208 protein-coding genes, 8 tRNA genes, 1 rRNA gene and 2 riboswitches (1 of these 219 cut by a window edge) are annotated in these 230,686 nt (G+C 41.5%); of the genes, 86 read left to right on the top strand and 131 right to left on the bottom strand.

The annotated features are described in order from the left end of the window. From F3J02_RS14715 to F3J02_RS14705, 3 genes are all read right to left on the bottom strand, one after another. Nucleotides 1–324 carry the 5' portion of a DUF190 domain-containing protein gene (locus F3J02_RS14715; RefSeq protein WP_167250440.1) on the bottom strand. It extends 6 nt beyond the left edge of the window, so 324 of the gene's 330 nt are visible here — the first part of the coding sequence; the start codon lies at nucleotides 322–324; its stop codon lies beyond the left edge, outside the window. Nucleotides 325–340: 16 nt separating this feature from the next. After that, complete coding sequence (gene crcB / locus F3J02_RS14710) at nucleotides 341–721, bottom strand: fluoride efflux transporter CrcB (protein ID WP_004802433.1); 381 nt, start codon at nucleotides 719–721, stop codon at nucleotides 341–343. A gap of 131 nt (nucleotides 722–852) precedes the next feature. Next, nucleotides 853–919, bottom strand: a riboswitch (Fluoride riboswitch). An 81-nt stretch (nucleotides 920–1,000) separates the two neighbouring features. Next, the gene (locus tag F3J02_RS14705; RefSeq protein WP_167250438.1) at nucleotides 1,001–1,852 is read right to left on the bottom strand and encodes a DUF2071 domain-containing protein; all 852 of its coding nucleotides are present in this window, start codon (nucleotides 1,850–1,852) and stop codon (nucleotides 1,001–1,003) included. A 138-nt stretch (nucleotides 1,853–1,990) separates the two neighbouring features. Here F3J02_RS14705 and F3J02_RS14700 point away from each other — a divergent pair, with 138 nt between their 5' ends. Continuing rightward, a complete protein-coding gene (locus tag F3J02_RS14700) occupies nucleotides 1,991–2,323 on the top strand; it encodes a HopJ type III effector protein (protein WP_167250436.1) in 333 nt (110 codons plus the stop codon). Nucleotides 2,324–2,335: 12 nt separating this feature from the next. Here F3J02_RS14700 and F3J02_RS14695 read toward each other — a convergent pair whose 3' ends face one another. From F3J02_RS14695 to F3J02_RS14675, 5 genes are all read right to left on the bottom strand, one after another. Continuing rightward, nucleotides 2,336–2,974 carry a flavin reductase family protein gene (locus F3J02_RS14695; RefSeq protein WP_167250434.1) on the bottom strand — a complete coding sequence of 213 codons (639 nt, stop codon included), beginning with the start codon at nucleotides 2,972–2,974 and terminating at the stop codon, nucleotides 2,336–2,338. An 18-nt stretch (nucleotides 2,975–2,992) separates the two neighbouring features. Further along, the gene (locus F3J02_RS14690) at nucleotides 2,993–3,403 is read right to left on the bottom strand and encodes a GFA family protein (RefSeq protein ID WP_005192105.1); all 411 of its coding nucleotides are present in this window, start codon (nucleotides 3,401–3,403) and stop codon (nucleotides 2,993–2,995) included. Nucleotides 3,404–3,519: 116 nt separating this feature from the next. Next, nucleotides 3,520–4,179: a hypothetical protein gene (locus F3J02_RS14685; RefSeq protein WP_167250432.1), complete on the bottom strand. Its 660-nt coding sequence runs from the start codon at nucleotides 4,177–4,179 to the stop codon at nucleotides 3,520–3,522. A gap of 58 nt (nucleotides 4,180–4,237) precedes the next feature. Continuing rightward, nucleotides 4,238–5,425: a TIGR03862 family flavoprotein gene (locus tag F3J02_RS14680; RefSeq protein ID WP_167250430.1), complete on the bottom strand. Its 1,188-nt coding sequence runs from the start codon at nucleotides 5,423–5,425 to the stop codon at nucleotides 4,238–4,240. After that, complete coding sequence (locus F3J02_RS14675) at nucleotides 5,418–6,062, bottom strand: SAM-dependent methyltransferase (RefSeq protein ID WP_167250428.1); 645 nt, start codon at nucleotides 6,060–6,062, stop codon at nucleotides 5,418–5,420. The genes F3J02_RS14680 and F3J02_RS14675 overlap by 8 nt, the downstream gene beginning before the upstream one ends. A 91-nt stretch (nucleotides 6,063–6,153) precedes the next feature. Between F3J02_RS14675 and F3J02_RS14670 the strand changes: the two genes are divergently transcribed. Together F3J02_RS14670 and F3J02_RS14665 are read left to right on the top strand one after the other, a co-directional pair. Then, nucleotides 6,154–6,345, top strand: coding sequence for a DNA gyrase inhibitor YacG (locus tag F3J02_RS14670; RefSeq protein WP_167250426.1), 192 nt, complete (start codon nucleotides 6,154–6,156; stop codon nucleotides 6,343–6,345). Nucleotides 6,346–6,613: 268 nt separating this feature from the next. Beyond that, a complete protein-coding gene (locus F3J02_RS14665) occupies nucleotides 6,614–8,350 on the top strand; it encodes a hypothetical protein (RefSeq protein ID WP_167250424.1) in 1,737 nt (578 codons plus the stop codon). Nucleotides 8,351–8,414: 64 nt separating this feature from the next. Here the strand turns inward: F3J02_RS14665 and F3J02_RS14660 are convergent, their stop codons facing one another. The 5 genes from F3J02_RS14660 to F3J02_RS14640 all read right to left on the bottom strand — a co-directional run bounded on the left by F3J02_RS14660 (nucleotide 8,415) and on the right by F3J02_RS14640 (nucleotide 13,118). Further along, nucleotides 8,415–9,059 carry an MBL fold metallo-hydrolase gene (locus F3J02_RS14660; protein ID WP_167250422.1) on the bottom strand — a complete coding sequence of 215 codons (645 nt, stop codon included), beginning with the start codon at nucleotides 9,057–9,059 and terminating at the stop codon, nucleotides 8,415–8,417. A gap of 29 nt (nucleotides 9,060–9,088) precedes the next feature. Then, complete coding sequence (gene hemH / locus F3J02_RS14655) at nucleotides 9,089–10,105, bottom strand: ferrochelatase (RefSeq protein ID WP_167250420.1); 1,017 nt, start codon at nucleotides 10,103–10,105, stop codon at nucleotides 9,089–9,091. A gap of 336 nt (nucleotides 10,106–10,441) precedes the next feature. Further along, nucleotides 10,442–11,470, bottom strand: a complete 1,029-nt coding sequence (locus F3J02_RS14650) for a DUF4062 domain-containing protein (RefSeq protein ID WP_167250418.1) — start codon at nucleotides 11,468–11,470, stop codon at nucleotides 10,442–10,444. A gap of 95 nt (nucleotides 11,471–11,565) precedes the next feature. Beyond that, complete coding sequence (gene murI, locus F3J02_RS14645) at nucleotides 11,566–12,453, bottom strand: glutamate racemase (protein WP_167250416.1); 888 nt, start codon at nucleotides 12,451–12,453, stop codon at nucleotides 11,566–11,568. A gap of 41 nt (nucleotides 12,454–12,494) precedes the next feature. Next, nucleotides 12,495–13,118: a DUF1285 domain-containing protein gene (locus tag F3J02_RS14640; RefSeq protein ID WP_167250414.1), complete on the bottom strand. Its 624-nt coding sequence runs from the start codon at nucleotides 13,116–13,118 to the stop codon at nucleotides 12,495–12,497. A gap of 186 nt (nucleotides 13,119–13,304) precedes the next feature. On the opposite strand from F3J02_RS14640, the gene F3J02_RS14635 reads away from it, so the two are divergent. After that, on the top strand, nucleotides 13,305–15,017 hold the full coding sequence (locus F3J02_RS14635; RefSeq protein ID WP_005192081.1) for an electron transfer flavoprotein-ubiquinone oxidoreductase: 1,713 nt from the start codon (nucleotides 13,305–13,307) through the stop codon (nucleotides 15,015–15,017). A gap of 71 nt (nucleotides 15,018–15,088) precedes the next feature. Here the strand turns inward: F3J02_RS14635 and tusA are convergent, their stop codons facing one another. Continuing rightward, nucleotides 15,089–15,346: a sulfurtransferase TusA gene (tusA, locus tag F3J02_RS14630; protein ID WP_167250412.1), complete on the bottom strand. Its 258-nt coding sequence runs from the start codon at nucleotides 15,344–15,346 to the stop codon at nucleotides 15,089–15,091. Between the two features lie 175 nt (nucleotides 15,347–15,521). Here tusA and F3J02_RS14625 point away from each other — a divergent pair, with 175 nt between their 5' ends. Then, nucleotides 15,522–16,361 (top strand): HlyC/CorC family transporter, encoded by an 840-nt coding sequence (locus F3J02_RS14625; protein WP_004802396.1) that lies wholly within the window; start codon nucleotides 15,522–15,524, stop codon nucleotides 16,359–16,361. Beyond that, on the top strand, nucleotides 16,358–17,917 hold the full coding sequence (gene lnt, locus F3J02_RS14620; RefSeq protein WP_167250410.1) for an apolipoprotein N-acyltransferase: 1,560 nt from the start codon (nucleotides 16,358–16,360) through the stop codon (nucleotides 17,915–17,917). Before F3J02_RS14625 ends, lnt begins: the two co-directional genes overlap by 4 nt. 1 nt (nucleotide 17,918) lies before the next feature. On the opposite strand, the gene F3J02_RS14615 is transcribed toward lnt, so the two are convergent. Beyond that, nucleotides 17,919–18,257: a tRNA-binding protein gene (locus tag F3J02_RS14615; protein WP_167250408.1), complete on the bottom strand. Its 339-nt coding sequence runs from the start codon at nucleotides 18,255–18,257 to the stop codon at nucleotides 17,919–17,921. A gap of 244 nt (nucleotides 18,258–18,501) precedes the next feature. On the opposite strand from F3J02_RS14615, the gene F3J02_RS14610 reads away from it, so the two are divergent. Beyond that, a complete protein-coding gene (locus F3J02_RS14610; RefSeq protein ID WP_167250406.1) occupies nucleotides 18,502–18,765 on the top strand; it encodes a DUF2798 domain-containing protein in 264 nt (87 codons plus the stop codon). A gap of 58 nt (nucleotides 18,766–18,823) precedes the next feature. Here F3J02_RS14610 and F3J02_RS14605 read toward each other — a convergent pair whose 3' ends face one another. From F3J02_RS14605 to gspF, 3 genes are all read right to left on the bottom strand, one after another. Continuing rightward, entirely contained in the window at nucleotides 18,824–19,168 is a 345-nt protein-coding gene (locus F3J02_RS14605; RefSeq protein WP_167250404.1) for a hypothetical protein, read from the bottom strand. A gap of 260 nt (nucleotides 19,169–19,428) precedes the next feature. Next, nucleotides 19,429–20,004, bottom strand: coding sequence for a type II secretion system major pseudopilin GspG (gene gspG, locus F3J02_RS14600; RefSeq protein WP_323127327.1), 576 nt, complete (start codon nucleotides 20,002–20,004; stop codon nucleotides 19,429–19,431). A 17-nt stretch (nucleotides 20,005–20,021) separates the two neighbouring features. Further along, nucleotides 20,022–21,227 carry a type II secretion system inner membrane protein GspF gene (gspF, locus tag F3J02_RS14595; protein ID WP_167250400.1) on the bottom strand — a complete coding sequence of 402 codons (1,206 nt, stop codon included), beginning with the start codon at nucleotides 21,225–21,227 and terminating at the stop codon, nucleotides 20,022–20,024. 161 nt (nucleotides 21,228–21,388) lie between these two features. Here gspF and F3J02_RS14590 point away from each other — a divergent pair, with 161 nt between their 5' ends. The 4 genes from F3J02_RS14590 (at nucleotide 21,389) to F3J02_RS14575 (ending at nucleotide 27,264) form a co-directional block, all read left to right on the top strand. After that, the gene (locus tag F3J02_RS14590; RefSeq protein WP_416224653.1) at nucleotides 21,389–23,614 is read left to right on the top strand and encodes a primosomal protein N'; all 2,226 of its coding nucleotides are present in this window, start codon (nucleotides 21,389–21,391) and stop codon (nucleotides 23,612–23,614) included. 108 nt (nucleotides 23,615–23,722) lie between these two features. After that, the gene (locus tag F3J02_RS14585) at nucleotides 23,723–25,543 is read left to right on the top strand and encodes a cation:proton antiporter (RefSeq protein WP_167250398.1); all 1,821 of its coding nucleotides are present in this window, start codon (nucleotides 23,723–23,725) and stop codon (nucleotides 25,541–25,543) included. A 118-nt stretch (nucleotides 25,544–25,661) separates the two neighbouring features. Beyond that, entirely contained in the window at nucleotides 25,662–26,537 is an 876-nt protein-coding gene (hslO, locus tag F3J02_RS14580) for an Hsp33 family molecular chaperone HslO (protein WP_167250396.1), read from the top strand. Between the two features lie 118 nt (nucleotides 26,538–26,655). Continuing rightward, on the top strand, nucleotides 26,656–27,264 hold the full coding sequence (locus F3J02_RS14575) for a LysE family translocator (RefSeq protein WP_167250394.1): 609 nt from the start codon (nucleotides 26,656–26,658) through the stop codon (nucleotides 27,262–27,264). 10 nt (nucleotides 27,265–27,274) lie between these two features. Here the strand turns inward: F3J02_RS14575 and F3J02_RS14570 are convergent, their stop codons facing one another. After that, nucleotides 27,275–27,721 carry an SRPBCC domain-containing protein gene (locus tag F3J02_RS14570; RefSeq protein WP_167250392.1) on the bottom strand — a complete coding sequence of 149 codons (447 nt, stop codon included), beginning with the start codon at nucleotides 27,719–27,721 and terminating at the stop codon, nucleotides 27,275–27,277. Nucleotides 27,722–27,983: 262 nt separating this feature from the next. On the opposite strand from F3J02_RS14570, the gene F3J02_RS14565 reads away from it, so the two are divergent. Further along, a complete protein-coding gene (locus F3J02_RS14565) occupies nucleotides 27,984–28,931 on the top strand; it encodes a DnaJ C-terminal domain-containing protein (RefSeq protein ID WP_167250390.1) in 948 nt (315 codons plus the stop codon). Nucleotides 28,932–28,942: 11 nt separating this feature from the next. Further along, nucleotides 28,943–29,269, top strand: a complete 327-nt coding sequence (locus F3J02_RS14560; protein ID WP_004802375.1) for a chaperone modulator CbpM — start codon at nucleotides 28,943–28,945, stop codon at nucleotides 29,267–29,269. A 353-nt stretch (nucleotides 29,270–29,622) separates the two neighbouring features. On the opposite strand, the gene F3J02_RS14555 is transcribed toward F3J02_RS14560, so the two are convergent. The 4 genes from F3J02_RS14555 to rpsO all read right to left on the bottom strand — a co-directional run bounded on the left by F3J02_RS14555 (nucleotide 29,623) and on the right by rpsO (nucleotide 35,183). Further along, nucleotides 29,623–30,846 (bottom strand): magnesium transporter CorA family protein, encoded by a 1,224-nt coding sequence (locus tag F3J02_RS14555; protein ID WP_167250388.1) that lies wholly within the window; start codon nucleotides 30,844–30,846, stop codon nucleotides 29,623–29,625. Nucleotides 30,847–30,988: 142 nt separating this feature from the next. Further along, on the bottom strand, nucleotides 30,989–32,311 hold the full coding sequence (locus tag F3J02_RS14550; RefSeq protein WP_167250386.1) for a dicarboxylate/amino acid:cation symporter: 1,323 nt from the start codon (nucleotides 32,309–32,311) through the stop codon (nucleotides 30,989–30,991). Nucleotides 32,312–32,570: 259 nt separating this feature from the next. After that, complete coding sequence (gene pnp, locus F3J02_RS14545) at nucleotides 32,571–34,658, bottom strand: polyribonucleotide nucleotidyltransferase (RefSeq protein WP_171526146.1); 2,088 nt, start codon at nucleotides 34,656–34,658, stop codon at nucleotides 32,571–32,573. A 255-nt stretch (nucleotides 34,659–34,913) separates the two neighbouring features. Further along, nucleotides 34,914–35,183, bottom strand: a complete 270-nt coding sequence (rpsO, locus tag F3J02_RS14540; protein WP_004656162.1) for a 30S ribosomal protein S15 — start codon at nucleotides 35,181–35,183, stop codon at nucleotides 34,914–34,916. A gap of 240 nt (nucleotides 35,184–35,423) precedes the next feature. On the opposite strand from rpsO, the gene F3J02_RS14535 reads away from it, so the two are divergent. Beyond that, complete coding sequence (locus F3J02_RS14535; protein WP_167250382.1) at nucleotides 35,424–36,722, top strand: serine hydrolase domain-containing protein; 1,299 nt, start codon at nucleotides 35,424–35,426, stop codon at nucleotides 36,720–36,722. A 704-nt stretch (nucleotides 36,723–37,426) separates the two neighbouring features. Here F3J02_RS14535 and recD read toward each other — a convergent pair. The 3 genes from recD to F3J02_RS14520 form a co-directional block, all read right to left on the bottom strand. Then, a complete protein-coding gene (gene recD / locus F3J02_RS14530) occupies nucleotides 37,427–39,178 on the bottom strand; it encodes an exodeoxyribonuclease V subunit alpha (protein WP_251110223.1) in 1,752 nt (583 codons plus the stop codon). Between the two features lie 99 nt (nucleotides 39,179–39,277). Then, nucleotides 39,278–43,003 carry a UvrD-helicase domain-containing protein gene (locus tag F3J02_RS14525; protein WP_167250378.1) on the bottom strand — a complete coding sequence of 1,242 codons (3,726 nt, stop codon included), beginning with the start codon at nucleotides 43,001–43,003 and terminating at the stop codon, nucleotides 39,278–39,280. A gap of 3 nt (nucleotides 43,004–43,006) precedes the next feature. After that, on the bottom strand, nucleotides 43,007–46,675 hold the full coding sequence (locus tag F3J02_RS14520; protein WP_167250376.1) for an exodeoxyribonuclease V subunit gamma: 3,669 nt from the start codon (nucleotides 46,673–46,675) through the stop codon (nucleotides 43,007–43,009). A gap of 180 nt (nucleotides 46,676–46,855) precedes the next feature. Here F3J02_RS14520 and F3J02_RS14515 point away from each other — a divergent pair, with 180 nt between their 5' ends. Both F3J02_RS14515 and F3J02_RS14510 read left to right on the top strand, forming a co-directional pair. After that, nucleotides 46,856–47,362, top strand: coding sequence for a hypothetical protein (locus F3J02_RS14515; protein WP_167250374.1), 507 nt, complete (start codon nucleotides 46,856–46,858; stop codon nucleotides 47,360–47,362). 188 nt (nucleotides 47,363–47,550) lie between these two features. Further along, nucleotides 47,551–48,843, top strand: a complete 1,293-nt coding sequence (locus F3J02_RS14510) for an MFS transporter (RefSeq protein WP_167250372.1) — start codon at nucleotides 47,551–47,553, stop codon at nucleotides 48,841–48,843. A 32-nt stretch (nucleotides 48,844–48,875) separates the two neighbouring features. Here the strand turns inward: F3J02_RS14510 and F3J02_RS14505 are convergent, their stop codons facing one another. Next, nucleotides 48,876–50,294 carry a phosphate--AMP phosphotransferase gene (locus F3J02_RS14505; protein WP_167250370.1) on the bottom strand — a complete coding sequence of 473 codons (1,419 nt, stop codon included), beginning with the start codon at nucleotides 50,292–50,294 and terminating at the stop codon, nucleotides 48,876–48,878. Nucleotides 50,295–50,504: 210 nt separating this feature from the next. Here F3J02_RS14505 and F3J02_RS14500 point away from each other — a divergent pair, with 210 nt between their 5' ends. The 6 genes from F3J02_RS14500 to F3J02_RS14475 all read left to right on the top strand — a co-directional run bounded on the left by F3J02_RS14500 (nucleotide 50,505) and on the right by F3J02_RS14475 (nucleotide 56,538). Then, nucleotides 50,505–51,212, top strand: coding sequence for an FFLEELY motif protein (locus F3J02_RS14500; protein WP_216076283.1), 708 nt, complete (start codon nucleotides 50,505–50,507; stop codon nucleotides 51,210–51,212). Nucleotides 51,213–51,422: 210 nt separating this feature from the next. After that, nucleotides 51,423–52,364, top strand: a complete 942-nt coding sequence (gene ubiE, locus F3J02_RS14495; protein ID WP_167250366.1) for a bifunctional demethylmenaquinone methyltransferase/2-methoxy-6-polyprenyl-1,4-benzoquinol methylase UbiE — start codon at nucleotides 51,423–51,425, stop codon at nucleotides 52,362–52,364. Between the two features lie 10 nt (nucleotides 52,365–52,374). After that, nucleotides 52,375–53,055, top strand: coding sequence for a ubiquinone biosynthesis accessory factor UbiJ (locus F3J02_RS14490; protein ID WP_167250364.1), 681 nt, complete (start codon nucleotides 52,375–52,377; stop codon nucleotides 53,053–53,055). A 12-nt stretch (nucleotides 53,056–53,067) separates the two neighbouring features. Next, complete coding sequence (locus tag F3J02_RS14485) at nucleotides 53,068–54,687, top strand: ABC1 kinase family protein (RefSeq protein ID WP_167250362.1); 1,620 nt, start codon at nucleotides 53,068–53,070, stop codon at nucleotides 54,685–54,687. A gap of 144 nt (nucleotides 54,688–54,831) precedes the next feature. Continuing rightward, nucleotides 54,832–56,148 (top strand): FAD-dependent oxidoreductase, encoded by a 1,317-nt coding sequence (locus tag F3J02_RS14480; RefSeq protein ID WP_167250360.1) that lies wholly within the window; start codon nucleotides 54,832–54,834, stop codon nucleotides 56,146–56,148. A 12-nt stretch (nucleotides 56,149–56,160) separates the two neighbouring features. Beyond that, complete coding sequence (locus tag F3J02_RS14475) at nucleotides 56,161–56,538, top strand: VOC family protein (protein WP_167250358.1); 378 nt, start codon at nucleotides 56,161–56,163, stop codon at nucleotides 56,536–56,538. Between the two features lie 10 nt (nucleotides 56,539–56,548). Here the strand turns inward: F3J02_RS14475 and F3J02_RS14470 are convergent, their stop codons facing one another. Then, nucleotides 56,549–56,815, bottom strand: a complete 267-nt coding sequence (locus F3J02_RS14470) for a hypothetical protein (protein ID WP_167250356.1) — start codon at nucleotides 56,813–56,815, stop codon at nucleotides 56,549–56,551. Nucleotides 56,816–57,028: 213 nt separating this feature from the next. Here F3J02_RS14470 and hisIE point away from each other — a divergent pair, with 213 nt between their 5' ends. From hisIE to F3J02_RS14425, 9 genes are all read left to right on the top strand, one after another. Continuing rightward, the gene (hisIE, locus tag F3J02_RS14465) at nucleotides 57,029–57,796 is read left to right on the top strand and encodes a bifunctional phosphoribosyl-AMP cyclohydrolase/phosphoribosyl-ATP diphosphatase HisIE (protein ID WP_167250354.1); all 768 of its coding nucleotides are present in this window, start codon (nucleotides 57,029–57,031) and stop codon (nucleotides 57,794–57,796) included. 9 nt (nucleotides 57,797–57,805) lie between these two features. After that, entirely contained in the window at nucleotides 57,806–59,308 is a 1,503-nt protein-coding gene (locus tag F3J02_RS14460; RefSeq protein WP_167250352.1) for a UvrD-helicase domain-containing protein, read from the top strand. A gap of 24 nt (nucleotides 59,309–59,332) precedes the next feature. Next, nucleotides 59,333–60,715 carry an ATP-binding protein gene (locus F3J02_RS14455; protein WP_167250350.1) on the top strand — a complete coding sequence of 461 codons (1,383 nt, stop codon included), beginning with the start codon at nucleotides 59,333–59,335 and terminating at the stop codon, nucleotides 60,713–60,715. A gap of 254 nt (nucleotides 60,716–60,969) precedes the next feature. Next, on the top strand, nucleotides 60,970–63,822 hold the full coding sequence (locus F3J02_RS14450; protein ID WP_167250348.1) for a monovalent cation/H+ antiporter subunit A: 2,853 nt from the start codon (nucleotides 60,970–60,972) through the stop codon (nucleotides 63,820–63,822). Continuing rightward, nucleotides 63,815–64,183, top strand: a complete 369-nt coding sequence (locus tag F3J02_RS14445; protein ID WP_004774108.1) for a Na+/H+ antiporter subunit C — start codon at nucleotides 63,815–63,817, stop codon at nucleotides 64,181–64,183. The genes F3J02_RS14450 and F3J02_RS14445 overlap by 8 nt, the downstream gene beginning before the upstream one ends. Further along, entirely contained in the window at nucleotides 64,183–65,994 is a 1,812-nt protein-coding gene (locus F3J02_RS14440) for a monovalent cation/H+ antiporter subunit D (protein WP_167250345.1), read from the top strand. Before F3J02_RS14445 ends, F3J02_RS14440 begins: the two co-directional genes overlap by 1 nt. Then, the gene (locus tag F3J02_RS14435) at nucleotides 65,994–66,521 is read left to right on the top strand and encodes a Na+/H+ antiporter subunit E (protein WP_167250343.1); all 528 of its coding nucleotides are present in this window, start codon (nucleotides 65,994–65,996) and stop codon (nucleotides 66,519–66,521) included. Before F3J02_RS14440 ends, F3J02_RS14435 begins: the two co-directional genes overlap by 1 nt. Next, a complete protein-coding gene (locus F3J02_RS14430; RefSeq protein WP_167250341.1) occupies nucleotides 66,518–66,793 on the top strand; it encodes a monovalent cation/H+ antiporter subunit F in 276 nt (91 codons plus the stop codon). The genes F3J02_RS14435 and F3J02_RS14430 overlap by 4 nt, the downstream gene beginning before the upstream one ends. 11 nt (nucleotides 66,794–66,804) lie before the next feature. Next, a complete protein-coding gene (locus F3J02_RS14425; RefSeq protein WP_004802326.1) occupies nucleotides 66,805–67,179 on the top strand; it encodes a Na+/H+ antiporter subunit G in 375 nt (124 codons plus the stop codon). Between the two features lie 210 nt (nucleotides 67,180–67,389). Here the strand turns inward: F3J02_RS14425 and F3J02_RS14420 are convergent, their stop codons facing one another. The 10 genes from F3J02_RS14420 to tpiA all read right to left on the bottom strand — a co-directional run bounded on the left by F3J02_RS14420 (nucleotide 67,390) and on the right by tpiA (nucleotide 75,249). Beyond that, nucleotides 67,390–67,950 (bottom strand): hypothetical protein, encoded by a 561-nt coding sequence (locus F3J02_RS14420; protein WP_167250339.1) that lies wholly within the window; start codon nucleotides 67,948–67,950, stop codon nucleotides 67,390–67,392. Nucleotides 67,951–68,313: 363 nt separating this feature from the next. Then, complete coding sequence (locus F3J02_RS14415) at nucleotides 68,314–68,715, bottom strand: ribosome-binding factor A (RefSeq protein WP_004774100.1); 402 nt, start codon at nucleotides 68,713–68,715, stop codon at nucleotides 68,314–68,316. Further along, on the bottom strand, nucleotides 68,715–71,429 hold the full coding sequence (gene infB / locus F3J02_RS14410; RefSeq protein ID WP_167250337.1) for a translation initiation factor IF-2: 2,715 nt from the start codon (nucleotides 71,427–71,429) through the stop codon (nucleotides 68,715–68,717). The genes F3J02_RS14415 and infB overlap by 1 nt, the downstream gene beginning before the upstream one ends. A 10-nt stretch (nucleotides 71,430–71,439) precedes the next feature. Then, nucleotides 71,440–72,924: a transcription termination factor NusA gene (gene nusA / locus F3J02_RS14405; protein ID WP_004802322.1), complete on the bottom strand. Its 1,485-nt coding sequence runs from the start codon at nucleotides 72,922–72,924 to the stop codon at nucleotides 71,440–71,442. A 37-nt stretch (nucleotides 72,925–72,961) separates the two neighbouring features. Continuing rightward, nucleotides 72,962–73,486: a ribosome maturation factor RimP gene (gene rimP, locus F3J02_RS14400; RefSeq protein ID WP_005154900.1), complete on the bottom strand. Its 525-nt coding sequence runs from the start codon at nucleotides 73,484–73,486 to the stop codon at nucleotides 72,962–72,964. Between the two features lie 201 nt (nucleotides 73,487–73,687). Then, nucleotides 73,688–73,764, bottom strand: a tRNA-Met gene (locus F3J02_RS14395). A gap of 88 nt (nucleotides 73,765–73,852) precedes the next feature. Further along, nucleotides 73,853–73,929: transfer RNA gene (locus F3J02_RS14390), tRNA-Met, on the bottom strand. A 44-nt stretch (nucleotides 73,930–73,973) separates the two neighbouring features. Then, nucleotides 73,974–74,058 (bottom strand) — tRNA-Leu (locus F3J02_RS14385). 57 nt (nucleotides 74,059–74,115) lie between these two features. Beyond that, entirely contained in the window at nucleotides 74,116–74,445 is a 330-nt protein-coding gene (secG, locus tag F3J02_RS14380) for a preprotein translocase subunit SecG (protein WP_167250335.1), read from the bottom strand. A gap of 12 nt (nucleotides 74,446–74,457) precedes the next feature. Further along, nucleotides 74,458–75,249 (bottom strand): triose-phosphate isomerase, encoded by a 792-nt coding sequence (gene tpiA / locus F3J02_RS14375; RefSeq protein ID WP_167250333.1) that lies wholly within the window; start codon nucleotides 75,247–75,249, stop codon nucleotides 74,458–74,460. A 372-nt stretch (nucleotides 75,250–75,621) separates the two neighbouring features. On the opposite strand from tpiA, the gene pilB reads away from it, so the two are divergent. Genes pilB through coaE form a run of 4 tightly spaced genes read left to right on the top strand, consistent with a single transcriptional unit; the run spans nucleotide 75,622 to nucleotide 80,058 of the window. Beyond that, nucleotides 75,622–77,334: a type IV-A pilus assembly ATPase PilB gene (gene pilB / locus F3J02_RS14370; protein WP_167250331.1), complete on the top strand. Its 1,713-nt coding sequence runs from the start codon at nucleotides 75,622–75,624 to the stop codon at nucleotides 77,332–77,334. Between the two features lie 24 nt (nucleotides 77,335–77,358). Further along, nucleotides 77,359–78,585, top strand: a complete 1,227-nt coding sequence (locus tag F3J02_RS14365; protein WP_167250329.1) for a type II secretion system F family protein — start codon at nucleotides 77,359–77,361, stop codon at nucleotides 78,583–78,585. Nucleotides 78,586–78,590: 5 nt separating this feature from the next. Further along, on the top strand, nucleotides 78,591–79,451 hold the full coding sequence (locus F3J02_RS14360; RefSeq protein ID WP_167250327.1) for a prepilin peptidase: 861 nt from the start codon (nucleotides 78,591–78,593) through the stop codon (nucleotides 79,449–79,451). 1 nt (nucleotide 79,452) lies between these two features. Then, nucleotides 79,453–80,058, top strand: coding sequence for a dephospho-CoA kinase (coaE, locus tag F3J02_RS14355; RefSeq protein ID WP_167250325.1), 606 nt, complete (start codon nucleotides 79,453–79,455; stop codon nucleotides 80,056–80,058). On the opposite strand, the gene F3J02_RS14350 is transcribed toward coaE, so the two are convergent. From F3J02_RS14350 to F3J02_RS14340, 3 genes are all read right to left on the bottom strand, one after another. Then, complete coding sequence (locus F3J02_RS14350; RefSeq protein WP_167250323.1) at nucleotides 80,055–80,966, bottom strand: DMT family transporter; 912 nt, start codon at nucleotides 80,964–80,966, stop codon at nucleotides 80,055–80,057. The two genes, coaE and F3J02_RS14350, sit on opposite strands and share 4 nt — an antisense overlap. A 29-nt stretch (nucleotides 80,967–80,995) precedes the next feature. Next, complete coding sequence (gene rlmB, locus F3J02_RS14345; RefSeq protein WP_004656224.1) at nucleotides 80,996–81,742, bottom strand: 23S rRNA (guanosine(2251)-2'-O)-methyltransferase RlmB; 747 nt, start codon at nucleotides 81,740–81,742, stop codon at nucleotides 80,996–80,998. A 200-nt stretch (nucleotides 81,743–81,942) separates the two neighbouring features. Continuing rightward, on the bottom strand, nucleotides 81,943–82,269 hold the full coding sequence (locus tag F3J02_RS14340; RefSeq protein ID WP_004802302.1) for a pyrimidine/purine nucleoside phosphorylase: 327 nt from the start codon (nucleotides 82,267–82,269) through the stop codon (nucleotides 81,943–81,945). A 606-nt stretch (nucleotides 82,270–82,875) separates the two neighbouring features. Here F3J02_RS14340 and recN point away from each other — a divergent pair. The 3 genes from recN (at nucleotide 82,876) to ruvX (ending at nucleotide 85,639) form a co-directional block, all read left to right on the top strand. Next, complete coding sequence (recN, locus tag F3J02_RS14335; protein ID WP_167250321.1) at nucleotides 82,876–84,534, top strand: DNA repair protein RecN; 1,659 nt, start codon at nucleotides 82,876–82,878, stop codon at nucleotides 84,532–84,534. Between the two features lie 114 nt (nucleotides 84,535–84,648). Next, nucleotides 84,649–85,203, top strand: a complete 555-nt coding sequence (locus F3J02_RS14330) for a YqgE/AlgH family protein (RefSeq protein WP_167250318.1) — start codon at nucleotides 84,649–84,651, stop codon at nucleotides 85,201–85,203. Continuing rightward, entirely contained in the window at nucleotides 85,196–85,639 is a 444-nt protein-coding gene (gene ruvX, locus F3J02_RS14325) for a Holliday junction resolvase RuvX (RefSeq protein ID WP_167250316.1), read from the top strand. Before F3J02_RS14330 ends, ruvX begins: the two co-directional genes overlap by 8 nt. Nucleotides 85,640–85,705: 66 nt before the next feature. On the opposite strand, the gene F3J02_RS14320 is transcribed toward ruvX, so the two are convergent. The 3 genes from F3J02_RS14320 to F3J02_RS14310 all read right to left on the bottom strand — a co-directional run bounded on the left by F3J02_RS14320 (nucleotide 85,706) and on the right by F3J02_RS14310 (nucleotide 89,065). Beyond that, the gene (locus tag F3J02_RS14320) at nucleotides 85,706–86,707 is read right to left on the bottom strand and encodes an HlyD family secretion protein (RefSeq protein WP_167250314.1); all 1,002 of its coding nucleotides are present in this window, start codon (nucleotides 86,705–86,707) and stop codon (nucleotides 85,706–85,708) included. A 65-nt stretch (nucleotides 86,708–86,772) separates the two neighbouring features. Next, a complete protein-coding gene (locus tag F3J02_RS14315; protein WP_167250312.1) occupies nucleotides 86,773–86,979 on the bottom strand; it encodes a DUF1656 domain-containing protein in 207 nt (68 codons plus the stop codon). Continuing rightward, nucleotides 86,972–89,065, bottom strand: a complete 2,094-nt coding sequence (locus F3J02_RS14310; protein WP_167250588.1) for an FUSC family protein — start codon at nucleotides 89,063–89,065, stop codon at nucleotides 86,972–86,974. The genes F3J02_RS14315 and F3J02_RS14310 overlap by 8 nt, the downstream gene beginning before the upstream one ends. A gap of 428 nt (nucleotides 89,066–89,493) precedes the next feature. Here F3J02_RS14310 and F3J02_RS14305 point away from each other — a divergent pair, with 428 nt between their 5' ends. Beyond that, nucleotides 89,494–90,273, top strand: a complete 780-nt coding sequence (locus tag F3J02_RS14305; protein ID WP_167250310.1) for an IclR family transcriptional regulator — start codon at nucleotides 89,494–89,496, stop codon at nucleotides 90,271–90,273. Nucleotides 90,274–90,481: 208 nt separating this feature from the next. Here the strand turns inward: F3J02_RS14305 and F3J02_RS14300 are convergent, their stop codons facing one another. The 7 genes from F3J02_RS14300 to F3J02_RS14270 form a co-directional block, all read right to left on the bottom strand. Beyond that, entirely contained in the window at nucleotides 90,482–91,642 is a 1,161-nt protein-coding gene (locus tag F3J02_RS14300; protein WP_167250308.1) for a hypothetical protein, read from the bottom strand. A gap of 121 nt (nucleotides 91,643–91,763) precedes the next feature. Next, on the bottom strand, nucleotides 91,764–92,351 hold the full coding sequence (pgsA, locus tag F3J02_RS14295; RefSeq protein WP_167250306.1) for a CDP-diacylglycerol--glycerol-3-phosphate 3-phosphatidyltransferase: 588 nt from the start codon (nucleotides 92,349–92,351) through the stop codon (nucleotides 91,764–91,766). Nucleotides 92,352–92,454: 103 nt separating this feature from the next. Beyond that, nucleotides 92,455–93,252 carry a thioesterase family protein gene (locus F3J02_RS14290; protein WP_167250304.1) on the bottom strand — a complete coding sequence of 266 codons (798 nt, stop codon included), beginning with the start codon at nucleotides 93,250–93,252 and terminating at the stop codon, nucleotides 92,455–92,457. Nucleotides 93,253–93,356: 104 nt separating this feature from the next. After that, complete coding sequence (uvrC, locus tag F3J02_RS14285; RefSeq protein ID WP_167250302.1) at nucleotides 93,357–95,156, bottom strand: excinuclease ABC subunit UvrC; 1,800 nt, start codon at nucleotides 95,154–95,156, stop codon at nucleotides 93,357–93,359. A 103-nt stretch (nucleotides 95,157–95,259) separates the two neighbouring features. After that, nucleotides 95,260–95,679, bottom strand: coding sequence for a PH domain-containing protein (locus F3J02_RS14280; protein WP_167250300.1), 420 nt, complete (start codon nucleotides 95,677–95,679; stop codon nucleotides 95,260–95,262). Nucleotides 95,680–95,774: 95 nt separating this feature from the next. Then, entirely contained in the window at nucleotides 95,775–96,689 is a 915-nt protein-coding gene (lpxO, locus tag F3J02_RS14275) for a lipid A hydroxylase LpxO (protein WP_167250298.1), read from the bottom strand. 128 nt (nucleotides 96,690–96,817) lie between these two features. Further along, nucleotides 96,818–97,915, bottom strand: coding sequence for a hypothetical protein (locus F3J02_RS14270; RefSeq protein WP_167250296.1), 1,098 nt, complete (start codon nucleotides 97,913–97,915; stop codon nucleotides 96,818–96,820). A 467-nt stretch (nucleotides 97,916–98,382) separates the two neighbouring features. Between F3J02_RS14270 and fadB the strand changes: the two genes are divergently transcribed. Together fadB and fadA are read left to right on the top strand one after the other, a co-directional pair. Continuing rightward, complete coding sequence (gene fadB / locus F3J02_RS14265; protein WP_004802278.1) at nucleotides 98,383–100,536, top strand: fatty acid oxidation complex subunit alpha FadB; 2,154 nt, start codon at nucleotides 98,383–98,385, stop codon at nucleotides 100,534–100,536. A 12-nt stretch (nucleotides 100,537–100,548) separates the two neighbouring features. Beyond that, a complete protein-coding gene (fadA, locus tag F3J02_RS14260) occupies nucleotides 100,549–101,721 on the top strand; it encodes an acetyl-CoA C-acyltransferase FadA (protein WP_004802276.1) in 1,173 nt (390 codons plus the stop codon). Between the two features lie 66 nt (nucleotides 101,722–101,787). Here the strand turns inward: fadA and F3J02_RS14255 are convergent, their stop codons facing one another. Then, on the bottom strand, nucleotides 101,788–102,306 hold the full coding sequence (locus tag F3J02_RS14255; protein ID WP_167250294.1) for a hypothetical protein: 519 nt from the start codon (nucleotides 102,304–102,306) through the stop codon (nucleotides 101,788–101,790). 241 nt (nucleotides 102,307–102,547) lie between these two features. Here F3J02_RS14255 and F3J02_RS14250 point away from each other — a divergent pair, with 241 nt between their 5' ends. Then, on the top strand, nucleotides 102,548–103,249 hold the full coding sequence (locus tag F3J02_RS14250) for a hypothetical protein (protein WP_167250292.1): 702 nt from the start codon (nucleotides 102,548–102,550) through the stop codon (nucleotides 103,247–103,249). A 72-nt stretch (nucleotides 103,250–103,321) separates the two neighbouring features. Further along, the gene (locus tag F3J02_RS14245; protein WP_167250290.1) at nucleotides 103,322–104,020 is read left to right on the top strand and encodes a hypothetical protein; all 699 of its coding nucleotides are present in this window, start codon (nucleotides 103,322–103,324) and stop codon (nucleotides 104,018–104,020) included. 41 nt (nucleotides 104,021–104,061) lie between these two features. Here F3J02_RS14245 and F3J02_RS14240 read toward each other — a convergent pair whose 3' ends face one another. Beyond that, a complete protein-coding gene (locus F3J02_RS14240; protein WP_167250288.1) occupies nucleotides 104,062–105,867 on the bottom strand; it encodes an ABC transporter ATP-binding protein in 1,806 nt (601 codons plus the stop codon). Between the two features lie 55 nt (nucleotides 105,868–105,922). Continuing rightward, the gene (locus tag F3J02_RS14235; RefSeq protein WP_167250286.1) at nucleotides 105,923–106,672 is read right to left on the bottom strand and encodes a hypothetical protein; all 750 of its coding nucleotides are present in this window, start codon (nucleotides 106,670–106,672) and stop codon (nucleotides 105,923–105,925) included. Nucleotides 106,673–106,849: 177 nt separating this feature from the next. Between F3J02_RS14235 and F3J02_RS14230 the strand changes: the two genes are divergently transcribed. The 4 genes from F3J02_RS14230 (at nucleotide 106,850) to F3J02_RS14215 (ending at nucleotide 111,952) form a co-directional block, all read left to right on the top strand. Further along, complete coding sequence (locus F3J02_RS14230; protein ID WP_167250284.1) at nucleotides 106,850–107,545, top strand: DsbA family oxidoreductase; 696 nt, start codon at nucleotides 106,850–106,852, stop codon at nucleotides 107,543–107,545. A gap of 591 nt (nucleotides 107,546–108,136) precedes the next feature. Next, nucleotides 108,137–109,558: a hypothetical protein gene (locus tag F3J02_RS14225; RefSeq protein ID WP_167250282.1), complete on the top strand. Its 1,422-nt coding sequence runs from the start codon at nucleotides 108,137–108,139 to the stop codon at nucleotides 109,556–109,558. Nucleotides 109,559–109,783: 225 nt separating this feature from the next. Beyond that, a complete protein-coding gene (locus F3J02_RS14220; RefSeq protein ID WP_167250280.1) occupies nucleotides 109,784–110,917 on the top strand; it encodes a hypothetical protein in 1,134 nt (377 codons plus the stop codon). 135 nt (nucleotides 110,918–111,052) lie between these two features. Then, a complete protein-coding gene (locus F3J02_RS14215; protein WP_167250278.1) occupies nucleotides 111,053–111,952 on the top strand; it encodes a selenocysteine synthase in 900 nt (299 codons plus the stop codon). Nucleotides 111,953–112,042: 90 nt separating this feature from the next. On the opposite strand, the gene htpG is transcribed toward F3J02_RS14215, so the two are convergent. The 5 genes from htpG to F3J02_RS14190 form a co-directional block, all read right to left on the bottom strand. Beyond that, nucleotides 112,043–113,962, bottom strand: a complete 1,920-nt coding sequence (gene htpG / locus F3J02_RS14210; RefSeq protein ID WP_167250276.1) for a molecular chaperone HtpG — start codon at nucleotides 113,960–113,962, stop codon at nucleotides 112,043–112,045. Between the two features lie 114 nt (nucleotides 113,963–114,076). After that, a complete protein-coding gene (locus F3J02_RS14205; RefSeq protein WP_078197554.1) occupies nucleotides 114,077–114,427 on the bottom strand; it encodes a lysozyme inhibitor LprI family protein in 351 nt (116 codons plus the stop codon). Nucleotides 114,428–114,563: 136 nt separating this feature from the next. Beyond that, the gene (locus F3J02_RS14200) at nucleotides 114,564–115,148 is read right to left on the bottom strand and encodes an OmpW/AlkL family protein (protein ID WP_167250274.1); all 585 of its coding nucleotides are present in this window, start codon (nucleotides 115,146–115,148) and stop codon (nucleotides 114,564–114,566) included. A 419-nt stretch (nucleotides 115,149–115,567) separates the two neighbouring features. Then, the gene (locus F3J02_RS14195) at nucleotides 115,568–116,989 is read right to left on the bottom strand and encodes a Na+/H+ antiporter family protein (RefSeq protein WP_167250272.1); all 1,422 of its coding nucleotides are present in this window, start codon (nucleotides 116,987–116,989) and stop codon (nucleotides 115,568–115,570) included. Nucleotides 116,990–117,110: 121 nt separating this feature from the next. Then, a complete protein-coding gene (locus F3J02_RS14190) occupies nucleotides 117,111–117,986 on the bottom strand; it encodes an alpha/beta fold hydrolase (RefSeq protein WP_167250270.1) in 876 nt (291 codons plus the stop codon). 113 nt (nucleotides 117,987–118,099) lie between these two features. Between F3J02_RS14190 and F3J02_RS14185 the strand changes: the two genes are divergently transcribed. Further along, nucleotides 118,100–118,585, top strand: coding sequence for a DUF4442 domain-containing protein (locus F3J02_RS14185; protein WP_167250586.1), 486 nt, complete (start codon nucleotides 118,100–118,102; stop codon nucleotides 118,583–118,585). A gap of 62 nt (nucleotides 118,586–118,647) precedes the next feature. On the opposite strand, the gene F3J02_RS14180 is transcribed toward F3J02_RS14185, so the two are convergent. From F3J02_RS14180 to F3J02_RS14035, 30 genes are all read right to left on the bottom strand, one after another. Next, entirely contained in the window at nucleotides 118,648–119,007 is a 360-nt protein-coding gene (locus tag F3J02_RS14180; RefSeq protein ID WP_167250268.1) for a YMGG-like glycine zipper-containing protein, read from the bottom strand. 381 nt (nucleotides 119,008–119,388) lie between these two features. Further along, a complete protein-coding gene (locus F3J02_RS14175) occupies nucleotides 119,389–119,754 on the bottom strand; it encodes a DNA transfer protein p32 (protein WP_167250266.1) in 366 nt (121 codons plus the stop codon). A gap of 163 nt (nucleotides 119,755–119,917) precedes the next feature. Further along, nucleotides 119,918–124,111 carry a DNA-directed RNA polymerase subunit beta' gene (gene rpoC / locus F3J02_RS14170; RefSeq protein WP_167250264.1) on the bottom strand — a complete coding sequence of 1,398 codons (4,194 nt, stop codon included), beginning with the start codon at nucleotides 124,109–124,111 and terminating at the stop codon, nucleotides 119,918–119,920. 141 nt (nucleotides 124,112–124,252) lie between these two features. Further along, nucleotides 124,253–128,341, bottom strand: a complete 4,089-nt coding sequence (rpoB, locus tag F3J02_RS14165) for a DNA-directed RNA polymerase subunit beta (protein ID WP_167250262.1) — start codon at nucleotides 128,339–128,341, stop codon at nucleotides 124,253–124,255. A 309-nt stretch (nucleotides 128,342–128,650) separates the two neighbouring features. Then, on the bottom strand, nucleotides 128,651–129,019 hold the full coding sequence (rplL, locus tag F3J02_RS14160) for a 50S ribosomal protein L7/L12 (RefSeq protein WP_167250260.1): 369 nt from the start codon (nucleotides 129,017–129,019) through the stop codon (nucleotides 128,651–128,653). Between the two features lie 42 nt (nucleotides 129,020–129,061). Continuing rightward, complete coding sequence (gene rplJ, locus F3J02_RS14155) at nucleotides 129,062–129,568, bottom strand: 50S ribosomal protein L10 (protein ID WP_004656288.1); 507 nt, start codon at nucleotides 129,566–129,568, stop codon at nucleotides 129,062–129,064. Nucleotides 129,569–129,881: 313 nt separating this feature from the next. After that, nucleotides 129,882–130,577 (bottom strand): 50S ribosomal protein L1, encoded by a 696-nt coding sequence (gene rplA / locus F3J02_RS14150; RefSeq protein WP_004656290.1) that lies wholly within the window; start codon nucleotides 130,575–130,577, stop codon nucleotides 129,882–129,884. 3 nt (nucleotides 130,578–130,580) lie between these two features. Further along, nucleotides 130,581–131,009, bottom strand: a complete 429-nt coding sequence (rplK, locus tag F3J02_RS14145; RefSeq protein WP_004637639.1) for a 50S ribosomal protein L11 — start codon at nucleotides 131,007–131,009, stop codon at nucleotides 130,581–130,583. 112 nt (nucleotides 131,010–131,121) lie between these two features. After that, nucleotides 131,122–131,655, bottom strand: a complete 534-nt coding sequence (gene nusG / locus F3J02_RS14140) for a transcription termination/antitermination protein NusG (RefSeq protein ID WP_004802226.1) — start codon at nucleotides 131,653–131,655, stop codon at nucleotides 131,122–131,124. 7 nt (nucleotides 131,656–131,662) lie between these two features. Then, complete coding sequence (gene secE, locus F3J02_RS14135) at nucleotides 131,663–132,103, bottom strand: preprotein translocase subunit SecE (protein WP_004802225.1); 441 nt, start codon at nucleotides 132,101–132,103, stop codon at nucleotides 131,663–131,665. Nucleotides 132,104–132,179: 76 nt separating this feature from the next. Continuing rightward, a tRNA-Trp gene (locus tag F3J02_RS14130) sits at nucleotides 132,180–132,255 on the bottom strand. Between the two features lie 56 nt (nucleotides 132,256–132,311). Continuing rightward, the gene (gene tuf, locus F3J02_RS14125) at nucleotides 132,312–133,502 is read right to left on the bottom strand and encodes an elongation factor Tu (RefSeq protein ID WP_004656295.1); all 1,191 of its coding nucleotides are present in this window, start codon (nucleotides 133,500–133,502) and stop codon (nucleotides 132,312–132,314) included. Nucleotides 133,503–133,667: 165 nt separating this feature from the next. Then, nucleotides 133,668–133,742: transfer RNA gene (locus F3J02_RS14120), tRNA-Thr, on the bottom strand. 11 nt (nucleotides 133,743–133,753) lie between these two features. Next, a tRNA-Gly gene (locus F3J02_RS14115) sits at nucleotides 133,754–133,829 on the bottom strand. A gap of 33 nt (nucleotides 133,830–133,862) precedes the next feature. After that, nucleotides 133,863–133,946 (bottom strand) — tRNA-Tyr (locus F3J02_RS14110). 54 nt (nucleotides 133,947–134,000) lie between these two features. Continuing rightward, nucleotides 134,001–134,076: transfer RNA gene (locus tag F3J02_RS14105), tRNA-Thr, on the bottom strand. A gap of 99 nt (nucleotides 134,077–134,175) precedes the next feature. Next, nucleotides 134,176–135,669 carry an anthranilate synthase component I gene (trpE, locus tag F3J02_RS14100; protein WP_167250258.1) on the bottom strand — a complete coding sequence of 498 codons (1,494 nt, stop codon included), beginning with the start codon at nucleotides 135,667–135,669 and terminating at the stop codon, nucleotides 134,176–134,178. A 109-nt stretch (nucleotides 135,670–135,778) separates the two neighbouring features. Next, the gene (locus F3J02_RS14095; protein ID WP_167250256.1) at nucleotides 135,779–136,444 is read right to left on the bottom strand and encodes a phosphoglycolate phosphatase; all 666 of its coding nucleotides are present in this window, start codon (nucleotides 136,442–136,444) and stop codon (nucleotides 135,779–135,781) included. A gap of 70 nt (nucleotides 136,445–136,514) precedes the next feature. Then, nucleotides 136,515–137,132 (bottom strand): FHA domain-containing protein, encoded by a 618-nt coding sequence (locus F3J02_RS14090; protein ID WP_167250254.1) that lies wholly within the window; start codon nucleotides 137,130–137,132, stop codon nucleotides 136,515–136,517. Nucleotides 137,133–137,195: 63 nt separating this feature from the next. Continuing rightward, nucleotides 137,196–139,445 carry a type II secretion system secretin GspD gene (gene gspD, locus F3J02_RS14085; RefSeq protein WP_167250252.1) on the bottom strand — a complete coding sequence of 750 codons (2,250 nt, stop codon included), beginning with the start codon at nucleotides 139,443–139,445 and terminating at the stop codon, nucleotides 137,196–137,198. A 40-nt stretch (nucleotides 139,446–139,485) separates the two neighbouring features. Beyond that, nucleotides 139,486–140,322 carry a type II secretion system protein N gene (locus F3J02_RS14080; RefSeq protein ID WP_167250250.1) on the bottom strand — a complete coding sequence of 279 codons (837 nt, stop codon included), beginning with the start codon at nucleotides 140,320–140,322 and terminating at the stop codon, nucleotides 139,486–139,488. Next, nucleotides 140,322–141,065 (bottom strand): type II secretion system protein N, encoded by a 744-nt coding sequence (gene gspN / locus F3J02_RS14075; RefSeq protein WP_167250248.1) that lies wholly within the window; start codon nucleotides 141,063–141,065, stop codon nucleotides 140,322–140,324. The genes F3J02_RS14080 and gspN overlap by 1 nt, the downstream gene beginning before the upstream one ends. A 177-nt stretch (nucleotides 141,066–141,242) precedes the next feature. Beyond that, a complete protein-coding gene (locus F3J02_RS14070; protein ID WP_004802206.1) occupies nucleotides 141,243–141,569 on the bottom strand; it encodes an H-NS family nucleoid-associated regulatory protein in 327 nt (108 codons plus the stop codon). A gap of 390 nt (nucleotides 141,570–141,959) precedes the next feature. Further along, on the bottom strand, nucleotides 141,960–142,397 hold the full coding sequence (locus F3J02_RS14065; RefSeq protein ID WP_216076282.1) for an acyl-CoA thioesterase: 438 nt from the start codon (nucleotides 142,395–142,397) through the stop codon (nucleotides 141,960–141,962). An 8-nt stretch (nucleotides 142,398–142,405) separates the two neighbouring features. Beyond that, nucleotides 142,406–143,599 carry a heme biosynthesis protein HemY gene (locus F3J02_RS14060; protein ID WP_167250246.1) on the bottom strand — a complete coding sequence of 398 codons (1,194 nt, stop codon included), beginning with the start codon at nucleotides 143,597–143,599 and terminating at the stop codon, nucleotides 142,406–142,408. Nucleotides 143,600–143,605: 6 nt separating this feature from the next. Next, a complete protein-coding gene (locus F3J02_RS14055; RefSeq protein WP_167250244.1) occupies nucleotides 143,606–144,433 on the bottom strand; it encodes a hypothetical protein in 828 nt (275 codons plus the stop codon). Continuing rightward, nucleotides 144,430–145,206, bottom strand: a complete 777-nt coding sequence (locus F3J02_RS14050) for a uroporphyrinogen-III synthase (protein ID WP_167250242.1) — start codon at nucleotides 145,204–145,206, stop codon at nucleotides 144,430–144,432. Before F3J02_RS14050 ends, F3J02_RS14055 begins: the two co-directional genes overlap by 4 nt. Next, complete coding sequence (gene hemC, locus F3J02_RS14045; RefSeq protein WP_167250582.1) at nucleotides 145,206–146,123, bottom strand: hydroxymethylbilane synthase; 918 nt, start codon at nucleotides 146,121–146,123, stop codon at nucleotides 145,206–145,208. The genes F3J02_RS14050 and hemC overlap by 1 nt, the downstream gene beginning before the upstream one ends. Before the next feature lie 111 nt (nucleotides 146,124–146,234). Beyond that, entirely contained in the window at nucleotides 146,235–146,975 is a 741-nt protein-coding gene (locus F3J02_RS14040; RefSeq protein WP_167250240.1) for a LytR/AlgR family response regulator transcription factor, read from the bottom strand. A gap of 57 nt (nucleotides 146,976–147,032) precedes the next feature. Continuing rightward, nucleotides 147,033–148,175 (bottom strand): sensor histidine kinase, encoded by a 1,143-nt coding sequence (locus F3J02_RS14035; protein ID WP_167250238.1) that lies wholly within the window; start codon nucleotides 148,173–148,175, stop codon nucleotides 147,033–147,035. On the opposite strand from F3J02_RS14035, the gene argH reads away from it, so the two are divergent. Further along, nucleotides 148,166–149,596, top strand: a complete 1,431-nt coding sequence (gene argH, locus F3J02_RS14030) for an argininosuccinate lyase (RefSeq protein ID WP_167250236.1) — start codon at nucleotides 148,166–148,168, stop codon at nucleotides 149,594–149,596. The genes F3J02_RS14035 and argH overlap by 10 nt on opposite strands. Before the next feature lie 49 nt (nucleotides 149,597–149,645). Next, on the top strand, nucleotides 149,646–149,918 hold the full coding sequence (locus F3J02_RS14025) for an oxidative damage protection protein (RefSeq protein ID WP_167250234.1): 273 nt from the start codon (nucleotides 149,646–149,648) through the stop codon (nucleotides 149,916–149,918). A 296-nt stretch (nucleotides 149,919–150,214) separates the two neighbouring features. Here the strand turns inward: F3J02_RS14025 and phoU are convergent, their stop codons facing one another. Beyond that, a complete protein-coding gene (gene phoU, locus F3J02_RS14020) occupies nucleotides 150,215–150,937 on the bottom strand; it encodes a phosphate signaling complex protein PhoU (protein ID WP_004802187.1) in 723 nt (240 codons plus the stop codon). A gap of 145 nt (nucleotides 150,938–151,082) precedes the next feature. Further along, a riboswitch (TPP riboswitch) is annotated at nucleotides 151,083–151,203 on the top strand. Between the two features lie 89 nt (nucleotides 151,204–151,292). Between phoU and thiC the strand changes: the two genes are divergently transcribed. The 5 genes from thiC to gluQRS all read left to right on the top strand — a co-directional run bounded on the left by thiC (nucleotide 151,293) and on the right by gluQRS (nucleotide 156,429). Next, nucleotides 151,293–153,188 carry a phosphomethylpyrimidine synthase ThiC gene (gene thiC, locus F3J02_RS14015; protein WP_167250232.1) on the top strand — a complete coding sequence of 632 codons (1,896 nt, stop codon included), beginning with the start codon at nucleotides 151,293–151,295 and terminating at the stop codon, nucleotides 153,186–153,188. Nucleotides 153,189–153,263: 75 nt separating this feature from the next. Then, complete coding sequence (locus F3J02_RS14010; RefSeq protein WP_167250229.1) at nucleotides 153,264–153,875, top strand: NUDIX domain-containing protein; 612 nt, start codon at nucleotides 153,264–153,266, stop codon at nucleotides 153,873–153,875. Nucleotides 153,876–153,897: 22 nt separating this feature from the next. Then, entirely contained in the window at nucleotides 153,898–154,713 is an 816-nt protein-coding gene (gene cpdA / locus F3J02_RS14005) for a 3',5'-cyclic-AMP phosphodiesterase (protein ID WP_167250227.1), read from the top strand. Between the two features lie 189 nt (nucleotides 154,714–154,902). Next, the gene (dksA, locus tag F3J02_RS14000) at nucleotides 154,903–155,433 is read left to right on the top strand and encodes an RNA polymerase-binding protein DksA (protein WP_004656335.1); all 531 of its coding nucleotides are present in this window, start codon (nucleotides 154,903–154,905) and stop codon (nucleotides 155,431–155,433) included. A gap of 132 nt (nucleotides 155,434–155,565) precedes the next feature. Then, a complete protein-coding gene (gluQRS, locus tag F3J02_RS13995; protein ID WP_167250225.1) occupies nucleotides 155,566–156,429 on the top strand; it encodes a tRNA glutamyl-Q(34) synthetase GluQRS in 864 nt (287 codons plus the stop codon). A gap of 49 nt (nucleotides 156,430–156,478) precedes the next feature. On the opposite strand, the gene ftsW is transcribed toward gluQRS, so the two are convergent. The 6 genes from ftsW to F3J02_RS13970 all read right to left on the bottom strand — a co-directional run bounded on the left by ftsW (nucleotide 156,479) and on the right by F3J02_RS13970 (nucleotide 161,909). Beyond that, nucleotides 156,479–157,672: a putative lipid II flippase FtsW gene (ftsW, locus tag F3J02_RS13990; RefSeq protein ID WP_005291305.1), complete on the bottom strand. Its 1,194-nt coding sequence runs from the start codon at nucleotides 157,670–157,672 to the stop codon at nucleotides 156,479–156,481. A 10-nt stretch (nucleotides 157,673–157,682) separates the two neighbouring features. Continuing rightward, nucleotides 157,683–159,041 (bottom strand): UDP-N-acetylmuramoyl-L-alanine--D-glutamate ligase, encoded by a 1,359-nt coding sequence (gene murD / locus F3J02_RS13985; RefSeq protein ID WP_167250223.1) that lies wholly within the window; start codon nucleotides 159,039–159,041, stop codon nucleotides 157,683–157,685. Nucleotides 159,042–159,155: 114 nt separating this feature from the next. After that, on the bottom strand, nucleotides 159,156–159,446 hold the full coding sequence (locus tag F3J02_RS18630; RefSeq protein WP_228284358.1) for a hypothetical protein: 291 nt from the start codon (nucleotides 159,444–159,446) through the stop codon (nucleotides 159,156–159,158). Nucleotides 159,447–159,492: 46 nt separating this feature from the next. Further along, a complete protein-coding gene (locus tag F3J02_RS13980; RefSeq protein ID WP_167250221.1) occupies nucleotides 159,493–159,744 on the bottom strand; it encodes a DUF6587 family protein in 252 nt (83 codons plus the stop codon). A gap of 54 nt (nucleotides 159,745–159,798) precedes the next feature. Then, entirely contained in the window at nucleotides 159,799–161,652 is a 1,854-nt protein-coding gene (gene feoB, locus F3J02_RS13975; protein WP_167250219.1) for a ferrous iron transporter B, read from the bottom strand. Next, nucleotides 161,649–161,909, bottom strand: coding sequence for a FeoA family protein (locus F3J02_RS13970; protein WP_004656347.1), 261 nt, complete (start codon nucleotides 161,907–161,909; stop codon nucleotides 161,649–161,651). The genes feoB and F3J02_RS13970 overlap by 4 nt, the downstream gene beginning before the upstream one ends. 201 nt (nucleotides 161,910–162,110) lie before the next feature. Here F3J02_RS13970 and xerD point away from each other — a divergent pair, with 201 nt between their 5' ends. The 4 genes from xerD (at nucleotide 162,111) to thrC (ending at nucleotide 166,659) form a co-directional block, all read left to right on the top strand. Beyond that, complete coding sequence (xerD, locus tag F3J02_RS13965; RefSeq protein WP_167250217.1) at nucleotides 162,111–163,031, top strand: site-specific tyrosine recombinase XerD; 921 nt, start codon at nucleotides 162,111–162,113, stop codon at nucleotides 163,029–163,031. 134 nt (nucleotides 163,032–163,165) lie between these two features. Further along, the gene (locus F3J02_RS13960) at nucleotides 163,166–163,981 is read left to right on the top strand and encodes a DsbC family protein (protein ID WP_167250215.1); all 816 of its coding nucleotides are present in this window, start codon (nucleotides 163,166–163,168) and stop codon (nucleotides 163,979–163,981) included. A gap of 129 nt (nucleotides 163,982–164,110) precedes the next feature. Next, nucleotides 164,111–165,412 carry a homoserine dehydrogenase gene (locus F3J02_RS13955; RefSeq protein ID WP_167250213.1) on the top strand — a complete coding sequence of 434 codons (1,302 nt, stop codon included), beginning with the start codon at nucleotides 164,111–164,113 and terminating at the stop codon, nucleotides 165,410–165,412. 107 nt (nucleotides 165,413–165,519) lie between these two features. Next, complete coding sequence (thrC, locus tag F3J02_RS13950; RefSeq protein WP_004802157.1) at nucleotides 165,520–166,659, top strand: threonine synthase; 1,140 nt, start codon at nucleotides 165,520–165,522, stop codon at nucleotides 166,657–166,659. Nucleotides 166,660–166,721: 62 nt separating this feature from the next. Here thrC and F3J02_RS13945 read toward each other — a convergent pair whose 3' ends face one another. The 3 genes from F3J02_RS13945 to pbpG form a co-directional block, all read right to left on the bottom strand. Then, entirely contained in the window at nucleotides 166,722–167,507 is a 786-nt protein-coding gene (locus F3J02_RS13945) for a hypothetical protein (protein ID WP_167250211.1), read from the bottom strand. Between the two features lie 15 nt (nucleotides 167,508–167,522). Further along, entirely contained in the window at nucleotides 167,523–168,143 is a 621-nt protein-coding gene (locus tag F3J02_RS13940; RefSeq protein WP_167250209.1) for a DUF6915 family protein, read from the bottom strand. A 150-nt stretch (nucleotides 168,144–168,293) separates the two neighbouring features. Then, nucleotides 168,294–169,358: a D-alanyl-D-alanine endopeptidase PBP7/8 gene (gene pbpG, locus F3J02_RS13935; RefSeq protein ID WP_167250207.1), complete on the bottom strand. Its 1,065-nt coding sequence runs from the start codon at nucleotides 169,356–169,358 to the stop codon at nucleotides 168,294–168,296. 210 nt (nucleotides 169,359–169,568) lie between these two features. Between pbpG and F3J02_RS13930 the strand changes: the two genes are divergently transcribed. Genes F3J02_RS13930 through F3J02_RS13920 form a run of 3 tightly spaced genes read left to right on the top strand, consistent with a single transcriptional unit; the run spans nucleotide 169,569 to nucleotide 173,246 of the window. Beyond that, nucleotides 169,569–170,204, top strand: coding sequence for a response regulator (locus F3J02_RS13930; protein WP_167250204.1), 636 nt, complete (start codon nucleotides 169,569–169,571; stop codon nucleotides 170,202–170,204). Nucleotides 170,205–170,221: 17 nt separating this feature from the next. Further along, complete coding sequence (locus F3J02_RS13925) at nucleotides 170,222–171,787, top strand: sensor histidine kinase (RefSeq protein WP_167250202.1); 1,566 nt, start codon at nucleotides 170,222–170,224, stop codon at nucleotides 171,785–171,787. Between the two features lie 22 nt (nucleotides 171,788–171,809). Next, on the top strand, nucleotides 171,810–173,246 hold the full coding sequence (locus tag F3J02_RS13920; RefSeq protein ID WP_167250200.1) for a sigma-54-dependent transcriptional regulator: 1,437 nt from the start codon (nucleotides 171,810–171,812) through the stop codon (nucleotides 173,244–173,246). Nucleotides 173,247–173,287: 41 nt separating this feature from the next. Here F3J02_RS13920 and F3J02_RS13915 read toward each other — a convergent pair whose 3' ends face one another. The 4 genes from F3J02_RS13915 to lptF all read right to left on the bottom strand — a co-directional run bounded on the left by F3J02_RS13915 (nucleotide 173,288) and on the right by lptF (nucleotide 178,305). Further along, a complete protein-coding gene (locus tag F3J02_RS13915) occupies nucleotides 173,288–174,463 on the bottom strand; it encodes a S41 family peptidase (protein WP_167250198.1) in 1,176 nt (391 codons plus the stop codon). A 9-nt stretch (nucleotides 174,464–174,472) separates the two neighbouring features. Beyond that, nucleotides 174,473–176,017: a 2,3-bisphosphoglycerate-independent phosphoglycerate mutase gene (gene gpmI / locus F3J02_RS13910; RefSeq protein ID WP_167250196.1), complete on the bottom strand. Its 1,545-nt coding sequence runs from the start codon at nucleotides 176,015–176,017 to the stop codon at nucleotides 174,473–174,475. A gap of 117 nt (nucleotides 176,018–176,134) precedes the next feature. After that, a complete protein-coding gene (gene lptG, locus F3J02_RS13905) occupies nucleotides 176,135–177,205 on the bottom strand; it encodes an LPS export ABC transporter permease LptG (protein ID WP_167250194.1) in 1,071 nt (356 codons plus the stop codon). Continuing rightward, entirely contained in the window at nucleotides 177,205–178,305 is a 1,101-nt protein-coding gene (lptF, locus tag F3J02_RS13900; RefSeq protein WP_167250192.1) for an LPS export ABC transporter permease LptF, read from the bottom strand. The genes lptG and lptF overlap by 1 nt, the downstream gene beginning before the upstream one ends. Before the next feature lie 154 nt (nucleotides 178,306–178,459). Here lptF and F3J02_RS13895 point away from each other — a divergent pair, with 154 nt between their 5' ends. Genes F3J02_RS13895 through F3J02_RS13885 form a run of 3 tightly spaced genes read left to right on the top strand, consistent with a single transcriptional unit; the run spans nucleotide 178,460 to nucleotide 180,993 of the window. Next, nucleotides 178,460–179,908, top strand: coding sequence for a leucyl aminopeptidase (locus tag F3J02_RS13895; RefSeq protein ID WP_167250190.1), 1,449 nt, complete (start codon nucleotides 178,460–178,462; stop codon nucleotides 179,906–179,908). Between the two features lie 6 nt (nucleotides 179,909–179,914). Continuing rightward, complete coding sequence (locus F3J02_RS13890) at nucleotides 179,915–180,331, top strand: DNA polymerase III subunit chi (RefSeq protein WP_167250188.1); 417 nt, start codon at nucleotides 179,915–179,917, stop codon at nucleotides 180,329–180,331. Between the two features lie 35 nt (nucleotides 180,332–180,366). Continuing rightward, nucleotides 180,367–180,993 carry a hypothetical protein gene (locus F3J02_RS13885; RefSeq protein WP_167250186.1) on the top strand — a complete coding sequence of 209 codons (627 nt, stop codon included), beginning with the start codon at nucleotides 180,367–180,369 and terminating at the stop codon, nucleotides 180,991–180,993. 44 nt (nucleotides 180,994–181,037) lie between these two features. On the opposite strand, the gene F3J02_RS13880 is transcribed toward F3J02_RS13885, so the two are convergent. The 7 genes from F3J02_RS13880 to glnK form a co-directional block, all read right to left on the bottom strand. Beyond that, nucleotides 181,038–181,697, bottom strand: coding sequence for a riboflavin synthase (locus tag F3J02_RS13880; protein ID WP_004656373.1), 660 nt, complete (start codon nucleotides 181,695–181,697; stop codon nucleotides 181,038–181,040). Nucleotides 181,698–181,852: 155 nt separating this feature from the next. Continuing rightward, complete coding sequence (locus F3J02_RS13875) at nucleotides 181,853–182,695, bottom strand: MIP/aquaporin family protein (RefSeq protein ID WP_167250184.1); 843 nt, start codon at nucleotides 182,693–182,695, stop codon at nucleotides 181,853–181,855. A gap of 397 nt (nucleotides 182,696–183,092) precedes the next feature. Next, a complete protein-coding gene (locus F3J02_RS13870; protein ID WP_167250182.1) occupies nucleotides 183,093–184,385 on the bottom strand; it encodes a DNA adenine methylase in 1,293 nt (430 codons plus the stop codon). Continuing rightward, nucleotides 184,382–185,482, bottom strand: coding sequence for a bifunctional diaminohydroxyphosphoribosylaminopyrimidine deaminase/5-amino-6-(5-phosphoribosylamino)uracil reductase RibD (gene ribD / locus F3J02_RS13865; RefSeq protein WP_167250180.1), 1,101 nt, complete (start codon nucleotides 185,480–185,482; stop codon nucleotides 184,382–184,384). The genes F3J02_RS13870 and ribD overlap by 4 nt, the downstream gene beginning before the upstream one ends. Before the next feature lie 12 nt (nucleotides 185,483–185,494). Beyond that, entirely contained in the window at nucleotides 185,495–185,959 is a 465-nt protein-coding gene (nrdR, locus tag F3J02_RS13860) for a transcriptional regulator NrdR (protein WP_167250178.1), read from the bottom strand. Between the two features lie 127 nt (nucleotides 185,960–186,086). Continuing rightward, nucleotides 186,087–187,493: an ammonium transporter gene (locus F3J02_RS13855; protein WP_167250176.1), complete on the bottom strand. Its 1,407-nt coding sequence runs from the start codon at nucleotides 187,491–187,493 to the stop codon at nucleotides 186,087–186,089. A 68-nt stretch (nucleotides 187,494–187,561) separates the two neighbouring features. Continuing rightward, entirely contained in the window at nucleotides 187,562–187,900 is a 339-nt protein-coding gene (gene glnK, locus F3J02_RS13850; RefSeq protein ID WP_004656379.1) for a P-II family nitrogen regulator, read from the bottom strand. A gap of 275 nt (nucleotides 187,901–188,175) precedes the next feature. Here glnK and F3J02_RS13845 point away from each other — a divergent pair, with 275 nt between their 5' ends. After that, nucleotides 188,176–188,403 carry an accessory factor UbiK family protein gene (locus F3J02_RS13845; RefSeq protein WP_167250174.1) on the top strand — a complete coding sequence of 76 codons (228 nt, stop codon included), beginning with the start codon at nucleotides 188,176–188,178 and terminating at the stop codon, nucleotides 188,401–188,403. Nucleotides 188,404–188,472: 69 nt separating this feature from the next. Continuing rightward, complete coding sequence (locus F3J02_RS13840; RefSeq protein ID WP_167250580.1) at nucleotides 188,473–189,960, top strand: YifB family Mg chelatase-like AAA ATPase; 1,488 nt, start codon at nucleotides 188,473–188,475, stop codon at nucleotides 189,958–189,960. Between the two features lie 41 nt (nucleotides 189,961–190,001). On the opposite strand, the gene F3J02_RS13835 is transcribed toward F3J02_RS13840, so the two are convergent. Further along, nucleotides 190,002–190,790, bottom strand: coding sequence for a TorF family putative porin (locus tag F3J02_RS13835; RefSeq protein WP_167250172.1), 789 nt, complete (start codon nucleotides 190,788–190,790; stop codon nucleotides 190,002–190,004). A 406-nt stretch (nucleotides 190,791–191,196) separates the two neighbouring features. Between F3J02_RS13835 and F3J02_RS13830 the strand changes: the two genes are divergently transcribed. Next, nucleotides 191,197–191,961 (top strand): sulfite exporter TauE/SafE family protein, encoded by a 765-nt coding sequence (locus tag F3J02_RS13830; protein ID WP_167250170.1) that lies wholly within the window; start codon nucleotides 191,197–191,199, stop codon nucleotides 191,959–191,961. A 110-nt stretch (nucleotides 191,962–192,071) separates the two neighbouring features. On the opposite strand, the gene F3J02_RS13825 is transcribed toward F3J02_RS13830, so the two are convergent. Continuing rightward, complete coding sequence (locus F3J02_RS13825; RefSeq protein WP_216076281.1) at nucleotides 192,072–192,884, bottom strand: TorF family putative porin; 813 nt, start codon at nucleotides 192,882–192,884, stop codon at nucleotides 192,072–192,074. A gap of 740 nt (nucleotides 192,885–193,624) precedes the next feature. Between F3J02_RS13825 and F3J02_RS13820 the strand changes: the two genes are divergently transcribed. Continuing rightward, nucleotides 193,625–194,971 carry an OprD family outer membrane porin gene (locus F3J02_RS13820; RefSeq protein ID WP_167250166.1) on the top strand — a complete coding sequence of 449 codons (1,347 nt, stop codon included), beginning with the start codon at nucleotides 193,625–193,627 and terminating at the stop codon, nucleotides 194,969–194,971. A 101-nt stretch (nucleotides 194,972–195,072) separates the two neighbouring features. Here F3J02_RS13820 and ppa read toward each other — a convergent pair whose 3' ends face one another. Next, nucleotides 195,073–195,600 carry an inorganic diphosphatase gene (gene ppa, locus F3J02_RS13815; RefSeq protein WP_004656389.1) on the bottom strand — a complete coding sequence of 176 codons (528 nt, stop codon included), beginning with the start codon at nucleotides 195,598–195,600 and terminating at the stop codon, nucleotides 195,073–195,075. Nucleotides 195,601–195,716: 116 nt separating this feature from the next. Then, nucleotides 195,717–196,115, bottom strand: a complete 399-nt coding sequence (locus F3J02_RS13810) for an MAPEG family protein (RefSeq protein WP_004802081.1) — start codon at nucleotides 196,113–196,115, stop codon at nucleotides 195,717–195,719. A 150-nt stretch (nucleotides 196,116–196,265) separates the two neighbouring features. On the opposite strand from F3J02_RS13810, the gene F3J02_RS13805 reads away from it, so the two are divergent. Then, nucleotides 196,266–196,658, top strand: a complete 393-nt coding sequence (locus tag F3J02_RS13805) for a hypothetical protein (RefSeq protein ID WP_167250164.1) — start codon at nucleotides 196,266–196,268, stop codon at nucleotides 196,656–196,658. A 41-nt stretch (nucleotides 196,659–196,699) separates the two neighbouring features. On the opposite strand, the gene F3J02_RS13800 is transcribed toward F3J02_RS13805, so the two are convergent. The 6 genes from F3J02_RS13800 to F3J02_RS13775 form a co-directional block, all read right to left on the bottom strand. After that, on the bottom strand, nucleotides 196,700–198,379 hold the full coding sequence (locus F3J02_RS13800; RefSeq protein ID WP_167250162.1) for a long-chain-fatty-acid--CoA ligase: 1,680 nt from the start codon (nucleotides 198,377–198,379) through the stop codon (nucleotides 196,700–196,702). A gap of 156 nt (nucleotides 198,380–198,535) precedes the next feature. Next, a complete protein-coding gene (gene parC / locus F3J02_RS13795; RefSeq protein WP_167250160.1) occupies nucleotides 198,536–200,755 on the bottom strand; it encodes a DNA topoisomerase IV subunit A in 2,220 nt (739 codons plus the stop codon). 235 nt (nucleotides 200,756–200,990) lie between these two features. Beyond that, nucleotides 200,991–201,635, bottom strand: coding sequence for a trimeric intracellular cation channel family protein (locus F3J02_RS13790; RefSeq protein WP_004802075.1), 645 nt, complete (start codon nucleotides 201,633–201,635; stop codon nucleotides 200,991–200,993). 52 nt (nucleotides 201,636–201,687) lie between these two features. Beyond that, nucleotides 201,688–202,158: a YchJ family protein gene (locus tag F3J02_RS13785; RefSeq protein WP_167250158.1), complete on the bottom strand. Its 471-nt coding sequence runs from the start codon at nucleotides 202,156–202,158 to the stop codon at nucleotides 201,688–201,690. An 81-nt stretch (nucleotides 202,159–202,239) separates the two neighbouring features. Next, nucleotides 202,240–203,823 (bottom strand): TerC family protein, encoded by a 1,584-nt coding sequence (locus F3J02_RS13780; protein ID WP_167250156.1) that lies wholly within the window; start codon nucleotides 203,821–203,823, stop codon nucleotides 202,240–202,242. Next, nucleotides 203,820–204,083, bottom strand: coding sequence for a hypothetical protein (locus tag F3J02_RS13775; protein WP_228284357.1), 264 nt, complete (start codon nucleotides 204,081–204,083; stop codon nucleotides 203,820–203,822). Before F3J02_RS13775 ends, F3J02_RS13780 begins: the two co-directional genes overlap by 4 nt. 66 nt (nucleotides 204,084–204,149) lie before the next feature. Between F3J02_RS13775 and F3J02_RS13770 the strand changes: the two genes are divergently transcribed. Next, nucleotides 204,150–204,773 carry a TIGR00730 family Rossman fold protein gene (locus tag F3J02_RS13770; RefSeq protein WP_167250154.1) on the top strand — a complete coding sequence of 208 codons (624 nt, stop codon included), beginning with the start codon at nucleotides 204,150–204,152 and terminating at the stop codon, nucleotides 204,771–204,773. A 57-nt stretch (nucleotides 204,774–204,830) separates the two neighbouring features. Here the strand turns inward: F3J02_RS13770 and F3J02_RS13765 are convergent, their stop codons facing one another. Beyond that, the gene (locus tag F3J02_RS13765; RefSeq protein WP_167250152.1) at nucleotides 204,831–206,627 is read right to left on the bottom strand and encodes a choice-of-anchor I family protein; all 1,797 of its coding nucleotides are present in this window, start codon (nucleotides 206,625–206,627) and stop codon (nucleotides 204,831–204,833) included. Nucleotides 206,628–206,791: 164 nt separating this feature from the next. On the opposite strand from F3J02_RS13765, the gene mdtD reads away from it, so the two are divergent. From mdtD to F3J02_RS13715, 10 genes are all read left to right on the top strand, one after another. Beyond that, nucleotides 206,792–208,180: a multidrug transporter subunit MdtD gene (mdtD, locus tag F3J02_RS13760; RefSeq protein ID WP_167250150.1), complete on the top strand. Its 1,389-nt coding sequence runs from the start codon at nucleotides 206,792–206,794 to the stop codon at nucleotides 208,178–208,180. A gap of 49 nt (nucleotides 208,181–208,229) precedes the next feature. Further along, nucleotides 208,230–209,198, top strand: coding sequence for a hypothetical protein (locus F3J02_RS13755; RefSeq protein ID WP_167250148.1), 969 nt, complete (start codon nucleotides 208,230–208,232; stop codon nucleotides 209,196–209,198). Nucleotides 209,199–209,208: 10 nt separating this feature from the next. Beyond that, a complete protein-coding gene (locus tag F3J02_RS13750) occupies nucleotides 209,209–209,970 on the top strand; it encodes a GH25 family lysozyme (protein ID WP_167250146.1) in 762 nt (253 codons plus the stop codon). Continuing rightward, nucleotides 209,960–211,027: a DNA polymerase IV gene (gene dinB, locus F3J02_RS13745; protein WP_167250144.1), complete on the top strand. Its 1,068-nt coding sequence runs from the start codon at nucleotides 209,960–209,962 to the stop codon at nucleotides 211,025–211,027. The genes F3J02_RS13750 and dinB overlap by 11 nt, the downstream gene beginning before the upstream one ends. Nucleotides 211,028–211,330: 303 nt before the next feature. Next, nucleotides 211,331–212,047, top strand: coding sequence for a two-component system response regulator CreB (gene creB, locus F3J02_RS13740; RefSeq protein ID WP_167250142.1), 717 nt, complete (start codon nucleotides 211,331–211,333; stop codon nucleotides 212,045–212,047). A gap of 42 nt (nucleotides 212,048–212,089) precedes the next feature. Beyond that, nucleotides 212,090–212,395: a hypothetical protein gene (locus tag F3J02_RS13735; protein ID WP_167250140.1), complete on the top strand. Its 306-nt coding sequence runs from the start codon at nucleotides 212,090–212,092 to the stop codon at nucleotides 212,393–212,395. 13 nt (nucleotides 212,396–212,408) lie between these two features. Next, nucleotides 212,409–213,875, top strand: a complete 1,467-nt coding sequence (creC, locus tag F3J02_RS13730; protein ID WP_167250138.1) for a two-component system sensor histidine kinase CreC — start codon at nucleotides 212,409–212,411, stop codon at nucleotides 213,873–213,875. A gap of 75 nt (nucleotides 213,876–213,950) precedes the next feature. Further along, nucleotides 213,951–215,345: a cell envelope integrity protein CreD gene (creD, locus tag F3J02_RS13725; RefSeq protein ID WP_167250136.1), complete on the top strand. Its 1,395-nt coding sequence runs from the start codon at nucleotides 213,951–213,953 to the stop codon at nucleotides 215,343–215,345. A gap of 64 nt (nucleotides 215,346–215,409) precedes the next feature. Next, nucleotides 215,410–215,613, top strand: coding sequence for a hypothetical protein (locus F3J02_RS13720; protein WP_005314689.1), 204 nt, complete (start codon nucleotides 215,410–215,412; stop codon nucleotides 215,611–215,613). Between the two features lie 74 nt (nucleotides 215,614–215,687). After that, a complete protein-coding gene (locus F3J02_RS13715) occupies nucleotides 215,688–216,041 on the top strand; it encodes a RidA family protein (protein WP_167250134.1) in 354 nt (117 codons plus the stop codon). Here F3J02_RS13715 and F3J02_RS13710 read toward each other — a convergent pair. The 7 genes from F3J02_RS13710 to F3J02_RS13680 all read right to left on the bottom strand — a co-directional run bounded on the left by F3J02_RS13710 (nucleotide 216,038) and on the right by F3J02_RS13680 (nucleotide 225,493). Next, a complete protein-coding gene (locus tag F3J02_RS13710; protein ID WP_167250132.1) occupies nucleotides 216,038–216,577 on the bottom strand; it encodes a DUF2726 domain-containing protein in 540 nt (179 codons plus the stop codon). The two genes, F3J02_RS13715 and F3J02_RS13710, sit on opposite strands and share 4 nt — an antisense overlap. 304 nt (nucleotides 216,578–216,881) lie before the next feature. Continuing rightward, the gene (locus F3J02_RS13705) at nucleotides 216,882–219,263 is read right to left on the bottom strand and encodes a YgiQ family radical SAM protein (protein WP_167250130.1); all 2,382 of its coding nucleotides are present in this window, start codon (nucleotides 219,261–219,263) and stop codon (nucleotides 216,882–216,884) included. 206 nt (nucleotides 219,264–219,469) lie between these two features. Continuing rightward, nucleotides 219,470–219,856, bottom strand: coding sequence for a hypothetical protein (locus F3J02_RS13700; protein WP_167250576.1), 387 nt, complete (start codon nucleotides 219,854–219,856; stop codon nucleotides 219,470–219,472). A 63-nt stretch (nucleotides 219,857–219,919) separates the two neighbouring features. Further along, the gene (locus F3J02_RS13695) at nucleotides 219,920–222,190 is read right to left on the bottom strand and encodes a TonB-dependent siderophore receptor (protein WP_167250128.1); all 2,271 of its coding nucleotides are present in this window, start codon (nucleotides 222,188–222,190) and stop codon (nucleotides 219,920–219,922) included. A 192-nt stretch (nucleotides 222,191–222,382) separates the two neighbouring features. Beyond that, entirely contained in the window at nucleotides 222,383–223,594 is a 1,212-nt protein-coding gene (locus F3J02_RS13690) for an MFS transporter (RefSeq protein ID WP_167250126.1), read from the bottom strand. 84 nt (nucleotides 223,595–223,678) lie between these two features. Then, nucleotides 223,679–224,935, bottom strand: a complete 1,257-nt coding sequence (locus F3J02_RS13685) for an esterase-like activity of phytase family protein (RefSeq protein WP_167250124.1) — start codon at nucleotides 224,933–224,935, stop codon at nucleotides 223,679–223,681. Nucleotides 224,936–225,085: 150 nt separating this feature from the next. Beyond that, on the bottom strand, nucleotides 225,086–225,493 hold the full coding sequence (locus F3J02_RS13680) for a helix-turn-helix domain-containing protein (protein WP_167250122.1): 408 nt from the start codon (nucleotides 225,491–225,493) through the stop codon (nucleotides 225,086–225,088). An 81-nt stretch (nucleotides 225,494–225,574) separates the two neighbouring features. Here F3J02_RS13680 and F3J02_RS13675 point away from each other — a divergent pair, with 81 nt between their 5' ends. From F3J02_RS13675 to F3J02_RS13655, 5 genes are all read left to right on the top strand, one after another. Further along, nucleotides 225,575–226,066 carry a DUF2938 domain-containing protein gene (locus F3J02_RS13675; RefSeq protein WP_167250120.1) on the top strand — a complete coding sequence of 164 codons (492 nt, stop codon included), beginning with the start codon at nucleotides 225,575–225,577 and terminating at the stop codon, nucleotides 226,064–226,066. Nucleotides 226,067–226,077: 11 nt separating this feature from the next. Continuing rightward, the gene (locus F3J02_RS13670) at nucleotides 226,078–226,653 is read left to right on the top strand and encodes a flavodoxin family protein (protein ID WP_167250118.1); all 576 of its coding nucleotides are present in this window, start codon (nucleotides 226,078–226,080) and stop codon (nucleotides 226,651–226,653) included. After that, nucleotides 226,650–226,868, top strand: coding sequence for a DUF2798 domain-containing protein (locus F3J02_RS13665; protein WP_004656444.1), 219 nt, complete (start codon nucleotides 226,650–226,652; stop codon nucleotides 226,866–226,868). Before F3J02_RS13670 ends, F3J02_RS13665 begins: the two co-directional genes overlap by 4 nt. 315 nt (nucleotides 226,869–227,183) lie before the next feature. Then, a complete protein-coding gene (locus tag F3J02_RS13660) occupies nucleotides 227,184–227,747 on the top strand; it encodes a lytic transglycosylase domain-containing protein (protein ID WP_167250116.1) in 564 nt (187 codons plus the stop codon). Between the two features lie 339 nt (nucleotides 227,748–228,086). Beyond that, nucleotides 228,087–228,629 (top strand): lytic transglycosylase domain-containing protein, encoded by a 543-nt coding sequence (locus F3J02_RS13655; RefSeq protein WP_167250574.1) that lies wholly within the window; start codon nucleotides 228,087–228,089, stop codon nucleotides 228,627–228,629. 54 nt (nucleotides 228,630–228,683) lie between these two features. Here the strand turns inward: F3J02_RS13655 and cysK are convergent, their stop codons facing one another. From cysK to rrf, 3 genes are all read right to left on the bottom strand, one after another. Further along, nucleotides 228,684–229,685: a cysteine synthase A gene (gene cysK, locus F3J02_RS13650; protein ID WP_078197425.1), complete on the bottom strand. Its 1,002-nt coding sequence runs from the start codon at nucleotides 229,683–229,685 to the stop codon at nucleotides 228,684–228,686. 189 nt (nucleotides 229,686–229,874) lie between these two features. After that, entirely contained in the window at nucleotides 229,875–230,417 is a 543-nt protein-coding gene (locus tag F3J02_RS13645; RefSeq protein ID WP_167250114.1) for a GNAT family N-acetyltransferase, read from the bottom strand. Between the two features lie 149 nt (nucleotides 230,418–230,566). After that, a 5S ribosomal RNA gene (rrf, locus tag F3J02_RS13640) occupies nucleotides 230,567–230,681 on the bottom strand. Between the last annotated feature and the right edge of the window lie 5 nt (nucleotides 230,682–230,686).

The following is a 230,686-nucleotide window of genomic DNA, read 5'->3' as shown; positions in this document are numbered from 1 at the left end:
ATCTAGCGTTGCTTGTCCAACCACACCAAACTCAATCGGTGTTTTGACATAAAACAAAGAGATTTCTTTGCTATTCAAATAATTCATCAATTCGACTGCCTGTTCATTTGTTACTGCGAACTGGATCTGTACAGGTCGATCAGCCAACTCAAAGAAACTGGCTGAATGAAACAAACCATGATGATCAACACCTTCCAGTCCAGCGAGCACCGTCGCGCCGCGCAAGTTCATTTGTTTTGCGACAGACAATAACCATTCGCTGATCAGTTGTCCCTGATAGTTACGATTTTGCGCGGTATAAAAAGTTATTAAAAACCCATTCATTATCACCACTCCCACACTATGCGGCACTTAGCCATTGATGCAAACTCATACCCAAAATCGTAAACAACAATGACCCAATCACATGAATCAAAATTGCTGCACAGGCATAACCCAACTTACCACTTTGCAATAAGGCAATAATCTCGGCAGAAAAGGTCGAAAATGTGGTTAATGCACCACAGAAGCCAGTAATCACAAACAGTTTGTAATTTGGACTCAGTGAACTTTGAGAAAAATAAGAAATTGCAAAACCGATAATAAAGCCACCAACAAAGTTGACTGTGACCGTACCCAAAGGAATATTGGGAAAAATTGGATTGAGCTTTAAACCCAGGAACCAACGCAACCATGCGCCTAATACAGAACCCAAAGCGATTGAAAGTAATGGATAGTACATGACTTACTCCAAAGGCAGTGTTGGAGTGAAAGAATAATGTGACATTGATTTATAGCTATTGTTCTGAATAATTTTCATTGCGAACTCCAAAATGGGAACAGAGCACGCACGAACCTACGCCCCCTGTTCAGGGTAACGTAGGCATCATTAGCCATTATGGCGGTTTGTGACAGGAGGAATGCCATCTCCTTTGCTCTAAAATAACATATTTTTTGGGCAACTCAACCCATGTTTTTGATGCTGAATGACGCTGTGTATAAACATGAACTTATCCACAATTTATTCCGATATCGCTAAAACTTTTTCCCCAACTACATAAAAATCTAATGCAGGTACGACAAAAGCGAAAGCCTCTGTCTCATCGCCTAAACCCAATTGTTGCAATAATTTGGGTGCTTGTAATGCACGAACCTGAGCAGCTTGAATCTGTTGAAACTGAAACGGCATCTGAATATCCCCTTGCGACATTCGAGTCGGTTGATCGACCCATTCTGTCCATGCCTGATCTTGATCGACCAAAAACTCAACAACCCCTTCCCAAGATGGAAATAACGACTGCCATGCATCAGGTAATTGTTTATCTGTGGTAATTTCTACGTCACTACTTAGAGAATAATCGGCATCAACACGCATTTCGGTATGAATCACTTGCTTATCCCGTTGATGTTGAAAAGTCGATGCATATTGTGCTGGCATCACATCACTGGCAAAACGGCCACCAATGACATATAAAGCCTGATCAACGATTACCTGCTCAAAAATCACGGTCTTTGGATGTGACTCATCCAAATAAAAGCGCCAGTTACTTTGTCGAGGTGAGGGCATTAACTGACGTAATTTTCCCAAGAAACTGAAGCCAAAATGATGATGCTGATAAGTCAAAATCGTAAAAATGGTTTTTCCGTCTTTTTCCCATAACGGTACATCTTTGGGATAGCGCTGACGTACCTGTTCAACATCTAACAGCCACGACAAATACACAATATTGCTGACCTGACTCTGCAAAGGCATAAACGGCAGTAGACGCATCATCAAACGGCGCAGTTGCAATAGGAAGTGGCAACTAAAAACGGGAGCGAGAAAGCGCAATAAACGTTTGGATGGCGGTAATTTAAAGTAATGTCGATTCATTATTATTCAACACATTCATAAGCGTTCTGAGCATAAACCGACAATACTATAACGTCTAGCTCATATACCGATCGACTTCTATTCTACATTTTCAATGTTATGATGCGGACATTGATTCAATAAACATGGAATTTTGAAATGGCTCAAAGCTTATTGGCACAACTTAAAGATGGCTCAGCAAAATTTGCTGATGTATTGGCATTTATCGAAGCACGTTATCAACATACTCCAACAGCGTTTCAAAATGGCGCACAATTCAATGCAGCCACTGAAAACCAAGGCAGTGCTAAAGTACTGAGCTTCGCAAAAATTGAAGGTTTAAGCCAAGCAGACACTTTAAGTTTATTTGCAGAACATTATGCTTCTGTACTTGCGACGCCAGAAGCCACCGACCATCAAAATATCCGCCAGTTTATGCAACATGGCTGGGATGGGATAAAGTTTGAAGGCGAAGCCTTAATTGCAAAATAAGAAAAAGGAGGTTTAACCTCCTTTTTTTATATCTGCGTTTGTATTCAGAATCGGTCTAGCCAGTTTCCGCAAGTCAGTGCTTAAACTATAAAAATCACCACCCATTTTGCCCACGCTCTGAAGTTGCTGTTGATCAATCATCTGCCCATCCCATAGGCGATCATCAACATAAATCGACTTCACATCCAGCAATGCCACTGTACCACCCGATGGAAGCGTACTGAGTTGCAGAACCTCCCTTAACTGGCATTCATAACGAATAGGTGTATCCTTGACAGATAAAGCTGCGACGGTATGACTCGGTTCAGCCTCAATATTGGCAAACTCAAATTCACTCTGTTCTGGTGGCAACAAAGCACAAGATAAATTCATCTTTTCCAGCAACGCTGAATTCACAATATGCACCACACATTCTTGGGTCTCAATTAAATTTCTGATGGTGTCTTTATCCTGCCCATTTCTTGGATTGACTTGCGAATACCATAAAATAGGTGGATTACAACTAGCCACATTAAAGAAGGAATAAGGGGCAATATTGGCAATCCCATCCACGGAGAGTGTACTAATCCATGCAATCGGTCGAGGGGTAATTCCCCCGACCAACAAGCGATAGATTTCATTGGCATCTAAATCAGAAGTTTCAAAAATCATGATAACAACACGGCTAATTTAGGGACGTTCAGCGTATTGCGGTAGATCATCGGCAATACAATCCCATTCGGCTTTCGATGCAGCAAAAATATGCATACTTGGCTTTTGCTGCAAAGGCGTATCCAACGTCCCTATTCTTAATCGATAAAGCTCGGGCTGTGCATCCCGTGAACTGATCAATGGAGAGCCACATTCGCCACAGAACCAGCGATACACACCAGATGCAGCAAACTTTTTAACCAACTCTTCACCCTGTACGATTTTAAACGCTGTGCTGCTAATCGGTGCATTGGTTGCATAGGCCGTACCATTGGCTTTTCGGCAACGTTGACAATGGCATTGTATGATCTCACCAATTTCACCATGAATCTCATAATGAATACCATCACATAAACAACTGCCACGATAGACCGATGAAGCTTGAGACATATTCCTATTCCTGATGAACATTTACTCAAAACTAGCATTTTTAAATGCTGAATCACAAGGCAAATCTGCTCAAGAAATATAATGAGATTTAAGAGAAATCACACAGCCTTTTAGACTCAACTGATCAAGGCAGAAAATACCCCAATGATCAAAACGTAGAACAGGATCGGTAAACCTAAAAACCAAAATTTTGCCCATCCATTGGTATGAAACACTTGGGTAGCCCCACGGTAACTCACCCAACATGACAAAAATAAAAATGGAACGGGAATAAAGCCTAAAAATGTAGATTGATTATAGGCTTCAATATAATTTGAATATAAAAATGTTTGAATGACGGTGGTAAGCACAATCGGCAATACAAAGACCAAGGATTGCAATACATACACGTGTCGGGCAAGTTGTGGATCAGCCTCTTTTGCACCTGAAAACTGCAGTCTTTTCTTATACCACCAGCCTTGAATCAACCAGCCAAATGCAGCAGAAATAATCCCCATGCCCAGTACCCATAACCAGTAACTTGGCCAAGCCTCTGCAGCTGAGCTAATGAAAGAGGTTCTATTTGTTGTCTCGGCACGTAATAACTGCTGATCGATTCGATCCATAACAGTCACCATACCAATTAAATAAGCAATCAAAATAATGCTTTGATGATGATAGTTTTTAGACTGAGAAAAAAACTTTTTCGGTTGGAAAAATAAAGTGATCACTTGCTTCGGTTGCAATGGTTTTATTATTTCGTTGTCTTGTGTTTCCACTGTCGGCTCAATATTCATATACCCTCTTCATAAATTAATTTAGATTATTTTTATTCAAGTATTTTAGCTTATTTTATCATTTGATAAATGTATTTACTCCTTCTGCTACCGCTCTTCCAGTTGCGAAACAAGCTGTCAGTAAATAGCCACCTGTGGGTGCATCCCAATCTAGCATTTCACCACAACAAAACACATAAGGATTAGATTGCAATTGCAGTTGTGCGGATACAGCAGTTTGCTTCACACCTCCAGCACAGCTGATGGCCTCTTCGATTGGACGGAAACCATCCAAAGGAATACTCAAATGCTTAATTTGCTGAGCCATTTGCTTGGCATCTGACCATAAGCTTTTTTCGACAATTTCTCGGAGTAGATTAATTTTGACAGTGTCCAAACCTGCTTTACGCCAGAGATTGGTCAAAGACTGCTTTTTGTTGCCCTGTAATTTCTTTTCTAATTGATCAATGCTGACATCAGGCAGTAGGTCCAGATGTAATTGTAAACGCTGTTTTTGGGCAAGCTGTGCTCTGAGATCACGACCCAATTTATAAATCACGCCACTCTCAAAGCCGTAGTGAGTAATGATGATATCGCCATGAGTTTGCTGTTCAGATTGCACCCACGCATTAACGCGCTTCAACGGCTGACCAAAACACTCCTGCATGAACGTTGACCATGTTTTAATTACACCTGCATTACTGGCTTGGAAAGGCTCAATTTCATTTTTTGAGAGCCATTGCTGCCACGCACCATCACTACCCAATTGTGACCATGACACTGCACCACAGGCTAAGATGATTGCATCGTAAGTTGCTGTAAAACACTGGGTTTGATTTTCAATCGTCAATTGATTTTCAGATAAATCAATACAACGATGACGATAATGAAAACGCACACCATCATTCATTAATCGTTTTAACCATGCACGAAGTAAGGGGGCAGCTTTCATTTCAACCGGGAAAATTCGACCAGAGCTCCCCACATAGGACTCAATACCAAGCCCTTGCATCCAGCTCTGAATCCACTGTGCATCCCATTGCTTCACCCAAGGTCCCAACCATGCAGCATGGTCATAACGTTGTATAAACGTATCCACAGGCTCAGCATGTGAAATGTTCAAACCTGTTTTACCTGCCATTAAAAACTTGCGTGCTGCCGAAGGTTTTTGTTCAAACACATCGATTTCATAGTGATATTGGCTTAGAACCTCAGCAGCCATCAACCCTGCTGGGCCTGCACCAATAATTGCAACACGCTTAGGCATCAGCTTGCTCTTGAACGTTTTGGCCTTGTAACGGTTCAAAATCATCAAAGCGGGTTGCATAGCCTTCTGGTTTTCGAATGATCAACTGTTGACACAACTCGCCACGCTCTAAATATTTGATTTCAAAATGCGTTCGAGCAGAATCTGCTGCAATTTTTTGCTTTTCATGCGGCAATTTCCACAATTCAATCAATTGTTGTTCTGCTTCATCAATATATTCAGGAATATTACTCGCCAAAGTAATTGTGCCATTCGGCTGAAGGCGAGACAGTAGAAACTCAAAGAACGGCATATTCAGCCAACGCTGCGCAGGATTATGCGGTTCTGGATTCGGATAGAGAATAAAAAATTGTTCGACTTGCGCAGGGAATAACGCATGCACCACCCAAGGAAGTGCATCTGCATGAATCGGATTTAAATGGTCACGTGGTTCTAATTGATGCTGTTTCTGCATTGCCACAAATTTTTCTTTGGTTCGTTCAATCGCAAACAACGTGGTGTGCGGATTTCGACCCGTAAACAATAAGGCATGTTTGCCTTTTCCGGCCCCAATTTCAACGCAGATTGGCGTATTGGGAATGGCAATAAAATCACGAGGGGCTTGCATACGTTGCGCTTGAAATTGACGAATCGACATAATCTCATCAAACTATCTAGAAATCGGCATAAGTCTAACAACTCACCTTACTTTTGCCTAATCTATTTGCTCTTTGTTTTAGGAATTTTCTATGTCACGTACATTCCCCTGCCCGCGTTGCGGTGAAGCCAGCATTTGGGAAGGTAATCAATTTCGTCCTTTCTGTTCAGAACGCTGTAAGTTGATCGATCTCGGTGCTTGGGCCAGTGATGAATACAAACTTCCGACTCAGGACGCACCACAAGCAGATCAAAAACGCAATGAAGATGATTATGAAGATTAACCATCTTCATTTTTTAAGCTCTTAGAAAACTTTTTTCCAATCCATATTTATATATTTTAATAAAAATTTACACATTTTAGATGTGTGATTTACATCACAGTAATTTACTTTTTTTTGACCTTGTGCAAATCTTAATCCACACATTGTAATGAATAAAAATAGCAAATAACTCACTACAACTGATATCTCATACTGATCCAACCTTAATCAAAATTTTATAGGGATCAGTTTGTTTAATAAAAATATTTAGACTTACCAGGATGTAATAATGAATCAATCAATTCCTTACCAGCTCAGGGTTCTAGCGACTCAAATTGATCCAAATCTAGATACAAATTGGCAGCTTAGTTTACACATGCTTTTTTCCATATGCGCTGCTGAAGACCGTGAGAATATCTGCCAGCAGATTTTGCAACTTAAAAAGATTCATTGGAACCGAAAAGAGCACAGTTTTTCTTATCTTGCCAAGCATGACATCCACCTATTCGCAGAAAAAATCCAAGATGCACCCATGAAGGCGCTCGTCAGAACCATTGCCAACTCTTTGGAAAAACTAAAACAATACCAAGAGATCTATGCCATTTCCGACTATTTAGAAAATATGCTCAGTCAGCTTAACCGCATCAATGTAGAAAATGATTTTGATTTACAAGAACAGAAAAAACAGGTTTTAAAAGAATTCATCTATGCCTCTGCACAGATCATTTTGCAGAAAGAAGTCATTCAATTGCCTGCCAATCAAAGGCACATCAATACTGATGTCATCAAAACATTTATTACTGAAGTGTTTTTAAAACAACAGCTACTCAAATATTCCTTTAACATTATTCGTTCTCATCAATTAAGAGAAGAAAAACCACATATTCTTAAATATTTTTTGTACCAACAACAAAAAACCAAACAGCTCGATATTGTTAAAACATCTAAGTATATTTTTGCACTCGCGCCAAGCAAAGAAGGTATCGCGAATACTTTTTCGATTCGACGCTTTTTGCAGGAAGAAAAATTTGAAGCCTGTGAAAATATTTACTTCAATGCTGCTTTTTTAGCTTTAGATCAAATCGAAGATGAATCACAGCATGAACAATTCCGATGGCAGATGGATCACATCATTACCATTGATAAACAGGTCAATCACTATGTCTCTGATATTGTTCGTCATATCGAGCTTTATGCCAATAAGACCCTGATTCCTTTTTTGATGGAACCACTCAATCCTCATGGTATCTTTATTGAAAAGTTGGTTGAACAACGGCTGATTGATTTCGAACAAAAACTCTGTCGCAATATCCTTGAACCGATCGCAGACGCTTTAAAACATGCAGTGCATCATAGCGATGAATGTCACTATCTCTACATTAGCGTCAAACAGACTCTAGATGATCTGATTAGCCATTTTATTGCCTTTCAATCACAACCTTTGATCATGTTAAATAAACAAGTCAATCTGTTTATCGCACGGCTGAAATCCTATGCCACCTTGTTGCAAAAACGCCATAGTGATGTCTTTACTGTATTTTCTTATGAGGATTGGAAAAAGCATCATGCCGCTGCCTTGGAGCCCACTAATATTCTCAAAGACCTGAGCATTAATTCTTTGCAAGAATATAAAGATGCATTTTCAGAGCTTAAGGAAAATCAGCGTCAACTGAAACAAAGCGCATCTTTTCTTAGCAAGCTATTAAATAAACCTCAGAAAATTAAAGACAATATTATTAAGCTCAAAGAAAAAACCTCACAAATCAAAAGGCATGCCCATCAGGAAATTATCCGCATTCAACGGCGCTTCCCGTCACTGATTGTGTATTTAGAGTTTGAGTCACTGATTTCAATTAATCATAAAGAACGGCATTATGCCTTCCCGACCGGAGACAATGGTATTACCCGTTTACCGATTTTGATTCAGATTCCAGAAGATAAAGCTTCTTTTGATTTACAGAGCATTTGTAATAGTTTGAATTTTGATTTGAACTTGGCCAATCAGAAATGGCTGGAAACGATTTAGAAAACATCTCAAAACGAAAAGCTTCTGTAGCAATCAAATTGATACAGAAGCTTGAATCACTCAATTAACCTGCTTTGCTTGCTACAAAGGGGTTAAATTGCTTTTCATAACCAATGGTACTCATTGGTCCATGTCCAGAGATAAATTGCGTTTCATCTGGCAAGCTAAAACATTCACGTTTGATTGAATCCAACAACTGTTGATGATTACCTTTCGGAAAATCTGTGCGCCCAATTGAACCTTTAAACAAAACATCACCTGTCCATAATAAGCCATGCTTGGCGTTATAGAACATCACATGCCCTGGGGTGTGGCCTGGAGCAAAACGCACCTCAAACTCATCCTCACCCAATTTCAATACTTCTCCACCCTCTAACCATTGATCGACTTTTACAGGTTGTGGGATTGGGAAACCATAACGAGCAGAGACTTCCTGAATCATATCCAGCCAAAATTGATCTTCTTTATGCGGACCAATCACAGGAATCTTCCATGTGTCAGCTAACTCACCGACTGCACCTGCATGATCAAGGTGTCCATGAGTCAACCACAATGCTTTCACCTTTAAGCCTAAGGTTTCCACTTCTTTTTTTAGTACCGCAGCATCACCGCCCGCATCAATCAAAATCGCTTCTTTGCTTTCACTGTCCCACAAGATTGAGCAATTTTGGGCAAATGCGGTAACAGGGACAATTTTGACTTGTAGCATAGAAACCTCTGGCGAAATAAAGCGTCGATTCAACGATGGGCTAAGGTATGAGTGAGTGCGTCAAGATTAGCCTGAACCAGACTGGCAAGCAAATCTATATGCGCCTGATCTGCATTCAAGGCAGGAATATAGACATAGTCTCCACCACCGGCATGCTGGAAAATCTCTTTATTTTGCATTGCTAATTCTTCCAGTGTTTCCAGACAATCTGCTGAAAATGCAGGACTAATCACCTGTACCGACTGTACTTTTTGCTCGCCCCATTGTTGCAATAGCTGATCAGTATATGGTTTGACCCACTCTTGCTTACCAAATCTTGACTGGAAGCTAATCGCCCATTCATGCTCTTGTAAATGTAGCGCATCTGCAACCAGACGTGCAGTCATTCGACAACGATCCGCATAGGGATCACCTTTATCTGCATAAGGCTGAGGAATACCGTGGAATGACATCAGTAATTTTTCGGGTTTCCCATGCTGCAATTGATAGTTTAATACGCTATCTACCAAGGCTTGAATGAACATCGGATGCTGATAATAATCCTTAATCAGGGTAATGCCAGGCAAATGACGCTGCTGTGGAATCCATTTAGCAAAGGCATCATATAAAGGCGCAGTTGAGGTCGCAGAATATTGTGGGAACAGTGGTAATAAAATGACATGCTCTTGTGGTGTTTGCGCCAGTTCATCAAGTACTTCATAAATACTGGGTTGACCATAGGTCATAGCAGGGACAACGCTAAGATCAAACTGATGATTTTCTTCTTGTAGACGCTGCTTAATCAGCAGTGTTTGTTCCAATACGATTTCACGCATTGGCGAATCTTTTGACCAAACCGAAGCATAAGCTTCAGCCACACGTTTTGGACGAAAGGTCAACACAAACAATTGCAGGATAATCCACCAAAGCAGTTTGGGAATCTCGATCACACGGGTATCTGATAAAAATTGCTTCAGAAAGCGTCGAACCGCTGGCACAGTGGCTTCATCAGGCGTCCCTAAATTTGCCAGAACCACCGTCACTTTAGGTTTTTGTGTCGCTAACATAGACCGCATCCGCTTTTCATTGAATTCATTCAATTACTTTAGCAGTTTTAGCGCTTTTTTTTAAATTGGATTTAGGGTCTGTTGATATTTCACAGATGCTTGCGACAGAGGATATTTGTAGACGGTACAAGGCATGGATTATGAAATTTAGAATTATAAATGAATAAGGCATAACGCAGTAGCGGCAAAAATATCCCTGTCCCACAGGGTTATGACTAAAACTGCCCCAAACTTCGTTATGAAACTTGACAAGGGGATCGCCATTGCCTACGTTTCATGCCTTGTCTGTGTGGTTTTAGTCGATAACGCAAGACATGGCTGAAACATCAGCAGCCCCTAGTGCATGGTCTTAAACTGAAAAACCCGATTACTATCAAGTACATTACTTTCTAGCAATTTCTGCCCTTTTGCCGTCAGTTGCCACAGCATACGCTGACGATCATCGCGTCCCGTTGGCATAATCCATTCATTTTGGCGCATCTGCAATTTGATCTCATGCAAAGCACGAATATTCACCTGTGCACGCGATACGGCATGCGCTCTTGGCATTTCCTTACGCGCATCATCCAAACCCGTTTCATTTAAATATTCATTCATGCGTTTAGAGAAGTATTCTTCTGGCGTCGGAATCACAAAAGCCGAACCCAATACATTCAGCAATTGTGCCCAAGTCATTTTACGATGTGGTTTCACTTCTTTGAAGTTACCATCTTGATAAGCATGCATACGGTATTCAAATGAATAAAGTTCATGCATTGAAACTTTGGGTACATTGGTCAGCGGGTCTGCTTCACGGTTGCCCAATTCTGTTTCTAGCTGCTTTACTTTGGCACGTAATGCATCAATTTCATCACGTAACACCTGTGTATTTTGTGGACGTACCCAACCGACTACAGGATAACGCTCTAACATCTGCGGCATACTGGAACGTACTGCCAACTCTAAATCTCTTAATGTGCGATAACAAAAAACTTGATCGACTTCATGTTGCAACTGCTTTCTGAACTCTTTAAATTTTTCTTTTAGTTCAGCTTTATGATCATGTAATTTGGCATCACGTGACTCAGGATCTTCATGCATAAATACAATGACTGGCTTCTGTTTAGTCATGGCATAAATGTATTCCAGATGCATATAGCCCACACCTGAAACCGACTGTTCGCCATACTGGCTACCCAATAAAATCACCACATAATCACAATCATCAATTTGACGACGTGCAATCGATGTACTTAAGGGCGTTCGTTGCTCCAAGCCCCAAGACAGGAATCCCATGCCCACTAAAGTTTGTGCCAAAACCGCTCGCTCTGGTTGCATTTCATTGCCAGAGGTAGAAATAAAGACTTGATAACGAGTATCTTGCATAGGCGAAGCCCCAATTCATTTATCAATAACATCAAGTATGCATCTTGATTTTTATTAACAGCTAACCCCAATAAAATATATAAAATTGGCTCAATTTAAGTATCAGAAACACCCAAATCGTCCAGATTTTGAATCTTCCATGTTAATTGTTCTGGTATAAGGTGCTGAAGAACCGGTTGTAGCGCTACAGCATTGTTACCACTGACATAACATTCAATACGTGTAATATTATGACGCAATTTGTCACATAATAACCCATTTTTAATTAAAATATACGCGGTTTGTCGCGCAACTGCTTGTCCAGAATCAATTAATTTTAACTTTTCATCAAAAACCTGACGAATCGCTTCTTTTAAGAATGGATAATGGGTACAGCCCAGCACTAAAAAATCAGCACCCTGCTCCACTGCAGGTCGTAGAATCTTTCGCAACACATCTAGACAAGCCTGAGTCATCTGTTGTCCTAACTCGACAAAAGGCACTAACTCCAGATTGGTCACTGTCAATACTTTAACCCCAGCAGGTTGCGCAAAATTTGCCATCACATCTTTAATCAACTGTCCACGAAAAGTTGCAGGTGTTGCCAGTACAGCCACAACCTTGGACTGCGTCTGAATCACAGCAGGCTTTAAAGCAGGAACTAAGCCTACGATTGGAAATCGCTCGCCATAATGGTCACGCAAATAATCTAAGCTAAATGCTGAAGCGGTATTACATGCAACCACTGCAATTTTACAGCCTTGACGATATAGCCATTCAATCGCTTGAGCCGTGAGTTGACGGATTTCCTGATCTGAACGTGCGCCATAAGGCACATGTGCAGTATCCGCATAGTAAAGAATACGCTCATTGGGTAAATGTCGTGCAATCTCTTGCGCGACCGATAATCCACCTACCCCTGAATCAAAAACGCCTATCGGTGCATCAGCAGATGCATGGGGCATTGGATTAAGTAAATGAGGCATTGATTGAACGGCTGTCATACACACGGGCATTAGTTTATTTACTCTTTTAAGCTTAAACCTCAGGTGCTCAAATGCAAGACCAAATCGCCACTTTTTAGTGTTAAAACAGTCTCACCTTGCGCGTTTTCAGACAAACTGCCGTAGTTCACAAGATGATAAAAACTCTGACGCTGAATCAAAGCATTAATCCCAAAACGGACATGCACATAAGGACGTAATTCACCAGCATATTCACGCATAAAAATCGGATGTGCCTCATCGACAATGATTACATCCTGATTGCTAGTGGTGAGCTGCAAATAACGCTTGCCTTCAATCTCAACCTGATCGACCTGATTGATCAGTAATGGTTCATCTTCAACCTCGATTTCAATTTGCTCAACAGGCGTTTTCAGATAGAATTTGCCATCTTCTTTCCAAAGTACCTTGGTGAATAGGTCTAAAAGGGCTTGGCGTTTAACCAATTGACCTTCGTGCCACCATTCTCCATTGGCTTTTACGCGCAGATCCATTTTGCCACAATGCTTTGGATGCCATTGCTCTAAAGGTGGAATTGACCTTTTGTGACTTTGCTGTACATCTTTTATGTATTGTGCAATGTCGATTAAGTTTTTATCATCAGAAAACATGATTTTTCCCTGATTTTCTAAAGGGTTTTGTGGAGAATCATTTTCATTTATCATAGTTTATGCCTTGATGACGAGAAAATATGACCGCTCAGCCAATTGGCGAGACCAAGGTTTAAAACTATACTAGCCCAAACGTTTGCGAGCACATACTATCATTTGTGTTCGGCAATTCAGAACACTCATGGCAGCACCGAATCGCAATATTACGGTTGCCACCCTTAAAAATATGAGGAGTCCTACATGGAACACATCGAACGTGAAGCGATGGAGTTTGACGTAGTGATCGTTGGCGCAGGACCTTCGGGTTTATCTGCTGCGATTAAAATTCGTCAATTAGCAATTGAAAACAACCTGCCTGATCTTTCTGTATGTGTTGTTGAAAAAGGCTCTGAAGTAGGTGCGCATATCCTTTCTGGTGCTGTACTTGAACCACGTGCCATGAACGAATTATTTCCAAACTGGAAAGAAGAAGGTGCGCCACTGAATGTCCCTGTAACGGGCGACGAAACATATTTCTTACTGTCTGATAGCAAAGCACAAAAAATGCCGCATTGGATGGTGCCGAAATCAATGCACAACGATGGAAACTATGTCGTTTCTCTTGGTAACGTTGTTCGTTGGTTAGGTCAAAAAGCGGAAGAACTTGAAGTTTCAATTTTCCCTGGTTTTGCTGCTGCTGAAGTACTTTATCATGAAGACGGTACAGTAAAAGGCATCCAAACAGGTGATATGGGTATTGGCAAAAATGGTGAGCCAACTCATAACTTCACGCCTGGCTATGAGCTGCATGCAAAATATACATTATTTGCTGAAGGTTGCCGCGGCCACCTTGGTAAGCGCCTGATTGCCAAATACAATCTAGATAAAGATGCTGATCCGCAACATTACGGTATCGGGATCAAAGAACTTTGGGAAATCGACCCTGCAAAACACAAACCAGGTTTAGTGATGCATGGCGCTGGTTGGCCTCTGTCTGAAACAGGCTCTACTGGTGGTTGGTGGTTATATCACGCAGAGAACAATCAAGTTACCATGGGCATGATCGTAGATTTATCTTATGAAAATCCACACATGTACCCATTCATGGAAATGCAACGTTGGAAAACGCACCCAACCATCAAGCAATTCCTTGAAGGCGGCAAACGTATTTCTTATGGCGCACGTGCTGTTGTGAAAGGTGGCTTCAATGCTTTACCTAAGCTTACCTTCCCAGGCGGTTGCTTGATTGGTGATGATGCTGGTTTCTTGAACTTCTCAAAAATCAAAGGCTCACACACTGCAATGAAATCAGGCATGTTGTGTGGTGAGGCAGTATTTGAAGCGATTGCTGCGGGTGTTGCCAAAGGTGGTGATCTTGCGATTGCTCGTGTGCTTGAAGGCGAAGATCACTTCGATAAAGAATTAACTGCTTACACTGATAAATATAACAATTCTTGGTTAAAAGAAGAGTTATATAGCTCACGTAACTTTGGTCCAGCGATGCATAAGTTCGGTCAATGGATTGGTGGTGCATTTAACTTTATCGATCAAAACATCTTTAAAGTGCCATTCACTTTGCACGATCTTAAACAAGACTTTGCAGTGCTTAAAACTGTAGATGCTTCAACGTTTAAACCAAACTATCCAAAACCAGATGGTAAGTTGACCTTTGACCGTTTATCTTCTGTATTCGTATCAAATACCGTACATGAAGAAAATCAGCCAGCCCATTTGAAGTTGACTGATCCATCTATTCCAGTAGATGTAAACCTACCAAAATGGGATGAGCCAGCTCAACGCTACTGCCCTGCTGGTGTTTATGAAATCATGGAAAATGATGATGGTTCTAAACGCTTCCAGATCAATGCTGCTAACTGTGTACACTGTAAGACGTGTGATATCAAAGACCCATCACAAAACATTACTTGGGTAACGCCTGAAGGCGGTGGTGGTCCGAACTACCCGAACATGTAATTCAAAATAAAAAAAATCCGAGTTTAGACTCGGATTTTTTATGCTTTCGTTTTATTTGGCTGAAACGGCACTTAACCCTTCTGCACCAAATAACGATATTCCGTATTGCTGTTTTCATCTTGGCTTTCTTCTTTGAGCAACAACTCATGCCCAAGATGCATACAGAATTTTGGAATATCCCATGATGTTGACGGATCTGTAGCCAAGACTTCGACAATATCGCCCGACTTGGCTTTGCGAATGGCTTGATGCAACATCATTACTGGTTCAGGGCAACGTAAACCTCGCGTATTGATTTGAACAGCAGCAAGTTTTGGTTGTTCAGACATCATAAAACTCAAATATTCGAATTTTCACATTTTAGCATAAACTACTGATATGAAAATCATCAGCAGCTTTTTGAAAAACTGTACGTTTTTTACATAGTTTTATTGATGCATATCCGCTTTATCTTCGGTATGATGAAAATCATCTAATTGATATAGAGAGTCTTTAGGAAAGATCATGGTCGAGGAATCCAGTCCATCGTGGGGTATGCGTGGCTTAAGAAAATGGTTAGGTACCGCACCTGAAACCCGCGATGAATTACTCAAGTTAGTTCAAGACTCACGTCGCTTTTTAGAGCCAGATACTGTTGCTATGCTTGAGGGTGTTCTCGATCTGCCAGCAACCAAGATTCGAGAAGTCATGACGCCGCGTACAGCCATTATCAGCTTACAGGAAGATGATCAATTACTTGATATTCTGCATGTACTGATTGATTCAGCACATTCGCGCTTCCCAGTATTCTCTGCGGATCAAACGGATAATGTCGTTGGTATCTTATTAGCGAAAGATCTTTTGCCATTTTTAACCGAGCGCAATGTCAAAGTCGATATTCGTTCATTGATGCGTCAGCCCGTCTTCGTACCTGAAAGTGCACGTTCAGACCAAGTACTACGCATGTTAAAAAATACCCAGACCCATATTGCCATCGTGATTGATGAATATGGCTCAACCTCAGGTTTGGTTACCCTCGAAGACATTCTTGAAGAGATTGTGGGTGAAATTGAAGATGAGCACGATATTGCAGATGAAGAAGCCCTGTATATTGTTCCTGACAATGATCCGACCACAGCCAATACCTGGATTGTGCAAGCACTTACACCAATCGAACACTTCAACACTATTTTAGATGCAGATTTTTCTGACGATGAAGTTGAAACTATGGGCGGTTTACTGCTGCAAGAGATTGGTTTAGTGAGCGATTTACAAGGTCAAACCATTGAGCTTGGCGATTGGCAATTTACCATTATTGAAGCAGATGCACGCACTATCCATCTGATTCGAGCTGTCCGTCAATGAGAACCTATTTTGAGAAGCTGTTAAATCCATCTCAAACCCAAACGCAGCTTCCTTTTATTTTTCCCCTATTGATTGCACTGATTTCAGGTGCAATCTTTAGTTTGGCTTTAGCCCCATATTACTTTTGGTGGCTTGCGATTCTATCGCCTGCGCTATTGTATGCGGTATTACGTCAACGTAGCCCACGCCAAGCCTTTGCGCTCGGTTGGGCTTATGGTTTTGGTTTATGGTTTGTCGGCGCGTTCTGGCTGTATACCTCAATCCATACCTATGGCGATACCAATGCCTTTCTAAGCATTTTGATGATTGTCTTTATGGCAGCCGCAATGGGCTTATTTACGGCGTTTCAAACTTGGTTGTATCGTCGCTTCTTCCCAGAAACACCGTTAACCTTCGCCCCACTTTGGGTATTATTTGAGTGGGCCAAAACTTGGGTCTTTACTGGTTTCCCATGGTTGTTTGCAGGTTATGCCTTCACTGAACGCCTACTTGATGGCTATGCTCCGTTATTCGGTGTCTATGCTGTTTCTTTCGTCGTCATTGTATTGGCTTGTGCATTGGTCGAAATTTTAAATCGTCGCTGGTTTTGGGCGATTCCTTCAGCACTCTTGGTATTAGGTGCTTGGGGTGCTGGATTTATTCAATTTGTACAGCCTAAAGCAGCGAAGCCGCTGAGTGTTTCACTGATTCAAGGGAATATTCCGCAAGACCTGAAATGGTTGACTGAATATCAGATTAAAACTTTAGAAATCTATGCCACCCTGACACGTGCAGAATGGGGCCGAGATCTGATCGTTTGGCCTGAATCATCGATTCCAATGTTCCAGACCGATATTCAAGAATTTTTGGATGCAATGGCGGCGCAGGCGAAGAAAACCGATAGCGCTTGGGTCACAGGTATTCCTTATTGGGACCTAGCTAAATCGCAGCAAGTGGGTGAACCGTTGTATTACAACAGCATTATGGCATCGGGTAGCGATTCCTTTGGCTTGTATAAGAAACAACGTTTAGTACCGTTTGGCGAATATATTCCATTGTCAGGCCTGTTGAAATGGGTACTGCCTGCGATGCAGAACGATGTCAGCATGAGTGGCTTTTCACGTGGTGAAGCCAATCAAAAACCGCTCACTGTGAAAGGACATGCGCTTGCTGCTGCTATTTGTTATGAAGTGGCCTATCCCAACCTAACCCGTCGTAATGCCTCTAATAGTGACTTCTTAATTACGGTGTCAAATGATGCATGGTTCACGGGGACGGCTGGACCTTGGCAACATCTGCAAATGGTACAGATGCGAGCCAAAGAAAATGGTCGTTGGTTTATTCGTGCCACCAATACAGGTGTGACCGCATTTATTGATCAGCATGGTCATATCGTTAAACAAGCACCAATAGATCAAGAAGCCGTGTTACGTGGCGAATTACCTGCCATGCAAGGGCAAACACTCTACAATCGTTTAAGTGATTACCCGATCTTGATTTTCTCATTGCTTTTATTGATCGTAGGCTGGATCTATCGTCCACGTAAAGTTGATATTAGCTTCAAATCCCGTCGATAAATTACAGTAACTTTGTGCCCAGAGGAACATCAAACTCTGGGACACAAAGCGCAACATCCCCTTCCGCATTATGAAAGCCCGTCACCAAACATTCTGACTGAATCGGCCCAATCTGCTTTTTCGGAAAATTCACGACAGCAACCACCAATTTTCCAATCAAATTCTCAGGCTGATATAACTTGGTGATTTGTGCACTGGATTTTCTGATCCCAAGTTCTTCACCAAAATCTACCTGCAAAATATAAGCGGGTTTTCGCGCTTGTTGAAACACTTCTGCCTGAATGATTCTGCCCACACGTAATTCTACCTTGGTAAAATCATTCCACTCGATCTGTTGCATGCTTTTTCCTTTTCTCTCTTTTAAGCCCAGTTTCAGCATAGCGAATCTACCCAATTCAATAAATACGCTTATTTTTATTTTCAATTGAGCAACTTCATGCTAAATTAATTTTGCTGATCATAAAGCCGTAAACGTTTACGTCAATCAACGTGCCAACATATCTCCAACAAGGCTTGGAGCTATTTCATCAAGATATTTTTATCTTTGATAAGGCACTGGCGTTTGTTGGTTTACGGAGTAAAAAATGCAGAGTTCAAAATCTTCTACTTTTAATTTTCAAAAAATTCCAAATCGTTACGCATCCATTGTTTTACCCTTCTTCTTGTCCATTATTATGACTTTTATCGTGTCTTGTATTAGTACGCTGAGAAGTATGGGCTTTGAACAATTTTCTTTTGCAACATGGATGTCAGCATGGGGAATTTCTTGGCTAATCGCATTTCCTGTGCTGCTCTTGGTATTACCTATCGTGCGTAAAATGACAATGCTCTTGGTTCGCCCTGCTTAAATTAAGACCATAAAAAAACGTAGATCTTGGTCTACGTTTTTTAGTCAAAATACTTAACTTAGAAATTAATCGACAATTGCACCGATAAATAAGCCACGAGACTAGATAAAAATAGCATCGGAACATATCGATAGGCTTTAAATAAAAGCTGCTCATATTTAGAGATTAGCTCATGATTATCCCAGACACTGGTTTTTAAGGCACTTAGAAAACACAATACAAACCATGCACTCAACATACTCAATGCAAAAAAACCAATCATGATTTGACTGCTTCCTTCCGCAGCTTGCCACAAGCTTAAAGCCCCTTCACTAAAAGGCAATAGGCTTAAGATGAGCAATACAGATTTAAGCATTGCCCAATGAAACTGATTCAGTTCATCCAATACAAAAAATGCTTTCATCTGATCTCCACATCTTATTTCAATGGCTTGAATTTATTATGCAAAGCTTTTGCCTCAAGAAATAGCCTATTTTTCTGCATAATTTGTTTTTCTTGTAACTATTAAATATGGGAATAATTCTTATTATAACTCTCACATATTCAACATTTTATTCATTTTATATTTTTCAAACAGTTAGTTTATTATTTCTAATTAAGAAACATTATCACTTCACTCTCTATTTATTTAATCCAAAAGTGAAGTGATATTTTATTCAAGTATTATGGTTGATAATAAATATCAGCATCGTTGCCTTCGCCACCTTCTTTACCATCCGCACCAAACGAATATAAATCAAAAGCCCGACCTTCACGACCTGGGATCACATACTGTAAATCATTTTCCCAACTGTCTTTTGGATAGCCGCCTTTGACATAACCACCCGGTAACCAATTTTTCGCAGACGCGGGCTGATTCACCAACGCATCTAAACCACCATCTTGCATCGATGGATAACGACCATTATCTAATTTATATTGATCTAAAGCACCCGCGACACCTTTTAAGGTAATACTGGTGGTATCCACTTTGGCTTTTTCACCACGGCCCATCACGTTTGGAACGATCAGTGCAGCAAGAACGCCTAAAATTACAATAACAACCATCACCTCAATGAGTGTAAATCCTGAGACCCGATTAAACCGAGCAACGCTCGGTCGGGTCGCAAGACGAGAAGCTATGCTTCGAGTGGCAGGATTAAGATTATACTCGGACTCTGAGTTGCAAGATTCCGCAACAGGAGAAGCATTCAAGCTACGTTCAACATTTTGTTTATCCATTGAATTATTCATATTCATCTCTTACATGTCACTCATTAGATCATATTGTTCATATTAATAATTGGCAACATTACCGCAATCACAATCACCAATACAATTGCTGCCATAAAAATCAGCATCAAGGGTTCGAGTAACGCCAGTAAAGTGGAAATAAAGGTAGTCACCTCACGATCTTGCATGGTCGATGCACGATCTAACATGCGATCCAACTCACCCGACGCTTCACCACTTCGAATCATTTGTACCATCATTGGTGGGAAATAACCGCAACGCTCCAATTGTGTTGCCAAATTACCACCTTCTGTTACACGCTCCATCGCCACTTCAATCGCATCACGAATCACCCAGTTATTACTGACTTCGGCACCAATACGCAATGCTTCAACCAAAGGCACACCAGAACGGGTCAAAATCGACAAGGTACTAGCAAAACGTGCCGCATTTATACCACGCGAAAGTTTACCAAATAGTGGCAATCTGAGCGTTAAGCGGTCAAATGCATAATGCCCTGCCGTGGTTCTTAAAAAACGGGTAAATAGGATAATGGCAATAAAGGCTAAAATGAGCATACCCAGCCAAGTATGTCGAATAAAAGCACTGGCTTTCATCAAGGCAACCGTAATCCAAGGCAAGGCTTCTTTGCTTTGTTCAAAGGTCTTGACGATTTCAGGTACGACATAGGTCATCAAACCCATCACGATCCCGAAAGACATCAGCATCAGTACTATCGGATAGATCATCGCACCCTGTACTTTCTTCTGCATGGCAAAACGATTTTCGGTGTAGTCCGACAACTGATCTAAGATTAAATCAAGATGACCTGAGCGCTCGCCTGCAGCAACGGTGGCAATATACAACTCAGGAAATCGCCCCGATTGCTGCATACTTTTTGCCAGTGAATGTCCTTCCAAGACCTTAGACCGTACAGCGATTAATAGGTTTTGCACATGGCTCTTCTCACTTTGCTTACTCACTGCGCGCAAGGCTTCTTCCAATGGAATACCTGCTGCAACTAGCACAGAAAGCTGTCGGGTCATTAATGCCAAATCATAGGCACTAAAGCTTTTTTTAAACCATGAGCGTTGTTGCTGTTTGTCTTTTTGCTCAACTGCATCGACCGCAATGGGTGTCCATGCTTTATCGCGTAACTGTTGACGAATTTGGCGTGCAGAATCCCCTTCCAGCACACCTTTATGTTGCTTTCCAGAGGCATCAAGCGCAGTAAATTGATAAGCAGGCATGGTTCTGTTCTAATTGTCCCAAAATAGTTGTTGTTACAGTTGCATCCGTGTTTGAAATGAAACCTGAGAGTTTCACAAGAAATTCATCGACATAACACTTCGCACTTTAGCATAATTCCATGACATGCAGTCATGCCATTTTACCCATGAATGAAGCCTATATGCCTACCGAAAATTCTAACGCTATTTTGTACCGTATTCGAGTTGCAATACCCGTTTATGTATACGACACGTTTGACTATACGGTCAGTGCTGAACAGTACGCCCAAGCTCAAATCGGTGCACGTGTCGCGATTTCTTTTGGTCGGCAGAATCTTGTTGGGATCATTACAGAGAAAGTTGATCCTAACGAAGTATTTACAGGACAATTCAAACTTAAGGCCATCACAGAATTACTCGATCAGGAAACAATTCTAGACCAACAAGTTTTAACTTTGTTGACATGGTCAGCACAATATTATCAATTCCCGATTGGCGAGGTAATGCAAAGTGCCCTACCTACCTTATTAAGACAAGGGCGTGCCTTAGATATCCTGTTTCATTTATGGAAAATCACACCGCATCAAGACCCAGCCTCTTTATTAAAACGATCTCAGAAGCAATATGATGCTTATCAAGTTTTAAAACTTCATCCACACGGCGCCACTGAAAATGTTTTAAACCTGAGTGGTGTAGAAACTTCAACCCTGAAAGCACTGGAAAAGAAGGGCTTGGTTGAGTGCTGTCTGGAACCCCATGATTTCACACCAACGCCTGTGCAACTGGCTCAAGTACCATTAACTCCCAATGAGGATCAGAAAAAAGCCATTCAACAGATCCTTAAAGCACAACATCACTATCAAGCATTCTTACTTGATGGTTTGACTGGTAGTGGTAAAACTGAAGTCTATTTGCAAGTCATGCATGAAGTATTAAAACAAGGCAAGCAGGTCTTGGTGCTGGTCCCTGAAATTGGTCTAACTCCACAAACGGTGGCTCGTTTTAAGTCACGTTTTCATTGTGATGTTGCCTTACTGCATTCGGGCTTAAATGACTCGAAACGCCTACAAGCTTGGCAACATGCGCAAACAGGCAAAGCTTCCATTATTATTGGCACACGTTCCGCAATTTATACCCCACTTCCTCAGCTTGGTTTAATCATCTTGGATGAGGAACATGATCTTTCCTTTAAGCAGCAAGAAGGTTTCCGTTATCACACCCGCGATGTCGCTTTATATCGTGGTCATTTGCAAAACTGCCCTGTCATCCTCGGCTCTGCCACACCCAGCATCGACAGTTATCACTTGGTAGAATCGGGCAAATTACATTTGCTTGAATTGAATCAACGCGCAGGCGTAGCGGTACTACCGAAGATGTATGTGGTGGACTTAAAGATTGCAAAAAAGAAGCATGGTCTAAGCCAAACCCTTATTGAACAGATCAAGCATACTTTAGAACGTAAAGAACAAGTGCTGATCTTTTTGAATCGACGTGGTTATGCACCGATTCTGATGTGTGAAAGCTGTGGCTGGCAAGCCAACTGCCCGCATTGTGATGCGCATTTTACCTTGCACTCTCAACCTTATCATTATTTACATTGTCATCATTGCGGCACAATCAATCGTCTTCCAGATCATTGCCCCGCATGCCAAAAACAAAGCTTAAAAACGATTGGTGCAGGCACAGCAAAACTTGAAGAACACTTACAAGAACTATTCCCTCACAATGAAGTTATTCGGGTCGATCGTGACAGTACCAGCCGAGTGGGTAGCTGGCAGAAAATTTATGATCGTATTCAGCAAAATAAGCCAAGTATTTTGTTGGGTACACAGATGCTGGCCAAAGGACATCATTTCCCGCATGTGACACTCGTCGCGATTTTAGATATTGATGCAGGACTACTCAGTGTCGACCCACGTGCGCCTGAGCGAACCGCACAACTGATTGTACAGGTGGCTGGCCGTGCTGGTCGCGGTGAGCATAAAGGCAGTGTCTATTTACAAAGTCTGCGCCCTGATCACCCGATGTTAACCACCCTGATTGAGCATGACTATCGTACTGTCGCCAAGCAAATGCTGGCTGATCGCAAAATCGCAATGTTACCCCCCTATCGTTATGCAGTATTGGTTCGGGTTGAATCTAAAGATCGTGACTATAGCCAACAATTCTTAGCAGATATTGCCCAACAACTGAGAGCAATGGCGGGCGAGATCGTCGATATTTGGGGACCGATTCCCGCACCGATGGAACGTAAAGCAGGCCGATATCGTGCACATATGGTGATTTTGTCTAGTGATCGAGCAAAACTGCATTTTTATTTACGCCAGTGGTGGCAACACGTCGTACACTTACCTCGCCAGCATCTACTGAGACTCTCGATTGATGTTGATCCGCAAGAGTTTAGTTAAAAGCTGAATCTGAGCTTATTCAAGTTATCGAACGTTATCCAATATCATATTTTTACAGACGACTCATTTGAGTTAGTCTAGATAAAATAGAAAAATTTGAGGCATTCAATGTCTTTACTGCTACCGATTATTTTATTACTGGCTGCAACTTTAATTTTTGCTCCATTGGCAAAACGCTATGCCTCCACCACTGTTTTGGGTTACCTCATTGCAGGGCTGTTACTTGGCTCCAGTGTTTCTGGCTTGATCGAAGATCCTCAACTGATCGAGCAATTGCTACATTTTGGTATGATTGCTGTCATGTTCTTTGTCGGTTTTGCTTTTCGACCACAACAACTTTGGCTCGAGCGTAGAGGCATTTTAAAAAACAGCGGATTACAACTTAGTATCATCACAGCTCTTCTGATTGTCATATGTTTTTTACTGTTGAATGATGTGCTAACCAGTCTGATTCTCGGATTTGCTTTAGCGCTTTCCGCTGTGATCTTACCGCAGCAACTTTTACAACAAAAACAGCAACTCAACAGCAAACTAGGACAAGCAACTTTAGCCACCTTACAGTTTCAAGCCTTTGTTGCCGTCATCTTAATTGTGTTATTCCCATTACTCGAAGACACGACTTCTACACGGCACGGTATAGCCTATTTTGCAGCAATTATAGCGACGTTTTCAGGGCTATTTTTAGCCAGCCGTTATTTAGTTCGTCCAGCATTTCGTTTCTTAGCACAGAAAAATAGTATCCATCTCATTCCTGTGCTCAGTTTATTGGTGCTACTTACGGTCATCTTAATTATGGATATTTTAAATATCCATATTCTAATTGGTGCATTTCTGGGGGGCTTATTACTCGCAGAGACAGAATTTAAAAGTGAAGTTGAGCGTATTCTTGAACCATTTAAAGATGCAACAACAGGTGTATTTTTTCTGGCCATTGGCTTGGGTCTTTCACTGCAACCCCTTATCCAAACACCATTATTAATCATCGCATCAATCTTTGGTTTAGTTGTGATCAAGGCTGCTGTTGTTACAGCGATCAGCTATTACCAACAACGCCATGCCAAGCTCAGTACCCTGTTTGCAATCACATTGGCTCAAAGTGGTGAACTCAGTTTTATTTTACTCAAGCTGGCAGAAAGTGAAAATTTACTCAGCAAAGAGTTATTAGAACCGTCATTCCTGATTATATTGGGTTCGATGCTGCTCACCCCTTTGCTCTACTGGCTATTTGATTTAAAAATTTTGCCTATGCTACAGAAAAGTAAAATCACTGTAGCTTCTACCGATGTCCCACAACATCCAATTCTCATCATCGGATTTGGTCGCTTTGGACAAGTCCTTGCACGGGCATTACATGCCCAAGGCAAACACTTTAGTGCGATTGACAGCAATCAACCAGATGCTGACTTTATTGAGCAATATGGGCATCATTTTATTGATGCTGATGTTACCCAAGTCGAAAACTTACGTGCTGCTGGCATCGAATATTGCAAATTACTGATGATTGCAATTGATGATGTAGAAGACAGTATGAATCTGACCCGACATCTGCGTTTGAATTATCCAGATTTGACCTTGTTTGTACGAGCACGTGATCGCCATCATGCCCATCTACTCAATGGTTTAGGGGTTGAATATATTTGGCGTGAAACCTATGCCTCATCCTTGAATATGGCACAACAAGCATTGATTGAAACGGGTTTGTCAGTTGAAGATGCGCATATTCAAATTGAACGATTTAAGCAAGAAGATGAAAAGCTTTTGACCCAACAACATTGGGCATATGATCAACAAGATGTCCTTGAGAACTATCCAAGTGCGATTGCAGAACTTGAGTATTTATTTGCAAATACAAAAACTTTAGCTGTCGATCGTGCGAGCAATAATCAAAACACACAAAGTGATGCAAATTCACTCAATGAAACATCTTGAGTTTTGGCAAACTGACACCATTATTGACTGCATAACCATGCACCTTTTTATAAAGCCCAAAGTGCTTTTCAAAGCAATCTATTGCTTTGTTTCCCCTTAGGGGGTACTGGAGAAAAATATGTCTGATTTACGCCAACGCTTTTTTATCGAAGACTGTCCTGTTCGCGGTGAAGTAGTTCATTTGGAAGAAGCACTACAAACTATTTTGGCGCAACGTGAATATATGCCTGCGGTACAAAGTCTCTTGGGTGAAATGTTAAGTGCAACTGCCTTACTTGCCAGCACATTGAAGATTCGTGGCCGTATTAGTTTACAGATTCAAGCTACAGGCACATTCAAATGGGCCATGGCTGAATGCAACCATTTAGGTGAAGTTCGTGCCTTGGCAGATTATGAAGAAGATCCTCGCTTTGTCGAAGGAACAGACAGTCGCACCGTGCTTGCTGCGCTTACCAATCCAGTATTATTCATCAATATTGAACCTGAGCACGGCGAACGCTATCAAGGGATCGTACCACTTGAGCAACCTACTTTAGCAGGTTGCTTAACACAATATTATGATCTGTCTGCACAGATTCCAACGCATATTGTATTGGCAACTAATAAGCAACGTTCGGGTGGTCTATTGATTCAACTTCTTCCTCGTAATGATGAAGAAGAACAGAAGCTTGTAGATGAAGATCTATGGCCACGTTTAACCATGCTCACTGAAACTCTAAAACCAGAAGAGCTCACCGATCTGCCTGCAAATGAAATCCTCTACCGTTTGTATAACGAAGAAGAGGTGCGTTTGCCTGAGGTTGAGCAGTTAAAGTTCGGCTGTACTTGCTCTAAAGAACGTTGCGCCAACGCATTGATTCAAATCGGTGTTGACGCAGTACATGAAACTTTAGAAGCACAAAACCCAATCCAGATGGACTGCCAATTCTGTAATACACGTTATGAATTTACTGCAGAAGAAGCTTTAGGTTTGTTCGGTGAACATTTAAGTTAATTGACTAAATGTTAAAAAATAAAAAAGACGGGCTTCCGTCTTTTTTTATTTTGTATTAAGGTCTATGCGATAAAACAATGTTCAAATCTCCCAATAACATAGACCCTAACTTTGCCATATGAATTACTTCGAATATTTGCTGTTTATCATTAGTGTGGTGGTGCTGATTGCAACCCCTGGTCCTGTGATGATTTTGGTGGCCAGTGCAGGCCTAAAAGGCGGCTATAAAAAAGCATTACAAACCATTTTTGGAACCAATTTTGCGTCTTTAATTCTGATTTTTATTTCAGTATTAATATTAAAAGGCTTTCTCACTATTGATGAGAATTACCTAAAAGCCATTCGGGTATTGGGCTGCCTGTATATCGCCTATCTGGGTTACAGCATCATTAAAGAAGTGCTTCAAGCTCCCCATCCAACCGCCATTCAAACAGTATCGGCTCAAAGCGGTGGCTTTAAAAAAGGTTTTCTTGTCGGGATTTCAAATCCGAAAGACATTATTTTCTTTTCGGCTTTTTTCCCACAGTTCATTCATATCTCACCGAACATCAACTTCAGTTTAAGCTTACTTACAATCACATGGATTATCTTGGATTTCCTGACCCTGTCTTTGGTGTATTTATTCTTCCGCCGCCTCTCTCAAAGCAGTATCTATCCGAAGATTTTGGGACTGTGTGGTATCTTGTTGGTATTAATTGCAGTCTATGGTCTGATTGATACTTTCTAAACCGCGCAAATCAAGAATTGGGGAACTCACTTTCGACACGTTGCCTTAAACTTTCATTCATCAAGTGGAAGTTTTGCTCAGTTTTCTTCAGTTCTTTGCCCAAAAACCTCACGAGAAAGCCATTAAATATCTCACTATGCTTGAACAAGGTTTTTTTCTCTGCAACTTCAATGAGTTCAAAACAATGAATACCATTAAAAAGCTGCTTGAAAAGTAATGTGCCATGCCATGCAAATTTTTCGGCTTGTTTATTCTCAACAACTAGAGGCACGAAGTTCATAGTACTTTCACCAGCGCTTTGCAGCACAATTTTCAGTTCACCACCCAGTTCTTTATGACCTTCTATTCGAATGATAAATGGGTTCCACTCAGGATAACGGTCAAAATCCATGAGAACATTCCAGATTTCCTTGGCTGAAGCATGAATCAATATCTCTGTATCTATTTCTTTTTTCATTATTTTTCCACTTATGTATGAACATACACGTATTGATAGATATGTGAGCAATACAATAACTACTCATTATGCACCTCATCAGATCAATACTTAAAAAACCAAAATTGTATTAGAACTTAGCATTCATTAATTTCAATTTTATTGCGACATTTGTGCAATCAATCTCCGTACGTAAAAACAAGTCTTATACAATCGAATCCATTGAAATCTCTTGGATTCGTTTCATAATGAAATAAACACATAATTATCTTTATTACAGATCATGGCAAAAAATTATTATGAAGAGCTAGGTGTTTCAAGAGATGCCTCAGCAGATGAAATCAAAAAAGCCTATCGAAAACTGGCGCGTAAATACCATCCTGACATTAGCAAAGAAGCCGATGCAGAAACTAAAATGCAGGCCATCAATGTTGCCTATGACACCCTAAGTGATAGCACCAAGAAAGCAGAATATGACCAAATGCTGGATCATCCTCAAGGCTTTTCTCATACTGGTCAAGGTAACCATAGTGGTGGTTTTGATGGCTCACAGTTCTATCGTCAAAGCTCAGGTGAAGGTGCCGACTTTAGTGGCTTTGAAGATTTATTTGGTCGCTTTGGTTCAGGCTTTGGTGGTGGACAACAACGTTCACAGCGCCAGCAACGTAGTTATCGTGGTGAAGATCAACACGCCAGTATTCAAGTTGACGTAGATATTGCCTATCACGGCTCAACCCAACAAATTACCTTACAGATCCCAACTTATAACGTCTATGGTGAACCTGAGGTACAACGTAAAACCTTGGAAGTTAAAATTCCAAAAGGCATGAAAGAAGGTCAACAAATCCGCCTCAATGGTCAAGGTCAAACTGGTGTTAACGGCGGTGAAAATGGTGATCTGTATATCGAGATTCAATATAAAGACACTGATCGAATTCGTGTTGAAGGTGCTGATGTCTATCAAACGATTGATGTCAGCCCTTGGGAAGCAGGTATAGGGCAAAGTATCGAACTCAGCACCCCTGCTGGACAGCTCAAAGTAAATTTACCCAAAAATGCAAAAAATGGGCAACAACTACGTTTAAAAGACAAAGGAATTCCAAACAAAACTGCAGGACATTTGTACCTAATCATTAATATTGTTTTACCGCCAGTGCACAATGAGCAAGATCAGCAAGCTTATCAACAATTTGCCGATGCATTTGCTTCATTCCGACCTCGCGCCTCATAAGGAGTAAGATCATGACAACCATTCAATACAAAGAAATTCAATATGACGGTCACAGCCAAGTTGAAATCATTGATGAACAATTGGCTCTTGATCTTGAACACTTTGCCGAGGCATGTGGTCAAAGCACCGACTGGGTATTAAAACTGATTGATTATGATATTTTGCAAATTTCTGTAGAACCTCAAAGCTATCAGTTTATTGGTGAAGATGTCAGTCGAGCCAGACGTGCCTATCGCTTGCAACGCGACTTTGATGCAAGCCTATCGGCTGTGGCTGTGATGTTGGACTTAATTGATGAAGTGCAACAACTTCGCAAACAACTCAAACATTTTCATTAACCAATAGTCTTAATTTAACGAACAACTAGATAAAACCTGATACTCGAGAGGGTCATCCACAACCTGAGCGAAGATAAACAAAGCACTGCTTTGTCTGAAGCGCAAGACGAACAGCTATGCTGTGAGTATGGTATCAAAAGTGAACCTTGCTGAGCTTTAGTCGCTCCTCATGTGGATGACGATGCCTTTGCTTACTTTGGGCGAAACCAAAGTAAGGCGAGCCTGAACGAACCAAAGCGATTAAAGCTTTGGTGAAGTGCAATACGAAGTAGTTAATCCAGAGAATAGATGAGAACTCAGTATGACTCCGCTAAAAATTACTTTTTAACAATGAGATATTTGAACGAAATCTGTTATTTCAGCTTGGTCATTTTCTCGACTTCTTTCAGCGTTTGCTTAATCGGCTCATAGTCCAAAAACCAAAGCAGATTAAAATTACGCTGCCGATGCTGCTGGGCCAACAAATCAATCACACTACGCTCACCTCGTCCAACCAAATGTTGTCGATAGAAGTAATATAGCAAGAATAGTGTGCTCATCAGCATCACGCCCAACATGATCCAGAAACCAACAGGGGATTTCAGCCCTGGAATAAACTCAAAGTTCATACCATACACACCTGTTAGCAACGTCAGTGGTGCAAATATCGCGGTAATGATTGCCAAGATACGCATGTTCTCATTGGTTTGATTGGCAATCGCAGAGAAGTGTAAATCGATAGCTGATTGAATGGCATTTCTTAAGCGCAAGGTATGCTTTTGTACACGCTCGACATGGCTCATTAAATCATTCAGACGCACCAGTAAAATATCTTGTGCTTTATGCTTATGCTCACCCACAACATGATGATAATTATCGACCAGTTCATCTCTAAACTCTTGTAGAGTCTCGATCTGCTCTTCACAGAGATTTTCAATTTGCTGGAAAGCCATATCTTCGTGAAACAATTGATGCCACTGCTTAAAACGACGATTGCCCTGTAAGAGTTGCTGTTGCCAATATTCGACACGGCGAGTTAAGGGCGTGCGTAAATTCAGATAGCCATCAATCATGCTATTCAGTAAACGCAAGCATAAATCCGCAGGTGTACTGGCTAACTTACGTGGTTTATTCTGCTCGGCAATCGGTCGCGCCATAATCGTTTGAATACGTTGAATATAGCTTTCTACTGCCTGATTGCCCTGCTCTCTCACACTCACCAAGACGGTTGGCGTTAAGATAAAACTCATCGGTGTGGTCGCTAAACCAAAAACACTTTCATGTGATTCTGAAGCATTATCGTTTGCCAAAATCTGGTCGTCTGGGCTAATCAGTTTGCGGAACACCAGCAGGTCATATTCCTCCACCGTATCAAATGCACAAGGATGCTCGATATTGAGTAAATCTCGCAGATGGAATTCATTCAATACCAGCCCTGTATATTCATAAATATTCTTCTGCCAAGACTCAGTATGATTGACTAAATCTTGTCTTAAGCTATCCACCCATAAAAACTCAAGCGTATGTTCTGTTTGTTGTTCCGCACTAATAAAAACTGTATTTTCACTGTTATGACGATAAAAATAATAAAGTTGCATAAGACAATAAGAGTTACGATCGCTAAAGAAATGCTGCCACGAAGCCAAATAAAAAGCTACGGCTATTACTGAGTAAAAACGATATCCAATAAAAAAGCCCCACATGCGCGAAGCATGGAGGCTTTTTCTAATCTCAGGAAGATTACACTTCTTTCTTCTCAACCACACCATATTTAAGGGCTTGATCAAGTTGTTCTTTGTCCAAAGCATTATCCCATTTTGCCACAACGATTGTTGCACAAGCATTGCCGACCAAGTTAGTCAATGCACGGCATTCTGACATGAAACGGTCAATACCAAGGATCAGTGCCATACCCGCGACTGGAATTGCAGGAACAACCGACAGTGTTGCAGCCAAGGTAATAAAGCCTGCACCTGTAATCCCTGCAGCACCTTTAGAACTCAGCATGGCCACCAATAGAATCGTGATTTGCTGAGTAAGAGTTAATTCAATATTACAAGCCTGAGCGATAAACAATGCCGCCAATGTCATGTAGATATTAGTACCATCAAGGTTAAATGAATAACCTGTTGGGATGACTAAACCAACAACCGACTTTTCACAGCCTGCTTTTTCCATCTTCGCCATCAATGACGGTAATGCCGCTTCAGATGAACTCGTTCCGAGCACCAACCAAAGTTCGTCTTTAATATAACGAATCAGATCAATAATCGAGAAACCATTATAGCGTGCCACTGCACCCAAAATGATAATCACGAACAGTAAAGCGGTAATGTAGAAGGTTGCAATCAATAACATCAAATTACCGATTGAACTAATGCCATAAGCACCAATGGTAAATGCCATTGCACCGAATGCACCAATTGGCGCAAACTTCATCAACATGCCGACCAAGGTAAATACTGGCGTGGTGAGCTGCTGTAGAAAATCAGTGACTGGACGACCTAAATCACCTGATTTTGCCAAAGCCAAACCAAACAACACCGCAACAAAGAGGACTTGAAGAATTTGACCTGATACAAATGGACTGACCAATGTATCTGGAATAATATTCATCAAGAAGCCCGTAATCGTCGACTCGTGCGCTTTTGCTGCGTATTCATCAACTTTGGTACTGTGCAAGGTACTTGGATCAATATTCAAACCATGACCAGGCTCAATCACGTTTCCGACGATCAGACCGACAATCAACGCCAAGGTTGAAAACGTCAGGAAGTAGATCATCGCCTTCCCTGTCACTCGACCAACGCTGCCGAGGTTTTTCATGCCTGCAATCCCCGTCACAACAGTCAGGAAAATTACAGGAGCAATAATCATTTTAACTAATTTAATGAACGCTTCGCCTAGTGGCTTTAAGCTTTCACCCAATTCTGGGAAGAAATGACCTAACAATATCCCCGCGACAATCGCGAAGATCACTTGCACATAGAGAATCTGATAAAACTTTGGTTTCTTGGGAGGCTGTTGGTCATCTTGACCTGTGGCGACATGATCGACAAGCATGTGCGATATTCCTTCATATTGAGATGAACAAATAGACTTCCGACTGTCTATTTAAAACCACATAAACACAGGCAGGCACGGAAATTTGGGGAATTCTACGTTAATTGCAGCACGCACAATTAAAGCCTTAGACTAATGTCTAATATAAATAAATTTTATGCTTATAGTTTCTGTTTTTTATATCTTTAACAATCATTCACTTAATAAAAAAGCGCATTGTTAAAACAATGCGCTTTTTTTAAGCAAATGCTTGCTAGCATTAAGCCTGTTCAATGTCTTTCATTGTCAACTTGATACGACCACGGTTGTCGACATCAGCAACTTGTACTTTAACGTCCTGACCTTCTTTTAATACGTCAGTCACATTCGCAATACGCTCATTTGAGATTTGTGAAATGTGAAGTAAACCATCAGTACCTGGCATGATATTGACGAATGCACCGAATTCAACGATACGAATCACTTTACCTGCGTAGATTGTACCTGGTTCAACTTCTGCAGTAAGTGCTTGGATTTTCGCAATCGCAGCTTTTGCAGCGGCTTTAGTTTCACCAAATACACGTACAGTACCGTTATCTTCGATATCAATCGCAGCTTTAGTTTCTTCTGTAATTGCACGGATCGTTGCACCACCCTTACCAATTACATCACGGATCTTGTCTGGGTTGATGTTGATCACTTCAAACGTTGGCGCATGTGCATTGATTTCTGAACGAGCACGAGAAATGACTTTGTTCATTTCATTTAAGATGTGCATACGGCCAGCAAATGCTTGGTTTAATGCAACTTCCATGATCTCTTCAGTAATCCCTTCGATCTTGATGTCCATTTGAAGTGCAGTAATACCGTTTGCAGAACCTGCTACTTTAAAGTCCATATCACCTAAGTGATCTTCATCACCCAAGATGTCAGAAAGAACTGCGAAACGCTCACCTTCTTTTACTAAGCCCATTGCGATACCCGCAACTGGTGCTTTCAATGGTACACCTGCATCCATAAGTGACAATGAAGCGCCACATACAGAAGCCATAGAAGATGAACCGTTAGATTCAGTAATATCAGACACAATACGGATTACGTACGGGAAGCGGTCAGCAGCAGGAAGAACTGCTTGAACACCACGGCGCGCTAAACGACCATGACCGATTTCACGACGCTTAGGACCTGATTCACGACCAGTTTCACCTACAGAATATGCAGGGAAGTTGTAGTGCAACATAAAGTTGTCAGTTTTGGTACCCGAAAGCGTATCAACCATCAACGCATCACGTGTATTACCCAAAGTCGTTGTAACTAAGGCCTGAGTTTCACCACGTGTGAATAATGCAGAACCGTGCGCACGGCCTAATACACCAACCTGAACGTCGATACCGCGAACAGTTTTGGTATCACGACCATCAATACGTGGCTTACCTGACAAAATGTTGTCACGTACGGTACGGTACTTAAGGTCTTCAAATAATTCGTTTACTTCATCAGCAATACCAGTTTCGTCATTTTCAGGAACAAACTGTGCAACGGCTTCTGCATAAAGTGCATCAAGTGCTGCATAACGATCTTGTTTAACTGCAATCGTATACGCTTCAGAAATTTTCGCTTCAAAAGCAGTTTTCAATTGCTCAAGAAGTGCTTCGTTTTTGCTTGGAGCAACCCAAGTCGATTCAACTGCACCCGCAGCTGCAGCAAACTCTTTAATTGCTTGAATTGCAATTTGCATTTCGTCATGACCGAAAAGAACTGCACCCAACATTTGGTCTTCTGAAAGTTCTTTCGCTTCAGATTCAACCATAAGCACAGCAGACTCTGTACCTGCAACCACAAGGTCAAGATCAGATTGTGCAAGTTGTTCAAAGTTTGGGTTAAGTACGTATTCACCGTTGATTAAACCAACACGTGCACCACCAATTGGGCCACGGAATGGTGTACCAGCAATCGACAATGCAGCTGAAGTACCTAGCATTGCAGCAATATCGGCATCCATAGTTTTATCAGAAGAAACAACAGTTGCTGTAACTTGGATTTCGTTGAAATAACCTTCTGGGAACAATGGACGGATTGGACGGTCAATTAGACGTGAGATTAAAGTTTCAGCTTCTGACGCACGACCTTCGCGCTTACCGTAACCACCAGGGATACGACCAGCTGCATATTGTTTTTCTTGATAGTTAACAGTTAACGGGAAAAAATCTTGACCCGCTTTTGCTTTCGGCTGAGCCACAACTGCAACGAGCACAGTCACGCCACCCATGGTAACTAAAACTGTATTTGCTTGACGTGCAACACGACCCGTTTCTAAAACAACTTGGTATTGACCAAATTGGAATTCTTTACGAACGATATTAAACATTGACATGTATTATATTTTCCTAGTTTTATTCTAGTGAGACCCCTAAGGTTTGGCATTCAGACTACAACTGCTGTGTAGATAAATGACAAAGCTTAGAAGCCATCGCACTAGATCAAAATTTTAAATAAATTTAAACACAAAGAAGGAGCGAACAAGCGCCCCTTCTAAAGTCATCTAAGATAAATTAGATGAAACTCTCTTTTCAGCGATAAAGCATAGCAACATGCGAAATAGCGAAAACAAAGTAAAATCGAATTAACGACGTAAACCTAATGCGCCGATCAAAGCAACATAACGACCGTGATCTTTACCGTTTAAGTAGTCAAGTAATTTACGACGTTGGTTAACCATACGAATCAAACCACGACGGCTGTGATGGTCGTGTTTGTGTTCTTTAAAGTGACCTTGCAAATCATTGATTTGAGCAGTCAATAAAGCAACTTGTACTTCAGGTGAACCAGTGTCGTTTTCAGCACGAGCAAATTTAGCGATGATCTCTGCGCGATCAGTGTTAGTTAAAGCCATTCGATTTCTCCGAGATGCTTACAAAAATAAAATGATAATGATCAGTTGAAACCAACCGACTGCCGTGCATCACTACAGCAAGGCGCTTATTTTAAGTGATCTATCGCTATATTGCAAAAATGTTTTCTATTTGCTGGCATTTCGGCAGCTGACAGCATTAAACAAAATAGGCACACTACCCTTGTTCTGTTTTCAATTTATGACAGAGAAGAAAGAAAACGAAAATATTGCGAGGGAATCGTGAAAATTTTATCAACCAATACCTGTTATGTACCACAAGACTTGAATCAAGTGATTCGCAGTAAAGATGAAGTTGCGGCTGAATCGGGGGGCATGACTGAAAGACAAATTCAAAAGATATGGAACAGCGTTGAAGGTCTATATAAAACAGGCAATTATCCACTTATTACTTTATGTTTACGCCGCCAAGGGCAAATTCTTTTAAATCGCAGCATTGGCTATGCGCAAGGCAATTCCCCAGATGGTTTAGCGACAGATGCCAAAATTGGTAGCCCAGATACACCAGTCTGCCTGTTCTCGGCATCCAAAATGGTCACAGCGATGTTGATTCATATGCTGGATGAACGTGGCGACCTCAATTTACTTGATCCAATTAGTTATTACATTCCTGAATATGGCGTCAATGGTAAACGTCGTGCCACGATATTTCATCTACTCTCCCATCGTGGTGGTATTCCTCGTATCGACACTGAAGTCACACCTGAGCTTTTATTTAACCAAGAAGATATATTAAAACTGCTCTGTGCAGCCAAACCCGTTTCTCCTTCTGGTACACATCTTGCCTACCATGCTGTCACTGCAGGTTATATTCTGGGTGAAATCGTGCAACGTGTAACAGGGCAAAGCGTTCGTGAGTTTTTAGCTGAAAATATTGAAAAGCAAATGGGCCTGGACTATTTCAACTATGGTTTAAAACCAGAATATCGTGCCGATGTTGCCCTAAACTATGCCACAGGAATTCATCCAAGTTTAGGAACGGATCATTATCTCAATCATGTACTTGGTGGTGGTCTACAACTTGCAGTCGATGTCACTAATGATAGTCGTTTCATGGACACCATTTGCCCAGCTGGCAACATCTATACCAGTGCAGAACAAGCAGGTCGCTTCTTTGAAATGCTTCTCAGTGGCGGAGAATATCAGGGCAAACAAATTATGAGTGCTCAAACGGTATTCCGCTCAACCCTTCCAACCTCTGGTGTTAGCTTAGATCGTACCTTGTTAGCACCAATGCGCTATGCCTTGGGTCCAATGCTTGGCAGTAATCCTGTCGGCTTATTTGGTCCAATGACAGGACAAGCTTTTGGGCATATTGGCTTTTCAAATATTCTATGTTGGGCTGACCCTGAACGTGATATTAGTGTATCGCTATTGACCACAGGCAAATCGGTAGTGGGCACTCACTTACCTGCCTTGGCAAAAACACTTTATCAAATCTCGACCAACTGCCCAAAGATTCCAAAAAATCAACGTCGTTCATTGTTCGCAACTGACCGTACCGAAACAGATTTGGTCTAAGGTCTCTACTCCAAAATCACACGCACAAAAAAGCCCAAGTTGAACTTGGGCTTTTGCGCTTGAACTTATCATTCTTCTTCATTTTTATTATGTTTTATTCTTTTTTCCTATACCATTCAAACCCTCTGAATGCAGACTCCACGTCCTTCTCTTTTATTATTCTTTCTCTTGCTATTCGTTCTCCCTATACCGACTATTCTGTCAGATTAGATTATGGAGAAAAATAGCATTTCTCTTATCTCTGTGTAAGAAAAAACGTACAAGTCTGTATAACATTTAACTTAATAATAACAAAAAATTGTCAGACAATAAGTTTTATATTTCTTCCTTTTATTTGATCCTTTAATTGAAGCGAAATAGACTTGTATTATGAAAGCATGAATTTTCATCTTTTCTCAGAATACCTTAATAAGTATATGGATTATGTTGATTTGATAGTAAATTTTGATATAAAAATAAAAAAGCCCTGTAGTCTCTCCCAAAACTACAAGGCTTAGCGGCTGTAAGTTTCCTCTTTTATCACTTACTTCACTGTAAGTTCGCTGTCATACGACGTTATTATTATATTTTTGCGATTTACCTAGCTTTCCGTGCTAGGCTCTTTGTGTGTACATAATCTCAAAAACCTTGCGCTTGCTCTAGCGACAATATCTCGAATCCTTGTAAGCTTTTACTTACAAAATAGTGAATTCTAAAGAATAAGTTCACAATCTGTTCAAATTGATCTTTTGCACTAAACCACTCCGACGAACAGTCCGTATCGTCAATGCCTGTTGCAAGGCCTTAGGATCCGCCAAAATAGTCACTGCTTTTTTAGCACGGGTGACTGCGGTATAGATCAACTCTTGACTCAATAGTTTTTCGGCTTGAGCATCTAATACGATCGCCGTATGGGTAAATTCCGAACCTTGCGATTTATGAATCGTTAAAACAAATGCCGTTTGCATACTGCGCGGCAGTCGATGCGCTGCAATCCATTTATTTAAGCTTGGAAAAAATACTTCAAATTGCTGAGCTTGACTACGGTGTTTAAAACAAATGCCAATATCACCATTGGAAATTCCAAGCTGATAGTCATTATACGTCATCATTACAGGTCGCCCGATATACCAATCACCCACCGTAATTTGTTTCAGTTGCTGATTGAGCCAATGCTCTGCAAAACGATTGAGTTGTTCAAGCCCCAGTTGCCCATGTCGAACTGCAGTTAATATTCGATAGTCATCAAAAGCGTGGATTACCTGCTCAATATATGCTGCTGGCTCATCTGCATCGCGATAACCTTTTAAGGCATCAACATAGCTTTGAAATCCTTCCATTAATTTCTGTTGATAGGACTCGATATCAACGTGCTGCTGATCTGGTAAGTACTCCAACTGAATCAGGTCTGGCATATCTTTACTGAGCGTAATCGCCTGTAAAGATTCAGCTTTAACGATTTCCATCTCTAGCTTTGATAGCACTAAATCAGGTTCACTTGAATGCGACTGAGCCTGAATAAATCGAGCCAATTGCCCAATCTTCGCGTCACCAGAGAAACGGCGACTGGTTTGCAGTTGTACTCGGTTATCAGCTAATTCAGGCACTTGCTGTAGATCAGCAAGCACTGAACCGACATCAACCGAAGCCAATTGATTGGCATCACCGAGCAAAATAATTCGACATTGTTCAGGTACAGCTTCAAATAATAAAGTCGCAAGATTTAAATCCAGCATCGATGCTTCATCAACCACAATCACGTCATAAGGCAAAGGTTGTTTTTGATTAAAGCGTGGTATTTGTCGGTTGCCCATACCCAATAAACGATGCAAGGTCTGGGTAGTTTGATTACGTAACTCTTCGGTGATAAGTCCTGAATCTAATAATTTCGGATCGTTAAAAGAGTTTTGTAGCGCTTCCTGCATCCGTTGTGCAGCTTTGCCTGTTGGTGCCGCCATGGCAATACGAATATCAGGAATGGTCTGGTTAAGGGCTGCAATAATACGCGCCAAAGTATAGGTCTTTCCTGTACCAGGTCCACCGGTAATAATACTCAGCCATTGTTGCAGTACCATTTTTAACGCAGCCTGTTGGTACTCGTCACTGAGTAAGTCCTGATAATTTTCTGAATCAACAACCTGAATCGTTTGTCGCTTTAATCGGCAAATCTGTTGAGCGAGGCGTTGCTCTAAAGACCAATATCGGTATAATGCCAAGCCCTGCTGATCATAGACACATGCTGCAACCTGAGTCACTGCAATTTCACTAGAAACTGCTAAATCAGCCAGTGCTTCGATCTGTGTCGTATCTGCTGCAATACAACTGTCGCCTTGCAAACTGGCTTCAACCAGTTGCTGCAACACTTGTGCAGCGTTAACTGATTGAGTAGTTTGAGAAAATGGTGCTTGTGAGAGATAGTTACTCCACATATTTAACCATGTCATTTGCGCTGACTGATCACCAACTTGTTTGTCCACAGAGTTATCCTCAAACTTACCCACACGCTTGTCCACAAGGTTATAAACAGAGTTATTCACAAGCTAAGCTTTTGTTTAATTTAAATTCAATCACTTTATCTACACCATTTTCCCTGTTTTATCCTCAGAGAAATATCCAAGAATCGCATCTAGACGTAAGATAAACTCATCTTCAGGTTTCCAATAGAAATAGCCCTGCTGAGCTTGTCCATTCATCCCGCGCAAATACAGATACGATGCGCCTCCTAAATGTTGCTGCATATCGTAATTTTGCAGTTTTACCATCAGATAACGATGCAATGCCACCAAATATAAAGCTGCTTGCAGCCAATAACTCGACAGCGACATACTTTCAGCAATCTGAGCCTGCTGATAATCCAATTGCTCTGCACCCAGATAATTACTCTTGTAATCGGCAATATGATAACGCTGCCCATCGAAGTAAACCAAATCGATTGAACCATTCAGATATCGAGCCGACTTTGCTTCCAACAGTTCAGGCATTTCGATGTCATATTCCACAAAAAGCTGCTGTACACGTTGCATTGCCAGTACTCGATCAGATAAAGCCAGATAGAATGGACATTCGGATAAATATTGCCCTGCTAGTAGCTGCTGTAACTGAAAATCCTGATTGAGCGGTGTCTTTAGAACTTCGGCTAACCATGCAGCAATCCATTGATACAGTTGCTGCTCTTCATTCTCCTGTTCAGGAAAATGCTGCTGATATTGTTGCAACAGCTCTACCCATAAACTTTGATAGGTATTTTTAAAACGACGACGAATTTCTTCAATCCATGTTTGGGGTTGTTGAAAATCAATCTGTTCAAAAATTTCATGCAGGAAATTGCCTGCCAAAGTGCCTTTGGGGAAAAATTGTTTAATCCAAGCAATCGGCTGAGCACCTGCTGTCTGATCCATTTCAACAAGATTTAATTCATCTTCTGCCTGCTCAAAATCTGCATCGATATTCGCCAAACGATCAGACCGAGTAGCCTTATGTTTTAAATGCTGGGCCAAATAACTAAAACTGGTTTTACCGCGCGCATAAAAACGCTGTGTAGGTAAAGGCTGAGCCAAGAGTGCAAGCTGTTGTTGAGCTTGCTGTGCCTGTAATGCCAGTGGTCGCTCTAAGATCAAAGCAGCGTCTGTGCTGTACAGATGCTGAAAATTTTCACCATGATTCTTCCAAAAAGCCAAACCTGAAAACTTATTTTTTTCGCCTTTTTCAGGTTCAAACACTGCATATACACGATGGCTAGCACGCGTCAATGCCACATACCACAAACGATTTTGTTCAGCCAAAGCACGTTGTTGGTGTTGATCCAATTCAGTTTGCTGTAAAAAGTTTTTATCGGCCACAGCCACTACACGTTGAGTCCGTATTTGACCTGTCTCTGGTAATTGAACTTCAGTGGTAGAAAAATTCAGTGTTTTCTGCACTTCGGCAAAAGCCTTATTCGCCCCCAGTAAAAAGACAATTTTAAACTCCAAGCCTTTGGACTGATGAATGGTCATCAGTTGCACACCAGCTTCACTGGACAGCTTGTGTTCAAGCTCCCAATCACGATCACTTGGCGAATTTAATTGTTTTAAATACCAGTGATACAGATTTTGCATCCCTTGTATATGTTCACTGTGCTGACTCAAGAGATCAGTGAGGTGGCGTAAATTTACCACAGCACGTTCATTGTCTTTACTTTGTGTGGCAACCTGTTGCTGCCAAAGGCCAAACTGATTTAAGCAACGCTGCCATGCCGATAAAAATCCTTGATTCAGCCACATTTCACGAATGTCATCAAACTGCTGAATGTAATAACTCAAGCCTTCTGCACTTTGCTCTAATGCCAATAGTCGAGTGAGATCAAATCCAAATAAACGGCTCAGTAAAGCCCGCTTGAGTTTGGCTTCATCATATGGATGAAGCAATGCCGTCAATAAAGCTCCGACATCCTGAGCAATCACGGAATCAAACACACTGCGTTTCGATGGCCGATTAACCCGAACCCCCATACGTTCTAACACATATTGCACTTCATCCAGCTGACGATGGCTACGGGAAAGAATCGCAATATCATCTTCATCAATGGCAATCGGGACATCACCCGCTAAATACAATTGTTTTAAATATGATTGGTTGAGTAAGTTCTGAATCTGCCATGCCACCTGTGTGGCCTGCTCATTGCCTTCTTGTAGTTGTAACCAACGTAAAGGTTGCGGATTAAATTGTGCATTTTCAATCAAAGCAGGATGTGGACGTGAACCCGCTTGAATCGGGTCATACATAACCTGCTCACCAAAATCCATCTGACGCTGAAACAGCACATCCACCACTTCAACCAGTTCTTTCACCGAACGGTGGTTATGCACCAACTTATACTCACGACCCTGTTTGGCCATAATATCCTGATAAGCATTCAGAAAGGTCAGCATATCTCCACCGCGGAAACCATAAATCGCCTGCTTACGGTCGCCGACCATAATCATGCAGCCTTTTTGGTAACGCTGTGGATGGCGCCAGATACTGGCCAACATATCATCTTGATCTTGGTTGGTATCCTGAAATTCATCCACCAGAATCAATGGATACCGAGCTTGGACAAAAACAGCAAAACGTTGTCCTTGCTCTCCTTTTAATGCTTCTGACAAAGTTTTGATTTGCTGGGCAAAGGTGGTTTCGCCTTTTTGCTGTAACACTTGTGGCAGTCGCTTTTTGACTTCAATACACAAATAAGCTTTTAGATAAACTTGCAGCTGCTCAAATTCTTGCTGAGTCTGCTGCACAGCTTGAAACAGCTTTTGCAGTTGCAAAATGCTCGGATGTTGGTAAAAGCCCTCAGCAATTTCCGCAGGACATTTCTTAAAAATCTTTTGCCCTTCAAGCTTGTCTAAAAACTTGAATACTGCATCACGTGCGTCGGCAAAGTAAGCATCAAAAACCTGTACATTGTCAGGACTGTTGAGTGCTTTTAATAACAGCGGCAGTGACTCTGTAAACAGTTTATGAAAGGCATTGTTACGGAAAGAAGCGCCATTAATATGCACATAATATGCACCGTCTAACTGAAAATATTCGGTCAAGCTGCTCAGGTCAATCTGCTGTGCTTGTTGTTGCCACTGCTGTAATTGTGCCAACTCAATTTCAGGCATGGCAGGTAATTTAAACTGGGCTGAACTAAAGTTCAGTGAGCTTTCCACCATCCCAACAAAATGATCAACACTTTTTAGCCCCCCCACACTATATAAGGCATTAATCACTTGCTGCGGCTGGGTTTGAATCCATTCACGCAACACGTCATGAATCAATTGACGGGTATAGCTTTTGGCATCCTCAGTAATTTCTGCCCGTTCGATTTTGCCACTTTCAAAGGCAAACTCTCGCAATAGCTTTTGGCTAAAGCTATCCAGTGTCCCGACAAACAATTCATCTAACTGGTCGATGACCAGTTTTAGCCGTTCACAAGCATAGGCAATTCGTGGTGCAAAGTTTTGTAAGACCTGCTGTTTTAACGGATCAGGCTCTTGTAGTGCCTGTGCCTGTGCCTGTGCCTGAATGTCCTGTTCCAGTACATCACGAAAGGGTTCTAAATACTCAAGTATCTCGACCAGACGCAAACGGATACGGCTTTTGAGCTCTGCCGCTGCGGCACGGGTAAAAGTGGTGGCAATCACTTGATTGGGCAGATATTTTTCTAAGAAAATCCGCACCATCAGGCTGGAAAGTGTATAGGTTTTCCCCGTCCCTGCTGAGGCTTCAATTAAATGCAAGCCTTCAAATTGAATATCACCAATCGGCTGATAAGACACTGGATACTGTGGGTTCATGTCTTACTCCACCCGTAAAAATTCAAAAATCGGTTGATATAAGGCATAAGAGTAATGGTTGCAGGCATACTGCAATAAAGCTGTTGTATCTTGCTCCTGCAAAATAAACTGCCAATCTCGATGCAATTTGCAGGCCTCATTTTGAGTCATGTCAAAGCCAGAGAAATCACCCGTATCATTCCAGTCCTTCAATACTTGCTTTTGACTCTCTTCAGTTAACACCTGAGTTGAATCCAACTCAATCCACTCATATTGCTTGCCCTTTTCTAAAGGCTTTAACACTAAGGCAGCAGGCAAGACTACGGGTTGCTGTTGTGCATCTTGCCAAAGCTGTAACCATGCATCTAAATAGTGTTTCGCTTGTTGAGAACTTAGTCCTTCACAAATCACAGTCTGATCACTAAACACCACAATACGCCGCTTATCCGTGGCAGTATCACTATTCAATACCGTCAGCCAAAGCAGATATTCCAACCAGACTTTGGCAAAGCGTTTGGCGCGCGCACTGGAAGCATCAAGACTGACCCAGTCTTGTGTGAGTTGCGTCGGTGTCACACAAGCAATTTGTAGCTGCTTAGACACACGCCAAATACGTTGTGTAGTTTCAGTTGGTACTGGTGCATAGTGCTGCAGACGCTCTAACAGGCGTTGTTGCTCTAAGCGACTCTGCTGCCATGCACTGTGCTGGACTTTTCCAACGGGTAACTGGTCCTGCAAGACACTTGGAGAGAGCTTTTCATCATGCTGTTGTAAAAAATGACGAATTGCATATTTACCCAAACCATCCAGCAATAAAGGTTCGGATTGATCGACCAATTCAGTGGCTGTTAAATTTTCGACCCCTAAAGTTTTTAAATACAATCGTGCTGGGAAACTGACATCCTGAATCCATTGCTGACTATCCAAAATGGTCATTTCATTCTGTTCAACAGCAACTGTCGTATTAACCCATGCTTGTCGATCACCTTTGGTTTGCTGAATCTGTGAGGCGACCTTAAACCATTGGTCTTGAAAGCGCACGGGGCGATCTGAAACAAAACCAAGTGGATCAAAAGGTTGTAGACGATGTAAGTGATATAGCGGATAAAGCTGTGCGGGGACTTGCAAAGCATCCAACCCGGCTAAATCGGCTTCTGATAAAGGAAAACTGTCTTCAAATGAAGTATCTCCTTCAGGGAGAGATTTAGAGAGGGTTGGCTTTACAATCAAAGCCAAATGCTCGCGGAACCCTTGCAACACACTGGATGGCTCTCTAACCTCACCATCATTGATATCAAAGCCATTATAAAACAGCCAAACCTGCTCTTGCGCCAACAAGATTGCATCTAAAAATGCCCCCTGATCATCTTCCAAACGAGAACGATCACCTAATTGCTGCCGTAACACATCCATCAAATCAAAGGGGATATGGCTGTCCCGATTCGGGAATTTACCCGTATCTAAATTCAATAACACAATGAGGCGATACGGAATCGGGCGAATTTGACCAATCTGACTAAAAGTGATTTGTCCCGTGGGTTCAACTTGTGCAGACTGGCTTTCTAGTGTGCGTTGAATTTCCTCAACAATATAAGGTAAAGGCAAAGATATTTGCCCTAACTGCGTGTCAGCATCGCCATAATAGTTGGCTAAGGTCAGCATACGTTCTTGTTTTTGAATAATTTCTCGTACAGCTTTTAATGCAACAACGTCAGTTTGTTCGAACTCTTGCACATCCTGTTTAATTCGTTGCAACCAGACTTCAACTGGCAAACGCTGTCCTTGCTCATGTGCCACCAACCAGTCACGCCGTGCAGACAGCTCCTGATAAATCTGAATCAAAATCCCGATCAGTTCAAAATCACTCGGTTGAACTAAGGCATAACTTAAAATGTCCTGCACCATCACATGGGCTGGCACGGCAATACCGAGCGCCAAACGATCTAAGGCAAATTTAAAACTATAGCGGTAGTCTTGGTCATCAGCGCTAAGACTCTGTTTTAAATGTTCAGCATCTAAACCACGCTTAAAACCAGCCTCATTCAGTAATGCTAAAATCCGCTGTACCTGTGTGTAATCCAGCCCATAACGTTGTTGAGTTGCAGCAAGATTGAGCCAATCTGCAAAATCATCTTGACTGAATCGTCCTTGGGTCAATTGCAAACGTCCAAGTACTGCACGCCAAGCATTTAAGGCATCTAGCTGTGCCACCCCTGCAATTTTAACTGGCAGAAAAACCTCATGTTCATTTGCCACAGCTGGAAAAACACTTCGAATCAAAGGTTCCAGTTCAGCTAAATTCGGGGTCAAAATCAGCACATCACTTGGGCGACGCGGTACAGCATCTGCTTGAGACAACCAATGTACCAACTGTTCTTTTAATACTTCAAGTTGTCGCACACTAGAGTGGCAAACATGAATCTGAATTGATTCATCCTCAGGTGCAAGTTCATATTGCTGAGATTGAGGTTCAGCTAAGTAGAAAATATCAGACTGGACCTTTCCAAGTAACGTTTCGGGAAACTGTTCTACAAAGGCATCGACCCACTTTCCCTCTTCTCCCGTTGCCAGTTGTGACAATAAGGAAAAATGATCCCGCGCCTGTTTACCTAGACGTGTCAGTAAAGGATGTCGAGATTCACGATTTAAAGCATTAAAACCTAAACTGAAACTGTCAAAGAATGCCGCAATCTCTGTATCGCTGGCATTGGGATGTTTGGCGATGTAACGCTCTTTCACCCCCAAGTCATAACGCTTTTTCCAGAGTGGATCGACACTGTCAGCCCAATATTCTTGTGATGGGTTATAGTGCAAAATCACCACATCTAGATACCGTCCTAAACGACGTAAAAATTGCAGCTGACTCGGCGGTAAATCTAAAATCGTAAATACAATTACCTGATTAGGTAATTGGGCCAAGGCCTGCTGACGTGTTTTTTCACTCTCTAAATGTTGCCAAAAGTCAGCATCAATACGTTGTATTTCGACAAAATCATCATGGAAATAATGTTGCCATAACCAACGTTGCCAAGCTTCCAACTGTTCAGTTTGCTGTAAGCTAAATGCCGAGGTTTGCTGGTCTGTTTTAGAAATCAGTTGTTCAATATCTAAAGTACGATTTTGTCCCCAAGCCGATAGCCAGTTACCTGCACATGTGCAATTGCCTTGACAGGCGCGCTGACAGTGACCACGGTAAATCATATAGTTGCTGAAAAGTTGCGAAACCTGCTCCGCAATCCAATACAACATACTCTGCTTTTTAAGCTGTTTTTCTGTACCTTGTTGTAATTGGTCTGCGCTGTCATAAATCCGTTGCACAATCGAATATAAGGGGTGCTCATTCGCAACAGTATTCTGTTCAGGTTGAATGAAAGGCTGTAACGCTTGATGAATACGCCACTTTAAAATCAAGCGTGGAATATTGGCTTTACGGACTTGCTCCTTATTTTCCAAAACTTGCTGGTAGGCATACCATTGAAAACCGCGAATGCGCTGATGGAATTGGTAATTCGCAGTCATGCCTTGTTGTTCTGCAATTTTTTGGGTTAGCCATTGTTCTTGTGCTGGACTCGGGACAATAAAATGCTGGGTTTTAAATACCTGAAAGGGTGAGCTACTCGGCTGAGTGATTGATGCCATCACACCTTGCAATAATACGTCAAGGCGTTGACTTTGAATAACATGAATACCCATGCGTTAATTTAACCCCATTAATAAATCACCATTTTGCTCTACCAAAATGCCCATCATCACTATACAACTTCAGATCACTATGTCACGCTAAACACACAATCCAATAAAAAAATTGTTTTGAATTTCACCATTCAATACGATTGAATGTACTATCAAGGGATAGACTTTAGGTATAACTTTATGAAAATTGAAAAAATTCCTGATTCAATTGACCCAAGTTTAAACTTGGAACAGATTCGTGATGAATGTTTGGAACTCGCCAAGAAGCGTGCCTATTGGTCAGCAGGTGCAGCCATTATACCCATTCCATTTTTTGATGTTGTCGTCGACTTAGGCATGCTGACACAAATCATTCCAGATATTAATGCACGTTTTGGCTTAGCACCCGAACATATTAGTGTTTATGATCCTGAAACCAAAAAAATTCACTGGGATGAATTGCGTAAACGTGGTTTTGAGTTTTCAGGTTTTGTGGTGGCACGCACTGCCATGAAAAAATCATTTAATGGTTTCTTTACCAAAATCGCGACCAAGCAAGTGACTAAATTTATTCCTTTAGGCGGGCAACTTGTTGCGGCCAGTTTAGGCTACTTCATGATGCGTAAAATCACGGAAGCACATGTGCAAGATTGCTATAACCTTGCCAAACGTATTCAGCAGAAAAGCCGTAGTACCATTGTGGCTTAAAATTAAAATGCTTGACTCAACTTGGCCCGTTTACACATCACTGTAAAATGCAGATGTTTACAGTGATGCAACAGATCAATAAAAAAACCACACAAATACGTTAATATTCACTTAATTTTTTAAGCTTTGATAAAGATTGTATTTTTAACCTCCACATCTCGATGATAAATAGATGATGGAGCGTCATTGTGCAAAATAGCCAATCCCCTTCTCGGGTCCGTTCAATTTTTAACGTGACCAGCGGGAACTTCCTTGAACAATACGACTTCTTTCTGTTCGGACTCTATGCACAAGCCATAGGTGAAACCTTTTTTCATTCAGACAGTAGCTATGCCGCACTGATGAAAACCTTCCTGGTGTTTGCCGTCAGTTTTCTCATGCGTCCAATCGGTGCACTGGTGCTTGGCCCTTATGTCGATCGTATTGGTCGTCGTCGTGGTCTGATGGTGACCTTGAGCATCATGGCTTTCGGTTCATTAATCATCGCTTTCACCCCCAGTTATGCCAGTATCGGCTTTGCCGCGACTGTACTTATTTTCGTTGGCCGCCTAGCTCAAGGCTTCTCCGCAGGAGTTGAGTTAGGAGGTGTTTCGGTTTATTTAGCGGAGATTGCGGAACCACATAACCGCGGTTTTATTACCAGTTGGCAATCGGCAAGTCAGCAAGTTGCCGTCATTTTTGCAGCCATTTTAGGTTATATCGTCAGTGTAGTGTTCACTAAAGCGCAGGTGGATGCTTGGGCTTGGCGCATTCCATTCTTTGTCGGCTGTGCCATTATTCCCTTTATTTTTTGGTTGCGTAAATCCTTAGTTGAAACAGAAGCTTTCGCTTCTAGAAAAGAACATCCAACGACACGACAGATTCTTAGCACCTTAGCTACAAACTGGAAAATTGTGTTGGCAGGTGTATGTATGGTGGCAACCACCACTACCATGTTCTACTTCATTACGGTCTATACCCCAACCTATGGTAAAGAGGTTTTGAATTTAACGCGTAGCGAAAGTTTAATTGCTACAATTATGGTAGGGCTGAGTAATTTTATCTTATTGCCGATCGGTGGGCATCTCTCCGATAAATTTGGCCGTAAGCCCTTATTAGTCGCGACCACGATACTTATCTTTATTAGTGCTTATCCATTACTGACTTGGCTCACCCATACCATTAGCCTGTCACATATGTTGATGGTGTTATTGTGGTTCTCATTGTTATATAGCTTCTATAATGGTGCATTGGTGGTTTCATTGGCTGAAATGATGCCAAGCTCGGTTCGCATTGCTGGTTTCTCAGTTGCCTATAGTTTTGCCACTTCGATTTTTGGTGGGCTGACCCCAATGATTGCCACTTTTCTGGTGCAAACATCAGGCAATAAAAGCATGCCCGCCTTTTGGCTGATGTTTGCCGCGATCACCAGTTTGATTGCCACTTTAATCATTTTCCGCCAACAGCGTAGCTATAACGCACAACTGGCCAATAACAATTAATTTAAATGATAGTAGCAACAGCTCAAGGTGAATTAATCCGCCTTGAGCTGTTTTAGAATCGCTTTTAATACTTCAATTCGTGCGGAATACTTATCATCCGTCGCAATCACATACCACGGCGCATAGTCAGTATTGGTTCGTTTAAACATATCTGCTGCCGCATTGAGATAGTCATCCCATTTATCGCGGTTACGCCAATCTTCTTCAGTAATCTTAAAACGTTTATGTGGTGTTTGTTCACGTTCTTTAAAGCGTAGTGCTTGCTCATCCTTACTAATTGCCAGCCAGATTTTAACAATCACCGTTTGGCTATCTACCAGGTTTTCTTCAAAACGATTAATTTCATTATAAGCACGTTGCCACTCAACCGTAGAAGCAAAACCTTCAATCCGCTCAACCAATACTCGACCATACCAAGTACGGTCAAATATGGTGATCTTGCCACCGTCATTCAATTTGCTCCAGAAACGCCACAAATAAGGACGGCGTAACTCATAGCGCTCAGGCGCTGCAATAGTATGAATTTCATATTCTCTCGGATCGAGTTTTTTCACGATTCGCTTAATCGCACCGCCTTTACCTGCCGCATCCATCCCTTCAAAGGCAATCACTACTTTCCGTTCATCGTAGCGTAAAGTATCGGCCACTTTCTTGGTCAGCTTACTCAGCTCATCTTTATAATCTTGTTTTTCTAAACTGGCTTTTTCAGGTTCTAGTAACGCTTTTGGTATCGCAGCTTGTTGCCATTTCTGTGTGACTTTGGTTTGATGCTCAGGCAGCTCTTGTAAAGTCTGTAGTAAATACTGCGCAAAGCATTGATCACGTAACTTTTCATCTTCACCATCGACAATATACCAGTCATCGGTAAAGCGCTGACTCAAGCCTTGCAAAGTATCGTATTGTTTTTTGTTACGCCAATCTAAACCATGTAACTTATGCCAACGCTGCTCAGATGCATCAATCTGATCCAAACGTTTTTGTAGCGATTTCCACGATAAATCAAACCAGACTTTGACGATATGAACGTGATTATTTTGCAAGTCATGTTCAAATGCCCGCATTTGCTCAACATAAGCATCAAACAGGTTTTCATCCAAAGGTTTGGACACATGCATCGCGGTGGTTAAAAGATCGCTATACCAGTTACCAAACATCACCACGATTTGCCCCTCGGCAGGAATAAAACGGGTATAGGACTGCCAAAAAGTTTGATTATTTGACAATAACTGTGGTGCATCTGCTTTAACACGTAAATAGCGAGGATCTAACCATTCTCGTAATTGTTTAACCGCTTCCCCCTTTCCTGCAAGTTCAATTCCACTGACTAAAACCAACACACTTTTGGCATTTTTCTTATCACGGCTATTTTTTAAGGCGTATTGTGCTTCAATCAGCTCTAAAGAAAGTTCATCTTCATCACGTAATTCAAATATTGGCTGTTGTTTACTCATCTGTTGCTCTAAGCGGCTCATTATTAATATTAAAAATCAGTATAGCCAAAACTGAATTGATCCCAGAATAACCCTTGTACAGTTTGTGTAGATTGCTGTAGTCATCGCAGCATAGTGACCAATTGTTAAACATTTAGAGTTTATGCTGTCATGGTTCTCCGTTATGATGCAGCCTATGATTTTATGGTTTTATTTTCTTTGAGTTCGAACATGTCAAAACTCGCTGCATTTGATAATCTTTTATTACAATATCAAACTTTGAATTATCACCAAGATCCTGTGCTTGCACAGAGATTGCATGAAGTACAGGCATGGATGAAAGAGCGTATTGCACAGACTCATGCTGAGTTTTTTGCCCAAACTCAAAATCAACTCATGGCCCAGTATTTTTTAAATCGTTTGTATGGTGGACCAGACTTTGATTCAATGGCACAGCAAATCGAACGGCTACTGAAATACGCCCACAAAGCAGAAAATCTTTTGCCAGAAAATGCCATCAAGACAGGCACAAAATCAGTCAGTTTAGCTGTTCTGGCGACACGACTGGATGAACAAGTCGCGGTACAGCTCTTGCAAGATTACCCTCCTGAAACACCCTTAACTGATGAAATCATGCGTCAAACCTTAATCAAACTTGATCAAGGCGATGCACGTTATGAACAGTTACAGTTGCTTGATGAGCTCGGTCTTACGCTTGATAAATATATGCGCTCAACCATGATGTACGCTGCTTTTAAAATGTGTAAGGGCATTGCACATAAGTATCAATTTGATCGTATGTATGAGTTTATCCAAGAAGGTTTTGCAGCCATGAAACCGATGAAGTCTGCTGCAACCTTTATCAACACCTTTAGCGAAAAAGAGCGTGAGATCATTGAAAAAGTCCACGCAGGACACCCAAATCCATTCCGCAACTAAGGCTGAGCTGATTTCTCTGCAATCCTGACACTTTAGGTTGCAGAGAAAAATGAGTCTTTTCAAATCTTAAGAAAAATTAAAACACTTTTGAGAAAGTGACTTTCTGTATATTATTCATAACAATTGCATGCGAAAGCCTGTAAAAAAATACAAAATCTGTCATCATGCTTGCTGATTCGTGCCGCTAGAGCGAAAGTTTAGGAGAAAACTATGTCTAACGAAAACCAACAGCCTACCCCAGAAGTTGAGCAAAACCCAAGTTCAGACAAAGTCAGCCCTTTCTTAAACACGCCCCTTCCACAAGGCACGCCACAAGGTCAGCAGCAGCCGATCCAACAAGGTGCAGCGCAGACCTCAACAGGTTCAATCCCAAAATATAACTTACCCCGCGGTGCCAATACTGGCAACGTCGGTGCAACGACACACTTTGGTTACCAAACCGTAAGTAGTGATGATAAAGCACAAAAAGTTGCAGAAGTTTTCCATTCGGTTGCCAGCAAATACGACATCATGAATGACTTGATGTCATTTGGTATCCATCGTATTTGGAAACGTTTTGCCATTAATATGTCAGGTGTTCGTCGTGGCCAACATGTGCTTGATATTGCGGGTGGTACAGGTGATTTGGCAAAAGTATTTAGCCGTGAAGTAGGCCCACAAGGTCATGTCGTTTTGTCAGACATCAACGAATCAATGTTAAATGTCGGCCGTGATCGTCTGATTGATGCAGGCTGTACTAACGTTGATTTCGTACTTGCCAATGCTGAAACGTTAGAACCATTTGCAGATAATAGTTTTGATTTAGTGACCATCAGCTTTGGCTTACGTAATGTGACCGATAAAGATGCTGCGTTACAAGCGATGTATCGTGTACTTAAACCAGGTGGTCGCTTATTGATTCTTGAGTTTTCTAAGCCAGTGTTTGAGCCTTTCTCAAAACTATATGATCTTTACTCATTCACCGCATTACCAATCATGGGCAAACTGGTTGCTAATGATTCTGAAAGCTATAAATATCTTGCTGAATCGATTCGTATGCATCCAGACCAACGTACCCTTAAAGGGATGATGGAAAATGCAGGTTTCCAAAGCTGTGATTACCACAACTTAACGGGTGGTATTGTTGCTGTTCACCGTGGATTCAAACTTTAAGGTTTAAGATATGTGGTCGATTTTAGCACTCGGTGCAGTCGAACGTATCATTCATCATGTGATTGATTTGGATGCGATTACTCGCATTCAGCTCAATCAATTACAAGGTCAATTATTACGTGTTGTGATCGACAGCCCACAACTCTCAGTTGATGTTTTTTTTGATGAAAATAGAGTTCGTCTAGAACCGACCGTGACAGGACAAAGTCAAACCCCTTCTATTTTTGAACAGCGTCCTTTTGATCCTCAGCATAAACTCACGGATGCAACTGCAACTTTGCATGTTGAAAATACGGTTGAGCTGGTTAAATTACTGCTCAGTGATATGGATCAAATTGGTAATATCCCACTGCAAGGTGATTATCACTTATTGCAAGACATTCAAAGAATTATGCAGCAAGCTGAGCCTGACTTGGCAGCGCATTTATCACCGTGGATTGGTCCACAATTGGCACATGAATTGGGCAAAATTCAACTTGCACCGAAGCAATTGAAACACTCTCTACAAAGCCATTTATTTTTTGTTGAAGATGCCTTAAAAGAAGATAGCGGTTTATTTGCCCCACGTTGGCAGATGGATGATCTCAATCGAGAGACCCGCCAACTCAATCAAGAAATTGACCGCCTAGAAGCCAAGCTTCAGCAACTCAATGCTCAATTCAACCCACAAAAGCATTCCACTCAAGACTAGGTAAGACTTTATATGATTCCGCATGTTACACGGTTACTCGAACTCTGGCGTATTGCAGCACACTATCGCCTTGACACCCTGTTTCCTGCGGAAGAGTTACCAGTAAAAGCACGTCATGCATTAAATATCATTAAAATGCATCCAGCCGCATGGTCAAGTCGTGAGAAAAAAAATCCACTGAAGCTAAAAGAAGCCTTAGAGGACATGGGTCCGTTAGCAATTAAGCTCGGTCAATTACTGTCTACACGTCGTGATCTAATTCCACCAGAAGTCTTAACACAACTGGTATTATTGCAAGATCGCGTCAAACCATATGACACCCAATTAGCAAAACAGCGCATTCAAGAATCACTGAAAGCAGATGTATCAACCCTATTCTCACGTTTTGATGAGCAACCGCTTGCCGCAGCCTCAATTGCTCAAGTGCATACAGCAGCTTTGCATGATGGTCGTGAAGTGGTGGTTAAAGTCACTCGCCCCGATATTCGCAGTCAAATTTTACAAGACTTTGAAATTCTAGCTTGGCTTGGCGATTGGTTGGAAAATCGTTTGGAAGCGGCCCGTGCCCTACATCTCACTGAAATTATTCAAGACTATCGTCAAATCATCTTAAATGAGCTTGATTTAAGTTTAGAGGCGGATAATACCCGCCGTATGCGTCACTACTTTACTGGTTCAAGCATGATGTACGTGCCTGAAGTCTATATGGATAGTAAAGACGTGATGGTGGCGGAACGCATCACAGGTGTCCCGATTTCGGATATTGCTACCTTTGATCGTTTGGGTATGGATCGTGCGGATCTGGCGGAAAAAGGCTTAACCATTTTCTTCACCCAAGTGTTCCGTGACAATTTCTTCCATGCTGACATGCATCCTGGCAATGTCTTTGTCGAGACCATTAATCCAAGCAATCCACGCTTTATCGCGTTGGACTGTGCGATTATGGGTGAATTGTCTAAGCACGATCAAATGACGATTGCACGTATGCTACTGGCGGTGATGAACAGTAACTTCATGCAATTGATTCAAATTGTGCATCAAGCAGGCTGGATTCCACCGGGTACAGATCAAGATGCCCTATCCCGTGAAATGCGTCGTACCGTTGGCCCAATGGTTTCAAAACCAATGGATCAACTTGATTTTGCAGGAATTTTGATTCAGGTGATGGATATTGCCCGTCGTTTCCATTTAGAAATTCCACCACAATTGATGTTATTACTCAAAACACTGGTGCATGTTGAAGGTCTAGGGACTGACCTCTACCCTCAATTAGATATCTGGAAACTGGCAAAACCGATTCTAACCGAATGGGTCAAAGCCAATATGAACCCAGTCAAAAATGTGAAAGAACTGGGACAACAAATTCCTGACCTATTACTTGGCGCTCAAGATATTCCAGGCTTATTGATTGACAGCTTAAATGGTTTAAAAAACCAATCAGCTTGGCATGACAAACAACTGCGTGAAATCCAGCAAATGCGCTTACAAATGCAACAGCAGCAACGTCGTAGTTGGATGTTTGGTAGCACGATGCTGATTTTGTTGACCATCTCGATTATTACACCATGGTTTATCTCAATTATTCTGATTGTCCTGAGCAGCATAATTGCATTGTGGCGTATTGCTAAATAAACAGATATACACATCAAAGGCCGTATCTCATGGATACGGCCTTTGTTTTATGCTTCAACATTTGCCTGATAAATCTTAATAAAATCTTCGAGATCAGTTAAGATCATAGCTGACTGATCGATAAACATCTTAAAAGAACAAATAATGAAAACACCTCATTTTGCAATTGTTGGTGCTGGCACAGCTGGACTGGCAACGGCGATTCTGCTTGCTCGTGAAGGCAATCACGTCACGATTTTTGAACAAGTTGATGAACTCTCGCCTGTCGGTGCGGGTTTGCTATTGCAACCTGCAGGTTTAGCGGTATTTGAACATTTGGGTGTCCTTGAGCATGCCTTAAAATTAGGTGCTAAAGTGACAGGTCTGGAAGGTCAACTTCCTGATAAACGTCTCTTGGTGAATAGCCACTATCATCAGGCAGGTAGTAATCTCTATGGTCTCGGTATTCATCGTGCCACTTTATGTCACGTTCTCACCCACAAACTGGCTGAATATTCTAGTCATGTGACTTGGCGCATGAGCCATAGCATTGAACAGATTGAAGAACGACCGAGCGAAGTCCGATTATTAGGTACTTATCAGCAACACAAATTTGATGACTGTTTTGATGCTGTACTTATTGCCAATGGTGCACGCAGCCAATTACGCCCTCAAGCATGGGTAAAAGTTGATCAGGCTTATCCTTGGGGCGCAGCATGGACTATCGTACCTGAATGTCCAACACTCAATCCTGAAATCCTACATCAATTTTATGACCGCTCTAAGATCATGATGGGCGTATTACCTACAGGTGCTATACCAACAGCGTCTCAGCAACGACTCTCTAGTGTGTTCTGGAGTTTACCGACCTCACAGTTGCACACATTCCTAGACAAAGAATCCGCAAAGCAGCAATGGTTAAAACAAGTGGCTGATCGCTGGCCTGATGTGGCTGAATGGCTCAAACAACTATTGTCGGATCAACAACATCAACCGCAATGGTTGTCAGCGCAATATCGCGATGTGGTGATGTCTCAATTTGGACAAGAGCGAATTGGGGTGATCGGTGATGCTGCCCATGCCATGAGTCCACAACTCGGGCAAGGTGCCAATATGGCTTTGTTGGATGCCTGGGCTTTTTCACAATCATTACAGAATGCGCAGAAGAATCAGCAAATAGATTGGTCAGCACTGTGGCAACATTATCATCAACAGCGTCGTTCCCCGACCCAGTTCTATCAATTTTTAAGTCGCCTACTCACCCCGCTGTATCAATCTGATCATTGGTGGGCGGGCGGTCTACGTGACCTAACCTTTCCGTGGATGTATCAAATCCCTTATTTGCGTAAGGAAATGGCAATCACTATTTCAGGTTTAAAAACAGGTCTGTTTCAGCAAATGAGCTATCAACAGATTGCTGAATATCTACAAAATAAAAATGCCTTGATTCAACGCAATGAATCTTTAGCTGAATATGAATAAGAGCGACTGAATATGAAAATTAGTCATTTAGATCATTTGGTATTAACCGTGGCAGATATTGAAGTCACTTGTCAGTTTTATCAATCTGCCCTGAATTTTGAAGTCATTAGCTTCGGTGAAAATCGCAAAGCACTACAATTTGGCAATCAAAAAATCAATCTACATCAAGTAGGTAGAGAGTTTGAACCCAAAGCACTTCGCCCGACTGCAGGTTCGACAGATCTGTGCTTTATTGCTGAAACGCCACTGAATGAAGTGATTGCGCATCTCCAAGCACAGCAAATTGAAATCATTGAAGGTCCAATCGAAAGAACGGGTGCGATGGGGAAAATTTTATCAGTTTATTTAAGAGATCCTGATCAAAATTTGATTGAAATTTCAAACTACTAAGAAACCAACTTTATTTATAATCTATCGGGATATTTTGCAGTTGCAGATGAATATCCCAATGATCCGGCTTATTTTTTATTTCCCACCAATTTGCACCAGTATCTAGCCATTTTGTACGATGAACTTTTACTGATTCTTTTGTGCAGTCCTCATACCCAAACTCAGCACCACAGCAAGCACATATCATAAAGTTAGGTGTTTTCCCACCGCCCCCCCATGGTGCTTCGAATTGAATAAGTCCACACACTCTACAAGCCAGATTTTCATGATTTTTCAATACTGAACCCCAAAATTTTACCCAACACTCAATTAGTACGGATTGAAAAAGTTTTACTTAAAACAAGTAAGTTAACTCCTATTTATAACAATATAAACTTCACTCTATCAATCTCATGCAAAAATCGCATAACCGATTTTTTACCCAACAAGCATAGCCAACCCTTGCCACAACCGCTACACTAGCTGCTCTCCACTCAATGGATTTTCACTCATGTCAAACTGGTTAGATGAAGTTAAATTTGATTCCAATGGTCTTGTTCCTGCCATTGCACAACATCATCAAACTGGTCGAGTGCTCATGGTTGCGTGGATGAATCGTGAAGCTTTACAGCTGACTTCTGAAAAAAATCAGGCGGTGTATTACTCACGTTCACGTCAAAAACTCTGGCATAAAGGCGAAGAATCAGGGCACTTTCAAACCGTGCATGAAATTCGTCTGGATTGCGATGCCGATGTCATTATTTTACAAATTGAACAACATGGTGGCATTGCCTGCCATACAGGTCGTGAGTCTTGTTTCTACCGCAAACTGACACCTCAAGGCTGGGAAATTGTTGATGCACAGCTCAAAGATCCGACAGCAATTTATGGTGCATCAGCTAAAGTTGAAACACACGATCATGGTCAAAGTGAACAAGTTGATGTGCTCAGCTATTTAGGTCGTTTAATGCAAGAGCGTAAAACCGCTGAAGCGGATAGCTCTTATATTGCCAGCCTATATAAAAAAGGCATCAATAAAATCTTGGAAAAAGTTGGCGAAGAAAGTGTAGAAAGTATTATCGCTGCGAAAGATTATGCCGTGCTTGCTTCTTTAGAAAATAAACACGACTTGATCTATGAAGTGGCGGACCTATGGTTCCACAGCATTGTGATGTTAGGTTATTTTGATCTTGAGCCACGAGTGGTGCTGGATGAGTTGGCGCGTCGCCAAGGCTTATCTGGTTTAGTTGAAAAAGCCAACCGTAGTCAAGAAGTGTAACCAGAGCCTGTGTCAAATATAGAGAAACCCAAAGCCACCTACGAGCAAGCAATTGCCATAGACAATGCTCGTTTAGGTCAATCCTTTAAAGTGATTGCCTATGCTGGCACAGGTAAAACCACGACTTTACAAATGATTAGTGATGCCATGCCTGAACGGCGTGGTATGTACTTGGCGTTTAACAAAGCCATTGCTGCTGAAGCTCAAAATAAGTTTCATGGCAATGTAAACTGCCGTACCTTTCACTCGCTGGCATTTCGTAGTGCGCCACGAGGCGTAACCGACAAATTACGCTTACCGCGCTTAAGCCCAAGCTTTATTGCCAAAGAATATCGTCTAGAGCCCATTACACTACGTCGATTAATGGGCGGACGTTACGAAAAATATGTACTCATGCCGAGTCGTCTAGCCAGTCTGGTTGCAAATGCAGTCAGTTACTTCTGTTCAACCAGTTCACAGTATCCAGCACCTCGGCATATTCAAGCGCCAAGTTGGTTACATCTGGATGATATCGACGCCTTGCAACAGCATCTTTACCCTGCGGTGGAACGACGCTGGCTCGAATCAATTGATCCAAATCATCAAGCAGGGATTGGACACGATATCTACTTAAAACTTTGGGCCTTATCGGAACCAAATATTCCTGCCGATTATGTGTTGTTTGATGAAGCACAAGATGCCGACCCATTAATGCTTGGTATTTTACTGCGTCAGAAAAGCACCCAAGTCATTTATGTCGGTGATGCACACCAGCAAATTTACGCATGGCGTGGCGCAATCAATGCCATGCAGCAAATGCCATTACCTGAAAGTCGCCTTACCACGTCGTTCCGTTTTGGTGAAGCGATTGCAGATGTTGCCAACAGCTTACTCGGTGCACTGAATGAAACGGTGCCCCTGCTAGGGAATCCAAACCAGAAATCCAGTGTGGTGAATAAGCCACATACCAAGATGCGTGATGCAATCCTCTGCCGTACTAATGCACGAGCAATGGAACTACTGCTGTCAGGCTTAGTTCATGGAGACAAAGTCAGCCTACAAGCTGATCATCAAAAACTCAGTCGCTTTGTCGATGCTGCCAGCTTACTCAAACAAGGCAAACGGATTACCGATGTTCCTGAGTTGGCTTGGTTTAACTCTTGGCATGATGTACATGAATATTGTGAAACCAATGATGGCAGTGATATCAAGCCATTGGTTAAGCTAGTTGATGATCATGGCACTGACCCACTGAAAAAAGCACTGGCAAAAATTACGCCAATTGAACAAGCGGATTACGTGATTTCAACCGCCCACAAAGCCAAAGGGCTTGAATGGAATCGCGTGCATATCGAAGATGATTACCAATTTAAAATAAATGGGCTAGAACATAAAATTACAGATGAAGAGCTAAGACTACTTTACGTAGCCTGCACGCGTGCTAAAGTAAGTTTAAACATTCATCACTTATATGACTTAATACAACAATTAAAACGGTGCGCTCCCTCAAGTCTTCGTCAGTCCGCAGGTTAAAGCGCTCTTGATTGAGGTCAGCTCATGCAACTTGAAGCGGTTCAATTTAAACATATCGGGATGTTTCGGGATTTAAATCTTGAATTTGATCCTGAGCAACGCCCCATTACGTTGATCCTTGGCGACCAAGCCACAGGCAAAAGTACCATTTTAAAAAATATCTACCAAAGCCTGACTTGGTTTTCCGCACGCTACAAAGATATTCGTACCGCAGGCGTGGTGATTGCTGATCAAGACATTATGCTGAATCGCCTGCAAGCAAAGATCCAAATTCAGGTGCGTATGAGCAGTGAGCTTGCTGGCGTATTAACTGAAAGCAGCTCAACCCAACAGACAGATACTCAGACTTGCTCATGGAAACTGTATAAAACATTTAATAGTCAAAGTGTTGGCATCAGTCAAGTCGAAACTCAGCAACTTGATCAAATGGTCACGCTATATCAAAAAACGGGGCTGCAAGACCCTTTATTTGGGCTACCACTGATTGCTTACTACCCTGCTGAGCGTTTTGTCCAAGACATCAATTTACAAAGTAAAAATACCCCAGGGACATTACAGGAAATTTCTGCCTACGATTTAACTGCTGTGCCATATACAACCTTTGCACGTTTTTTTGAATGGCTGCGTGAAATCAGCGATGTCGAAAATGCACACTCAGCACATATCGTTAGACGTTTAATGGGCAATGACTTTAACCAGCAAAATCAGTCTGAGATATTGCAGGAATTACAACAAGAACTGATTAATCATCCAAAGCAGCTCTCTGCACCGAATCTTTACGCCTTGAAAAATAGCTTAAATACCGTTTTCCCTGAATTGAACGATATTTATATTCAGTATGTGCCAAAGTTACAATTGATGGTGCGTTACCACGATCAGTTGATCCCCTTTCAGCAGTTGTCTGCTTCCCTCAAAAGCTGGATTGCATTGGTTGGAGACATTAGTCGTCGGCTGTGCTTACTCAATCAGCATTGCTTTAACCCTTGTTTAGAGGGCGAAGGGATTTTGATGATTGATCAAATTGACCATCAACTCGACCAAAATCACTGTGCAGAAATTTTGGAACGTCTCCATCAGGCTTTTCCTCGTCTGCAAATCATCGTTACAGGCAATCGAGATGCCTTACTTGAGCACGCATTACATTACCAATGTTTAAAACTCGATCAGGCGGGTGTTTATCAACTCAATCTGGAAGCATCTCAACAACAGCTTTCAAATTTATATCTGGGTCTTACCCAGACCGAAACAGCAGATTCCATTCAAACCCAAACTTTGCTACAAGCCGATCCATTGACCAGCAAAGTCGATGATTTATTCCAACAAATTCAGGACTTAAACGAGCAAGAAAAGAACAATTTACTCCATCTACTCAAGATTGATGATACACCTCAAGAAACTCCATTATAAAGGCGTATCAAAAGACAGAAATTGAAACATTATCAATAAAATGATGTTGTTTGTTTCATGTAATAACATCAGATTTTTACTGATATTTTATAGTAAAATAAATCGCATTTTTTATTTTCAAGTTGTGCAATACAACTTGCTGCCTCCGTTAACTTGATTGGGCTTCAAGATTTAAAGTTTTTGGTATTCTCTTTGAGTGCCTGTAAGTCTTGAAAGAAAATTCACCCCTTAGGTCTTCGACCTAAATCATCGACATGGATACCAGTGTGCTACCGATTATTATCTTATTACCGCTCATACTCGGCACCACCCTTGTCTCACAATTACAGCGTATTTCGCGTGGCGTGACGGCACTTGGGGCGATTGGCATCAGCCTTAGTTGTTTTATTTTACTTTTGACTCAGGCAGAAACGGTTCTACAGGGCAATACCCTGCAACAAAGCTGGGACTGGCTTCCACAGCTTGGAATTAATCTGAGTTTTCGCCTAGATGCATTAGGCTTATTGTTTGGTCTGCTGATTAGCGGTATCGGCACCCTGATTTATATTTATGCCTATTACTATCTCAGCCCCAAGAACTCTCTGAGCAAACTCTACCAGTTATTAATGCTGTTTATGGCAGCTATGCTGGGGATTTCTCTCTCAAACAACCTGATTATTCTGTTGGTGTTTTGGGAACTGACCAGTATCTCTTCTTTCCTATTAGTAGGTTATTGGAGTCAATATGAGGCAGCCCAACGCGGTGCCCGTATGGCTCTCACCATTACAGGTATGGGCGGCTTAGCAATGCTGGGTGGCTTTGTGTTGATTGGACAAATCACAGGCACTTATCAAATTGATGAGTTGGTGTTGATGAAGGATACCATTCAGCAACATGCACTATTTGTTCCTGCATTATTGCTGATCCTGTTAGGTGCATTCACCAAAAGCGCCCAGTTCCCATTCCATTTTTGGTTACCAAATGCAATGGCGGCACCAACGCCTGTGTCCGCTTATCTGCATTCAGCAACGATGGTAAAAGCGGGGATTTTCTTGCTAGCGCGTTTAGCACCTATCTTTATTGGTGCTGCGCTGTATCACAACATCGTGACTTTTTTCGGTCTGTTCACTTTGTGTATGGCCGCAGGTTTTGCCATTTTCAAAGAGGATCTAAAAGGCCTTCTCGCTTATTCTACCATCAGTCATTTAGGTTTGATTGTCTGTCTACTCGGTATTGGCTCGCCACTGGCAGTTGCAGCTGCAATTTTCCACATCATTAACCATGCAACTTTTAAAGCTGCACTGTTCATGATTGCAGGGATTATTGACCATGAAACTGGCACACGTGATTTACGCAAGCTCAGTGGTATTTGGCAACTGCTTCCATTTACGGGCACCCTCACCATGATCACTGCTGCCTCAATGGCGGGTGTACCACTGACCAATGGCTTTATTTCTAAAGAAATGTTCTTTACCGAGCTATTGGCTAATTTGTCTGGTCCAGTGATGGTGATTTCAGCCATTGTCGCTACGCTGGCAGGTATTTTTGCAGTCAGCTATTCGATTCGCTTGGTACATGGTGTGTTCTTTGATGGTGCTGTTGGCAAACACGTACCGAATAAAGATGCACACGAACCACATTTCGGTATGCGTTTACCGGCCATTATTTTGGCAACCTTATGTATTTTGGTGGGCATTCTCCCAGCCCTATTTGCAGGGACAATGGTCAACAGTGTCACTCGTGCAAGTTTGGCACAGCCTGAATTTGAGGGGGTTCATCTTGCGATTTGGCATGGTGTTAACGCCCCACTGATCATGAGTTTGATTGCACTGATTGGCGGATCAATTTTCTATTTTGCATTGGCAAAAGATGGTCGTATTCGCAAAATCGACTTAGATCCTTATCTTGGAAAATTCCAAGGCAAGATCTTGTTCGATCTATTCTTGAAAAATTTATTACTCATCAGCCGCAGGATTAAGCAAAAGACTGAAAATGGTTCTTTGCAAAGCTATATCCTCTGGATTGTTTTGTTTAGCATCATCATGGTGGGCTTACCGCTATTCAACCAAGGCTTAACCACAGGCACACGTGAGCTGACCCATGCACCTTGGGTGGCGATCGTACTCTGGCTGACACTGTTCTCAGGGTGCTGGATGATGCTTTGGTTCCATCATGAACGTATCAAAGCAGTCTTGATTAGTGGTGCAGTCGGTCTAGTCGTCACGATGGTGTTTGTGACTTTATCAGCACCTGATTTGGCATTAACCCAGATTACAGTTGATGTGGTGACCACTGTTTTATTATTAATGAGCCTGTCATTATTACCACAACTCACCCCATATGAATCAAGTCGTTCACGTCGTTGGAGAGATGCCAGCCTTGCCATTGCAGGTGGTTTAGGTATTGGCTGGATTACTTGGTTATTGCTAACCCGCGATCACAATTCAATCTCATGGTTCTTTATGCAACAAGCGATTCCACTCGGTGGGGGTTCAAACGTTGTTAACGTGATCTTGGTTGACTTCCGTGGTTTCGATACCTTTGGTGAGATTACCGTATTAGGTATTGCTGCGATTGGTGCACTTTGCCTCATGGACGGTATGCGTGCGCACGGTACCAGCATGACACAGGGCTTAACCTATCGCTTTAATCCTTCGCCGTTGATGTTACGTATTACAGCATCTTGGATTTTACCGCTCGCCCTAGTCGTGAGTGTGTACATCTTCATGCGTGGACATAACTTACCTGGCGGTGGCTTTATTGCGGGTTTAATCACCTCAATGGCATTAATCATTCAATACATCGTATTGGGACAAGACCAAACCGAACAAATGATTAAAGCCAAATCTGGTCGTCTTTATGAGTTGTGGATTGGCGCAGGTTTAACCATCGCAGGCCTGACTGGCATCGCTGCTTGGTTCTGGGCTCGCCCATTCTTAACCAGTGCACATATCTATGTTGAAGCACCCCTGCTTGGAAAAATGCATCTTGCCTCAGCAGTCGCATTTGATACAGGTGTCTACATTACCGTTGTTGGTGCTGCCATGTTGCTGATCTCTGTACTCGGAGACTCACGCCACTCAAGTATGGCTGGCCCAATCCCAAGTGGAGATAAAGAAAATGGTTAGTATTGAATTTTTACTCGCTTCAGGGATTGGCTTACTTACCGCAACAGGCATTTATTTGATTCTACGTGCCAGAACATTTCCTGTCGTTCTCGGTCTAGCCATGATTGGCTATGCTGTGAATCTGTTCCTCTTCGCCATGGGACGCTTACAAATCAATGCACCAGCTGTTTTGACCCAAGCGACCAAAGTCACTGATCCATTGCCTCAAGCACTGGTATTAACAGCGATTGTGATTGGCTTCGCAACCACTGCCTTTATCGTGCAACTTGCATTACGTAGTCGTTATGAATCGGGTACAGATCATGTCGACTCTAAAGAAGAACCAACCTTGACTTATGACCCACGTGAGGATGAGCCATAATGTTTGATTTTTACAGTTTTTGGCACGCTCATGCTCCAATTATCAGTATCTTAATCCCAGCATTTACCAGTTTTATCTTGGTATTATTGGGCAATCCAGGTTCAGGTTCTTTAAAACAAGATTGGCGCCAACCTTGGCGTCGTGGAATTAGCCTTGCTTCAGCTGTTTTAGGTTTAATCACCGCGATCAGTTATGTCAGCATTGCCAGCACAGGACAAATCACAGTTTATCAACTCAGTGAATGGTCTGCTCCTTTTGGTATTGTGCTGGTTCTTGACCGTTTGTCTGCATTCATGCTGCTGCTCACCTACGTACTTGCAGTTCCTGTGATTTGGTATGCAAGCGACAATTGGGACACACGTGGACGCTATTTCCATACGATGGTGCATTTCTTGCTCATGGGAATCACAGGTGCATTCCTTACTGGGGATTTATTCAACTTATTCGTATTTTTCGAAATTTTGTTGATGGCTTCTTATGTATTGTTATTGCATGGTCAAGGCCGCCCACGTTTTCAGCTTGGTGTTCATTACGTCACCATCAATTTACTTGCTTCTGCCCTCTTCCTGATTGGTTTAGGTATGATCTATGGCAGCGTGGGTAGCTTAAACATGGCTGATGTTGGCCGTTTGGTTTCTACTCTGGATGGTGATCAGCATAAGCTTGCGATTGCAGGTGGCTTACTCCTGTTTGTCGTGTTTGGTATTAAAGCTGCAATGCTTCCAGTTGGCTTCTGGTTACCGAAAACCTATGCCGTTGCAAGTACACCTGTTGCTGCGATTTTTACCATTATGACCAAAGTGGGGATTTACGCCATTTTACGTGTCAATGGTACAGTCTTTGATGATGCGATGGCACAGAGCATTTTCAAAAACTGCTTATTGATTATTGGTTTGGTGACATCGCTCTATGGCGTGATTGGTGCGATTGGCGCAGAACGCTTACGCCGCTTCGTTGGTTTTATGGTGTTGTCATCGATTGGTACATTATTGATTGCAATTGCCATGTTCAATACTCAAGCATGGGCCGCGGCACTCTATTATTTAGTTCATAGTACCTTAATCGCAGCAGCTTTCTATTTATTCTGCGGCTGGATGACTTCACAGCGTGGTGCTTTTAAAGATCACTTGAAAGTTGCGCCAAAGATCAAACAGGAAAAAGCGGCTGCTTTCACTTATTTTACCATTGCACTTATGCTGGCAGGTTTACCACCATTTAGTGGCTTCTTAGGTAAAGTCTTTATTCTGCAAGCCACGGCTGAAACACCGTATCAAGGCTTGATCATTGCAGTCATCCTAATTGTCAGTTTACTCAGTATCATTGCTCTGACCCGTGTTGGTTTTATTCTATTTTGGCGTGCAACACCACCAGAAGAAGATCAAAAAGAAGCGGCTTATACAGAATATCAAGCACTGCCTGAGGTTGCGCCTAAGCGCAATGATACCGCAATCTATGCATTACTTGCTGGCTTGATGGCTTATGTCGTTTTTGCTTCACCTATTCAAAGCTATACCGTTGCAACAGCACAGCAAATTCAAAATCATGCACTCTACAATCAAAGTATTTTGAAACATGATGCACAAGGTCGTCCGATTAGCGTACAACCTTATGATCCAGGTTATTTACCTGAAACCAAATATGGCGGTGAGGTTGAGGATCATAATGCGCTACTTATTCCAGATATTATCTCGAAGCCAACACTTCAAGGTGAACATATTTCTGAATATAAGCAACGTCAAATTGCTGGGCAGATTTTAGAAGCACCAACTATTCCAAATAGCACACAATTAAAACCAATGGAGGATCACTAATGCAAAAACCATCTTTGCTTGACCGTTGGTTCCCACATCCATTTGTGTCTGTCCTGATTTTTTTGAGCTGGCTGATGCTGGCACATAGTCTGGATGTGACCGATATTTTAATTGCCGTGATTCTAGCAATCGGGATTGCACGTTTGGTCAGCCCATTTATTGCCAGAACACCACATATTCACTGGATGCCTGCCATCAAACTGGTTTTTGTGGTGCTTTGGGATATCGTGATTTCTAATTTTCGTGTTGCCAAAATGGTACTCGGACCTATGGATGCACTTCATCCCAAATGGTATCGCGTTCCATTAGAAACTGAACATGAGCAGGTCAATACCCTACTCGCAATGATTATTACCACCACACCTGGTACGGTTTCAGCAGGAATTGATCAGGAGCGTGGAGATATTCTGGTGCATGCGCTCAGTTCTGATAATACTGAGCTAGATATTCAGGACATTAAAAAGCGTTATGAAATGCCTTTAATCGAAATCTTTGATGTCAAGATTGCAGAAGGAGCGACTAAATGACCATTTTACCTTATGCATTGGGTATCGGTTTAATTGCCATCACGATCTCCATGTTTCTATGTTTGATTCGCCTAGTTGCAGGCCCTTCAGTGATTGATCGACTCTTGGCACTCGACACCCTATTTCTAAATGCGACCTGCTTGATCGTGGTCTTAGGGATTTATTGGGTCAGCACCAATCTATTTGAAGGTGCATTATTGGTTGCAATGCTCGGCTTTGTTTCTACTGCCGCGCTTGCTCGTTACTTCACTACAGGTCATGTAATTGACTAAGGAGCAATGCTATGCAACTGATTCTTGAGATTGTCGTTTCATTTTTTGTGGTGTTTGGTGCGTTCTTTATGCTGATCGGTTCGATCGGCATGATTCGCCTCCCCGACTTGTTTATGCGTCTGCATGCACCAACCAAATCAAGTACCTTAGGTTTAGGCAGCTTTCTGATTGCTGCCATGATCTTTGCTGCAATGCATGGCCGATTTGGTTTTGCTGAGCTACTGATTACTTTGTTTGCGTTTATTACAGCGCCTGTATCGGCTAATTTGATGGCACAGGCTGCGATTCATCTACGCTTACGTTCAACCAGTGGTGATGTACCAGAAGCGTTAAATCGTCCGCTTCCTTGGCAACGCTATCGTCGTCATCCTTTGAAGAAAGATTAATACTTTTATTCAGCGCATTAAAAAAGCCACCCGAAGGTGGCTTTTTTAATCACTCATAATTTTAAAACTATAAAAAATAATTTTTATTATTTTAAATTTCTATGAGCCACCTATCATAAACCCCACTAGTAAACTCATGGCTTCAACCAGATTAGTATTTCTTTATAAAGCTAAATTACGTAGATATATAACAAACCTACTTATAATTTACTAATATGGCATGACGATAAAAGTCATGTTTGCAACACCAGCATTATCGCTGTAGTAATTAAAGTTATCGTTCATATACCAATAATAATTTCTCGTTGTTGCACTGTCGTTTATGTAATACCAAGTTCCACCTTTAGACTGATCAAATTTCTCCTCATAACCAACCGCTGAGTACTCTCCATTGCCCAAGCTACACAACCCCATAAGTTGCGCACGTCGAAGCCAAGTGACAACTTGTTCATTTGGCTCAAAGTTCCAACCATAAAGAGGACGATTAGAGGAGGTATCCTTATTATCAGTCCAAAGCGAGGAGGTGGCCGAGGCCCAATAGAAGATATGACCAGGTGGAACCACCAGAGGTGGATGAGTCGGATTAGTGAAGAACGGCTTATCTGTAGCTACGGCCTGCAAAAAGATGCTTTGCGCATTTTTTGGAGTGATTACTGCTTTTGCATCAACCTGTGTCGTCTCATTTGGAATGACCTTATCTTTATGCTTATCTATGTCTTTATCTTTATCAAGACTAGGGCTTGGTTCTTTCCACTTTCTTGTATCATTCATTTCACAATCTCCGTTAAGTCAAATAATTAGAATTTATTATTAATAGTAGCGAGTCAGAAAACCAAAGATTCTACAAGACAACCAACTCATCTTATTTGTCACCACCAACACAAGATTCTAAATATTGATATAGAAGTCAGATTTAAATTCATCTAAAAATAATGCAATATTTTGTTTATTTTTTTAACCACAACTTAACACTAATACCCCATTCAAATAGAGTCAATAATCCAATATATCAATCCGACAAGCAGTGTTTCTTGAACAAACAAGACCATTTATTTTTATAAAAAATTAAATATTTTCACTATTGGTATGCCAAGATATAAAAAAGCCACCCGAAGGTGGCTTTTTTATATCTATTTACTTTTGTTCATCTTGCTCTTGTTCAGGCAGATCTTTAACCGCTTCAGCAATCAGACCAAACATATAGTTACCATAGGCATTGGTCTTATCGTAATGGAAACGCAATCTTGGCGTAATACGTGTCTTGATACGACGGCTCAATTCATGACGCAAGAAACCAGACGCTTTATTCAACACATCTAAAGTTTCTTTATTTGCTGCTTCACTTTGATCATCACCAAGTTCACGACCCATTACAGTGACATATACTTCAGCATATCCCATATCTGCACTGACTTTCACGGCTGAGATGGTCACAAGACCACCCAGACGTGGATCTTTAAGCTCCTGACGGATAAGTTCAGACAACTCGCGCTGTACTGAATCCGCCATGCGCTTTAAGCGTTGGCTACCCGCCATTAAAGACTCCGTTTAATCAATTGAACATCATACACTTCGATCTTATCTTGTGCTTTGATGTCTTTATAACCTTTAACTGCAAGACCACATTCCATACCGGCACGAACTTCTTCAACCACTTCTTTATAACGACGAAGAGATTCAAGCTCACCTTGGAACACAACCACATCATCACGTAATACGCGAATTGGCTTGTTACGGTGTAATACACCTTCAAGGACCATACAGCCTGCTGCTGCACCAAATTTACTTGAGTGGAAGACTTCACGTACTTCAGCAACACCCAAGATCGTTTCACGATGTTCTGGCGCAAGCTTACCGCTCATTGCAGCTTTAACATCATCAATCAAATGATAAATGACGCTGTAGTAACGAATATCGATACCATCTTGATCAGATTTTTGACGAGCAGAGTTATCCGCACGTACGTTGAAACCTAATAATACCGCTTCTGAAGACTCAGCCAAAGTAACATCTGACTCAGTGATCGCACCAACACCAGAACCAATTACACGGACTTTAACTTCATCTGTAGAAAGCTCGTCAAGTGCAACATGTAACGCTTCCAAAGTACCACGTACATCAGTTTTGAGTACGACATTCACATAAGGAATATCTTTTTTACCCATAGATGCCATGATGTTTTCAAGACGCATTGCACTCGCACGCTCTAAACGTTTATGACGTTCACGGTCAGAACGAGCATCAGCAACTTCACGTGCTTTCTTCTCATCATTCACCACAAGAACTTCATCACCCGCCATTGGCGCATCAGGTAAACCTAGAATCTCAACTGGAATCGAAGGACCTGCAGAAGTAATACGTTGACCATTTTCATCAACCATGGCACGAACACGACCATAAGATGAACCAGCAAGTACCAAGTCACCGATGTTCAATGTACCGTTTTGTACCAGAATCGACGTTACTGCACCGCGACCTTTGTCTACACGTGCTTCGATTACAACACCTTGTGCCGCACCTTCAGCTGAAGCTTTAAGCTCCATCAATTCAGCTTGGATCAAGATTAAATCAAGTAAGCCGTCGATACCCGCACCAGAGTGTGCTGATACTTTTGCAATTGGAACATCACCGCCCCACTCTTCAGGTACGATACCTTTAGTGGTCAATTCGTTTAATACACGGTCTACATCAGCCGACTCTTTATCCATCTTGTTGATGGCAACAATAATCGGAGTACCAGCAGCGCGTGCATGGTCAATTGCTTCCGCTGTTTGTGGCATAACACCATCATCAGCAGCAACAACAAGTACCACGATATCAGTCGCTTTTGCACCACGTGAACGCATAGAAGTAAATGCTGCGTGTCCCGGTGTATCTAGGAAAGTAATAATACCTTTCTCAGTTTCAACGTGATAAGCACCGATATGCTGAGTAATACCACCCGCTTCACCCGCTGCCACTTTAGAGCGACGGATACGATCCAGTAACGATGTTTTACCATGGTCAACGTGACCCATGATTGTCACGACTGGTGGACGAGTTGTTTGTTCACCACGTGCTTCTTCAGCCGCAACCAATAAGTTATCTTCTGCTTGCGTATCAGAAACTAAAACTGGATTGTGACCCAATTCTTCAACTACAAGTACAGCAGTATCTTGATCAATCGCTTGGTTCTGAGTTACAAGCTCACCCATCTTCATGAGGGTCTTGATTACTTCACGAACTTTTACAGCCATTTTTTGTGCAAGATCAGCAACGATGATTTTTTCACCGATCTCAACATCATAAATTTGCTTTTTAACTGGTTTTTCAAAGCCATGTTTATTTGCTTGGCTGGTTTTTAAGCCGCGCTTATGATGGCTTTTACTGAAGCTTTGCTCTGATTGAGCATCGCCACCACGACCGCCTTTCTTACCAGCACGTGGATTTGCAGTTGCACCACCACGTTTGATTTCACGGTCTTCCTTATTGAAGGAATCTTCATACGCTTGACCAACAAGACCAGCGGCTAAAGGTGAATCATCAATCACACGAATCGTTGCAGTCGCATCATCATTTGAATATTTTGATGCCATCTGACGCATTTGCTCAAGTGTACGTTGCTGCGCTTCTTCAGCTGCTTTACGACGTACTGCTTCTTCAGTCGCTTTCAACTGAGCAGTTTGCTCTTCACGTGCTCTTTTTTGCTCTGGTGTTTCTGTCGGGCGAATAACAGGGGCTTTAATCACCTTGTCGCTATTACGCTTTTTCACCACAACAGCAGTTTTTGCTGGCGCTTGAGCTGAATTATCAGAAGTATGCGCTGCACGCATTGCTTCTAAAGTTGCATTGGCTTTTTGTTCAGCCGTATGACGCGCAGTTTGCTCAGCATCATTACGTACTTTTTGCTCAGCACGTACTTTTGCATCAGCTTCTACACGCGCTTTTGCTTCAGCTGCAAGTAATTCTGGATTTGGTTTAGCAAAAACTTGTTTCTTGCGAACTTCAACATTAATGCTTTTTGCTTTACCTGAAGTACTTGTAACTTTAGCAGTACTCGTTGTTTTACGTTTCAACGCAATCTTTCCTGTGTTACCACTTTCCTGACCATGTACTTTTTTCAAGTGATTGACCAAAGTATCTTGCTGTTCAGTGGTAATAATGTCATCTGCTTTACGCTGTGGTAGACCTGCTTCGCGAACCTGCTCTAGGAGTTTCTCTACAGGACGTTCTACGCTGAGCGCTAACTCTTGAATCGACTTGTCCGTCATCTATTATCTCCTAGTTAAACCATGATTCACGTGCTTTCATGATTAACTGACCCGCTTTGTCATGACCTAAACCTTCGATATCAGAGATATCATCAGTTGCTTGGTCTGCCAAATCATCAACAGTAACCACACCACGCGCCGCCAAAGCATACGCAATCTCAGTCGTCATACCTTCCATACCGAGAAGTTCTGCACTTGGCTCTTGAATATTTTCTTGCTGTTTCAATGCATCCGTCAAAGCAGCTTCTTTCGCACGACTTTGTAACAGTTCAACTAAATCAGCCTCAAGCTCGATTTCGTCGAATGTTTCAGCTGGTACATAAGCAATCTCTTCTAGTGAAGTGAAGCCCATTTCTACCAATGCCATTGCCAAGTCTTCTTCAATATCAAGACGTGTAACAAACATATCTAAATATTGTTGTGCTTCATTTTGCTGACGAGCACGATACTCTTCTTCTAACATCATGTCGAGTTTATAACCCGTCAATTCCGATGCTAAACGAACATTTTGTCCTTGCGAACCAATTGCACGCGCTAACTGATCATTGGTCGCAAAGATAATATCTGCACTACGTGCATCTTCATCTAAAACAATACCTGATACATCAGCTGGCTCTAGTGCACTTGCAATATATTGTGCTGGATCATCAGACCACACCACGACATCAATACGCTCACCGTTCAACTCTTGTTGTACCGCTTGGATACGCGTACCACGCATACCAATACATGCACCCACAGGGTCAATACGATGGTCATTGGTTTTCACTGCAATTTTAGCACGAACACCTGGTTGACGAGCAGCCGCTTTAATCTCGATAATTTCTTCCGAAATTTCTGGAATTTCTTTTTTCATCAATGCAATCAGCATTTCAGGACGCGCACGAGACAATAATAATTGTGCGCCACGACCTTCACGATTTACGTTATACAAAATCGCATTGATACGCTGTTTAGGACGTAAAATTTCTTTATGAATGGTTTCTTCACGCGCTAAATAAGCTTCAGCGTTGTCACCAAGATCAATGATAAAGCCATCTTTAGTTTGCTTTTTCACCTCACCGTAAATCAACTCACCCACTTTAGACTCATAAGCATCCGCAACCAGTGCGCGCTCAGCTTCACGAATCTTTTGTACGATTACTTGTTTTGCAATTTGTGCGGCAATACGACCAAATTCAATCGATTCAACTTCCAACTCACGTACGTCACCAATTGACCACTGAGCAGGATCTAAATCAGAAATCGCGTCTTGGCATGCTGGCATTTCATGATCTTCATCAGCAACCACAGTCCACTGACGGAAAGTACGGTAATCACCCGTTTTACGATCAATCTCAACACGTAGTTGAGCTTCTTCTGAACGTGTACCTTCGTAAAACTTTTTCTTCGTTGCCGCAACAAGTGCTTGCTCTAACGCTTGGAAGATCGCTTCACGACTAACACCTTTTTCATTACTAACCGTTTCTGCAACGGTAAGAATTTCGCGGCCCATAAGTCACCTACCGATTTCTTATAAAATTAAGTTAATATTAGTCTTGATAGATTAAATTTGCTTTATCAATATTATGACTATCAATTTCAAGCACATGATTACCTTCAACTTCGACTTGAATCATTTCATTTTCTAAGTCTACAGAAAGTAATTTCGCTTGGAATTTGCGACGGTTCTCGACAGCAGCAATTAATCGTAAAGCCACTTGTTGCCCGATATAGGCAGGCAGTTGGTTCAATTGGAAAAATGGACGATCCCAACCTGGTGAAGAAACTTCTAAAGCATATTCACCTGAAATTGGATCATGAACATCAAGCATTGCACCCACTTGTTGCGTCACGAGGACACAATCTTGAACGCCAATACCACGCCCGAGTTCAACTTCACCATCTTCTGTTAAGACAGGTTCAACATTCTCATCGACCGCTTTATCAATATAAATGCGTAATAAAGAACGTTTCCCTTGTGGGAGGAATTCAATTCCCCACAAATCTACACCACACGCAGCTACAGCTGGTGCAATTAGATCATGCAATGCTTGAGATTTATTTGATAATTTCATTTACTCTCGTCGCTCTCATACGAGCCAATCAATCTTAACCGTATAGTGAAGCACGACTATTTGACCAATTGATGTCGAACAACTACACGATATAGCTAAACAACCAATAAAAAAGGGCGTAAATCGCCCCTATGTTACACAGAAAAGCAAAGCCCACTGTGCAAAAAGGCCCACCTTATTGTGAGCCTCTTTTTAGAAACTTGGTAGCGGGAGCTGGATTTGAACCAACGACCTTCGGGTTATGAGCCCGACGAGCTACCAGACTGCTCCATCCCGCATCAACGTGCAAAAATTATATACAAATATGAAAAAAAGTCAATTTAAGTTTTCTTCATACTCGCTTGATTAAGTTGCACCTTAATCAAATGGTAGCGGGAGCTGGATTTGAACCAACGACCTTCGGGTTATGAGCCCGACGAGCTACCAGACTGCTCCATCCCGCAACAATACAAACACTGCACACACCAAACTTACTGGTTATTAAGTTTGGTGCGGAAGGGGGGACTTGAACCCCCACGCCCGAAAGCACTACCACCTCAAGGTAGCGTGTCTACCAATTCCACCACCACCGCAGTATTGTGGGACGCATTCTATTCCCTTAAATGCAAAAAGGAAAGTGCTAATTCAACTTATTCAGTTGTTTTTGGTGCATTTGGTGAAGTTTCAGGCGATGTCGCTGGTGCAGATGTCGTTGTTTGAACAGTTTTTAAACTATACGCATCTGTCGTCTGTTTTTTAGCAAATACAGCGAGCGTTAAACTGGTGACAAAGAACAATGCAGTAAAAATCGCAGTTAAACGAGTTAAAAAGTTACCTGCACCTGAAGCACCAAATACAGTAGCAGCACCGCCACCACCAAATGATGCGCCTGCTTCTGCGCCTTTACCTTGTTGTACCAGAACCAAAGCAATAATTAAAATTGCTAAAATGATATGTACAACGAGTATAAAACTATACATTTCAATTCCTCGTTATTTGCTTTGTGCAAATGCTTTTGCGATTTGGTAAAACGATTGCGCATTTAAAGATGCACCACCCACCAAAGCACCATTAATATCTGGACATGCTGCCAATTCAACTGCATTTTCAGCTTTTACGCTGCCGCCATAAAGAATCGCCATATCAGCACCAAATGCTGTGATTTGCTTTAGACCTTCACGAATTTTTGCGTGCATTGCTTGAGCGTCAGCAGGAGAAGCTGTCTTCCCTGTTCCAATCGCCCAAATAGGTTCATACGCTACCACAATATTTTGCCATTGTTCAGTTTTTACAACAGCAGCCATATCACAAATTTGTTGTAATACCACTTGTTCAGCTGCGCCCTGCTCACGCTGCTCTAAGCTTTCGCCCACGCAATAGATAACAGTCAAACCAGCATTCAATGCATTTTGTAATTTAGCTTTTAAGATTTCGACATCATCACCAAACAACTCACGGCGTTCAGAATGCCCAATTAAAACGAATTCAATACCACTGTCTTTTAACAGTTCGGCACTGACTTCACCTGTATAAGCGCCTGTTCCTGCAACACGAGAAACATCTTGAGCAACAGTGTAAATCGCTCTCGCAGCATCTTTAAATTGCGCTTGAATACCAGTCAAAGCGATTGCCACTGGGGCAACACCAATATGACATTGCTCAGCGGCAAAATTGTCCTGTTGTAATAACTGTTTAAATTCTTCTACTAATTGGAAAGCATTCGCATGCATTGGATTCATTTTCCAATTGCCAACAACCCAAGGAGTAATGCTCGAGTTCGACATACTTCGCCCACCCACTGTTAATTTCTCAAAAATGCTGCATATTTTACACGGATTTTTATAAAATTCAGTTTTTTCTTTTACTGCCGTATAAATGAATCAAAAATCATAAAGTTCAATAGAATTAGCGATACAACCACCGCAATATAATGGTGATTCATTCGAAAATTAAAAGCTTGCTGAAATCGAATTGATTTGATTATTGACAAGATTTATTTCAATAAAAGAAAATTAATTTGCAAAAAACTCGATCAGTTCAAAGTTTTCACCATGAATCAAGGCAAAAACAACACTTTCTGTAGTAGTATTTTTGCATAACAAAAGTATAATTTTTAAAATACATATTATAAACATTTATTGTCATAAGGCGGACAGATGTCAGGATTACATACGTCTCCAAAGTTTTCGGGGTTTATTCGACGGTTAGTTGAAGATGGACACATGTCCACCACAACCATGCAAACCGCAATTGATGCGGCTAAAAAAGCACAGCAAGATATTGTTGCACACCTGATTGAACAACATCGTTTATCACCACTGACCATTGCTGAAACGATTGCTGCGGAGTTTGGCGAACCACTCTTCGATCTGGCTGTATATGACACGGCTTTGCTGCCGCGTGATCTGGCAGACAACAAATTAATTCAAAAACATAAAGTTGCCCCATTACTACAGCGCGGGCAGATTTTATATGTCGCGACTAGTAATCCAACCAATATTGAAGCGTTGGATGCAATTCGCTTCAACACCAAACTCAATATTGAACCAATTATTGTTGAGCACACTAAACTCGAAAAACTGATTGAACAACAATTCGGTGATTCTGGCAGTTTCGATTTTGGCGACAGCGAAGAATTTGATCTAGACATTGATGTTAGCCAAGACCCTACGAAAGAAGAGGATGATGCGCCACAAGGCGATGAGTCTCCGATTGTAAAATATATTAATAAGTTATTGATTGATGCCATTCGTATGGGTGCATCTGACTTACATTTTGAGCCTTATGAAAAAATGTACCGTGTCCGTTATCGTGTCGATGGTGTACTCCGTCAGATTGCTAACCCACCATTACAAATGGCAACACGTCTCGCCTCGCGTTTAAAAGTCATGTCGCAAATGGATATTTCCGAGAAACGTATGCCACAAGATGGGCGTATTAAACTCAAACTATCCAAGACCAAAGCAATTGATTTCCGTGTTAACTCACTTCCTACACTATTTGGTGAGAAACTGGTACTTCGTATTCTAGATCCGTCTAGTGCCATGCTTGGCATTGAAGCGCTCGGTTATGAAGATGAGCAAAAAGCCTTATTTATGGATGCGCTGGATAAGCCTCAAGGCATGCTACTGATTACAGGTCCTACAGGCTCTGGTAAAACAGTTTCGTTGTATACGGGTTTAAATATATTGAATACCGAAGACACCAATATTTCTACCGCCGAAGATCCTGTTGAAATTAACTTGGAAGGGATTAATCAAGTCAACGTAAATCCCAAAACTGGACTCACTTTCTCCGCTGCACTCAAAGCTTTCTTACGCCAAGATCCGGATGTAATCATGGTCGGGGAGATTCGTGATCTGGAAACCGCTGAAATTGCGATTAAAGCCGCACAAACGGGGCATATGGTGATGTCAACCCTACACACCAACAGTGCGCCAGAAACCTTGACCCGATTACGCAATATGGGGGTCCCTTCGTTCAACATCGCAACCTCAGTCAATCTGGTCATTGCGCAACGCTTGGCGCGTCGCCTCTGTGGTCAATGTAAGGAAGAAATTAGTATTCCTAAACAAAGCTTGTTAGAACTCGGCTTTACTGAGCAAGATTTAAACAACCCTGAATTCAAAATTTTTCAACCTGTCGGTTGTACTGAGTGTCGTGAAGGCTATAAAGGTCGTGTGGGGATTTACGAGGTTATGAAGGTCACTCCAGAAATTTCCAGACTAATTATGGAAGATGGTAACGCCTTACAAATTGCGGCAGCATCAGAACAAGCAGGTTTTAATAATCTACGTCGTTCAGGTTTGAAAAAGGTCATGCAGGGAATTACCTCTTTGCAAGAAGTCAACCGAGTAACAAGTGAATAAAATCAATAAAAAGGATTAATAATCATGGCAGCTAAAAAAGCGCAAATGATGCCAACTTTTGCTTATGAAGGGGTCGACCGGAAAGGGGCAAAAATTAAAGGGGAATTACCAGCACGTAATATGGCTTTGGCTAAAGTTACTCTGCGTAAACAGGGGGTGACCATCAAGAATATTCGAGAAAAACGTAAAAATATTCTCGAAGGTTTGATGAAGAAAAAAGTGACAACGCTGGATATCACCATTTTTACCCGTCAATTGGCGACCATGATGAAAGCAGGTGTTCCCTTGGTTCAAGGCTTTGAAATCGTAGCCGAGGGACTTGAAAATCCATCTATGCGTGAAGTAGTACTCGGTATTAAAGGTGAGGTCGAAGGGGGTAATACCTTTGCTGGTGCTTTGAAAAAATATCCACAGTATTTTGACAACCTATTTTGCTCTTTGGTTGAGTCGGGTGAACAGTCTGGTGCACTTGAAACCATGCTTGATCGCGTCGCGATCTATAAAGAAAAGAGTGAGTTACTCAAGCAAAAAATTAAAAAAGCCATGAAATATCCAATCACAGTCGTTGTGGTTGCAGTGATTGTCACCATTATTTTGATGGTCAAAGTAGTACCCGTTTTCCAAGACTTGTTTAGCTCATTTGGCGCAGACCTCCCCGCCTTTACCAAAATGGTCGTAAATATGTCCAAGTGGATGCAGGAATATTGGTTTATTCTAATTATCGTGATTGGTGCAATTATTGCTGCCTTTTTGGAAGCAAAAAAACGTAGTAAAAAATTCCGTGACTTATTGGACAAAATGGCACTCAAAGCGCCTATTTTTGGGGACTTGGTCTATAAAGCGATTATTGCACGTTATAGTCGCACACTTGCGACCACATTTGCAGCTGGTGTACCACTGATTGATGCACTTGAATCGACTGCTGGCGCAACCAATAACGTCATTTATGAAGAAGCAGTGATGAAAATTCGTGAAGACGTCGCCACCGGCCAACAACTACAATTTGCAATGCGTGTTTCTAACCGTTTTCCTTCTATGGCAATCCAAATGGTCGCGATTGGTGAAGAATCTGGTGCTTTAGACAGTATGCTTGATAAAGTTGCCACCCATTATGAAAATGAAGTGGACAATGCGGTAGATGGCTTAACCTCGATGATGGAACCTTTAATTATGGCGATTCTTGGTGTGCTTGTTGGTGGTTTGGTCATCGCCATGTACCTCCCAATCTTCCAAATGGGTTCTGTGGTCTAATATTTATGCACGATTTTTTTTCTTATTTTATCGAAAACCCAACTGCACTTTATTTTGCAGTTGGGCTTTTTAGTTTATGTATTGGCAGCTTTTTGAATGTTGTCATTTTTCGCACACCTCGAATGATGGAGCAGGAATGGCAGCAAGAATGTCAGATGTTGCTCCATCCTGAGCAACCGATTATAGATCAAAGCAAACTCAGCTTAAGCCAACCTGCCTCCACCTGCCCTAAATGTGATTCAACCATTCGTTGGTATCAAAATATCCCTGTGATCAGTTGGATATTGCTTCGTGGTAAATGTGGGGCTTGTCAGAATCCAATTAGTATCCGTTATCCACTGATTGAATTACTCACCATGACCTGTTCGTTGATTGTGGTAGCTGTATTTGGTGCAACCGTACAAATGCTATTTGGCTTAATCTTAACTTGGGTTTTGATCACACTAACCTTTATTGATTTTGATACACAGTTGCTGCCTGATCGCTTTACCCTGCCCCTAGCCGCTTTAGGTTTAGGGATTAATAGCTATGCCATTTACACTACAGCCAGTGCGGCAATCTGGGGTTATTTGATTGGCTTCCTTTGCCTCTGGACTGTTTATTACATTTTTAAGCTAATTACAGGCAAGGAAGGTATGGGGTATGGCGACTTCAAACTACTTGCTGCATTAGGCGCTTGGATGGGTCCAATGCTACTGCCTTTAATTGTGCTACTCTCTTCAATGCTTGGTGCAATTATTGGTATTATCTTGATGAAAATGCGCGGTGAAAATCAACCTTTTGCATTTGGTCCTTATATTGCGATTGCAGGTTGGGTTGCATTTTTATGGGGTGATCAGATTATGAAAGTTTATCTTGGTGGTTAATATGAGTTTTATCTTGGGTATTACAGGCGGTATTGGAAGTGGCAAATCTGCAGCCACACAATGGTTTGAATCCCAAGGAATTGCGGTGATTGATGCTGATGTCGTAGCTCGGGAAGTGGTACAACCTGACCAACCTGCATTAAAAGCAATTCAAGAAGCTTTTGGGGATTGGGTCTTATTAGCCGACGGTAATCTCGATCGACGCGCGCTACGAGAACATATCTTCCAGTTTCCAGAAGCCCGTCAAAGCCTAGAGAAAATTACCCACCCAGCCATTCGCCAGTCAATTATTCAGCAATTGCAACAGGCTGAAAGCCCATATGTAATTTTAGTCTCACCTCTTTTGTTTGAAACCAACCAACATGAACTGGTTCAACATACCTTACTGGTCGATGCAGACGAACAAACTCAGCTACAACGCGCCACTCAAAGAGATGGGCAAAGTGAAGAACAGATCCGAAAAATTATTGCAGCTCAAATGTCACGTGCCCAGAAACAGCAATTAGCGGATGATATTGTACTCAATGACGGATTACTAGAACATCTCCATCAACAACTCATACCATTGCATTTAAGCTATTTACAGCGTGCCGAACAAACCTATTAATTTTGTTTCTGTTGTGCCAGTTTTGCGGCTAAAGTATCTTTACGAAACCATCGCCATGGTTGCAATGCACCAATTCCCATGCCGATAAGTCCGCATACAATCGCGGCATTTAGCGGCTCATTTAACAAAGGGACTGCCACAATAGCTGCAATAAATGGTGCCAATGTAACAATACTACCTGTCTTAAATGCACCTAAGCGCTCAATTGCAGCCACATACGTCAACGTTGCCACGATCACCACCAAGACGCCATGGAACAGCCCTTGAATCAGTAAATGTATAGGCGCTGCATCCTGAAAATGCTTAGGAATAAATAAAATATAAATCGGTAAATAAATAATAGCCGACCAAATCACCACACCCGCTGTCGCATGCCAAGCAGATAATTTCCACTGCTTCAACAATACCGTGAAAATCCCCCACCACACCGCACTGATAAAAAGTAGTAAATCTCCTACGCCCAATCCTGAAGATTGATCATGCAGCATGAGATAACTCATTAGCATCAAAGCAGCCATCATAATGATCAGACTGAACCACGTATGTTTATCAAAAGGCTGTCTAAACAATACATAAGCAGCTACAGCAGTACACAAAGGGATACAGCCATTGAGAAATATAGCGGCATGCGCAGCTGGGGCATGCAGAAAAGCGTTATAGACCGTTAGACAATAAACCAAACCACCAATCAGTGCCAAAATGATTGGTCTTGGATGCCACAGGAATGTGAAATCCTTTTTATAAATCAAGACTGGGAGTAGAATCAAAGAGGCAATCGTAAAACGCATTGCCACCAGATCCCAAACACTGACATGCCAATGTGCATTTAGGCGGGAGAAAATGGTGAATCCTCCCCAAATGCACATGGTAATAAAGACAAAGAAATAGCCTTGGGTACGAGTAGTCATTTTAAATTACACGAACCAGAATGACGAAATTATACACCACGTTGGCGGCAGGCTTCATAAAGCGCCATACCTGTTGCAACACTGACATTCAAACTCTGCAAATCACCTGACATTGGAATATAAACCGTATGATCACACTGTGACTGTGTGATTGGTCTCAAACCTGTATCTTCGGCGCCCATCACAATCACCACAGGGCCATTGAAATCACACTGATGTATCGGTAATGCTTTTTCATCTAACATCGTACCAATCACACGGGTATGGGTAGTGTCTTTTAAGTGTGCTAGGGTTCGAGCAAGATTTGTGACTTGAATGAATTTCACTTTTTCAGCGCCACCAGCTGCAACTTTACGTGCGGTCGGTGTCAAACTAGCTGACCGATCACGGGGAACAATCACCGCTTGAACGCCCATTGCAGCCGCAGTACGAATACATGCACCCAGATTATGCGGATCAGTCACTTGATCAAGTGCCAACAGCAATGCATCTGGCGACTGCTGCATGAGCTCATCCAAATCTTTTTCATTTAAAGTTGGATGTGGGCGAACAGCTGCCACTACACCCTGATGAAAGGGTAAACCCGCAAGCTTTTCCAAACTATCACGGCTGGCTTTTTGTACACTGATACCGAAAGGCTCTGCCAGCTGCAAAATTTTTTGCAAACGCTGATCATCGCGACCTTTTAAGGTAAATAAAGTCAAAACGCGTTCAGGCTCCAACTCCAATAATGACTCCACAGAATGAACGCCATAATAATATTCAGGTTTTGCCATGAACAACCTCTTGCAGTATTCCCTCATGTATAAAGAAGGATAATTAGAATGGGGATTTTGAAAAAATAGAAATCCTGCAAAGCAACTTTACAGGTGAGGAGCGATTATAGCTCAGCAAGAGTACTTAATAAAAAAATCCTGCAAAATGACTTCACAGGATTTCTATTGAGTCTAGTGTACTCGATTTAAGAAGGAATAGGTTAGCCTTCTAAATGACAGACATAATCAAGTACTTCGTCTGCTTCAATGTGGAACATGCTATTGCCAGGTACATAAAAAGATTGACCTGCGCGAAATAATTCACTTTCAGTGCTATCTGCTATTTTGACACGGCATTCACCAGAAATAATTTCCATACGCTCTGGAACATGTGTTTCAAACGTTAAAGCTTGTTCAGTAGGTAAAATAACCCCTAAAGTCTTTTTTGTACCATCTTCAAATTGTACAGTATGGCTAATACATGCCCCACCAAAATACACATTCGATTTCTTAATGACCGTTACATGATCAAATTGCACTGAACTCATGCGTACTCTCCAAATAATGCCGCATTTATATTAGGTTATGCTGGACGTAGTTTAATTGCGCTGCGGCAACTAATCAATCCATTTTCTAGGCTAAACATAGCAATTTTCATACCTGAGCCCAGATTAACAAAGCAACGCTTTGTCTGGGTGCAAGTCGAACAGCTATGCTGTGAGTGAAGAGGAAAAGTAAAGCGAAGCTTTGTCCTGAGGAACGTTCAAGTTCCGCAAGAAGACGAGTAGCTCTGCTACGAGTGACGAGGATTAACAAAGTAACGCTTTGTCTCGGCACAAGTCGAACAGCTAGGCTGTGAGTAAAGTAGAAAGCAACGCAAGAGACGCATCGCTTCACAGGGTCCGAGCGCAAGACCTTACACCATACATGGCTCATATACTGCGAGTGGCGAGGAATAATAAACATTAATAATCCTTGCCTTTACTCCCTTCAACTCCCTCATATAAATGTTGAAGAAAAAGCCAAGAGATTAAACACATAACAAAATAACCTCCTATCTATCCAGTAAATCAGGAAAATCCTACATTCAACTCTTGTCGTCACTTTAAAACTTCTCTATCTTTAAGCAAAAGATTCTGTGCATTGGATGCTTTATGCTCACCCATTTAACTTTAATTAATTTTGCACTCGCTGACCATTTGGCTTTAGATATTGAACAAGGCTTCAATGTACTGACTGGCGAAACTGGCGCGGGCAAATCATTATTGTTAGATGCGCTTTCTGCCTGCTTAGGTGAACGTACTGATACTAATTATGTGCGTTATGGTGCAGACAAAGCCGATGTCACCGCTGTGTTTAGTTATCAAGCGGAAAGTGCCGAAGCACATTGGCTCACCGAACATGAATTGGATGATGATTCAGGCGAAATCCACTTAAGACGTGTGATTTTTGCCACAGGCCGCAGTAAGGCATGGATCAATGGTCGCCCAAGCAGCTTGGCCGAACTCAAAGAAATCGGACGTTTACTGGTTCAGCTTTATAGCCAGCACAGCCAGCAACAGTTACTCGAACCACCTTATCCCAAACGTTGGCTGGATCGTTATCATAATTTTGCCGAACCTTCACATGCAGTACGTGAAGCCTATAGCACATGGCAACGAAATATTCGTCAACATCAAGCTGCCTTAGATGCACAAACCACCCGTATTCAAAAAATACAACGTTTAGAATCCCAGATTGAAGAGCTTGAAGAGGTTGTTCAAACTGATTATCGCGAAATAGAACAAGAGTTCGATCGCCTCAGCCATCACGAACATATCATGCAGGACTGTAGTTATAGTCTCAATGTCTTGGATGAAGCTGAGCAGAATATTACCCAAGAAGTTGCCTCGATTATCCGTCGTCTAGAATCACATGCAGGTCGCAGCGAACAGTTAGCCAATATTTATAACTCTTTGTTAAATGCCCAAAGCGAAATTGATGATGCAACTGCAAGTTTACGTCAATTTATTGATCGGCAAAGTTTTGACCCTGAACGCATGGAACAACTTAATACAACACTAGAAGTCTTCCATCGTTTGGCACGTAAACACAGAATCCAACCTGAATTATTGAAACAAGAATATGAAATTTGGCAGCAAGAATTAGAGCAACTCCATCAACTTGAAGATCCAGAAACGTTGGCCGAGCAAGTTGAAGTTTCATATCAGGCATTTATACAAGCAGCGCAACATCTGGATGAAATCCGTCGTACAGCTGCGATTCCTTTAGCGAAACAACTGACCGAACAAGTTAAACCACTTGCTCTGCCTGAAGCACATTTTGAGTTTAAATTCGAGCCACAAGAACCTAATGCAGAAGGTCTCAGCTTTATTCAACTTCTATTTACCGCCAACAAAGGCATGCCACCACAACCCTTGGCACGCGTTGCATCGGGTGGAGAGTTATCTCGTATTGCACTGGTGATGCAAGTGATGAATGCAGAAAAAACAGATGCAGAAGTACTGGTCTTTGATGAAATTGATGTCGGCATTAGCGGAGGTACGGCTGAAGTAGTAGGTCGTTTACTAGCAGATCTGGCTCAACATGTTCAACTGCTTTGTATCACCCATCAAGCCCAAGTTGCAGCTCAATCAGACCAGCATTTATTGGTGAAGAAACAACAGACTGACCCAGCCAGCAGTACCATCATCGAACTGAATGAAGAACAGCGTATTTTAGAACTAGCACGTATGTCAGGTGGTGTCGAAATTAGCGAAACGACCTTACAGCATGCACGGCAACTCCGTCAGCTGAAGTTCCAAACGGCCTAATTAAAGCGATAAAATTTCAGAAAAAGATTGGCGAAATCCGATTAACTCTTGTATGTTGATAAAAAGAACCTATCTAGATAAATCAGCACAATACATTGATGGAGAATCGCCTAGGTGACGAAACAATATTTAACTCACCGTTGTCTCATCGCTCCACCAGACATGGTAGATGACTTTTTTGCCAATACAGTCATCTATATTGCTCGCCATGACGAAGACGGCGCTCAGGGCATCATTATCAACCGACCTTCAGATTTACAAATCAAAGAATTACTCAATGATTTAGAGATTGATGCAGATAATGTACATCCTCATGCTGTGTTACAAGGTGGTCCATTACGCCCAGAAGCAGGATTTGTACTGCATACTGGCCAGCCAACATGGCACTCATCGATTGCAGTTGGTGAAAATGTCTGCATCACCACCAGTAAAGATATTCTGGATGCCATTGCACATAACGAAGGTGTTGGACGTTATCAGATTGCCTTGGGTTATGCCAGCTGGAGTAAGAACCAGCTCGAAGAGGAAATGACACGAGGAGATTGGCTGATCTGCGAGTCGGATATGGATTTGATTTTTAATTTACCTTATCACGACCGTTGGGATGCCGCTTACAAGAAAATTGGGGTAGACCGTACTTGGTTTGCTTCCGAGATTGGTCATGCCTGATATGCAAGCACCCCAATCCATCATGGCATTTGACTTTGGTACCCAAAAAATGGGGATGGCTATGGGTCAATCCAGTATTGAAAGTAGCAATCCCCTGCCATTATTCCCGATGAAAGATGGTATTCCAGACTGGGATAAATTATTAAAGATTGTCAAAGAGTGGCAACCCAATTTATTTCTCGTGGGCTTACCGTTGAATATGGATGATAGTGAATCAGAGCTCTCTGCCCGTGCGCGAAAATTCGCCCGTCGTTTACGCCATCAAACCAATATTGAAACATGGATGGTGGATGAGCGTTTAACCACACGAGAAGCGAGAGAAGAACTCGAGTTTTATCAAAGTAAAGGTCAGGCGAAACGTTTATCGGCGGATAGTTTTGCTGCTGCATTACTGATTCAGAGCTGGTATCGTGACCCAGTAGGGATTACGCCTTAATCATAAATCTCATTACAATTCTTTCAATATAGCGGCATCCGTGCCGCTCAGCGTAAGTGAATAAAATCATTTTTCAATAATTCTAACCGTCGCGGTACGCCCAGAAACAAAGGCCAAAGGATTTTGCGGCTGCTCATCCAATACAATTTTCACAGGCACACGCTGCGCCAAACGTACCCAACTAAAGGTTGGATTCACATTCGCCAATAAATTCGAACTACCAGAACGCTCACGATCTTCAATCCCTGTCGCAATGCCTTGTACATGACCACGAATGCGCTGCTTATCACCCATCAATTGTACTGTTGCCGCATCACCAACATGAATACGGTTCAGTTTGGTCTCTTCAAAGTAACCCACAACATAGAGCTGATGGCGATCTAATAAGGCAGCAACTGCTTGCCCAACTTTCACATAATTACCAACCCGTAAATCAAAGTTAGATAAGGTTCCATCTGCAGGAGCAACCACTTCAGAACGATTCAGATTCAACTGAGCCAAATGAAGGCTGCTGGTTGCTACTTCGATTAATGCTTGCTGTTGTTGAATGGCTGCATTAGCTTGTTCGATACTTGCTGTTAACTGCTCTTTTTCTGCAACAGCTTGATCACGAGTTGCAAAAACCTGATCTTGTTCTTGCTTAGAAATCGCACCATCCATCAAACTGGCATAACGCGCTGCATTTTTCTCAGCCAGCTTCATATTGGCTTCGGTTTTCACTAAACTCGCTTTTGAACCTGCTAAACTTGCATGTGCCTGTGCTAAACCCGCTTTGGCTTTGGCAATATCTGACTTTGCCTGTTCAACATCCAAAGCTTGACGTGCCACATCAATTTTGAACAGAACCTGCCCTTTTTTTACCGTCTGGTTGTCTTGTACCAAAACTTCAGTTACCAAACCATTCACATCGGAAGCGACCTGAATCACATCACCACGTACACGCCCATCACGTGTCCACGGTGCTGCATTGTAGTAATTCCATAAATGCACGATGGTGTAAACGGCAATCACAATTGCAACCAGCAATACAATCGGACGTATAACTTTTCTTACATCAAATGCATTCATGTTTATGACCTCTACCACCTTTCTTTACATCATTAAATTTTAGAATCAACATCTCGTCCAAGACCTCAAGCCCACAGCCAAACAAATAGGCAATGCACCAGCAGCATCAAACCCAAGTAAAGGCACAAATTAAAAATACTAGGTAATGCAATCCAACCTTTGATGACTAAGCGATCAATCACAGGGCTGAGCAGCTTAAACAGGACATAAGCAACAATGGCTTGCACCAGAAGGATAGGGATATAAACCCCATAAAGATTCATTTCACCCATGAGATACCCCTAAACCATATCTGTCTGAATAGATCTGTTCTATTGAGACATGACCAATACTTTCACAAATATTATTCAGTGAAATGAGCAGCCGCTGCCGTAACTGTACATCTTCAATCTGCTCTGAGATGCCTTGCAAACGCTCTATTTGTCGCACAATATGAGTCGGAAAATGATGACTTGAAAGTTGCTTTTCTTGCGTTTGAAAATAATCTGCCAACTGCTGTTGTAACTGGTTTAATTCATTTTTTAGTTCAAACAATTGTGGCAATTTTTGGCTAATTTCTTGCAAACGGACTAAATCAACAATTGAACTACTTTCAACCAATGCATTTTGAATGGCAGTTTTCACGTCGGGGTTTTGCACCATCTTGGTATTTAATACTCCGACACGGTCTAACATACTGCGTAAATGAATTTTAAAATCAGTACCATAAGACAAATGCAACGCTTGTCGCATTGCTTGGTAATGCAAAGCTAAAATTCGCGTTGCGCTGGTATCTGGTGAAACAGCACGCACCAAATCAATCACAATCAGGGACACTAAAACGCCTAACACCATTGCAAAGGAACTATCCAGATAAGAGACCGCATCCATGGTATATTTATTATGTAGATTCAATCCCATCATGGTATTAATCCCAAGCACCATCCCTACAGGCATCAGCATTTGATTGGCCATCATGCTCACAGCAACAAGGAATACTGGAAATAGCACCAGCGCCAATTGCCAGAAATGAGTGATATGCGGGAAGATTCCAAAAGCATAGATAAAAACCAAACCAGCTGAGACAATACTGCCCCAAATAAAAATGCGTAATACAGGTACAGGATTATCCAAAGCGGTGAGGATACATGCTGTAATCGCGCCCATCTGAGCCATCATAAAGCCAGCTTTCCAACCTGAAAGAATCCAAGCCGCTGTTACAATAAAAGTAATCAACACCGCACTGATGCCACCGCGAATCGCAATCCCGTGATCACGATGTAAGCTCGGATATTTAGTGGTGATTGCCGTAATTTCAGCTGGAATCTCTTTATTACCCTGCTGGATTTGCTGCCAAATCAATTTCACTGCCAACATATTGGCAATGAAATGACGGACATCCATTTTCAAAGCCCCTAACACGATCTGCTGTTCAGGGGTAGCTTGTGCAATCAATTCAGCAAAATCTTGTTCAAATTTTATGGGTAAGCTTTGTAAATCCGTTGGCACCAGCACTTTATCTTGCTTTAAAAAAAGCAATGTTTCCTGACGGATGCGATTTAAATGTGGTGCAAGATCGGCAAGTTGCATTTGTTCAAGCTGTTTGACCCGTTGCGACAGCGCCACAAGGTTAGCAACCACCAATGAAACCTGATGCAGCATTTCCTGCAAGGTCTTGGTCATTCCTTTCAGTTCACCTTTTTCATAAGCCAAATGTACGGCTAAAGCATGAATATCAGAAGCATCACGGGTAATCACAGATAGAACTTGAGTATAGTTTCCAGATGTCTCTTGCACTGTAATCAGCTTTTCAAAAGTACTTTCTAGATCACTCAGGGTCTTATTGACCCGTTGTTTAATCATAGCCCCGACATGCACAGGAAAAAACGTTGCAGAAACCACAGCAGTTGAAATCACGCCCACTGAAATCTCCAGTACACGGGCTAAAGCGATATCAAAAATATTATAAGTATCAATATAGGTAATCGCGTTATACACAATCATGGCGGTTGAATAACCCGCCAACATAAATACATAACTACGTGGAGTGCGGTCTAACAACGATACATACAGCGCAAAGCCTACCCATAACGACAAAATAATCGTAAACAACCATGGCGTATTAATAAAATGTGGGGTGAGAAATAAAGCAATCATCGCCCCTGCGGCAGTACCTACCAAGCGATAAACACATTTTGAAGACACCATGCCAGAATATGGACTGGCAATAATCAGTACCGTACCAATCGACCACATCGGATTAATCAAATCTAGTTCAAACGAAATAAACAGTGCCAGCATACCTGCGACAAATGTTTTGCAGGCAAAGATGATGTCGAGTCGACTCGGTCTAAAAGCCAACAACTGTTTAAATAGCATGAATGTATCTCTGTTCAGAGTCAGTTTGGCCACGCATAACACCACTAAAAAGTGACAACTCATCCTAACCGATCTGAAAGAATTCAAATCAGGGCAAGCGTTATGAGTAAAACTGGATATAAGGAGTGATACGCAATACTTAATTTTCAGAAAATTTTTCCTAAAAATAATTATCCACATAAGACATTGCGTAGCTTATTTTTTCAAAATAGAGTAAATTAGTCAACATAAATTATCACCATTTGATAATTTTTAATTTAAATTTGATTTTTTAACTATAAAATATGTTTATTTTCTCAACTTTCACTTTAATTCATTGATCTCGGATGATCAGCTTTAAAAGTACATACACGATCTTTCGCTTTTCTGCTATAAAGCAATAAAAAGTTCGGTTTTCACGTTATTTTGTAAGGAGTAGACACCCCATCATGGCAATTTCGAGTTTTGGTAAGATTCTCACCGTGCTGGATTTATTTTCAGTTTCACGTCCGATTATCAATGTCGATATCATTTGTGATGAGCTTGCTCTATCCAAACCAACTGCCTATCGCTATCTCAAAGAATTGGTCTCTACCGATATTTTAAAACGAATTAGTGGCACATCTGGCGATTATACTTTAGGTTCTAAAATCGCAGTCTTAGATTACATTTCTCATAGTACAGATCCATTAATCCAGATCAGCATTCCCTTTATGCGCGATATCGTGGAACGAACAGAGCTTTGCTGTTTACTGACTTACTTAAACCATGATTACTGTATCGACCTGCATCATGAGACATTTAAAGAAGCTGAGCTCATTTCTTATGGTCGAGGCTGTCCACGCCCCGTCTATGTGGGAGCTTCACCAAAAATCGTGATCGCGCATCTCACCAAACAACGCATTCAAGCCTATTATCAGCAGTTTACGCAAGAACTTGCCCAAGTGGGTTTTGCCCATAATGCCGATGAATTTATGCAACAGATGCGCAAAATTAAAAAGCAAGGCTTCTATTTATCACAAGGTGAGATCGACCCGATGGTGTGTGGCCTTTCTGTGCCAATTCGCTTTTCGAATAAAGAAGCTCCAATCGCATTAACATTGGTGGCATCAAAGAACCGTTTTGACTTCCTTAATATTCAAAAGTTGATTGAGATTCTGCAAGGCAATGCAGCACAAATTGAGCATAAATTTGCGACGCTTTCAGAAAATCAGAACAGTTCAATTTGAGAATATTAAAAAACATTTACATTTTTCCCTGTTGTAAATATTAATAAATTCTCATATTATGATTATGTTCTTCAGCATACTCTCCCAAAAGAGCATGACTTTCCTCAGAGAACTAAGCTCATTTTTGTGATGGGCTTTTTTCTTGTCTAGCCATTCATCTGGCAATAAAAAAGCCCTCTAGAGAGAAGGCTTTTACCGCTAAAATGTATCAGCACACGATTTTTTGGATCAGTTTGGCTTCTACTAACATCTGCTCAGTCTGATCAGCAGCGATAGACACCAAGTGCTTTCCATTTGAATAAAGAACTGAACCCTGATTATTCAAGCTATAACTTAGTACACCACGCTTGAATACTGTTTGCTCCCCTGTACTTGAACACTGGATCAATTCCCAACTGCGTGGAATAACGCCAGCAAATTTTTCTCCTGCACTTTGATTTTGCTGCAATGCCTTTTGTGCCTTAATCAAATTGCCTTCCACAAACAGTTCTTCTTCTGACTTTTGTCTCGATTTCGCAGGGTTACTGCCTGAGGTCGACTTCAAGGATTCACCAGTATAACGCTGGGTAAAGAAATCTAACCAACCAAATACAGCCCGAATAATTTTAAATGGCGCCAATACGATATCTTTCAAAGAGTTGCCACTATAGTGTTGGTTCTTATAAGGTCGCTTCAAAAAATATAATTGCCCCGCTGCATCAATTTTCGGTTTGTAGCAATCATAACGAGGGTCCGCAATAATCGTTTCCAAGTCACCTGTTTTCAGATTCAAACGACACACTTCTCTTGGCCCAATACTGACACTGCCCTGTTGATCATAGGCAAAACCACAACTATCGTAATAAATAATATCTGGATTTTGTGGATCGAAACATGGATGCTGATCCTGACAATCACCTTCCGTAATATATTGAATCCGATTGGAATCTAAACCTAAAATACAAAGATGGCGTTCATAGGCATGGCCAGGGCTAGCCGATAAAATCAGCCTTTTATGCTGCGCATCATAATCCATGTGATGAATAATAAATTCATTATTTCTTAACACCAACGCTTCGGGTTGCTGTAAGTCCAAGAGTGATTTGATGTAAATCGCACAACCATCCTGCAATTGTGCTGCATAAATCATATGTTGATCATCCATTAAAACCGCATCAACAGGATAAACATGTGCCAACTCATCTTGCTCACTATAATTCGTGACCCCCATGAATTGTGCCCCCGTGCCCGAGGTTTTCCATTGCTTACGCTGCTTGATCTCTTGTAAATTTTTCTTGTACTGACTCACCGCATGACAATCAATGGTTTGTGCTTTTTGGCCTTGCAATTGATGTAAGACTTGGTCGGATAAATATAATATTGATGACATTGATGTGTGTTCCCAACTTATCGTTTTAAGCACTCACCCTTGTCCAATCAAGCATTGTGAGTGCTGTTATTCTCTAATTTTTTTATTTAAATTTGCAGCAACTAGCTGAAGGACTTAAATTCTAAGGCTGTTTCAAGTACGGCCAAGCGGCTTTCATATAAATAAACATTGACCATAGCGTTAAAATCACCGCAGCATACAGTAAGGCATAGGCCCAGATTTCCAATGGTTTCCAGTTCAACAAGAACACACTAATCGCAATCATTTGAAAAGCAGTTTTATATTTACCAACGGTGGACACCGCCACACTGGTGCGTGCACCTAATTCCGCCATCCATTCACGTAGTGCAGAAACAGTAATCTCTCGGGAAATAATCACAATTGCAGCAAAGGCCATTGAAATCGTCGGTTGCCATTGCACCAATACAATCAGTGCTGCGGCGACCATTAACTTATCTGCAACAGGATCGAGAAAGCGCCCAAAAGCAGAGGTTTGATTCAGTGTTCTTGCCAAATAGCCATCAAACCAATCCGTCACTGCTGCAAGCACAAAAATTGCAGTCAGTATCAGATGGCGCATCATTCCCCCATGATGCTCGGCAATTCCAATTGCTGGTGGCCAATACGCAATGGCCAAAAACACAGGAATAAGGGCGATACGTGCCAAAGTTAAAATATTGGGAATGTTCAGGATTTGCCCTGTACTCATAAACACCGCCATGTTGTTTGCACTAAATATGCATGTTGCACAAAGGATGTGCTGAGATTATCCATGTGTAAGCAACTTTATACGAAATGCACCGCAGTGTCGACTAGGCAAAAACGGCAACTGTCTGTCTAAGCACCGCAATTAAACGGTTTTCAACATCCCAAACATAGGCATATTCAGTAGAATACCCATGTTCTGCATACTCAGTCACGACTTTGTATTTAAACCAATCTTGAATTTGCCCCATGATCGGCTGCAAATAGGTAATTTGCCAAGTTAATGAACTCGCAGGTGCAGGGGTCTTAAACATTGGCAATACCCCAGGCGGCCAGACATCCATTAAGGCAAACAGATCAGCCAATTGCATGTCACGATTGCTATGTAAACTTGGTGCAAAGCGTCCCCAACCACCAAAGTCAGGCATCTTGCTGCCTGCCATTGGATAACTTCCTTCAGCCCAGCACAATTCAAATTGCTGTAAACATTCAGGCATTAACCCTTCAATGTAGAAGGTTTTATCCAGTTGTTCAGCTGTTGGATAATCAGGCACTTGGGGCAAATTCTGGACATGAATACGCGATTCGCGTTGTAGGCCAAAACTGGCCACCAAAATACTTTGTACGGCATCATCCTGCCAGAGTCTGATTTCTAGCGTAGTAACTGATTTTCCTTCACGTAATACTTCAGCACTGAGTCTTGCCTGCCCTTGTTGTACAGGCCCAACAAAAGTGATGTTACAGCTTAGCAGTTGCTTTGCTGCATCCTGTACCACACTTAGCGCTTTTTGGACCATCAGTCCGGCAATCAACCCACCAAACACAGTACGACCTTGTAACCAACCCGAAGGAATATCGATCCATTCTTGTTGTTCTATCTGTTGATATAGCGGAAGCAAGGACATCATTTTTCCTTCATCATCGAATCAATCTATCTTTCAATGTTTTTAGCCATTTGTGAATGATCTTTCCGGCACCAATACTGGGAAGATTTAGTCAATTGGTCAAATTATTCATGTAAGATTTTATAAATTGTCCGCGCCAGAACCTCGCCTAATCCCGGTACTAACATCAACTCTTTTTCCGATGCCCTTAATACGCCTTGTATCCCGCCAAAATGAGTCAATAGATCACGACGGCGCTTTGGTCCAAGTCCTGGAATCGCTTCTAATACAGAACTACTTCGACGTTTATCTCGCTTAGCACGATGTTTGGTAATCGCAAAACGATGCGCCTCATCTCGTACCTGCTGAATCAAATGCAAAGCTTTATGATCCTCTGGAAGTTGAATCTTGTTACCATCAGTAAAATGTAAGGTTTCTAATCCGGGTTTACGGCCTTCACCTTTAGATACCCCGATCATAAAAGCATCCAGCTCAAGCTCTTGCATCACCTCCATCGCCATATGTAACTGCCCTTTCCCCCCATCAATTAACAGAAGATCTGGCAACATATTCTTTTTATAGCGACGGATTAGCGCCTGACGCATTGCCGCATAGTCATCACCACCAGTAATATCCTGAATTGCAAATTGACGATAGTCTCGCTTTCGTGCTCCGCCTTGGTCGAACACCACACAAGATGCAATCGGCGCTTCACCCATGGTATGACTAATATCAAAACACTCAATCCGGTCGATCGGGCGGCCCACCACTTGCTCAAGCTGATAAAAGCGCTCAGTTAACTCTAAATGATTACTTAGTTTACCTTTAATTGCATGTTGCACATTCATTTGTGCCAGCTCTAACCATTCAGCTCGAGTCTCGCGTACTTTATGTTTGATCTGTACCTTTTTATTAAAGGTTTGCTGTAAGGCTTCTTCTAGTTGTTGTTGATCTGGTACTTCAACATTTACAATCAGCTCTGTCGGCACTTCATCGGCAACTTGGAAATAGAAGTTCGCCATAAAGTCACTGAGCATCTGCCCCAAATCATCGCCCAACATATCTGGGAAATAACTTTTACCACCAAGCATACGCCCATTACGTACATACATAATTTGGACACAAGTCACACCCGCTTGATAGGCAATCGCGAGGATATCGGCTTCACCTTTGATTTTAAACACCGCTTGCTGCGCCTGCACTTCGCGGAGTAAAGCCAAACGATCTCGATAAAACACTGCTTTTTCAAATTCCAGTGCTTCAGCCGCCTGCTCCATTTTCCCAATCAGTTCTTGATTCAGCTCTTTGGTATCGCCCTGAAGGAAGCGAATGGAATTATCCACATCTTCTTTATATTCTTCGGGACTAATCAAACCCACACAAGGTGCAGTACAACGTTTAATCTGATATTGCAGACATGGGCGTTTTCGCTGCGAAAAATAGCTGTTCTCGCATTGACGCACATTAAACAATTTCTGTAATACCAACAACGTGTCACGTGCGCTATAAGCACTTGGATAAGGGCCGAAAAACTTACCGATTTGATGCTTGCCTTTACCACGCCCACTGGCAATCCTTGGATAAGGCTTATCTGAGGAGACAAAAATATAGACGTAGGATTTGTCGTCTCGCAACATGATGTTATAAGGCGGACGATGCAGCTTAATCAGGTTTTGCTCAAGCAATAAGGCTTCGGTTTCGGAACGCACCACCAAGCTTTCAATATCATAAATACGGGCAACCAGCGCCTGCGTTTTCGGATGCTCAATGGTTTTAACAAAATAGCTCGACACACGATTTTTTAGATTTTTGGCTTTGCCTACATACAAGAGTTCCCCATCTTTACCCAGCATTTTATAAACGCCAGGTAACTGAGTCATATGCGCCAATATTTTTTCAATGTGTTCTCGAGCGTTTGGGTTCACGATGTGCCTATTCTCTCTATTTACACCACATGATGTGATGTTTGCTTAATTTTTTTCAAGCTTTAAATGTGAATATCGTGTAATAGCGAAGCTTATAAATGATTTAGTGCTTCGAAAGCGTTTGATTTAAGGCACTGCAAAACGTCTGTTTATCTTTAGGTGAAACCAAAATATGAGTTGTAACCCCATCTTTCCGATAATCAATTCGTAGACGATCCAAAGATAAAGCAGGAGATGAAATTAAATTATGACTTATGGAAATTTTCGTAATATCTGACTGATTAATCTGCCACTTGAATAACATTGAACGAATCGTTAAATGTTGTTCTGTCACAATATAACGCGTATTAAAAATCGGCCACCATAATATAGCGATCGTCAGAAAATATAGTAGGGCATGTTCAGGATATTCCTGCATGGTGCCTTTCACATACATCGTCCATAAAAATTGCAGTAACAAACCTGTCGTTGCAATCACCACACCCCAGAACCACCAATCAATTTTAGAACGAAACGTTTGCATAGATTTTTAAAGCGAATTGTTATGAACTAAAAAACATTCTAAGCCAAATTCCATAAAAAAACGCCCTTTCGGGCGTTGATGTTATTCAAACTTACTTAAAACACATAAGGACGAATAAAAATAAGGAAAAATAAACCAAGCATGATGAACCACTTCAAGAAGTAATAAAGTGAACGATTCGATGCTTTAAGTGCTTTCGCTTTAATACGAACTTGGTAAATATAACCAAACGCTTTGTTTAATCCGCCAGTTTGATCACCCGCTTCATTCGGTGAACTCGCAGCCGTCATCACACTTTTACCAAACCAGTGATTAAACTTCTCCATAAAACGGGTCTTTAATGGACGCTCTACATCTGCGAAGAAAATAATACGGTTTTGATCTGTGGTGTTTTCAGCATAGTGAATATAAGTTTCATCAAATACCACGCTCTCACCATCACGCCAAGAATAACGCTCGCCATCGACATCGATAAAGCAGCGATCATCATTTGGTGTGATTAAACCTAAATGATAGCGTAATGAGCCTGCATATGGATCACGATGACGAACCAAACGGCTGTCTGGTGCCAATTCAGTAAACATTGCAGCTTTAATTGTTGGCAAAGTCTTTAGCAATGCGGTTGTTTTAGGACAAAGTTCCGCAGCTGATGGATGTGCCGAGTCGTACCATTTCAGATAGAAACGTTTCCAACCTGTTTTAAAAAATGAGTTAAAACCCAAGTCATCATAACTACTTGATGCTTTAATCCCACCTTTGTCATACAAGGCTTTTGCTTCATCACGAATCATTTCCCAATTTTCATCCAAAACCTTTAAGTCTTGAAAATGTTGGGTATCGATGTACGGTTGATTCGGCACTTTGGAAAACATGTACATTAAAAAATTGATGGGTGCGAGAATCGTAGAATGGTCAAAAAATTGACGATAAAACGAATGCTTCACTTTCCCACGACGCTGAATATACAGTGCAGAAATGATAAAAATCGCTAATATGATCCACTTAATCATAGACTATTGCTTTAGCTTTAAAAAAATCAGGACTATTTTAACACCGTATTTATTGATTCAAACAAGAATTGCATAATTTAAATAGATCGACAGGTATGCGGTGCTCCTCATACCTGTCTAAATGAAGCTTATTTTTTAACTTTACTTAGAACACTATCCATAGATTTTGCTGCTTCTGCATTGTAATAATTACATTGGCTACGCATTTTTGCTTCAACTGATGCCATGAACTGATCTTCTTTTGCTTTACCTAAAGGAACGACAACGTCCTGAAACCACGCAGTCTTTCTAAATTGACTTTTTAGCTCTTCAACAAGTTCATCGCTCTTCCAATCGGGTTGTTGAGGAAATGCTTGATATACCTTACTCTGGTATTCCAGTGCGAACTGGTAATATTGTGGTTCAGAGGGGTTATCATTTTTATCCAAGAGAGAGCCTATTTTTATTTTTCCCCACACCTCTATATCGGGTACTGCTTGAGCAGTCCTACCTGCTTTAAACTCCTGATCAGCCCAGTCCTGTAAAATCTTGGTATTTGGAATTTCATACGACTCATTTGGCCCAAACTCAAAAAAGACTTGATTCGAGCTGACTCCTTGTTGTTGTAAACACTTTGCTCCGCGTGGAAATGTATCCGCCATATTGACTAACTGACTCGGTATGACACCTAAATTAGGTGTACCGCCATTCTTGACTTCGAACTCATACATAGAAATCAGTGCTGGGGCAAACTGATCAACAATCCGTAATCCTTGAAGGTCAATTTCTTTCACCTTCTGAGTAATTTTTAGATCTTTAAAGCCAGCCTGATTATATGGTGACGTGACCCATGTTGTTGAACTCATTGAATGGATAAAACTATCACGGATTCCCTGCGCAGCATTGTAAGTCTGCTCTGTTTCTGGAATATATAATCCATCCTTTTGAGTTACGTAATGATTATAAAAGATAGGATTTTTAGTTTTTTCAAGCAAAATTCCTTTCTGAATATTCCATTCAGACTTATCAAAATTCAACGAGTCTTGACCATAATCGATATCGATTGCATAGCTAAATAATTTAGCTTCTCCGTTCGGGAAAAGCTCAGCCTTAACTTCATTTGGATTAGAAGATGAATTATTACCAGAGGATGAGTTATTTTCAGCGGAAGAAGAGCCCCCTCCGCCTCCACAAGCACTCAACATTACTGAAATTATTGATAAGGCTAGGAATTTATTTTTTAACATAATTTTACTTTCTAGAACATTTTTATAGCACAAAGATTATCTAAGAATTAAAGAAAGACAAGCCTTTCTGTCTAATACGTTTAAATTGTCCTAAACTATCTAATAAATATTTTTTCTGTGTTATTAAGTCTCACAATTAGAGTTGAAAACCTTGTTGTATCAACTTAATAAAAAATTAGCATTCATCATTAAAATCGACCTCTTGACAATCAGGCGATAACTATCTCATCAAAAACTGTAGATCGAAGCACCCATAAAATTATAAAAAATAAATATTTTCAAAAAGATATAGTAAAAATTATGTGTAACTAAAGAATTGATGACCCTAGCGTCACGGCTTGATACAACTTGTTATGTCCTTTTTGGATATAGTTATCGTAAGATTAGCGAAGCTTTTTTTGTGTGCTTAAGTGCACACATGCTTTATGACATCCACTCAGAATCCTCCACAACAAGGGAGATCAGGCATGATCCACGCTGGCAATGCCATTACCGTCCAAATGCTTGCGGACGGAATTGCAGAATTCCGCTTTGACTTACAAGGTGAGTCGGTTAATAAATTTAACCGTGCAACCATCGAAGACTTCCAAGCAGCGATTGCTGCAGTGAAAGCCAATAACGATATTAAAGGCTTAGTTGTTACCTCTGGCAAATCAACATTTATCGTTGGTGCTGACATCACTGAATTTGGCCAAAACTTCGCTGCGGGTGAACAAGCGATTGTTGATTGGCTTATGCCTGTACACGAGATCTTCAACAGTTTTGAAGATTTAGATCTACCTAAAGTTGCTGCGATCAATGGTACAGCGCTTGGTGGTGGTTTCGAAATGTGCTTGGTGTGTGACTATCGTGTGATGTCAGAACAAGCACAAGTCGGCTTACCAGAAATCAAATTGGGTATCTATCCTGGTTTTGGTGGTAGCGTACGTTTAAGCCGTTTAATCGGTATCGACAATGCCGTTGAATGGATGGCAATGGCGAACCCGAAAAAACCAGCTGCTGCACTAAAAGATGGTGCTGTAGATGCGGTTGTTGCTGCTGACAAATTACAAGAAGCTGCTGTTGACCTCGTTAAACAAGCGATTGCTGGTCGTTTGAACTGGAAAGCAAAGCGTCAAGAAAAATTAGATGCAATCAAATTGAACCCACTTGAACAAATGATGGCGTTCAATACGGCGAAAGGTGCGGTTCTTGCGAAAGCAAACCCTGCTCAATACCCTGCTCCAAAATTATTACTTGATTCATTACAAGCTGGTGCAAGCTCAACACGTGATGACGCGTTAAAAGCAGAAGCACAAGGTTTTGCAAAAGCAGCAATTACGCCACAAGCAGGTGCATTGATTGGTTTATTTATCAATGACCAAGTGGTGAAGAAAACTGCGAAGAAATATGAGAAAGGTGCTCATCCTGTTAACCAAGCAGCTGTATTAGGTGCGGGTATCATGGGTGGTGGTATTGCTTACCAAGCGGCAAGCAAAGGCACACCAATTATCATGAAAGACATTGGTAACCCACAACTTGCATTGGGTATGAAAGAAGCGAATGGCTTGCTGACCAAACAAGTTGAACGCAAGAAAATGAAACCTGCGCAAATGGGTGAAACACTGGCTCGCATCCGTCCAACTTTAAGCTATGACGAGTTTAAAGAAGTGGATATCGTGATCGAAGCCGTGACTGAAAATCCAAAAGTAAAAGAAATCGTTCTTGCTGATACTGAAAAGCATGTTCGTGAAAACACAATCATTGCATCTAACACATCAACAATTTCAATTACACGTTTGGCGAAAGCATTACAACGTCCTGAAAACTTTGTTGGTATGCACTTCTTCAACCCAGTACACATGATGCCACTTGTAGAAGTGATTCGTGGTGAAAAGACGTCTGAAGAAGCGATCGCAACAACTGTTGTTCTTGCTCAAAAAATGGGTAAAACACCAATCGTTGTTAACGACTGCCCAGGCTTCTTGGTAAACCGCGTATTGTTCCCTTACTTTGGTGCATTCGACCTGCTTGTAAAAGACGGTGCAGATTTCCAACAAGTTGACAATGTGATGGCGAAATTCGGCTGGCCTATGGGTCCTGCATACTTGATCGACGTTGTTGGTATCGATACAGGTGTTCATGGCGCAGAAGTGATGGCTGAAGGTTTCCCTGACCGTATGAAGCCAGACTACAAAGGTTCTATCGAAGCGATGTATGAAGCAAAACGTCTTGGTCAAAAGAACGACGTTGGTTTCTACAAATACGTGTTAGATAAGAAAGGCAAGAAAGCGAAAACTGTTGATCCAACAGCATACGAAATTATTGCTCCTTTCGTGACTGGCGAAAAACGCGAGTTTGATAACCAAGAAATCATCGACCGTATGATGCTTGCTTTCTGTAACGAAACAGTTCGTTGCTTAGAAGACAACATCGTTGCAACTGCTTCTGAAGCAGATATGGCGATGATCATGGGTGTAGGTTTCCCTCCATTCCGTGGTGGTCCATGCCGTTACATCGACCAAACAGGTGTTGCTGAATACGTTGCGCTTTGCGACAAATATGCACACTTAGGTAAGGCTTATGAAGCGCCACAAATGTTGCGTGACATGGCTGCTAACAACACAAAATTCTACGGTTAAGGAGCGACGTGAATGGCTACTTTAAATCCACGTGACGTTGTGATTGTTGATGGCGTTCGTTCTGCCATGGGCAAATCACGTAACGGTATGTTCCGCAATGTACGTGCCGACAGTTTATCTGCTGAATTAGTTCGTGCACTTGTTGCTCGTAACCAGTTTGATACCAATGAAGTTGAAGATGTAATTTGGGGCTGTGTAAACCAAACTTTAGAGCAAGGTATGAACATTGCTCGTAACATTGGTTTATTGGCTGACATTCCAAAAACCGCTGGCGGTCAAACAGTCAACCGTCTTTGTGGTTCTTCAATGCAAGCAATCCACACGGCTGCTGCACAGATTGCAACCAACCAAGGTGATGTATTCATCATTGGTGGTGTTGAGCACATGGGCCACGTCGGTATGATGCACGGCATCGACCTTAACCCAGAAGCATCTAAACACTATGCGAAAGCATCGAACATGATGGGCTTAACCGCTGAAATGTTAGGTCGTATGAACGGTATCTCTCGTGAAGAACAAGATGCTTTCGGTGTTGAATCTCACCGTCGTGCTTGGGCTGCAACTCAAGAAGGTCGTTTCAAAAACGAAATCGTTGGTGTTGAAGGTCACGATGCCAATGGCTTCAAAATCCTTTGCGACATCGACGAAGTTATTCGTGCTGATGCCAACCTTGAAGCATTCAAAGCATTGAAACCAGTTTTCGATCCTAAAGGCGGTTCAGTAACAGCAGCAACTTCTTCTGCTCTTTCTGACGGTGCATCTGCAATGTTGCTTATGTCTGCTGAACGTGCTCAAGCACTGGGTTTAAAACCACGCGCTGTGATTCGTTCAATGGCGATTGCAGGTTGTGATGCTGCAATCATGGGTTATGGTCCAGTACCAGCAACTCAAAAAGCGCTTAAACGTGCTGGTTTAACCATGGCTGATATCCAAACCATCGAGTTAAACGAAGCATTTGCTGCTCAAGGCTTATCAGTGATGAAAGGCTTAGGCGTTTATGACAAACAAGACATCATCAACTTGAATGGTGGTGCGATTGCATTGGGTCACCCATTGGGCTGTTCTGGTGCGCGTATCACAACAACATTGTTGAACGTAATGGAACAACAAGATACACAAATCGGTCTTGCGACCATGTGTATCGGTCTTGGTCAAGGTATCGCAACCATTATCGAACGTGTTTAATCAACACTGAGATAAAAAATCCCCGCACTTTGCGGGGATTTTTATTTTCAAAATAGAAGAGAGTTCTTAACGTGGAAACAAAGGGTTCTGTGGCGGATTTAATCCATCTCGAATCTGTTGCTGCAATTTCAAAATATCGCCTAGATCGATTTTAATCGTACCATTACGAATCCCATCAATATTGTTTCGATTAATATTCAAAGGTTCCAGCATTTTAAAAATACCATTGGTTGGATCTGAAGACTGTAAACCTGAAGCAACCGCTAAGATATATTGCTGCAAAATCGGAGAATATTGAGACAGATCGGGCTGTGCCTGTATCGGTTGATAGTTCACGATCAATGGACTTTCACTCACACCAGCATTCTGCATATCATTATGAATTTTATAGACCCGATGTTGAAGGGCTTGGCGGACTTGCTTATCCTCCTGATAAGGCACAAATCCAACTTCTTCACGCAATTCAGATTCAGCCATTACACGAATGGTTGGTAATGAAGTAATTTCTGCTTCATTCGCAGAAGCCATCGGCAAACCTGTAAAAGCCAATGCAGTGATCAGGACGGATCGTTTTAGAAAATTCATCTCTTGCTCCAAACATCCCTCATCCATAAGAAGATCGAGTTAAATAAAAGCGTCTACTTAATAGGCTACAGCAAAGTGATGTTTGATTCAGTAGAGGTCAGATAAACGGTAAATATCATGCAAATTTGTATTTTTCCCAAAGAATATTTGACCATTTAGACAAATTTAAGCATGTGGTTCATATTCCCTAGATTTTTGTTTATAGTATTTTTTCTCATCTGATCAGTTCTAAAAAGAAAGAATGAATTTTAAAAATTTTATTTGCTGTTTATTGTCTGGATTAGTTCTTACAGGCTGTTCAACTAACCGAATCATTGGTGAAACTACACGGGATTTATTCACAAAATATGAATCTGGTCATCAATGGATAACATTAATTGAGGATGACGTGATTGCCTTTGGTAAACCATCTATCCCCCTACCAAATGAACCGACCAATAGCATTATCATTGCAGGCAAACAATATAGCTATGTGATTAACAAAGGTGGGGCTGAATTCATTGAACTGATCAACCAGCTCAATCCAGCGTATATTCATATCAGCCGTGATTTAAATTTTATTGCCTCAGCACCTGATAGCAATCATTTTAGAGGACAATTTAGATTTTCTTATACTCCTCCAAATGGAAATCTCAGCGAAAAAGAGCAGCTTCTATTTCAGCAATATGGTGTTGCTCCCTGTAATTGTATCGATAAACAAAAACCACATCGCTTTGAATTAAGCCTAGAAGGCGCGGTTTACCCTGCAATCAGTAATATTAAATCGCTACAACCTCTCTCAAAACCTTATCATGTTAAAATTCAGTATCTGCACTATAAAAGTGGCAAAGTTCAGTTATCAACTAAAGAAAAACTAGCTCATTTACCACTACTTCCCTTTACTTTAACCCTTGATGCAATTGTATTACCTTCAAAAGTCCTAGGTATTATTTATCAACCCTAACCATAAAATGATGACAAGATTCAATCTAATCTCAGGCTCAGATCCAAGCTTTAAAATATAAGGAATACATGGATGTTTACATCACAAGCAAAGACTGTCATAGCACTGGCAACGATAGCAGTACTCTCCACAGGCTGCGCCACCTCCACCCTGATCAAAAAAGATAATCGAAGCTATACTCGAACCACAAAAGTGACCTTGGTCGAAGACAACGTGGTGGCTTTTGGTCGACCAGCGCAAACTGCAACAAATTTACCGAAAGACAGTATCGTCATTGCAGGTCAGAAAAATAGTTATATCCTCACTCAAGGAGGTGCACAATTCGTCACCCTCATCAGCAAACTTGATCCTAAAAACATTCAAATCACTCGAGACCTCAATTTCTATTCAGAAAAAAATGATGGCACTTTTTCAGGTACTTTGCCGCTTAGTTACGTGAAATTAAAAGAAGACCTCAGCAAAAAAGACCTTGAGTTTTTTATTGAAAATGGCGCCAAAGAATGCTCATCCTCAAGTGATGAACGCATGCACGCACAACGCTTCTGTTTTGATCTTAAATTGAAAGGTGTGGTCTATCCAACAGCAAACAATCTCACCTCGTTAAAACCATTAAGCAAAGCGTATCAAGTCACAATCTATACCAACAAAGAAGAAAGTTATAAATCTAAATCGGGCTTGAATCCTTTTGAAAAACTGGTACTGCTACCTTTTGCAGTCGCGATTGACGTGGTCAGCCTTCCTTTCCAAGCAGCGGATAAGATTTTTGATTAACCTTATCAAATCAAGCTTTTTATAAGGGGATGATGAGGTGACTAACTATGTGTTTCCTCTTCATCATCCCCTTCAAAGGTCTTGGAAATCTTCTCGATATTAAGACTCTTCGCCATCGCATCAAAGATGTTCTTATACACCCCTTGTTGCTGATAGAGTTGATGATGTTCGCCATGTTCCACGATCATGCCATCCTGCATCACATAGGTATAATCCGCATCTATAATCTGCGACAAGCTATGCGAGATGATAATCACAGTCCGCCCCTGCTTGATCTCATCCAAACTATGTTTGATCTGCTCGGTTGCAATGGCATCCAGACTTGCTGTTGGTTCATCCAGAAAGATAATCGGTGGGTTTTTCAGGAACATTCGTGCAATGGCGATCCGTTGTTGCTGACCGCCTGAAAGTAATAAGGCATCGGATTGATACGCCAGTGGTAACTTGAGAATCTGCTCATGAATCGAGGCTTTTTTTGCAGCAAGGATAATTTCATCCTGCGTTGCATCCATCTTGCCGTAACGGATATTTTCCTCAATCGTTCCCTGAAAAATATGATTCTTTTGCAGTACCAGACCAATATGGTCGCGTAGATATTGGGTATCAATCTCGGTCAATGCGCTTCCATTCAGTAGAATTTCGCCAGCCTGAGGTAAATAAAATTTATCTAGCAGGCTAATTAAAGTTGATTTACCTGCTCCAGACAATCCAACCAACGCGGTAATCTTATTCGGCTGAATGGTTAAATTAATATCTTTCAGCGCATGATAGCCATTGGGATAGAAAAAATTCACCTGCTTGAGCTCAAACTTACCTGTCAGCGGTTGCGGTTTCAATTCTCCAGAAGTTTCTATTTCATCATCTGCTTCTAAAATTTTGAAAAAGCTTTCCGCATAAATCATCGCATCATTCACTTCATCATAGATACGATGTAGGGAGCGAATCGGTGCCGAGACATTATTGAATAGCAGAATATGAAACATGATCATACCGATGCTCATATCACCGACCAAAACAAAATAGGCGGTTAAAATGATAATGAAGACGACACCAATCTGCTCAATAAAGGTTTTTAAACCATCAAACAGAAAGCTCAGTTGGCGAGTATGCATCTGATCTTGGGTCAGTTGTTTTTGTAAGGTCAGCTGTTTTTCCGCCTCAATTTGTTCACGGTTAAAAGACTTAATCACCGTGATCGACTGAATGATACTTAAAGTCCCCTGACTTTTACGTTCTCGACCATCACGTAAATTACGTCGTGTCCCACTGAGTTTCTGTGCCTGCTTAAAGGTGATCCAGAAATAAATTGGCACAATGCTTAACGCCACCAAGCCAATCCAGAAGTTGGCGTAGAACATCAGACACAGCGCAATAATTGCACTACTAAACAATGGAAAAATATCAATAAAGAAGATCTGTACCAATCGGGTAATCGAACCAATACCTCGATCAATTCGGGTCTGTAATTTCCCTGCCTGATTGTCATCTTGGGTAAAAAAAGCCAGACGATATTGTAGGAATTTCACGATGATCGACTGTGCTACATCCTGTGAAATCAGAATCCTTAACTTCTCACCAAAGAATTTCTGCCCAAACTGAATGAAAATATTCAGCACTTCTTTACTCAATAAAATCACGCTGATGGTAATCAGGATATGCCAACCTGCATTTAAGCCCTGCCCTGATTCAACCACGGCATTGATCTGATCGACAGCATATTGCAAAGTTAATGCATTCACCTGTGCAGTCAACGCACCGATCAAGGTCAGCATAAGTGTGACTGCAACCAACCACTTATAAGGAAGTACAAAAGGTTTAACTTTATGAAACAACTGCCATAGATTCATATTTTCGACTTCTACCTGTGCTAAGTCTGCAATGCCTGTGCGTTATCAATCTCTGTTACAACTCATCCTCTAAAACTTCAGCATTGTTTTGTTTGATTTTCTCCATCTTGGCGTTTAGCTTTAATACATCTTGATAGAGTCCATTAAACTTTTTCACCTGTGTTGTTTCAGCAAAAAGAATCATTTTGTCTTTTCGTTGCCACTGATATTTTTTCAGCATATCGAACATGGCTTGTGCCTTTTCAATAATCTGCTGCTCAATCGGAAAAATGTCATGGGCTTTATCTGCTTTCAGGTTATGTTCTAATTTTGCTAGGAGCGAGCTTCTCATTTCATTATGAATTGCCAAACTTTTTGCCTGCTGCATTGAACTGATCTGAATCTGTTGTCGTACTTGTTCATACTCCGCTGATGCTTTGCGCACATCCACAAACATCTGTTCCGTATTTTTATAGCCCTGTTTTCGATCTAGATCTAATCGTTCAACATTAAGAAAAGTATCCCAATTGGCGGCTTTGAGTTCACGTAAATAACGATTGCGGGCCTCTACATTCTGCATCCAGTAATTCAGCAAAAACTCAGACATCAATTTATAATCGCCAGATAAACGATCATCATGAATATCCAGCTGTACGGGTGTTGACCAGTCTTGTGCCTGATCATAAAGTTCACGCATTTTCTCAGCCATCACCACTTCAAACATTTGCTGATTATTGATGGCTCGTTGTTTCAGAGTATGCTGATAAAAGAAAAATGAACCGATACAAAGCACTATAACTGTAATAAATAATAAAAAACGGCGCATATTGCCTCCAAGTTTAATTATATTTTTTATGTTCTGAATCTGAGTTTAATTGATAAAACACATGTAGTTATATACCTTTTTATTTCACTTCTCGTAACGGAGCATTACATTTTCATCGCTTTAAATTCTACACATTCGCCCCTATTATCTGTTTAACGAGAATTGAAGAGATCCACCATGCGTGTAGATATTTGGTCAGATGTGGTCTGTCCTTTTTGTTATATCGGTAAAAAGCGTCTTGAACATGTTGCCCAAGAAGCAGGTATTGAATTAGACATCCACTGGCATAGCTTTGAACTGGATCCAAATGCACCTGCTAAACACGACACCTCAAATACTGAACGTTTAGCCAAAAAGTATGGTCGTAGCTATGCTGAAATGGAGGAAATGGAACGTAATGTTGCTGCTATGGCAGCAGTAGAAGGTATCGATTTTCAATGGCAGAAAGCCAATTCAGGCAACAGCTTCAATGCACACCGCATCATTCATCTTGCACAAAGCAAGGGTTTGGGAAATGAAGCAAAAGAAGCATTCTTCCATGCTTACATGACTGAAGGTCTTGCGATTGGTGAACGTGAAGTGGTTGAAGAAATCGCCTCACGTATCGGCCTAGACAATGCCGAAGTGGAATATGTACTGGATTCAGATGAACTTGCAGATTTTGTACGTCATGATGAGCAAATTGCCCATGAGCAGCTCAAAGTCACTGGCGTGCCATTCTTTGTCTTTGATCAAAAATTGGCACTTTCAGGTGCACAACCACGTGAGATTTTCTTACAGGCAATGCAACAAGCGCAGTCAGAATCAACTGAAGAAATTGAGCAAAGCGATGCAGCTCAATGTAATGATGACCAATGCGAAATTAAGCCTTAAGCCAGATTAGTCCTAAAACCGTTTTCATCTCAGTATGAAAGCGGTTTTTTAAGCTCTAAATTTTCACATTCCCCTTTTGTTTCAGTCTTTTATCTTTGAATAAATACCGTTTATCGACGGTCATGATCATTTCAATAATGACATATTTCTTATTTGCTGAGCTTTTCACCAATAGATATGTGAAAGTGATCACAATTCATCCATAAATTTATAGATGAGTTTTTATCTTATGATCTATTTATTCGATTTATTATTTTAAAATGTTTTTATTTTCAAAGAGAAACCATGATCTATATCTCGATTTAGAATACGCAAATGAGATTTTATACTAACTTGACCGCTATAGATTTTGCCTCCTTTTCTTCTATAATCGTCATAAAGTGACAATCTTTTGTGATGAAAATATTGAGTGGCGATACCTTTTAACACAGGTCAAATTACAAATAGATCAGAGGATCAAAGCACTTGTCACTCGTATAAGACAGCATACTTTATCGACTATAACTGATTACAACTTGTTTGAAATTGCTGTCATTTATCCTAATTCATGATTTAAAAACAGGCTCAAGCCTATCTCTAAGGAAACAATCGATGGACGTATTAGAGAAAGCACTCTTGGTTGATGAGCTAAAAACCCTCGTCGACGGGCTGAATGATGATAAAACATCACTTTTTGAAATTGCTAAATCAAAACAACGCATCAAAGACATTTGCGCATCTTGCGATGACCCTCACTTTCAGGATCAGCTCAGCCCATTTAAAGAATTTATTCTCAATGAAGAATTCTCTGCCGATGACTTAGCACATTACGGCTACAGCTTGACTTACCGTGGTACGTATAACTTTATGGGTCGCGTAGAAAATGCCTTGTTTGCTTCGGCAGATATGGGATGGGCCGCATTACGTCAAGCACAACATTGGCAAGTTTGGGTGATTCGTCCTGCACTTTCATTCCTGAAAAGTCCTTGGCTAAATTCATCTCAAGATGCCTTACAATGGTTACAGAGCCATGCCAGTGACTATGTTAAAGCAGACCATGAATTACAGAATCTGATCCCTGTTCTGGAACCTATTCAAGCGACACATGCTGAACAAAGCAAAAATAAAGATAGCTTATCTATTATTAAGGAACAAACGGCTCATTTTCAGTCACAACTCGATGCAATTATTCAAGAAAAAATTCAACCTGCTCAGGTGACACCTTCTCCTCAGGCCACTACACGGGTGAAACCGAGTTTTAGACAAAGTCCCGTCGCTTCTGCAAATCTTAACAAGGCCAAACCATTGGCATTGAATGATTTTAGTTTAGATGGCTTACTTTGCCGCTTGGAACGTGTTGATGCGCGTACTTTCCCGTCACTGTATCGGGTCGATTTACATAATGAAATTGATCAAAATATAAAAATTGATTGGCTTTATCTCAAAGCAGAAAACGAAGCACAACCACTTTGGGGATCAGCACAAATTTTTATTGCCGAACAGCTCTATGCGCAAGGTCAATTTTCACATTATGTGGTCTTGGTCGGAACCCATAGTGTTGAATATGCAACCACGATTTTACAAGCCTATACCGATCAACGTCATACTCGAACCAGCTCTATTCATCAAACCAGCTGGAATAACTTTAAACAACATTATCATCAACATGAGACCTTGTTTAATGAGTGTATTATGAATGGCACTTTGGTCTGGCAACGTGATCAGCGTGTTTATCCTTATATTCCAGCATCCTTTATCAACGTACAGAAATTCATCCCCTTTGATGAAACTTCTGCGACTTTCTTTACTCCCGTGATTTTGCTGCGAGAGCGTCATAAAATCCGTGTGATTCATGGTTTAGAACGTGTGCAGCTATCCAATGAAGATCAAGCCTATCCTTATCTATTATTAGACCGTGCGGATGGCTATACATGGCAACTCATTCGTCAGGTGATTAGCCGATTGCCACAACCCATTTCGGTACACGATCTTTATCAGGCACTAGAAAATAGTACTCTCCCTGAATCATCTTAAATGAGTATAGCAACACTTTTTTGATTCACCTGATCTAATGCTGCAACTGAACCACCGGCGGTTTTTCCAAAAGGATTTGGATCCGCTTATCGCATTTTATTTCACTAAACCCTTATGATTTCTAGCATTTTTATACTGTTAAATTGCTGCTTTTTGTGTCCAATACTTGCTTTTATTGCCCCAATCATCAAAAGTTAACATAAGAACAATATATAAGCCTTCATTATGAATAATTTACAGCAAATGGTACCGACACGTATCTTTTTTGCGTTGCTAACACTGTCACTGGGTACACTGAATGTTACCAACGCAGCAACCAATGCTCAAAACCAGCAGCCAAATTCTGCTGGGAACTCAACCACGGTAAATAGTGATGAAAATGCATTGGACTATATTCCACGCTGGGTCGACGCCACGCCAACGATCTTTCCAGCACAATCCGATCAATCCACTGTCCCAGCGACTGCTGAAACTGAAGACAAAACTTGGGCGGATAAAAAGCAACGTAGTATTCGCGAATGGGCAGACCGTACTTCAGTCAAAATTGATGATTGGTTTGGCGATGTCGATCCTGAAAATCCAGCCTCAGCCACTATCCGAGTAATGCTAGATAACTACTGGAATGAACATGATGGTTATGAGGTTAAACCTCGTATTCGCGGTAAAATTAAATTACCAACTCTAGAGAAAAAAGTCAGCGTGGTATTTGGTGATGACTCTCTCGATGATGAGTTTAAAAATAATGTTGCCAATACCAATAATCAACCTAATTCAGATCCAGATAAAAAATTCGACTCCAAACAAACCCGAGATAGTAATGGCTCCTTAGCCCTACGTTGGTCAAATTTTTCCAAGAAGCTCCCTTTTGAAACCGATGCTGATATCGGTATTCGTTCGGGTAGCGATATTTATGCTCGCTTAAGAGCGGAAAAACATTGGGAATTGCGCAATGACTTCCACTTCAACGCTGAACAGATTTATCGCTATGGCAGCAAAAGTGAAAATTATCTGCGTACTAATTTAGAGTTGATTCATGCACGTCCAAATCAACCCTTTATCTCCAATCAGTTCAGCCTGACCTATGCAGATAAGCAGGATGATGATTTACTTTGGGATAACCGTACCTTCCGTCAACACCAGTTCTTTGCCCATAACAACTTTAACTATGGGATTTATACCGGAGGCTACTACAACAATAATGAGTTACGTTTAAACAGTTGGGGGCCTTTTGTATCATGGCGACAACCGCTTTGGCGCGAATGGTTCTATGTACAAGGCGATCTTAATTACTTTAATGATCATCGCGAAGATCGCGATCACTTTGTTAGTACTTTTGTTCGACTTGAAACCTTATTCTAGTACTGAAATGTCATATCACAATGCCCACTTGAAATTTCAATTGGGCATTTTTATTTAGAAAAAATTAAGCGCAGTAAATAAATAATTAAGCTTAAACTGCTAAGCTTGTTTTCTTTTATTTTTCTTCACTTTAACATGGATCAACGATACGCTTTGGCTGTGTATTTATTGATTGTAGGCAATCTTTGCCTCGGTGAGCTACTTACACCATTCTTCCCAATGTTTTTACCGCTCAGTAGACATTTTACCCGCATATCAAATGCATTTTTAGATCAACATTCTGGGCATCATCGAACTGATAGACTAACGACGAAGACGCTTACTTGTGATATTCCAACAGAAAGATTAGAAAATCAACTCAGTGATGCACAACTGAGCCAGGAGTTGATGGCGGTTTTTGGTGAAGACTCGTTATGGCAACGCGCACAGCAGCCTCCTCCGCTAAAAAAGCTTGGTAAAAACACCAAGCATCATCAATCACATAAAAATATCAATCCCCCCAATCCCGTCAGCGCGAGCTGGAGTACAATTTCAAGCTGGTTACCTTTTAACAATGATCTAGACCTAGGTTCGAACTCCAATACGGATATTTATGTTCAGTTTCTTGCCAAGAAGCAATGGCTCTTACCATCAGGACTCAATCTTGATACTGCACAAATCTTTCGTTATGGCTCAAGCAGTAAAAACTATGCCGAAACCAACCTCAATTTAACCCAGACGTTTCAGCAACAAGCACTATTTTCGACTCAGTTCAATCTGTCTAAAACCCAAGATGAAGACTACACTTGGCGTAATCGGACTTTCCAAAAGTTGTATTTGCTCTCCAAAGATAACCTGAGCTATGGCATTGTCAGTGAAGGTGATTATGAAAAGAAAGAACTTCGAGTCAATCAATGGGGACCTTATTTTTCTTGGAAACGTCCCATTTGGCGCAACTGGCTGTATATGCAAAATGATCTAAATTACTTAAATGTTCCTGCCGATAAGCAGGACAGTCATTTCAGCTATCAAATGAGCTTTGAAGCTCACTTCTGATGAAAATAACAACACCACTGTGGATAACTCTAGAGTTATCCATACGCATAAAAAAACCTCTACCGAAGTAGAGGTTTTTGATCAAATGACTTAGTTCAATAATAAGCTATTAATACGTTTGACATAGGCAGCTGGATCTTCTGGTAAACCACCTTCTGCAATCACAGCCTGATCAAAGATTACATTGGCCAAATCATCAAACTGTGCTGAGTTCTCTAATTTTTTCACCAAAGGATGTTCAGGGTTAATTTCTAAAGTTGGTTTAATTTCAGGAACAGCTTGGCCTGCTTGTTTCAACATACGAATTAGCTGTGGAGAAAGTTCACCTTCACTTGTGACTAAACATGCTGGAGAGTCCACTAAACGCGTGGTAACACGCACTTCTTTAGTCTTGTCTTTTAACGAGCTACTCAAACGGTCAACCACAGGTTTAAACTGCTCTGCCGCTTGCTCTAAAGCTTTTTTCTCTTCAGCATCTTGCAAATCACCAAGATCGACTGCACCTTTAGATACGTTCTGCAATGGCGTGCCATCGAACTCAAACACGAAGTTCATCGCCCACTCATCAACACGATCCGCCATGAGTAACACTTCAATGCCTTTTTTCTTGAATACTTCAAGTTGTGGCGAGTTTTTCGCAGCCGTTAAATTATCCGCAGTGACATAATAAATTGCTTTCTGTCCTTCTTTCATGCGTGCCTTGTAGTCGGCAAAAGAAGTACTGATCTCATCATTATTTGAAGTCGCATAACGCAATAATTTTAAGATACGTTCACGATTGCCTGTATCTTCTCCCAAACCTTCTTTGAGGACTGAACCAAACTCAGTATAGAAAGTCTTGAATTTCTGCTGGTCTTTCTCATCTTCCGATTTGGCTAAACCATCAATTAGAGTCAATACACGACGTGCATTGCCTTCACGAATGGTTTTCACATCACGGCTTTCTTGTAAAAGTTCACGGCTAACGTTCAACGGTAAGTCTGCACTGTCGACCACACCTTGAACAAAACGTAAATAGTTTGGAATGAGGTTATCTGCTTCATCCAAGATAAATACACGTTTCACATACAGCTTAATGCCTGCTTTTGCTTCGCGGGTAAATAAATCTTGTTTGGCCTGACTTGGAATATAGAGTAACTGAGTATATTCAGTGCTACCTTCCACACGGTTATGCGCCCATGCCAAAGGTTCTGCAAAATCGTGGCTCAGGTTTTTATAAAACTCGATGTATTGCTCATCAGTGATTTCACTCTTGTTACGCGTCCATAACGCACTCGCTGAGTTAATCGCTTCCCATTCATCAGTCTTGACCATTTGACCGCCTTTCGGTTCTTCACCTTCAGCGACTTCTTCCTCTTGCCACACTTCTTTTTGCATTTCGATTGGCAAACTGATGTGGTCAGAATATTTATTGATGATTTGTTTAACTTTCCATGACTCTAAATAGTCAAGTGCATCATCACGTAAATGCAAGATGATGTCTGTACCACGCGTTGCTTTCTCAATCGTTTGAACTTCAAACTCACCTGTACCACCACTGATCCAACGCACAGCTTCCGTCGTATCCAGCCCTGCACGACGTGATTCAACGGTAATTTTATCGGCAACAATAAAGCCTGAATAGAAACCAACACCAAACTGACCAATTAACTGTGCATCTGATTTTTGATCGCCTGTTAGCTTAGACATAAAGTCTTTGGTACCAGACTTTGCAATAGTACCTAAGTTATCAATGGCTTCTTGTTGGCTTAGACCAATCCCGTTATCTGAGATAGTTAAGGTTTTATTGTCTTTATCCAAGCTAACTCGGACACGTAACTCTGGATCATTTTCATAATATTCAGGGTGATTAATCCCTTCAAAACGTAACTTATCGCAAGCATCCGAAGCATTTGAAATCAATTCACGTAAGAAAATTTCAGGGTTGGAATACAGTGAATGGGTCACTAAATGCAATAACTGAGCAACCTCAGCTTGGAAACTATAATTCTGTGCGACTTGCTCACTCATAAATCACTCCTTATCTGTGCTTATATCTTTGGAATGATTTATGAATGGTGCATATCTTGGATTTTTCAATCCTTGATGTTTATTTTTCAGCTAAAAATCGCACAAAAGTTACAATTAGAATGGACCTTGACTCAAGACTCGCGTCTGTAGAAGTTGATCTAACTGTTGCTGTCTTTGTGCATAGGCACGCTTCAGACAAGGGCTATTCGCAGCACAAGAATTACGCTGTTTTAACCATTTAAATTGTTGATCTTTCTCTGCATCACGCCCGCCCATAGGTAAAGCATGCAGAATGATTTGGTAGGTGGTCGCAAGTTTGACATCAGCATCATTTAAACTGCGGTCATTGCAGATCTGTTGCTCAGCTTTTAGCTTCGCTGCTTTACAAGAGAAACTCGCAGCCTGAGCTTGGGACAAAAATAATAAGGGTGTGAGTAATAATGCTGTTGTTATCAATTTTTTCATCATGGATCATTCACTTTTATTTAAGCTTATGTCTCAGCATACAAAACTCAAGTGTTGAAGCCTGTATTGGTTTTATATTCAAATTGCAAAAATAAAAAACCTCACACAAGGTGAGGTTCTTCAATCTTTCACTGACTTAGAACTTGTAGCTATAACCTAATGTGTACACCACTGGGTTGAGGTCTAAATCAAATTTAGTACCATCGACCAAGGTCACTTCTGGGCTAATGTCTGCATAACGTACATCAACATAAACACCCCAGTTTTTCGCATCAGCAGGCTGGAAGTTAAAACCTAACTGACCGGCAAAACCAAATGCTTCTTTTACATCTTTCGCTACACCCTTTTCATGCCAAGGGATGAAGGCTGTACCACCGACACCAATATATGGCGTGAAGCGAGTTGAGTTTTTAAAGTTATATTTCGCTGTAATTGTTGGTGGTAAATGGCGAACACTCGCAACAGACTCACCATTTAATAAAACATCATGCTTCACAGGTGTCGCCAATAAAATTTCAGCTGAGAATGGCGTTTCACCAAAGAAATATTCAACCGATGGCGTAAATGCAAACTCGTAATCCCCTTTCACAGTTGCACCTGGCTTTAAAGTTACATCCGCAGTTGGATCAATTAAACTCGCACCTACTTTAACTTGAAAGCCCCCTGCAAATGCAGTTGAAGATAACCCCAATAATGCTACAACCAATGCTTTCTTTAACATTAAAACAACCTCTTTAACAATTTATGTTCTTGTTCAACATAATAAACACGGGTTTTTACATTATGCAATACTTATTAATTCCGACCATTTAAATCTATTTTGTAATATATTGAATATTAATAAAATATAATTGTTAAAATATGTAATATTTATTAATTCAGACTATTTTAGTCCACTTAAATCACTATAAAACCTAGTATTTTAATCAGAATACATCAATTTTAAATATTAGATAAAGTTTTTAGAAAAATTCAATTTAGATGAATTAAAAAATATAATAATATAAAACTTAATACTAAAACCACATTATAAAATTAGATTAAAAAAGAGACAAAAAATGTCAAATACTGATACTTTTTATATTTTAACTCCAAAAAATATACAAGCATAAAAAAATGGCTCTTAAAGAGCCATTTTCATTATAAAACCATTGCGGCAATCCAGCCAAAAATAAGTAGCGGGATATTAAAATGTATAAAGGTCGGCACAACAGTATCCCAAATGTGATCATGTTGACCATCTACACCTAAACCAGCTGTTGGTCCTAAAGTCGAATCTGATGCAGGTGAACCCGCATCACCTAATGCCGCAGCAGTACCAATTAAAGCGATTGTTGCTAAAGGTGAGAAACCAAATTGTACGCATAAGGGTACATAAATCACTGCCAATACAGGCACACTTGAGAACGATGAACCAATACCAATCGTCACGAACAAACCGATAAAGAGCATCAGGAACGCTGCAAGTGCATGGTTGTCGCCAATGATATGCACCACGCCATTAACCAGATGGGTAATGTCACCTGTATGGGTCATCACTGAGGCAAAACCTGCCGCAGAAATCATGATAAAACCCACCAGCGCCATCATACGCATGCCTTGTACAAATACGTCATCAGCATCTTGCCATTTAAAAATACCTGACGCGGACAACACTGCAAAACCAACTAAGCCGCCCAGAATCATCGAACCGGAATAGAGCTGTGCAACCAGAGTTAAACCGATCGCAAGCACAGCCATAAACATGGTTTTCTTGGAGATATAAGGTACATTCTCAGCTTCTTGCTTCAGCTCTTCAGCATCAGCTTTGAGATCATATTCTGATTGTGAAGTGACTTTCAGAGGTTTGTCTAGGTCAATGGTTTTGACTGGCGTAATTGAACGATCAACATAGATACGCGGCTTACGATAGCTAATAAATACCGCAACTAAAGTACCAATCACCATCCCTAAGACTGGAATCGCCATACCGATTGGCATCATGCCTCGTTCCACATGCAAGCCATAAGCTGCGCCAATCTTGTTGATATTGCCCATCAATATCTGCTCAAGGAAGATCGCACCAAAACCCACAGGCAGGAAAATATAGGTTCCCACCAGACCTAAAGTCATTACACATGCTGCCGCACGTCGATCCAGTTTTAAATGGTTCATCACTTTTAATAGAGGTGGAACCAGAACAGGAATAAAGGCGATATGCACTGGGATCAAGTTTTGAGAGAAAATCGCAGCAATCAACAAAATGGTTAATAACAGATATTTCACCTTCTTTTGCTGATTTTTACCGGCTTCCATCCCCAACAAACCAATCAGTTTATGCGCAAGCAAATCAGGTAAACCAGACTTGGACAATGCCAATGCAAAAGCACCTAATACCGCATAGGCCAATGCAACTTCAGCACCATCGCCTAAGCCAGCATTAAATGCCTCTACCGTTTGAGAAAGACTTAGACCAGCGACCAAGCCCCCAATAATGGCTGAAATCACCAAAGTGAGAACAACAGAAACTCGTGCCAGTGACAGGATAAACATCACGGCAATCGCAATTACGACAGCATTCATGAATAAATTCAGGAGCAAAGAAAAGGCGACATTCTAGCAGATTCATTAAAACCTAGCTGAAAATATCGCCGTCTTATTGCTAATCTTAAGTGATTTTTAGCTTAATAAATCCACTAAAGCCTTAAGCAGCTTGACGTTGCACGAACTGACGGATCAGTTCAGCAATTTTTTCTGGTTGACTCAATACTGCCCAGTGATTGGCATCCAGTTCTACATACTCAAATTTTTCCACCCATTTCGGCATTGATTCAGTAATGTATTCAGGGCTGACAAAGGCATCACGTTGTAACACGATCGCTTGTACAGGGCATTGTGCATAGCGTTGACGAGGCTGAGTCAATGAAGGAATAAAGTTGGCACGATAAAGATTAATACCATATTTACCATCCGCTACAATATTGGCATTTAGAGGTAAATTTTTCTTCTTTTCCAAACCACTTAAGATCTTGCCCCATTTTTCTGGACTAAAGAATGTCCATACTGTTGGTGCAACTAAAGGTAAATGGAAAGCACCGATATACCAAGATTTAGTCAGCATTTTTAATACATTGCTGGGTGCAGATTTAAATTTTTCACGTAAATACAGAGATGCATGGTCTAAACATGGACCTGAAATCGTCGTATAAGACAATAAACGACCTTTTAGTTTTGGTTCAGTCGCAGATTCCCAAGACTGTAAAGAACCCCAATCGTGCGCTGCCATATGGAAATTACGATTTGGTAGAACTTGATCTACGACTTCTTGTAAGTCGAGTGATAAACGCGGCAAACGATAATCTTTGATATGCTTCGGAATAGAAGAAAGACCTGCACCACGAACATCATAAGTCACCACAAAATAATCATTGACCAACTTCTCAATGATTGGCTCCCATACCTCCTGATTATCAGGATAGCCATGCACTAAAACCAAAGGCGTTTTTTTCTCATCTCCCCATGTTTTCACACACAGTGTTTGCTGATCCGATGTTGTAACTGTTTTGACTTGTGCTTGCATAATTTTTTCCCATTTTGTTTTCTATCGGCTGTTCATAAAACAGCCATTGCCAGCGATGCAATAAAAATGATACTTATGGAGTATGAATAGAGTTGCAAGAAAAAAAATTGACCATGAAAGACTTTTTCAAAAGAATTCGAACCATTCCCGCAATTTCAAAATTTATGCTGAACCACTATTCCCCTTATCGTGGGGCTGGAATTGAAATTGAAACCATTGATCTAGATGATTATTACATCCGAGTCAAAATGCCACTGACGAGACGTAACCGCAATATTGTAGGGACACATTTTGGCGGTAGCCTTTATTCAATGGTCGACCCTTTTTATATGCTGATTCTGATTCATCACCTAGGACATAAATATATTGTTTGGGATAAAAGTGCCACTATTAATTTTCTCTCACCCGGTCGTAATACCGTATATGCTGAGATTCAACTGAGTCGCGATGAAATCACTGAAATCAAGAAATTGGCTGAGAATCATGACCCTGTTCTACGCCATTACACATTGAATATTGTTGATGATGCAGGAACACGAATCGCAGAAGTTGAAAAGGTTCTTTATATCCGTCGTAAAAAACCCAAAGCCAGTGCTTAGTACCATTCACATAAAAATGCCTGCTATCAATAGCAGGCATTTTTGAATCTGATGATCAGAAATTATCTCTTTTTCTCTTGGATTGCGGCACCAGCACCACCACCGATTGCACCACCAATTGCAGCACCAGAATCGCCACCAAAGATAGCTTTACCGACCACTGAACCAATACCCGCACCAATCGCGCTGCTTGTCGTTGAATTGCTGCTACCACCTTTGGCATTAGCACCAACACCTGCACCTGCCGCAGCACCTACACCGGCACCAAGACCACCACCAACATGGTTACCAACGCCACCACCGACAGCACCACCGAGTGCAGCCGCACCGATACGTTGGTCAGAGGCGCTCATATTTTGGCAACCTGTAAACATAACCGCTGATAGCACCAAAGTAGAAACTAAACCAATTGTTTTTTTCATGACTATATACTCACTTCTATACCTTCTAGTGAAAAGCATAATCTTCTTTTATGGGGAATTTGATCACATTGTGTTATCACAATGTCCTAATCGATTGATATTTTGTAAAGGATGATTGTTTATGAAGCAGTCGAATAAAGATACGCTCAATACGCAATAAAATAGCATCAGTATGAATATGCTAAGTATGTAGCATTTGGATTATTGTTTTGCTTATGCTCAATTCAAATCAGATTTATAAATGGGATTCTAGCTTGTTAGCTTTTCTCAGCAATGCATTTGTGATCACTGAGAAAAGACCAGTTTACTTAAGAAACCACTTAGATACTGAAGCTGAATTAGATAAATTGCTTCAGTCATCAAGCGATTTTCTATATAGGCTTAGTACTTGCCTTTTTTCTCACCATAAGCCGATCCAGCACTACCACCAAGTGCTCCACCTACTGCTGCACCAGACTCTCCACCGAGTACCGCGCCACCAAGCGCCGCCCCAATGCCTGCACCAATTGCACTGTTACGAGTATTTTTACTATTTGAACCTTTGGCATTTGCAGCTACGCCAGCACCAATTGCAGCACCAAGACCCGCACCTAAGTTACCACCAACACTTTTACCGACCGCACCACCAGCACCACCACCAATTGCAGCAGAACCAATACGTTTGCTTTCAGGACTCGCATTCTGGCAACCAACAAATAGCGTAGTTGACATCAAACCAACACCAGCAATCATCATCATTTTTTTCATTAGAACTATTCCTCTCCTCAGATGTGCATAGAATAGTATGCTTTAATGAACTGTTTATTCTGATTAAGTAATCAAATACCGAAGCTCTAATGCGTTTTTGTAACATCTGCTTCATTTTTCCACAAAAAAGGCACCCGAAGGTGCCTTTTCAATGCGTTAAAACTTAGAACTGGTCTGAGTTCAACGCTTGACTAAATGCTTGGTCAACTTCACTGAAATCGTTGTGAAGTTCAAATTCAGCAGCTTCTGCTTCTTGGCGACGACGCTCCAAGTGGTAAGCAAGACCTGTACCTGCTGGAATCAAACGACCTACAACAACGTTTTCTTTCAAGCCACGTAAATCATCTTCTTTACCTGTTACAGCAGCTTCAGTTAACACACGTGTTGTTTCCTGGAACGATGCAGCAGAGATGAACGAGTCTGTAGAAAGCGATGCTTTCGTGATACCCATCAATTGACGTTCAAACTTCGCAGGGAACTTGTTCTGAGCCAAGACAGCTTGGTTCTCTTGAACAACGCGGATGTAATCCACTTGCTCACCTTTGATGAAGCTTGTATCACCGCCATCTGTGATATCAACTTTACGCAACATTTGACGTACAACAACTTCAATGTGCTTATCGTTGATTTTTACACCTTGGAGACGGTAAACGTCTTGAACTTCGTTCACGATGTAGTTGGTTAATGCAACTTCGCCTTTCAAACGTAAGATGTCATGTGGGTTTTGTGGACCATCAGAGATTGTCTCACCACGGTTCACATGCTCACCTTCGAACACGTTGATTTGACGCCATTTTGGAATCAATTCTTCATAGATCTCAGAACCATCATCTGGGCTGATCACTAAACGGTTCTTACCTTTGGTCTCTTTACCAAAGCTCACGATACCAGACACTTCTGCCAAGATAGCGTGTTCTTTTGGCTTACGCGCTTCGAACAAGTCAGCTACGCGTGGAAGACCACCGGTAATATCACGAGTACGTGAAGATTCTTGTGGTACACGACCAATTACATCACCCACACCAATCGTTCCGCCATCGCGAACTGTTACGATTGTATTCTGTGGTAAGAAGTAGAACTGTTCGCCACCATCGGTTGTATCCAACACGATTGCAGGACGTAAATCTTTACCAGAAGCAGGACGAGCTGTTACAGGCAAGATTTCAACAGTAGTCATACCTGTTGCATCATCAGTCTTAGAAGTTGCAGTTACACCATCAGCGATTTGACTGAAACGTGCTTTACCCGCAACCTCAGTAACAAGTGGATGTGTATGTGGATCCCAAGTCGCTACGATACCGCCAGCTTCTACAGCTTCACCATCTTTCAACAAGATGCTTGCACCGTAAGGAAGTTTATAACGCTCGCGCTCACGACCTAAATCATCCGCAATACCAATTTCACCTGAACGTGAAACTGACACTAAGTGACCTTTGGCATGTTGTACAGTTTTCACGTTGTGGAAACGTACAGTACCTTTGTTACGTACTTGAACACTGTTTGCAGCAGAAGTTCGGCTCGCAGCACCACCAACGTGGAACGTACGCATCGTTAACTGTGTACCAGGTTCACCAATTGACTGTGCAGCCATTACACCAACAGATTCACCTGGGTTCACCAAGTGACCACGGGCAAGGTCACGACCGTAACATTTCGCACATACGCCGAATGCAGATTCACACGCAATAACTGAACGTACTTTAACTTCATCGACACCCGCTTCTTCAAGCTGAGCAGCAATTTTCTCGTCAATTAACGTACCACGTGGAAGTACAACCTCATCATCAGATGCACGACGTACATCTTCAGCAGTTACACGACCTAATACGCGATCGCGTAATGGTTCAATAACGTCACCACCTTGAATGAATGGTGTCATCACTAGGCCACCAGCTGTACCACAATCAGATTCAGTAATAACTAAATCTTGTGCTACGTCTACAAGACGACGAGTCAAGTAACCAGAGTTCGCAGTTTTCAATGCAGTATCGGCCAAACCTTTACGTGCACCGTGTGTTGAGATGAAGTACTGAAGTACTGTCAAACCTTCACGGAAGTTTGCTTTAATTGGAGTCTCAATGATCGAGCCATCTGGCTTAGCCATCAAACCACGCATACCAGCAAGCTGACGGATCTGCGCCGCACTACCACGGGCACCCGAGTCAGACATCATATAAATTGAGTTGAATGACTTTTGTTTCTCGTCTTCACCTTGCTTGTTCTTCACAAGTGTATAAGACAAGTTGTCCATCATCGCTTTCGCAACTTGGTCATTGGTACGTGCCCAAATATCGACCACTTTGTTATAGCGCTCACCCGCAGTTACGAAGCCTTGTTCAAACTGTTGTTCGATTTCACGAACTTCAGTTTCAGCTTTGTCGATAATGGTGTGCTTATTTGGTGGAATAAGCATGTCTTCCATACCTACAGATACACCTGAACGCGTCGCTTGACGGAAGCCCAAATACATCAATTGGTCAGCGAAGATAACAGTATCTTTCAAACCAAGCTTACGGTAGCAAGAGTTGATTAACTTAGAGATGTTTTTCTTGGTCATCTCAAGGTTGATCGATTCAAAGCTTAAACCTTGTGGAACAACTTCCCACAACAAGCAACGACCTGGTGTTGTATCAACGATAATGGTTTGCTTTTCGCGCTGACCATTTTCATCAATCACAGTTTGGTGTACACGTACTTTAACGCGTGCATGGATCGCAACTTTACCAGTCGCTAAAGCACGGTTAACTTCATGTGTATCCGCAAACACCATGCCTTCACCTTTGGCATTTACCTCATCACGTGTGATGTAGTAAAGACCCAATACAACGTCCTGAGAAGGAACGATGATCGGCTCACCATTTGCAGGTGACAAGATGTTGTTGGTTGACATCATCAACGCACGAGCTTCTAACTGTGCTTCAAGTGTCAATGGAACGTGTACCGCCATTTGGTCACCATCGAAGTCGGCGTTAAACGCAGCACATACGAGTGGGTGTAAACGGATCGCTTTACCTTCAATTAAGATCGGTTCAAATGCTTGAAGACCTAAACGGTGAAGTGTTGGTGCACGGTTCAACATCACTGGATGTTGACGAATTACAGATGCAAGAACGTCCCAAACTTCCGGTGTCTCGCGCTCAACCATTTTCTTCGCAGCTTTAATGGTTGTTGCTTGGCCAGATGCTTGTAGTTTCGCGAAAATGAATGGCTTGAATAATTCAAGTGCCATCTTCTTCGGAAGACCACATTGATGAAGACGTAAAGTAGGACCAACGGTAATTACCGAACGACCAGAATAGTCAACACGCTTACCTAACAAGTTTTGACGGAAACGACCTTGTTTACCTTTGATCATGTCTGCCAAAGATTTCAATGGACGTTTGTTCGAACCTGTAATCGCACGACCACGACGACCGTTATCAAGCAATGCATCTACAGACTCTTGTAACATACGTTTTTCGTTACGTACGATAATGTCTGGAGCCGCAAGGTCAAGAAGACGCTTCAAACGGTTGTTACGGTTAATCACACGACGATATAAATCGTTCAAGTCTGAAGTCGCGAAACGACCACCTTCAAGTGGTACAAGCGGACGTAAGTCTGGTGGAAGTACTGGAAGTACATTCATCACCATCCATTCTGGCTTGTTGTTCGAATCGTTGAAAGCTTCCATCAACTTCAAACGCTTAGACGATTTCTTAAGTTTCGTCTCAGACGTTGTTTGAGGAATTTCTTCACGTAAACGTGCAATCTCTGCTTCAAGATCGATATCTTTCAATAAATCTTGAATTGCCTCTGCACCCATTTTGGCAGCGAATTCATCACCGTGTTCTTCAAGTGCATTGTAGTATTCTTCGTCTGTTAAAAGTTGGTACTTTTCAAACGGAGTCATACCCGGATCGGTAACAACATAAGATTCGAAATACAATACGCGCTCGATATCACGCAATGTCATATCAAGAAGTAAACCAATACGGCTCGGTAATGATTTCAAGAACCAAATGTGTGCAACTGGAGAAGCAAGCTCAATGTGACCCATACGTTCACGACGAACTTTCGCAGTTGTTACTTCAACGCCACATTTTTCACAAATGACGCCTTTATATTTCATACGCTTGTATTTACCACACAAGCATTCGTAATCTTTTACTGGACCAAAGATTTTGGCACAGAATAAACCGTCACGTTCGGGTTTAAAAGTACGGTAATTAATGGTTTCAGGCTTTTTAACTTCACCGTGAGACCATGACTTAATCATCTCTGGTGACGCAAGACCAATACGGATACGGTCAAATTCAACAGGTGCATGACCTTCTGAATCCGTTTTCTTACGCATGATATCGAGCAAGTCTTTCAATTTTTTTCTCCGTGTGTCGAGGAGCTAGGCTCACTCGACTGGGTCACAAATATTGTTTTTACTGAAATTTGGAATCTCCCCTACCCCCTCTTTAAGAAAGAGGAGAACTTCCCCCTTTAATAAAGGGGGATCAAGGGGGATTTAATCACCATTTTTCAGTTCAATGTTGATACCTAAAGAACGGATCTCTTTGGTCAATACGTTGAACGATTCAGGCATACCCGGATCCATATAATGGTTACCATCTACAATGTTCTTATAGATGCGTGTACGGCCTTCGACGTCATCCGACTTCACAGTAAGCATTTCTTGAAGTGTATATGCTGCACCGTATGCTTCGAGTGCCCATACTTCCATCTCACCGAAACGCTGACCACCGAATTGTGCTTTACCACCAAGCGGCTGTTGTGTAACAAGAGAGTAAGAACCTGTTGAACGCGCATGCATCTTGTCATCAACCAAGTGGTTCAATTTGAGCATGTACATGTAACCTACAGTTACAGGACGATCAAACTGTTCACCTGTACGTCCGTCAAACAATACTGTTTGACCTGTACGTGAAATGTCTGCTAATTCAAGTAAGTCTTTGATCTGACTTTCTTCAGCACCATCAAATACAGGTGTCGCTAATGGAACACCAGCACGTAAGTTGCCTGAAAGTGCCAAGATCTCTGCATCAGTTAAGCTATCAAGCTCTTCTTGCTCACCACCGACCTTGTTATAAATCTTGTCTAAGAAGTCACGTAGTTCTAAAACTGTACGCTGTTCTTTCAACATTTTCTCAAGTTTATCACCAAGACCTTTGGCCGCCATACCTAAGTGAGTCTCAAGAATCTGACCCACGTTCATACGTGACGGTACACCCAATGGGTTCAATACGATATCGACTGGTACACCATTGGCATCGTGCGGCATGTCTTCAACAGGTAAGATGTTTGATACAACACCTTTGTTCCCGTGACGACCCGCCATCTTATCACCAGGCTGGATACGACGTTTAACAGCAAGATAAACCTTAACAACTTTCAATACGCCAGTGGTTAATTCATCACCTGTAGAAAGTTTACGTTTCTTCTCTGCAAACTTCTCATCAATTTCATAGCTCTTCTCTTTCAAGAATACTTGAATTTGAGTTAGACGCTCTGCAATTGCTTCGTCAGTCGGTTGAATTTCAAGTAAATCAACAAGCTCTAAACCAGACAATACGTCTTCAGAAAGTTTATCGCCACGTTTAGTTGAACCACCACCGTTAGATTCTTGACCTTTCAACAAACGAACAATACGTTCACGTGCTGCTTCTTCGAAGATTTTGTATTCTTCTTTCAAGTCTTTACGGTATGCGTCAAGTTGAGCTTTCTCAATTGCTTGAGCACGTTCATCTTTTTCCAAACCATCACGTGTGAAGACTTGAACGTCAATCACAGTACCTTTAGTACCAGACGGAACGCGTAAAGAAGAGTCTTTAACGTCAGCTGCTTTTTCACCAAAGATTGCGCGAAGTAGTTTTTCTTCAGGTGTTAACTGAGTTTCACCTTTAGGCGTTACCTTACCAACAAGGATGTCACCCGCAGTTACTTCAGCACCGATATAAACAATACCAGACTCATCCAATTTAGACAGCGCAGCTTCACCTACGTTAGGAATATCGGCAGTAATTTCTTCTGCACCTAACTTAGTATCACGTGCTACACATGACAATTCTTGAATGTGAATCGACGTTAAACGGTCTTCTTGAAGTACACGCTCAGAAAGTAAGATCGAGTCTTCGTAGTTATAACCGTTCCATGTCATGAACGCGACGCGCATGTTTTGACCAAGCGCAAGTTCACCCATATCAGTCGATGGACCATCAGCCAAGATATCGCCACGAGCAACTTTGTCGCCCAAGTTCACGATAACGTTTTGGTTGATACATGTATTTTGGTTTGAACGTGTGTATTTGATCAGGTTGTAGATATCTACACCCGCTTCACCCGCGATCATTTCATCTTCGTTTACACGAATAACGATACGAGATGCATCTACATATTCAATCGCACCACCACGGTCAGCAATCACACACACGCCCGAGTCACGTGCTACGTTTGCTTCCATACCAGTACCAACAAGCGGCTTGTCAGCACGTAACGTAGGAACAGCCTGACGTTGCATGTTTGAACCCATCAATGCACGGTTCGCATCATCGTGTTCAAGGAATGGAATCAATGATGCTGCAACAGAAACAACCTGCTGTGCAGAAACGTCCATATGTGTAACGCGCTCAGGCGACATACGTACGAATTCACCTTGATGACGTACAGAAACCATTTCTTCAGTCAAATTACCATCTTTATCAACAGCAGAATCGGCCTGTGCAATGACAGTACCTACTTCTTCAATTGCGGATAAATATTCAACATCATCAGTTACGCGACCATCAACAACTTTACGGTAAGGTGTTTCCAAGAAACCAAAGTCGTTGGCTTTTGCATAAACAGAAAGCGAGTTGATCAAACCAATGTTTGGACCTTCAGGCGTTTCAATTGGACAAACACGACCATAGTGAGTTTGATGTACGTCACGTACCTCAAAGCCCGCACGTTCACGTGTCAAACCACCAGGACCAAGCGCAGATACACGACGTTTGTGTGTAATCTCAGACAATGGGTTGTTTTGGTCCATGAACTGAGACAATTGGCTTGAACCAAAGAATTCTTTGATTGCAGCAGCAACTGGTTTCGCGTTGATTAAATCTTGCGGAGACAAGTTATCTGTTTCTGCTTGGCTTAAACGCTCTTTAACAGCACGTTCAACACGGACTAAACCAACACGGAATTGGTTTTCTGTCATTTCACCAACAGAACGCACACGACGGTTACCCAAGTGATCGATATCGTCGACTTCACCTTTACCGTTACGGATTTCAACCAATGTACGTAATACATCGATAATATCTTCGTGCGATAAAATACCTTCAACTTCACGTGACTTCTGATCAGTACCTACTTCGTAAGGACGACCCAAACGACGGTTGAACTTCATACGACCCACTGGGGAAAGGTCATAACGTTCAGAAGAGAAGAACAAGTTATTGAATAAGTTTTCAGCAGCTTCTTTCGTTGGCGGCTCGCCTGGACGCATTACTTTATAGATTTCAACAAGCGCTTCTTCACGACCTGTTGTTGTATCTGCACGCAATGTATCTGCAACGAAAGAACCACGATCGATGTCATTCGTGAATAGGATGTTAAACTGCTTAACACCACCTTCAGCCAATTTCACCAAGATTTCATGACTAAGCACGGTATTAGCAGCAATCACATCACCATTTTTCAATGGGATATCTTCAGCTGTAATACGCTCATATAAATATTCATCAGGTACAGAAAGCTTCGCTAAGTTCGCTGCTTCCATTTGACGTACGTGACGTGCATTAATACGCTTACCTTGTTCAACGATCGCCTTACCATCATTGTCTAAGATATCAAATTGCGCCATTTCACCACGTAAGCGATCTGGAACGAGGTCAATCTGATAGCTACCCATATCAAGATATACAGGTACTTTTTCGTAGAACAAATTCAAGATTTGTTCATTGCTGTAATTCAAGGCACGTAAAACTACAGTCGCAAGCAACTTACGACGACGGTCAATACGTACAAAGACTAAATCTTTGGCATCAAATTCAAAGTCTAACCATGAACCACGGTAAGGGATAATACGTGCTGAATACAACACTTTACCACTTGAGTGAGTTTTACCCTTGTCATGGTCAAAGAATACGCCTGGTGAACGGTGTAATTGAGATACGATTACACGCTCAGTACCGTTAATAACGAAAGTACCGTTATCGGTCATGAGTGGCATTTCACCCATGTAAACTTCTTGTTCACGAACGTCTTTAATTGATTTCGTTTCACGATCTTTAATGATCAAACGAATTTTTACGCGCATTGGTGCTGCATAAGTTGAACCACGTAAAATACATTCACGTACGTCAAACTCAGGCTTACCAAGACTATACTCAACAAATTCTAAAGCAGCATTGCCAGAATAACTTTCAATAGGAAAAACTGAACGAAATGCGGCTTGGAGACCGATGTCTTCGCGATTTTTTGGAGTTTTACCACCTTGTAAGAATGTACGGTACGAATCGACCTGAATCGAAAGTAAGTACGGTGCTTCCATTACGTGGGGCAATTTACCAAAATTCTTACGGATCCGTTTCTTTTCGGTATATGAGTATGCCATCTGGAGTCCTCGGAAAGTAAACTAAACCCGCCTGCAGAACGGGTCTAGAAGGAATTACGCAGGCCGATATGGCCACCACTGTTTACAAATGCTGCAATTTTTAGTGGTATTAAAACGCTTAACAATATTTTTATAAGCAAAAAAATATTGGTAAGCGTTTGATTTTATGTGTTTTGCCTAAATAATACGCACGTTAAACGTAAAACTAACAAAAAACGAGCCGATTATTGTAACGCAAAAAGGCTGATGACCCAAGAGCCATCAGCCATTTTTTGGAGCCGATTTTCAAAAAATCGACTCCCTACAGCATTACTTAAGTGTAACTGTAGCACCAGCTTCTTCAAGCTTCTTCTTAAGTTCTTCGCCTTCTTCTTTAGAAACGCCTTCTTTAAGAACTGCAGGAGCGCCTTCAACAAGATCTTTAGCTTCTTTAAGACCAAGACCAGTAGCTTCACGAACTGCTTTAATTACAGCAACTTTGTTAGCACCGAAAGAAGTCAACTCAACGTTGAATTCAGTTTGTTCTTCAGCAGCAGCAGCAGCGCCTGGAGCAGCAGCTACAGCTACAGCAGCAGCAGATACGTTAAATTTTTCTTCGAAAGCAGAAATTAATTCAACAAGTTCAAGAACTGTTTTTTCAGCAACTGCGTTTAAGATGTCTTCGTTTGATAAAGCCATGAGAATAACTCCAAATGGATATTGAATGGTGTGAAAGTAGGATTAAGCCGCTTCTGACTCGTTTTTCTCTTTGAGTGCCGTAATAAGGCGACCCAATTTCGAAATAGGAGCTTGAAGGACAGAGGCAAGCATAGTAAGCGCTTTTTCTTGGTTCGGAAGGTTTGCAATTACACTAACTTCAGCACCTTGATAAACTTTGCCATCAAATGCAGCAGCTTTAAGTTCAAAAGCTTTGTTAGTTTTCGCAAATTCTTCGAACAAGCGTGCAGCTGCACCCATGTCATCTTCAGAAGTTGAGAAACCGAGAATGGTTGGGCCAACAAGGTCGTCATTCAAGATATCAAATTGAGTACCTTCGAATGAACGCTTAGCCAAAGTATTACGCACGATACGTGTAGTAACACCTAGCTTACGAGCTTCAACACGAAGTTGTGTTAATTGCTCTACGCTTGAACCTTGATAGTTAGCCACAACAACAGAAAACGCTTTAGAAGCAACTTCACTTACTTCTGCAACGATCTGTTTTTTGTCTTCGATAAGAAGAGCCATTGTAAAACCTCCTAACGGTGATTTATGCACTCATATGAGTGCACTCCCAATTCGTAAGCCTTATTCAGACTTACACGCGGAGGAGGAATAAATCACACCACCGCGTCTACTCAGGCTGGGTTATTAAGAAAAACATTCGAAAATATTTTTCGCCTGAGGTCTTTGACGCTGATAAATATTCATTTATCAATTCAAAGTTTGCCTAAAAACCCCTTCTCCCTCAGGGAGAAGGTAGGGATGAGGGTATAAAACCTCTCCCCAACCCTCTCCTATAAAGAGAGGGAGCTTTTCAGGGCTTTAAAATTCTTTCTAATTACTTAGAAACGTTGCTTACGTCAACGATCAAACCAGGACCCATAGTTGAGCTCAAAGTGATCTTTTTAACGTATACACCTTTAGAAGTTGCAGGCTTCAATTTTTTCAAGTCTGCAATTAAAGTTTCAACGTTTTGACGTACAGCTTCTTCGCTAAAGCCAAGTTGACCGATAGCAGCGTGGATGATACCCGCTTTGTCTACACGGTAACGTGCTTGACCAGATTTAGCATTCTTAACCGCGTTAGCAACGTCAGGCGTTACTGTACCCACTTTCGGGTTTGGCATTAAGCCACGTGGACCAAGAATTGTACCAAGCTTACCAACAACGCGCATTGCATCAGGAGCAGCAATAACGACGTCGAAATCAAGGTTTCCACCTTGAATGCTTTCAGCAAGGTCATCAAAACCAACGATATCAGCACCAGCAGCTTTCGCAGCTTCAGCAGCAGCACCTTGAGCAAATACTGCAACACGTACAGTTTTACCAGTACCCGCAGGTAAAGTTGTAGCACCACGAACAACCTGATCAGATTTACGTGGGTCTACACCAAGGTTTACAGCGATATCTAAAGATTCTTTGAACTTCGCAGCTGGAAGGCTGTTAAGAACTTGTACTGCTTCTTCCAAAGTGTAAACTTTGTTTGCTTCTACAGCAGCAGCAATGGCTTTTTGACGTTTAGTTAACTTTGCCATGTCTTATAGCTCCACTTCCAAGCCCATAGAACGTGCAGAACCAGCAATGGTACGTACACGAGCGTCTAAATCAGCACCAGTTAAATCTGGTTCTTTAGTAGTCGCGATTTCTTCTAACTGAGCACGAGTCAACTTACCAACTTTAGTTTTGTTAGGTACAGAAGAACCCTTTTGAATACCAGCAGCTTTCTTAAGAAGAATAGATGCAGGTGGAGTTTTCATGATGAAAGTGAACGACTTATCGTTGTACACAGTGATCACGACAGGAATTGGCAAACCAACTTCAAGTTTTTGTGTAGCAGCATTGAATTCTTTACAGAATGCCATGATGTTTACACCACGTTGACCCAATGCAGGACCAATTGGTGGAGATGGATTTGCTTTACCAGCTGGAACTTGCAGCTTGATATAGCCGTCAATCTTCTTAGCCATTGAAAATTACCTCTGGGTACAGACGCCGCTAGGCTCCCCAAAAAATTAAACAACACCGAAGTGTTAGAACAACAATGCCCGATCAGATCGGGCGCTTCTCAACCTACGCAGATTAAATCGTTTTTTCGACTTGGCGAAACTCGAGTTCAACCTGAGTTGGTCGATTAAATACATTAATCGTCAACGTTAAACGTGACTTTTCGTATTGAACTTCCTCCACGACCCCTTTAAAGTCAGTGAACGGACCGTCAACAACGAGCAATTCTTCACCAGGTTCAAACATCGTCTTAGGACGAGGCGCTTCACCTGTATTACGCACACGAGCAAGGATCGCATCAGCTTCACGTTGTGAAATCGGCGCTGGTTTTTCTGGTGTACCACCAATAAAACCAAGAACTTTTGGACACTCTTTTACAATATGCCAAGTATCATCATTCATTTCCATTTCGACTAATACATAGCCAGGAAAGAATTTACGCTCAGACTTACGCTTTTTACCATCCTTCATTTCCACCACTTCTTCAGTAGGGACAAGGACTTCACCAAAGCTTTCAGCAACAGTACTACGCTGAATTCGATCATTAAGCGAACGCATCACTTGTTTTTCAAAGCCTGAATAGGCATGAATAATATACCAACGTTTCATCGCGTTCTTACCCAATAATTAACTTAATAAACCAACCTAACCCGTAGTCGAAACACCATAAAACCAATGATGCAACAAGTACAACTAAGAGAACTTGCCACGATGTCGTGATCGTCTCTTGTTTTGTTGGCCAGGTCACTCGACGCAGTTCAATTCGCGCATCTTGCAATAAACGCACAAAGCCTTTGCCTTGATGGGTGGCGTATAATAAACCTAAAGCGACTACGACACAAGCCAAAATCACCCCAACGCGCACCCAAATATCATTTGCTGGTGCCCAATAGGCAGGTAAATGCTGATTTACCAATGCTGAACCGACCAATAAAGCTATAGCAATCAACCACAAGACAACATCTAGAGGTGAGCCAGAACTTACAACTTCTGCAACATTATTTCTTTGAGGGATTGGCGCGTCGCTTAATGCGTCACGCGATTTATCATTCGACATTTTTTTACTCGTCGTAGAATTCGCGACTTATTATATGACAACTCAGCCAGAATTAAGCTTTTTTATTAAAAAAAAGTGGCAGGCCAGGAGGGACTCGAACCCCCAACATTCGGTTTTGGAGACCGACGCTCTACCAATTGAACTACTGACCTAACGTACAAATCGAAAGCCGGAGCTTTCGATTTGAGTGTAACACAAGGTATTGGGCTTATGCAGTTACTTTAGCAACAACACCAGCACCTACAGTACGACCACCTTCACGGATCGCAAAACGTAGACCTGGGTCCATTGCGATCGGGTGAATTAATTCTACTGACATTTCAACGTTGTCACCAGGCATTACCATTTCTACGCCATCTTGTAATTTGATCGCGCCAGTTACGTCAGTTGTACGGAAGTAGAACTGTGGACGGTAACCATTAAGGAATGGAGTATGACGACCACCTTCTTCTTTAGAAAGTACGTATACTTCTGCATCGAATTTAGTGTGCGGCTTGATTGTACCTGGCTTAGCAAGTACTTGACCACGTTGAACGTCTTCACGCTTAGTACCACGAAGAAGAACACCACAGTTCTCGCCTGCGCGACCTTCGTCAAGCAATTTACGGAACATTTCTACGCCAGTTACTGTAGTTTTAACCGTATCTTTGATACCTACGATTTCAACTTCTTCACCAACTTTTACGATACCAGCTTCTACACGACCAGTTACTACTGTACCACGGCCTGAGATAGAGAATACGTCTTCGATTGGCATCAAGAATGCTTTGTCGATAGCACGTTCTGGTTCTGGAATGTAAGAGTCAAGCGCTTCAACAAGAGCAAGAACTGAAGACTCACCATACTGACCAGCGTCACCGTTAAGTGCAGCAAGTGCTGAACCACGGATAACAGGAGTGTCATCACCTGGGAAGTCATAAGTAGAAAGAAGTTCACGAACTTCCATTTCTACTAATTCAAGTAATTCTTCATCATCAACAAGGTCACACTTGTTTAAGAATACGATGATGTAAGGTACACCAACCTGACGTGAAAGAAGGATGTGTTCACGAGTTTGTGGCATTGGACCATCAGTCGCAGCACATACAAGGATCGCGCCGTCCATCTGAGCAGCACCAGTAATCATGTTTTTAACATAATCGGCGTGGCCCGGGCAGTCTACGTGAGCGTAGTGACGGATTGGAGAATCGTATTCTACGTGTGAAGTATTAATTGTAATACCACGTGCTTTTTCTTCAGGAGCTGAGTCGATTTGTGAGTAATCTTTCGCTTCACCGCCGTAAGTTTTTGCACAGATAGTTGCAATCGCAGCAGTTAAAGTTGTTTTACCATGGTCAACGTGACCAATTGTACCCACGTTTACGTGTGGTTTATTACGTTCAAACTTAGCCTTAGCCATTTTGATTTTCCTCGTTTACGTCGACACCAGTTTAGAGAAAAACAACCCTGAAAAACCTTCTTTATCGACATTCGCCTAAAAAACTAGACACCCAATACTTGAAAAGCAGACTATAATAGCCTGCTTCTTTGAAAAAATTGTGGAATAACCACTAAACTGTATATCTGGAGCTCTTATCGAGATTTGAACTCGAGACCTCTCCCTTACCAAGGGAGTGCTCTACCACTGAGCTATAAGAGCGACATCTTCGATGGAGCGGGAGACGAGGATCGAACTCGCGACATGCAGCTTGGAAGGCTGCCACTCTACCAACTGAGTTACTCCCGCATGTTGGTACTGACCACTTCAATCGAAGTTAGATGGTGGTGAGAGAAGGATTCGAACCTTCGAAACTTTCGTAGCAGAGTTACAGTCTGCCCCCTTTGGCCGCTCGGGAATCTCACCATATCACACTTACACAGTGCTGTTCTTTTACTTTATACTACCACACTTTTAAGATGGTGCCGGCACACGGATTCGAACTGTGGACCTACTGATTACAAGTCAGTTGCTCTACCAACTGAGCTATGCCGGCTCTTTCTTAGTGTTTCGTACGTTTCGTATCGGAACGGTGTGCAGTTTAGCAAAACTCTGAATCGATGCAAGTGGTTTTTTTAAAAAAACCGCTAAAAACTCATAAAATCAATCCGTTTGACGATAATTCAACCGCTTTGATCACTGCGCGAGCTTTTATTTGGGTTTCATTCCATTCAGATTCAGGATTTGAGTCTGCAACCAACCCCGCTCCTGCTTGCACATAGACCTTTTTATCACGAATCACACAGGTACGAATCGCAATCGACATGTCCATTTCACCATGCCAGCCTAAATATCCAACAGCACCACCAAAGACACCACGTTTCACAGGTTCAACTTCGTCAATAATTTCCATGGCACGAATTTTTGGCGCACCTGACAATGTTCCAGCGGGGAATGTTGCTTTAAAAACATCTAAGGCATCCACATCATCACGCACTTCACCTTGTACATTGGACACAATATGCATGACATGTGAATAACGTTCGATCACCATACGGTCAGTCACTTGCACCTTACCAATCTTAGATACACGCCCGACATCATTACGACCAAGATCAATCAACATGAGATGTTCGGCAATTTCTTTTTCATCTGCCAACAAATCTTGCTCTAAGGCGATATCTTCTTCTTTGGTTTTACCACGTGGGCGTGTGCCTGCTAAAGGGCGTACAGTTGCAATACCATTCTCTAAGCGTGAAAGAATCTCTGGTGACGAACCCACAATATGGAATGGCTTTTGATCCGTTAAAGTTTGCCCTTGCACCAAGAACAAATACGGTGATGGATTTAAATGGCGTAAGGCACGGTAAACCTGCAATGCCTCACCATCAAAATCCGAGACCATCCGCTGTCCTGGCACCACCTGCATCACATCGCCCGCACGAATGTACTCTTTGACCTTTTCAACCGTTTCCAGAAATTTAGCTTTCCCAGTAATCGATTCAAAATGCGGTGCAGTATGTGGTTTCGCCTGCAAGCTGACAGGTATTGCGAGTAATTGCTCAAGCTGATCCAGCTTTTGCTGGGCTTTATCATAAGCATCAGGCTGATTCACATCGGCATGATGGATGAGGAATAAGGTATCTTTCAAATTATCAAACACTATCACGGTTTGAGAGAGCATCAACCAAAGGTCTGGTAACGTTACAGGATCTGCAACTGGGACATTTTTCAGTTTTGGCTCAATATAACGCACAGCATCATAGCCCAAATAACCAACCAAACCACCTGTAAAGTTCGGCAAATCAGGTAAATCAACCTGAGTTGGAACTTTAAACTGGCGCTGGAACTCACGAATATACTCAAAAGGATCCGCACAATCTTGCTGTTTAACCACCCCATCCGCCTGCTGGATGGTTAAAACGCCTGCATTACATGAAAAAACCGTAGACTCACCCAACCCAATCATCGAATAACGCGCCCAGTTTTCCCCACCTTCAACAGACTCAAATAGATAAGCTTGTTTTTGTTGCTTAAAACGTGCAAAAACAGAAAGTGGTGTTTCAGTGTCTGCTAAACGCTGGCGATAAACAGGAATCGTGTTATAGCCTGCTGCTTTTAATTGCTCAAATTGTACTAACGTGGTCATGAATCATCTCTATGGTTTTAATTTCTGTGCGTTGTTTGTTTAGTGCTATCTCAAGCCCGCCATCGAAAAACCATAACTATCTTCATGCCTATCTCCTTATTCAATCTGCTTAAACCAATTCCACCAAACGATCTACCACTTGTTGTGGCTGGCAGTCATAGATATTCTCTCCATGATTATAGCCATAGCTGACCACAATACAATCAATACCTGCGCGTCTTGCCGCTTCAACATCATTACTTGAATCACCAATCATCAATGTTGCTGACGTGGTTGTATTCTGTGCCTGTACGCAATGCAACAAGGGTAATGGGTGTGGCTTACGCTCTGCCAAACTATCACCACCAACAACCATTTTAAAATAAGGGCTCAATTGCAGAATATCGAGTATACCTCTTGCAAGATGCTCAGGCTTATTGGTCACACAGGCCATGGCAATATCATGATTTCGACAATACTCTAAAAATGGCAACACCCCTTCATAGACTTGGGTATTTACGCAAAGCTCCCGAGCGTAGACCTCAACAAATGTACTGAGGAGTTGCGCTTGCTGCTGAGCCACTACTTGTCCAAACAAATGCTCTAGTACAGCCTCACAGAGTTTTGCTGCCCCCTTTCCAACCCAGACCCTGACTTGTGCTTCAGTGACCAAAGGAATACCGAGCTTTTCCAAACTGAGATTCATTGCACGATATAAATCAGCAGCGGAATCTACCAGCGTCCCATCCAAATCAAATAAAACTAAATTGCGGCTTTGTAACTGAGCAACAGACATATTCTTCGACTCAAGAAAAGAAAAAGGCACACCAACGTGGGCATGCCTTGATTGTAAGAGCTTCGCCCGACTATTTAAAGAACAGCCAAGCAATCACTGCTAAAATGATCAGTACAATAATCGAAATTAATCCAACCGAAGCATTCTTTTGCTGCTCTTTTTCCTGAGCAACTCGTGAAACAGGCTCATCAATTGCAACAGGCTGTGGCTCAGGAACTGCCTGAACACTTACACCTTCCGGAATTGGAGCAGGTTTTGGAATACCAACCTGTTGCGGCATACCATCACGACTGATCGGTGTTTCTGCCGCACGCTCAGCAATACTTGGCATACCTTGATCATGTGATGCAGCAGTCACAGGTTCAATTTCGATTTCAGGTAATTCAATCTCAGCTGTCGCAGGTGCAAGTACAGAGAATACGAAGCTAGCAAATTGCACGATATCACCATCATGCAATTCGGTTTCCTGCTCAACACGCGCATCATTGATAAATGTACCATTTGACGAATTAAGATCTTGCACCCAAAGTTTCTGATCTTTTAACAATAAAGCCGCATGACGACGCGAGATATCCGCTGATTGCAACAAAATATCGGCATCTTGGTGTCGTCCCACCAACATGTCACGTTCGATATTCAGCTCTTGCCCCGTAAATTCACCTGTAATGGCTTGTAATTTCCAAGTCATAGATGCATATCCTTATATAATTTCTTGCAATCATAACATTGTGACATAAGCGCTTCTGTGCATCTACTGTGAAGACGCTGGACGGATTGTCGTAGTAGTTACTGTGTTCTTACTACGTTCCGTTTCTTTCACAGGTAGCTGTACTGTCTTCTTCTGTACCTGAGGTTCCTCAATCGCAACTGGCGTCGTCACTACTACCGTTTTTTTCGCCTGAGTCGCTGTTGGAACTTTTTGATACGGAGAATTTGTGACAATCGCTTGCGAGTTATAAATATCCGTAACATTTTCTGGCAATTTGGCGAAATTACCATTCTTATCCATCGCTAATTGCAAACTATATAACTGGTTATAGCGCTGTTGGGATAAGCGTCGTACATCATCCGAATCCCCAACAATAGTTGGATGAATAAAGACAAGTAAGTTGCGTTTTTCTTTACTCTTTGAATCTGCGCGAAATAAACGGCCCACATAAGGAATATCACTGAGTATAGGCAAGCCTTGGCGCCCAAGGGTAGAATTATCAACCACCAAGCCACCCAACACCACGGTTTGCCCATGATCAGCCAATACCGAGGTTTTAATTGCTCGCTTATTGGTAATTAAATCTGCCGCCTGACCTTTCCCTTCCACATTAGAAACTTCTTGTTCAACCTCTAAGCGAACAGATCCCCCTTCGCCAATATGTGGAACAACCTTCAAGGTTACCCCGACATCCTTACGCTCAACCGTTGTATATGGGTTCACCGTACTATTACCAGTCGTTGCCACAGAGCCCGTGACAAAAGGAACGTTTTGCCCCACCACAATATAAGCTTCTTCGTTATCCATAGTTACAATGGATGGTGTAGAAAGAAGATTCGATTGGGTATTTTCTTTTAATGCTTGAATCAGTGCACCATACAGTTGACGAGAGCCATTACTTCCCTCTTTATACTTACCTAAACCAATTGCCGCACCAGCACCCAGAGCAGCACCAGCACCTGCTGCACCACCTGTTAAATAACCTGCAGCAATCTTAGACAAGCTTGATCCAACATTTGAAAAGTTGATTAGCCCGACACCGCTATTTAGATCACCCATTGCCCATTGCACACCCAATTGGTCTGCATCAGTTCCAACCACCTCAATAATCGCAGCCTCAATTAACACTTGTTGACGACGTGTATCCAGCTGTTGAATCGCAGCATCAATTTCACGCATTAACTGAGGATCAGCTTTTACCACCAGAGCGTTTTGTGTTGGATCAGCAATAATACTGACACCACCCTGATTAAAACTGGTAATACCTGAGTTCTGACTATTATTCGAATTACTATTTAAATTAATTGAAGGTGTCGAGACAGAAGAACCTGTTGATGAGCTTGAATTCTGATTGTTCGAAATTAAGTTATTAATCGAGTTTGATCGATTATTACTATTCGAAGATGAAGATGAAACAGACTGCCCTGTCACTAAACCTTGTAAAATTTCAGCTAAGTTTTTGGCACTGGCATATTTTAAGCGGAAGACCTTGAGCCCACCTAAACGATCTGCCGATGGCACATCCAGCATTTCAATCATCTGACGTAAACGTTTACGTGAGTCTGGATCACCCTTAATCAAAATCCGATTGGTGCGATTATCTGCAATAATGCGTACCCGCGAACCAATAAAATCCTTCGATGCGCCTGTCGCACTCATTGTCTCTAACAAGCCAATAATTTCTTCAGCTTGGCTCGACTGTAGGGTAATTGCTTCAATATCATTTTGCCCAGTACCATCCAAATTACGAACAATACTTTCAAGCTGATAAATATTGGTCGCACGATCAGAAACGATTAAAGCATTAGTACCAGCAACTGCCGCCAAATGTGCAAATTGTGGCATTAACGGACGTAATGCAGGAATCAAATCATTCGGATTGGTATTTTGCAGCCAAATTACACGCGTCACAATCTGATCACCACCTGCACGACTACGTGCATCGTAGGGAATTCCAGAGTTCTTCGCATTGCTGTCTGGTACAAGTTTAACCGTATTTCCAGATGGTAGTGCCACCACACCATTAACGTTGAGTACACCTAGAAACAGGTCATACACTTCATCTTTATTTAGGGGTTTATTGGAAATAACCGTCACATTACCACGCACACGAGGGTCTACCGCAAAATTCTTCCCCGTAATATCTGCAACTTCATTAATAAATGCGGTTAAGTCTGCATCACGTAGATTGATCTTCCATGTTTGTGCTTGCACATTGGTACTGATTGTCGCAACCAAAGGTGCTGCGGCAAGTAATGCCCAAAGTGGACGTTGATGATTTAAAAAAGCCATAACCTGCACTTATTCCTAACTGATGTGTGACGTGTGATCACTAAAAACTTTGTTGTATGGTCATCACTTGATCACCACGTTTTATTTCTATTTTGGCGTGTCCTTCACGACGTACTTGCTCTAATAATTGTACTTCGTTAAGCCCTTGCCCGACGCTTTGACCATTGATCGATAGAATACGATCACCAGAACGTAAACCCAAGGTATTTTTTAAATTCGATGGCGTCTTATCCGATATTTCATAACCATCACCACCACCACTCACACCCATATTTTTCAGGTATTGATCGCGATTATCCTGCATTTGTTGAATTGCTTGACCTAAAGCAGATTGTGGTGAGTTCTGAGTCGGGGTGGCAGCTGGAGGTGGTACATTATTCGCACTATTAAGTACTGGTGCAATCGGTTGATACAAACCGTTGTCTAATCCCTTGAATTTCACTTCTCGGGTCGCACCATTACCTTGTCTCAAGATCACATGATCCCAATACACTTCTGCCAATTGGTAAGAGGTTGAACCAACTGTCTCACCAACACGATAACGTTCAGCGGTATCATTCAACTTAATCACAGCGGAAGACAAGTAATTTGGCTGACCCAACAATACACCTTGCAATTCCAAATTAACATTATCATCTGCCGAGACAGCTGCTGGCTCATTAAATAGAGCAAAGGAGCTAATATTGGGTACTTGGGCTTGTTGCGAGCCTAGATCAACTCGATCAAACTGCATAGGTTGTGGCGGTGCAACCACCCACCAAAATAAAGAAGCCAGTTTCCAACATAACCATAAGATGAGTAGTGCTAAAACCAGACCACTGAGCTTATCTAGCTTTTGCCAACGTAGTTGTTGCATTTTTTGAGTGATTGCTTTCATTAGAAACCACCTTGCAACAGTGGCTGACGTGAACTGATCACATAAGTATCCAACCCTGCCTTACCTTGGTAAGAAGGAATATTCAACAGCATCCGCTGTGTTAGCTGTACATCCAGCATCAAATTTGAATCTAAGCTTAAATTTGCCATTTTCTGCTGACGCTGATCTCGGACATCAATTTTTAACTGCCCATTTTCATCTTTCAGATCAGCCACCAAAGAAGGCATATTCATACGGTCCTGACGCTGACCGAAAGTATAACTCAACGCGCCACCGCCCCAATTCAATTGACCTTCGGTCGCGCTAAAACCTTTTTCTTTTTGGTAGTTCAATTGCACGTCTTTCAGCTGAATCGAATTTTCAGGCCATTGCCAATTCGCAAAATATTTTAATGTTTCAGGTGAAATTTTACCTTGCAGGTCTTTGATCATCATTTTTTGACCTAAACCATAGGCAAAAATTCCATCGAACTGAGTATTACCACTGTGAATATCAAGATCCGCACCAACACGCAGTAATAGCAAATCGAGAGGACGCGTTTTCCAATGGACTGATCCACGCAATTGACCACGCTGCCAATCTGCTTGCCCTTGCCAAATATTGCCGCTGACATTATGTAATATTTGATTATCTTTTGAAAATTTCGCAATTAACCATGTTGCTGGAATTTGTAAAATAATAAAAATTAAAAATGCAAAAATGGCGAAAATCCACCATCTCCATTGCTTGGTTTTTTTCTTCATTCCACCCTTACCAACATGCAAATATCATCCTTTATGAGACAATCGCCCCCTGAATGACATTATGCATACTTTTTCAACATCGCCAATTCTCTCATATAAAAAAACCAAGCTTTTTAAGCCTGGCTTTTGATAAAGGATAAAGTCATCGTATGACAAAACGATGACTTTAAAACTTGCTTAGATTAAGAAATCTTCAAGTTTTGCACCTTTTTCTAATTCAGCAACTAACCAACGTGGTTGCTTACCACGGCCAGTCCAAGTTTCTTCAGCATTGCTCTTATTACGGTAGCGTGGCTCTACTGCTTTACGCGTCGTTTTCTTACGCTTTTGTTCGCCCACTTCCAATAATTCTTCAACACTAAAGCCAATCGCATCAGCAATTGCAATAATTTGATTATAAGCATCTTCAATAGCTTGATCTTTTTTACTTGCAATTAAAGCTTCTGCTTCTGCTTGTAAACGCTTCAAATCTTCTACAGATAACTCGCTAATATCTGGTTTCATTAGAACCACTCCGACTTAATAGGGGAAATATATCACTCAAAAAATAAAATGAATTTCAAATTCGATTCAATATTAATTTATAAATGATTAAATAATCAATATGAGAATAACCCACTTAATCATATATCAAGCACTAAATAGCATTTTATTTACAATAAACCCTAAAAAATCACCTGTGTTATATAAAAACATATTTTATAAAAGCAAGCAGAAGATCATCAACAATACGACTTATATTAATTTACTCTTAATTTTATCTAAAAAATTCTAATTTTATTGGGCTTATCATGGTTCAAACACACCAATCATTCAGAAATGATATGTTTGAACCTTATTATATAAATTTACTATGTAATTAAACAAAAATAGACATAATCGTCTTTATAATAATTAATGAGATATTAACGAGTGCCCTACACTTTGCTCTAGTTGAACTATCTTTTGCCTAATCGTATCTGGGATATTTAATTTCTTTGACGTTAGCTTATCAACGCAGACCATAACTGCCTCACCAGTCGCGACAACTTGATTCTGCGTTTCACTCCATAAGACATAATGCATACGAAAAGCACTATTTCTTAACTCTTCAATCCGCGCACCAATATGCAGCACATCAGGGTAAAATACTGGACTTAAATATTTGCATTGGCTTGATGCAACAACGGTCAATATATCCTGATCAAAGATATTCAATGCCATTAAATAAGCAATTCGTGCGCTTTCAATATAACGATAATACTGTACATTATTTACATGTCCAAAAGCATCCATATCCCCCCAGGCTATCGTTTGCTTATGTATTACTGGGTAGACAGAAAGTTCTTTCATACTTACACTCATATCTTAAAATTAAGAAAATTCACATCATTTTCAAATATTAAATTTAACTGTCTGATTAAATCAGAATTATCACCCAATGTTGCTTTAATCCTTAAATAACTCATTAAAATGTTATCTGGGTATAAAGTTAATAACTGCTCGGCGTCTTGCTGACGCTGCGTTGACACATAAATATGCCACTTTGCAAAGCTAAGCATTGGTACACTTGTATAACGCTGCTCCAGTTGAATAATACGCTGTTCAACATAAGCATAATCTGGAATCTGCTTGAGTAATTGCTGCTGAAACCACAGATAAAATACTTCGGGATCGAATTGATCCTGCAATAAATGCAGTGCCAAATCCTCATGCTGCAAACTCATTTCTGGCATACGTGCCAACAACTTTAACCAAAGCACTTTACTGCTATATGGACGCGTTTGAATCTCATCCTGCAAAACCAGATAACGTTGCTGCAATGCAGCAAGATCATCTACAGAAGCCTGATCAAATCGTATGAGTAGCTGTTGTAACCATAAATCACGGTGTTCCGCATCCAACAAACCATACTGAGTCGTTTGCAAGAATAACCAAGGTTCTTGTAACGCAAGTTTGCCCCAAAGTGCTGTAATCCGCTGCTGATACGCCGTTTCAATCTCAGTTAACCACGGAGACAGCTGATGTTGAGCAAGAAACTCTAAATGGGTGAGCGCTTTCTGTGTTTCCTGCTGCTCAAGATAAATATCTATACGCTGCAATTCAGCCAGCTCAAATGCCATCGGTGCAGATTTTTCTAGACTCTGCAAAGCTGTCTCATAATCACCATTTTTATAATCAAATTGTGCATCAATAATATGATTAAGCAATCCTGATTGAGTATAAACACGCTCAATAAAAACTTGCTGATCTTTGGCTGCTTCCAACAACCAAACAATGCCAAGCTGCTCATAAGGATGCAGATCTTTAAAATGAAGAATCGTTTCTTTTTTTCGCTGCTCGCGAGCAAAAGACCGTTTACCGAATAACCAAGCAAATTGTGCCAATAAGCTGACCAAAATAAATAGCCCGATTAGCCCTAAAACACCACTTTGGAATTGCCAATCTCGCCAATAGATATAGACATAGCCATTTCCATAGCCATAACTCAATACAGCAAACAGTGCAAATAACACCAGACTTGCAAGCACATAAATCAACAGTAAACGTTTCATAAAGCTTTACCCCAACAAACCAAGTGTGGTTAGTTTCGGTGTTGGTACTGCGGGTAAATTTAAGATTTTCTCTAAACGCAATTTCATTTGCTGGCTATTTTGATCTGGTAATTCAGCAACTAGTTGCATCACCTCTAGAATCGATTTTCGATATTCTGTCAGTTGCCCTTGTTTTAAGGCTTGAGAAGCGAGTAACAAACGCAATTGTGCTTCTTTCAAGGTAATATTACGGTTCATCAAATCTGGTGAGTTGCGCTGTATTTTTTCTAATTTAAACCACTGCCACCACGACGCCGCTTCATTGTTTGTCATGCTAACTTTCGGATTTCGGATTTCTTGTTGAATCTTCTGATCTAATTGCTGCAACAAATTGTCCAGTTGCTGCTGTTGCTGTGTCTGGCTCAAAACATATTGCTGAATAATTTGTTTATCCTGCTCAATCGACTTAACCAAACTATGTTGTAAGGCAGGAGATACAGCATATTGCACAACATGCTGCTCCACTTGGTTGAGTTGATCTAGCGCGTAGATAAACTGCTGTTGATCTAATGCAAATTGTACCAATTGCATTTGCTGTTTAATCAAAATAACGGGAGCAATGCCTGTTAGCGTCGTCGGAATAGCAACACTATCCGTAGGTTCTACAGGGCTGGTATTTTGCAACTGACGTTGCACAGCAACAAATTGATCATTCAATAAAGCATAACGTTGCTCAGTTTGGTCTAACTGTTGTTGTAACTGCGGTACAGTCTGAGAATATTGTGCAACATCATAACTGAGTTTAGCCAACCACAATAAACTCAATCCTAATATTAGATAACCAATTTTTCTCATACATGTCCTTGCCAGTCACTCATACGATGAATGATCTCTGATGCAGATAAATTTTCAAGCTGAATAATGTTAAATCCTTTCCCCATCTGCCGCTGAGCACGTTCCAAGACTTGAACTAAACGTGCACCCAAAACTAAATAAATCCAATCGGCAGCACAGGCATGCTGACTGCAGAGTTGTTGCCAATGATTCCAGCTCGCCTCACTACTAATCAACACAGCAACAGGCTGATTTAAACCTATTTTTTTTACAATTTCAGGAAATGCAATAAAACTCTGCGTTGGACACTGACGATGATAGAGTACAAAATTTAGAATTTCGACACCCTGTTGCTGCAATTGCTGCATCATAAACTGTCTGCCGCCCAAACCACGCCAGAACGCTATTTTGGTTAGGTCTTTCTGTTGTTTTAAAATTGGAAGTTCTAACATGCCCTCTGAAGTTTCCACCTCAGGTACCACACTTACTATTTTAAATTCAGCTAAAGCCTTTGCTGTAGCTTGTCCCACAGCGACCCATTGAATATGTTTAAGCTGATCTAGTTGCAATCCCGCTTGCTGCAAATAACGTATTCCAATGTCAACGGCAGTCGGGCTAACCACCACGATTACTTGAGTCTCAACCAAGGCTAAGTAAAGTTGTTGCAAAGCTTTAGAAAAAGGCTCTGCAACCAACTCAAGCAAAGGTAATGCTTCAACCTGATAGCCCACCTCATTCAATGCTTGAGTTAAAACAGAAGCACGGTCATCAGGACGTGTATTAATAAACAGCATTAATACAACGCTTTGAGCAATTCACCTGCACCTTGCGCCAGCAATCGCTGAGCGAGCTGTTCACCAAGTTGCTCAGCATCGACTGTTGCACCAACCAATTGCTCTTTCAACAAGGTGTTGCCATCTACACTGCCAACACGTCCTTCAATGTGTAATTGATCGTTGGCTAAGGTTGCATAACCTGCAATTGGAACCTGACAACCACCTTCGAGATAGGCATTAAAAGCACGTTCTGCTCGTACACAGATCGAAGTTTCTTCGTGTTGTAATGGCTGAATCAACTCTAATAATGCAACATCATCCGTACGACATTCCAAACCGAGTGCACCTTGACCCACCGCAGGTAAACTCACAACTGGTGTTAAGCAATGACGAATCCGATCTGCCAGACCTAAACGTTTTAAACCAGCACTGGCTAAGATAATCGCATCATACAAGCCATCATCCAGCTTAGATAACCGCGTTCCGACATTACCGCGCAAATCGATAATCTCTAAATCAGGGCGTAGCTGTAAAATTTGACACTTACGGCGTAGGCTAGATGTTCCTACTTTTGCGCCTTGTGGCAACTCATCAAAATGCGAGTACTGGTTTGAGACAAACGCATCCAAAGGATCTTCACGTTCACAGATCACAGCTAAGCTTAAGCCTTCAGGCAAATGCATCGGTACATCTTTCATTGAATGTACAGCCAAATCTGCACGACCATCCAGTAATGCAGCTTCCAGCTCTTTTACGAATAAACCTTTGCCACCAATTTTTGCTAACGGTGTATCTAAAATCTTATCGCCTTGGGTGACAAACTTAACCAATTCAACCGTTAAATCTGGATAAAGCACATTTAAACGAGAACGAATATGTTCCGCCTGCCAAAGAGCAAGAGGGCTTTGTCGAGTCGCAATTTTTAAGGTTTTCATAAATTCAAGGTAAGTATTGATCAAAGCAATTGTTCCAAACTTAACTTGATCACCTGAAATTGCAAGTAAAAAATCATAAAGTGATCAATCATTCAGCTGAAAAGCTGGGTTTTATAATTGATGCATGCACTCTCTTAAACTTGGTAGGTGACGACGGCTAACTGACAATCGCTCCTCCAACTCACGCAAACGCACCTGATACTGACCAGCAGCCACCAACTCCAAACCTTCAAGATAGTCTAACGAGACCAAGGCATTACGATGGATCCGGATAAAACGATCTGCAAATTCTAATTCCAAGTCTTTTAAGGTTTCGTCAATCAACACACTGCCATTTTTATGGCGAACGGTGACATATTTCTGATCTGCTAAAAAATAATAAACATTCTCTAGTGGAATCAGTTCTACTCCGCGATAAGTTTTCGCAGCAATTTGATGGCGTTGTGTTTTGGTATCGTACATATCGTCTTGTTGTTTTAAACCAGTCATTTGTGCTTGTGTAAGATGGGTTAAATGATTAAACACCTGCTGTAAATCTTGTTGTGCAACAGGTTTAAGTAAATATCCTTGTGCTTGAAATTTAAATGCTTCCAATGCATGTTGATCATATGCCGTACAAAAAATAATCGCAGGACGAGGATGGAGCTGGCTGAGTTGTTCAGCACATTCCAAACCATTCATCCCTGGCATTTGAATATCTAGTAAAACGACATCAGGTGAGTCGTTTTCAATATGATTTAACACATCCTGACCATGATGCGCCGTCGCAATGACTTCGTGCCCCATCTGGGTCACTAAACGTGACAAACGCTCTACTGCGAGAGGCTCATCATCAGCAATCAGAACTCTCATCCTCTTCTCCTTGTCACCGTTAACTTCATCCATATTTTTTATGGTTAACTTGACTTATTATTTTACTCGATAGTGGTAGCTCACCACCGTCGTATATAACGACGTTCCCCCATAAATCTGAAACTTAACCGTTTGCCCATAATAAGCTTTCAGGCGCTGCTTCACATTGTCTATCGCAATACCATTTCCCTTTCTCGATTTTATTGTATCGTGAGAATAAGGGTTAGTAATGACTATACTGACTTGATTTTGCAATATTTCAACCAATACACTAACGGTCGAAGGCTGCAAAACTTTTTCCACCCCATGAAAAATACTATTCTCAAGCAAAGGTTGCAACGTTAATAACGGAATCGTCACTCGTTTTAATTCAATTGGTGTCGCCTGTATCTTCCATTCTACATTCAAACGCGCACCTAAACGCATCTTTTCTATACTTAAATATTGCTGACATAAGTCAATTTCCTCAGCTAAGCTGACTAGCTTCAGTTCTTGAAAACTCGCTCGAAATAAACGCGACAGATTAATCAACATATTTTCAGCTTTTTCAGGGTCAATCGCAATTAAGCTCACCACACTATTCATACTATTAAATAAGAAATGAGGATGTATCCGCGCTTGCATGGCCTGAATCCGCGCATTCAGTTCACTATATTGCTGATTCATCCATTGCTCACGCATATATAAGTAACGCAAGCAGAAAGCACCTAACAAAACACCATAGCCTAAATGCAGACTGGTTCCGTGAAATAAAATCTCCTCTGAAAATGAGCCTGACCGTGCAGCCCAAAATTGAATCATATTGATCGCACATGTCGTAAAAAGCACAATCAGTTGTAGCAGTACAAAACCCATTATCAAGGCAACTTTCTGACTAAACTTAGCAAAAAATTCCTTAAAATAATCAACTAGTGTTGCGAAAGACAAAATCACCCAATTAATAAACACCATATATTGCAGAACACGAAAGCCCTCTAAGGCTTGCCATGAGCGCGCTTCAGCCAAAGCCAACACCATCGCCAAGACATTACTTGCTACAATTAATTCCAATAAGTATTGCCATTGCCCAATTTTCGTAAAAAAATAGGAGCCCGATAGATTCCCCTGACGAGTTTGCGATAACTTCTTACGTCGAGTTTCAGCAACTGCGTTTGGATTTGCTATACTCTTTTTTATTTTGCTGAGCCGCCATGACCACATCTTCTCAATCCTCTTCTTCAGCCAGCCCAAATCAAACCTCTGGAATGTGGGGCGGTCGCTTCTCTGAAGCAACAGATGCTTTTGTTGCAGAATTTACCGCATCTGTGCAATTTGACCAACGTTTTTATAAACAAGATATTGCAGGCTCAATTGCACATGCAACCATGCTTGCCAAAGTAGGTGTACTCACTGAGGCTGAACGTGATGACATCATTCAAGGTTTGAGCACCATTCAAGCTGAAATTGAAGCAGGTAACTTTGAATGGCGTATTGATTTAGAAGACGTACATATGAACATTGAGTCTCGTTTGACTCAACGTATCGGCATTACCGGAAAAAAATTACATACAGGCCGTAGTCGTAACGATCAAGTTGCAACTGACATCCGCTTATATTTGCGTGATGAAATTGATGACATCTTAGGTTTACTATTACGCTTACAAAAAGGCTTACTCGGTCTAGCAAGTAAAAATACCAACACAATTATGCCAGGTTTCACACACCTACAAACAGCTCAGCCCGTGACCTTTGGTCATCACTTACTGGCATGGTTTGAAATGCTCGTCCGTGATACAGAGCGTCTACAGGACTGTCGTAAACGTGTGAATCGTATGCCACTCGGCTCAGCAGCTTTAGCTGGAACAACTTTCCCGATTGACCGTGCGTATACCGCAGAATTGCTAGGTTTTGAAGCTGTTTCAGAAAATTCGTTAGATGCTGTTTCTGATCGTGACTTTGCTATTGAATTTAATGCAGCTGCATCCCTCATCATGATGCATTTATCGCGCATGTCTGAAGAACTTATTTTATGGACTTCTGCACAATTCAAGTTCGTGAATATTCCAGATCGCTTCTGCACAGGCTCTTCAATTATGCCGCAGAAGAAAAACCCAGATGTACCTGAACTGGTGCGTGGTAAATCAGGTCGTGTTTTTGGTGACTTAATTAGCCTATTGACCTTAATGAAAGGCCAACCATTGGCATATAACAAAGACAACCAAGAAGACAAAGAACCATTATTTGATGCGATTGATACCGTTCGTGGTTCATTGATGGCATTTGCTGATATGGTTCCAGCTTTAGTCCCAAATATCGAAATTATGCGTGAAGCAGCTTTACGTGGTTTCTCAACCGCAACCGACCTCGCAGACTACCTTGTGAAAAAAGGCGTTGCGTTCCGTGATGCACATGAAATTGTAGGTAAAGCCGTAGCTTTAGGTGTAGCAGAAGAAAAAGATTTATCTGAGCTCACACTTGAACAACTACAACAATTTTCTGATCTAATCACAGCAGATGTATTTGATAAAGCATTGACACTAGAAGCCTCTGTCAATGCACGTGATCACATTGGTGGTACGTCTCCAAAACAGGTTGAAGCTGCGATTGCGCGTGCCCACACTCGCCTAGAACAGTTATATTAATTTCCCTATATCCCTCTTTATCAAAGAGGGACTTTTATTGGATAGCATAATGACTAGACAAGTACTCTGCCGTAAATATAAACAAGAGCTTGAAGGTTTGGACTTTGCTCCATTCCCAGGCCCGAAAGGTCAAGAACTCTTTGAAACAGTTTCAAAACAGGCATGGCAGGAATGGTTAAAACATCAAACGACATTGATCAATGAAAAACGTTTGAATGTATTTGAACCTGATGCAAAAAAGTTTCTTGAAGAACAACGTGAAAAATTCTTCAATAACGATGAAAGCGTAGAAAAAGCTGAAGGTTGGACTGAAGAAAAATAAGCAGTATTGCCTAACTTTGCCGTAAAAGGAGAGCTGTTTTCAGCTCTCTTTTTACGTGATATTTACATAAGTAATAAAGGATTACAGAGTATACACAGTTGTCTACATGACATAATTCAGTATCACTCTTATAGTTGTATTCAGAAGGACAAAGAGATACGTTGATATCTCACGTAACGCATGATATTTCTCTCCCAGACTTTTCCCCCGAAGTCTGGGATTTTTTTATTTATAACTCTTGAAAATTAAAAGCCGCCCAAGTTTGAGCGGCTCAATATTATTTTATTTTTACGCTATTATTTTTGATGTACTTTCTGTTCAATTTCTTCAATGCTGGTATGACGTACATCTGTACCTTTCGCCATATAAATGACTTGTTCTGAAATATTACGCGCGTGATCGCCGATGCGCTCTAACGAGCGTAACACCCACATTACGTTAATTACACGTGAAATATGACGAGGATCTTCGATCATATACGTCATTAAAGTACGTGTTGCTGACTGATATTCACGGTCAATATCCACATCCGCCATCACGACTTTCAAGGCTTGTTCTACATCTAAACGCGCAAAAGCATCCAATGCATCATGAATCATGACACGTACTTGGTTACCAATATGACGTGTTTCCATATAGCCACGAGGTGACTCACCTTCTTCACAGAGGTTTTGAGCGATACGTGCAATTTTTGCAGCTTCATCCCCAATACGCTCTAAATCAGTATTGGCTTTACTCATCGCAATTACCATACGCAAATCGATTGCTGCTGGATGACGACGCGCGAGAATCAGAGTTAAGCCTTCATCAATATCACGTTCGAATTGATTCACGGCATTGTCTTTAAACTGCACATCAATGGCTAAGTTAGCATCTGTGTCTAATAAAGCATGAATTGAGTTAGCAACTTGTTGCTCCACTAATCCACCCATGGTCATAAACTTGGTATGCACATCTTGCAAGTCTTCATTAAATTGTGAAGAAATATGATGACTTAACACAGGATTGCTTGGGCTCACAGTATGCCTCCACTAGACACATGGAAAAATGATTGGTGATTAAAACATAGAAATGATGAAACTTTTATGACAATAGCACGGATTCAGTCTTGTTGATTGGTGTGAATTGATACAACAAAAATAAAAAAATCTGTTAGGCTAAATGCCTAGCTTGACGGAGCGCAGTTAACAAACTGCTGAGATTATCTTAATTACTCAATTTAAAGATAAGTACCGTTGAACCTGATCAGGTTAACACCTGCGTAGGAATCAAGCCCAACAAAAACTTCGCCTCAGTTTATCTCATTCAAGAGATGAATCCGCCATCGTTTTTGCTCGTGCTTGATTCGTTAATGCCATACATAAGGATCATGCCATGAACCAATTAACGAATCTTTCCCCTGCTGATATTTCTGCTCAACATGAGCAAGACGCTAAAGATTTAACCCGTATTTTACCTGCATCGAAAAAAGTCTATGTAGAAGGTTCTCGCCCCGATATCCAAGTACCCTTCCGCGAGATTAGCTTAACTGAAACCCCAACAGGTCTAGGTGGCGAGCATAATCCACCTGTTATGGTGTATGACACTTCTGGTGTATATACCGATCCAAATGTACAAATCGACTTAAACAAAGGTTTGCCTTTAGTTCGTCAAGCATGGATTGAAGAACGCCAAGATACCGATGTCTTGAATGGCTTAAGTTCAGAGTTTGGTCAAGCCCGTTTAAAAGACATCCGCACTGCTGAAATCCGTTTTGCCCATATTCAAAACCCACGTCGCGCACAAATCGGAAAAAATGTCACACAAATGCATTATGCCCAGCAAGGTATTATTACGCCTGAAATGGAATATATTGCCATCCGTGAAAATCAACGCCAGCGTGAAAATGTTGATATGCGTCAACATGCAGGTCAAAACTTTGGCGCACAAAACCTAAGAGAAATTACCCCTGAGTTTGTACGTCAAGAAGTTGCCGCAGGTCGCGCCATTATTCCTGCCAACATTAACCATCCTGAATGCGAACCCATGATTATTGGTCGCAATTTCTTAGTCAAGATTAATGCCAATATCGGCAACTCTGCGCTCGGCTCATCGATTGATGAAGAAGTCGCGAAGATGACCTGGGCAACCCGTTGGGGTGCAGACACCATCATGGATTTATCGACGGGTAAAAATATCCATGAAACCCGTGAATGGATTATCCGCAACTCGCCTGTTCCAATCGGAACTGTTCCGATCTATCAAGCACTCGAAAAAGTCGATGGTGTAGCTGAAGACCTAACATGGGAAATTTTTAAAGACACGCTGATTGAGCAGGCTGAACAAGGCGTAGATTATTTCACCATCCACGCTGGGGTATTACTGCGCTACGTACCAATGACGGCAAATCGCCTTACTGGGATTGTCTCTCGCGGTGGTTCAATCATGGCACAATGGTGTTTAGCCCATCATGAAGAAAACTTCTTATATACACATTTTGATGAAATCTGCGAAATCATGAAGGCCTATGACGTGTCATTCAGTTTGGGTGATGGCTTACGTCCTGGTTGTATTCAAGATGCCAATGATGAAGCGCAGTTTAGTGAGCTAAAAACCTTGGGTGAATTGACGCATCGTGCTTGGGAACATGATGTACAAGTCATGATTGAAGGCCCAGGGCATGTGCCAATGCATATGATTAAAGAAAACATGGATCTTCAACTCGAAGTCTGTAAAGAAGCACCTTTCTACACTCTTGGCCCACTCACTACAGACATCGCACCGGGTTATGACCATATTACCTCTGCGATTGGTGCTGCGATGATTGGTTGGTATGGCACAGCCATGCTCTGCTATGTCACCCCGAAAGAGCATTTGGGTTTACCCAACAAAAAAGATGTTAAAGACGGCATCATTACCTACAAGATTGCAGCACATGCAGCAGACTTAGCCAAAGGCCATCCAGGTGCGCAAGTTCGTGACAATGCCTTATCCAAAGCACGTTTTGAGTTTCGTTGGGACGATCAGTTTAATTTGAGCTTAGATCCTGATACTGCACGTAGCATGCATGATGAGACACTTCCGAAAGATGCGCATAAGTCGGCACACTTCTGTTCAATGTGTGGGCCAAAATTCTGTTCGATGAAAATCACCCAGAATGTGCGAGATTATGCGCAAAATCAACACAATGCCAAGCAGTCAAATGATGCAGAAACAGAAGTTGAAGCAGGTCTCAATGCAATGAAAACCGCTTATCAGGAACATGGTCAAAAATTGTACCACAAGGTGTAAATCAGCTAAAAAAAGATTTTCCTGCGAATCATTCTCGGTTAGGATGAGATATGTACAATCTCATCCTGATTGAAGATGACTATTCTTGACCACGCCAGCTACTCAGCAACCGACGTTACGATAGAATCTCGAGAGCCCTTGTTTCGAGGGTTCATTCAAGTTGAGAAAGTGAGCTTAAAACATCGGTTATTTCACCGAGCTGATTTTTCACCTTTAATTCAACGTGAATTGGTTCATCGTCCAGAAGCCGCTGGCGTTTTACTATATAATGATCAACAACAACGCTTTGCACTGATTGAACAATTCCGTGTAGGTGCATTGAATGATCCAGTTTCGCCATGGCAACTCGAAGTCATTGCGGGGGTACTCGATGGAGATGAATCTCCAGAAAACTGTATTCGCCGTGAAAGCCTAGAGGAATCCGGCTGTGAGATCACAACATTAAAACATTTATTTAGCTTCTACCCTTCTGCTGGCGCATGTTCTGAATTTTTTCATTTATATGTAGCAGAAGTTGATTTGCCAAAGGACGGGGGCATTTTTGGGATGCCAGATGAAGGTGAAAATATCCAACTCCATCTATTTAATTATTCCGCATTAGAAGCATTATTAAATAACGGGCGGTTGAGAAACGCACCTGTAATCATGGCATTGCAGTGGCTGTCTCGACATATACAACAAAGATAAAAATCTGAAGGGGCTAAAGACGGTGACTTTCCAAGTCTCATCATTATCGCAACAAGATTTTGTGATGATACAGATTACTGATACACATTTATTAGAGTATCCACATTTAGAATTTGTCGGAATGCAACCCGAACAAAGTTTTCATGCTGTAATCGACTTGATGCGCCAGCAACATCCTCATATTGACCTTATTGTGCACACGGGTGATTTGGCTCAATCGCCTACACCTTTGACATATAAACGCTATGTACAACATATGCAAAGCTTGGGAATTCCTTTTTTCCATACGCCAGGCAATCATGATGATGTGGCGCATTTTCCATTTCATGAAACGGATCCAACCCAGCCAACTGTAATTGAGTTGGGGCAATGGTGCATCATTTTACTAAATAGCGCGCAACCAAAACGCATTGATGGAAAAATTGCCGATGCACAATTACAGCAACTCACCCAATTACTCACTCAACGACATGATCGTCATGTGATTATTGCGTGTCACCACCATCCTTTTGCTATGCAATCAGCGTGGATTGACCAGCATAAACTTAAAAACACATCAGACCTGTTGCAAACAATTCAACCTTTTTCCAATGTCAAAGCGATTGTCTGCGGTCATGTACATCAAGATTCGATCAATACATGGCAAGGTGTTGAATTTTTATCTACTCCTTCAACATGTATCCAGTTCAAACCAAGAAGTGACAAATTTGCGCTCGATGAAGAGCATCCGGGTTATCGCTATATCCGTCTTAAAGCGAATGGTGAACTAGAAACTCAGGTCTATCGTTTACCCACATCACAACGGATGAGTAGTTCTGAAGTTTTAGGATATGACTAAACTTTTGATTACAAATTACATTGTCAATTTCAGACAAAATCTGGACGGGAATGACTACCATCTTGCTCAAAAACTCTATATGATGTCGACCCTTGATGGAAAAAACCATCTCTAGTTTCTATAAAAACACTTGCATATCACCATATTTTTTGCGTATAGATAGTACGTGTAAGATGAGGAATGCCCTATATGGCGAATGACAACCAAAATCAAGTCTTGGACGAACCGACAGAAGTGATTGATGATCTGAAATCGGCGAAACGTGTACGTAAAACCAAACCGAAGGCTTCAGAAGGTGGTACAACTGCTAGTCTGTTTGGAATTGCGCCTTATCAGCCGAAGAAAAATGAAGAATACATGTCTGAAGGACAACTTGAGCATTTCCGCCAAATTTTAAATGCATGGAAAGCTGAGTTAATGTCTGAAGTTGATCGTACTTTAAATACGATGCAAGACGAATCTAGCGCACTTCCTGACGTCAATGACCGCGCGACGCAAGAAGAAGAATTTGCGATTGAATTACGTACACGTGACCGTGAACGCAAACTCATTCGTAAAATCGAACAATCGATTGAAGCCATTCAAAATGAAGACTACGGTTTCTGCGAAACGTGTGGTATCGAGATTGGCTTACGTCGTTTAGAAGCTCGTCCAACAGCGACACTCTGTATCGATTGCAAAACTTTGGCTGAAATCAAAGAAAAGCAAAATAACGGTTAATAATCCCTCCCAACCTCCCTTTAAAAAGGGAGGAGTACTGAGAATTTAGAAACTTATAATATTCGAGTACTCCCCTCCTTTATAAAGGAGGGGTCTGGGGGAGGATTAAAAACACACGACCATTTAATCTTTATGTCTTATATAGGACGATTTGCGCCATCACCAACTGGTCCATTGCATTTTGGCTCCCTGCTCACCGCAGTTGCGAGTTATTGCGATGCTAAGACCAATCAAGGCAAATGGCTAGTTCGGATTGAAGATACCGATATCCCTCGCATCTATCCCCACAGTGAAACTCACATCCTCTCTTGCATTGATGCCTTTCAATTTGAACCAGATGCAGATATTATTTTTCAAAAAAATCGTTTCGATATCTACGAACAGGTGCTTGAGCAACTCAAGCAATCACAATCGATTTACGCCTGCCAATGTACCCGCAAAATGTTGGGTTCCAATCATATCTATGCTGGAACCTGCCGCGATTTAAATCTGGATTTTGCCAATCAAGCCATCCGTTTAAAAGTCCCAGATCAATTGATTTGTTTTGAAGACCGTTTACAAGGCCAACAATGTTCTAACTTACAACATGATCTCGGTGACTTTGTCTTAAAACGTCGCGATGGCATTATCAGTTATCAATTGGCTGTGGTGGTAGATGATTATCTGCAAGGTATCACTCATGTGGTACGCGGTGCGGATTTACTCGACAATACAGCAAGACAAATATGGTTAGGTTCTTTACTTGGGTATCCAAGTTTAAGCTATATGCACCTTCCTCTTGCTATGAACGATCAAGGGCAGAAACTTTCCAAGCAAAATCTGGCTCAAGCATTGGATATCAACAAAGCACCAGAGCTGCTGCGGCAAGCCATTTTAGCCTTAGGGCAACCCCAAGTTGAACTGGATCAACCGCATATCATGCTGAAACAAGCCGTACAACAATGGGATGTAAGCTCTATCCCTTTTGGCATGCATTTGACGGGAACTTTTCAATAAGTCATAAAAAAGCCCTGAATATAGTCAGGGCTTTTTAATCTAAACCAATTTAGAAATTCGATTCTTCTTTTAGTGGGTTCAACTCTTGTGTCGATGCATCAATCTTTAAAATCAAACTAATCATCGCTGCACACATCATCAACGATGTACCACCATAGCTAATAAACGGTAAAGTCAAACCTTTGGTTGGCATTAAGCCCATATTCATGCCTGCATTTACCAGAATCTGCATCAGAAAAATAATGCTAATTCCATAGGCTAAATAACCTGCACGCAAATAGTTGTGTTGTAAAGCACGATGACCAATTCGAATACAGCAAGCCAACATGGTAAATGACAGTATCATCACGATTGACACGCCAAAGAAACCAAATTCCTCACCTAAAACAGCCAACATAAAGTCCGTATGTGCTTCCGGTAAGTAAGAGAGCTTCTGTACACTATGCCCCAAGCCCGTACCAAACCACTCACCTCGGCCAAAAGCCATCAAGGCATTCGAGAGCTGATAACCCACGCCCAATGGATCTGCCCAAGGATTCGTAAACGAAATCAAACGCTGGAAACGGAATGGCTCGAAGATAATCAGCGCACTAACACCCGCAAAAATCGCACCCAGCATGATCAGGAACTGGGTCGCTGGCGCACCTGCCAAGAAGAACACGCCAACCATCATTAATACGATAACGACAGTTGCACCCAAGTCAGGCTCAGCAACAATGAAACCAACCGTTAAAGCCATCACACCACTTAAACGCAATAAGCCTTTCCAGTGGGTACGAACTTCTTTGGCACGACGCACCACATAGTCAGCAGTAAAAATTGCCATCACAATCTTGGCAATTTCGGTTGGCTGCAAAGTGAAACCACCAACCTTAATCCAGCGATGCGCACCATTCACTTCGGAACCGACCACCAATACTGCCAAGAGCAGAACAATGGTAATCAGCCATAGAGGAAATGCATTTTTAAACCAGAGATTCAATGAAACCCGATAGGTTAAAAATGCCACCACCGCAGCAACCACAATCGAAATACCATGGCGAATTAGGAAGTAAAATGGGCTTTCATGAATATATTCAGCATACGGCATAGATGCAGATGCCACCATAATTGAGCCGAAACATAGCAGCGAAATTACAGAAAAAATCAGGATATTTCGTGCCGTCATTTCTGCGGGTAGCTTGGGTAAACGATTCAGCAATTGCGAAATCTTCTGCACCGTATTTTGGGCTAAATCAGCCATAGTTTTGTTCCTAGTTCTTCTTTTCGCTCAAGGTATTTACACATGCTACGAATTGATGTCCACGATCATTGTAACTTTTAAACATATCAAAGCTAGCACAAGCGGGTGAAAGTAGTACTACATCTTCAGCCTGAGTATGCTTCTGTGCGAATTCCACCGCTTCTTTCAAACTCTGTGCATGTTGAATTGCCGTCGTACCTTGAATTGCTTGCTCAATCACGGCAGCATCCTCACCAATCAAAATCACCGTTTTCACATATTTCTGAATCGCATCACGTAATGGCTTAAAGTCCTGACCTTTGCCTTGACCACCGAGAATCAAAGCCAACTTACCTTTGTTGACTTCAATTGCAGCCCCCAAGCCATCAATTGCAGCCAGCGTCGCGCCAACATTGGTGCCTTTAGAATCATTGTAATAGCGTACACCGTCAATCGTTCCGACGTATTCACAACGATGTTCCAAGCCTTTAAAATGCTTTAAGGTCTCTAACATAGATGCCGTTGGCAAACCAATCGCCTCCCCCAAAGCTAAACACGCCAAAGCATTGGCAACATTGTGCATGCCTTGAATATACATCTCAGAGGTTTTAAGTAGGCGTTCACGGCCACGTGCTAACCACATAGTTCCATCTGCATCACGTAGCACACCATATTGATTCAAATCAGGAGCATTTAAGCCAAAGCTTTGCATCGGGGTAACATCTGGTACCAATGGGCGACTAAGATTGTCATCACGGTTATACACCACTTTTTTCACGCCTTGGAAAATACGATGTTTAGCTTTGTGATAACCCAACATATCACCATGACGATCAAGATGATCTTCACTCATGTTTAACACCACAGCAACTTCTGCATTCAGATGTGACGTGGTTTCAAGCTGAAAGCTCGAGAGTTCAAGAATCAGCAGCTCGGGTTTATCTTTTAATAAATCCAACGCAGGACGTCCAAGATTGCCACCAACAGCAACTTTTTTGCCCGCATCTTGTGCCATTAAGCCGATCAGAGTCGTGACCGTGCTTTTTGCATTTGAGCCTGTAATCGCAACAATGGGAACTTCGGTAGCACGGCGTAGTAATTGGATATCACCAACAACTGGGATGCCCTTTTCAATCGCTTGCTGGATTTCTGGTAATTGCGGTGCAAGTCCTGGGCTAAGAATAATTTCTTCTGCTTGTAACAGCAGCTCTGTATCTAATTGACCAAAACTGGTACGCACAGCTGAAGGAATTTGATCATGACCCGGTGGAGTCGCTCGAGAGTCTGTTACTGCAACTTGGTAGCCTTGTTCATGTAGAAAGTTGACTGCTGATACACCCGAAATACCCAAGCCAGCCACAACTTTTAATCCACCACGTTGTATTAACATTTTTGCCCCATTTTTTGCAGATTACAGAATGGCAAAAATGTTAGCACTTTACTGTTTTAAATGCTTTTTCAGTTTTGGTTTTATTCAATCTTTTTTGTGTCAGTGCGTAAAAGCTTAATCAGGCATAGCACAGCTGATCAACAACAAAATTAAGCACACACATCCCAGCCAATCTACAGATTTAAATACATAGTGCTTGGATTTAAGCTCTATCAATTCGGGTCTTAACCATAGATAAATCAAAATGGAACATGAAAGTAGCCATGAAACAGTTTCTTTATACATATTCAGATTTTTTGACAAAGCAGAGAGATAAAGCAAGGTCGTCAACAGCATAAAGCCTAATAAAATCAATTTATGTTTTAAGCTTAGTGATCTCTTCTCGCTCATATCCGTCTGATTCATTTTTTTGTTCCAAAAAATTACCCATCTTAAGATGGGCAATTTTGTTTTACCGCCATTTGACCGTTTGAATAGGTTCCGCTTTTTTGTTCTCCGCTTCATCCGTAGAACAGCCACAGCCACCACCACAACCGACAGCCATTTTCGGCTTTAACCATACTGCCAAGCGTTGCCAACCTAAACGTTGACAAAGATCGGACAGACTCAGAAATGCTGAACTCGCTGTTTGAGGGAATACCTTCTTAAAGACTACAACAGTACTCCACAGCACCAATACAGCAACAATCAAGTACTCAAACATAAGCGCCTCTCCAATAATTACCTCCCTTTTTAAAGGGAGGCGAGGTGGGATTTCTTAACCCCAAATGCTTGATGCAATTTGGTAAGTTAAGAAAGACATTAAATACGCCAAACCAAATAAATACGCAGTCATCACAGCAACATGTTTCCATGAACCTGTCTCACGGCGTACTGTTGCTAAGGTTGCCAAACAATGCGGTGCATAGATGAACCATACCAACAATGATAAACCTGTTGCCAATGACCAACCTGTACCATCCGCACTAATTAAATGAGAAAGACCCTGTGAGATCGCATCATCATCAGCACCAGATAAAGCATAGACCGTACCCAAAGCCGCAACTACAACTTCACGCGCTGCCATTGCAGGAATAAGCGCAACCACAATCTGCCAATTAAAACCAACAGGTGCAAAAATCGGTTGCAGCAAGTGCCCTAACATCCCAGCAAAGCTGTAATCAATATCAGGCAAGGTTGCCCCTTCTGGTGCTTGTGGGAACGTACATAAGAACCAAAGCAAAATCGACAGGGCAAAGATAATGCCACCGACACGTTTTAAGAAGATTTTACCGCGATCTAGCAAGCCAATCCCGACACTTTTCAGATCTGGAATACGGTAACTTGGTAACTCAAGCAAAAGTGCATGTTGTGATTTATCTTTTTGCAAAAATTTCATCACGATCGCCACACAGAGCGCACTCACAATCCCTGACATGTATAGACCGAATAAAACCAGACCCTGTAGATTGAAAATACCCCAGACCGTTTGACTTGGAATAAAGGCAGCAATCAACAGTGCATAAACGGGTAACCGCGCAGAACAAGTCATCAATGGCGCGACCATAATCGTGGTAAAACGATCACGCGGATCGCTGATACTACGGGTTGCCATGATCCCCGGTACCGCACAAGCAAAACTTGATAGTAGTGGAATAAAAGCGCGGCCACTTAAACCTGCTTTAAACATCAACTTATCAAGCAAGAATGCGGCACGAGGTAAATAACCCGATTCTTCTAAAACTAAAATAAAGAAGAATAAAATTAAAATCTGTGGCAAGAACACAACCACACTACCTGCACCTGCAATAATCCCGTCCACGACTAAACTATGCAGTAAAGGTTGCGAGATATACTCTCCGAGCTTCTCACCAAACCATGCAAAGAAGGTTTCGATGCCATCCATAAATGGCGCAGCCCAAGCAAATACCGCTTGGAATACAATAAACATCATGACCGCAAGGCTAAGCAAACCGAGCACTGGATGTAAGAAAATTTTATCGAGAAAGTCAGTACGCTTATCTTCTTGATCGACGAAATTCACCACATCATTGAAAATAACTTCAATTTTCTGATGATGATCGCCTTTCAATCCACTCAGTTCAGTTTGTGGAACTGTATATTTACCTTGATCCAGCGCATGCAATAAATTCTCAATACCTGAATTACGGACAGCAACTGTTTCAACAACAGGCACTCCAAGACGCTCAGAAAGTTTTTGTGTATTGATCTGGATACCGCGACGACGCGCTTCATCCATCATATTTAATACCACAAGAATCGGGCGACCTAGCTCAATGACTTCCAACACCAAACCGAGATGCAATTTTAAGTTGGTTGCATCCACTACACACAGAAAAGCATCTTGCTGCCCTTCTTCCGCAATTTTGCCTTGGCAAACATCACGGGTGATTTCTTCGTCTGGACTGGTTGCTTGTAAACTATAAGTTCCTGGCAAATCCAAAACACGTACTGCTTTCCCAGAAGGAAGCTGAAAATGTCCAACCTTGCGTTCAACGGTTACACCCGCATAGTTCGCAACTTTTTGGCGTGTACCTGTTAAATGGTTGAATAAAGATGTCTTACCGCAGTTTGGATTTCCCACAAGGGCAACACGTAACGCATCACTCATGCAGGTGCTCCTTCAAGTTGAATTTCAATTTTATCCGCTTCAGCTTTTCGTAACGCAAAACGCGTAAAACCGAGCTGGATTAGAATCGGATCTCCACCAAAAATACCTTTGGTAATCACCTGTACTTGTGTACCTGGCACAAAGCCTAAACTTTCTAAACGAACTGCAACTAAATCTGGCTGTTCTGTCTCATCGACCACGCGATTTACTTTCGTAATCATCGCTGTTTGCTTGACTTTTAATGCTGACAATCGCACCGTCTCTAACCCTTCACCCTTTTTTTCTAGTATACAAGCAAATGAGAATAATTACCAAAACCAATCTCAGTGGCATTTGCTTCTGTGACAGATCGACAACAATTCATTTTTCTTTTACAGTGCAATTGAATCAAGAATAATTCAGGGTATCCCTCGCCCCAAAATACATCTATCACTTTTATAGAAATGCCTTAAGCCTATATGTTAAATAAAAAACCTCGTATTCCTGCTGCGGTTAACATTCCCGAACATTTGAGTTTTCTACAGGGTTTTCGGGATTATCTGGTTGCTCAAACCGTGAGCCCACATACGCGCAATGCGTATTTATCTGACCTGATTCAATGTAGCGAATTACATCAAAGTGCGACCTTACTGCAATGGTCGAGTGATGACATTGCCGATGTGCTAATCGCACTTACAAAAGCTGGGAAAAGCCCTCGTTCAATTGCACGCTGCCTATCAGCCTTAAGACAATTTTATAAATTTTTAAGAGAGCAAAAGTTACGGGATGATAATCCTGTTGCTAGCCATCATTCCCCTAAAATTGGCCGAGCATTACCCAAAGACTTATCAGAACAAGATGTTGAAGCATTGATCAATGCACCAGATATTAATACAGCCCTTGGACTACGTGATCGTGCCATGTTCGAGGTACTTTATGCCTGCGGTTTACGCGTTTCCGAGTTACTTAATTTACGTTTAGAACTGATCAACCTAAAGCAAGGTTTTGTACGGATTACAGGTAAGGGCAATAAAGAGCGCCTTGTTCCTCTCGGACAATTTGCCTGTGACTGGATTGAGAAATACTTGGCAGAATCACGTCCACAACTCTACAAGAGCAGCACCGACTATTTGTTCCTTACACAACACGGTGGCATTATGAGTCGGCAAAATTTTTGGTATGCGATCAAACGCTATGCGCTACAAGCCAGTATTCAAGCTGAGCTATCACCGCATACCTTACGCCATGCTTTCGCAACCCATTTACTTAATCATGGTGCTGATTTACGCGTGGTACAAATGCTGCTTGGTCACAGTGACCTTTCCACCACACAAATTTATACCCATGTTGCACAACATCGTATGCAGGAATTGCATGGCAAATACCATCCACGAGGCTAAAACCACCTTTGGTCTAGCTTCTCACTAAAATTTGATTTTGTTCACACAGCCTATGCAAGATTTAACGAAGTGTTTCCGTTTTTTTGCTATGCTAAGCCCCTTATATAAATGAATTCGTACAAAAAAGGTTCTATATGTTGTTTACTCGGTCTCAACTTGTAATTGCTTGTACATTAGCATCAACATTATTAGTCAGTGCTTGCTCAAAAGAAAACTCAGCACAAAAACAAGATGCGCTCACAGCAAGTGCACCTGCGACAGGTGAAGCATCAACATTGAATGAACGCAACGCACAACAGCGCTTGATCTCGACCTTAGAGAAAAATTTTAAAACAGCCAACATCAACGCCAAAATTCTTGCCATTAAAAAAACTGAAGTGCCAAATTTATTCTGGGTAAGCCTCGAAGGTATGGGTTCAGTCTATGCAACGGCTGATGGACAATACATTATTCAAGGTGATGTGGTCCGTTTAGGCGATAAGCAACTGCACAATGTGAGTGACGCCTTACAAGCTACCGAAAATAAAAAACATTTAGCTTCACTCAAAACTGAAGACCTAATCGTTTATCCAGCGTCAGGCGGTAAAGCGAAGCATGTGATTTATGTATTTACAGATTCAAGCTGCCCATACTGCCATAAATTGCATGAGCATCTTGCCGAGATCAATGCCAAAGGGATTGAAGTGCGTTATATCGCATGGCCACGTGGTGAACAGTTCATGCCAACTATGCAGGCAATCTGGTGTAGTGAAGATCGTAAGGCAGCCTTCGATCAAGCGGCTAAAGGTTTACCCGTTTCTGCGGCTGAATGTAAAAACCCTGTTCGTGACCAATATCAATTGGGCTTAAATATGGGGGTAAATGGTACACCTGCAATTTATAACGTCGATGGTGAGTATTTAGGTGGTTATATGACTCCTGAAGAAATCGTTCAACGCTTAAACAAATAAATCCAGCCCCTACCCAAAAATAACAAAGACTAGGGCGACAGATTAAAGATGATCTTAGCCCTAGTGTCTCCGCATTTTTTTAGCTATGATCAAGCTTCATTAAAATGATTGAATATAATGGAGTGTGACGTGAAACCAGTTCGTCTGGCGATACTCGGTCTTGGTACTGTAGGTGGTGGAGCCCTTAAATTACTACAAGAAAATGCTGCGGAAATTAAACGCCGTACCGGTCGAGAAATTCAAATTACACACGTAGGCACACGCCGTCCACGTCCAGATTTACAGCTCGAAGGCATTCAACAAAGTGATGACCTGATGGAAATCGTACGTCAACCTGATGTTGATGTTGTGGTTGAAGTCATGGGTGGCATTCATCCCGCTTATGAAGTCATCATGGAAGCCATTAAGCATGGCAAACAAGTGGTAACAGCAAACAAAGCCTTGCTTGCTGAACATGGCAATGAATTATTTAAAGCAGCAGAAGACAATGCCGTACAAATCGCTTATGAAGCAGCGGTTGCAGGTGGTATTCCAATTATTAAAGTCATCCGCGAAGGCCTTGCAGCGAACCATATCGAATGGCTAGCAGGGATCATTAATGGTACTGGTAACTTCATTCTGACTGAAATGCGTGAAAAAGGTCGTGCTTTTGATGATGTATTAAAAGAAGCACAGGAACTTGGCTATGCTGAAGCAGACCCAACTTTTGATGTTGAAGGCATTGATGCTGCACATAAACTGACAATTTTAGCCTCATGTGCATTTGGTATTCCGCTACAGTTTAATAAGGTCTATACCGAAGGTATCAGCAAAATCACTGCTCAAGATGTGAAATATGCAGAAGAACTTGGTTTTCGTATCAAGCACTTAGGTATCGCACGTCGTGCAGAGAAAGGCATTGAGTTACGTGTACATCCAACTTTAATTCCTGCTGAAGAATTGATTGCTAACGTTAATGGCGTTAAAAATGCAGTCTTGGTACAGGCCAATGCAGTTGGTCCTACTTTATATTACGGCGCTGGCGCTGGCGCTGGTCCAACCGCCTCTGCTGTGGTTGCTGACGTGATTGATATCGTTCGTGATATTTCTTATACCGAAGATGGTGCAGGAACGATTCCTCAGCTTGCCTTCGAAGCACTGACTAATGTGCCTATCTTGAGCCGTGAAGAAATGACTACAGGTTATTACATCCGTCTCAATGCAGAAGATCAAACAGGCGTACTCGCTGATGTCACTACAATTCTAAGCCGTGCTGGAATTAGTATTGATGCCATCATGCAGCAATCACGCTTAAAAGATCTGATTCCAATTGTGATTTTAACGGATCCGATTGTTGAATCAAAAATGGATGAAGCACTTGCTCAAATTCAAGCATTACCTGCAATTCGTGGCGAAATCGTAAGAATTCGTTTAGAATCGCTCGATAGTTAATCAGTTTAAATCCCCTCACCCTTCTTCACTCAAGAATGGAACTGCTCTCTTTTGAAAGGGAGCTTGTTGAGCGGGATTTTCTCTCTACCTCATATTGGAACACCATCATGTCGAATGCCAATCGTTATACTGGTCTTGTAGATCGTTATCGTGACCGTTTACCTGTGTCTGCAACTACACGCGCAATTTCTTTAGGTGAAGGGAATACCCCACTGATTAAACTAGAGAACATTCCACGTATTATTGGCAAAAACGTCGAAATCTATGTGAAATACGAAGGTCTGAACCCAACAGGTTCTTTTAAAGACCGTGGTATGACGATGGCTGTGACCAAAGCAGTTGAAGAAGGCTCTAAAGCGATTATCTGTGCATCTACAGGCAATACTTCAGCAGCAGCAGCAGCGTATGCAGCACGTGCAGGCATCAAAGCGTTCGTATTAATCCCAGAAGGCAAAATTGCCATGGGTAAAATGGCGCAGGCAATGATGTACGGCGCGATCACTATGCAAATCCGTGGTAACTTCGATGACGGTATGCGTTTGGTTAAAGAAGTTGCAGATCAAGCACCTGTAACCATTGTAAATTCAATCAACCCTTACCGTTTGCAAGGTCAAAAAACCATTGCTTATGAAATCGTAGAAGCATTGGGGCGCGCACCTGACTATCACTGTTTACCAGTTGGTAATGCGGGGAACATCACTGCACACTGGATGGGTTATACCGAAGCAGTTGCAAACCAACCTGCTGATCAGTTTGAACAAGTGATCTATGATGCGGCTACTGATCAATTCACTGGTCCTAAACCAGAAGGCTTACCAACAATGGTCGGTTATCAAGCATCTGGTGCTGCGCCGTTCTTACGTGGTGCGCCTGTTGAAAACCCAGAAACTGTTGCAACAGCGATTCGTATCGGTAATCCACAAAGCTGGAACCATGCAAAAGCAGTGGTACGTGATTCTAAAGGTTGGTTCGATGAACTCACTGATGCTGAGATTCTAGAAGCTCAACGCCTACTTTCTATGTATGAAGGTGTCTTTGTCGAACCTGCGTCAGCAGCGTCTATTGGTGGTGCAATCCGTGACCTTAAAGCAGGTAAAATTGCTGAAGGTTCTGTGATTGTATGTACCGTTACAGGTAATGGCTTAAAAGATCCAGATACCGCAATCAAGCAATGTGCTGATGCCGTGATGTTGTCAATTGACGCGACCATGGATCAAGTGAAAGATTCTATTCTTTCAAATATGTAAGCATCAATGCTGAAAAAAACCAGTTGCAAGCAACTGGTTTTTTATGGGCTTAAATATAAGCCTTATTCTTCTTCGTATTCATAATCTTCATCATAGCTATATTGTGCAGCTAATTCCTTTTCAATCCTCTGGATTTCTTCAAGCTCGATTTCTTTGATTTCAAATAATGGTTGTTTGAGTAAAGGGTTTACCGCATATAAAGCGTCTTCTTCCCAACCCTGCATAATCGTTAAAATTTGGCTTTTCTGATCGTATTTCAAACCAGATTGCGCTGTGATCATTGCCTGTAAGAGTACAGGTTGATCAGACAACTCATCAAGTGAGCCTTTAAGCTGAATATCACCATAGTCATAATCTGCAAAAATAGTTGCGACATTGGTTTTTAATTGTTCAGGTTGATCTGCATAAGCTAAACCGGCAAAAAACTCATCATGCTCTTCCACCCATTTCTGTTTTTTGACTGACCAAAGCGCATAAAACCTAGCCTCATGTTCAAACTGTACCAGTTGAAATTTTTGCATTCCTGCCAATTGAATAAATTCAAAGGTATCTTCATCGCTTAAACTTTCAGGTAACACATCATCTGAAATATCCCCATCTTCGCAGACATGCTCGCCACAACGTGAGAATACAAAATCATCCAGTTGTTTTAATAATGCTTCATCTGCATCAAAAAGGGATTCAACTTCATACAGAGCGAAATCTCGCGCCCCATCAATTTCAAGCTTTTTATATGCAGCCTCGGCTTGGGCTCTATCCTCAAAAACATTGGCAATACGATTGCCTGCGACATAAAAGACCTCATCGTTATAGCCAAAGTATTTGGCACGAATCACGTAAGTGGTCATGTTGTTCCCCTTAATTCATTTATCATTGAGTTGTTTTATTTGATGTAATGCTTGAGCACTTGCAGGAATTGCCATGCCATTATCCATCCATAATTCAAAATGCATGGCATTAAAAAAATCAGCAGGGCTATACACAATATTGTCCAGTTTCGGCAGTTGCCCAATCCTTGGCAAAATATCGTAGATAAACCAACTGTTATGGGTGAACAATAGTGAATGCAATTTCCCCGTCAGCGCCAAAGGCGATAACATTAATTGTGAGAGTGCTATATCCTGCACATAATCATGATGTAACTGTTCTAAATGCTGTTCAAAGTTCTGAGGCAATTGTCTTGCATCTATCGCATTTACAAAGTCATTGAGTGTCGGAATAAAACGCTGTTGGTAATCCACCAATAAATGATCACGTTCACACAAATCTTTAATATCAATCGATTTGCCTGCACTATTTTGAAGGCTATGCCCAAACACAGGAACCACAACCGAATTTATGCCCCACAAAGTATGTAAAATTCGGTGTCGCGCATCGCTACATAGGCTTTTGGTACTGTCTATAAACGCATGTAGTTCATAGTAGTCTTCGGGCTCCCCACCCCAGCGTTTTGCAGAAATCCGTGCATGTTGCATCGCATTCATAACGGTATGTCATCATTTTTTGTTGTATGCACACATTAGCCGATTTAGGCTCAAAAAACGAACACAATTTATTGAAATAAGACAAGTTGTGTCGCCTTATTCAGGCATAAAAAAACTCCCCATAAAGAGGAGTTATTTAATTTAAAAGGACTAAACGCGTTTTGGCAATGTGCTTAACCAGCTTAATAGATTAGTTGCATCGCTATTACGTGCTTGTGAGCTTGGTGCGCCTAATAGCACCACAACCGCTGGGCGTGAATTCACAGTGGTATGCATCACGACACAACGGCCCGCTTCATTGATATAACCTGTTTTTGACAAGTTAATGTTCCAACCGCCATTACGCACCAGTGCATTGGTATTATTTGACTTGAGAACGCGATAACCTAAATTGAAATCATAGGTTGGCGTGGTTGAGAATTGACGAATCAAACCATATTGCGACGCAGTACTGACTAGAATACCTAAATCACGTGCTGATGAGACATTATGTGGATCTAATCCAGTAGATTCAGCATAACGTGTCGACGTCATACCCAATTGCCTCGCTTTAGCATTCATTGCAGCAATAAAGGCAGATCGGCCACCTGGATAAGTGCGTGCTAAAGCAGCGGCAGCTGGATTCTCAGACTTCATCAACGCAAACAAAAGTGCTTCAGCGCGATTCATGGTATCGCCCGCACGTAAGGTTGAACTTGAGTTCTTACCCCCGGCACCAGCAAAATCAATTGACTCTAACGTAATTTCTTCTGACATGTTTAAACGTGCATCAGCCGTTACCACAGCGGTCATCAATTTAGTAATCGATGCAATAGGTACCGACATATTACTGTTTTTACTGTACAGCACTTCACCCGTTTGCGCATCCATCACCAAAGCAGCACGTGCATTGACAGAGGGTTGACTACTATACCCAAAGGTATCTCGAATCTGTGCGGACTGCTGCGGCGTACTTGAGGAAGTAATTGTTGCCGAACCACCATTACGCAATGTCGTCGTAACAGAAGTTGAACCTTGTGGACTAATTTCTACAGGATCATCATCTTCCATAAACTGACTTGCATCACTTGCAGACCAATTCATCGAAGCTGAACCATTCACACGCGAAGAAGCTGGATTGTTATTCACAACCAGTTCAGCAAAACTTGTTGAGCTCCAGGCCAACAAGATAGACATGCTTAAAACATGCATGATAGATTTTTTAGAATTTTTCACGACACAATACTCAACTCAGGACGCTGCACATTTGCGCTTAATACCATTATGCCTTACATTTGAACAAATCGGGTAAAGCTTTTATAGACACAATTGTGTACAACTATTCGCTAAAAACGAAGAATAGGATTGCTAATTTTGTGGTTTCATTGCAAGCTAATTTTGCTTTATGTAACAAAAAACCAGTTTTTTTGAAAAAAGGAGGTCTTCTTGATCACTGTTCTCGTTGTTGATGATCATGAACTCGTGCGCACAGGTATATGTCGTATGTTGGAAGACCACCCCGATGTAGACGTCATTGGACAAGCCGAATCGGGTGAAGAAGCCATTGCTATAGTCCGTCAAAAGCACCCTCAGGTCGTATTGTTAGATGTGAATATGCCTGGTATTGGCGGAGTGGAAACTACTCGTCGCTTATTACAAAGCGCACCTGAAACAAAAGTGATCGCTGTCAGTGGTCTTGCCGAAGAACCATACCCTTCACTGCTATTAAAAGCAGGAGCGAAAGGCTACATCACTAAAGGTGCACCAATTTCTGAAATGGTTCGTGCTATTAATAAAGTGATGCAAGGCGGAAAATACTTTAGTGCAGATATTGCGGAACAATTAGCGAGCTCATATCTTTCGGATACGCAACAATCACCTTTCGATGCACTGTCAGAACGTGAGATGCAAGTCGCCATGATGGTCGTGAATTGTATTAGTGCCCAAGAAATCGCTGACAAATTATTCGTAAGCGTAAAAACTGTAAATACCTATCGGTATCGTATTTTTGAAAAATTGAGTATTGATAGCGATGTCAAACTCACTCATCTTGCGATTCGTTATGGACTCATTAAACCTTAAAATAACAGTAAGCGCCTATGTTAGGGAAAATTGCGTCGTCAGTTTCACAAACGGTCTATCGGCTTGGGGTTTGGTATAGCGGCTATCGGCTGATCATCTCGATTAGCCTGTTGTTAATTTATTTACTCACCGCCGAACAACTTTCCAGCAACTATGTTTATCCCTTCTTATATTTTTACACTTTAATTTGCTATATCACATTCAACATTTTTCAACTCTTTTTACTACAACTTGTTCCAATTCAAATCTCCAAGCAGCTGATTTTTATCTTTCTGATTGATGTCATTTGTCTGAGTTTAATCACCTTCTCTGCAGGTGGCCCAAATCTGCAACTCAGCTTACTCTATGTCATTATTATTTTTTCTTCTGCGATTTTATTAAATGCTCACCTGTCGCTGATCATTACTTTATTTGCCGTCATTATGGTGGTTTACCAGCGTTTTTTAGGTGACTTTTTTGCTGTTAATAATTTAAACCACCTCGGCAATAGTATTTTTCTCGCTTTCTTGTTTTTTGTAGTCCATGCTATTGGTCGCATCGCAGTCCAACGTTTTAAAATTTTAGAAACTTTAACTTTTCATCAGTCGATTGAAATCCATCAACTGCAAAATATTAACCGCTATATCTTAGAACAGATCGAAGATGGTTATTTGGTACTAGATGAAAGCAATCATATTGTCTTAACCAATCCCGCAGCCAATACCTTATTAGGTATCCATTTACCAGTCTCTTTAGAAAAAACGCCGCTGATTAAATTACAACCTGACCTGTTTGAACTTGTCCAATTCAGTGATCTAGAAGATGGCGAAGAATTTAGTTTTGAATCGCAACAAAGCCCATATACGATCAATGTTCGTGTTAAACATTTGATTGTGCCAGAACATGCCTTGGTCTTATTAATCTTAAAAGATGCACAAAAGCTGACTCAACAAGTCCAACAGCTAAAACTTGCCGCACTGGGTCAACTTTCTGCCAGTATTGCGCATGAAATCCGCAATCCTTTGGCTGCGATTGTACAAGCCAATGAACTATTTAAAGACAGTGATCCACATCAACAAGAAATGCTGTCCCGCATGATCAATAAACAGGCCAAACGGATTGATAGTATCGTGCAAGATACCTTAGCAATGGCACGGAATAAACCTACCGAATCACAAGAAATTGATCTAAGCTCTTTTTTTGAAAGTTTACTCAATGAAGATCTAACCGATGCTAAACAACAAATTCAAATTCAACTGACAGAACAGACCAGCATTTTATTTGATGAAAAACAATTACGCCAAGTGCTGATTAATTTAATTCGAAATGCATTACGACATAATGCAACTGACGCTCCTTATATTGAAGTCGAAGTGCACGAAAAAGATGGTCGAACTTGCATTGATGTCATCGATTTTGGGACGGGTGTCTCAAAACGCGATATTTCTCAACTATTCAAACCATTTTTTAGTACCGAAATTAAAGGAACTGGTTTAGGATTGTATTTGTCTCACACATTTTGTGAGGCCAATCATGCAAAGCTCACCTATATAGAGCGACAACAAGGAGCATGCTTCAGGATTGAATGCTCTAAAATTCATTGATTAAATTAGGTTTCTCGGGGAAATGGCAACAAAACAACCACTCGTCTTACTGGTAGATGACGAAGAAGATTTATGTCTTCTAATGCAAATGACGCTTGCGCGTATGGGCATCAAGACACATCTCGCCTATCGGGTTGAACAAGCAAAAAAATTCTTTACTGAGTTTCAGTATGATGCTTGTTTAACAGATTTAAACCTTCCTGATGGTAATGGTCTGGATCTGGTCAAACATGTGACACAGAACTATCCCAATACCCCTATTGCGGTGTTGACTGCCTATGGCAATATGGATATTGCCATTGCTGCATTAAAAGCAGGCGCATTTGACTTTGTCAGTAAACCTGTCAACCAAATGCACTTAGACCAATTAATTCAAAAAGCATTGAATCGTCCACAGCCAGAACAAGAAGCTGCTGAAACGGCTTTAGAAAATAAGTTGCTAATTGGACGTTCTGCACCCATTCAACAGTTACGCATCGCTTTAAAGAAAATTGCACGTTCTCAGGCGCCTGTATTTATTACCGGTGAATCAGGAACAGGTAAAGAAGTTGTTGCGAATTTGGTACATCGCTTGAGTAACCGTAGTGAAGGACCTTTTATTGCCATTAACTGTGGTGCGATTCCAACAGAATTGATGGAAAGTGAGCTGTTCGGACATAAAAAAGGCAGCTTCACTGGTGCAACGCAGGATAAACAAGGTCTCATTCTTTCCGCACATGGCGGTAGTTTATTCCTGGATGAAATCGCAGAACTGCCTTTAAATATGCAGGTTAAATTACTGCGTGCTGTACAGGAAAAGAAAATTCGCCCAGTCGGTTCAGATCAAGAAATCGATGTAGATTTCCGTGTGATTAGTGCCAGCCACCAAGACTTGGAGTTGTTGGTACAACAAGGTCGTTTCCGACAAGATTTATTCTTCCGTATTCATGTCATGGATATTGTACTGCCTCCTTTACGTGAACGTGGGCAAGATATTCTGTTATTGGCGAATCATTTTATTCAAAAGATTAGTCAAGAATGGGATCTACCTGCGAAATCACTGTCTTCACGTGCAGAGCAGTTCTTATTGCAGCAATATTTTCCAGGTAATGTGCGTGAATTACGCAATATCATTGAACGTGCAATCACCCTCAGTGATGATGACAATATTGACTTGGCACATCTCCAGACTGCACCTTTACGCAGTTCATTGGCAAACCCAACTGCTTCATTTACCAATGCTTCACCAGAAGAAGTAGAGCCCGTATCGCATTCTGCCAGCCCAGCGATGAGCTCGAAAAAGCTTCCACCTGAAGGTTTGGAACGTTATTTAGAGAATATTGAAAAAGAAATTCTTCTAAATGCACTGAACCTCACGCATTGGAATCGAACTTTAGCTGCGAAGAAGTTAGGTATGACCTTTCGCTCGCTACGTTATCGTTTGAAGAAGTTTGGTTTAGATACTGAAGATGATGAATAATCACTAAAAATAAAGCCCCTCAACTGAAGGGGCTTTATTTTTTAATAGCGACTTTTTAAAACTAAATCGGTGACATGTTCGAGATAATTATCTTCTTTCATCTCAGCAGATAATGCATAGGTCTGATTTGGCTGAATACCTTGACCTTCAATCATATTGCCATTGGGGGTGTAATAATGTGAGACCGTCATTTGCAATGCAGCACCACTCGGTAAAGGGAATAACTTTTGTACCACGCCTTTACCATAACTATTTTCGCCTACCACCCATGCCCGCTTATGCTCTTTTAATGCCGCAGTAAAGACTTCCGCAGCAGATGCAGAGCGACGGTTAATAAGAATGCCTAATTTCATATTCTGAAATTCATTGGAAGGAAGTGCTTGGAATTGTTGATCACCTTCAGAACGACTTTTCGTCGTGACAATTAAACCCTGATTTAAAAATAAGTCCGCAGCTTCGACTGAGGCTGAAAGTAAGCCACCTGGATTATTACGCAAATCGAACACCACAGCCTTAAGTTTGGTCGAACTATATTCTTCAATCAAACGCTTAATTTCATTGGCTGTATCTTGCTGAAAAACACGTATTTTCAGTACCAGTACCTGATTGTGTAATAAAACTGGTTCAATATCAGTCTCGACTTTCTTATTTCTCACCAAAATGGTCGTACTATTATTCTCTGTTTGTATTTGTACAGTACTTCCAATCGAACCGTAAAGCAGACCCTGTACTTGATCCTGATTTAAACTTTTAAGCTCTTGGTTATCCACTTTTAGAATGACTTGCCCATTGCGTAAACCGAGTTTACTCGAATCTGAACCTGACTTTAGATCTTGGATCTGCCACGTTTTCGAATGCGCATCATAATTTAAATTGAAATCGACAGATGCTAAATCGCCTTCTGTATATTGAATCAGTTGACGATATTCTTCTGCAGATAAATAGCGGGAGTAACGATCTAGACCACTGACCAAACCTTTAATGGACTGTTGGAATAACGCATCATCTGACTTTTTATCGACATAGTTATCTTTAACAATGCCATAAATCTGTACAAATTGTTGAATGGATTCAATTGGAACTTCAGCATTACTCGACTGTGTTTCATCATTCGACCATCCTGAAGAATGGGGAACTGGCGCAGCTGAAAGACTATGTCCCCAACACATCAACAAACTTGCACATAACGCTCGGTAGATGTTGTTGTGTTGGGTCATTGATTCACCTTATTTTAAAGTAATTAAATTTTTGCCTTGCATTTCAGGCGGTACAGGAATGTTCATCAAATGCAATAGTGTTGGCGCGACATCCGCCAAAACACCATCTTCAGCAATCGTTGCTTGGGTTGGGCCAACATAGATAAATGGCACCAATTCAGTGGTATGTTGGGTGTGAACCTGTCCACTATCATAGTCTTGCATTTGCTCTACATTACCATGATCCGCTGTAATTAACATATGTCCTTTGTTCGTCATCACTGCATCGTAGACACGACCTAGACAGGTATCAACTGTTTCAACTGCTTTAACCGCAGCATCAAATACACCCGTATGCCCAACCATATCACCATTGGCATAGTTCACGACTAAAAGATCGAACTCACCTGAATTGATTGCATTCACCAGCTCATCCGTCACTTCATATGCGCTCATCTCTGGCTTTAAGTCATACGTTGCTACATTCGGTGATGGAATTAGAATACGTTTTTCACCTTCATACTCATCTTCACGACCACCACTAAAAAAGAAAGTCACGTGTGCATACTTCTCAGTTTCAGCAATACGCAATTGAGTTTTGCCTAAACCAGACAGGTATTCACCAATTGAGTTCTTAAGCCCTTCTGGCATATATGCCACTGGCGCATCAATACTGGCTTGATAACGTGTCAGCATGACAAATTTCGATAGATTCGGAACAACTTTACGCTCAAATCCAGCAAAATCTTTTTCAACAAAAGCACGGGTAATTTCACGCGCACGATCGGCACGGAAATTCATAAAAATAAGGCTGTCGCCATCTTGAACTTTGACAACTTCACCGATACGGGTTGCTTGAACAAACTCATCATTTTCATTCGCAGCATAAGCAAGTTCTAAACCTTCAACTGCTGAATTGGCTGCACGTACCGCCTCACCTTCTGTCATTAAGCGATAAGCTTGTTCAACACGATTCCAACGATTATCGCGATCCATTGCAAAGTAACGACCAATCATCGAAACGATACGACCCTGATTTGGGTATTGTGCAAATAAAGCATCTAATTTTTCTAATGAAGGCTTTGCACTACGTGGCGGTGTATCACGTCCATCAAGAAAGGCATGCAGATATACCGTTGCACCACGTTTTAATGCAAGCTCGCACATTGCCACAATATGGTCTTCATGTGAATGAACACCTCCTTGAGACAATAAGCCCATCACGTGTACAGCACCCTTGGCTGCTTTGGCTTTTTCTACAGCATCAACTAAAACTTCATGCTCAAAAAAATCACCTGTGCGGATATCTTTAGTAATTCGGGTGAAGTCTTGGTACAGCACACGACCTGCACCTAAATTCATATGACCGACTTCAGAGTTACCCATTTGACCATCAGGAAGGCCGACATCTTCGCCTGAGCCTGAGATTAAACTATTTGGATGCTTGGCCTTCATCGCAGTAAGGTTTGGCGTTTTTGCCGCTAAAAAAGCATTATCTTCAACTGCTTCACGATGTCCTACACCATCCATAATTACGAGAACGTGAGGAATTTTGCCAGTATTTGCATCCGTCATAATGGATTCTCTGTTTGTCATTTGATCGGCATATTTTACCGAAATTTAATCAAATTCTCCATGACCTAACTGATGGCTTTCATCAATCCTGATGATAGAGTCCTCATATAAAGCGAGTTATCGTGCTCGATACAACAAATAACTACCAACCATAAAAATGAACACCACAGGCATAAGTACGAACCATGCAGGTGAAGGTGCGTAAACCAAACTTGCATAGCCCAAAAAATCTTGCAGATAGAAGAAGCCTAAGCCTGTGAACAGTGAAATTACCAAACGGAAACCCATTGACTGTTGACGTAATGGTCCAAAAATAAAGGAACACGCAATCAACACCAAGGTAATTAAAGAAAATGGTGATGTCACTTTCTGCCAGAAAGCCAATTCATAAGTCTTCGGAACCTGACTATATTCATCCATATAACGCATAAAGCTAATCAACTGACTAGGCGATAAATCTTCAGGATCTAAAGTCACCATATGCACATACTTCGGCTGTAATGCTAAGCCAAGTGATTGCTGCTCATGATCTGTTTTAATAGCATTGCCTTGCGCCAGTAAATCCACTTGATGCGATTGAAACAATTGCCATTCGCCATCTTTAATAAATTGCCCTTTTTCAGCAGTTACAAAAGACTGCAAACGATAGTCCTGATCAAAATCAATCGTTTGAATATTGCGTAACTGGCCTTGTGAGTTGGCATAATCAATATAAATAAAGCGCTGTCCTTCACGAGACCAATAGCCTTTGACTTCACCCAAAGCCGCTACACTACGTTGTTTTTTAATACTTTGTGCTTTTTCATTGGTATAAGGAATAACCCATTCACTCAATACAAAAGACAGTACGATTAATAACAGCGCTGAACGCATCACCCAGCCAACAATTCGCCATAAACTGATGCCAACAGAACGCATCACAATCAGTTCACTATTCGAAGCAAGCGCCCCTAGTCCTAAAACAGAACCAATCAATGCAGCAACAGGCAGGATTTCATACAAATAACGTGGTGCACCCCACATCACAAATAGAAAAGCCTGCCATGCATTATAGTTGGGTTTCAGTGAACCCAATTCACCAAGGTAAGTAAATAATACTTGCAGAAAAGATAACACCAGCGTTGTTCCTAGCATGGCTAGAACCGTGGTTTTTGTCACATGTTTGGCGACTATTCGACGTGCTAGCATTACAACCCCACTCGCTGCATACTTTTCTTAATTTTAGGTCCCAATTTTTGTTTACGTGCAAAAATTGCGGCTGCAATGGCATATACCAAAATTACAGCTGGATAAGCCCAAATGTCCAACTCTTCTTTACTGATTCTGGTCTTAATCGCGATCAATACCACAATTAAGCTAGCAAAAATAAAGATCGCAGGGATCAAGCGATAATAACGCCCTTGACGAGGGCTCACTTCAGACAATGCGACAGCAAGCATCAAAGCCACAATAATAATAAATGGCCCAAAAATCCGCCAACCTAACTCACTACGCACTACTGAGTCATCCCGTTTCTGCCATAGCTTAGACATTGATAAAGCTTCTACATCATCACTTTCAAACTTCACATCTTTATCATTTTCCAAGCGTAGTCGATAAGACTGAAACTCTGCCTGAATATAACGTGGCTGATTTGGATAAATCTCGTAACGGCGTCCTTGAACCAAGTCCACAACATTTGCCGTATCATTAGCAACTTCAACACGAGTGGCTTCTTTCGCCAAAATCATGATGTCTGGTTTATCTTCTTGGTTAGATTTTTGATAGAAGAAAATCTCTTTTAAGTTCTTACGATCTTCAGACAATGAATCTGCATAAATTGTAAAAGGACCTGAGGAAATAAACTCCTTCGGACGAACCAAATCAAAGCCCGTTCGTACCGCTTGTGTACTGGTCAGTTTTTCAAACTCACGCAAGCCCCATGGACCCATCCAAATCATTAAACAGGTTTGCACCACCAAATATACCAACGTCATTGGTAATAGCAGGCGTGCTAATTGGTTACGGCTCACACCACTACCATTTAACACCGCCATTTCATGGTCAACATACAGACGCCCAAACACCAACATCAAGGCAATAAAGAAACCCAAAGGAAGAATCAGTGTTAAGAACTCAGGTAGGCGGTAACCGATAATGCTAAATAGAATATTTGCATCTAAACGGCCTTGAGCCGCGACGCCAAAATACTTGATTAAACGCCCGCCCATCATAATCAAGGTTAATAAACCAATGACTACGAGAGATGTCGAAACCACCTGTTTGACGAGATAACGCCGAATAATCAAAGTAATACTTCCAAAAAGACCAATTGAAGGTAACGCTAGTTTACCCGAATGTTAAAAATATAAAACCTATCGCTTGTTGCTGATTGCAACCTCATATCTGAAAGTGTTTAATGGACTTATCTATCTTTTTCATTCATTAGGTTCTATACAAACAATGAAATTTACACTTCAAAACGCATTCCCCACTCAGGCGTCTAGCGAATCTTTGTGGATTTTGGTTGATTCAGAACAATTACAACAGAACTTAAACATCTATCAAATCAATCATCTAGAACAAGTACTCGATGCAACCCAATTCAAAGCAAGCTTTAATGAAAACCTAGCCCTAATTGCGAATATTGCGATTCAAGCCAATGCGCAATTATTAGGGCTTGGAAAAAGTACAGAGTTGAAAGCGACAAAATTAGCAAAACTTGCACAAAGTATTATCAAATCATCACAAAATAAATTTAAACAAATTAGTGTCGATCTTTCAGCACTGCCGACCGATTTACATTCCCTGTTTGTTTTGAGTCTCACCCAAGCCGCTTATGGTTATGACGAATTTAAATCGAAAAAGAATGAGTCTGTCTTAGAAACCATTCACCTGATCGCTAACCAAACTGAATTAGATGATGCCCAATTGAATCTGATTCATGCAGTGCAATCTGGACAAAATTATGCCCGTGACCTAGGTAATCGTCCTGGAAATATTTGCTTCCCAGAATATCTGGCTGATCAAGCGCTCGCACTCGCTGCACAATATCCAGACTTGTTAAAAGTGACCGTTCTTGATGAACAGCAAATGGCTGATCTGGGTATGTATGCATTCCTTGCGGTTAGCAAAGGTTCTGAACGCCCAGGTCGTATTGTCACACTTGAATACAATGCTCAAATTGAACAAGCTCCTGTTGTATTGGTTGGTAAAGGCGTGACTTTTGATACAGGTGGTATTTCATTAAAACCAGGCTTAGGCATGGACGAAATGAAGTTTGATATGTGTGGTGCGGCTTCTGTTCTTGGAACCATTCAAGCACTATGCGAAGCACAATTGCCAATTCATGTGGTTGGTGCGATTGCTGCTGCTGAAAATATGCCATCTGGGCGCGCAACTCGTCCGGGTGATATTGTCACCAGCATGAGCGGTCAGACCATTGAAATTCTAAATACCGATGCTGAAGGCCGTTTAGTCCTGTGTGATACCCTCACCTACATCAAACGCTTTAACCCAGCATTGGTGATTGATATTGCAACTTTGACTGGTGCTTGTGTTGTGGCACTAGGTAAAGTCGTAAGCGGTCTATTCTCACCAGATGATGAACTTGCTCAAGACTTACAACAGGCAGGCGAACAATCACTTGACCGTGTATGGCGTATGCCTGTGATGGAAGAGTATCAAGAATTACTCGACTCACCGTTTGCCGATATTGCGAACATTGGCGGACCATATGGTGGTGCAATTACAGCCGCATGTTTCCTTGAACGTTTTACTCGTGATTATCGCTGGGCACATCTCGATGTCGCAGGTACAGCGTGGTTATCGGGTGCAGCCAAAGGTGCAACAGGTCGTCCAGTGCCATTGCTGATGCAATTCTTGGCCAATCGCGCTCAAACGAATGGCTAGAGTTTGATGCCAGTGAACCCGCAAATTAGCTTTTATCTATTTGAAAATAGTACAGAACGGCAAGTCGAAAGTGCTTGCCGTTTATGCCGTAAAATCCTGAATCAACACCCCCATATTTGGTGGTTATGTAAAGATTCAGAGTTACAAACTGAGTTGGATGAAAAACTTTGGAGTTTTGATCCACTCAGTTTTATCCCACACGGTATTGACCAGCCCAACAGCCCTGTATGTATTTCAGCAGAACTCCCCCCATCCAATGATTGGATCGTGTTTAATTTTAACAATCATGCACTTGAACAAGCTCAAGATTTTCGCCACATTATCGAGATTATTGAAAATAATGAAACCGCGAAACAAATTGGGCGGGAAAAGTTTAAAATGTATCGCCGTTTAGGTATCGAGCCGCGAACGTTTAAATTATAAATCGGCAACCAAGAACATCATGTGAGGAGTGTCTTGTGGCATTAAATGTAGGTCAAGACTTTAAAAAACGTTGGTTAAATGCACCTGAAGCTGTACGCCAGACTTATCAGGACGATTTGGCACGTATCTGCGATCTATTATTACCACAAACGCCAATCCAAACTTGGACACAGCAAGAAGAGAACGCTCAACAAATTTCTCAACAACGTATTGATCAAGCCTATGCTGACTTAAAAGCGGAATTGATTGAACAAGCACGTATTCGTAAACAACTGGCTTTGGAAAAGGCTTTAGAAGAGAAGCGTGCAGCCGCAGCAGCGTATGCAGCGCAATTGCAAGCCGATGAAGCCCGTCAATTTGAACAACAGACTGAAAACCTGCTTGCCTTACGTAGTCATATTGATCAGGAAATTGCACAGCAAACAGAACGCTATCAAAGTAACCCTGAACAGCCAAGTGTGGATTATTCACGAGGCCAAAGTGTGATGATTGATGATCAGCAAATTCTATCTGAACTGGAAAGCGTTCGGGTTCGACTCGAACTTGAAGCGGAAGGTTTAATTGAGCAAGCCGTCACTGTGTTTAGAGCAAAACTACATGCCCTCGCGCAAGATGAAATTGAATATATTCTGAAAAACAGTGAATTTTCAGAAGATAAGTAAGAAAAAAGCCCAGTTCAAACTGGGCTTTTTTTAGGTTCAATCTTTTATTTTAAAAAACCGTTTTCAGCTAAAAAAGCCATACTGATATTCGATTCAGTTTTCTGTTCTGCAGCCTTATCGCCTAACAATAAACGCTCGATATAACGCGCCAGCACATCCACTTCCAAATTGACTTTGCTGCCGACTTGCCATGTACCGATATTGGTACGTTCAGCAGTATGTGGGATCAAATTCAAGCTTAAGATATTGCCACGCAGATGGTTAATGGTCAGGCTAATCCCATCAACAGTCACCGAGCCTTTTTCTGCCAGATATTTAGCTAATTCAACAGGTGCTGTCACTTCAAAATACAATGAGCGTGCATCATGTCGTACTAAGGTAATTTCACCTAAACCATCGACATGTCCACTCACGATATGCCCACCAAAACGTGTGGTTGGAAGCATCGCTTTTTCCACATTGACGGCTTGACCAACTTTCCATTGACCTAATGTGGTACGGTTTAAACTCTCACGCGAAACATCAGCCGCATACCAGTTTTCACCCCATTCAATTACGGTCAGACAGATCCCGTTGGTGGCAATCGAATCACCCAAATGTACATCAGACATATCCAAATCAGTTTGAATACGCAAACGAACGTCACCACCTACACTCTGTAGGCTCTCAACCTTACCTAAACTTTCAATAATGCCTGTAAACATGGGAGTTTCAACCTATCTTTATCGCAGTATGTACCACTGTAAAGAAGATACCTTAAAGCAAAGATCTTGATATAACAAGGCATGTACAGTCCAAATACAGGCAAATAAAAAGGGCAATCAATTGACTGCCCTTCATTTTATTCATCTGGTCTTTATTACATTTCAGACACTTGCTTCTCAGCAATTTCTTCTTCTTTTACTACAATTGTACTATTGACTAAGAAATGACTAAAGAACAGCTTATAACCAAGCACGCCTAAACAAGCACCCACGATTGGTGCAATAATCGGAACAATGAAGTACGGAATGTCACGACCACCTGTAAAAGCAACAGGCCCCCAACCAGAAAAATAAGCCACAATTTTTGGGCCGAAATCACGGGCAGGATTCATGGCAAAACCAGTCAATGGGCCAAAAGAAGCACCAATCACAGCAACCAATAGACCGACTAAAATTGGCGCCAAAGCACCGCGTGGCAAGCCATTACTATCATCACCAATTGCCATAATCAACCAAAGCAACAACATGGTAATAAACATTTCCACCATGAACGCTTGACCAATCGACAATAAATGATGTGGATAGGTCGAGAAAATCCCTGCCAACTCTAGACTTTCCACACTACCGCGTACCATGTGATGGGTCTGCTCATAATCCACAAATAAATTGCTGTACAGACTATAAACCAACAATGCACCAACAGCGGCACCAGCCACTTGAGCAATAATATAGAACGGCACTTTACGTTTATCGAAGCCTGCAAAGAGTGCCAGTGCAATCGTTACCGCAGGATTGAGATGTGCCCCAGAAATACCTGCCGATAGATAGACCGCTAGCGCAACAGCCAAACCCCACACAATGCTGATTTCCCACAAACCTAAACTCGCCCCAGCAAGTTTAAGTGCAGCCACCACACCAATACCAAATGATAAAAAAATTGCGGTAGCAAAAAATTCAGCTACACATTGCCCCAATAAGGTGGGTTCCGAGCGACTCATAACAACCTCTCTTGGTCATCGCTGCAAATAGGCAAGACCCTAAATTAAGCTCGGCAAACTATAGTTATTTTCAGATACGGTCAATATCATTTGGTAAAAATTTGAACGAATGGTTAAACTATTTCCAGTTTTATATTAAGTGAACACAATGATAAAAACAGGAGAAGAAATAAGAGTATATAATTGTTTTAAATCATTATTTATTAATTATAAATTTATAACGTCTAATTTAAATGCATGACTTCGCATGTATAAACACATTAAAATTTGATAGATATTTACTATAAAAACATAGATTTATCTCAAAAACCGATTTTATTCATCTAATTATCCGATACAACATCAAAATCGGATACAAAAACACCACCTTGTTGTGCAAAGTGGTGTTCGATTCGGCTTACCAAAGTGCGAGTTGGGTACTGTTCCCCGTAGTATCAACTCCACCCAATTCAGCGAAGTGATATAACTGCCCGAGCAGCTGTCGCAACGGCGGACCTGATTTTGAATGCGTATCCGTAATCACAATAAACTCAAGTACGCGCGCTCGATCAGATTGACGCTGCTTGCTCACCCGATAACGCGGAACATCTTGAGTCAGCAAAGTTACTTTGCCGCGTTTTAAATTGGCGGTCAGCAGGTCTTTCGGCTCAATATTTCCATCAGTCGAATAACTGGTCAAAATATAACGTGCATTAATAGTAGCCAATAACTTTTCATAGGCCTCTTTGGCATACTTAGAAGAGTTATAAGGACTTGGACGCTCTTTGCGCCATGCCCGATCGATACCACTCTTAAAGCCTTTAGTATCTGGCGATGGTAAATCCACCTGATCCCATAAAGTCAGCGCATTTAATACATGATAATTACTACTGTATGCATGCTGATTATACGGTGGGTCCAAATAAGCAACATCGACTTCGAAACCACTCATTTGATTGGCTAGATGTTGTGCATCAACACACCACATTTCAGCAGCAGGACGTTTAGGATCACCAATCTCACAGAAGCGGCTTGGTGTCAGCCATAACAGTGATTCAATTCGTTCTAAAGCCGTTTGAGTACGTCCACCCCAGCCTTGATGGAAGCTTTTAAAGACACCGCTGGTATTACTGACAAAACTGGCTGAATATAAGAGAGGAGCTAATAAGGCACTCATTTCGACATCATTGATTGCACCCTGCGCTTGCCATGTTGCAATCTGCTGACGGATCGCATCAATACGCATGCCATTACGGCGTTTGAAGAACAAACGGTCACGGGCAGGATCATAAACATCGTCATTACGTGGACATAGGTTATGTGTGACCCAACCTTTAACTTCAGGCAAACGGTTTAGATAATCAATCGCTTTTTGATAACCACCCAGCTCTTTAAAAGCAGGTGCATCCACACAGGCTAAAATAGCATGGTTCAATGCATGGCTATACGGTTCCCAGTCATTGGCAATCACGCGATAACCATTCTGGCGCGCCAAACGCGAGACAACGCCACTCCCCGCAAAGAAATCCGCAAAAATCGGTGGATTCTTTTTCTTACTGTTCAGTGTGCCTGTAATCTCAAGTGCTTCTAAAATGAGGTGAAGCAATCGACGCTTATTGCCCAGATAAGGCACTAACTGATGAAAAAGATATTCGTCTGTCGTACGCGCGGCATGACGACGTTTGTGATAAACCGATGGTTCTGGATTCATATCATCTCTTGGATAGGGAGCAATCTTAGGCGAATATCTTGCCCAAGTTGGGTTACATCAACCAACTCAAAACGAAGTTGCTCTGCCATCTTGCTAAATTCAGCACTGAACATAGCTCGCGCAGATTGACCAAGTAAAGTTGGTGCAACATAACTTATCATTTCATCAACCAAACCTTGCTGTAAAAAGGCAGTTGATAAGGTTGCGCCAGCCTCAACCAATACGTCATAAACTTGGTATTGTTGAGATAAGGTCTGCAATAATTGATTTAAAGCTTGCGGTGGCAATTGTATCACGCCTAAATCAGCAAGTTCTTGACGAAATGGTGTCATCACCATCACTGTTTCTGGATTTTGTAAAATCTTTGCTGAAAGCGGTAGTCGTCCTTGGCGATCCAATACAATACGCTTCGGCTGCACCACGGTACTTAGCTCAATACCATCCAATGCACGTACATTCAGCTCACAATCATCCGCTAAAACGGTTTGAATACCAGTAATCACCGCACCTGAAATAGCACGCCAATGCTGTACATCTTGTCGAGCTACCGTGCCAGTAATCCACTTCGACTCACCTGAAGCCATCGCGGTACGGCCATCCAGACTTGATGCAATTTTTAAACGCACATAAGGCAAACCCGTTGACATGGCCTTTAAAAAGCCAAAGTTGAGCGTTTTTGCACTTTCCGTACAAACCCCCGTTTCAACCTCAATACCCGCCTCTTGTAGAATTTTCACACCCTTGCCCGCAACCAGTGGATTTGGATCTGAACAGGCAATTACGACTTTCTTCACTTGAGCTTTAACCAAAGCTTCAGCACAAGGTGGTGTTCGACCATAATGTGCACACGGTTCTAAGGTTACATACGCAGTGGCACCTTTAGCATTGTCACCCGCTTGGCGCAGGGCAAAAACTTCCGCATGCGGCTGACCCGCTTTAGGGTGATAGCCTTCCCCAATCAACTGACCGTCTTTGACAATCACACAACCCACATTTGGATTTGGTTTGGTCGAATAGAGACCATTCCGAGCCAAAGCAATGGCTTGTTGCATCCAGTACTGTTGTTCGGATAAATGCTCTTGGGTTAACTCAGACATGATTTCTCGAATTTAAGCTTCATTTTCACGTTGTTGCATTTGCTCAATCTGGTGGCGAAATGCTTCTACATCTTGGAAATCCTGATACACAGAGGCAAATCTAACGTAGGCGACATGATCCAATGCAAATAATGCCTGCATCACAATTTCACCAATGGTTCTGGATTTGACATCACGCTCGCCTAGACGACGAATCTGCGATTGAATATCACTGAGTACCGTTTCAATTTGTTCTTGAGTGACAGGACGTTTTTGTAAGGCATGCATTAAGGAACGACGCAATTTCTCCTCGTCAAACGGCTCACTTTTACCATCCGATTTGATGACGCGTGGCATCACTACATCATAACTTTCAAAGGTGGTAAAACGCTCCCCACAAATAACACACTCACGACGACGACGAATCTGGCAGCCTTCGGCAGCCAAACGGGAGTCTATGACTTTACTATCAGCAGCGTTACAAAATGGACAATGCATAGTTGCGCGATTATTTACTCACTTTGCTTAAGTGTAGCAAAGTTTCTTCATTTGCTGAACTAGCACCCAAAAGGCATAAAAAAAACAGCCCGATTAGGCTGTTTTTTTAAATTGGACGTTCTGCCAATTATTCGATACGTTCGCCATGTTGGCTAAGGTCAAGACCCATACGCTCATCATCAGCGCTGACACGGATACCAATCACCAGATCAATCACTTTCAGGATAATGAAGGTTACAATTGCGCTATATGCGATTGTTGCTAATACACCTTCAATTTGTACCCATAATTGACCAGCAAAAGTCGGAGCTAGTGCAACATTAGCCGCTTTGATGATTTCATCGCTATAGAAGATCCCTGTAAGAATCGCACCGACAATACCACCTACTGCGTGTAAACCGAATGCATCCAAGGCATCATCCGCTTTAAGTAGGCGTTTCAGGGCAGTAATCCCCCAGAAGCACACCACGCCACCAATCAAGCCCATGATTAAGGCACCACCAACACCGACGAAACCAGCAGCAGGCGTAATCACAACCAAACCAGCAACTGCACCTGATGCGCCACCAAGTACTGATGCTTTACCACGAATTAGACGTTCTACAATTAGCCAAGAGAATGCAGCAGCGGCAGCAGCAACTTGAGTTACAAGAATCGCCATACTTGCACGCGCACCAGCACCTAACGCACTACCACCGTTAAAGCCGAACCAACCTACCCAAATCAAGCTTGCACCAATAACCGTTAAAGTTAAGTTATGTGGAGCCATTGATTCACGGCCTAAACCAGTACGTTTACCTAGCATATAAGCTGCAACTAAACCTGCAACACCTGCGTTAATATGGACAACGGTACCACCCGCAAAATCTAATGCACCCGCTTTGAATAACCAGCCATCAGCCGCCCATACCCAGTGAGTGATTGGTGCATAAACCAAAATTACCCATACTGCGATAAAGACCATGAACGCTGAATACTTCATGCGATCTGCAATCGAACCGCTGATAATCGCAACCGTGATGATCGCAAACGTCATTTGGAAAATAACAAATAAGCTTTCAGGAATTGTTCCACTTAAGGCATCGAATGCAACGCCATTCAACATCGCCTTGCCCAAGTCACCAACATAAGCACCTGAACCAGAGAAAGCTAAGGAGTATCCTGCAATCACCCAGATTAAGCTGACCAAGATTGCTGCTGAAAGGCTGAACATCATGGTACTAAGAACGTTTTTCTTACGGACCATACCACCATAGAACAGCGCCAAACCAGGAATAGTCATCAACAGAACGAGTGCTGTTGAAACAAGAACCCAAGCTGTATCACCTGTATCTACTGTCGCCACAGCAGCTGGCGCAGCTTCTTCAGCAACAGGCGCTTCAACTGCAACAATTTCAGTTGTTGCAGTGCCCGTGTCCGCTACGGCTACAGTTTGTTCAGTCGCTGGTGTTGATGCAGCATCTTCTGCCCAAACCACCGCTGAACCACCTAAGAGTGCGCCAGATAGACTGAGCGCCATAAGCATTTTTTTCATTCGTGTCCCCCAACCTTATTTTGTGAGCTATTTCTCTTAATTTCTAACTCAGCAAAGTTTGTGCCAATTTAGACAGCATCTGGCCCAGTCTCACCCGTACGGATACGGATCACTTGCTCTAAATTCGTGACAAAGATTTTTCCATCACCAATTTTGCCTGTGCTTGCGACACGAGTAATTGATTCAATGACTGCATCAACCATTTCATCACTAATCGCAATTTCAATTTTTACTTTCGGTAAGAAATCAACGACATACTCTGCACCACGATACAATTCAGTATGACCTTTTTGACGTCCGAAACCTTTGACTTCAGTTACGGTAATCCCTTGAACACCAATTTCAGAGAGTGCTTCACGCACATCATCTAATTTAAATGGTTTTACAATTGCAGTTACAAGCTTCATGTTTGTTTTCCTTCGGCTTATTTTCACCAGTAAGGTTTTATGTTCAATTTTCATGCCAATATTTAAAGGTTGGGGATTTTTAAATATTGAGCACAAGCTTTCTTTATAACCTATTTAGCCTTGAAGATGTAGATAGTGCACTGAAAATAAGTTTCATTTCGCGATATTGAATAAAATCATAGAGTCACTCATCCTTCTGTCCCGAACTGTGCTAGAGGATTAGATCCAGCAGTGATACACTGAGCAGCAAATGTACATAACCTATTGAGCACTTTATGATTGAGACTCTTTTACAGGCAATTTTGCAGCAAGTAGACCAACCTAAAAAAGATTTAGAAAAAAACTTACGTGCATTATTGAATGAAAGTATCGAAAAACTAGACCTTGTCTCTAAGCAAGAACTCGACCGTCAAAGAACTGCACTCAATATAGCCAATCAACGCCTTACTGAACTTCAGCAACAGATGAAAATACTTGAGGAAATCGTTCAGAATAAAAAATAAGCACCAATTCGGTGCGATCAGCACTGAAAAATGATTAAAAATAAAGCACCACAATGGAACAATAATAAGATGTCTTTTGCCAAGATCTATACGAGAGGCTTATTGGGGCTACATGCCCCGCAAATTGAAGTTGAAGTCCACATTAGTTCAGGCTTGCCTTCACTCACAATTGTCGGGTTACCCGAAGCTGCAGTACGTGAAAGTAAAGACCGTGTCCGCTCAGCCATCATTAATAGCGGTTTTCAGTTTCCAACCAAGCGCTTAACCATTAATTTAGCGCCTGCGGATTTACCTAAAGATGGTTCCAGACTCGACTTACCAATTGCGCTCGGTATTCTGATCGCTTCAGGACAGTTACCAGAAAATAGCACTGAAGGCTTTGAATTTATTGGTGAACTGGCATTAGATGGACATTTACGCCCCATATCAGGTGCATTGACCATTGCGATGGCTTGTCAACATGCCCAACATCGCTTATTACTACCAACTGCAAATTTAGATGAAGCCAACCAGCTTCCCAATTTTGAAGTCTATGCAGCCAATCATCTACAAGAGGTTTGTGCACATTTTTCGGGCAACTCCCAGATTCAAGCTGCACCACAAAGAATAACCGCAGCCGCCTCTTATTATCAATTCGATCTTGCCGATGTAAAAGGACAGCTTCGCCCACGTCGTGCTTTGGAAATTGCTGCCGCCGGTGGGCACTCATTATTGTTTAAAGGGCCCCCAGGGACTGGAAAAACACTGTTGGCTTCACGCCTTCCTTCTATTTTGCCCCCTTTGAATGCACGCGAAAACTTAGAAGTTGCAAGTATTTATTCGGTTGCTAACGCACAACATACTTTTGGACAACGACCATTTAGAGCACCACACCATACCGCATCTGCAATTGCTTTGGTTGGCGGTGGTTCCCAGCCCAAACCTGGTGAAATCACCTTGGCGCATTTAGGTGTTTTATTTTTGGATGAGTTGCCTGAGTTTGACCGAAAAGTCCTCGAAGTGTTACGTCAACCACTGGAGTCCAAAGAGATTGTGATTTCACGAGCAGCACGGCAAATGACCTTTCCTGCAAATTTTCAATTTATTGCCGCAATGAACCCTTGTCCTTGTGGTTATGCTTTTAATCAAGATAGCCGCTGCCAATGTTCAGCAGAAAGCATTCAGCGTTATCAAAATCGAATTTCTGGTCCTTTATTAGATCGTATTGATTTGCACATTGATGTACCGCCCTTACAGGCACAAGAATTACAGGATCGAACCCCAACCGAAAACTCTGACACGGTACGGCAACGGGTTATCCATGCTTATGAAAAACAGATCCAAAGACAACAGTGTTTAAACCAGGCACTCTCTCCCAAATTATTAGAACAGCATGCTTCGTTAGATAACAGCTCGACGAAAATTATTGAGATGGCACAACAGCGGCTCAACCTTTCTGCTCGTGCCTATCATCGGGTGTTAAGAGTGGCTCGAACCATTGCAGATTTAGCTCAGAGTGAGTCAATCAATAGTCAACATATTACTGAAGCATTGTCCTATCGCGGCCAGCAAAATTAAAAAAGCGACCTAAAGATCGCTTTTCTATTGATAAGATTAAGTTAGAACGCATAACCAAGAGCTAATACCACTTTATTCTTTTGTTTGGTTTCATCACGAGTATAACCACCGAAAATATAATCCAGACTCCAAGTTGCGCCCGTATCGCCCAATGGGTGCGATAAACCCAGCGTTGCGTGACGGAAGGCAAAATCTGTTTTGGTCACATCACCAGCTTTGGCTTGATAAGCCAGATATTCATCGTCGTCGCCATAATAATAGGCTGCAACTTGTGCTTTCCCTGTAAAACCACCTGCAAGTTTTGGCGCATACGTCGCCAAGAAATAGGTATCGCCCTTGTTTCCGAAGGTAACATTATTTAATAAGGTCTGTGCGGTAATGCTGAAATCTTTATAACTTAGCCCCAAGATGGTTTCATAGCCTGTCGACTCCCAACCTGGATAATAGTAATAAACCGTTCCCCCAATTTGATAGCCAAGATCTTCGGTAATTTTGCCTTTATATCCTGCATAAAAATCATTCTCGAAGGACTTTTTCTCTTCCTTCACATCGGTTGGAGAAGTATTAAAATCAGCATAGGCAGCGGTTAAAGTCGAAAACCAATAGCCCAGATAGAATCCATTGTCATGGCTATAATCCAGCCCCCCTTGAACCGCTGGTGTATCACTTTCTGGTGAGTTGGTCATGCCACGTAAATTGTAGCTAGATACCACATTTACATTTCCTGTAATTGTGCCAGGAAATGGTAGTTTAGTTTCCTCAGCCAAACTCAAAGTTGATGCTGTGGTCAGCATTCCCAGTACAGCAGCCTTGCATGCAAATTTCATCATATTGGTCTCCCCCTATATTTTAGATACTCAATTGATTTTTAAGTTTTAAATTGCATCACCAGCTATTTAGCAAATGCTGTGCCAAGCTTAAATAAAAAATAAATCCCAATAAAATCAATAACTAAAAAGTAAAAAGTGAAACTTTTGGTTTATAGCGATATTTGTATTGCAAAAAATAAGAAAATCTTGCAACCAAAATGGGCTATTGGTACTCGACATAGCGCACAAAAGCACTGTTTTAGCCGAGTAAAGAACTTTCATTCATTCAAACCTTTATTTTTAATCTGCATAAAAAAACAACAAAACCAAGCAAACAATGTTTTAATCATGCAGTTAGATTGTTATTTAAAACACTGAATAAAACATACACAACAACATCATTTTTCCTCAGATTGGCTGATTTTTTATGATCAACGAAACCGCCCTATTTACTTTAGGACTCTTTGCCTTCTGTGGTGGCCTAATCGATGCCGCAGTAGGTGGTGGTGGTTTAGTACAAATTCCAGCGCTGTTACATGCATTGCCACAGCATAGTATTGCAACCGTTTTTGGCACCAATAAATTAGCAGTTTGGGCTGGAACTACAGCCTCGATTTTTAGATATGTTGGTAAAATCACTTTTGTGTGGAAGTTGCTGATTCCCACGATGCTAGCAGCATTTATATTCGCATTTATTGGTGCCATGACGGTTACCTATGTCCCAAAGCAATTGATGACGTATGTCGTTTTCTTTTTACTCATCAGCATGGCTATTTATACTTTTTTAAAGAAGGACTTAGGTGCACAAAGTACTTATGTCAAATGCGGGCATAAAGAAATCTGTCTCGGCATCCTTTTTGGAGGATTAATAGGCTTTTATGATGGTATTTTTGGACCTGGGAGTGGCAGCTTTCTTCTTTTTCTATTCGTCAAAGTGTTTGGTTTTGATTTTCTCAATGCATCTGCCTCCGCAAAAATTGTGAACCTTGGGACATTTAGCGCAGCACTGTTATTTTTTATCCCTACAGGTCATGTCTTGTGGGAAATCGGATTAACGATCGCTGCCTGTAATATTATGGGTTCTTTAGTGGGTGTTTTTCTGGCTTTACGCTATGGCAGCCAATTTATCAGATTCTTTTTTCTTGTCCTTTTAGTTTTTCTGATTATCAGAATGGGGCTATCTATATTCTAAATAGCTGTAAGACCTAGTTGAACCAAAGCTCTAGCGGCTTAAAACAATTCGGCCAAAATCTGTATAAAAAAGCCAGCAAAGATGCTGGCTTTTTCTTTCATCAAAGAAGATTAGAAGGTTTTGGTCAAACTAAATAACACACCAGTGTCATATGGCTTCTTCTGTGCATTGGTCATACCAGATTTACTGATATTTGTACCAACTACATCAACCTCAGCTAAGATACCAAGGAAGTTATAATTTACACCCAGTTTATAATCGACATAGTTATCGTCCTTACCAGGGCCACCAGCAACAACACTTAATGAGTCTGCATTTTTAAGCTTGTTGTAACCGACAGATGCAAGACCCGTTAAGCCTGTATCAGCAATTGGAGCAGAATAGCCGAGGTTGAAATACCAAAAATCATCACTTCTACCCCAATAATCTGGCGAATAATTCACACCAACACTTAGAGCGTCACCAGCAAAAATGGTTTCAGGGAATGTTAACTTTCCAAATACTTCAGTAAATGCCAAACCTTTTTTACCATTATAAGTATTTGTATAGTTTGACTTAGAACCAATATAACCATAATGGATGACACCGACGTCATATACTGGTTTAATTTTATCCGTCAATGCAAAGCTATTGGTAAATCCTAATGTCGCATCAGTTTCAGTAGATACACCAGGGATAGCAAAATCAACACTTGAACCCCAAAGAGCTAAATAAGCACCTGAAGTATGTGAAAATGTAAAACCACCTTGAATAGCGGGATTATTTGAAGATTGTGTTACACCGCGGAAACGATAATCTGTTGTAGCAGAGACGTTACCTGATGCTGTTATACCATAAAGTGAAGGCTTATCTTCCGCCATAGCAAAAGTCGAAGTCACTGCACAAATACTCAACGCGATTGCTTTACATGCAAATTTCATCATATTGATCTCCCCCATGATGGATATTCGACTGATTTATGTTTTAAATTGCATCGCAAAGTAATTAGCAATTGCTGTGCCAACTTTATAAAAACTGCGTTAAATCTCGATCTTGTCTCATAAAGGTGCTGAAGTTCAATCAAGAGTGTCTTGGAATTGGCACTTATCAAAAACAAATCAGTTTTTTTGAACTATTTAGAAGCAACAGAAAAATATAGAACATTTATTGCACAAAAAAGATGCATAGTATTTGGGGTCAAATCAACTGAGCCGCTCAAAAGACAAGCATTTTATGGAAAAAAGCAGCGATGTATCATAAAGGTGCATTGGCAAAAAACTTAAATTAACCTGAACATCTGTAACTTTTGGATTGATCAGTCACTGCCATTCGTCGGGATGGTATTTTTTGCAAACCAATACGCTTATTTTTTAAACAAAGAAAAAATAACTCATTAAATAAAAAGAAAAAATAATGCAATAAATCACATATTTTTATAAAAATAAATCAAAAAATATACAGCTTATTTTACAACCAAAATAAATTAAATTAGATATAAAAATCATTATCTTAAATTTAATTTGATGTTTTTTTAAACGAGAAACAAATCATAAAATTATATAAGTATTTTATTTAATATTAATTAAATTATTTTAATAAAAATCTATCTTTTTTATGCATAACTTATACAATTGGTCAAAATTTCGGTTCTATCCCAAATTTATTTTTTTTAATGAGGCGAGCTATGCCAAAGGCAAATAAACTTACTTTAGCGGTTTTGATTAATGCCGCGTTAATTACCTCAACATATGCAAGCGAACAAAGCGAAGCAAAAGGACTTGTTGAAGATGCCAAAGGGGATATTTTATTCCGTACTGGTTATTTAAATCGTGACAAAAAGAATGGTGTCGAAGACACTAGCTCATATGCTCAGACGGCAATGGTAAAACTGGAAACTGGTTTTACTCAAGGTTTAGTTGGCTTTGGTGCGGGTATTATTGGTGATGCGTCTTTTAAATTAGGCTCAAACAAAAATGCTGGTAACGGCATGATCCCACGCGAACGCCTAAATGGTGTAGATGGTGCGGGTGACGCATATGACCATTGGGCACGTGGTGGCGGTTTTGTAAAAGCACGTATTTCTAATACGACCGTGACCTACGGTACACAAATCCTTGATTTACCTGTTTTAGCAAGTAACACTGCTCGTCTAGTTCCTGAATATTTTGAAGGTGTACTAGCAAACAGCCGTGAAATTAATGGCTTAGAGTTAACTGCAGGTAAATTCACAAAAAACCAATATTCTGACCAAATTAAATCTGATGGCAACCGCTTAGACCAAGCAGTCGTTTGGGGTGCTAAATACAAAGTAAACGATCAATTAAATACAGCTTACTACGGTACTGATATCAAAGATCGTTTAGAACGTCATTACGCAAACGTGAACTTTAAACAAGCTTTAGCTAATAATAGTTCATTAACTTATGACTTTAGCGGTTACCATACTGACTGGGATCGTAAATCAAATGACAGCCTATATTCTTATATTGGTTCAGCAGATGATAAGTTCCAAAACTCTATTTGGGCAATATCTACAACATATAACACTGGCCCACATACTGTAATGGTTGCCTATCAACAAAACAGTGGTAATGCTGGTTATGACTATGGTCTTGGTAAAGGTGTAGGTGATGGTCACCAGACAATCTACCTTCCAAACTCTTACCTATCTGACTTTATTGGTAACGATGAAAAATCTGCTCAACTTCAATATAGCCTTGATTTTGGTAGCTTCGGTGTACCAGGCTTAAGCTGGACTACAGCCTTTGTCTATGGCTGGGATATCGATGCAAATGCAGCAGTTAAAAATGCAAGTGATCAGGTTATTGCCCGTGTACGTACAGCAGATAATGCAACTGAACGTGAATTCTTTAACCAAGTGAAATACACCGTTCAATCTGGTTTTGCCAAAGATGCGAGCTTACGTTTACGTCACTCGTACTACCGTGCAAGCGATGCGTATGATCAGACTTATATCGGTGATACCAACGAATGGCGTATCTGGCTTGATATCCCTGTGAAATTATTCTAATTCACAGTTGATCAAGCAATAAAAAAAACTCCATTCAAATGAATGGAGTTTTTTTTATGACCAGATTTTAAATTTTTAAACTCTGGTCGAGCATCTCAAAGTTACTTTTTAGCAGCTTCGATTGCTTTAAGTACTTCAGCTTTCGCAACGTCAGCACCTTCCCAACCACTGATTTTTACCCACTTACCAGGCTCTAAATCTTTGTAGTGAGCAAAGAAATGCTCAACTTGGCTGATCAATAATGGCGGAAGATCCGTATATTCTTGAACATCTTTATAAAGTGGAGATAATTTTTCGTGTGGAACAGCGATTAATTTCGCATCGATACCACCATCATCTTCCATTTTTAATTTGCCTACTGGACGGCAACGAATCACAGAACCAGCAGCAACAGGATGTGGAGTTACAACAAGTACGTCTAATGGGTCACCATCTTCAGACAATGTATTTGGTACATAACCGTAGTTTGCTGGGTAGAACATTGCTGTACCCATGAAACGGTCTACAAATAACGCATCTGAATCTTTATCGATTTCATATTTGATTGGCGCTGCATTTGCAGGAATTTCGATGATGACATAGATGTCATTAGGTGCGTCTTTACCCGCAGGAATATTGCTATAACTCATATCAACACTCGTTTAATATTGTGAAGTCAGATGTAAATCGGACAGATTATAACGTGAATACAATGAAAATGATGCTAGATATGCAAACAGCTGGAGAATTTTATAACCAGCGGCAATCAGGTCATTTTGATTGTGATCACGAACAGTAAAATTGGACAAAGCAGAGAGAAAAACCAAATGATTGAACGCAAAGTCGCTAAATTGGCTAGATAACAGATGCCGTAAATCACACGGAATACGATGTAAGCCCAACCCAAGGTAAGAATAAAGCGTTCTGGCACGACCATATATTCTGCCATCAAAATCGCAGCAATAAACAAAGGTAAACTTTCAAAGCTATTTTGTTGCACTGCATTGGCGCGTGCAGACAACCCTGTTGTTTTAGCTAAAAACTCGCGCGGATTTTGATTATCTTTTGCTTGAAAACCACCTTTTGATTTTGCAATCAAGGTAAATACATACGGCAACAAACATGCGACTATAATCATCAATATAATGCCGCTAATACCTTGCATGCTGACATCCATCATTTGAAGTTCTTCTGATCATGCTATCATAATCTATAATTTATTGAACTTTCATTTATGCTTGTTCTACAAGCGTTTCTTTTACACCGCGTTTTTGTGTAAAAGTTGTGTTTTTTCATACAGTTTTAAGGTCAAACTATGCAGCAGCAAGATCAAAAAGAAATGTTTGATGTTTTGGCACAACAACGACAACATCAACTCTTGGTTGATCGTGTGCTGAAAGTTGTGCTCCCTATCATGGCATTTCTACTCAGTGTGATTTGCGCCAATCTAAATTGGCAATCCACCTTAGGCACATTTGTCATTCTAACAGTTGCCTTTTATGCCGTTGGCATTTATCGCTTAACGCTCTGGCATTGGTTGGCAGTCATTGTGCTGTATGCTATTGCTGATAATTATTTTAGCTTTAATGGCATTGATCCAACCCGTTTACGTTTCCAACTCGTGACCATGGTGGTTTTTGTCGGCATTGTCGGTATTGGACGACCTTATATCGACCGCTGGTTAATGAAATCAAATAGCACCAAATAAAAAAAACGCTGCGATTGCAGCGTTTTTTTTATTTACTGTACTTAAGCTGGTTTACGTAAATCTTTACGTAAGATTTTACCTACGTTTGACTTCGGTAATTCTTCCATAAACTCAACATAACGTGGGCACTTATAACCTGTTAGGTTTTGTTTTGCATAAGCAATAATTTCTTCAGTGGTTAAAGAAGGATCTTTTTTCACGATGAATAATTTTGGCACTTCACCTGATTTTTCATCTGGAACACCAATCGCAGCCACTTCCAATACTTTTGGATGTTTCGCAATCACTTCTTCAATTTCACTTGGATAAACGTTAAAACCAGATACCAAGATCATGTCTTTCTTACGGTCAACAATCTTCACATAACCACGTGAATCCATGACACCGATATCACCTGTACGGAAGAAATTATCAGCAGTCATGACTTTTGCTGTTTCATCTGGACGGTTCCAATAACCTTTCATGACTTGTGGACCACGGATTGAGATCTCACCTTGTTCACCCAGTGCGACTTCATTACCGTCATCATCCAAGATCGCAACTTCAGTTAATGGTAATGGAATACCAATGGTGCCACTGAATTCAGTTGTTGCAGGTGGATTCGCTGTTGCAACAGGTGAAGTCTCAGATAGACCATAACCTTCAATAATGGTTGTACCTGTGATCTTTTTCCATGCTGCCGCAGTTGAAGGCAATACCGCCATACCACCGCCCATCGCCATCTTCAGATTGCTATGGTCAAGTTGTTTGAACTCTTCATTGTTCACTAAAGCATTAAACAATGTGTTTACTGCTGGGAAGAATGATGGCTGGTATTTACGTAATTCACCAACCACTGCTGGCAAGTCACGTGGATTTGGAATCAAGATATTCGCTTGGCCTTTATACATACCGTAAAGCGCACATACCATGAACGCAAAGATGTGATACAGCGGTAATGCACAAACAATGCGGTCACCTTTGGCACTGTCAGAAGCACCAAACTTACTTGAGAAAATTGCTTCACACTGAAGTAAATTTGCAACAAGGTTACGATGCGTCAATTCAGCACCTTTAGAAACACCTGTTGTACCACCTGTGTATTGCAGTACAGCCGTATCGCTCAAAGTTAAACTTGGACGTTTATAATTGCTTGGATTAGCTTTATTTAATGCAGCATTAAATTTAGTGTGACCTGGGATATTCCACGCTGGGATTTGCTTACGAACTTTACGTAACACAAAGTTGACCAATGTGCCTTTCAGCGTACCCAACATATCACCCACTGAAGCCACCACAACATGCTTCACAGGTGTTTTACCAATAATGCTTTGATAAACGCTGGCAAAGTTTTCAATGATCACCAATGCTTCCGCACCAGAGTCATTCAATTGATGCTCAAGCTCACGCGCTGTGTACAATGGATTCACGTTTACAAGCACTAAACCTGCGCGAAACACACCTAAAGCCACCACTGGATATTGGAAAACGTTCGGCATCATTACCGCAACACGTGTTCCTTTTGCTAAGCCTAAGCTTTGTAAATAAGCAGCAAATTTACGGCTAGCGACTTCTAATTCATTAAACGTTAAAACTTTATCCATGAAGATAAAGGCATCGCGTGAACCAAATTTTTGGAAATTGCGTTCAAAAATATCAACAAGTGAGGTGTTTTCAGCAGGCAGTTCAACTGTTTCTGGAATTCCTGTCTTTTGGTATTCAGCAAACCAAATCTTTTCCATAATGCCATTATCTCCGAGTGGTAATCCTTAAAAATGTAACAACGTTACGTCCATGACAAAACATTTTTTTTAACTTTTTGAATTGCCCTGTCAATCTATTCAAACAATATGAATACATTGTCATATATAACGTATTTGTATCACAGAATACTAGCCTTATCTCTGAATGAAGAGTCTATTTGCTTTTTGATATCCACGTGGTAAAAGTTGCCCCTTTGTTGCTCTTTTTCCTAGATATTTTTGTAAATCATCGCCTTTCAGTTTTAGATGCTGTTGTCCTGCAGCGACTTGGATTATTTCATCTAAAGTCAAGGTTGTCATGGATAAAATTTGCTCTTTTTCATCAAGTTGTATCAACTTGTTACCTTTACCTTTATTCAGAACTGGAAGTTCAGCTAAATCAATAATCAATAACCGTCCTGATGAACTTAGAATCGCAACATGAGTTGCCTGCTGAATCGGCAGCAATGGCAAAGCAATTCCCTTATCTGCAACCGTCAAGAATGCCTTACCTGCTTTGGCATTGGTATCCAATTGCGCGGCCTGGGTTTTAAAGCCATAACCTTTTGAGCTGACAGCGAGTAATTCATTATTATCATCCTCTATAAAGACTTGGATAAATGAAACACCACTGGCTGGAGACAGTTTTGAACTAAGCGGCTCACCTAAGCCACGTGCCGATGGCAAGCTGCTAATTGGCAAGGCATAACTACGTCCTGTTTGATCTAAGAAGTACACACGCTGATTGGTTTTACCCACCGCATGACTTAAATATTGGTCTCCCGCTCGGAAGTTAAGATTTGCAGCATCTACTTCCGCCCCTTTGGCAGCACGCACCCAACCTGCTTCTGACAAGACCACAGTCACCGCTTCTGCTGGCATTAAATCTTGTTCTTTAATCTGAACCGCGTCTGCGCGAGCAACGATTGGTGAACGACGATCGTCACCAAATTTTTTCGCGTCTTCTTTTAACTCACTGATAATAAGATTTTTCAATGATTCAGGATTTGCCAATTGCTCACGAATAATGGCAGCTTTAGCTTCCAGTTCTTCTTGCTCACGGCGAATTTCCATTTCTTCAAGTTTGGCTAAATGGCGGAGCTTGAGTTCTAAAATGGCTTCAGCTTGAATTTCATCAATGCCAAAATGCTGCATCAATACAGGTTTTGGCTGGTCTTCTTCACGAATAATCCGAATCACGGTATCAATATCTAAGTAGGCAATTAAAAGACCAGCCAAGATATGTAAACGCTTTTCAATTTTGGTTAAATGATATTGCAAACGACGCGTTACCGTTTGCTTACGGATCTCAATCCACTCTAACAAGATTCGGCGAATCGATTTCACCTGTGGGCGACCGTCGGCTCCAATCATGTTCAGGTTGACACGATAGCTTGATTCCAAATCAGTCGTCGCAAACAAGTGACTCATTACCGTTTCTGCATCGACACGATTCGAGCGCAGCACAATTACCAAACGCGTTGGATTTCGATGATCAGATTCATCACGAATATCAGCAACCAGTGGCAACTTCTTGGCAATCATTTGATCGGCAATTTGGGTCACAACCTTTGAACCAGAAACCTGATAGGGTAATTCGCTAATCACGATTTCATTTTTCTCGACCGTATATACTGCTCGAACACGGTAACTACCACGACCTGTGGTTTGAATTTTCAGTAATTCTTCAGGCGGAGTAATAATTTCAGCTTTGGTCGGTAAATCTGGCGCAGGAATATATTCTGCTAATTTTTCATCTGTGGTTTCAGGATTGCGAATCAGTGCAATCGTGCCTTTCACCACTTCACGCAAGTTATGTGGTGGGATATCGGTTGCCATCCCTACCGCGATACCCGTGGTACCATTCAATAAAATATTGGGAATACGTGCAGGCAACGTGATTGGCTCTTTCATTGAACCATCGAAGTTATCTTGCCATTCGCTGGTGCCTTGTCCAAGCTCACTCAGCAATAATTCACTATAAGCTGAAAGTTTAGCTTCGGTATAACGCATTGCCGCAAATGATTTTGGATCATCAGGTGAACCCCAGTTGCCCTGACCTTCAACCAATGGATAACGATAGCTAAATGGCTGAGCCATCAACACCATCGCCTCATAACAGGCTGAGTCACCATGTGGATGGTATTTACCGAGTACGTCACCAACGGTACGTGCCGATTTTTTCGGCTTACCCGTCGATTTTAAGCCCAGTTCGCTCATCGCATAGACAATACGGCGCTGTACAGGTTTTAAACCATCACTGATATGGGGCAATGCACGATCCATAATCACGTACATGGCATAGTTCAAGTAAGCCTGTTCAGTGAATTCGGCTACGGAACGGTTTTCTGTTGCATGATGTGCAAGGCTGGTCATTTCAGCGAGTCATCCAAAATCATTTATTATCGTCAATGTTTTGTATGCTATGTGGATGAAAGCGTTGTGACAAGTCCTTGTTGTTGTTTAAACGTCAAATGGTGTCTTAGGAAGATTACAATGCCTCAAAACTTAAACATTCTTCATGATTTAGAAGCTGACAAGCGGCATAAAGCCGCTATTCAAGATAATATTTTTTGCTCTTGTCATATATTTTTCTTTTAACTTAGAAAAATCAATGCTCATCTGTGGAAGAAGCAGACTCGGCATCATCTTCTTTATAAATAAATTTCGGCATTTCCAAACCAAAATAAATTGCAATCAAACGTAGCGTAAAGCCAAATACCAAGGTAAAAATCACAGTAAGATCGTGTGGTAAACCAACTTCCAAGCATACCCAATAACAAATTACCGCAACAAAGGAGATACTGGCATAGAGCTCACGACGGAACACCAACGGTACGTCATTACACAGAATATCGCGCAGAATACCACCCGACACTCCAGTGAGTACCCCTGCAACCGCTGACACCACAAAGCCATGCCCCATCGACAAGGCAATCTGGCAACCAATAATAGTAAAACCAATTAAACCTAAGGCATCGAGTACCAAGAAGATATTACGCAGATGGCGCATCCATTTGGCAATAATAATCGTGACAAAGGCAGCAATACAGGTCAGTACCAAATATTCAGGATGCTTGACCCAGGTTAAAGGATAATGCCCGAGCAGCACATCACGTACTGAGCCACCACCTAATGCCGTGACACAGGCAATCAGTACCACACCAAACCAGTCCATACTGCGTCGACCTGCGGACAATGCACCTGTCATCGCTTCCGCAGTAATGGCAATAATATAAATTACGGTGAGTAACATCTGCCTACATCCCTAAATCAGGCGTAAAAGTGTGCGCTATTCTAAGACAAACTTAGATGAATTGCGCACAACATTGCTTAAATTTTTTCCCTGAGCCACAAATGCAGGGTTGTTTCATGGTGATTTGCATGTCTAGAGTCGGGTCAAGGAAATACCACTGTTGTTGATGCAATACAAAATGTGAAATTTCATGATGAATATGGGCCTGTTTACCATCATGATAATGTGCCTTGAACTCTACCAGTGCATGGGTTTTATCCAGCTTGGGTTGATGCTGCACCACGTCCAGTTTGAGCCATTGATTCGATTGGCTCCAGTCGGCAATCGCTGCCCGATCTAAAGCGCTTTGCTGCCCCAAGGCTGTCGTTTGCAGAATATAGTCAATCTGTTGCAATGCAAAAGCACTATAACGTGAGCGCATCAATTGCTCCGCAGTTTGAGCAACTTGCTGTTTTAAGTGCAACGGCTGACAACATGCAGCATATCGCCCCTGCCCACATGGACAATTTTGTGATGGTGTCATTTCCAATTCTCAAATAAAAATAGCCCTGAGAAAAACCTTGTACCACAAGGTCAAACTCAAAGGCTATTTGCTAAAGCTTAATTATTTCTCGGTTGTCTTCTCTTTCGCAAGGATGCGCACTTTTTCAATCTTGTGCCCATCCATTGTCACCACTTCAAAACGATAGCCATCGACTTCAATCATGTCACCATTTTCAGGTAAACGACCCAGATGGAATAAGATATAACCCGACAAGGTTGAGTATTCTTCGCTTTCGTCGACCAAATCTTTGCCCAATAACAAAGAAACGTGACGAATGTCGGTTGAACCTTCTAACAACATAGAACCGTCATCTAGACTTTCTGCAGTTGCTTCCAATTCATCTTCATCAGGGAATTCACCCGCAATCGCTTCTAGCATATCAATTGGAGTGGCTATCCCTTCAATCGAACCATATTCGTTCAGGACAATCGCCATTTGTAATGGTGCTTGACGTAACTGTTCCATCACCATCAGTACTTGTGCATTTTCATGCACAATCACAGGTTCACGTAAGTGTTTACTGAAATCAATCGCACCAGTTTCGATATATTCATTCAATACTTTATGAGTAAGAACAATACCTTCGATATTGTCTAACTCACCGCGGGCAATGATCAAACGCGAATGGGTCATTGCCATTAAACGTTCTTTTAACTCAGCTGGATCATCATCCAAGTCTAGCCACTCCAACTCTGGGCGCGGTGTCATCACCGACTTGACTGGACGCTCAGATAAACCCAATACCCCTTGAACCAAGACACTGTGATATACGCCATTGTCTTCATCAAAGACTTCTTTGGCATAAGCTTGAGTCGCTAAAACATCTTCTGCTTCTTTGTTCTGACTTTCGTTACCATTGCCCTTACTGCCCAACATACGCAGTACGGCAGAGGCGGTGCGGTAACGTAAATCGGTGGTCGTCACCAATTTCTCTTGGTTACGACGCATGGTTTGGTTGACCATTTCCACCAACACCGAGAAACCAATCGCAGCGTATAAATAACCTTTTGGAATATGGAAACCAAAGCCTTCAACCACCAATGAGAAACCAATCATCATCAGGAAGCCAAGACACAGGATCACCACGGTTGGATGCTTATTCACAAAGTCCATCAGTGGTTTTGATGCCCAAAGCATAATACCAACAGCAATAATCATTGCCAGCATCATTACACTCTGATGCTTCACCATGCCAACCGCAGTAATCACACTATCTAAAGAAAAGACGGCATCCAAAACTACAATCTGAACAATAACCATCCAGAAAGTAGCATGTACTGGATTTTCTTCTTTCAGGGTTTGGTGACCCTCAATTCGCTCATGCAGCTCCATGGTGCCCTTAAATAATAAGAACACACCACCAAACAGTAAAATCAGGTCACGACCAGAAAAGGCATGGTCAAAAATATGAAATAGTGGTTCAGTGAGTGTCACCACCCATGCAATTGCCGCAAGCAATCCCAAACGCATCATTAAGGCGAGAATCAAACCTACTCTACGAGCAGCATTGCGTTGTTCTGGTGGTAATTTCTCTGCCAGAATTGCAATAAAAACGAGGTTATCAATACCTAATACAATTTCAAGCACCACCAATGTGGCTAAGCCAACCCATGCAGCTGGATCAGACATCCATTCCAGAATCATTGAAGTGACTCCTCTGCAAAATCAGCAATATTATTATGAAGTTGAGATTTTAAAAGGTCGGCACAAACAGCCAAAACATTTTTTTTAGGAAATAAGAACAATGCGGAGCGACAACAACCACTACTCATAGAGGGACAAAGATTAATAAAAGGATTTTCAGTATAGGCAAGATTGCAGTGAAATTCATCTTTTTTTGTGTTGAGGATGTTTTCAAATTCTTTCGAGGTACACCAAAAGCCCATTGTATGTAAAGTGTGCATAAAACTGTCACAAACCTGATTTAGCCTAGACAAGCACAATGAAAATGATAAGGTGAAAATAAACGAATGAATAGTGTATTAAGAATGACAGAGAAAAAAAGCATTAACCCGACTCCCATAACCACCCAATCTCTTATTGCGCTATATTGCGGTTCACGTACAGGCAACAAGCCAATTTACCGAGACAAGGCCATTGAACTTGCCCAGCATATTGCCAATCAAGGCTTCGGTATAGTCTACGGTGGTGCCAGTATTGGCCTGATGGGACAAGTGGCAGATACCGTACTGGAACATAGTGGCGAAGTAGTTGGTGTGATACCAGAATTTATGCTGGATTATGAAATTGCCCACCATAAACTGACCGAACTGCATATCGTCAGTAGCATGCATGAACGCAAAGCCCTAATGGCTGAACGTGCCAGTGCCTTTATTGCTCTACCAGGTGGTTTGGGAACTTTTGAAGAGATTCTGGAAATTGCCACTTGGGGACAACTCAACCAGCACCAGAAACCGATGATCATTTATAACGTAAACCGTTTTTATGATGCCTTGATTGCACAGCTTGATCATGCGGTCGAAGAAGGCTTCTTACCACCGCAGCACCGTGCCAAAGTGATTATTTGTGAAACACTGGAACAGATTTCAAGTGTGATTAAAAACTTAAATACACCCAGCCATATTGAAGTTTAAAACCACCCCATATAAAAAAAGCGGATCACATCGACCCGCTTTTTTTATATCTAAGACTTATTGTACATTCACTTGATATACCGCAGTTGAACCACTGACTTCATTACCCACCACCAATAAAGGCTTGCCGTTTGGTGAGTCTTTTGCTGTTATGAAAATTAAGCCTTCAGGTCCTAAGTCGCCCTGTTTCGCAGCATCGGTTTCAACAAAATTACGCGTCGTAAAATATTCAATAAACTTCGGTTTATTCGGTGTGCTAATGTCATACACCATCACCCCACTCATCCGCTCTAAGCCAATAAAAGCAAAAGTTTTCTTCCCAATCGTACCGATAGCAATACCCTCAGGCTCAGGACCTTTAGCTGCACTTCGTTTATCAAACGCTACTTCCTCATGATCAGTATTAAAGTAATTCGGGAAAAGCTCTGCTATTTTCTTTTCGAATTCGCTACCAGAGTCCCAGATCATTTGACCTTGCGTATTCCAGATACTGAATGAACGTGCACCATAAGCGTAAAGCTTGTCATAGACCAAATAACCATCTGCATCCAGTTTTGGCGTACCATCCGCAGACATCTGGTAACCCTTGGTCCAAGTTACTTTTAAACGGCCTAATTGGCTATCTTCACGACATCCTTTTGCATCTGTTGTCGTTGCCCCACAATAACCAAATACTGCGGCATTCAATCTCGCACCTTTGACGCCCACCGCAATTTTCTGCAAATGTGCTGGATATTCGTCTTTCACTTTATTGGTAAAACCACTGCTCTTGAATAAATCCTTCACACGTATTTCTTCGACAAAACCTTTGCTGGTATCACCGCCAAAATATGCATCTGAATCTTTTAACCAAGCTCTTGCATCACCTTCATTCGCAGTAACCAAATAGGTTTGACCATTGGCTTGATAATTGGCAATCGAGTCAGGTTGATACATACCAACCAAACCAGCCCATGTTTTGATATCGATCTTTTTGTCTTTATCACTGACATCCAGTTCATTACCAATTTGCCCATGATCTTTATAACCCAATGGATAAATATCGGTGACTTTCTGCTGAGCGATATCTATTCGTGCAATCGCATTGTTTTCTTGCAGCGTGACCCACGCAGTTTTGCTGTCTGCAGAAATGGTTATATATTCTGGTTCTAAATCCTGAGCCACACTCGCATTTGGTCCAAAAATACGCACACCTTTAGTGATTAAATCTGCCTTTTGTGTATTCCATGCCTGAAAGTCCGCTACGCTGGCTTTGGGCTGTTGAATATTGCTGATATCAATAATGCTGACTGAACCTTCAGGATCAACTGAGTAGTCATCATTTGGTTCACCTTCATTGGCGACCAAAACAGTTTTACCGTCTGGACTAAAAGTCAACATATCCGGCAATGAACCTACGGCAACTTTGCTGATAAAACTTAAGTCTTTGGCATTAAAAAATACCACAATACCTGTATCAGTTTTTTTCTCGGCTTGGACCGCAATCGCAACAATGCCATTTTTAACCGCAACGCTGTTCACTTCCGAATTGGCTAAATAAGTACGGGCAGAAAGCTCTGCAAGATGAACTGGCTTTTCAGGTTTAGATGCATCTAAGACATCGACTAAGCCCTTTTGGGCATTAACCACAAAGAGCCGTTTGCTAGCGGCATCATAAGCGGGAATTTCAGCAGCACTTTTAGCGAAAACATTGGTTTCATAGCGCCCCAATAAACTTAACTTAATCGTTTCAGGCGTTGCTTCGACCACTTCCTCTACTGGAGTGTTTGTTTTGTGATTGTCGTTGTCATCATTACACGCCACTAACCCCACCGACAGTAATGCCGTCAGTAACACTGAAATCTTAAATTTCATGATCAAATTCCATACAATTTATTCTGTATGGCTAATCTAGTCGTTGGTGATGCAAATTCGATGACACTTTAATGTCAGTTTCATGACCACTCTTTGACAATTTTAGGCTTTATTTCACGCACAGTTGCATTAAACTAAAACTGCCTTTTTATCCATCATGGCTCATGACAACGACAACACATCAAGCGGTACAGCCTGAATTCCGAATGTTGGTGCTCTTGGTCTCGATTGGCTTTTTTATGCAAGCCTTGGACACCACCATCGTCAACACGGCAATTCCTGCCATGGCAGTACAACTCAATGAAAATCCCCTGCAAATGCATGGTGTCATTGTGGCCTATGTGCTGTCGGTTGCAGCATGTATCCCTTTAAGTGGTTGGTTGGCTGATCGCTTCGGTATTCGTAATATCTATCTGAGTTCCATGGTGATTTTCAGCTTGGCCTCGCTTGGCTGTGGCTTGTCACAAAACCTAGAACAATTATTATTTTTCCGCGTCATTCAAGGCATCGGTGGTGCTTTGCTGATGCCCGTAGGGCGCTTGGCTTTATTAAAACTGATCCCACGCTCCCAATTTCTGTCTGCCATGAGTCTGATGAGCCTTGCAGGTTTGATTGGTCCATTAATGGGACCGACCTTGGGTGGTTGGCTAGTTGAAGTGACAACCTGGCACTGGATTTTTTTGATTAATCTGCCAATGGGTCTACTCGGCATGATCATGACTTTTAAAGTCATGCCGAACCAGAAAGAGCCAACAGTCAAATCCTTCGATTTAAGCGGTTTTATCCTGTTAATGGTCGCAATGGTTGGTCTGTCTTTAGGGATTGAAAATATTGCTTCATCTCAATATTCCAGCCTGATCAGTATTGGTCTACTCATTGCAGGATTGTTTGCAGCAATAGGCTATGCCTACCATGCGCATACGCATCAAAATGCGCTATTTCATGGTCGCCTATTTCGCTACAAAATTTTCTCGATTGGCGTACTTGGCAATTTCTTTGCCCGTCTCGGCAGTAATGCGATTCCGTTCATCTTGCCATTGATGTTACAAGTGGCTTTTGGTTTCGAGCCGCTCATTACTGGCTTAATGATGATTCCAATGGTCTTGGGTTCATTATTTTCCAAACCGATTATTCGCCCTTTGATTCAACGGGTCGGCTATCGTCGTTTTCTACTGACCAATACCGTCTTGGTTGGTTTGTGCATCGCCAGTTTTTCATTGATGACAGCCGCGACACCGCTTTGGTTGAAAGTGCTACACCTGTTTATCTTCGGTACACTCAATTCGCTACAATTTGTCGGCATGAATACCCTGACCCTGAAAGACTTAGCACAACAGGATGCCAGCAGCGGCAATAGCTTCTTATCCATGATTATGATGCTTTCAATGAGTATCGGGGTAGCGTTGGCAGGGACACTGATTAATGTGTTTGGGCAACACCTCTCAAGTGCATCACTAAGTACGGCATTCCATGCCACCTTGATCACACTTGGCTGTATTAACATCATTACCGCACTGGTATTTTGGCAAATCCCCAAAGAAACTACAGATTAAAGCGAAGAACCTAGAATTCGAGCCAATAAACAGAATAAGGAAAAGTAAAATGATCGTTCCCCAACATTGGGCAGAGGCCAAAACAAGAACCAAGATTGCAGGGCGACAATACACCATTAAACGCTTTGGTTGGTCAGATCAAAACCTTGCAGCAGCACAATCGCATGCCGAGCAACGTGTAGCCGAAGCAATTGAAAGGATCAAGGTCGGCGAAAATATCCGAAGAATCGACCATAAAGTTCCCTACAATGGTGCCGAAGGTGTACCAATCAGAGAACAGATTATTGCTCAGCATGATGATGTCATTATCACGCGAAACTCCTACGGCGCATTATGCTTAAATACCCCAGATGTGTTATTTGCAGCTATCGATTTCGAATACGTACCTCGCTTTAGACTATATTTGTTGGCTTTTTCATTGTTAATGCTGCTCGCGAGTATTGGGGCTGTTTACTTTGGTTCATGGATGATCTTGGGAATCGGATTGATTGTTTCCCTCATCTTGGCAGGGCTGCTTGGCAAAGGACTGTTCTATTTACAAAGCAAGTTGTTTGGAACTCCTGAACAGCGTGCATTGTCATCGATTCAGGATTTCTCTCAACAGCATCCCACATGGCATTTACGTGTTTATCTCACGCCAAAAGGTTATCGTGTGCTGGTAATGCATCAGATCTTTGAACCTAAAAGTAATGAAGCTCAATTATTATTTAACGCCATTCATGCAGATCCCAACTACGTCCGAATGTGTAAAAATCAGAATTGCTTCCGAGCCAGAATCAGCCCAAAACCTTGGCGAATTGGTGTGAATCGCTTAGCACTCGGGGTCTGGCCCGTCAGCGAAGCACGTTTAGTGATACGTGAAAACTGGGTTCGAGACTATCAGAAACAAGCTGAGAACTATGCATCATGCAAATTTGTGGCACAATTAGGCAGTCAGGTGACCCACATGAAGGCGAAGCGAGTACAATCTCTACATGACCAATACTGTAAATCTGACACTCGCTTAGACATCGCATAATACAAATGATATGGCAAAAAAATCGATAAAATTTCCACGCACTCAACATTATCCGACTTACGCCAGTATCGGTTTAGCCGTCATGTTGGGTGTAGTCAGTTACTTTGGTTTGTTCTATCAGCAAAAGGCCTCGGCACAAGATTATTCCATCCGTGGCTTTGATGTGTCTCATCATCAAGGTGAGATTAACTGGAACAAAATCTCACCGATGCAATATCAATTCGTCTATCTCAAAGCAACTGAAGGTGGTGATTTTAAAGATCGCAACTTTCAACAAAATTGGTTAAAGGCGCGTGAACAAGGCCTGCATGTGGGTGCTTATCATTTTTATCGCCTGTGTCGTGATGGTGCCATACAAGCTGAAAATTTTATTGCGACCGTTCCGAAAAAAGCCGATGCCTTGCCGCCTGTGATCGATTTGGAATACGACAGTAATTGCATCAACACTTATACCAAAGAGCAGCTACTCAAAGAAATTCAGGTCATGCATGACCAACTGCAAAAACATTATGGCAAACAACCGATTTTTTATATTTCCAAAAGCTTTTACCACATTGTTTTGATGGGAAACTTTAATCAGACCCCACTTTGGGTTCGTGATTATGAAGGTAAACCTGAACTCAAAGATGGTCGACAATGGCTGTTTTGGCAGCATAGCAGCCAAGGCAAAATCGACGGTATTCCCAAAGCCGTGGATTTAAATGTCTATGCCGAATCGCCAAAACAATGGCGGATTTTTTTGAAAGCACAAGGCATTGAAGATGCCAAATGAGTTACGCAAAATCATCCATATCGACATGGATGCCTTCTATGCCTCTGTTGAACTCAAAGATCGCCCCGAGCTAAAAGATTTACCTGTGGTGATTTCCTCACATCATCCAAGAGCCGTCATTGCCGCAGCGTCTTATCCTGCCCGTGTCTTTGGACTCCGTTCTGCCATGTCGATGGGACAAGCCAAAAAACTCTGTCCGCAAGTCATCGTGATCGAACCGAATTTTGAAAAATACCGCGAAGTTTCTGCTCAAATTCATCAGATTTTTCAGCAATACACATCCTTAATTGAACCGCTTTCTTTAGATGAAGCCTATTTGGATGTGACTGAAAACTTAAAAAATATTGCCAGTGCCACCGAAGTCGCTACACAGATCCGTGCTGATATTTTTGCAGTCACAGGACTAACCGCCTCTGCGGGCGTGGCACCAAATAAGTTTTTGGCAAAAATTGCCTCGGATTGGAACAAACCTAATGGTTTATTTGTGATTAAACCCAATCAGGTGCTACGTTTTATCCAAGATTTAGCCTTGAATAAAATTCCTGGAGTAGGCAAAGTCACTCAAGAACGCTTGCAGCAACTGAATTTACATACCTTGGGCGATCTGCAAAAAATCGACGAAAATGTGCTGATTCATCATTTTGGAAAGTACGGCAAACAACTGTATTTATATGCACAAGGCATTGATCATCGACCAGTCAAAGCTGAACGGGAACGTCAGCAGATTTCTAAGGAAATTACTTTTGACGATGATTACACTCTTGCTCAATGCAGCCATGCATGGCAGCCATTGACTGAACAAGTCTGGCGCAGCCTGAATAAAAAGCAGCTGACTGCCCGTGGTGTAACCGTCAAACTCAAGCTTAAAAATTTCCAAGTCTTACAGCACAGTAAAAGCTTTAAGCAGGCGCTGCAATCGCAACAAGACTTGGGACAAGTGCTATTACAACTGCTCGATGAAATGCATATCGACCCAGAATTTCAATTTCGTCTGGTTGGGGTAGGTGTTTATCAATTACAACCGCTACAGGAAGAATCACAACTTTCTTTATGGTGATGCGGTTTTTTTGTACAACCATACAATACTGACTGAAATTTATGTTTGCTTTTTATCCAATTTTCAGTACTCTAAACAGCGCAATAACATTATCCGTGTGACTTGCTTTGCTAAAGAAATCCTCACTTTTAGCATCTGCTCCTGTGGTTGGCGTGACGATCAAATCCGAATATTACAGGGCACTTCAAGTGTTCTTTATCAAGCCCCCTTCCCTATAAATATCTCAATTTAATCCTGCTCTCCTTGGCTACTTCAGTTAAACTCAGTTCATAAAACTAGAATACTCACGATTACGATTCGCTTATGAAGCAAAAACAAATTCTCTGTGTCGAAGATGAAGCCGCCATTGTCCTGCCGCTACGTTATGCGCTTGAGCGTGAAGGCTGGCTGGTGAGCTGGGCCAATACAGGAACCCAAGCATTACAATTACTGGCACAACAATCTTTTGATTTTATTATTTTAGATGTCGGCTTACCTGACCTAAATGGATTTGAAGTCTGTAAAAAACTGCGTCAGAAAGACCAAACTCCTTTGCTATTTTTAACAGCACGTGATGATGAAATTGATCGAGTGGTCGGTCTAGAAATTGGTGCGGATGATTATTGCAGCAAGCCCTTTAGCGCACGAGAAATTGTGGCAAGAATCAAAGCGATTTGGCGCAGGATGGAAGTTCAGGCTCAGCCTGTTACAACATCTGTACCAACACCAGAAACTGAAGTCATTTTGCAATCAGCAATCTGGTCATGTAACCCACAGTCCTTGCAAATTAATTATCATCAACAAGCACTACAACTGACTCGCTATGAATACCGCTTGTTATTTTTATTGATTCAACATCCAGAACAGGTATTTAGCCGTCAACAATTGATGGATCATATTTGGGAACATCCAGAGCATAGTTTGGAACGTACAGTCGATACCCATATTAAAAGTTTAAGGCAAAAGCTCAAACAAATTACCCCACATGATGATCCGATTCGCACCCATCGTGGCTTTGGCTATAGTTTGATGCAATTCTAAGGTCTGTTTCTAAATATAATCTCAACAGCTAGACTATCAATTATGGAAAAAAATATAAGTATGCATGATTGGTCTCTCATCTCTATTCACTTAGATTGGATCCAATCTCATCTTACGATTCATTTAAAAAACAACCAATCAGAAGATATAATGCTAATTGCGGAAAGATTTAAAACATTTAATATCTCCCAAAAAAATGAGTGGGGTGAAAGTATTTCAATAAATCAGATATTAAACTTCTCCATTTTAGAAAATGGGAATTCATTTATACAAATAGAAGTTCAATCTGGTGATCTTTTAGAAATTGAAGCAGAAAAAATAATGCTCCCATTTCCATCCTCAATTTAGAGGCTATCAAAATATGTCCATTTTTGTCCGTATCTGGTTTTTCTTTAGCTTGGTGGTGGTACTGAGCCTAGGTTTTATCGCTTATACCCTGACCCAGCAAGTCAAACCCAATGTACGACAAGTGGTTGAAGATACCCTCGCTGAAAATGCCAATATCATTGCCCAACTGATTGCGGAAGATGTCTATCACCATCAGGTGGATACACCAGAATTTGATCAAAAAATTCAGGCAGCTTTATCTCGTCAACTGAATGCCACCATTTGGCAGCATCGCAAAGAACAGATTAACCAACAACTGTACATAACTGATCCCAAAGGCATCGTGATTTACGACTCGGAAGGCGAAGCTGTTGGGCAAGACTATTCGAAATGGAATGATGTCTACTTAACACTACGCGGCAAATACGGCGCACGTTCAACGGCAACCAATCCCTATGATCGCAATAGCAGTGTCATGCATATTGCAGCTCCGATTATTTACCAACAGCAATTGCTCGGTGTGGTCAGTATTGGTAAACCCAATCAGTCGGTACAACCTTATATCGAGCGCGCTGAACAGCAACTAATTTATCAAGCCCTCTGGATTGCAGCGCTCAGCTTATTATTGGCGAGCATGGTAGCGTATTGGCTAAGACATAGTATTGATCGCGTCCGACGCTATGCACAGGCATTGGCACCCGTGAATCAGGCACCTTTCTTTTATTCCGCTAAAGAACTCAATCAAGTGACTCAAGCACTGAGCGAAATGCGGGAAAAACTGGAAGATCGTGGCTATGTGGAGAACTATGTCAATACATTGACCCATGAACTCAAGAGCCCCCTCACTGCGATTCAAGCCAGCGCTGAATTACTCCAAGATGATTTACCACTGGCGGATCAGCAACAGTTTGCCCATCATATTATGCAGCAAAGTCAGCGTTTACAGTCCTTGATTGAACGAATGTTGTTACTAACGCGCCTCGAAAAAAATCAGCATGTTTTAGAGTTTCAAGACTTAGACCTAAACGAGCTCATTCAACAATGCTTTCAGCAACAGCATACTGCTTTGCAACTGAAACAGATCCAAATACAACTTGATCTGCCCCAATACTGTTCGATCCATGCCGATCCCTTTTGGCTAAAACAAGCACTGAATAATCTGTTAGATAACGCCAGAGATTTCTGCCCACCGCAAGGAAAAATCGCGGTGCAACTTCAGCAAGACCCAGCCCATCAAAGCATCACCTTGCTGTTTTTTAATGAGGGCGATGCGATTCCTGACTATGCCTTAAACCGTGTATTTGAGACCTACTTTTCTCTACCGCGTCCGCATAATCAGCAACGCAGTACCGGCATTGGGCTGAGTATCGTCCAACAGATTATTCAGCAACACCAAGGTCAGATTAGCATCCAAAATATTGAAGCGAATCGCCTCGGCTTCTTAGCAACACATCAATCTGGTGTGCTCTTGACCCTCACACTTCACACAAACTTCACTTAAGCTTCAAGCCGAACTCATTCGAAGCACATATCGCATATAGATACTAGTCATATCCTAATGACCATGGAATTTCATATGCGTCGCAATTTTATCAATCTTAAAATCGGAGCCATTCTGTTCCTGATTTTGATTTTTTATATTGGTTTGTTTTTTATTTCGAGCTTGGTCTCAGAACGCCAAAGCTATCAACAACAAGTTATTCGCGACATTGCCAATGAACAAATTCGTCCACAGCAAATTGTTGCACCCTATTTAAAACTACCCTATCAAGTGCAAACCACCTGTACCGATGAACAAAAGAAAAGCTATCCCTGTACGCAAACCCTGTTCGTTGCTATCGGAGCTGAAACGACCGACTGGAATGCACAATTTAAGGTTTCGGACAGTACTTATAGACGCAATATTTATAAAGCGATCAGCTATCAAAACTTGATGTCAGGCAAAGGTACATTCAAGGCCATCGATAACGAAACAAAACGTGATTATCTATGGGAAAAGGCTGAAATTATTTTCCCGATCCAAGATGCGCGAGGGCTGAATGCCAAACCAATCTTCAATATTGATGGCAAAGCCTATAAGTTCGACTTTTCTGAGCAAAGCCAAGGACAACGCGGTTTTGACCTGATGCATCTGACAGCGAAGCAATACCCTGAACTGGTGCAAAAGTTCCAACAGGGTTTTAAATTTGGCCTGCAGTTCGAGCTTGAAGGGCTCAGTGAGTTCAGCTTCATTCCAACCAGTTATGAAATGACCTATCAAGCCACAGGTAATTGGGGTGACGTCAAATACGATGGACAAAGCCTACCCTTTAAAAAATCCAGTGAAAAACACCAATTTCAAGCAGACTGGAAAAATATAGCACTGGGTAAACGTAATTTAGAAAATGTGTCGCTGTGCGAAAATAGCCAATGCTTTTATAAAATTTTAAATGCTCAGGATCCACTACCAACAACAGCGGCAGAAACATACGATACAGGCACGCCAGCAACTATCTCTGGCATTTCGACTCAATTCCTAGAACCTGTAAATATCTATACCCAAACCGATCGTGCCATTAAATACGGCGTGATGGTGATCATCATTACCTTTGGTTGCTTCTTTCTGTTTGAGGTTTTAAAACAGCTCAAAATCCACCCTGTGCAATATGCACTGGTTGCTATGGCACAAGGGGTTTTCTTTGTTCTGCTACTTTCGATCAGTGAATATTACGCCTTTTCAATCGCCTATCTAGCAGCAGCAATCGCTTGTATCAGTCTCATCACATGGTATTTATATTTTGTGGTCAAAGGGATTAAACCTGCGCTGCTATTCGGGATTTTGCTCGGTGTGCTCTACGGCATGATGTATCTATTACTGCAATCCAGTGGTAAGACCTTCTTATTTGGCTCCATCCTGTCCTTCTTCCTGATTGCCTGCGTCATGTTCATCACCCGTCATGTCAACTGGTACCAATCCGAACAACAAAGCTAATAAAAATACATCGGGGCGAAGTAATGTCTTCGCTCCTTTCACTGCATTGATAAGGAATAACACCATGTACCAAACAACTTATTTAGCCTTAAAACAACTTAAACAGCTATGTCCCTTACATAGCTCGATTGCAAGCTGTCTGAATCAATTACGGCAAGCCAAAATCCAATTTCTGAATCTGGGGAATATTATTATTTGCCCACAACAACGCTGTATTTTGGTTTTCAAACATCGTAACTTAATGGAAATAGAAAGTTTTTTAGCCTGATTTATAGAAAATTACATTGCAGCTGAATAGCATCAAGTACAATCCCCACTATACTTTTCGATTTGGGAATCACTATGTCTGTGCAACGCCTTCATGTCACATCACGTTATTGCGAAGTTGCAATTTCAGGAAATCTTGTTCATCTAGCAGGCCAATTGGCGGATGATACCAGCGTTGATGTAACCGCACAGACACAGCAAACATTGGATAATATTGATCGTTTATTGGCAGAAGCAGGCACAGATAAAACCCATATTTTATCTGTGCTGATCTTTTTAAAAGACATTGAAAAAGATTATGCAGCGATGAATGCAGTATGGGATGCATGGATTGCTGAGGGGCATCCCCCAGCACGTACCTGCGTCGAATCTAAACTCTATGCACCTGATGTACTGGTTGAAATGACCGTGACTGCTGTTCTGCCTTAATAAGATTTCACTGCAAAATCGTTATATTTCAGCATGCGATCTGCTTTAGGCATCGACATTGAGCTTGTGGTTGAAGCTGCTACAGGTGCAGCTTCAAACAGATCAGGCACTAGATCCTCTCTGAGTTCCTGTTCAGTTGGAATGCTGCTATAACGCAACACGCGATAGCCTGCCAATTCAAGCAAACTGTCTTGATAGTGCTTTTGATGCAGACGATTGACATAGGATTCGTCTGCAATCTCAATAATTGCAAGCACTTGATGCTGTTGGTCTAAAACGACAAAATCCGCAACCAAACCTTGATATTTACGACGTGTATGCGCAAATTTAGTGGTCAGTAAGGCATCAAAAGAAACATGTGCCAACACGGTATGACGTGGTAAAACAGCTTGTAAGCGCATCAAGGTAATTTGTTCTGCGATATTCAAAATACCGCGGCGTTTTAACGGACTATCCTGACGCCTATTTTGTTGTAGGCGACGAAGTGCAAGTGCTGTGATCAACAGCAACCCAACTGTTGTTATAAAATAATACATTTCTAACTAATCCCTTTAGATTTTTTATAATCATTTTGGCTTTATGCCAATTTTTTTAATCAAGAACATCGATAGCAAAGTCATTTTGCAGTGCAAACTTAAGTTTTTTAATCGTGTTTTCCTAGACGACCAAAGTCGTAATAGCCCTCTGCACTTTATTTATAATCATTCACAATCCAAGATTCAAGTCGTTATTGTCAGTTTATGTTTCTATAGGCGATAGTTTTGCGATCAAATTGTGATCACATGACAATTTAGGCATAAAAAAGAAGGCATGAACGCTCATGCCCTCTTCAATACAAAATTAACGATGTGCTTTGGTCTTAGACTTTGGCTTTCCTGAAAATGGTCTTTTCTCACCCGTTTCACGTGGTGGTAAACCATTATGTTGGGTTAATACCTGTCCTTTTTGCGGACGTTGTTGACCTGACTGCGAACGAGATTGGCCTTGACCACGTTTTGCAGAATCCCCTGCAACAGATGAATTCTTTTTGCGTGCCGATTTATATTCACCTTCAGCAGTCCCTTGTGGCTGATAAGTTGGAATCAAATGCTGTTTTGAGTTTCCGATGAGGTCCGCACGTCCCATTTCCTTCAAAGCTTCACGCAATAAAGGCCAGTTATTTGGATCATGGTAACGCAAGAATGCTTTGTGCAAACGACGACGCTTTTCGCCTTTCACAATATCCACATTTTCAGTATAGCGCGCCACTTTAGACAATGGGTTCTTGCCTGAATAATACATTGTGGTCGCAGTAGCCATTGGCGATGGATAGAAGGTCTGCACCTGATCGGCACGGAAACCATTTTTCTTTAACCAAATCGCCAAGTTCATCATGTCGTAATCCGTCGTGCCCGGATGCGCAGCAATAAAGTATGGAATTAAATACTGTTCTTTACCTGCTTCCTTACTGAAACGCTCAAACATTTGCTTAAAACGATCATAAGTCCCGATACCAGGTTTCATCATCTTCGATAATGGGCCATTTTCGGTATGCTCAGGCGCAATTTTCAGGTAACCACCGACATGATGCTGAACCAACTCTTTCACATATTCAGGATTTAAGACCGCAAGGTCATAACGCAGACCTGAACCAATCAGAATCTTCTTCACCCCTTTGATTTCACGTGCTTTACGATAAAGCTGAACCAAAGGTGCATGGTCGGTATGTAAGTTCTGACAAACACCTGGATAAACACACGATGGTTTACGGCAATTCTTTTCAATTTCAGGATCGTTACAGTGCAAACGGTACATGTTTGCCGTTGGTCCACCTAAGTCCGAAATAATCCCAGTGAAGTTAGGTGCAGTATCACGGATCTTTTCAATTTCACGTAAAATCGAATCTTCCGAGCGGTTTTGGATAATACGACCTTCATGCTCGGTAATCGAACAGAAGGTACAACCACCAAAACAGCCACGCATGATATTGACCGAGAACTTGATCATATCAAATGCTGGGAAACGTGCATTCGCATAAGATGGGTGCGGTAAGCGTGCATAAGGTAAATCAAATACATAGTCCATTTCCTCAGTAGTGAGAGGAATTGGCGGTGGATTGATCCAGACGTCACGCTCACCATGACGCTGTACCAAAGCCCGTGCATTACCAGGGTTAGTTTCAAGATGCAAAATACGGTTGGCATGGGCATAAAGCACCTGATCATCCGCAACTTCTTCAAAAGAAGGTAAACGGATTACCGCCAATTCACGTGGTGGTAATTTATGTTTAATTGCTTTTGATGGAGCAGGCTTTAACTGCACAATTTGGGTATCAGGATCGAGCTGATCACCTTCACGTACGATTGGATTTGCCACAAATTCTTTTTGGAAATTTTGATACTGTGCCAAGGAGTTGCCTTTTTCTTTTTCAACTTCACAGCCATCAATATCTTCAGTCATGACATAGGGGTTGATAATTGGATCCACACGTCCAATGGTATCAATGTCATTACTGGCAATTTCAACAAATTTTGCTTTCGATGCTTTATTGTGCTTATTAATAATAAATGCAGTACCACGGACATCGGTAATCTCGTGAACTTTTTCGCCTTTGGCTAAACGATGCATCACGTCGATAATCGCACGCTCGCCATTGCCATACATCAGCAAATCAGCCTTTGAATCCATCAAGATTGAGCGACGGACTTTATCAGACCAATAATCATAATGTGCAATACGACGTAAACTGCCCTCAATACCACCCAATAACACTGGAACATCTGGAAAGGCTTCACGACAACGCTGACAGTAAACCGTTGCAGCACGGTCTGGACGTTTATTCGCTTCATTATTTGGTGAATACGCATCATCAGAGCGGATTTTACGATCTGCCGTATAACGGTTGATCATCGAGTCCATATTCCCTGCGGTCACACCCCATGCAATGGTTGGCTTACCTAAAACACGGAAGCTTTCTACATTGGTCCAATCTGGTTGCGCAATGATTCCAACACGGAAACCTTGTGCTTCAAGCACACGTCCAATCACACCAGATACAAAAGATGGATGGTCAATATAAGCATCGCCACAAACTAAAATAAAGTCACATGCATCCCAGCCGAGTAGATCCATTTCTTCTCGTGACATCGGCAAAAATGGTGCGGGTTCAAAACACGACGCCCAATATTTGTCGTAATCAAACAGCGCTTTAGGCGCAGTCTGCATGGTATAGGCAGTAGACATAGCTTGCGAATCTCGGCTAGCAGATGAAGGAGAGACATTTATCGGGGTTGGTTGTATTTTAACCCCTAAAATGAAAGCCGATCATTTTAACATGAATTTCATTCATTTTCCCTGTTTATAAAACATTCAGGAACAAGGAGATAACAATTTATTTGTATAAAGTTTAATCAAAATATCAATAACAGCAATCAGACCACACTTTGTGATCAATATGATGCCTGACTCGTTATTTCATTCGATCGGATCAGCTCTTTCACCGTATAACCCGATTCTATATAACCTTGACCTTCTGAAATGGTCTGACCATTCGCCAAAGTTGCTTCTAAACGATATCCGCCCTCACCCTTTACGAAGAATTGCGTTTCTATCGTCTTGTTATTTTCTAAGGGCTGGAAAAATATCTCATGCTGCACACCTGCTGTTTCCACATGTAGCTTCAGCTTACTAATCGTTTGCCCGCTGTGATTTGAGATTTGCATGTGGACTAAGGGCTGAAACCAATAATTAAAGCCCGCAGTTAAAGCACCAGCAAAAAAACTGATCAACAGTGCGATCAGCAAAATGATGATATATAGCAGTTTCTTAAATCTCATAAACACCTGACCCATCATCTGAATGGATGATTGTGAAGCAACAATCATCCATGAGGCCTTATATTAAAACTTAGCGCGCAGCGTGAGCTTCATATTTCTTGGTTCACCATAACGATTAGAATCCGTTGTTAAATACGAGTAGTATTTTTTATCAAGGACATTATTGGCATTAACAGCAATCGTAATATTTTCACTCAAAGGGTAACTCGCCATCAGGTTAACTAATGCATAGCCTTCCTGTTTCGCTGGCTTAGAACCATAGCGTCCGACTAGCCATTCGCTTTGGTAATTGACCCCGCCACCAACGGTTAGATTGTTCGCTAACTTGTAAGTCGCAAATAAACGCGCAATATGTTCAGGTGTGGTTTCATTGAAGGTCTGACCTTGCTTGCTCACATCTTTCTTATATTCTGTCGTATTGTAAGTATAGCCTGCCGAAAGATTTAAATGTGGTAATACTTCCCCACGTAGTTCCGTTTCAATCCCCTCACTAATTACTTCTCCAGCAGCAACATTACAGTACCCTTCTCCACCATTAAAAGCACACTGGCCTTTGCTGCTCTGATCTTGGAAAGCACGATTGATTTGGTTGGTTCTAAAAGCAGCAATTGAGGCAATTAGCTTATCATCATTAAAGCTCCCTTTTACCCCAATTTCATAGACGTTGCCCTGAACTGGGTCAAGCAATTTCTCATTACGATCTTTGACATTCTGCACCACAAAAGTATCAGTGAAGCTTGCATAACCCGTATATGTATCATTGAAGTCATAAGTTAAACCCACATAAGGCGTCCAGATATTATCTTTCTTATAATGAACCGCACGACTATCAACAAACTGACCTGTAACATTACTTTGATATTCTGAGTCATATTTGAATTGGCTCTCACGTACGCCTGTAATCAATTTTAATGAATCAGCTAAGTTCCAACGAGTGGTCAGATAAAATCCCGTTTGCTCGGTTGTTAAATATGAACGACCGCCATCTTTATCATAACGCGGCGCAGCATAAGGCAAGTTGTAAGGGCTAAAACTAAATACATTCACTAGCATTTGCTCAACACCAGCAGGTTTAGTCTTGGCTTGTCGATCCCACAATGAGCCATCTGCCATTATGGTATCCCAACTACTCCACTGACCAGGAGTATCACTTTTCTGGTGATTGATCCCTGCAACAAGCTCATGTTCACGTCCTAACAAGCTAAATGTGCCTTTAGTAAAGAAATCGAATACATCTAGTTGCTGGTTATAACGGTAGCCATATTTGTTGATTGTTGCCTTCGGATTATTCTTATCAATTGCACCTGTGTTAGCAAAAGCAAGACTGGTAAAGGCCATATCCATATCGATATCAGCTCTTAAATAACTACCCTTTACCATCCATCCATTCTCAAACTGATGAGTTAAATCAATAAAAGCCTGGCTATTTTTCTTGTCCCAAAAGTCTCGATAATCACAACCACAATTATTCCTATCCAGTCCTATATCAGAACCATCTGAATAACGTGGCAAACTATTCACTGGCACCGCATGTTCTTTTTGTTGGGAATAGCCAAAATTCAGCAAAGTATTTTTTGTCAGATCTGCGCTGATAATCCCGTAAAGTAAATTGCTGTCACGTGTGACAGCTTTCATCCATGAATCACCGTCTTGATAAGCTAAAACCAGTCGCCCCCTTACACTCCCAGATTCATTCAAACGGTTGGAAACATCGACTTCCCCACGAACAGTATTCCATGAGCCATAACTCACTGCACCGCTAGCATGAAAATCTGCTGTTGGTTTTTTACGAATCAGATTCACTGTACCAGCCGGCTCTCCTGAACCTTGTAATAAGCCTGCTGCACCGCGCAAAACTTCAACACTCTCCAGCATCGCCATATCTGGCTTTGAAGAAGCCACATTAGTCGCATTGACTGCAACACCATCATATTGCATCAAATTGGAGTTCCATCCATCTCCCATATTGAAACCACGTATTGAGAAGTTGGTGCGTTCGGTGTTATCGCCCGTTAAAATGATCCCTGTAGTATTTAATAAAGCTTCACCTAAATTGGTTGCGCCCATGTCCTCCATTTGCTTTTGAGTAATCACAGAAACCGACTGAGGTGTTTCTTTAATACTGAGGTTGAGTTTGGTTGATGTACTGGCTTTTTTCTTGGTGTAATTATTTTCTAAACCATCCTCCGCTGTGACCACAATAGTCGGTAATACATCTGTTTGTGTGGTTGTTGACTCCGTAGCTGCGTAGCTTGTACCGATCCAACAACTATAGAGTGCAAGATAAATAATACTTTTAGGAAAAATTCGAGATTGAGAGATAGGATACTGCATGAGATTCTCCATTTAAAATGAGAATCATTATCTTTATATTTTACATTTAAACAACATTTATGTTCATATTTTATGCATTATTTTCTGCTTTAGCTTATCAACGCTGTAAATAAAGGAGACTCAACTTTTGTTCAGGAAACATTGACTGTTTAGAAAACCGAAATAAAACTACTCTCTAAATATCTTCTCCAATTATTCGAATAATAGAGTCTTGGACTTTAACCGCAACGCTAAAAATAGCCCCATTGCTAGAACCACAACCACCATAAGACTTATCCCCGTCCAGCCATAATTTTCCCAAACTAACCCTCCACTACTGCCAAGCAAACTTGAGCCGATGTAATAGCAAAATAAATAGAGTGAAGATGCGACAGCCCGATACTGAACAGCTTGAACAGAAACCCAACTGCTGGCTGTCGAATGTGCCGCAAAAAATGAAAAAGTAAAAATAGTGAGACCCAGTAAGATGCTCCAAAGCGACGGAATCAAGGTAATCAATAAACCAATAATCATCATCACCAGTAATACAGGCAACACTTTATCGCGCCCATATTTAAAGCCCCATTGTGCGGCTTTAGGTGAGCTATAAATCCCTGCCAGATAGGCAATCGAAATCAAACCAATCCATGTTTGCGATAGATGAAACGGTGCTTCTAATAAGTGGTAACTGATGTAGTTAAAGACCGTGACCAAGCAGCCCATTAAAATAAAACCTTGGGCAAATAAAATACGTAGTTTCGGGTCTTTTAGATTTTGCTCAAATGCTGCTTTAAAACGTGAGAATCGGAACGGAAATGGTTTGAAATGCTGTGATTTAGGTAATAACAGATAGAATAAGCAGGCAATCACAAAATTCAGAAAACCAATAATATAGGTTGCTGATTGCCAAGAAATAAAATCAACCAAAACCCCTGCAATCAGACGCCCACCCATGCCACCAATCGCTGTGCCTGAGATATAAAGCCCCATGGCAAAACCGATATCTTTCTGCGCAATCTCTTCTCCAATATAAGTCATTGCCACTGCGGCAACCCCACTGACCGCCAGACCAATCAAAACACGAGTACTAAGAAAGATTTCCCAAATCGGAAAAGAAGCACTAATCAGCAATAAAATCGAGACCAGAAATAAGGCAAATACCATAATCGGTTTACGCCCAAAACGATCAGAAATAAAGCCTGTAAATAGCAGACCGATAGCCAACGCGATGGTAGAAAAAGAAAGGGGGAAACTACTGTGGGTCGGGGTGACATGAAAGAATTCTGCAAAAATCGGCATCATCGGCTGTACACAGTACAACGAGGAAAATGACGCGAAACCCGCAAAGAACAATGACCATAAAATCGCAGTAAACGATTTCGAACCATATTCAATATGGGTTGGGCGTATAACTGATTCAGACATCGGAACTCCTTATGCCCGATCAGTATACGCCTTCGACCGAAATGCGGAATGATCATTTCGGTCATTTTTATCAAATGTTTAAAATTAAAATAATGCTTTAGGCAGGCGAATCTGAATCATTTCATTATCATCGGCAAGTTTGGCATTGCGGCCCGATGAACCTGGAAAATTGTTGTCATTCAATACCGTCAAAGTGGTGCCATTTTCAATAATCACATCTTCAATGGTTTCAAATGGGAAGGCAAACACCTTGCCTGTACCAATATCCCCTTCACGTGCTGTGCCATACAGCCCATTTGGATTGGCAATTTTCATTAAGTCGACCAAGTCTTCGCGTGCCACCACCTGCTTCGGTTCATTGAATTTAATCCGAATCAGTTTCTTATGGCCGCCGAGATTATTTTGACTCACATCGCGCTCAATAATGATGCCTTCTTTGTCATTAAACAGTTGGAAGTCGCCAATATTGGTGGCTTTACTATCCAGTACGAACCAATAATAAACACCCGTATAGGCTTTCTTCTGAAGATCAAATTGCGAGATCAGCAGTCTACCTGTCGAGTCATTCAGCAATGGCTTTTCCAGTAGCGGATACAGGTATTTGCCATCTGGTGAAATCGCCATGCCTTCAAAACCACTACTGCGCCCCACCAATGGCTCAACATAATTGATATTGGCTTTATTCAGTTGATTTTGCGGTGAGCGTAACTCTTGGCTCGGATTAAATGGATTTGGTAAAGCAATCGGAGCATCTAACAACACACCATCTGCTGAGAAATGTAGCAAGAATGGGCCAAATTCATCACCAATCCAATAGGTACCATCTGGCGCACGTTGCATCGATTCAGGATCAAAATCCGCCCCAGTCAATAAGCGTTCTGCCGTATTGCCATTCACAATCTCAAAAGGAATCCGTTTATTTGGATCACGTAATTGAATGAAGCTTTGTACGGATACTTGTCCTGTACCTTTACTTTTGGTTTTAAAATCGGCTTTAATTTTATAAATGCGTAATAAGAAATCAGCAGAGTTATCCAGCGTGCCAAAACCATTATCGGCCATGGCCATATAACTGCCATCCTCATTTTTTAAGGCAGCAGAAAAACCTTGTACGGGTTGCCCTTTAAAAGGAGGATAAATGCCATTGGCACCACTCACCGCTTTACCTGAATCTGGTCCAACGGCATAGGTTGCGACAGGAAGCTTGGCGAAAGAAATCAGCGTAGGTTCTGTGACTTTGTCTGTCGATGTATTCTGATCTTGATTATTGTCATCATTATTACAGGCAGTTAAACCCAAAGCACTACAGCAAAATAAGGCCAATAAAGTTTTCTTGTTCATCATTTTATACATTTGGTAAAAATTTAGGCAAATTAAAACAAGTTTTTATGACGCTTTTACTGCAATAAAATGAAGTCTTTATGGCGAAAAGATGACAATGCTACGCGACATTTTATCTTAGCAATCACCGCCACTACCGCAGCACTCACCTTACTCAAGCTTGATCGGTTGATATTCACCAGCAATCGCAGCTTTTAAAAAGTTTTGAAAGGTTGGGCATTGCATATGATTTTCTGCAGGGCATACCGCAGCATGTCTCAGTCCTTGGCTGATAAAGTGCAGACGTCGGGTCATTTGTTCCAGCCGCTCTGCTTTCTCATTCAGCATGAATCGGTCCAATTCGGGTTGACCACTTTCCCCAAACATATGCGCAATTTCATTCAGGGAAAAACCTGCTGCTCGCCCCAAAGCAATCAATGCCAATTGATCCAAGACGTGCTTGCCATATTGTCGACGTAATCCATGGCGGCCAATCGATTTAATTAAGCCTTTTTCTTCGTAAAAGCGTAAGGTTGAGGTCGTCACATTTGCCCGTTTAGCAACTTCTCCAATATCCATAAAAACCCCTTGACTTCAAGTTGACTTGAACTTGCACACTATCTTTATCGCGTTTTATCCAGAAAAGATCAAGGTGAAAAAATGAATACTGCTGAACTGTTATTTCAAATCCTATATTTGGGTGTTGGTGCCACGCTGATCATGGATATTTGGCTATTTATTTTAAAAAAACTCAATCAGCCCACCTTAAATTTTGCCTTACTGGGTCGTTGGGTCGGTTGGATGTTTCGAGGCAAATTCATCCATACATCGATTGCGCAAAGCCCTGCCATTCAAAGGGAATATGCCTTGGGTTGGCTGGCACATTACAGTGTCGGCATCCTCTTCGCGCTCAGCTTTATCCTGATTGTAGGAGATGTATGGTTACGGCAGCCTCAATTTAGCTCCGCGTTTATTTTCGGGGTGATTACAGTGCTCATTCCCTTTTTCATCATGCAACCGGCCATGGGCGCAGGTATTGCCTCATCTAAAACCGCACAGCCTTTGCACAACTGCCTACGAAGTCTGATTAACCACGGTATTTTTGGCTGTGGTTTATATCTCAGCGCTCAATTGCTTGCACTGTTTCACTGAGGGATCAAACCATGAAATCAATTGCCGTTATTTATCATAGCCGTCAAGGTCATACCCAATTTATTGCCCAACAGATTCAACTCGGAGCAGCACAAGTTGAACAGGTTAAAATTGATTTATTCACCGCTGAACAGTTGATGTCTCAACCCGAGCTACTCTGTCCCTATGATGGAATGATTTGGGGTTCACCAACCTATCTGGGTGGAGTTTCTGGCACATTGAAACAACTGATGGATGCCACTGGCCTATTATGGAAGAAGCAGGCATTTAAAGGAAAGTTAGCCGCTGGATTTACTGTTTCCTCACTGCCCGCAGGCGATAAGCAATCCACCTTGATTTCACTTTTCACCTTTGCAATGCAACACGGTATGATATGGGTGGGCAACCCAATTTTACCTGAGCAGCATCAAGGTGTTCCATATACACAAGCTGCCAATCGTCTCGGGTCATGGTCAGGTCTTATGGCACAAGCTGAACATGCCAGTGCGGCAAATGCTTTTGATTTTGGTGATATTAAAACGGCTCAGCTATTTGGGAAAAATTTTGCATTCTACTTAAGTGCATATCAAGGAGTGATATTCAGGTGAAAGCAGCAAGTCTTTTATTCCCATTGATTTTATCCTGCATGATGTCTTTTTTAATCTCTGGCATCACTACATTAAAGGCAGTGGGTTTTATCGATCATTTCTTTGCGATGTGGATGTCAGCATGGATCGTGGCTTGGATGTTTGCCTTTCCTAGCGTATTGGTCTGCGCGCCAATTGCACAAAGATTGGTGGGCTGGATTCTAAAGAAACGCTGATTTGCACTTTGTAAGTAAAAGCCTACAGTAACTGTGGTGATTGGCGAATATACTGAATGAGATAGATTCACTAATATATCAATCATAGAGAGACAGGATGTCTCATTCAGAACAACAAGAAACACAGGACGTGGTCGTTGACAGGAGTTAGCGGCAAGAAACCAAATATCAGAAAGCCTCGACAGGATGTCGGGGCTTTTTTATTCAGCTTAATATCTAAAACTAAACGATTTACCTCTATAGATTGCATTGACTGTCATCAACTTGCTCCCTACCATCCGCATGTTTTATCAATGACGGTCAAATTTTTCTACGATGATAATTTACAAAAAATTTTCTTTTTCTCGCTTTCACATTACTTTTGCTAAATTGAGTCTCATTTTTTTAAGTACTTACTTCACTGTCGCGTGTACGACAACCAAAGTACCTACGGTAAATCATTCCCAAAAATTATCTTCTGGTATTCAAAATGCTTTTTCCGTATCACCAACAACCGCAAATCGGGTCGCTCCAATCATCCTGCAAACGGCTGAGCGTCACAATATTTCACCACATTTATTGGCTGCACTGATTCGTCAAGAGTCTAGCTATAGAACTCGTGCACGTTCTTCAGCAGATGCCGTGGGTTTAACCCAAGTACGCCCAAAATTTTGGCAACAGTTCTGTCCTGGTGATTTATATGATGAACACGTCAACATCAATTGTGGTGCCTACATTTTAGCGAATTACTATCAATCGACAGGTGATTGGTCAAAAGCCCTCGGCTATTACAATGTTGGCCCTACAGGATATCGAAGAAGTCCATACATGCGTCAGCAAGCTGAACGCTATGCCAGCTCAGTCAAACGCCATGAACAAAGTTTAAAAGAAGCACTATAAAGCCCTGTTGTAAGCAAAAACCTACAATAACTGCGGTGATTGCCGAATATACCGAATGAGCTAAATTCACTAATATATCAAGTATAGAGAGACAGGATGTCTCATTCAGAACAACAAGAAACACAGGATGTGGTCGTTGACAGGAGTTGGCGGCAAGAAACCAAATATCAGAAAGCCTCGACAGGATGTCGGGGCTTTTTTTATGACCCTCTCAAATCCAACCATGACCGTAAAATAACTACTATTGACTCCCCTAAACTGAGTGCATACCATCCTTATACTTCTGTTTGGTATCGGATTCTGGTTTTGCACATCACATCGACTTCTTCTGATCAACATATGGCTTTTAAACCATTTGCATCAATCATTTTAAAGCTCAGCCTTGTTGTGCTTGCAATCAGTCTATCTGCATGTAGCAGTTTAAGCGGATCCTTTGCCAATCGCTCGAATCAACTTTCATCAGGCTTACAAAATGCCTATTCCGTTTCGCCTAGCACAGCAAATCGTTTATCACCCATGATTATCCAAAGTGCTGAGCGCTATGATGTATCACCGACTCTACTTGCCGCCCTGATCCGTCAAGAATCGAACTACAACAGTTCAGCGCGCTCACCAACAGGGGCGATCGGTTTAACCCAAATTATTTCCAGCCATTGGCGTCAGTCTTGCCCTGGCAATCTCTATGATGAGAATGTCAATATTAACTGTGGTGCACATGTGCTCTCGACCTACTATAGATCTGCTGGCAGTTGGTCTAAAGCAGTGGCCTATTACAATGTCGGACCGACAGGTTACGAACGCAGTTTTTGGACGCGGCATAAAGCCAAGAAATATGCTCGTTCGGTTAAACATCACGAAAAAAACTTGAAAAAAGCACTTTAAAATCAAAAAAACCATGCTTAAAGCATGGTTTTTTTTATGGGCTGAATAACGAAATTAAGCTTCGTCAAATAAACCTTCAAATAAGACAGAAGATAAATAACGTTCACCACTATCCGGTAAAATCACCACAATGGTTTTGCCTGCATTTTCAGGACGTTCAGCAATTTGCGCTGCTGCCGCTAATGCTGCACCACTAGAAATGCCGACTAAAATCCCTTCTTGGGTTGCGCACTTTCTTGCCCACTCAATTGCATCTGCGCTATTCACTGGCAGCACTTCATCAACTAGATCTAAGTCTAAGTTTTTAGGAATAAAATTCGCACCAATCCCTTGAATTTTGTGTGGTGCAGGTGTGATGCTTTCTCCACGTTTAGTTTGCGTGATGATTGGTGATTCCGCAGGTTCAACCGCAACTGAATACAATGGTTTATTTTGAACTTGCTCAAAATAACGTGAAATACCTGTAATAGTTCCACCAGTTCCTACACCAGCAACTAAGATATCCACTTGACCATTGGTTGCCTGCCAAATTTCAGGGCCAGTGGTGTCGGTATGAATCTGTGGATTGGCTGGGTTCTCGAATTGTTGCGGCAAGAAATATTGTTCAGGATTTTCAGTGGCTAAACGAACAGCCTCATCCACCGCACCTTTCATACCTTTGGCTGGGTCAGTCAGAACCAGATCTGCACCTAATGCTTTTAATACTTTTCTACGCTCTAAACTCATACTTGCAGGCATAGTTAAGGTAATTGGATAACCTTTTGCTGCTGCAACAAATGCCAAGGCAATGCCTGTATTGCCACTGGTTGGCTCAACAATATGCATACCTGTTTTAAGTACACCACGTTTTTCCGCATCTGCAATCAACGCTGCACCAATACGACATTTTACTGAAAATGCAGGGTTACGGCTTTCTACTTTTGCCAGTACCGTTGCACCCGTTTTGATGAGGCGATTGATACGAACTAAAGGTGTATTACCAATCGCTTCGGCATTATTTGAATAAACTGCGATACCTAGGTTGGCAGGTGTTGGAAATTGCTGATCGGTCGACATGTTATTTCCTTATTAGATTTGGAATGATTCTCAATCATTATAGGCTTGTCAGCCAAGGAGGAAAGTAGAAAACGTAAGATTTATGAAAAGTTATAAATTATCGAAGTGAAATACCAACCTATTCTTATCTTTATGCGGTCTTTTACTTGAAATAATTTTATTAAATATGAATGCCCTACATAGTTTTTACTACCAAAGTTCGCCCTCTCTCCAATCCGCGCAAATAGCATCATCAGCTGTGTTATGTGATAGTAACTCTTTCAGCTTTACACTCAATGGATACAACAGAATTTCATGCTCATCTGTCAGATAAGTAGAGGCATTTTGTTTGATATATAGATCCCCCGACCAAGAAGTCCAACCTAGTTTTTTATAAAATCCATCATCTTCAGGCTGTAATGCAGTAAGTTCATAACCCAAAGTAGTTAAAGCATCGATTAAATATCTTAATAATTGTGATGCAAGCCCCTTCCCCCGCATCCTGTAATCAGTCGTCACATATTCCACATAAGCAGTTTTTACACTGGTATTGTCATTAACAATGAACATTCGATCCGTCCATAGAGCGTGCAATACAATCTTTTCATCCAATATACCGACTAGATGGGAAGCCGTTTGCATGAAGGCATATTGACTCCAAGGATCTTCATCAAAAGCTGTAAAGCATAACTCAGCAATCTGTTCTCGCTGTAATTTATGCAGATCCTGAGCGCTGATAATTTTAAATTGCATGAACTGATGCTCAATTCAAATTATTTATATCTTAAGCAAGAAAAGGAAGAGTATGAAAGTTTTTAGTCAAATCTAATTAGAATAAATAAAATTCCGCGCAATAAAAAACACCCCAACCTCTCTCGAGATTGGGGTGTTTCTAATTTAAAAGCTGGCGATGACTTACTCTCACATGGCAAGTGCCACACTACCATCAGCGCTAAGAGGTTTCACTTCTGAGTTCGGGAAGGGATCAGGTGGTTCACTCTTGCTATTGTCGCCAGCAAACT

It is taken from the genome of Acinetobacter sp. Tr-809, from assembly GCF_011753255.1.
Classification (GTDB): domain Bacteria; phylum Pseudomonadota; class Gammaproteobacteria; order Pseudomonadales; family Moraxellaceae; genus Acinetobacter.
This window is presented reverse-complemented; position numbering and strand designations above follow the sequence as displayed.

Excerpts from the sequence above, each read along its gene's own strand:
- murI (WP_167250416.1), bottom strand. The coding sequence starts at position 12,453 with ATGACAGCCGTTCAATCAATGCCTCATTTACTTAATCCAATGCCCCAT.
- ftsW (WP_005291305.1), bottom strand. The coding sequence starts at position 157,672 with ATGGCTGATTTAGCCCAAAATACGGTGCAGAAGATTTCGCAATTGCTG.
- F3J02_RS14035 (WP_167250238.1), bottom strand. The coding sequence starts at position 148,175 with ATGTGGTCATGGCGGCTCAGCAAAATAAAAAAGAGTATAGCAAATCCA.
- F3J02_RS14040 (WP_167250240.1), bottom strand. The coding sequence starts at position 146,975 with ATGAGAGTTCTGATTGCTGATGATGAGCCTCTCGCAGTAGAGCGTTTG.
- lpxO (WP_167250298.1), bottom strand. The coding sequence starts at position 96,689 with ATGATTAAGTGGATCATATTAGCGATTTTTATCATTTCTGCACTGTAT.
- F3J02_RS14340 (WP_004802302.1), bottom strand. The coding sequence starts at position 82,269 with ATGAGTTCAGTGCAATTTGATCATGTAACGGTCATTAAGAAATCGAAT.
- F3J02_RS13765 (WP_167250152.1), bottom strand. The coding sequence starts at position 206,627 with ATGAAATTTAAGATTTCAGTGTTACTGACGGCATTACTGTCGGTGGGG.
- glnK (WP_004656379.1), bottom strand. The coding sequence starts at position 187,900 with ATGAAGCTTGTAACTGCAATTGTAAAACCATTTAAATTAGATGATGTG.
- F3J02_RS13805 (WP_167250164.1), top strand. The coding sequence starts at position 196,266 with ATGCAGCAGCAAGATCAAAAAGAAATGTTTGATGTTTTGGCACAACAA.
- nrdR (WP_167250178.1), bottom strand. The coding sequence starts at position 185,959 with ATGCATTGTCCATTTTGTAACGCTGCTGATAGTAAAGTCATAGACTCC.
- F3J02_RS14055 (WP_167250244.1), bottom strand. The coding sequence starts at position 144,433 with ATGAGAAAAATTGGTTATCTAATATTAGGATTGAGTTTATTGTGGTTG.
- F3J02_RS14640 (WP_167250414.1), bottom strand. The coding sequence starts at position 13,118 with ATGATAAATGAAAATGATTCTCCACAAAACCCTTTAGAAAATCAGGGA.
- tusA (WP_167250412.1), bottom strand. The coding sequence starts at position 15,346 with ATGTCTGAACAACCAAAACTTGCTGCTGTTCAAATCAATACGCGAGGT.
- F3J02_RS14705 (WP_167250438.1), bottom strand. The coding sequence starts at position 1,852 with ATGAATCGACATTACTTTAAATTACCGCCATCCAAACGTTTATTGCGC.
- F3J02_RS14190 (WP_167250270.1), bottom strand. The coding sequence starts at position 117,986 with ATGCAAGCACAAGTCAAAACAGTTACAACATCGGATCAGCAAACACTG.
- F3J02_RS14365 (WP_167250329.1), top strand. The coding sequence starts at position 77,359 with ATGGCAGCTAAAAAAGCGCAAATGATGCCAACTTTTGCTTATGAAGGG.
- F3J02_RS13775 (WP_228284357.1), bottom strand. The coding sequence starts at position 204,083 with ATGCACACTTTACATACAATGGGCTTTTGGTGTACCTCGAAAGAATTT.
- F3J02_RS13940 (WP_167250209.1), bottom strand. The coding sequence starts at position 168,143 with ATGAATGCGATGCAACATGCACGGATTTCTGCAAAACGCTGGGGTGGG.
- F3J02_RS14420 (WP_167250339.1), bottom strand. The coding sequence starts at position 67,950 with ATGAATGATACAAGAAAGTGGAAAGAACCAAGCCCTAGTCTTGATAAA.
- F3J02_RS14215 (WP_167250278.1), top strand. The coding sequence starts at position 111,053 with ATGGATCAACGATACGCTTTGGCTGTGTATTTATTGATTGTAGGCAAT.
- F3J02_RS13690 (WP_167250126.1), bottom strand. The coding sequence starts at position 223,594 with ATGTCTGAATCAGTTATACGCCCAACCCATATTGAATATGGTTCGAAA.
- F3J02_RS14230 (WP_167250284.1), top strand. The coding sequence starts at position 106,850 with ATGCGTGTAGATATTTGGTCAGATGTGGTCTGTCCTTTTTGTTATATC.
- F3J02_RS14310 (WP_167250588.1), bottom strand. The coding sequence starts at position 89,065 with ATGCTATTTAAACAGTTGTTGGCTTTTAGACCGAGTCGACTCGACATC.
- F3J02_RS13695 (WP_167250128.1), bottom strand. The coding sequence starts at position 222,190 with ATGCAGTATCCTATCTCTCAATCTCGAATTTTTCCTAAAAGTATTATT.
- F3J02_RS14585 (WP_167250398.1), top strand. The coding sequence starts at position 23,723 with ATGTCTTTACTGCTACCGATTATTTTATTACTGGCTGCAACTTTAATT.
- F3J02_RS14425 (WP_004802326.1), top strand. The coding sequence starts at position 66,805 with ATGCAACTGATTCTTGAGATTGTCGTTTCATTTTTTGTGGTGTTTGGT.
- F3J02_RS13670 (WP_167250118.1), top strand. The coding sequence starts at position 226,078 with ATGAAATCAATTGCCGTTATTTATCATAGCCGTCAAGGTCATACCCAA.
- gspF (WP_167250400.1), bottom strand. The coding sequence starts at position 21,227 with ATGCCTGCTTATCAATTTACTGCGCTTGATGCCTCTGGAAAGCAACAT.
- F3J02_RS14070 (WP_004802206.1), bottom strand. The coding sequence starts at position 141,569 with ATGAAACCAGATATTAGCGAGTTATCTGTAGAAGATTTGAAGCGTTTA.
- F3J02_RS13825 (WP_216076281.1), bottom strand. The coding sequence starts at position 192,884 with ATGATGAAATTTGCATGTAAAGCAATCGCGTTGAGTATTTGTGCAGTG.
- rplK (WP_004637639.1), bottom strand. The coding sequence starts at position 131,009 with ATGGCTAAGAAGATTGACGGCTATATCAAGCTGCAAGTTCCAGCTGGT.
- F3J02_RS14490 (WP_167250364.1), top strand. The coding sequence starts at position 52,375 with ATGTGGTCGATTTTAGCACTCGGTGCAGTCGAACGTATCATTCATCAT.
- F3J02_RS14440 (WP_167250345.1), top strand. The coding sequence starts at position 64,183 with ATGTTTGATTTTTACAGTTTTTGGCACGCTCATGCTCCAATTATCAGT.
- F3J02_RS14445 (WP_004774108.1), top strand. The coding sequence starts at position 63,815 with ATGGTTAGTATTGAATTTTTACTCGCTTCAGGGATTGGCTTACTTACC.
- F3J02_RS14250 (WP_167250292.1), top strand. The coding sequence starts at position 102,548 with ATGAATTTTAAAAATTTTATTTGCTGTTTATTGTCTGGATTAGTTCTT.
- trpE (WP_167250258.1), bottom strand. The coding sequence starts at position 135,669 with ATGACCACGTTAGTACAATTTGAGCAATTAAAAGCAGCAGGCTATAAC.
- F3J02_RS14565 (WP_167250390.1), top strand. The coding sequence starts at position 27,984 with ATGGCAAAAAATTATTATGAAGAGCTAGGTGTTTCAAGAGATGCCTCA.
- F3J02_RS13895 (WP_167250190.1), top strand. The coding sequence starts at position 178,460 with ATGAAATTTACACTTCAAAACGCATTCCCCACTCAGGCGTCTAGCGAA.
- F3J02_RS13830 (WP_167250170.1), top strand. The coding sequence starts at position 191,197 with ATGATCAACGAAACCGCCCTATTTACTTTAGGACTCTTTGCCTTCTGT.
- F3J02_RS14550 (WP_167250386.1), bottom strand. The coding sequence starts at position 32,311 with ATGCTTGTCGATCATGTCGCCACAGGTCAAGATGACCAACAGCCTCCC.
- F3J02_RS13835 (WP_167250172.1), bottom strand. The coding sequence starts at position 190,790 with ATGATGAAATTTGCATGCAAGGCTGCTGTACTGGGAATGCTGACCACA.
- F3J02_RS13880 (WP_004656373.1), bottom strand. The coding sequence starts at position 181,697 with ATGTTTACAGGCATTATTGAAAGTTTAGGTAAGGTTGAGAGCCTACAG.
- secG (WP_167250335.1), bottom strand. The coding sequence starts at position 74,445 with ATGTATAGTTTTATACTCGTTGTACATATCATTTTAGCAATTTTAATT.
- F3J02_RS13720 (WP_005314689.1), top strand. The coding sequence starts at position 215,410 with ATGTACCAAACAACTTATTTAGCCTTAAAACAACTTAAACAGCTATGT.
- F3J02_RS14050 (WP_167250242.1), bottom strand. The coding sequence starts at position 145,206 with ATGCTGTTTATTAATACACGTCCTGATGACCGTGCTTCTGTTTTAACT.
- F3J02_RS14270 (WP_167250296.1), bottom strand. The coding sequence starts at position 97,915 with ATGTTAAAAAATAAATTCCTAGCCTTATCAATAATTTCAGTAATGTTG.
- F3J02_RS14200 (WP_167250274.1), bottom strand. The coding sequence starts at position 115,148 with ATGTTAAAGAAAGCATTGGTTGTAGCATTATTGGGGTTATCTTCAACT.
- F3J02_RS14675 (WP_167250428.1), bottom strand. The coding sequence starts at position 6,062 with ATGTCGATTCGTCAATTTCAAGCGCAACGTATGCAAGCCCCTCGTGAT.
- F3J02_RS14505 (WP_167250370.1), bottom strand. The coding sequence starts at position 50,294 with ATGAGTAAACAACAGCCAATATTTGAATTACGTGATGAAGATGAACTT.
- F3J02_RS14180 (WP_167250268.1), bottom strand. The coding sequence starts at position 119,007 with ATGAAAAAAACAATTGGTTTAGTTTCTACTTTGGTGCTATCAGCGGTT.
- F3J02_RS14700 (WP_167250436.1), top strand. The coding sequence starts at position 1,991 with ATGGCTCAAAGCTTATTGGCACAACTTAAAGATGGCTCAGCAAAATTT.
- pilB (WP_167250331.1), top strand. The coding sequence starts at position 75,622 with ATGTCAGGATTACATACGTCTCCAAAGTTTTCGGGGTTTATTCGACGG.
- F3J02_RS13755 (WP_167250148.1), top strand. The coding sequence starts at position 208,230 with ATGATCGTTCCCCAACATTGGGCAGAGGCCAAAACAAGAACCAAGATT.
- F3J02_RS14695 (WP_167250434.1), bottom strand. The coding sequence starts at position 2,974 with ATGATTTTTGAAACTTCTGATTTAGATGCCAATGAAATCTATCGCTTG.
- F3J02_RS13800 (WP_167250162.1), bottom strand. The coding sequence starts at position 198,379 with ATGGAAAAGATTTGGTTTGCTGAATACCAAAAGACAGGAATTCCAGAA.
- hslO (WP_167250396.1), top strand. The coding sequence starts at position 25,662 with ATGTCTGATTTACGCCAACGCTTTTTTATCGAAGACTGTCCTGTTCGC.
- F3J02_RS14175 (WP_167250266.1), bottom strand. The coding sequence starts at position 119,754 with ATGAAAAAAATGATGATGATTGCTGGTGTTGGTTTGATGTCAACTACG.
- F3J02_RS13960 (WP_167250215.1), top strand. The coding sequence starts at position 163,166 with ATGTTGTTTACTCGGTCTCAACTTGTAATTGCTTGTACATTAGCATCA.
- F3J02_RS14635 (WP_005192081.1), top strand. The coding sequence starts at position 13,305 with ATGGAACACATCGAACGTGAAGCGATGGAGTTTGACGTAGTGATCGTT.
- F3J02_RS13820 (WP_167250166.1), top strand. The coding sequence starts at position 193,625 with ATGCCAAAGGCAAATAAACTTACTTTAGCGGTTTTGATTAATGCCGCG.
- F3J02_RS14480 (WP_167250360.1), top strand. The coding sequence starts at position 54,832 with ATGAAAACACCTCATTTTGCAATTGTTGGTGCTGGCACAGCTGGACTG.
- F3J02_RS13735 (WP_167250140.1), top strand. The coding sequence starts at position 212,090 with ATGGAAAAAAATATAAGTATGCATGATTGGTCTCTCATCTCTATTCAC.
- F3J02_RS13685 (WP_167250124.1), bottom strand. The coding sequence starts at position 224,935 with ATGAACAAGAAAACTTTATTGGCCTTATTTTGCTGTAGTGCTTTGGGT.
- F3J02_RS14360 (WP_167250327.1), top strand. The coding sequence starts at position 78,591 with ATGCACGATTTTTTTTCTTATTTTATCGAAAACCCAACTGCACTTTAT.
- F3J02_RS14690 (WP_005192105.1), bottom strand. The coding sequence starts at position 3,403 with ATGTCTCAAGCTTCATCGGTCTATCGTGGCAGTTGTTTATGTGATGGT.
- F3J02_RS14235 (WP_167250286.1), bottom strand. The coding sequence starts at position 106,672 with ATGCGCCGTTTTTTATTATTTATTACAGTTATAGTGCTTTGTATCGGT.
- F3J02_RS14305 (WP_167250310.1), top strand. The coding sequence starts at position 89,494 with ATGGCAATTTCGAGTTTTGGTAAGATTCTCACCGTGCTGGATTTATTT.
- tuf (WP_004656295.1), bottom strand. The coding sequence starts at position 133,502 with ATGGCTAAGGCTAAGTTTGAACGTAATAAACCACACGTAAACGTGGGT.
- creB (WP_167250142.1), top strand. The coding sequence starts at position 211,331 with ATGAAGCAAAAACAAATTCTCTGTGTCGAAGATGAAGCCGCCATTGTC.
- F3J02_RS13705 (WP_167250130.1), bottom strand. The coding sequence starts at position 219,263 with ATGTCTACTGCCTATACCATGCAGACTGCGCCTAAAGCGCTGTTTGAT.
- gspN (WP_167250248.1), bottom strand. The coding sequence starts at position 141,065 with ATGAAGAAAAAAACCAAGCAATGGAGATGGTGGATTTTCGCCATTTTT.
- F3J02_RS14670 (WP_167250426.1), top strand. The coding sequence starts at position 6,154 with ATGTCACGTACATTCCCCTGCCCGCGTTGCGGTGAAGCCAGCATTTGG.
- F3J02_RS13675 (WP_167250120.1), top strand. The coding sequence starts at position 225,575 with ATGAATACTGCTGAACTGTTATTTCAAATCCTATATTTGGGTGTTGGT.
- F3J02_RS13710 (WP_167250132.1), bottom strand. The coding sequence starts at position 216,577 with ATGTATTATTTTATAACAACAGTTGGGTTGCTGTTGATCACAGCACTT.
- F3J02_RS13780 (WP_167250156.1), bottom strand. The coding sequence starts at position 203,823 with ATGATTCTGGAATGGATGTCTGATCCAGCTGCATGGGTTGGCTTAGCC.
- F3J02_RS14475 (WP_167250358.1), top strand. The coding sequence starts at position 56,161 with ATGAAAATTAGTCATTTAGATCATTTGGTATTAACCGTGGCAGATATT.
- F3J02_RS14685 (WP_167250432.1), bottom strand. The coding sequence starts at position 4,179 with ATGAATATTGAGCCGACAGTGGAAACACAAGACAACGAAATAATAAAA.
- crcB (WP_004802433.1), bottom strand. The coding sequence starts at position 721 with ATGTACTATCCATTACTTTCAATCGCTTTGGGTTCTGTATTAGGCGCA.
- F3J02_RS13945 (WP_167250211.1), bottom strand. The coding sequence starts at position 167,507 with ATGACCACTTACGTGATTCGTGCCAAATACTTTGGCTATAACGATGAG.
- htpG (WP_167250276.1), bottom strand. The coding sequence starts at position 113,962 with ATGAGTGAGCAAGTCGCACAGAATTATAGTTTCCAAGCTGAGGTTGCT.
- F3J02_RS13645 (WP_167250114.1), bottom strand. The coding sequence starts at position 230,417 with ATGCAATTTAAAATTATCAGCGCTCAGGATCTGCATAAATTACAGCGA.
- ruvX (WP_167250316.1), top strand. The coding sequence starts at position 85,196 with ATGCCTGATATGCAAGCACCCCAATCCATCATGGCATTTGACTTTGGT.
- dksA (WP_004656335.1), top strand. The coding sequence starts at position 154,903 with ATGGCGAATGACAACCAAAATCAAGTCTTGGACGAACCGACAGAAGTG.
- rplA (WP_004656290.1), bottom strand. The coding sequence starts at position 130,577 with ATGGCAAAGTTAACTAAACGTCAAAAAGCCATTGCTGCTGCTGTAGAA.
- F3J02_RS14300 (WP_167250308.1), bottom strand. The coding sequence starts at position 91,642 with ATGTCATCAATATTATATTTATCCGACCAAGTCTTACATCAATTGCAA.
- F3J02_RS14025 (WP_167250234.1), top strand. The coding sequence starts at position 149,646 with ATGACTAGACAAGTACTCTGCCGTAAATATAAACAAGAGCTTGAAGGT.
- F3J02_RS13980 (WP_167250221.1), bottom strand. The coding sequence starts at position 159,744 with ATGTTTGAGTACTTGATTGTTGCTGTATTGGTGCTGTGGAGTACTGTT.
- F3J02_RS14320 (WP_167250314.1), bottom strand. The coding sequence starts at position 86,707 with ATGAATGCATTTGATGTAAGAAAAGTTATACGTCCGATTGTATTGCTG.
- F3J02_RS14240 (WP_167250288.1), bottom strand. The coding sequence starts at position 105,867 with ATGAATCTATGGCAGTTGTTTCATAAAGTTAAACCTTTTGTACTTCCT.
- F3J02_RS14065 (WP_216076282.1), bottom strand. The coding sequence starts at position 142,397 with ATGAAAGAACTTTCTGTCTACCCAGTAATACATAAGCAAACGATAGCC.
- F3J02_RS14525 (WP_167250378.1), bottom strand. The coding sequence starts at position 43,003 with ATGAACCCACAGTATCCAGTGTCTTATCAGCCGATTGGTGATATTCAA.
- F3J02_RS14590 (WP_416224653.1), top strand. The coding sequence starts at position 21,389 with ATGCCTACCGAAAATTCTAACGCTATTTTGTACCGTATTCGAGTTGCA.
- rpsO (WP_004656162.1), bottom strand. The coding sequence starts at position 35,183 with ATGGCTTTAACTAACACTGATCGCGCAGAGATCATCGCTAAATTTGCT.
- F3J02_RS14315 (WP_167250312.1), bottom strand. The coding sequence starts at position 86,979 with ATGGGTGAAATGAATCTTTATGGGGTTTATATCCCTATCCTTCTGGTG.
- rpoB (WP_167250262.1), bottom strand. The coding sequence starts at position 128,341 with ATGGCATACTCATATACCGAAAAGAAACGGATCCGTAAGAATTTTGGT.
- F3J02_RS14010 (WP_167250229.1), top strand. The coding sequence starts at position 153,264 with ATGACTATTCTTGACCACGCCAGCTACTCAGCAACCGACGTTACGATA.
- secE (WP_004802225.1), bottom strand. The coding sequence starts at position 132,103 with ATGTCGAATGATAAATCGCGTGACGCATTAAGCGACGCGCCAATCCCT.
- nusG (WP_004802226.1), bottom strand. The coding sequence starts at position 131,655 with ATGAAACGTTGGTATATTATTCATGCCTATTCAGGCTTTGAAAAACAA.
- F3J02_RS14625 (WP_004802396.1), top strand. The coding sequence starts at position 15,522 with ATGGTCGAGGAATCCAGTCCATCGTGGGGTATGCGTGGCTTAAGAAAA.
- F3J02_RS14555 (WP_167250388.1), bottom strand. The coding sequence starts at position 30,846 with ATGCAACTTTATTATTTTTATCGTCATAACAGTGAAAATACAGTTTTT.
- F3J02_RS13715 (WP_167250134.1), top strand. The coding sequence starts at position 215,688 with ATGTCTGTGCAACGCCTTCATGTCACATCACGTTATTGCGAAGTTGCA.
- F3J02_RS14680 (WP_167250430.1), bottom strand. The coding sequence starts at position 5,425 with ATGCCTAAGCGTGTTGCAATTATTGGTGCAGGCCCAGCAGGGTTGATG.
- F3J02_RS13845 (WP_167250174.1), top strand. The coding sequence starts at position 188,176 with ATGATTGAGACTCTTTTACAGGCAATTTTGCAGCAAGTAGACCAACCT.
- hisIE (WP_167250354.1), top strand. The coding sequence starts at position 57,029 with ATGTCAAACTGGTTAGATGAAGTTAAATTTGATTCCAATGGTCTTGTT.
- F3J02_RS14660 (WP_167250422.1), bottom strand. The coding sequence starts at position 9,059 with ATGCTACAAGTCAAAATTGTCCCTGTTACCGCATTTGCCCAAAATTGC.
- cysK (WP_078197425.1), bottom strand. The coding sequence starts at position 229,685 with ATGTCGACCGATCAGCAATTTCCAACACCTGCCAACCTAGGTATCGCA.
- rplJ (WP_004656288.1), bottom strand. The coding sequence starts at position 129,568 with ATGGCTCTTCTTATCGAAGACAAAAAACAGATCGTTGCAGAAGTAAGT.
- gluQRS (WP_167250225.1), top strand. The coding sequence starts at position 155,566 with ATGTCTTATATAGGACGATTTGCGCCATCACCAACTGGTCCATTGCAT.
- F3J02_RS13655 (WP_167250574.1), top strand. The coding sequence starts at position 228,087 with ATGGCTTTTAAACCATTTGCATCAATCATTTTAAAGCTCAGCCTTGTT.
- gpmI (WP_167250196.1), bottom strand. The coding sequence starts at position 176,017 with ATGACGGATGCAAATACTGGCAAAATTCCTCACGTTCTCGTAATTATG.
- F3J02_RS14095 (WP_167250256.1), bottom strand. The coding sequence starts at position 136,444 with ATGTCTGTTGCTCAGTTACAAAGCCGCAATTTAGTTTTATTTGATTTG.
- F3J02_RS14220 (WP_167250280.1), top strand. The coding sequence starts at position 109,784 with ATGAATAATTTACAGCAAATGGTACCGACACGTATCTTTTTTGCGTTG.
- pnp (WP_171526146.1), bottom strand. The coding sequence starts at position 34,658 with ATGTTTAATATCGTTCGTAAAGAATTCCAATTTGGTCAATACCAAGTT.
- lptG (WP_167250194.1), bottom strand. The coding sequence starts at position 177,205 with ATGCTAGCACGTCGAATAGTCGCCAAACATGTGACAAAAACCACGGTT.
- F3J02_RS13810 (WP_004802081.1), bottom strand. The coding sequence starts at position 196,115 with ATGCAAGGTATTAGCGGCATTATATTGATGATTATAGTCGCATGTTTG.
- F3J02_RS14060 (WP_167250246.1), bottom strand. The coding sequence starts at position 143,599 with ATGAAACGTTTACTGTTGATTTATGTGCTTGCAAGTCTGGTGTTATTT.
- thiC (WP_167250232.1), top strand. The coding sequence starts at position 151,293 with ATGAACCAATTAACGAATCTTTCCCCTGCTGATATTTCTGCTCAACAT.
- F3J02_RS14080 (WP_167250250.1), bottom strand. The coding sequence starts at position 140,322 with ATGAAAGCAATCACTCAAAAAATGCAACAACTACGTTGGCAAAAGCTA.
- F3J02_RS14570 (WP_167250392.1), bottom strand. The coding sequence starts at position 27,721 with ATGAAAAAAGAAATAGATACAGAGATATTGATTCATGCTTCAGCCAAG.
- F3J02_RS14615 (WP_167250408.1), bottom strand. The coding sequence starts at position 18,257 with ATGCAACAGATCGAGTGGAATGATTTTACCAAGGTAGAATTACGTGTG.
- hemH (WP_167250420.1), bottom strand. The coding sequence starts at position 10,105 with ATGTTAGCGACACAAAAACCTAAAGTGACGGTGGTTCTGGCAAATTTA.
- rimP (WP_005154900.1), bottom strand. The coding sequence starts at position 73,486 with ATGAAATTATCAAATAAATCTCAAGCATTGCATGATCTAATTGCACCA.
- gspG (WP_323127327.1), bottom strand. The coding sequence starts at position 20,004 with ATGAATATGAATAATTCAATGGATAAACAAAATGTTGAACGTAGCTTG.
- gspD (WP_167250252.1), bottom strand. The coding sequence starts at position 139,445 with ATGGCTTTTTTAAATCATCAACGTCCACTTTGGGCATTACTTGCCGCA.
- feoB (WP_167250219.1), bottom strand. The coding sequence starts at position 161,652 with ATGAGTGATGCGTTACGTGTTGCCCTTGTGGGAAATCCAAACTGCGGT.
- F3J02_RS14255 (WP_167250294.1), bottom strand. The coding sequence starts at position 102,306 with ATGAATTTTCTAAAACGATCCGTCCTGATCACTGCATTGGCTTTTACA.
- argH (WP_167250236.1), top strand. The coding sequence starts at position 148,166 with ATGACCACATCTTCTCAATCCTCTTCTTCAGCCAGCCCAAATCAAACC.
- F3J02_RS13920 (WP_167250200.1), top strand. The coding sequence starts at position 171,810 with ATGGCAACAAAACAACCACTCGTCTTACTGGTAGATGACGAAGAAGAT.
- F3J02_RS13855 (WP_167250176.1), bottom strand. The coding sequence starts at position 187,493 with ATGAAAAAAATGCTTATGGCGCTCAGTCTATCTGGCGCACTCTTAGGT.
- ribD (WP_167250180.1), bottom strand. The coding sequence starts at position 185,482 with ATGTCTGAGTTAACCCAAGAGCATTTATCCGAACAACAGTACTGGATG.
- creC (WP_167250138.1), top strand. The coding sequence starts at position 212,409 with ATGTCCATTTTTGTCCGTATCTGGTTTTTCTTTAGCTTGGTGGTGGTA.
- F3J02_RS14435 (WP_167250343.1), top strand. The coding sequence starts at position 65,994 with ATGCAAAAACCATCTTTGCTTGACCGTTGGTTCCCACATCCATTTGTG.
- F3J02_RS13870 (WP_167250182.1), bottom strand. The coding sequence starts at position 184,385 with ATGAATCCAGAACCATCGGTTTATCACAAACGTCGTCATGCCGCGCGT.
- pgsA (WP_167250306.1), bottom strand. The coding sequence starts at position 92,351 with ATGAGTACAGGGCAAATCCTGAACATTCCCAATATTTTAACTTTGGCA.
- F3J02_RS14485 (WP_167250362.1), top strand. The coding sequence starts at position 53,068 with ATGATTCCGCATGTTACACGGTTACTCGAACTCTGGCGTATTGCAGCA.
- F3J02_RS14415 (WP_004774100.1), bottom strand. The coding sequence starts at position 68,715 with ATGGCGGGTAGCCAACGCTTAAAGCGCATGGCGGATTCAGTACAGCGC.
- F3J02_RS13925 (WP_167250202.1), top strand. The coding sequence starts at position 170,222 with ATGTTAGGGAAAATTGCGTCGTCAGTTTCACAAACGGTCTATCGGCTT.
- F3J02_RS14605 (WP_167250404.1), bottom strand. The coding sequence starts at position 19,168 with ATGAAAGCATTTTTTGTATTGGATGAACTGAATCAGTTTCATTGGGCA.
- F3J02_RS13660 (WP_167250116.1), top strand. The coding sequence starts at position 227,184 with ATGATAATTTACAAAAAATTTTCTTTTTCTCGCTTTCACATTACTTTT.
- F3J02_RS14455 (WP_167250350.1), top strand. The coding sequence starts at position 59,333 with ATGCAACTTGAAGCGGTTCAATTTAAACATATCGGGATGTTTCGGGAT.
- F3J02_RS14520 (WP_167250376.1), bottom strand. The coding sequence starts at position 46,675 with ATGGGTATTCATGTTATTCAAAGTCAACGCCTTGACGTATTATTGCAA.
- F3J02_RS14430 (WP_167250341.1), top strand. The coding sequence starts at position 66,518 with ATGACCATTTTACCTTATGCATTGGGTATCGGTTTAATTGCCATCACG.
- rplL (WP_167250260.1), bottom strand. The coding sequence starts at position 129,019 with ATGGCTTTATCAAACGAAGACATCTTAAACGCAGTTGCTGAAAAAACA.
- xerD (WP_167250217.1), top strand. The coding sequence starts at position 162,111 with ATGTTAAATAAAAAACCTCGTATTCCTGCTGCGGTTAACATTCCCGAA.
- ubiE (WP_167250366.1), top strand. The coding sequence starts at position 51,423 with ATGTCTAACGAAAACCAACAGCCTACCCCAGAAGTTGAGCAAAACCCA.
- nusA (WP_004802322.1), bottom strand. The coding sequence starts at position 72,924 with ATGGGCCGCGAAATTCTTACCGTTGCAGAAACGGTTAGTAATGAAAAA.
- F3J02_RS14090 (WP_167250254.1), bottom strand. The coding sequence starts at position 137,132 with ATGACTTGGAAATTACAAGCCATTACAGGTGAATTTACGGGGCAAGAG.
- F3J02_RS14245 (WP_167250290.1), top strand. The coding sequence starts at position 103,322 with ATGTTTACATCACAAGCAAAGACTGTCATAGCACTGGCAACGATAGCA.
- F3J02_RS14350 (WP_167250323.1), bottom strand. The coding sequence starts at position 80,966 with ATGACTACTCGTACCCAAGGCTATTTCTTTGTCTTTATTACCATGTGC.
- infB (WP_167250337.1), bottom strand. The coding sequence starts at position 71,429 with ATGACGGACAAGTCGATTCAAGAGTTAGCGCTCAGCGTAGAACGTCCT.
- F3J02_RS14450 (WP_167250348.1), top strand. The coding sequence starts at position 60,970 with ATGGATACCAGTGTGCTACCGATTATTATCTTATTACCGCTCATACTC.
- F3J02_RS14205 (WP_078197554.1), bottom strand. The coding sequence starts at position 114,427 with ATGAAAAAATTGATAACAACAGCATTATTACTCACACCCTTATTATTT.
- recN (WP_167250321.1), top strand. The coding sequence starts at position 82,876 with ATGCTCACCCATTTAACTTTAATTAATTTTGCACTCGCTGACCATTTG.
- F3J02_RS14185 (WP_167250586.1), top strand. The coding sequence starts at position 118,100 with ATGAAAGACTTTTTCAAAAGAATTCGAACCATTCCCGCAATTTCAAAA.
- F3J02_RS18630 (WP_228284358.1), bottom strand. The coding sequence starts at position 159,446 with ATGAATCAGACGGATATGAGCGAGAAGAGATCACTAAGCTTAAAACAT.
- F3J02_RS14575 (WP_167250394.1), top strand. The coding sequence starts at position 26,656 with ATGAATTACTTCGAATATTTGCTGTTTATCATTAGTGTGGTGGTGCTG.
- F3J02_RS13770 (WP_167250154.1), top strand. The coding sequence starts at position 204,150 with ATGAATAGTGTATTAAGAATGACAGAGAAAAAAAGCATTAACCCGACT.
- F3J02_RS13700 (WP_167250576.1), bottom strand. The coding sequence starts at position 219,856 with ATGAGATTTAAGAAACTGCTATATATCATCATTTTGCTGATCGCACTG.
- F3J02_RS14290 (WP_167250304.1), bottom strand. The coding sequence starts at position 93,252 with ATGTCCTTGCTTCCGCTATATCAACAGATAGAACAACAAGAATGGATC.
- hemC (WP_167250582.1), bottom strand. The coding sequence starts at position 146,123 with ATGAAAACCTTAAAAATTGCGACTCGACAAAGCCCTCTTGCTCTTTGG.
- F3J02_RS14665 (WP_167250424.1), top strand. The coding sequence starts at position 6,614 with ATGAATCAATCAATTCCTTACCAGCTCAGGGTTCTAGCGACTCAAATT.
- F3J02_RS14610 (WP_167250406.1), top strand. The coding sequence starts at position 18,502 with ATGCAGAGTTCAAAATCTTCTACTTTTAATTTTCAAAAAATTCCAAAT.
- tpiA (WP_167250333.1), bottom strand. The coding sequence starts at position 75,249 with ATGTCGAACTCGAGCATTACTCCTTGGGTTGTTGGCAATTGGAAAATG.
- F3J02_RS13840 (WP_167250580.1), top strand. The coding sequence starts at position 188,473 with ATGTCTTTTGCCAAGATCTATACGAGAGGCTTATTGGGGCTACATGCC.
- fadA (WP_004802276.1), top strand. The coding sequence starts at position 100,549 with ATGGCTACTTTAAATCCACGTGACGTTGTGATTGTTGATGGCGTTCGT.
- F3J02_RS13785 (WP_167250158.1), bottom strand. The coding sequence starts at position 202,158 with ATGACACCATCACAAAATTGTCCATGTGGGCAGGGGCGATATGCTGCA.
- F3J02_RS13890 (WP_167250188.1), top strand. The coding sequence starts at position 179,915 with ATGCCAGTGAACCCGCAAATTAGCTTTTATCTATTTGAAAATAGTACA.
- parC (WP_167250160.1), bottom strand. The coding sequence starts at position 200,755 with ATGACCAGCCTTGCACATCATGCAACAGAAAACCGTTCCGTAGCCGAA.
- F3J02_RS13875 (WP_167250184.1), bottom strand. The coding sequence starts at position 182,695 with ATGAGTCGCTCGGAACCCACCTTATTGGGGCAATGTGTAGCTGAATTT.
- lnt (WP_167250410.1), top strand. The coding sequence starts at position 16,358 with ATGAGAACCTATTTTGAGAAGCTGTTAAATCCATCTCAAACCCAAACG.
- F3J02_RS13750 (WP_167250146.1), top strand. The coding sequence starts at position 209,209 with ATGGCAAAAAAATCGATAAAATTTCCACGCACTCAACATTATCCGACT.
- mdtD (WP_167250150.1), top strand. The coding sequence starts at position 206,792 with ATGACAACGACAACACATCAAGCGGTACAGCCTGAATTCCGAATGTTG.
- F3J02_RS14195 (WP_167250272.1), bottom strand. The coding sequence starts at position 116,989 with ATGAATGCTGTCGTAATTGCGATTGCCGTGATGTTTATCCTGTCACTG.
- F3J02_RS13680 (WP_167250122.1), bottom strand. The coding sequence starts at position 225,493 with ATGGATATTGGAGAAGTTGCTAAACGGGCAAATGTGACGACCTCAACC.
- F3J02_RS14560 (WP_004802375.1), top strand. The coding sequence starts at position 28,943 with ATGACAACCATTCAATACAAAGAAATTCAATATGACGGTCACAGCCAA.
- ppa (WP_004656389.1), bottom strand. The coding sequence starts at position 195,600 with ATGAGTTATAGCAATATTCCTGCGGGTAAAGACGCACCTAATGACATC.
- F3J02_RS14515 (WP_167250374.1), top strand. The coding sequence starts at position 46,856 with ATGAAAATTGAAAAAATTCCTGATTCAATTGACCCAAGTTTAAACTTG.
- thrC (WP_004802157.1), top strand. The coding sequence starts at position 165,520 with ATGTCGAATGCCAATCGTTATACTGGTCTTGTAGATCGTTATCGTGAC.
- coaE (WP_167250325.1), top strand. The coding sequence starts at position 79,453 with ATGAGTTTTATCTTGGGTATTACAGGCGGTATTGGAAGTGGCAAATCT.
- rlmB (WP_004656224.1), bottom strand. The coding sequence starts at position 81,742 with ATGGCAAAACCTGAATATTATTATGGCGTTCATTCTGTGGAGTCATTA.
- F3J02_RS14225 (WP_167250282.1), top strand. The coding sequence starts at position 108,137 with ATGGACGTATTAGAGAAAGCACTCTTGGTTGATGAGCTAAAAACCCTC.
- fadB (WP_004802278.1), top strand. The coding sequence starts at position 98,383 with ATGATCCACGCTGGCAATGCCATTACCGTCCAAATGCTTGCGGACGGA.
- creD (WP_167250136.1), top strand. The coding sequence starts at position 213,951 with ATGCGTCGCAATTTTATCAATCTTAAAATCGGAGCCATTCTGTTCCTG.
- F3J02_RS13790 (WP_004802075.1), bottom strand. The coding sequence starts at position 201,635 with ATGTTACTCACCGTAATTTATATTATTGCCATTACTGCGGAAGCGATG.
- F3J02_RS14280 (WP_167250300.1), bottom strand. The coding sequence starts at position 95,679 with ATGCAAACGTTTCGTTCTAAAATTGATTGGTGGTTCTGGGGTGTGGTG.
- F3J02_RS14650 (WP_167250418.1), bottom strand. The coding sequence starts at position 11,470 with ATGCAAGATACTCGTTATCAAGTCTTTATTTCTACCTCTGGCAATGAA.
- F3J02_RS14500 (WP_216076283.1), top strand. The coding sequence starts at position 50,505 with ATGTCAAAACTCGCTGCATTTGATAATCTTTTATTACAATATCAAACT.
- F3J02_RS13915 (WP_167250198.1), bottom strand. The coding sequence starts at position 174,463 with ATGACCCAACACAACAACATCTACCGAGCGTTATGTGCAAGTTTGTTG.
- dinB (WP_167250144.1), top strand. The coding sequence starts at position 209,960 with ATGCCAAATGAGTTACGCAAAATCATCCATATCGACATGGATGCCTTC.
- murD (WP_167250223.1), bottom strand. The coding sequence starts at position 159,041 with ATGTTAATACAACGTGGTGGATTAAAAGTTGTGGCTGGCTTGGGTATT.